The sequence below is a fragment of the Enterococcus faecalis genome (assembly GCF_029024925.1).
Lineage (GTDB): Bacteria > Bacillota > Bacilli > Lactobacillales > Enterococcaceae > Enterococcus > Enterococcus faecalis.
Window position 1 is genome coordinate 1,534,388 of the sequence record NZ_CP118962.1, and the last position, 230,686, is coordinate 1,765,073.

At 36.4% G+C, this 230,686-nt stretch carries 225 protein-coding genes, 1 tRNA gene, 1 other RNA gene and 13 pseudogenes (2 of these 240 cut by a window edge); 41 read left to right on the forward strand and 199 right to left on the reverse strand.

Going from position 1 to position 230,686, the window contains the following annotated elements:
• Both PYW42_RS07530 and ccpA read right to left on the reverse strand, forming a co-directional pair.
• A protein-coding gene (locus PYW42_RS07530) for an ABC transporter ATP-binding protein (RefSeq protein WP_002364065.1) crosses the window boundary here: on the reverse strand, positions 1 to 9 show its 5' portion. Its footprint begins 684 nt before the window's first position; only the first 9 of its 693 coding nucleotides appear in the window; the start codon lies at positions 7 to 9; its stop codon lies beyond the left edge, outside the window.
• 189 nt (positions 10 to 198) lie between these two features.
• Complete coding sequence (gene ccpA, locus PYW42_RS07535; protein ID WP_002357319.1) at positions 199 to 1,200, reverse strand: catabolite control protein A; 1,002 nt, start codon at positions 1,198 to 1,200, stop codon at positions 199 to 201.
• A gap of 214 nt (positions 1,201 to 1,414) precedes the next feature.
• Between ccpA and PYW42_RS07540 the strand changes: the two genes are divergently transcribed.
• Positions 1,415 to 2,518 carry an aminopeptidase P family protein gene (locus tag PYW42_RS07540; protein ID WP_002361926.1) on the forward strand — a complete coding sequence of 368 codons (1,104 nt, stop codon included), beginning with the start codon at positions 1,415 to 1,417 and terminating at the stop codon, positions 2,516 to 2,518.
• Positions 2,519 to 2,638: 120 nt separating this feature from the next.
• Here PYW42_RS07540 and PYW42_RS07545 read toward each other — a convergent pair whose 3' ends face one another.
• From PYW42_RS07545 to hprK, 6 genes are all read right to left on the reverse strand, one after another.
• Positions 2,639 to 3,226 carry a YtxH domain-containing protein gene (locus tag PYW42_RS07545; protein WP_002381831.1) on the reverse strand — a complete coding sequence of 196 codons (588 nt, stop codon included), beginning with the start codon at positions 3,224 to 3,226 and terminating at the stop codon, positions 2,639 to 2,641.
• 15 nt (positions 3,227 to 3,241) lie between these two features.
• Entirely contained in the window at positions 3,242 to 3,673 is a 432-nt protein-coding gene (locus tag PYW42_RS07550) for a DUF948 domain-containing protein (RefSeq protein WP_002364066.1), read from the reverse strand.
• Positions 3,674 to 3,850: 177 nt separating this feature from the next.
• Positions 3,851 to 4,747, reverse strand: a complete 897-nt coding sequence (galU, locus tag PYW42_RS07555; RefSeq protein ID WP_002357314.1) for a UTP--glucose-1-phosphate uridylyltransferase GalU — start codon at positions 4,745 to 4,747, stop codon at positions 3,851 to 3,853.
• An 11-nt stretch (positions 4,748 to 4,758) separates the two neighbouring features.
• The gene (locus PYW42_RS07560) at positions 4,759 to 5,781 is read right to left on the reverse strand and encodes an NAD(P)H-dependent glycerol-3-phosphate dehydrogenase (RefSeq protein ID WP_002357312.1); all 1,023 of its coding nucleotides are present in this window, start codon (positions 5,779 to 5,781) and stop codon (positions 4,759 to 4,761) included.
• Positions 5,782 to 5,849: 68 nt separating this feature from the next.
• On the reverse strand, positions 5,850 to 6,683 hold the full coding sequence (gene lgt / locus PYW42_RS07565) for a prolipoprotein diacylglyceryl transferase (RefSeq protein ID WP_002381830.1): 834 nt from the start codon (positions 6,681 to 6,683) through the stop codon (positions 5,850 to 5,852).
• A 17-nt stretch (positions 6,684 to 6,700) separates the two neighbouring features.
• Positions 6,701 to 7,636, reverse strand: a complete 936-nt coding sequence (gene hprK, locus PYW42_RS07570) for an HPr(Ser) kinase/phosphatase (RefSeq protein WP_002357309.1) — start codon at positions 7,634 to 7,636, stop codon at positions 6,701 to 6,703.
• Positions 7,637 to 7,845: 209 nt separating this feature from the next.
• On the opposite strand from hprK, the gene PYW42_RS07575 reads away from it, so the two are divergent.
• On the forward strand, positions 7,846 to 8,808 hold the full coding sequence (locus PYW42_RS07575) for a GIY-YIG nuclease family protein (protein WP_002364069.1): 963 nt from the start codon (positions 7,846 to 7,848) through the stop codon (positions 8,806 to 8,808).
• A gap of 35 nt (positions 8,809 to 8,843) precedes the next feature.
• Here PYW42_RS07575 and PYW42_RS07580 read toward each other — a convergent pair whose 3' ends face one another.
• From PYW42_RS07580 to PYW42_RS07665, 18 genes and pseudogenes are all read right to left on the reverse strand, one after another.
• The gene (locus PYW42_RS07580; RefSeq protein WP_002357307.1) at positions 8,844 to 9,200 is read right to left on the reverse strand and encodes a phage holin family protein; all 357 of its coding nucleotides are present in this window, start codon (positions 9,198 to 9,200) and stop codon (positions 8,844 to 8,846) included.
• The gene (locus PYW42_RS07585) at positions 9,200 to 9,523 is read right to left on the reverse strand and encodes a PspC domain-containing protein (RefSeq protein ID WP_002357306.1); all 324 of its coding nucleotides are present in this window, start codon (positions 9,521 to 9,523) and stop codon (positions 9,200 to 9,202) included. Before PYW42_RS07585 ends, PYW42_RS07580 begins: the two co-directional genes overlap by 1 nt.
• Positions 9,524 to 9,597: 74 nt before the next feature.
• Entirely contained in the window at positions 9,598 to 11,199 is a 1,602-nt protein-coding gene (gene liaX / locus PYW42_RS07590) for a daptomycin-sensing surface protein LiaX (protein ID WP_002364070.1), read from the reverse strand.
• Between the two features lie 209 nt (positions 11,200 to 11,408).
• A complete protein-coding gene (phoU, locus tag PYW42_RS07595) occupies positions 11,409 to 12,086 on the reverse strand; it encodes a phosphate signaling complex protein PhoU (protein WP_002357304.1) in 678 nt (225 codons plus the stop codon).
• A gap of 14 nt (positions 12,087 to 12,100) precedes the next feature.
• The gene (pstB, locus tag PYW42_RS07600) at positions 12,101 to 12,859 is read right to left on the reverse strand and encodes a phosphate ABC transporter ATP-binding protein PstB (RefSeq protein WP_002357303.1); all 759 of its coding nucleotides are present in this window, start codon (positions 12,857 to 12,859) and stop codon (positions 12,101 to 12,103) included.
• 10 nt (positions 12,860 to 12,869) lie between these two features.
• Positions 12,870 to 13,679 (reverse strand): phosphate ABC transporter ATP-binding protein PstB, encoded by an 810-nt coding sequence (pstB, locus tag PYW42_RS07605; RefSeq protein ID WP_002357302.1) that lies wholly within the window; start codon positions 13,677 to 13,679, stop codon positions 12,870 to 12,872.
• A 16-nt stretch (positions 13,680 to 13,695) separates the two neighbouring features.
• A complete protein-coding gene (pstA, locus tag PYW42_RS07610; RefSeq protein ID WP_002357300.1) occupies positions 13,696 to 14,580 on the reverse strand; it encodes a phosphate ABC transporter permease PstA in 885 nt (294 codons plus the stop codon).
• Positions 14,580 to 15,500, reverse strand: a complete 921-nt coding sequence (gene pstC, locus PYW42_RS07615) for a phosphate ABC transporter permease subunit PstC (protein ID WP_002357299.1) — start codon at positions 15,498 to 15,500, stop codon at positions 14,580 to 14,582. The genes pstA and pstC overlap by 1 nt, the downstream gene beginning before the upstream one ends.
• 122 nt (positions 15,501 to 15,622) lie before the next feature.
• The gene (locus tag PYW42_RS07620) at positions 15,623 to 16,477 is read right to left on the reverse strand and encodes a phosphate ABC transporter substrate-binding protein PstS (protein WP_002357298.1); all 855 of its coding nucleotides are present in this window, start codon (positions 16,475 to 16,477) and stop codon (positions 15,623 to 15,625) included.
• A gap of 175 nt (positions 16,478 to 16,652) precedes the next feature.
• A complete protein-coding gene (gene ftsX / locus PYW42_RS07625; RefSeq protein WP_002364071.1) occupies positions 16,653 to 17,537 on the reverse strand; it encodes a permease-like cell division protein FtsX in 885 nt (294 codons plus the stop codon).
• On the reverse strand, positions 17,530 to 18,216 hold the full coding sequence (ftsE, locus tag PYW42_RS07630) for a cell division ATP-binding protein FtsE (RefSeq protein ID WP_010816123.1): 687 nt from the start codon (positions 18,214 to 18,216) through the stop codon (positions 17,530 to 17,532). The genes ftsX and ftsE overlap by 8 nt, the downstream gene beginning before the upstream one ends.
• A 105-nt stretch (positions 18,217 to 18,321) precedes the next feature.
• A protein-coding gene (prfB, locus tag PYW42_RS07635; RefSeq protein ID WP_111997025.1) for a peptide chain release factor 2 occupies positions 18,322 to 19,423 on the reverse strand; the annotation gives its coding sequence in 2 pieces (ribosomal slippage) (positions 18,322 to 19,350 and positions 19,352 to 19,423; 1,101 coding nt in all).
• Between the two features lie 76 nt (positions 19,424 to 19,499).
• Positions 19,500 to 22,037, reverse strand: coding sequence for a preprotein translocase subunit SecA (secA, locus tag PYW42_RS07640; RefSeq protein ID WP_002381826.1), 2,538 nt, complete (start codon positions 22,035 to 22,037; stop codon positions 19,500 to 19,502).
• 255 nt (positions 22,038 to 22,292) lie between these two features.
• A complete protein-coding gene (gene hpf / locus PYW42_RS07645) occupies positions 22,293 to 22,844 on the reverse strand; it encodes a ribosome hibernation-promoting factor, HPF/YfiA family (protein ID WP_002357293.1) in 552 nt (183 codons plus the stop codon).
• Between the two features lie 138 nt (positions 22,845 to 22,982).
• Positions 22,983 to 23,669, reverse strand: coding sequence for a ComF family protein (locus PYW42_RS07650; protein ID WP_002357291.1), 687 nt, complete (start codon positions 23,667 to 23,669; stop codon positions 22,983 to 22,985).
• Positions 23,659 to 24,976: pseudogene (locus PYW42_RS07655) on the reverse strand (DEAD/DEAH box helicase). Before PYW42_RS07655 ends, PYW42_RS07650 begins: the two are co-directional and overlap by 11 nt.
• Before the next feature lie 99 nt (positions 24,977 to 25,075).
• The gene (locus PYW42_RS07660) at positions 25,076 to 25,411 is read right to left on the reverse strand and encodes a PTS sugar transporter subunit IIB (RefSeq protein WP_002364074.1); all 336 of its coding nucleotides are present in this window, start codon (positions 25,409 to 25,411) and stop codon (positions 25,076 to 25,078) included.
• 120 nt (positions 25,412 to 25,531) lie between these two features.
• Entirely contained in the window at positions 25,532 to 25,819 is a 288-nt protein-coding gene (locus PYW42_RS07665; RefSeq protein WP_002357286.1) for a DUF7662 domain-containing protein, read from the reverse strand.
• Positions 25,820 to 25,960: 141 nt separating this feature from the next.
• Here PYW42_RS07665 and PYW42_RS07670 point away from each other — a divergent pair, with 141 nt between their 5' ends.
• The 4 genes from PYW42_RS07670 (at position 25,961) to PYW42_RS07685 (ending at position 28,361) form a co-directional block, all read left to right on the forward strand.
• Entirely contained in the window at positions 25,961 to 26,623 is a 663-nt protein-coding gene (locus tag PYW42_RS07670) for a YigZ family protein (RefSeq protein WP_002357285.1), read from the forward strand.
• Complete coding sequence (locus PYW42_RS07675) at positions 26,613 to 26,846, forward strand: DUF2829 domain-containing protein (RefSeq protein WP_002357284.1); 234 nt, start codon at positions 26,613 to 26,615, stop codon at positions 26,844 to 26,846. The genes PYW42_RS07670 and PYW42_RS07675 overlap by 11 nt, the downstream gene beginning before the upstream one ends.
• 62 nt (positions 26,847 to 26,908) lie before the next feature.
• A complete protein-coding gene (locus PYW42_RS07680) occupies positions 26,909 to 27,694 on the forward strand; it encodes a 3-oxoacyl-ACP reductase (protein WP_002384442.1) in 786 nt (261 codons plus the stop codon).
• A gap of 145 nt (positions 27,695 to 27,839) precedes the next feature.
• The gene (locus tag PYW42_RS07685; protein ID WP_002364076.1) at positions 27,840 to 28,361 is read left to right on the forward strand and encodes a QueT transporter family protein; all 522 of its coding nucleotides are present in this window, start codon (positions 27,840 to 27,842) and stop codon (positions 28,359 to 28,361) included.
• A gap of 39 nt (positions 28,362 to 28,400) precedes the next feature.
• Here the strand turns inward: PYW42_RS07685 and PYW42_RS07690 are convergent, their stop codons facing one another.
• From PYW42_RS07690 to PYW42_RS07755, 14 genes are all read right to left on the reverse strand, one after another.
• Positions 28,401 to 29,135: a TIM44-like domain-containing protein gene (locus tag PYW42_RS07690; protein ID WP_002388142.1), complete on the reverse strand. Its 735-nt coding sequence runs from the start codon at positions 29,133 to 29,135 to the stop codon at positions 28,401 to 28,403.
• Positions 29,136 to 29,155: 20 nt separating this feature from the next.
• On the reverse strand, positions 29,156 to 29,485 hold the full coding sequence (locus tag PYW42_RS07695; RefSeq protein WP_002364078.1) for an SdpI family protein: 330 nt from the start codon (positions 29,483 to 29,485) through the stop codon (positions 29,156 to 29,158).
• Positions 29,486 to 29,612: 127 nt separating this feature from the next.
• The gene (purD, locus tag PYW42_RS07700) at positions 29,613 to 30,860 is read right to left on the reverse strand and encodes a phosphoribosylamine--glycine ligase (protein ID WP_002364079.1); all 1,248 of its coding nucleotides are present in this window, start codon (positions 30,858 to 30,860) and stop codon (positions 29,613 to 29,615) included.
• An 18-nt stretch (positions 30,861 to 30,878) separates the two neighbouring features.
• A complete protein-coding gene (gene purH / locus PYW42_RS07705; protein ID WP_002371047.1) occupies positions 30,879 to 32,465 on the reverse strand; it encodes a bifunctional phosphoribosylaminoimidazolecarboxamide formyltransferase/IMP cyclohydrolase in 1,587 nt (528 codons plus the stop codon).
• Positions 32,417 to 32,989: a phosphoribosylglycinamide formyltransferase gene (purN, locus tag PYW42_RS07710; RefSeq protein WP_002364081.1), complete on the reverse strand. Its 573-nt coding sequence runs from the start codon at positions 32,987 to 32,989 to the stop codon at positions 32,417 to 32,419. Before purN ends, purH begins: the two co-directional genes overlap by 49 nt.
• Entirely contained in the window at positions 32,986 to 34,017 is a 1,032-nt protein-coding gene (gene purM, locus PYW42_RS07715) for a phosphoribosylformylglycinamidine cyclo-ligase (protein WP_002384439.1), read from the reverse strand. The genes purN and purM overlap by 4 nt, the downstream gene beginning before the upstream one ends.
• A 1-nt stretch (position 34,018) precedes the next feature.
• The gene (purF, locus tag PYW42_RS07720; protein ID WP_002384438.1) at positions 34,019 to 35,458 is read right to left on the reverse strand and encodes an amidophosphoribosyltransferase; all 1,440 of its coding nucleotides are present in this window, start codon (positions 35,456 to 35,458) and stop codon (positions 34,019 to 34,021) included.
• Entirely contained in the window at positions 35,434 to 37,653 is a 2,220-nt protein-coding gene (purL, locus tag PYW42_RS07725; protein ID WP_002384437.1) for a phosphoribosylformylglycinamidine synthase subunit PurL, read from the reverse strand. Before purL ends, purF begins: the two co-directional genes overlap by 25 nt.
• Complete coding sequence (gene purQ / locus PYW42_RS07730; RefSeq protein ID WP_002364085.1) at positions 37,650 to 38,324, reverse strand: phosphoribosylformylglycinamidine synthase subunit PurQ; 675 nt, start codon at positions 38,322 to 38,324, stop codon at positions 37,650 to 37,652. The genes purL and purQ overlap by 4 nt, the downstream gene beginning before the upstream one ends.
• On the reverse strand, positions 38,325 to 38,576 hold the full coding sequence (purS, locus tag PYW42_RS07735; RefSeq protein ID WP_002357271.1) for a phosphoribosylformylglycinamidine synthase subunit PurS: 252 nt from the start codon (positions 38,574 to 38,576) through the stop codon (positions 38,325 to 38,327).
• A gap of 13 nt (positions 38,577 to 38,589) precedes the next feature.
• A complete protein-coding gene (gene purC / locus PYW42_RS07740) occupies positions 38,590 to 39,303 on the reverse strand; it encodes a phosphoribosylaminoimidazolesuccinocarboxamide synthase (RefSeq protein ID WP_002411063.1) in 714 nt (237 codons plus the stop codon).
• 151 nt (positions 39,304 to 39,454) lie between these two features.
• Positions 39,455 to 40,579 (reverse strand): 5-(carboxyamino)imidazole ribonucleotide synthase, encoded by a 1,125-nt coding sequence (gene purK, locus PYW42_RS07745; RefSeq protein WP_002384435.1) that lies wholly within the window; start codon positions 40,577 to 40,579, stop codon positions 39,455 to 39,457.
• Positions 40,572 to 41,060, reverse strand: coding sequence for a 5-(carboxyamino)imidazole ribonucleotide mutase (gene purE, locus PYW42_RS07750; protein WP_002384434.1), 489 nt, complete (start codon positions 41,058 to 41,060; stop codon positions 40,572 to 40,574). The genes purK and purE overlap by 8 nt, the downstream gene beginning before the upstream one ends.
• A 173-nt stretch (positions 41,061 to 41,233) precedes the next feature.
• Entirely contained in the window at positions 41,234 to 42,100 is an 867-nt protein-coding gene (locus PYW42_RS07755) for an SPFH domain-containing protein (RefSeq protein ID WP_002357267.1), read from the reverse strand.
• Positions 42,101 to 42,248: 148 nt separating this feature from the next.
• On the opposite strand from PYW42_RS07755, the gene PYW42_RS07760 reads away from it, so the two are divergent.
• Positions 42,249 to 43,124: an NAD(P)H-hydrate dehydratase gene (locus tag PYW42_RS07760; RefSeq protein WP_002364088.1), complete on the forward strand. Its 876-nt coding sequence runs from the start codon at positions 42,249 to 42,251 to the stop codon at positions 43,122 to 43,124.
• 97 nt (positions 43,125 to 43,221) lie between these two features.
• On the opposite strand, the gene PYW42_RS07765 is transcribed toward PYW42_RS07760, so the two are convergent.
• The 4 genes from PYW42_RS07765 to PYW42_RS07780 form a co-directional block, all read right to left on the reverse strand.
• Positions 43,222 to 44,862: a peptide ABC transporter substrate-binding protein gene (locus PYW42_RS07765; protein ID WP_002364090.1), complete on the reverse strand. Its 1,641-nt coding sequence runs from the start codon at positions 44,860 to 44,862 to the stop codon at positions 43,222 to 43,224.
• Between the two features lie 62 nt (positions 44,863 to 44,924).
• Positions 44,925 to 45,245, reverse strand: a complete 321-nt coding sequence (locus tag PYW42_RS07770; RefSeq protein WP_002361960.1) for a cupin domain-containing protein — start codon at positions 45,243 to 45,245, stop codon at positions 44,925 to 44,927.
• 135 nt (positions 45,246 to 45,380) lie between these two features.
• Entirely contained in the window at positions 45,381 to 46,400 is a 1,020-nt protein-coding gene (locus PYW42_RS07775; RefSeq protein ID WP_002361961.1) for a branched-chain amino acid aminotransferase, read from the reverse strand.
• Positions 46,401 to 46,590: 190 nt separating this feature from the next.
• Positions 46,591 to 47,043: a DUF2188 domain-containing protein gene (locus PYW42_RS07780; RefSeq protein ID WP_002361962.1), complete on the reverse strand. Its 453-nt coding sequence runs from the start codon at positions 47,041 to 47,043 to the stop codon at positions 46,591 to 46,593.
• A 178-nt stretch (positions 47,044 to 47,221) separates the two neighbouring features.
• Between PYW42_RS07780 and PYW42_RS07785 the strand changes: the two genes are divergently transcribed.
• Entirely contained in the window at positions 47,222 to 47,833 is a 612-nt protein-coding gene (locus tag PYW42_RS07785) for a hypothetical protein (protein WP_002401076.1), read from the forward strand.
• A gap of 46 nt (positions 47,834 to 47,879) precedes the next feature.
• Here the strand turns inward: PYW42_RS07785 and PYW42_RS07790 are convergent, their stop codons facing one another.
• The 17 genes from PYW42_RS07790 to PYW42_RS07870 all read right to left on the reverse strand — a co-directional run bounded on the left by PYW42_RS07790 (position 47,880) and on the right by PYW42_RS07870 (position 70,160).
• Positions 47,880 to 48,524 carry a DUF998 domain-containing protein gene (locus PYW42_RS07790; RefSeq protein ID WP_002364092.1) on the reverse strand — a complete coding sequence of 215 codons (645 nt, stop codon included), beginning with the start codon at positions 48,522 to 48,524 and terminating at the stop codon, positions 47,880 to 47,882.
• Positions 48,525 to 48,644: 120 nt separating this feature from the next.
• Positions 48,645 to 49,799 (reverse strand): AI-2E family transporter, encoded by a 1,155-nt coding sequence (locus PYW42_RS07795; protein WP_002386882.1) that lies wholly within the window; start codon positions 49,797 to 49,799, stop codon positions 48,645 to 48,647.
• Positions 49,800 to 50,336: 537 nt separating this feature from the next.
• Entirely contained in the window at positions 50,337 to 54,311 is a 3,975-nt protein-coding gene (locus PYW42_RS07800) for an endo-alpha-N-acetylgalactosaminidase family protein (RefSeq protein ID WP_010774126.1), read from the reverse strand.
• A gap of 149 nt (positions 54,312 to 54,460) precedes the next feature.
• Entirely contained in the window at positions 54,461 to 54,868 is a 408-nt protein-coding gene (locus PYW42_RS07805; RefSeq protein ID WP_002357255.1) for a PTS sugar transporter subunit IIA, read from the reverse strand.
• Between the two features lie 19 nt (positions 54,869 to 54,887).
• A complete protein-coding gene (locus tag PYW42_RS07810; RefSeq protein ID WP_002357254.1) occupies positions 54,888 to 55,697 on the reverse strand; it encodes a PTS system mannose/fructose/sorbose family transporter subunit IID in 810 nt (269 codons plus the stop codon).
• Positions 55,684 to 56,583: a PTS mannose/fructose/sorbose/N-acetylgalactosamine transporter subunit IIC gene (locus tag PYW42_RS07815; protein WP_002357253.1), complete on the reverse strand. Its 900-nt coding sequence runs from the start codon at positions 56,581 to 56,583 to the stop codon at positions 55,684 to 55,686. Before PYW42_RS07815 ends, PYW42_RS07810 begins: the two co-directional genes overlap by 14 nt.
• A 13-nt stretch (positions 56,584 to 56,596) precedes the next feature.
• Positions 56,597 to 57,076 carry a PTS system mannose/fructose/N-acetylgalactosamine-transporter subunit IIB gene (locus tag PYW42_RS07820; protein ID WP_002357249.1) on the reverse strand — a complete coding sequence of 160 codons (480 nt, stop codon included), beginning with the start codon at positions 57,074 to 57,076 and terminating at the stop codon, positions 56,597 to 56,599.
• Positions 57,073 to 58,887, reverse strand: a complete 1,815-nt coding sequence (locus PYW42_RS07825) for a glycoside hydrolase family 35 protein (RefSeq protein ID WP_002392133.1) — start codon at positions 58,885 to 58,887, stop codon at positions 57,073 to 57,075. The genes PYW42_RS07820 and PYW42_RS07825 overlap by 4 nt, the downstream gene beginning before the upstream one ends.
• Before the next feature lie 32 nt (positions 58,888 to 58,919).
• Positions 58,920 to 59,861, reverse strand: a complete 942-nt coding sequence (locus tag PYW42_RS07830; protein ID WP_002388146.1) for a hexose kinase — start codon at positions 59,859 to 59,861, stop codon at positions 58,920 to 58,922.
• A gap of 15 nt (positions 59,862 to 59,876) precedes the next feature.
• Positions 59,877 to 60,872 (reverse strand): tagatose-bisphosphate aldolase, encoded by a 996-nt coding sequence (gene lacD / locus PYW42_RS07835; RefSeq protein WP_002360116.1) that lies wholly within the window; start codon positions 60,870 to 60,872, stop codon positions 59,877 to 59,879.
• A gap of 22 nt (positions 60,873 to 60,894) precedes the next feature.
• Complete coding sequence (locus PYW42_RS07840; protein ID WP_002357242.1) at positions 60,895 to 62,067, reverse strand: AgaS family sugar isomerase; 1,173 nt, start codon at positions 62,065 to 62,067, stop codon at positions 60,895 to 60,897.
• A gap of 11 nt (positions 62,068 to 62,078) precedes the next feature.
• Positions 62,079 to 62,810: a GntR family transcriptional regulator gene (locus PYW42_RS07845; protein ID WP_002360115.1), complete on the reverse strand. Its 732-nt coding sequence runs from the start codon at positions 62,808 to 62,810 to the stop codon at positions 62,079 to 62,081.
• A 385-nt stretch (positions 62,811 to 63,195) separates the two neighbouring features.
• Positions 63,196 to 64,098 carry a glycosyltransferase family 8 protein gene (locus tag PYW42_RS07850; RefSeq protein ID WP_002382420.1) on the reverse strand — a complete coding sequence of 301 codons (903 nt, stop codon included), beginning with the start codon at positions 64,096 to 64,098 and terminating at the stop codon, positions 63,196 to 63,198.
• A complete protein-coding gene (locus tag PYW42_RS07855) occupies positions 64,088 to 64,933 on the reverse strand; it encodes a glycosyltransferase family 8 protein (RefSeq protein ID WP_002384424.1) in 846 nt (281 codons plus the stop codon). The genes PYW42_RS07850 and PYW42_RS07855 overlap by 11 nt, the downstream gene beginning before the upstream one ends.
• Positions 64,934 to 65,433: 500 nt before the next feature.
• Entirely contained in the window at positions 65,434 to 67,494 is a 2,061-nt protein-coding gene (locus PYW42_RS07860) for an LTA synthase family protein (RefSeq protein ID WP_002360109.1), read from the reverse strand.
• A 41-nt stretch (positions 67,495 to 67,535) separates the two neighbouring features.
• Positions 67,536 to 68,924 carry an MFS transporter gene (locus PYW42_RS07865; protein WP_002391405.1) on the reverse strand — a complete coding sequence of 463 codons (1,389 nt, stop codon included), beginning with the start codon at positions 68,922 to 68,924 and terminating at the stop codon, positions 67,536 to 67,538.
• 381 nt (positions 68,925 to 69,305) lie between these two features.
• Positions 69,306 to 70,160, reverse strand: coding sequence for a LysR family transcriptional regulator (locus PYW42_RS07870; protein ID WP_002360107.1), 855 nt, complete (start codon positions 70,158 to 70,160; stop codon positions 69,306 to 69,308).
• Between the two features lie 391 nt (positions 70,161 to 70,551).
• Here PYW42_RS07870 and PYW42_RS07875 point away from each other — a divergent pair, with 391 nt between their 5' ends.
• Positions 70,552 to 71,382 carry an MBL fold metallo-hydrolase gene (locus PYW42_RS07875; protein WP_002360106.1) on the forward strand — a complete coding sequence of 277 codons (831 nt, stop codon included), beginning with the start codon at positions 70,552 to 70,554 and terminating at the stop codon, positions 71,380 to 71,382.
• 147 nt (positions 71,383 to 71,529) lie between these two features.
• Here the strand turns inward: PYW42_RS07875 and sprE are convergent, their stop codons facing one another.
• From sprE to yqeK, 4 genes and pseudogenes are all read right to left on the reverse strand, one after another.
• Complete coding sequence (gene sprE / locus PYW42_RS07880; protein ID WP_010816125.1) at positions 71,530 to 72,384, reverse strand: serine proteinase SprE; 855 nt, start codon at positions 72,382 to 72,384, stop codon at positions 71,530 to 71,532.
• 48 nt (positions 72,385 to 72,432) lie between these two features.
• Positions 72,433 to 73,965, reverse strand: coding sequence for a gelatinase GelE (gene gelE, locus PYW42_RS07885; protein ID WP_002360104.1), 1,533 nt, complete (start codon positions 73,963 to 73,965; stop codon positions 72,433 to 72,435).
• 234 nt (positions 73,966 to 74,199) lie between these two features.
• Positions 74,200 to 75,282: pseudogene (gene fsrC, locus PYW42_RS07890) on the reverse strand (sensor histidine kinase FsrC); the annotation flags it as partial.
• Positions 75,200 to 75,721 (reverse strand): bis(5'-nucleosyl)-tetraphosphatase (symmetrical) YqeK, encoded by a 522-nt coding sequence (gene yqeK, locus PYW42_RS07895; protein WP_002384417.1) that lies wholly within the window; start codon positions 75,719 to 75,721, stop codon positions 75,200 to 75,202. The pseudogene fsrC and the gene yqeK, both read right to left, overlap by 83 nt.
• Before the next feature lie 223 nt (positions 75,722 to 75,944).
• Between yqeK and PYW42_RS07900 the strand changes: the two genes are divergently transcribed.
• Positions 75,945 to 76,850: a polysaccharide deacetylase family protein gene (locus tag PYW42_RS07900; RefSeq protein WP_002360101.1), complete on the forward strand. Its 906-nt coding sequence runs from the start codon at positions 75,945 to 75,947 to the stop codon at positions 76,848 to 76,850.
• Between the two features lie 173 nt (positions 76,851 to 77,023).
• Here the strand turns inward: PYW42_RS07900 and PYW42_RS07905 are convergent, their stop codons facing one another.
• The 7 genes from PYW42_RS07905 to PYW42_RS07935 form a co-directional block, all read right to left on the reverse strand.
• On the reverse strand, positions 77,024 to 77,440 hold the full coding sequence (locus tag PYW42_RS07905) for a hypothetical protein (RefSeq protein WP_002360100.1): 417 nt from the start codon (positions 77,438 to 77,440) through the stop codon (positions 77,024 to 77,026).
• Between the two features lie 1,157 nt (positions 77,441 to 78,597).
• Complete coding sequence (locus PYW42_RS07910) at positions 78,598 to 79,776, reverse strand: tyrosine-type recombinase/integrase (RefSeq protein ID WP_002297659.1); 1,179 nt, start codon at positions 79,774 to 79,776, stop codon at positions 78,598 to 78,600.
• Between the two features lie 102 nt (positions 79,777 to 79,878).
• On the reverse strand, positions 79,879 to 80,190 hold the full coding sequence (locus PYW42_RS07915; RefSeq protein ID WP_002297662.1) for a helix-turn-helix transcriptional regulator: 312 nt from the start codon (positions 80,188 to 80,190) through the stop codon (positions 79,879 to 79,881).
• A 348-nt stretch (positions 80,191 to 80,538) separates the two neighbouring features.
• Positions 80,539 to 80,784, reverse strand: coding sequence for a helix-turn-helix domain-containing protein (locus PYW42_RS07920; protein WP_002360096.1), 246 nt, complete (start codon positions 80,782 to 80,784; stop codon positions 80,539 to 80,541).
• Complete coding sequence (locus PYW42_RS07925) at positions 80,778 to 81,179, reverse strand: RNA polymerase sigma factor (RefSeq protein WP_002297668.1); 402 nt, start codon at positions 81,177 to 81,179, stop codon at positions 80,778 to 80,780. Before PYW42_RS07925 ends, PYW42_RS07920 begins: the two co-directional genes overlap by 7 nt.
• Positions 81,180 to 81,746: 567 nt before the next feature.
• The gene (locus tag PYW42_RS07930) at positions 81,747 to 83,582 is read right to left on the reverse strand and encodes a glycoside hydrolase family 35 protein (protein WP_002297670.1); all 1,836 of its coding nucleotides are present in this window, start codon (positions 83,580 to 83,582) and stop codon (positions 81,747 to 81,749) included.
• A gap of 171 nt (positions 83,583 to 83,753) precedes the next feature.
• On the reverse strand, positions 83,754 to 85,016 hold the full coding sequence (locus PYW42_RS07935) for a PTS sugar transporter subunit IIC (protein ID WP_002330923.1): 1,263 nt from the start codon (positions 85,014 to 85,016) through the stop codon (positions 83,754 to 83,756).
• Between the two features lie 137 nt (positions 85,017 to 85,153).
• Here PYW42_RS07935 and PYW42_RS07940 point away from each other — a divergent pair, with 137 nt between their 5' ends.
• Together PYW42_RS07940 and PYW42_RS07945 are read left to right on the forward strand one after the other, a co-directional pair.
• The gene (locus PYW42_RS07940; protein ID WP_002360092.1) at positions 85,154 to 85,378 is read left to right on the forward strand and encodes a cupin domain-containing protein; all 225 of its coding nucleotides are present in this window, start codon (positions 85,154 to 85,156) and stop codon (positions 85,376 to 85,378) included.
• Positions 85,375 to 85,539, forward strand: a complete 165-nt coding sequence (locus tag PYW42_RS07945; protein ID WP_002298159.1) for a cupin domain-containing protein — start codon at positions 85,375 to 85,377, stop codon at positions 85,537 to 85,539. The genes PYW42_RS07940 and PYW42_RS07945 overlap by 4 nt, the downstream gene beginning before the upstream one ends.
• A 93-nt stretch (positions 85,540 to 85,632) precedes the next feature.
• Here PYW42_RS07945 and PYW42_RS07950 read toward each other — a convergent pair whose 3' ends face one another.
• Together PYW42_RS07950 and PYW42_RS07955 are read right to left on the reverse strand one after the other, a co-directional pair.
• Positions 85,633 to 86,925: an IS256 family transposase gene (locus tag PYW42_RS07950; protein ID WP_002298157.1), complete on the reverse strand. Its 1,293-nt coding sequence runs from the start codon at positions 86,923 to 86,925 to the stop codon at positions 85,633 to 85,635.
• A 273-nt stretch (positions 86,926 to 87,198) separates the two neighbouring features.
• Positions 87,199 to 87,459, reverse strand: coding sequence for a hypothetical protein (locus PYW42_RS07955; RefSeq protein WP_002313174.1), 261 nt, complete (start codon positions 87,457 to 87,459; stop codon positions 87,199 to 87,201).
• 604 nt (positions 87,460 to 88,063) lie between these two features.
• Between PYW42_RS07955 and PYW42_RS07960 the strand changes: the two genes are divergently transcribed.
• From PYW42_RS07960 to PYW42_RS14185, 3 genes are all read left to right on the forward strand, one after another.
• Positions 88,064 to 89,226 (forward strand): IS3 family transposase gene (locus tag PYW42_RS07960; protein WP_101495273.1). Its coding sequence is split into 2 segments (ribosomal slippage): positions 88,064 to 88,340 and positions 88,340 to 89,226, totalling 1,164 coding nucleotides; the frame shifts between segments, so codons are not numbered across the junction.
• A gap of 122 nt (positions 89,227 to 89,348) precedes the next feature.
• Complete coding sequence (locus PYW42_RS14180) at positions 89,349 to 89,504, forward strand: IS3 family transposase (protein WP_050375885.1); 156 nt, start codon at positions 89,349 to 89,351, stop codon at positions 89,502 to 89,504.
• A 3-nt stretch (positions 89,505 to 89,507) separates the two neighbouring features.
• Complete coding sequence (locus PYW42_RS14185) at positions 89,508 to 89,621, forward strand: IS3 family transposase (RefSeq protein WP_002383094.1); 114 nt, start codon at positions 89,508 to 89,510, stop codon at positions 89,619 to 89,621.
• 152 nt (positions 89,622 to 89,773) lie between these two features.
• Here PYW42_RS14185 and panD read toward each other — a convergent pair whose 3' ends face one another.
• The 4 genes and pseudogenes from panD to PYW42_RS07985 form a co-directional block, all read right to left on the reverse strand.
• Positions 89,774 to 90,169, reverse strand: coding sequence for an aspartate 1-decarboxylase (gene panD / locus PYW42_RS07970; RefSeq protein ID WP_002297874.1), 396 nt, complete (start codon positions 90,167 to 90,169; stop codon positions 89,774 to 89,776).
• Positions 90,170 to 90,181: 12 nt separating this feature from the next.
• A pseudogene (gene panC / locus PYW42_RS07975) lies at positions 90,182 to 91,028 on the reverse strand (pantoate--beta-alanine ligase).
• A 14-nt stretch (positions 91,029 to 91,042) separates the two neighbouring features.
• Positions 91,043 to 91,870: a 3-methyl-2-oxobutanoate hydroxymethyltransferase gene (gene panB, locus PYW42_RS07980; protein WP_002287874.1), complete on the reverse strand. Its 828-nt coding sequence runs from the start codon at positions 91,868 to 91,870 to the stop codon at positions 91,043 to 91,045.
• An 11-nt stretch (positions 91,871 to 91,881) separates the two neighbouring features.
• Positions 91,882 to 92,325 (reverse strand): annotated as a pseudogene (locus tag PYW42_RS07985) (DUF2520 domain-containing protein); the annotation flags it as partial.
• A 97-nt stretch (positions 92,326 to 92,422) separates the two neighbouring features.
• On the opposite strand from PYW42_RS07985, the gene PYW42_RS07990 reads away from it, so the two are divergent.
• Positions 92,423 to 93,382: an IS30-like element IS6770 family transposase gene (locus tag PYW42_RS07990; RefSeq protein WP_000221326.1), complete on the forward strand. Its 960-nt coding sequence runs from the start codon at positions 92,423 to 92,425 to the stop codon at positions 93,380 to 93,382.
• 5 nt (positions 93,383 to 93,387) lie between these two features.
• Here the strand turns inward: PYW42_RS07990 and PYW42_RS07995 are convergent.
• Positions 93,388 to 93,810 (reverse strand): annotated as a pseudogene (locus PYW42_RS07995) (Gfo/Idh/MocA family oxidoreductase); the annotation flags it as partial.
• A 238-nt stretch (positions 93,811 to 94,048) separates the two neighbouring features.
• Between PYW42_RS07995 and PYW42_RS08000 the strand changes: the two are divergent.
• A pseudogene (locus PYW42_RS08000) lies at positions 94,049 to 95,218 on the forward strand (IS256 family transposase).
• Between the two features lie 324 nt (positions 95,219 to 95,542).
• Here the strand turns inward: PYW42_RS08000 and PYW42_RS08005 are convergent.
• Together PYW42_RS08005 and PYW42_RS08010 are read right to left on the reverse strand one after the other, a co-directional pair.
• Entirely contained in the window at positions 95,543 to 96,862 is a 1,320-nt protein-coding gene (locus PYW42_RS08005) for a sensor histidine kinase (RefSeq protein WP_002297866.1), read from the reverse strand.
• A complete protein-coding gene (locus tag PYW42_RS08010; RefSeq protein ID WP_002285815.1) occupies positions 96,859 to 97,512 on the reverse strand; it encodes a response regulator transcription factor in 654 nt (217 codons plus the stop codon). The genes PYW42_RS08005 and PYW42_RS08010 overlap by 4 nt, the downstream gene beginning before the upstream one ends.
• Positions 97,513 to 97,770: 258 nt before the next feature.
• On the opposite strand from PYW42_RS08010, the pseudogene PYW42_RS08015 reads away from it, so the two are divergent.
• Positions 97,771 to 98,843: pseudogene (locus PYW42_RS08015) on the forward strand (ISL3 family transposase); the annotation flags it as partial.
• Positions 98,844 to 98,973: 130 nt separating this feature from the next.
• On the opposite strand, the gene PYW42_RS08020 reads toward PYW42_RS08015, so the two are convergent.
• The 6 genes from PYW42_RS08020 to PYW42_RS08045 form a co-directional block, all read right to left on the reverse strand.
• Positions 98,974 to 100,350, reverse strand: coding sequence for an ABC transporter permease (locus tag PYW42_RS08020; protein ID WP_002330916.1), 1,377 nt, complete (start codon positions 100,348 to 100,350; stop codon positions 98,974 to 98,976).
• Positions 100,350 to 101,006 (reverse strand): ABC transporter ATP-binding protein, encoded by a 657-nt coding sequence (locus PYW42_RS08025; protein ID WP_002400684.1) that lies wholly within the window; start codon positions 101,004 to 101,006, stop codon positions 100,350 to 100,352. Before PYW42_RS08025 ends, PYW42_RS08020 begins: the two co-directional genes overlap by 1 nt.
• Positions 101,007 to 101,015: 9 nt before the next feature.
• A complete protein-coding gene (locus PYW42_RS08030; RefSeq protein ID WP_010816128.1) occupies positions 101,016 to 102,293 on the reverse strand; it encodes an ABC transporter permease in 1,278 nt (425 codons plus the stop codon).
• An 18-nt stretch (positions 102,294 to 102,311) separates the two neighbouring features.
• Positions 102,312 to 102,410 carry a 4Fe-4S binding protein gene (locus PYW42_RS08035; protein WP_073459246.1) on the reverse strand — a complete coding sequence of 33 codons (99 nt, stop codon included), beginning with the start codon at positions 102,408 to 102,410 and terminating at the stop codon, positions 102,312 to 102,314.
• Positions 102,411 to 102,479: 69 nt separating this feature from the next.
• On the reverse strand, positions 102,480 to 102,965 hold the full coding sequence (locus PYW42_RS08040) for a TlpA disulfide reductase family protein (protein WP_002330914.1): 486 nt from the start codon (positions 102,963 to 102,965) through the stop codon (positions 102,480 to 102,482).
• A 155-nt stretch (positions 102,966 to 103,120) separates the two neighbouring features.
• Complete coding sequence (locus PYW42_RS08045; RefSeq protein WP_002364129.1) at positions 103,121 to 103,531, reverse strand: hypothetical protein; 411 nt, start codon at positions 103,529 to 103,531, stop codon at positions 103,121 to 103,123.
• A gap of 385 nt (positions 103,532 to 103,916) precedes the next feature.
• Between PYW42_RS08045 and PYW42_RS08050 the strand changes: the two are divergent.
• Both PYW42_RS08050 and PYW42_RS08055 read left to right on the forward strand, forming a co-directional pair.
• Positions 103,917 to 104,291: pseudogene (locus tag PYW42_RS08050) on the forward strand (plasmid mobilization protein).
• 70 nt (positions 104,292 to 104,361) lie between these two features.
• Positions 104,362 to 105,552, forward strand: coding sequence for an IS256-like element ISLgar5 family transposase (locus PYW42_RS08055; RefSeq protein WP_002371002.1), 1,191 nt, complete (start codon positions 104,362 to 104,364; stop codon positions 105,550 to 105,552).
• A 104-nt stretch (positions 105,553 to 105,656) separates the two neighbouring features.
• On the opposite strand, the gene PYW42_RS08060 is transcribed toward PYW42_RS08055, so the two are convergent.
• Genes PYW42_RS08060 through PYW42_RS08080 form a run of 5 tightly spaced genes read right to left on the reverse strand, consistent with a single transcriptional unit; the run spans position 105,657 to position 112,539 of the window.
• Complete coding sequence (locus PYW42_RS08060) at positions 105,657 to 106,568, reverse strand: conjugal transfer protein (protein ID WP_002298831.1); 912 nt, start codon at positions 106,566 to 106,568, stop codon at positions 105,657 to 105,659.
• Between the two features lie 18 nt (positions 106,569 to 106,586).
• The gene (locus PYW42_RS08065) at positions 106,587 to 107,591 is read right to left on the reverse strand and encodes a bifunctional lytic transglycosylase/C40 family peptidase (protein ID WP_002298830.1); all 1,005 of its coding nucleotides are present in this window, start codon (positions 107,589 to 107,591) and stop codon (positions 106,587 to 106,589) included.
• Positions 107,588 to 109,711, reverse strand: a complete 2,124-nt coding sequence (locus tag PYW42_RS08070) for a CD3337/EF1877 family mobilome membrane protein (RefSeq protein ID WP_002384404.1) — start codon at positions 109,709 to 109,711, stop codon at positions 107,588 to 107,590. Before PYW42_RS08070 ends, PYW42_RS08065 begins: the two co-directional genes overlap by 4 nt.
• 4 nt (positions 109,712 to 109,715) lie before the next feature.
• On the reverse strand, positions 109,716 to 112,163 hold the full coding sequence (tcpF, locus tag PYW42_RS08075) for a conjugal transfer ATPase TcpF (protein WP_002330910.1): 2,448 nt from the start codon (positions 112,161 to 112,163) through the stop codon (positions 109,716 to 109,718).
• Entirely contained in the window at positions 112,150 to 112,539 is a 390-nt protein-coding gene (locus tag PYW42_RS08080) for a conjugal transfer protein (RefSeq protein WP_002298826.1), read from the reverse strand. Before PYW42_RS08080 ends, tcpF (PYW42_RS08075) begins: the two co-directional genes overlap by 14 nt.
• Before the next feature lie 51 nt (positions 112,540 to 112,590).
• On the opposite strand from PYW42_RS08080, the gene PYW42_RS08085 reads away from it, so the two are divergent.
• Complete coding sequence (locus tag PYW42_RS08085) at positions 112,591 to 113,331, forward strand: hypothetical protein (protein WP_002383098.1); 741 nt, start codon at positions 112,591 to 112,593, stop codon at positions 113,329 to 113,331.
• A 6-nt stretch (positions 113,332 to 113,337) separates the two neighbouring features.
• Here the strand turns inward: PYW42_RS08085 and PYW42_RS08090 are convergent, their stop codons facing one another.
• The 3 genes from PYW42_RS08090 to PYW42_RS08100 all read right to left on the reverse strand — a co-directional run bounded on the left by PYW42_RS08090 (position 113,338) and on the right by PYW42_RS08100 (position 114,976).
• Positions 113,338 to 114,174 (reverse strand): abortive infection family protein, encoded by an 837-nt coding sequence (locus tag PYW42_RS08090; protein ID WP_002360078.1) that lies wholly within the window; start codon positions 114,172 to 114,174, stop codon positions 113,338 to 113,340.
• Positions 114,175 to 114,238: 64 nt separating this feature from the next.
• Complete coding sequence (locus PYW42_RS08095) at positions 114,239 to 114,742, reverse strand: antirestriction protein ArdA (protein WP_002298823.1); 504 nt, start codon at positions 114,740 to 114,742, stop codon at positions 114,239 to 114,241.
• A 12-nt stretch (positions 114,743 to 114,754) separates the two neighbouring features.
• Positions 114,755 to 114,976, reverse strand: a complete 222-nt coding sequence (locus tag PYW42_RS08100; protein ID WP_002298822.1) for a hypothetical protein — start codon at positions 114,974 to 114,976, stop codon at positions 114,755 to 114,757.
• Positions 114,977 to 115,372: 396 nt separating this feature from the next.
• On the opposite strand from PYW42_RS08100, the gene PYW42_RS08105 reads away from it, so the two are divergent.
• Positions 115,373 to 116,623, forward strand: a complete 1,251-nt coding sequence (locus tag PYW42_RS08105) for an IS110 family RNA-guided transposase (protein ID WP_002346915.1) — start codon at positions 115,373 to 115,375, stop codon at positions 116,621 to 116,623.
• A 131-nt stretch (positions 116,624 to 116,754) separates the two neighbouring features.
• Here the strand turns inward: PYW42_RS08105 and PYW42_RS08110 are convergent, their stop codons facing one another.
• From PYW42_RS08110 to PYW42_RS08190, 17 genes and pseudogenes are all read right to left on the reverse strand, one after another.
• On the reverse strand, positions 116,755 to 116,889 hold the full coding sequence (locus tag PYW42_RS08110) for a DUF3789 domain-containing protein (protein WP_002330905.1): 135 nt from the start codon (positions 116,887 to 116,889) through the stop codon (positions 116,755 to 116,757).
• Positions 116,886 to 118,070 carry a MobT family relaxase gene (mobT, locus tag PYW42_RS08115; RefSeq protein ID WP_002360076.1) on the reverse strand — a complete coding sequence of 395 codons (1,185 nt, stop codon included), beginning with the start codon at positions 118,068 to 118,070 and terminating at the stop codon, positions 116,886 to 116,888. Before mobT ends, PYW42_RS08110 begins: the two co-directional genes overlap by 4 nt.
• Before the next feature lie 348 nt (positions 118,071 to 118,418).
• Positions 118,419 to 118,586 (reverse strand): hypothetical protein, encoded by a 168-nt coding sequence (locus tag PYW42_RS08120; protein WP_002298811.1) that lies wholly within the window; start codon positions 118,584 to 118,586, stop codon positions 118,419 to 118,421.
• A pseudogene (locus PYW42_RS08125) lies at positions 118,579 to 119,254 on the reverse strand (zeta toxin family protein). Before PYW42_RS08125 ends, PYW42_RS08120 begins: the two are co-directional and overlap by 8 nt.
• Positions 119,255 to 119,340: 86 nt before the next feature.
• Positions 119,341 to 119,697: pseudogene (locus tag PYW42_RS08130) on the reverse strand (ATP-binding protein); the annotation flags it as partial.
• Between the two features lie 101 nt (positions 119,698 to 119,798).
• On the reverse strand, positions 119,799 to 120,290 hold the full coding sequence (locus PYW42_RS08135; RefSeq protein ID WP_002384398.1) for an HNH endonuclease: 492 nt from the start codon (positions 120,288 to 120,290) through the stop codon (positions 119,799 to 119,801).
• 167 nt (positions 120,291 to 120,457) lie between these two features.
• A complete protein-coding gene (locus PYW42_RS08140) occupies positions 120,458 to 121,609 on the reverse strand; it encodes a reverse transcriptase domain-containing protein (protein ID WP_227660702.1) in 1,152 nt (383 codons plus the stop codon).
• Between the two features lie 689 nt (positions 121,610 to 122,298).
• Positions 122,299 to 123,282: pseudogene (locus PYW42_RS08145) on the reverse strand (FtsK/SpoIIIE domain-containing protein); the annotation flags it as partial.
• A 69-nt stretch (positions 123,283 to 123,351) separates the two neighbouring features.
• Positions 123,352 to 123,696 (reverse strand): hypothetical protein, encoded by a 345-nt coding sequence (locus PYW42_RS08150; RefSeq protein ID WP_002298801.1) that lies wholly within the window; start codon positions 123,694 to 123,696, stop codon positions 123,352 to 123,354.
• Positions 123,697 to 123,705: 9 nt separating this feature from the next.
• Positions 123,706 to 124,080, reverse strand: a complete 375-nt coding sequence (locus PYW42_RS08155; RefSeq protein ID WP_002298800.1) for a YdcP family protein — start codon at positions 124,078 to 124,080, stop codon at positions 123,706 to 123,708.
• Between the two features lie 12 nt (positions 124,081 to 124,092).
• Entirely contained in the window at positions 124,093 to 124,407 is a 315-nt protein-coding gene (locus tag PYW42_RS08160; protein ID WP_002298798.1) for a YdcP family protein, read from the reverse strand.
• Between the two features lie 112 nt (positions 124,408 to 124,519).
• Positions 124,520 to 127,747: pseudogene (gene fss3, locus PYW42_RS08165) on the reverse strand (fibrinogen-binding MSCRAMM adhesin Fss3).
• Positions 127,748 to 127,826: 79 nt separating this feature from the next.
• Positions 127,827 to 128,489, reverse strand: coding sequence for a hypothetical protein (locus tag PYW42_RS08170; protein ID WP_002298795.1), 663 nt, complete (start codon positions 128,487 to 128,489; stop codon positions 127,827 to 127,829).
• A gap of 370 nt (positions 128,490 to 128,859) precedes the next feature.
• Positions 128,860 to 129,207, reverse strand: a complete 348-nt coding sequence (gene rplS, locus PYW42_RS08175; RefSeq protein ID WP_002357176.1) for a 50S ribosomal protein L19 — start codon at positions 129,205 to 129,207, stop codon at positions 128,860 to 128,862.
• A 143-nt stretch (positions 129,208 to 129,350) separates the two neighbouring features.
• Complete coding sequence (trmD, locus tag PYW42_RS08180) at positions 129,351 to 130,091, reverse strand: tRNA (guanosine(37)-N1)-methyltransferase TrmD (RefSeq protein ID WP_002381776.1); 741 nt, start codon at positions 130,089 to 130,091, stop codon at positions 129,351 to 129,353.
• Entirely contained in the window at positions 130,081 to 130,605 is a 525-nt protein-coding gene (gene rimM, locus PYW42_RS08185; protein WP_002360070.1) for a ribosome maturation factor RimM, read from the reverse strand. Before rimM ends, trmD begins: the two co-directional genes overlap by 11 nt.
• Positions 130,606 to 130,712: 107 nt before the next feature.
• The gene (locus PYW42_RS08190) at positions 130,713 to 132,074 is read right to left on the reverse strand and encodes an Nramp family divalent metal transporter (RefSeq protein ID WP_002360069.1); all 1,362 of its coding nucleotides are present in this window, start codon (positions 132,072 to 132,074) and stop codon (positions 130,713 to 130,715) included.
• Positions 132,075 to 132,270: 196 nt separating this feature from the next.
• Between PYW42_RS08190 and PYW42_RS08195 the strand changes: the two genes are divergently transcribed.
• The 3 genes from PYW42_RS08195 (at position 132,271) to PYW42_RS08205 (ending at position 135,378) form a co-directional block, all read left to right on the forward strand.
• Positions 132,271 to 132,645 (forward strand): VOC family protein, encoded by a 375-nt coding sequence (locus PYW42_RS08195; protein WP_002381774.1) that lies wholly within the window; start codon positions 132,271 to 132,273, stop codon positions 132,643 to 132,645.
• Positions 132,646 to 132,866: 221 nt separating this feature from the next.
• Positions 132,867 to 133,475 carry a TVP38/TMEM64 family protein gene (locus PYW42_RS08200; protein WP_002383106.1) on the forward strand — a complete coding sequence of 203 codons (609 nt, stop codon included), beginning with the start codon at positions 132,867 to 132,869 and terminating at the stop codon, positions 133,473 to 133,475.
• Positions 133,476 to 133,575: 100 nt separating this feature from the next.
• Positions 133,576 to 135,378: a glycerophosphoryl diester phosphodiesterase membrane domain-containing protein gene (locus PYW42_RS08205; protein WP_002364138.1), complete on the forward strand. Its 1,803-nt coding sequence runs from the start codon at positions 133,576 to 133,578 to the stop codon at positions 135,376 to 135,378.
• Positions 135,379 to 135,567: 189 nt separating this feature from the next.
• On the opposite strand, the gene PYW42_RS08210 is transcribed toward PYW42_RS08205, so the two are convergent.
• The 5 genes from PYW42_RS08210 to PYW42_RS08230 all read right to left on the reverse strand — a co-directional run bounded on the left by PYW42_RS08210 (position 135,568) and on the right by PYW42_RS08230 (position 140,452).
• On the reverse strand, positions 135,568 to 136,254 hold the full coding sequence (locus PYW42_RS08210) for a Bax inhibitor-1/YccA family protein (protein WP_002364139.1): 687 nt from the start codon (positions 136,252 to 136,254) through the stop codon (positions 135,568 to 135,570).
• The gene (locus PYW42_RS08215; protein ID WP_002357164.1) at positions 136,247 to 136,732 is read right to left on the reverse strand and encodes a MaoC/PaaZ C-terminal domain-containing protein; all 486 of its coding nucleotides are present in this window, start codon (positions 136,730 to 136,732) and stop codon (positions 136,247 to 136,249) included. Before PYW42_RS08215 ends, PYW42_RS08210 begins: the two co-directional genes overlap by 8 nt.
• 197 nt (positions 136,733 to 136,929) lie before the next feature.
• Positions 136,930 to 138,267, reverse strand: coding sequence for a UDP-N-acetylmuramate--L-alanine ligase (murC, locus tag PYW42_RS08220; protein ID WP_002360065.1), 1,338 nt, complete (start codon positions 138,265 to 138,267; stop codon positions 136,930 to 136,932).
• Positions 138,268 to 138,421: 154 nt separating this feature from the next.
• On the reverse strand, positions 138,422 to 139,375 hold the full coding sequence (locus PYW42_RS08225; protein WP_002360064.1) for a hypothetical protein: 954 nt from the start codon (positions 139,373 to 139,375) through the stop codon (positions 138,422 to 138,424).
• Between the two features lie 117 nt (positions 139,376 to 139,492).
• Entirely contained in the window at positions 139,493 to 140,452 is a 960-nt protein-coding gene (locus tag PYW42_RS08230; protein ID WP_002360063.1) for an aromatic acid exporter family protein, read from the reverse strand.
• A 102-nt stretch (positions 140,453 to 140,554) separates the two neighbouring features.
• Between PYW42_RS08230 and PYW42_RS08235 the strand changes: the two genes are divergently transcribed.
• The gene (locus tag PYW42_RS08235; protein ID WP_002364140.1) at positions 140,555 to 141,166 is read left to right on the forward strand and encodes an FUSC family protein; all 612 of its coding nucleotides are present in this window, start codon (positions 140,555 to 140,557) and stop codon (positions 141,164 to 141,166) included.
• Positions 141,167 to 141,206: 40 nt separating this feature from the next.
• On the opposite strand, the gene PYW42_RS08240 is transcribed toward PYW42_RS08235, so the two are convergent.
• Positions 141,207 to 142,088 carry an ROK family protein gene (locus tag PYW42_RS08240; protein ID WP_002360061.1) on the reverse strand — a complete coding sequence of 294 codons (882 nt, stop codon included), beginning with the start codon at positions 142,086 to 142,088 and terminating at the stop codon, positions 141,207 to 141,209.
• Positions 142,089 to 142,090: 2 nt separating this feature from the next.
• On the reverse strand, positions 142,091 to 142,393 hold the full coding sequence (yidD, locus tag PYW42_RS08245) for a membrane protein insertion efficiency factor YidD (protein ID WP_002357157.1): 303 nt from the start codon (positions 142,391 to 142,393) through the stop codon (positions 142,091 to 142,093).
• 177 nt (positions 142,394 to 142,570) lie between these two features.
• Between yidD and PYW42_RS08250 the strand changes: the two genes are divergently transcribed.
• A complete protein-coding gene (locus tag PYW42_RS08250; protein WP_002357156.1) occupies positions 142,571 to 142,723 on the forward strand; it encodes an SPJ_0845 family protein in 153 nt (50 codons plus the stop codon).
• A 16-nt stretch (positions 142,724 to 142,739) separates the two neighbouring features.
• Here PYW42_RS08250 and yihA read toward each other — a convergent pair whose 3' ends face one another.
• Together yihA and clpX are read right to left on the reverse strand one after the other, a co-directional pair.
• The gene (yihA, locus tag PYW42_RS08255; protein WP_002357155.1) at positions 142,740 to 143,321 is read right to left on the reverse strand and encodes a ribosome biogenesis GTP-binding protein YihA/YsxC; all 582 of its coding nucleotides are present in this window, start codon (positions 143,319 to 143,321) and stop codon (positions 142,740 to 142,742) included.
• A gap of 97 nt (positions 143,322 to 143,418) precedes the next feature.
• Positions 143,419 to 144,672, reverse strand: a complete 1,254-nt coding sequence (gene clpX, locus PYW42_RS08260; RefSeq protein WP_002357154.1) for an ATP-dependent Clp protease ATP-binding subunit ClpX — start codon at positions 144,670 to 144,672, stop codon at positions 143,419 to 143,421.
• A gap of 191 nt (positions 144,673 to 144,863) precedes the next feature.
• Between clpX and PYW42_RS08265 the strand changes: the two genes are divergently transcribed.
• Positions 144,864 to 145,892 (forward strand): lactonase family protein, encoded by a 1,029-nt coding sequence (locus PYW42_RS08265; protein ID WP_010816130.1) that lies wholly within the window; start codon positions 144,864 to 144,866, stop codon positions 145,890 to 145,892.
• A gap of 90 nt (positions 145,893 to 145,982) precedes the next feature.
• Here PYW42_RS08265 and PYW42_RS08270 read toward each other — a convergent pair whose 3' ends face one another.
• From PYW42_RS08270 to rihC, 3 genes are read right to left on the reverse strand one after another with little or no spacing between them, the layout of a single operon-like run.
• Positions 145,983 to 146,459, reverse strand: a complete 477-nt coding sequence (locus tag PYW42_RS08270) for a GNAT family N-acetyltransferase (RefSeq protein ID WP_002360059.1) — start codon at positions 146,457 to 146,459, stop codon at positions 145,983 to 145,985.
• 11 nt (positions 146,460 to 146,470) lie between these two features.
• Positions 146,471 to 147,844, reverse strand: a complete 1,374-nt coding sequence (dcuC, locus tag PYW42_RS08275) for a C4-dicarboxylate transporter DcuC (RefSeq protein ID WP_002360057.1) — start codon at positions 147,842 to 147,844, stop codon at positions 146,471 to 146,473.
• Positions 147,845 to 147,860: 16 nt separating this feature from the next.
• A complete protein-coding gene (gene rihC / locus PYW42_RS08280) occupies positions 147,861 to 148,814 on the reverse strand; it encodes a ribonucleoside hydrolase RihC (protein WP_002383111.1) in 954 nt (317 codons plus the stop codon).
• 146 nt (positions 148,815 to 148,960) lie between these two features.
• Here rihC and PYW42_RS08285 point away from each other — a divergent pair, with 146 nt between their 5' ends.
• Positions 148,961 to 150,874, forward strand: coding sequence for a PfkB family carbohydrate kinase (locus PYW42_RS08285; protein ID WP_002392196.1), 1,914 nt, complete (start codon positions 148,961 to 148,963; stop codon positions 150,872 to 150,874).
• A 118-nt stretch (positions 150,875 to 150,992) separates the two neighbouring features.
• Positions 150,993 to 152,501 (forward strand): helix-turn-helix domain-containing protein, encoded by a 1,509-nt coding sequence (locus tag PYW42_RS08290; protein ID WP_002364143.1) that lies wholly within the window; start codon positions 150,993 to 150,995, stop codon positions 152,499 to 152,501.
• A gap of 318 nt (positions 152,502 to 152,819) precedes the next feature.
• On the opposite strand, the gene PYW42_RS08295 is transcribed toward PYW42_RS08290, so the two are convergent.
• The 7 genes from PYW42_RS08295 to PYW42_RS08325 form a co-directional block, all read right to left on the reverse strand.
• The gene (locus tag PYW42_RS08295; RefSeq protein ID WP_002364144.1) at positions 152,820 to 153,662 is read right to left on the reverse strand and encodes a hypothetical protein; all 843 of its coding nucleotides are present in this window, start codon (positions 153,660 to 153,662) and stop codon (positions 152,820 to 152,822) included.
• Entirely contained in the window at positions 153,655 to 154,182 is a 528-nt protein-coding gene (locus PYW42_RS08300; protein ID WP_002384387.1) for a 5-bromo-4-chloroindolyl phosphate hydrolysis family protein, read from the reverse strand. Before PYW42_RS08300 ends, PYW42_RS08295 begins: the two co-directional genes overlap by 8 nt.
• A gap of 284 nt (positions 154,183 to 154,466) precedes the next feature.
• Positions 154,467 to 155,186: an MIP/aquaporin family protein gene (locus tag PYW42_RS08305; protein WP_002357140.1), complete on the reverse strand. Its 720-nt coding sequence runs from the start codon at positions 155,184 to 155,186 to the stop codon at positions 154,467 to 154,469.
• 7 nt (positions 155,187 to 155,193) lie between these two features.
• On the reverse strand, positions 155,194 to 157,023 hold the full coding sequence (glpO, locus tag PYW42_RS08310; RefSeq protein ID WP_002384386.1) for a type 1 glycerol-3-phosphate oxidase: 1,830 nt from the start codon (positions 157,021 to 157,023) through the stop codon (positions 155,194 to 155,196).
• 20 nt (positions 157,024 to 157,043) lie between these two features.
• Positions 157,044 to 158,549, reverse strand: coding sequence for a glycerol kinase GlpK (gene glpK, locus PYW42_RS08315; RefSeq protein WP_002357138.1), 1,506 nt, complete (start codon positions 158,547 to 158,549; stop codon positions 157,044 to 157,046).
• A gap of 276 nt (positions 158,550 to 158,825) precedes the next feature.
• The gene (locus PYW42_RS08320) at positions 158,826 to 160,292 is read right to left on the reverse strand and encodes a helix-turn-helix domain-containing protein (protein WP_002384385.1); all 1,467 of its coding nucleotides are present in this window, start codon (positions 160,290 to 160,292) and stop codon (positions 158,826 to 158,828) included.
• Positions 160,282 to 161,616: an FAD-dependent oxidoreductase gene (locus tag PYW42_RS08325; protein WP_002364148.1), complete on the reverse strand. Its 1,335-nt coding sequence runs from the start codon at positions 161,614 to 161,616 to the stop codon at positions 160,282 to 160,284. The genes PYW42_RS08320 and PYW42_RS08325 overlap by 11 nt, the downstream gene beginning before the upstream one ends.
• 179 nt (positions 161,617 to 161,795) lie before the next feature.
• Between PYW42_RS08325 and PYW42_RS08330 the strand changes: the two genes are divergently transcribed.
• Both PYW42_RS08330 and PYW42_RS08335 read left to right on the forward strand, forming a co-directional pair.
• Positions 161,796 to 162,152, forward strand: a complete 357-nt coding sequence (locus tag PYW42_RS08330; RefSeq protein WP_002357135.1) for a hypothetical protein — start codon at positions 161,796 to 161,798, stop codon at positions 162,150 to 162,152.
• A 33-nt stretch (positions 162,153 to 162,185) separates the two neighbouring features.
• The gene (locus PYW42_RS08335) at positions 162,186 to 162,347 is read left to right on the forward strand and encodes a hypothetical protein (protein WP_002357133.1); all 162 of its coding nucleotides are present in this window, start codon (positions 162,186 to 162,188) and stop codon (positions 162,345 to 162,347) included.
• A gap of 242 nt (positions 162,348 to 162,589) precedes the next feature.
• Here the strand turns inward: PYW42_RS08335 and PYW42_RS08340 are convergent, their stop codons facing one another.
• The 4 genes from PYW42_RS08340 to PYW42_RS08355 all read right to left on the reverse strand — a co-directional run bounded on the left by PYW42_RS08340 (position 162,590) and on the right by PYW42_RS08355 (position 167,379).
• Entirely contained in the window at positions 162,590 to 163,030 is a 441-nt protein-coding gene (locus tag PYW42_RS08340) for a hypothetical protein (protein ID WP_002384384.1), read from the reverse strand.
• Between the two features lie 69 nt (positions 163,031 to 163,099).
• Complete coding sequence (locus PYW42_RS08345) at positions 163,100 to 163,636, reverse strand: GNAT family N-acetyltransferase (protein WP_002364151.1); 537 nt, start codon at positions 163,634 to 163,636, stop codon at positions 163,100 to 163,102.
• A gap of 69 nt (positions 163,637 to 163,705) precedes the next feature.
• Positions 163,706 to 166,411: a cation-translocating P-type ATPase gene (locus PYW42_RS08350; protein ID WP_002377094.1), complete on the reverse strand. Its 2,706-nt coding sequence runs from the start codon at positions 166,409 to 166,411 to the stop codon at positions 163,706 to 163,708.
• 317 nt (positions 166,412 to 166,728) lie between these two features.
• On the reverse strand, positions 166,729 to 167,379 hold the full coding sequence (locus tag PYW42_RS08355) for a YczE/YyaS/YitT family protein (RefSeq protein WP_002364152.1): 651 nt from the start codon (positions 167,377 to 167,379) through the stop codon (positions 166,729 to 166,731).
• Between the two features lie 88 nt (positions 167,380 to 167,467).
• Here PYW42_RS08355 and yeiL point away from each other — a divergent pair, with 88 nt between their 5' ends.
• From yeiL to PYW42_RS08370, 3 genes are all read left to right on the forward strand, one after another.
• On the forward strand, positions 167,468 to 168,133 hold the full coding sequence (gene yeiL, locus PYW42_RS08360; RefSeq protein ID WP_002364153.1) for a transcriptional regulator YeiL: 666 nt from the start codon (positions 167,468 to 167,470) through the stop codon (positions 168,131 to 168,133).
• A 71-nt stretch (positions 168,134 to 168,204) separates the two neighbouring features.
• Positions 168,205 to 168,600 carry a DUF3224 domain-containing protein gene (locus PYW42_RS08365; protein WP_002362038.1) on the forward strand — a complete coding sequence of 132 codons (396 nt, stop codon included), beginning with the start codon at positions 168,205 to 168,207 and terminating at the stop codon, positions 168,598 to 168,600.
• 109 nt (positions 168,601 to 168,709) lie between these two features.
• Positions 168,710 to 169,891 (forward strand): multidrug effflux MFS transporter, encoded by a 1,182-nt coding sequence (locus PYW42_RS08370; protein WP_002400667.1) that lies wholly within the window; start codon positions 168,710 to 168,712, stop codon positions 169,889 to 169,891.
• Positions 169,892 to 169,928: 37 nt separating this feature from the next.
• On the opposite strand, the gene PYW42_RS08375 is transcribed toward PYW42_RS08370, so the two are convergent.
• Positions 169,929 to 171,764 carry an LTA synthase family protein gene (locus PYW42_RS08375; RefSeq protein ID WP_002400668.1) on the reverse strand — a complete coding sequence of 612 codons (1,836 nt, stop codon included), beginning with the start codon at positions 171,762 to 171,764 and terminating at the stop codon, positions 169,929 to 169,931.
• Positions 171,765 to 171,972: 208 nt separating this feature from the next.
• Here PYW42_RS08375 and PYW42_RS08380 point away from each other — a divergent pair, with 208 nt between their 5' ends.
• Both PYW42_RS08380 and PYW42_RS08385 read left to right on the forward strand, forming a co-directional pair.
• Positions 171,973 to 172,122 carry a hypothetical protein gene (locus PYW42_RS08380; protein ID WP_002357118.1) on the forward strand — a complete coding sequence of 50 codons (150 nt, stop codon included), beginning with the start codon at positions 171,973 to 171,975 and terminating at the stop codon, positions 172,120 to 172,122.
• Between the two features lie 150 nt (positions 172,123 to 172,272).
• The gene (locus tag PYW42_RS08385; RefSeq protein ID WP_002400669.1) at positions 172,273 to 172,632 is read left to right on the forward strand and encodes an iron chaperone; all 360 of its coding nucleotides are present in this window, start codon (positions 172,273 to 172,275) and stop codon (positions 172,630 to 172,632) included.
• A gap of 199 nt (positions 172,633 to 172,831) precedes the next feature.
• On the opposite strand, the gene PYW42_RS08390 is transcribed toward PYW42_RS08385, so the two are convergent.
• The 29 genes and pseudogenes from PYW42_RS08390 to PYW42_RS08530 all read right to left on the reverse strand — a co-directional run bounded on the left by PYW42_RS08390 (position 172,832) and on the right by PYW42_RS08530 (position 202,128).
• A complete protein-coding gene (locus tag PYW42_RS08390) occupies positions 172,832 to 173,182 on the reverse strand; it encodes a DUF2200 domain-containing protein (RefSeq protein WP_002360043.1) in 351 nt (116 codons plus the stop codon).
• Between the two features lie 73 nt (positions 173,183 to 173,255).
• Positions 173,256 to 174,260: an SIS domain-containing protein gene (locus PYW42_RS08395; protein WP_002369188.1), complete on the reverse strand. Its 1,005-nt coding sequence runs from the start codon at positions 174,258 to 174,260 to the stop codon at positions 173,256 to 173,258.
• Positions 174,254 to 175,330 carry an SIS domain-containing protein gene (locus tag PYW42_RS08400; protein WP_002400670.1) on the reverse strand — a complete coding sequence of 359 codons (1,077 nt, stop codon included), beginning with the start codon at positions 175,328 to 175,330 and terminating at the stop codon, positions 174,254 to 174,256. Before PYW42_RS08400 ends, PYW42_RS08395 begins: the two co-directional genes overlap by 7 nt.
• 10 nt (positions 175,331 to 175,340) lie before the next feature.
• The gene (locus PYW42_RS08405) at positions 175,341 to 176,174 is read right to left on the reverse strand and encodes a PTS system mannose/fructose/sorbose family transporter subunit IID (RefSeq protein WP_002384383.1); all 834 of its coding nucleotides are present in this window, start codon (positions 176,172 to 176,174) and stop codon (positions 175,341 to 175,343) included.
• Complete coding sequence (locus PYW42_RS08410) at positions 176,155 to 176,946, reverse strand: PTS mannose/fructose/sorbose/N-acetylgalactosamine transporter subunit IIC (RefSeq protein ID WP_002411382.1); 792 nt, start codon at positions 176,944 to 176,946, stop codon at positions 176,155 to 176,157. The genes PYW42_RS08405 and PYW42_RS08410 overlap by 20 nt, the downstream gene beginning before the upstream one ends.
• 15 nt (positions 176,947 to 176,961) lie before the next feature.
• Positions 176,962 to 177,432 (reverse strand): annotated as a pseudogene (locus tag PYW42_RS08415) (PTS sugar transporter subunit IIB).
• 11 nt (positions 177,433 to 177,443) lie between these two features.
• Positions 177,444 to 177,863, reverse strand: coding sequence for a PTS sugar transporter subunit IIA (locus tag PYW42_RS08420; protein WP_002389037.1), 420 nt, complete (start codon positions 177,861 to 177,863; stop codon positions 177,444 to 177,446).
• A 71-nt stretch (positions 177,864 to 177,934) separates the two neighbouring features.
• The gene (locus tag PYW42_RS08425; protein WP_010816131.1) at positions 177,935 to 180,706 is read right to left on the reverse strand and encodes a sigma 54-interacting transcriptional regulator; all 2,772 of its coding nucleotides are present in this window, start codon (positions 180,704 to 180,706) and stop codon (positions 177,935 to 177,937) included.
• 143 nt (positions 180,707 to 180,849) lie between these two features.
• Entirely contained in the window at positions 180,850 to 181,065 is a 216-nt protein-coding gene (locus PYW42_RS08430) for a hypothetical protein (RefSeq protein WP_002357102.1), read from the reverse strand.
• A gap of 211 nt (positions 181,066 to 181,276) precedes the next feature.
• The gene (locus PYW42_RS08435; protein WP_002400674.1) at positions 181,277 to 182,638 is read right to left on the reverse strand and encodes a deoxyguanosinetriphosphate triphosphohydrolase; all 1,362 of its coding nucleotides are present in this window, start codon (positions 182,636 to 182,638) and stop codon (positions 181,277 to 181,279) included.
• 16 nt (positions 182,639 to 182,654) lie between these two features.
• Positions 182,655 to 183,479, reverse strand: a complete 825-nt coding sequence (gene tcpF, locus PYW42_RS08440; protein ID WP_002400675.1) for an NAD(+) hydrolase TcpF — start codon at positions 183,477 to 183,479, stop codon at positions 182,655 to 182,657.
• Positions 183,480 to 183,832: 353 nt separating this feature from the next.
• On the reverse strand, positions 183,833 to 185,131 hold the full coding sequence (gene eno / locus PYW42_RS08445) for a phosphopyruvate hydratase (RefSeq protein WP_002357098.1): 1,299 nt from the start codon (positions 185,129 to 185,131) through the stop codon (positions 183,833 to 183,835).
• A gap of 131 nt (positions 185,132 to 185,262) precedes the next feature.
• Positions 185,263 to 186,018 carry a triose-phosphate isomerase gene (gene tpiA, locus PYW42_RS08450; protein ID WP_002362045.1) on the reverse strand — a complete coding sequence of 252 codons (756 nt, stop codon included), beginning with the start codon at positions 186,016 to 186,018 and terminating at the stop codon, positions 185,263 to 185,265.
• A 48-nt stretch (positions 186,019 to 186,066) separates the two neighbouring features.
• Positions 186,067 to 187,260 carry a phosphoglycerate kinase gene (locus PYW42_RS08455; protein WP_002357094.1) on the reverse strand — a complete coding sequence of 398 codons (1,194 nt, stop codon included), beginning with the start codon at positions 187,258 to 187,260 and terminating at the stop codon, positions 186,067 to 186,069.
• A gap of 126 nt (positions 187,261 to 187,386) precedes the next feature.
• A complete protein-coding gene (gap, locus tag PYW42_RS08460; RefSeq protein WP_002357093.1) occupies positions 187,387 to 188,388 on the reverse strand; it encodes a type I glyceraldehyde-3-phosphate dehydrogenase in 1,002 nt (333 codons plus the stop codon).
• Between the two features lie 39 nt (positions 188,389 to 188,427).
• On the reverse strand, positions 188,428 to 189,465 hold the full coding sequence (locus tag PYW42_RS08465) for a sugar-binding transcriptional regulator (RefSeq protein WP_002357092.1): 1,038 nt from the start codon (positions 189,463 to 189,465) through the stop codon (positions 188,428 to 188,430).
• A gap of 419 nt (positions 189,466 to 189,884) precedes the next feature.
• Entirely contained in the window at positions 189,885 to 190,763 is an 879-nt protein-coding gene (locus PYW42_RS08470; RefSeq protein ID WP_002357090.1) for a YitT family protein, read from the reverse strand.
• Positions 190,764 to 190,905: 142 nt separating this feature from the next.
• Entirely contained in the window at positions 190,906 to 191,475 is a 570-nt protein-coding gene (locus tag PYW42_RS08475; protein ID WP_002365825.1) for a TIGR01440 family protein, read from the reverse strand.
• Positions 191,472 to 191,978, reverse strand: coding sequence for an ECF transporter S component (locus PYW42_RS08480; protein WP_002357086.1), 507 nt, complete (start codon positions 191,976 to 191,978; stop codon positions 191,472 to 191,474). The genes PYW42_RS08475 and PYW42_RS08480 overlap by 4 nt, the downstream gene beginning before the upstream one ends.
• A complete protein-coding gene (locus PYW42_RS08485) occupies positions 191,962 to 192,798 on the reverse strand; it encodes a bifunctional hydroxymethylpyrimidine kinase/phosphomethylpyrimidine kinase (RefSeq protein ID WP_002385835.1) in 837 nt (278 codons plus the stop codon). Before PYW42_RS08485 ends, PYW42_RS08480 begins: the two co-directional genes overlap by 17 nt.
• A 149-nt stretch (positions 192,799 to 192,947) precedes the next feature.
• Positions 192,948 to 194,717 carry an aspartate--tRNA ligase gene (aspS, locus tag PYW42_RS08490; RefSeq protein ID WP_002360034.1) on the reverse strand — a complete coding sequence of 590 codons (1,770 nt, stop codon included), beginning with the start codon at positions 194,715 to 194,717 and terminating at the stop codon, positions 192,948 to 192,950.
• 17 nt (positions 194,718 to 194,734) lie between these two features.
• Positions 194,735 to 196,036: a histidine--tRNA ligase gene (gene hisS / locus PYW42_RS08495; protein WP_002362049.1), complete on the reverse strand. Its 1,302-nt coding sequence runs from the start codon at positions 196,034 to 196,036 to the stop codon at positions 194,735 to 194,737.
• A complete protein-coding gene (locus PYW42_RS08500) occupies positions 196,033 to 196,254 on the reverse strand; it encodes a hypothetical protein (protein WP_002383130.1) in 222 nt (73 codons plus the stop codon). Before PYW42_RS08500 ends, hisS begins: the two co-directional genes overlap by 4 nt.
• A 139-nt stretch (positions 196,255 to 196,393) precedes the next feature.
• The gene (gene dtd, locus PYW42_RS08505) at positions 196,394 to 196,840 is read right to left on the reverse strand and encodes a D-aminoacyl-tRNA deacylase (protein ID WP_002400677.1); all 447 of its coding nucleotides are present in this window, start codon (positions 196,838 to 196,840) and stop codon (positions 196,394 to 196,396) included.
• A 23-nt stretch (positions 196,841 to 196,863) separates the two neighbouring features.
• Positions 196,864 to 199,077: a RelA/SpoT family protein gene (locus PYW42_RS08510; RefSeq protein ID WP_002357079.1), complete on the reverse strand. Its 2,214-nt coding sequence runs from the start codon at positions 199,075 to 199,077 to the stop codon at positions 196,864 to 196,866.
• A 214-nt stretch (positions 199,078 to 199,291) separates the two neighbouring features.
• Positions 199,292 to 200,044 (reverse strand): 16S rRNA (uracil(1498)-N(3))-methyltransferase, encoded by a 753-nt coding sequence (locus PYW42_RS08515; RefSeq protein ID WP_010816132.1) that lies wholly within the window; start codon positions 200,042 to 200,044, stop codon positions 199,292 to 199,294.
• Between the two features lies 1 nt (position 200,045).
• Positions 200,046 to 200,993: a 50S ribosomal protein L11 methyltransferase gene (prmA, locus tag PYW42_RS08520; RefSeq protein ID WP_002357075.1), complete on the reverse strand. Its 948-nt coding sequence runs from the start codon at positions 200,991 to 200,993 to the stop codon at positions 200,046 to 200,048.
• A 15-nt stretch (positions 200,994 to 201,008) separates the two neighbouring features.
• Positions 201,009 to 201,494 carry a DUF3013 family protein gene (locus PYW42_RS08525; protein ID WP_002388170.1) on the reverse strand — a complete coding sequence of 162 codons (486 nt, stop codon included), beginning with the start codon at positions 201,492 to 201,494 and terminating at the stop codon, positions 201,009 to 201,011.
• Entirely contained in the window at positions 201,451 to 202,128 is a 678-nt protein-coding gene (locus PYW42_RS08530) for a DNA-3-methyladenine glycosylase (protein ID WP_002364174.1), read from the reverse strand. Before PYW42_RS08530 ends, PYW42_RS08525 begins: the two co-directional genes overlap by 44 nt.
• Before the next feature lie 128 nt (positions 202,129 to 202,256).
• On the opposite strand from PYW42_RS08530, the gene PYW42_RS08535 reads away from it, so the two are divergent.
• From PYW42_RS08535 to PYW42_RS08550, 4 genes are all read left to right on the forward strand, one after another.
• Positions 202,257 to 203,534 (forward strand): replication-associated recombination protein A, encoded by a 1,278-nt coding sequence (locus PYW42_RS08535; protein WP_002360030.1) that lies wholly within the window; start codon positions 202,257 to 202,259, stop codon positions 203,532 to 203,534.
• Between the two features lie 72 nt (positions 203,535 to 203,606).
• Positions 203,607 to 203,800: non-coding RNA, 6S RNA (gene ssrS / locus PYW42_RS08540), on the forward strand.
• A gap of 7 nt (positions 203,801 to 203,807) precedes the next feature.
• Positions 203,808 to 204,140, forward strand: coding sequence for a hypothetical protein (locus tag PYW42_RS08545; protein ID WP_002357068.1), 333 nt, complete (start codon positions 203,808 to 203,810; stop codon positions 204,138 to 204,140).
• Positions 204,141 to 204,455: 315 nt separating this feature from the next.
• Positions 204,456 to 204,929, forward strand: a complete 474-nt coding sequence (locus PYW42_RS08550) for a universal stress protein (protein WP_002357065.1) — start codon at positions 204,456 to 204,458, stop codon at positions 204,927 to 204,929.
• 111 nt (positions 204,930 to 205,040) lie between these two features.
• Here the strand turns inward: PYW42_RS08550 and PYW42_RS08555 are convergent, their stop codons facing one another.
• From PYW42_RS08555 to PYW42_RS08720, 34 genes are all read right to left on the reverse strand, one after another.
• The gene (locus PYW42_RS08555) at positions 205,041 to 206,228 is read right to left on the reverse strand and encodes an acetate/propionate family kinase (protein ID WP_002357064.1); all 1,188 of its coding nucleotides are present in this window, start codon (positions 206,226 to 206,228) and stop codon (positions 205,041 to 205,043) included.
• 24 nt (positions 206,229 to 206,252) lie between these two features.
• Entirely contained in the window at positions 206,253 to 207,260 is a 1,008-nt protein-coding gene (locus PYW42_RS08560) for a class I SAM-dependent methyltransferase (RefSeq protein ID WP_002357063.1), read from the reverse strand.
• Between the two features lie 128 nt (positions 207,261 to 207,388).
• Positions 207,389 to 207,742 (reverse strand): competence type IV pilus minor pilin ComGG, encoded by a 354-nt coding sequence (gene comGG / locus PYW42_RS08565; RefSeq protein WP_002362054.1) that lies wholly within the window; start codon positions 207,740 to 207,742, stop codon positions 207,389 to 207,391.
• Positions 207,742 to 208,176, reverse strand: a complete 435-nt coding sequence (gene comGF / locus PYW42_RS08570; RefSeq protein ID WP_002357060.1) for a competence type IV pilus minor pilin ComGF — start codon at positions 208,174 to 208,176, stop codon at positions 207,742 to 207,744. Before comGF ends, comGG begins: the two co-directional genes overlap by 1 nt.
• Positions 208,166 to 208,492: a type II secretion system protein gene (locus PYW42_RS08575; RefSeq protein ID WP_010775953.1), complete on the reverse strand. Its 327-nt coding sequence runs from the start codon at positions 208,490 to 208,492 to the stop codon at positions 208,166 to 208,168. The genes comGF and PYW42_RS08575 overlap by 11 nt, the downstream gene beginning before the upstream one ends.
• Before the next feature lie 801 nt (positions 208,493 to 209,293).
• The gene (gene hemH, locus PYW42_RS08580; protein WP_002357056.1) at positions 209,294 to 210,235 is read right to left on the reverse strand and encodes a ferrochelatase; all 942 of its coding nucleotides are present in this window, start codon (positions 210,233 to 210,235) and stop codon (positions 209,294 to 209,296) included.
• 29 nt (positions 210,236 to 210,264) lie between these two features.
• Positions 210,265 to 210,338, reverse strand: a tRNA-Ile gene (locus PYW42_RS08585).
• 612 nt (positions 210,339 to 210,950) lie between these two features.
• Complete coding sequence (locus tag PYW42_RS08590; protein WP_002370964.1) at positions 210,951 to 211,223, reverse strand: hypothetical protein; 273 nt, start codon at positions 211,221 to 211,223, stop codon at positions 210,951 to 210,953.
• 71 nt (positions 211,224 to 211,294) lie between these two features.
• The gene (locus tag PYW42_RS08595) at positions 211,295 to 211,495 is read right to left on the reverse strand and encodes a cold-shock protein (RefSeq protein ID WP_002357053.1); all 201 of its coding nucleotides are present in this window, start codon (positions 211,493 to 211,495) and stop codon (positions 211,295 to 211,297) included.
• 836 nt (positions 211,496 to 212,331) lie between these two features.
• Positions 212,332 to 213,573 carry a LysM peptidoglycan-binding domain-containing protein gene (locus PYW42_RS08600; protein ID WP_002370962.1) on the reverse strand — a complete coding sequence of 414 codons (1,242 nt, stop codon included), beginning with the start codon at positions 213,571 to 213,573 and terminating at the stop codon, positions 212,332 to 212,334.
• Positions 213,574 to 213,807, reverse strand: a complete 234-nt coding sequence (locus PYW42_RS08605; protein ID WP_002384371.1) for a phage holin — start codon at positions 213,805 to 213,807, stop codon at positions 213,574 to 213,576. It abuts the gene before it with no gap.
• A complete protein-coding gene (locus PYW42_RS08610) occupies positions 213,800 to 214,021 on the reverse strand; it encodes a hypothetical protein (protein ID WP_002364191.1) in 222 nt (73 codons plus the stop codon). Before PYW42_RS08610 ends, PYW42_RS08605 begins: the two co-directional genes overlap by 8 nt.
• Positions 214,022 to 214,055: 34 nt before the next feature.
• A complete protein-coding gene (locus PYW42_RS08615) occupies positions 214,056 to 214,211 on the reverse strand; it encodes an XkdX family protein (protein WP_002364192.1) in 156 nt (51 codons plus the stop codon).
• A 1-nt stretch (position 214,212) separates the two neighbouring features.
• Complete coding sequence (locus PYW42_RS08620) at positions 214,213 to 214,533, reverse strand: hypothetical protein (protein ID WP_002389262.1); 321 nt, start codon at positions 214,531 to 214,533, stop codon at positions 214,213 to 214,215.
• Between the two features lie 13 nt (positions 214,534 to 214,546).
• Positions 214,547 to 215,038, reverse strand: coding sequence for a hypothetical protein (locus PYW42_RS08625; protein ID WP_002364194.1), 492 nt, complete (start codon positions 215,036 to 215,038; stop codon positions 214,547 to 214,549).
• Positions 215,038 to 215,325 (reverse strand): collagen-like protein, encoded by a 288-nt coding sequence (locus PYW42_RS08630; protein ID WP_002357046.1) that lies wholly within the window; start codon positions 215,323 to 215,325, stop codon positions 215,038 to 215,040. The genes PYW42_RS08625 and PYW42_RS08630 overlap by 1 nt, the downstream gene beginning before the upstream one ends.
• Positions 215,322 to 215,918: a hypothetical protein gene (locus tag PYW42_RS08635; RefSeq protein WP_002357045.1), complete on the reverse strand. Its 597-nt coding sequence runs from the start codon at positions 215,916 to 215,918 to the stop codon at positions 215,322 to 215,324. The genes PYW42_RS08630 and PYW42_RS08635 overlap by 4 nt, the downstream gene beginning before the upstream one ends.
• On the reverse strand, positions 215,911 to 216,792 hold the full coding sequence (locus PYW42_RS08640; RefSeq protein ID WP_002357044.1) for a phage baseplate upper protein: 882 nt from the start codon (positions 216,790 to 216,792) through the stop codon (positions 215,911 to 215,913). The genes PYW42_RS08635 and PYW42_RS08640 overlap by 8 nt, the downstream gene beginning before the upstream one ends.
• 18 nt (positions 216,793 to 216,810) lie before the next feature.
• Complete coding sequence (locus tag PYW42_RS08645) at positions 216,811 to 219,618, reverse strand: phage tail spike protein (protein WP_002384367.1); 2,808 nt, start codon at positions 219,616 to 219,618, stop codon at positions 216,811 to 216,813.
• Positions 219,600 to 220,334, reverse strand: a complete 735-nt coding sequence (locus PYW42_RS08650; protein ID WP_002357042.1) for a hypothetical protein — start codon at positions 220,332 to 220,334, stop codon at positions 219,600 to 219,602. The genes PYW42_RS08645 and PYW42_RS08650 overlap by 19 nt, the downstream gene beginning before the upstream one ends.
• Entirely contained in the window at positions 220,324 to 223,221 is a 2,898-nt protein-coding gene (locus PYW42_RS08655; RefSeq protein ID WP_002393612.1) for a tape measure protein, read from the reverse strand. Before PYW42_RS08655 ends, PYW42_RS08650 begins: the two co-directional genes overlap by 11 nt.
• Before the next feature lie 247 nt (positions 223,222 to 223,468).
• Positions 223,469 to 223,819, reverse strand: coding sequence for a phage tail assembly chaperone G (gene gpG / locus PYW42_RS08660; protein ID WP_002370959.1), 351 nt, complete (start codon positions 223,817 to 223,819; stop codon positions 223,469 to 223,471).
• A 52-nt stretch (positions 223,820 to 223,871) separates the two neighbouring features.
• Entirely contained in the window at positions 223,872 to 224,720 is an 849-nt protein-coding gene (locus tag PYW42_RS08665) for a major tail protein (RefSeq protein ID WP_002384363.1), read from the reverse strand.
• Positions 224,721 to 225,095, reverse strand: coding sequence for a phage tail terminator family protein (locus PYW42_RS08670; protein ID WP_002357037.1), 375 nt, complete (start codon positions 225,093 to 225,095; stop codon positions 224,721 to 224,723).
• Between the two features lie 2 nt (positions 225,096 to 225,097).
• A complete protein-coding gene (locus PYW42_RS08675; RefSeq protein WP_002357036.1) occupies positions 225,098 to 225,496 on the reverse strand; it encodes an HK97 gp10 family phage protein in 399 nt (132 codons plus the stop codon).
• A complete protein-coding gene (locus PYW42_RS08680) occupies positions 225,489 to 225,857 on the reverse strand; it encodes a hypothetical protein (RefSeq protein ID WP_002357034.1) in 369 nt (122 codons plus the stop codon). Before PYW42_RS08680 ends, PYW42_RS08675 begins: the two co-directional genes overlap by 8 nt.
• On the reverse strand, positions 225,854 to 226,198 hold the full coding sequence (locus PYW42_RS08685) for a hypothetical protein (RefSeq protein ID WP_002357033.1): 345 nt from the start codon (positions 226,196 to 226,198) through the stop codon (positions 225,854 to 225,856). The genes PYW42_RS08680 and PYW42_RS08685 overlap by 4 nt, the downstream gene beginning before the upstream one ends.
• A gap of 13 nt (positions 226,199 to 226,211) precedes the next feature.
• Entirely contained in the window at positions 226,212 to 226,394 is a 183-nt protein-coding gene (locus PYW42_RS08690; RefSeq protein WP_002357032.1) for a hypothetical protein, read from the reverse strand.
• Positions 226,395 to 226,422: 28 nt separating this feature from the next.
• On the reverse strand, positions 226,423 to 227,310 hold the full coding sequence (locus PYW42_RS08695) for a DUF5309 domain-containing protein (protein ID WP_002357030.1): 888 nt from the start codon (positions 227,308 to 227,310) through the stop codon (positions 226,423 to 226,425).
• 13 nt (positions 227,311 to 227,323) lie between these two features.
• Positions 227,324 to 227,947, reverse strand: a complete 624-nt coding sequence (locus PYW42_RS08700) for a capsid assembly scaffolding protein Gp46 family protein (RefSeq protein WP_002389133.1) — start codon at positions 227,945 to 227,947, stop codon at positions 227,324 to 227,326.
• Between the two features lie 217 nt (positions 227,948 to 228,164).
• Positions 228,165 to 228,485, reverse strand: a complete 321-nt coding sequence (locus PYW42_RS08705) for a hypothetical protein (protein ID WP_002389265.1) — start codon at positions 228,483 to 228,485, stop codon at positions 228,165 to 228,167.
• Positions 228,486 to 228,549: 64 nt separating this feature from the next.
• The gene (locus tag PYW42_RS08710) at positions 228,550 to 228,771 is read right to left on the reverse strand and encodes a hypothetical protein (protein ID WP_002357027.1); all 222 of its coding nucleotides are present in this window, start codon (positions 228,769 to 228,771) and stop codon (positions 228,550 to 228,552) included.
• Complete coding sequence (locus PYW42_RS08715) at positions 228,768 to 230,525, reverse strand: head protein (RefSeq protein WP_002384360.1); 1,758 nt, start codon at positions 230,523 to 230,525, stop codon at positions 228,768 to 228,770. The genes PYW42_RS08710 and PYW42_RS08715 overlap by 4 nt, the downstream gene beginning before the upstream one ends.
• Positions 230,500 to 230,686: the 3' end of a phage portal protein gene (locus tag PYW42_RS08720; protein WP_002384358.1), read on the reverse strand. 1,301 nt of this gene lie beyond the right edge of the window; the window shows 187 of its 1,488 coding nt (coding positions 1,302-1,488); the start codon falls outside the window, past its right edge; its stop codon occupies positions 230,500 to 230,502. The genes PYW42_RS08715 and PYW42_RS08720 overlap by 26 nt, the downstream gene beginning before the upstream one ends.

A 230,686-nucleotide genomic window follows, 5' to 3' on the forward strand; every position in this document is an offset into this window, starting at 1 on the left:
TACCTTCATAGAAACACCTCTTTTTTTAATCTAAAGATACCATAAGCAATGCTTTACCGACTGATTTACTAATCAACTTAATCTTATTTTAATTTTCAATCTTACTGTGTATTAATAGCAGAATGCAAAAAAGTACAAGAAGAAATCATTTTCATGATTTCTTCTTGTACTTTTTTGCATTTCTAGTAGAATTTTCTCTTATTTTGTTGAACCTTTTTGATCAATTCCATAAGGTAAAACAACTGTTTTTTCTTCAATTTCTTCTTTGTTCATTAGTTTTGTTAATAAGCGCATTGACACGGCACCGATATCATATAAAGGTTGTGTAATACTTGATAGACGTGGACGAGAGACTTCTGTAAGCAATGAGTTATTGCTTGTAATGATTTCAAATTCTTCTGGAACTTTCACACCAGCATCTAGCATCCCATCTAATAAACCAATCGCTAGCTCATCATCTGTAACAAAGGCAGCAGTTGCCCCACTATTACGGACACGCTCAGCCAAATTAATGCCTGCTTTAAATTTATATTCAGATTCAAAAACTAAGCCTTCATTATAAGACAAGCCATTTTCCGCTAAAGCTTCTTTGTAGCCTTTCATTCGGTTTTGACCATTAATTGGATCGATTAATGCACCACTAACAAAAGCAATTTTTTTGTTCCCATTTTTCGCTAAAGTCGCTGTTGCATCTTTCGTTGCTTCTGTGTAATCAATATTAACGCTACCAACTTGTTCGTCTGGATCAATTGAACCTGCTAAGACAACAGGTGTTTTTGAACGTGAAAATTCACCACGAATATCATCTGTAATGCGATGACCCATAAAGATAATCCCATCTACTTGCTTGGCAAGTAAATTGTTCAATACAGTAACTTCTTTTTGATCGTCTCCATCTGAATTAGCTAAAATGATATTATATTTATACATTGTAGCCACATCGTCAATGCCACGTGCTAATGAAGCAAAAAATGCATTACTAACATCTGGAATAATAACACCCACTGTTGTCGTTTTTTTACTTGCTAAACCACGAGCGACTGCGTTAGGACGGTAATCTAAGCGATCAATCACTTCTAAGACTTTTTTACGCGTTGCTGGTTTTACATTGGGATTACCATTGACAACACGAGAAACAGTAGCCATAGATACATTTGCCTCTCTAGCAACATCATAAATTGTAATTGTTTGTTTTTCCATGTTTCTTCTCCTATAAATATGAATTTGTTCTCATTTTCTGAAAACACTGTTTACATTTCTTTCCTAGCCTAGAATATCAAAATTCTTCTATTTTTGCAACCGTTTTATCGTTTTTTCATGAAAATTTACTTTCCATTTCAAAAGGAACTTTTTGTCATTTCATGTTATGATAGTACTGTGATTCACTTCAGAATAAAAGAAAGAAGGATGTTTTATGAATCAAGAAAAAATTGCCGATTTAAAAAATTGGATGCACCAAGAAAAGATTGACTTCACTTATATTAGTGATCCTGGTCATATCGCTTACTTTTCCGGTTACGAAAGCGAACCTCATGAACGCGTGTTAGCTTTGTTTATCGCTGCGGACGACCAATCATTTTTATTTACACCTGCATTGGAAGTCGAAGATGCCGAAAAGAGTAGTTGGACTTATCCTGTTTATGGTTATTTAGATAGCGAAAATCCTTGGGAAAAAATTGCGGCTTTATTAAATAAACGGACACAAGGCACGCCACGCTTCGCTTTAGAAAAACAAGCTCTTTCTTTAGCTCGTTTCGATCAATTGAAAACCTATTTCCCAGCTAGCGATTTTTCGCATGATGTTACGCCTTTAATTGAAAAACTTCAATTAATTAAAACAGAACCTGAAATTCAACGTTTACTAGAAGCTGGTAGTTGGGCTGATGTCGCTTTTGAGATTGGCTTCAAAGCAATTCAAGCAGGCGTTGCGGAACAAGAAATTGTTGCAGAAATCGAGTATCAATTAAAACGTCAAGGTATTCGCTCGATGAGTTTTGATACGTTAGTCTTAACAGGAAAAAACGGAGCTAGTCCTCACGGGGTACCTGGCGAAACAAAAATTGAGCCCCATGACTTAGTGTTATTTGATTTAGGTGTCGTTCATAATGGCTATTGTAGTGATGCCACACGAACAGTCAGCTACTTGGAACCTTCTGATTTCCAAAAAGAAATTTATGGAATTGTTTTAGAAGCACAATTAGCAGCAACTGAAGCGGTGAAACCTGGTGTTACAGCAGGCGAATTAGATGATATTGCTCGAGGTGTAATCACAAAAGCTGGTTATGGTGAATACTTTAACCATCGCTTAGGCCATGGCATTGGAACCACTGTCCATGAATACCCATCACTGGTTCATGGCAATGATTTAGTTATTGAAGAAGGTATGTGTTTCTCTATTGAGCCCGGTATTTACATTCCTGGAAAAGTAGGCGTTCGTATTGAAGATTGTTTACACGTAACGAAAACAGGCTCCGAACCATTCACTAAGACAACCAAAGAATTGCAAATTATCCAATAGCATAAAAATAAAATGAGGCCATCAGTCAACCGGACTGATGGCCTCATTTCTAAATTTTAAGGTAAGCCGCTGAACAAAAGCAACACGATCCGTTGCTAACTTTCATAAGCTAAACACTTGTTACCCTTTAAATTCTTTTTTTACGTCTTTCGCTGCATCTTTAACATCTTCTTTTGCTTCTGCAGCTTTTTCAGGAACATCTTTGGTGGTTTCTTTTGCTTCATCGACACCAGCAGAAACAGTTTCTTTGGCCGCTGCCGCAGAATCTTTAACGTCAATATAGATATCTTCTGCTGCATCTTCGGCAATTTCACCTAAATCTTCTGCGTGATCTTGAGCATCGTCAGCTGCTTTTTTAAATTGATCAGATAAATCACCTGTTTGTTTTTTAAAGTTATCAAGCATGTCGCCAGAAACACCTTGTGCTTTATCCAATGAATCTTTTGTTTTTTCTTTGACAGAACCTGCCAAATCAGAGGCTTGATCTGATAAAACGCCGGCTTTTTGTTTTGCGATTTCTGTTAATTCTGTTCCTTTTTGAACAGCATAATCTGTGTAATCTTGCGCTTTGTTTTTTAAATCATCTGTTTGATTTGATAAATCATCACGTAATTCTTTACCTGATTTTGGTGCAAGTAATAATGCGGCAACGGCTGCTGCTGTTCCACCAATTACTGCTCCTAAGAAAAATCCGCCTTTTTTAGCCATAAAAATCTCCTCCAATTAGTTATTTGTTTTTTTATTTTTTGAACGCATTGCTCTAAAAGCAGAACCGCCTACTTTACTCACTAAACCAGCTTTCGCTGTGCTTTTCCCTACGGTTCCTACCTTTGTAATCAAATGTTTACTTGAGGTGTTCAATTCAGAGACACTTTCGCTTAAATCAGCAACGGCCGTAAACAACGGATCAATCGTTGCCACTTTTTGATTCACATCTGTCAATAGTTCATTGCTTTTAACAAGCAAGCCTTCCACTTGGCGACTCAATACATTCACATCGCTAGTCACGACTTTGATTGTTGTATTTGTTTCATCAATTGTATCTTCAATTTTTGAAACAACTTGAGAAACTTTATATAACACAAGTACTAAAAAGATGACTAAAACAACAAATGCTACCGCTGCAATTAAGGCAGCAATTTCCCCACCTGACATATCATTACTCCCCTCTGAAATTTTATTTATAATCTTAGGATAACACCAACTTATATTTTTCACAACTCATAAAGCTAAGAATGACAATTTATTTTATAAAATTCTCATGCCCTTTTCTTTAAGAAAATAAGCGTAAAATTTCCTTCTAACGAATTGAAATTTTACGCTTATTTTTATTTATTTTTCTTTTGGTTGCTCTTTTTTCGCTAATTGAGCACCTAAATTAATAATGTATTCTCGTAAATTATCTTTTACTTCTGGATGAGTCAAACCATATTCAATGCTTGTTTTCATAAACCCAAATTTATCGCCAACGTCGTAACGTTCTCCTTTAAACTCACGAGCAAAAACGCGTTGTGTTTTATTTAAAGTGTCAATCGCATCTGTTAACTGAATTTCGTTACCAGCGCCTGGCTTTTGATTTTCAAGTACATCAAAAATTTCAGGGGTTAATAAATAACGGCCGATAATCGCTAAATCACTTGGTGCTTCCTCGGGTTTTGGTTTTTCAACAAAATTCTCGACATTGTATAGTCCTTTTTCGATTTCTTTTTCTGGGTTGATAATACCATATTTTGAAGTATCTTCATGGGGTACTTTCATTACCGCAATTGTCGAAGCATGTGTTTGTTCGTAATCATCCATTAATTGTTTCGTTAATGGCACTTTATCTTCCATTAAATCGTCGCCTAACATCACGACAAAAGGTTCATTGCCAACAAATGCTTTCGCTTGTAAAACAGCGTGTCCTAAGCCTTTCGGATGGGATTGACGAATAAAATGTAAATTAACATCCGTTGTTTCTTCGACTAATTTCAATAAATCGGTTTTATTTTTTTCTTTTAAGTTATTTTCTAGTTCAACATTTGAATCGAAATGATCTTCAATCGGACGTTTGGCTTTGCCTGTCACAATTAAAATATCTTCGATTCCTGAAGCTAGTGCTTCTTCTACGATAAATTGAATCGTTGGTTTATCAACAATCGGTAACATTTCTTTTGCCATCGCTTTGGTAGCCGGCAAGAAACGTGTTCCTAACCCAGCTGCTGGAATAACTGCCTTTTTAACTTTCATCTTTTTTCCTCCTAAAAATCAAGTGTAAATTCGTTTTCGGTTTTGCCATCGCGCAACATGATTTCTTTTGCTGCTTGTTGTACATCTTCGTCATTGTACAAGACATTGTAGATTGTTTCTGTGATTGGCATTTCGACTTCTAGTTGTTGTGCCAATTCATAGGCTGCTTTAGTTGTTGAAACACCTTCCACAATCATGCCCATGTTTTCTAAGACTTCATCTAACTTATGGCCTTTTCCTAATAAATTACCCGCACGCCAATTTCGAGAATGGACACTTGTACAAGTAACAATTAAATCCCCAACACCACTTAAACCAATAAATGTTAATGGGTTTGCTCCCATCGCAACCCCTAAACGACTAATTTCTGCTAAACCACGAGTCATAATTGCCGCTTTGGCATTATCACCAAAGCCTAAGCCATGAATCGCTCCGGCGCCCAAAGCAATAATATTTTTTAAGGCCGCCCCTGTTTCTACACCAATCACATCATCATTCGTATAAATTCTAAAGTAATCATTCATAAACAACTCTTGCACATACACAGCGTCTGCTAAATTTTCGCTTGCTGCTGTAATGGTTGTAATGTCATGAACAGCGACTTCTTCTGCATGGCTTGGACCAGATAAAACCACAATCCCTTGCCGTTTTTCTGCTGGAATCTCTTCCGCTATCACTTCTGAAATCCGCTTATGTGTACCTTGTTCGAGCCCTTTACTTGCATGAATAATAATTGGTTTTGTTTTTAAATGTTGGGCCACTTCTTGTGCTACTGAACGAATGGCTTTAGTTGGTACCACAAACAGTACCGCATCCACATCTACTAAAGCAGTGGCTAAATCAGTGGTTGCCTGAATTGAAGTAGGTAAGATTAATTCTGGTAAATAATGTTTGTTGGTGTGTTTTGTATTTATTTCATCGATTTGCTCTGGTTTATTTCCCCAAATACAGACCTCGTGTCCATTTTCGGCTAATACTTGAGCTAAAGCTGTCCCCCAGGAACCTGGACCTAAAACAGCGACTTTTTGTTTCATCGGTGAAACTCTCCTTTCGCTAAACAACGTTACTTCTTTAGTTTACCATATTCTTCGATCAAGTTGGATTAAGAAGTTGTTATTTTTTTCTTTTGTTTCTCCCGATTGTAAAATTTCAAATTGGGATTTCTTCTACGAACGATCACAATAACAATTGCTGCCACGAACATCACTAAAGACAACAATTGTGAGACACGAATGTTACTAAACGCATACAAACTATCCATCCGTAAGCCTTCGATGAAGAAACGGCCGAAAGAATACCATATTATATAACCTAAAAAGACTTCGCCTTCTTTTAAAAAGTGTGGCTTTTTGCGTAATAACACTAAAACGATAAAGCCTAAAACATTCCAGACAGATTCATATAAAAATGTTGGTTGATGATACGTTCCGTTGATATTCATGTTATCAATGATAAACGTTGGTAAATGGAGATTTTCTAAAAATTGTCTGGTGGTCGCTGGCCCATAGGCTTCATGATTCATAAAGTTGCCCCAGCGACCAATTGCTTGCGCTAAAATCACACTTGGTGCAGCAATATCTAAAAAAGTCCATGTAGAAATGAAACGATGACGCGTAAAGAAAAACAGCGCCAGTCCCCCACCAATAAGACCACCATAAATCGCTAAGCCACCATTTCGAGTAAAGAAAATTTCAATCGGATTGTCTACATAATCTTGCCATTGAAAAGCGACGTAATACAAGCGCGCGCCAACAATTGCTGCAGGTAATCCCCAGAGCATAAAGTCAAAGACATCATCTTCTTTTAAACCAACACGAACGGCTTCACGACTACTTAGCCAAACAGCTAAAGCAATCCCTGAAACAATAATAATTGCATACCAATAGACGGGAATACCGAAAAGGCGAAATGCAATTGAATTTACTTGAGCTAACATCATCACATCTTCTCCTTCTATTCTCCTGAATTTTCTTCAATCAAACGGGTTAAGCGCTCTTCGAACGTTTTTGTTGCATCATAGCCCATTGTTTTCGCGCGGAAGTTCATTGCTGCTACTTCAATGATAATGGCCACATTTCGGCCGGTCTTAACAGGAATACGAATCTGAGGGACATCAACGTTAGCTATTTCAACCATTGCATCATCACTACCAAGACGATCATATTTCTTGTCTTTTTCCCATGCCTCTAAATAAACGACCAATTGAACTTGCATAAAGCCGCGGACCGCACTAGCTCCAAACAGGTTCATGACGTCAATAATTCCGATACCACGAATTTCAATTAAATGCTGCAAAATTTTTGGTGGCTCTCCCACCACGGTTAATTCATCTTGCTGATAAACATCGACACGATCGTCTGCGATTAGCCGATGTCCACGTTTAATAAGCTCTAAAGCTGTTTCACTTTTACCAATACCGCTATCTCCTTGAATCAAAACACCAAGTCCATAAACATCAACTAAAACCCCATGGACACTTGTCCGAACAGCTAAGCGACCATCTAAATAACTGGATAGCTCCCCTAATAAACGGGAAGTTGAAATCGGTGAACGTAATACAGAAACCCCATTTTCTTTTGCTGCTGTAATCAATTCTTCGGGGATTTCTAGTCCTCTGGATACTATAAAGGCTGGAGTATCTTTCGCACATAAACGGCGCATCACTAATAAACGCTCTTCAGGCATCATTCGTTCCGCAAAGGTAATTTCTTTGCTCCCAAATAATTGTAAACGATCATGGGAATAATAATTAAAATACCCAGTTAATTCTAAGCCTGGCCGGGAAATTTCACCAGTTTTAATTGTTCTATTTAAGCTTTCTTCATCTCCGTAGACTACTTCTAAAGAAAGATTTTCTACCAGTTGATAAATCTTTACCACTTCTGTCATATCGAATGTCAGTCCTTTCTGCTACTTGTTATATTTTATCATTTAAAAATACAAGTTTCTAGCTATTCACTAGATAATTCCTAGAATTATCATATTTCAAAAAAATGAAACTATTTTTCTTTGAAATTATCTATGCTATTTTTGTCACTTGACTATTTCAGAAAACTTTGTATACTTGAAGCCGATCCTTTTAAGAAAAGAGGAAACTTATGAAAGAATATTTAAAGGAAAAAGCCCATCAATTACCGTTAACACCGGGTGTTTATTTAATGAAAGACGCAACCGACACAATTATTTATGTGGGTAAAGCCAAAAAATTAAAAAATCGCGTGTCGAGCTATTTTATTAATAGTAATCAACATTCTCGAAAGACGATGCGTTTAGTCAAACAAATTATAGACTTCGATGTTCTCCATACTGACACAGAATTGGATGCGCTCCTTCTAGAATGTCAACTGATTCAACAGTATCGGCCGCGCTACAATCGCCAAATGAATGCTTATGAACAATATTCTTATGTATCAGTAGCCGTTAATGAGCGGCAATTAGAGATTAAACTCTTAAATATTCCCACTAAAGAGAACTGTTTTGGTCCTTATTCGATTCGCCGAAAATTAAACCGTTTAAAAATAATTTTGGATAGTATCTACGATCTCGTCCCAACCAACTATTGGCATCAAACCTTTCAAAAAGAGAGTGCCATTCCGACCGAACTATTTCAACAAGAATTGTTCGACTTTTTCCATAATCAAGGACGAGAACCAATCAAACGAATTGCTCAACAAATGCAAGAAGCTGCTGAAAAACAAGCCTTCGAAAAAGCGGCAAAACTCAAAGAAGATTGGCTCTTTTTGACGCGCTTTGCAAACCAAAATCAACGAATTAGTCAAGCTAACCAACGAGATTGGCAACTGATGTGGTTACCTTGTCAGAAAAAAATCAAATACTATTTAATTTACCAAGGCTTGGTGGTAGCAACACGTGTTGTAACTAAACAAACGTTTCAAAAATATTCACCGCTTGAACTAGCAAAAAAAATCATGCCCAAAAAATCACCGAAAACAATTGAGCATTACTCGAAGCAACAAGTTGATTTTTTAAACATTTTATATGGCTATATCAGCCGCCATCCAGAATGTCACCTAGAAAATTTAACCATCGAAAAAGCCTGAAGAACGCATTTTATGCTACGTTCTTCAGGCTTTTTTTATTCATATTTCGATAAATTGTGATCCGTAACGATCGTATTGACAATTGACATAATTACAGCCATTAGCACCGCTGCCCAAAAACTTGAGAAGCCAAAGTTCATTTCCCCCACAAAAAACGAGGTCATTTGTAAAATCGCTGCATTGACAACAAAGCTAAATAGACCAAACGTTAATAAAGTAAATGGGAGCGACAAGATTGTTAAGACTGGTTTCACCAACATATTTAGGATTGAGAGAACAAAGGCGGCAATAATTGCAGGCATTATGCCTCTCACATGAATCATGCCAGGAAAAACAACTGATAAAGAAATGAATGTCAGTGTATTAACAACCAATCGCTGAAAATATGTCATTAAAAGTCACTCCATTCGTCATCATCAATTTTTTCTGCTTCTTTACGTTGCTTTTTATTGGCAGCATAAGGATTTTCATTGCGAACATTTCTATTATAAGGATTTTGATGGCCGTAGCCGCGATCGCTTCCTGTTCTTCCAGAAGGGATCAAGACTGCTAAGGCAATGTATAAGAGAATGCCTGGAAATCCTGCTGAGAAAAAGCTGAGCAAGACATAAACGACACGAATAATTGTTGGGTCAATTCCTAGCCAATCAGCAATCCCAGCTAAGCTTCCTGTTAAAACCACGTTATTCGGAGATTTTGTTAGTTTTCTTTTCATATGTTTTCACCTCGTCTACTAAATTTTACACTAGAAAGGCTGATTCGTCAGCCCATCTAGCTTAAAATTATTAATTATTTATCCGTATCTTTTAGGAAAATACTTCCCGTTGTTGTAGAAGCATTAATTTGAGCCATTGATTCTTCCAGTACACGTCTAAAATGTAATTGTTGATTGCCGCGATCTTTCTTTTCACGGACAACTTCAATATCTGTTAAACGGCTGTTAATACTACCTAAATTCGTTTTCACTTGCCCTTCAACGCCTAAGTCATTTGGCAAGGCCAACTTGATATTCCCATTTGCAGAGCTTGCTTCAACACGGCGAAGCGTTTTTTCTTTAGCTGTAATGCGGATATCTCCATTAATCAGAGAGACACTTAGACTTTCTGGTGCCGCGGAAATAGACACATCACCATTGACTGTTTCAATAATGTTATCTAAAATCGTTCCTTCTAGGACTTTAATTTCACCATTCACACCTTCAATTTCTAACATAGTTGCATCAATTTTTTTAAACGTAATCGTCCCATTCGTTGATTTTGTGTAAACATCTTTCGCTGTTAACTCTTCTACTAAGACATTTCCGTTTAATAATTTAACAGATACATGATCGTAAGTGCGTTTTGGTAAATAGAACGTTAAATCTGCTTTCACCCGTTTGTTTGGCACTTGGAAAGAAATCGTTTCATCATCCACATCAATGTCACTTCGTTCTAAGAAAGCTTCCATTGGTGAATCTCCTGCCATTTTACCATATAATTTGATTTTTGCTTCGACTTTCACATCTTCTTGATCCCAAGTTTTGAAAACCACGGTACCATTTGCTACCTTGACATCAATTAAACTTGCTTGTGGATTTGGATAGTTAAATTCATGTTCAAACTTAGTTGTTGCCACACCAGGAACTTTCATTTTAATGTCTTTCCATTCCACATTATCATTCATGGTATCACTGAAAGAATTAAATGTTTTTTTCAAGAATTCTCCCACTTGGCCGCCAACTTCGGCAACTTTGCCGCCGACTTGGTTAAAGGTGTCTGTGGCTTGATCTTTCCACTCTTCAGAGAATTGAGAAGAAACTTTTTCTTTTGTATCATTCCATTGACCTTTCCATTGTTCTTTGCGAATGTTTTTTAGTTCTTCTTCCAGTGCTGTTTTTTCAGTACTTTGAGTCGCTAATTTTTCTTCTAATTGTGCAAGTAAAACGTGCAAGTCTTTTCGTTGAACTTGTTCATCTTCTGTTAATGCATCTAACTCTTCTTTTGTATCTAATGTTCCAATTTCTTCTACGACTTCTTTAATTTCTTCTTTGATGCCGGCAATTTCTGCGTTGACTTCGTCCAATTCAGCCGAAGCACGATTGGCTTTTGTTGCTAACTCATCAAGAATTCTTTCTAAGTTTTCACGATCTTTTTCTGCACTGTCCTGTGTATTTTCTTCAAACGGATCAACAGTAGGTCCTTCTGATTCGCCTTTTTCTAATGCATCCATTAAATCTGCGACTTGATCTTCTTTATTTGTTGTTCCAATATTTTGTGTATCGACTTTTTCAGCAGCTTTTTCGATTTGTTTTTCATCTTTTTCAGTTGCCATATTTTCTAATAAAATTAACGCTTCTTCTGACGTTAGAATACCTTTTTTCACTAATTCTAATACGCGTTCTCTTTCTTTCATGGATATTGCCTCCTTAGCAAATTTTTCACTCAATAGTGTTTTCCTTACATGCATTATTATGCCTTGTTTTTGATCATTTGTCATAGGACTTAAGAACGATTTCTTCTCATTAGTAAGGACTAGTTTTATAAAATCAGTTCATTTTACGCTAAAAAAACTAGGAATTGGTCTAAAAAAGGCCGTCTCCTAGTTTTTTTTATTTGTTTTTCTTAAAATTGTTCGTCACGATTACTATTCAATTCGGTAATTTTACCAGTTGCCAAGTAAACAATCCACTCACAAATATTTGTGACATAGTCGCCAATTCTTTCCAAGTATTGTGCCACATGTAGATAATCAGTTCCGCTAATGACCGTTTCTGGATTAGCTTTCATTGCTTCTACGGCATGTTTGTAAATACTATCGAAATATTCATTAGTACGATCATCCATTTGTGCAATCATTCGTGCATCTTTTTGATCCGTTTTAACATAGGCGATTAAAACATTATCCACCATTTTTTTCACATAATCAGACATATCTGAAATTTCTTTTTCAATTTCAGGAATACGTGTTTCTCCTTTTAAGCGAATCGTTGATTTAGCAATTGAAACGGCATGGTCCGCCATTCTTTCTAAATCCGAACTAGCTTTCATAACAGTAATAATCATACGTAAGTCTGTTGTCACTGGTTGTTGTAACGCAATCATTTCAAAACTCTTTTTCTCAAGTTTGACTTCCATATCATTAATTTCAATATCGCGATCAATCACTTCTTGAGCCAATTTTTTATCATGATTAATATATGCCTTCACGGATTTATGGACGGCACTACTAACCATCATACCCATTTCATAAAATTGATTGTGCAGATTCAATAGTTCTTCTTCAAATTGTGTCCGTAACATTCTTTTTCCCCCTTTTAACCAAATTTACCAGAAATGTAATCTTCTGTTTGTTTTTCTTTTGGATTTAAAAATACTTTTTTCGTGTCATTAAATTCAATTAAATCACCTTGTAAAAAGAAGGCCGTTTTATCAGAGATCCGTGATGCTTGTGACATATTATGTGTCACCATAATCATGGTATATTTCTCTTTTAATGTTAACAGCATGTTTTCAATTTTACCACTAGAAACTGGGTCCAAGGCGCTAGTTGGTTCATCTAATAAAATAATATCCGGTTCCACAGCTAAAACACGAGCGATACAAACCCGCTGTTGTTGTCCACCAGAAAGTGAAAGTGCACTTTTGTGAAGTTTATCTTTGACATCCTCCCAAACGGCAGCAGCTTTCAAACTGGTTTCAACTGCTTCATCTAAGACTTGCTTGTCTTTGACTCCTTTTAGGCGCAAGCCATAAATCACATTTTCATAAACTGAAAACGGAAATGGATTAGGTTGTTGGAAAACCATGCCAATTTCTTTACGTAATTCAACGTTATCTGTTTTCGGTCCATAAATATCTTTTCCTTTATAGACGACACTTCCAGTAATAGTTACGTCTGGGATTAAATCATTCATACGATTCAAGCAACGTAAATACGTTGACTTCCCGCAACCAGAAGGACCAATCATGGCAGTTAATTCTCCTTGATTAAAAGTTAAATCAATACCTTTCAATGCTTCTTTTTTCCCGTAATATAAATGTAAATCTTTTGATGAAATAATTTCTTTGCCCATCTTGCTCCTCCTAACCAAAATGTCCTGAAACGTAGTCTTCCGTTGCTTGAATTTTTGGTCGTGTAAAGATTTTTCTTGTATGGTCGTATTCAATGACTTTACCCATATAGAAGAAAGCTGTATAGTCACTAATCCGCGCCGCTTGTTGCATGTTATGTGTCACAATGATGATCGTGTAATCATCTTTTAAATTCACTAACGTTTCTTCAACCGTTCCTGTTGAAATCGGATCTAACGCGCTTGCCGGTTCATCTAACAATAAAATATCTGGTTTCATCGCAATTGCCCGAGCGATACACAAACGTTGTTGTTGCCCACCAGACAGAGCTAAGGCGCTTTTATTTAAGTTATCTTTCACTTGATCCCAAAGTGCGGCTTGCTTCAAACTTGTTTCAACGATTTCATCTAATTTTTTCTTATCCTTTTCACCATGCTGTTTCAATGCGAATGTGATATTTTCATAGATAGATTTACTAAATGGATTGGGCCGCTGAAAAACCATGCCAATGCGTTTTCTCATTTCGTAGACGTCAACTTCTTTCGTATTGACATCGACATCTTTATACATGATTTTTCCAGTAACACGTGAATTGGCAATGCCATCGTTCATACGATTTAGCGAACGTAAATACGTGGATTTACCGCAACCAGAAGGTCCAATTAAGGCGGTTATTTTGTTCTTTTCAAATTGCAAATCAACACCTTTGATAGCCTCATTGTCCCCGTAAAAGACATGTAAGTCTTCCGTGTGTAACGCAATCGGGTCTTTTTGGCTATCTAGTTGAAGTAAATGGGTATCATTTAAATTGTATTCTTTCATGCTAATTCCCCTAACATTAAGCTGATGTCATTCTCTTATAAAGACGGTTGCCGATAAAACGAGCGCCGAAATTGAAAAGTAAAACTACTAAAATTAACACAGCGGAGGCACCTGCTGAGACCGCAGCGCCATCTGGCATCGTTCCTTCGGTATTAATTTTCCAAATATGCACAGCCAACGTTTCCGCTTGACGGAAAATGCTAATTGGACTTGAAACGCTCAATGGATTCCAATTACTGAAATCTAAGGCAGGTGCGCTTTGTCCTGCTGTATAAATTAACGCAGCGGCTTCACCGAAAATCCGACCAGAACTCAAAATAACACCTGTCAAAATTCCTGGTAATGCTTCTGGCAAAATAACTTTTTTAACTGTTTCCCAACGTGAAAGACCTAAGGCTAACCCCGCTTCACGCTGTGTATAATGAATGGCTTTCAAAGATTCCTCAACATTTCTAGTCAATAATGGTAAGTTAAAAAATGTTAATGCTAACGCACCTGATAAGATTGAAAAGCCATATCCGATTTGTACAACGAAAATCAAGAAGCCGAACAGCCCGACAACAACGGAAGGCAATGAACTTAAAATTTCAATCGAGGTACGAATTAAATCAGTTAACCAATTCTTTTTCGCATATTCCGATAAGTAAATTCCAGCACCCAATGAAATTGGAATACTAATAATCATTGTAATCAATAGTAAATATAGTGAGTTAAAAAGCTGAATACCAATCCCACCACCAACTTGATAGGCTCTGGATGGTTGTGTTAAAAATTCCCACGAAATATGTGGAATTCCTCTAGCTAAAATGTAAATCAGTAAGGCCGCCAAAATTAAAACAATGACGCCAGATACGGCATATAAGATACCTGTTGCGATTTTATCTGCTTTTTTTGCATTCATTATTTTAAGGCTCCTCTCTTACCGATAATTCGGATAACAATGTTGAATAGTAAAGACATCAACAATAGAATCAAGGCTAAAGACCAAAGAACGTTGTTTTCAACTGTTCCCATAATTGTATTCCCAATCCCCATTGTCAAAATACTTGTTAGTGTCGAAGCTGGTGTTGTCAAACTAGTTGGCATCACAGCTGCATTTCCGATTACCATTTGGATTGCTAAGGCTTCACCAAACGCACGAGCCATACCAAAGACAACCGCAGTTAAAATACCAGGCACAGCTGCCCGCAAGACAACTTTATAAATCGTTTGCCAACGCGTAGCACCAAGCGCCAACGACGCTTCACGATAATGTCGAGGTACAGCTTTTAATGCATCTACGGTCATCGTAGTAACCGTTGGTAAAATCATGACAAATAGCACAAACGTACCAGCTAAAATACCGAAGCCAGTTCCGCCAAAGATTGAACGGACAAAAGGAACAATGACAGATAAACCAATAAATCCATAAACAACAGAGGGAATCCCTACAAGTAATTCAATAACTGGTTGTAAAAATTTTGCTCCTTTTTTAGGTGAAATTTCTGTCATAAAAACAGCCGCTCCAATCGCAAATGGTGTCGCAACAATCGCTGACAAAAACGTTACAATAAAGGAACCCGCAATCATCGGTAAAGCCCCAACCATGGGTTTACCGTCTGCGCCGATATCACTTGGGTTCCAGTTTGTTCCAAATAAGAAATCAAACACATTAATCTTATCTTTAAAGAATGTAGCAAGTCCTTTACTTGCAACAAAATAGAAAATTGAAACAACCACTGCTACAATTAAGGCAATACATAGGAAACTAATAAATTTCCCTCGTTGCTCCATCTTGGCTCTTTTCGATTTTGTTAATAATTTTTTCTGTACATCTTCCAAGAATATTTCCTCCTCAAACAATCCAACTTTTACAGATAAAAATAGTGTACCTTTTTTACATCAATTTGTTTTTAATAACATGTAAATTTTATGTTAAGTTTGTAAATTTTGTGTTAAGAGAATTATTTAATGACATTTCCTTGCCAATCCCGTTCAATTTCCATTTTCGAAACAGGAATATACCCTAATTGACCAATCACACGTTCTTGGATATCATCTGACAACATAAAGTCTAAAAACTCTTTGGTTAAATCACTTGGATTTTTACGAGTGTACATGTGTTCATAAGACCAAATAATCCATTTATTGTTCATTACATTTTCATCTGTTGGCTGAACACCATCAATACTTAACGTAGCTACTTCATCAGTAACATATGAAAATGCGGTATAACTAATCGCTCCTGGTGTATCAGAAACAATGGAACGAACCATGCCGCTGGAATCTTGTTCTTGCGCACGAATGGCTGTTTTATCTCCCAAGACCCATTTTTCAAAAGTAGCGCGCGTACCACTACCGGCCGCTCTGTTCAAAATAACAATTTTTTGGTCTTTTCCGCCAAGTTCTTTCCAGTTTGTTACTTCACCTAAAAAGATTTTCTTTAAATTTTCCATTGAGATATCTTTGACACCGACATTTTTGTTAACGATTGGTGTAATCCCAACGACAGCAACTTTATGATCAATTAAGTCTTCCGCTTTGATGCCCTTTTTCTCTTCTGCAAATAAATCAGAATTACCAATGTCTACCGCGCCAGATTGGACTTGACTCAAACCTGTTCCGCTTCCGCCACCTTGGACATTAATAAATCTTCCCGGATTTTGGCTTTGATATTCCTCACTCGCTGTCTCTACTAATGGTTGTAAAGCTGATGAGCCTACCGCTGTGATGGATTCACCACGATCAATCCATTTTGCACATCCTGTCAAAGTAAGTATACTTGCCAAACCAATAAATAATAGCAATCTTTTTTTCATCGATTCATTATTCCTCCAATTAATTTCAATCTATTCTATTTTACCATTATATGTAGGACTTGAAAATTATAAGTTATCAATTTGTTGGTACAACTGAGAAAACTCTTAAATTAAATAACAAGTATTTTAAAACTAAACGAAAAAAAGCTCTCCAAAATGGAGAGCTTTTTTTCGTTTAAATTTTCAAGAAACGACGCATTGAAATAACTGAACCTAGTGATCCAATAATCATTCCTGTTGCAATCATTAATAGATTGACTTTCCAGATAAAATCTTCTGGACGAATTAATGAATAATTCGAACGCAATAACTGCGGGTTGAACATGTTATAAACTTGATGGTAGCCTAACGTCATAATAATGACTGGCACGATTGCGCCAATCAACCCAATCCAAGCACCTTCTAAGAAGAACGGCCAACGAATGAAACTGTTTTTGGCTCCTACAAGACGCATAATTTGGATTTCTTTTTGACGAGATAAAATCGTAATCCGAATAGTGTTGGAAATTAAGAACACTGCAACGAATAAAAGTAATGCAGCAGCTGCTAAGCCCCAAGTTCGAACGGTTTGAGCGATTTTAAAGATTTTGTCTGAGTTTACACCACCGTAATCGGCTTTAAAAACACTTGGGAATTTAGCTGCTTGTTTCGCAATATCTTTCGTGTCTTCTGGTGTTTTTGCACGGACATAATACACGTCGTATAATGGGTTACTGTCGCCTTCGAAAAGATTCCAGGCATCCCCCATTTGTTCTTGGATTTTTTTCAATTGTTGATCTTTGTTTGAATAAGAAATATCTTCAACATTGTCTAATCCTTTAAGTTGTTTTTCTAATGTTTTCATTTCATTTTGTTTTGTACCAATATCGACAAAGACAGACACTGTCACGTTTTTTTCGATATCATCAGCAAGTTTCGTTGCATTAAAAATAACGCCCATAAAAATACCAACTAAAACTAATGTAATTGTAACCGCACTTGCTGAGGCAACAGTCATCCAACCGTTCCGTTTTAAACTTTTGATACTTTCAAATAAATGAGAAAAGAATGTTCTAATCATCGTAGCCGTATTCTCCTTCCACTTGGTCACGGGTAATGCGACCATTTTCAATGGCAATAACACGGTGACGAATCGTATTTACAATTGTACTATTATGCGTTGCCATCACGACTGTTGTTCCTTGTGCGTTAATCCGGTCCAACAATTTCATGATTTCCCATGAATTCTCTGGATCTAAGTTCCCAGTTGGTTCATCGGCAATTAAAACTTTCGGTGTATTTACGATTGCTCGTGCAATGGATACCCGTTGCTGTTCCCCACCAGAAAGTTCGCTTGGAAAAACACGTACCTTATGTTTTAGACCGACTAAATCTAAAACTTCCATCACGCGTTTTTTGATTTCGCGAGGACGTCGTCCGATAACTTGCATCGCATAGGCCACGTTCTCATACACAGTTTTCTTTGGTAATAGTTTATAGTCTTGGAAAACGATGCCGATTTCACGACGTAAATAAGGAACTTCTTTATTTTTTATTTTCATTAAATCATGACCTGCAACTGTCAAATTACCTTTTGTTGCTTTTTCTTCACGATACATTAATCTAATAAAGGTTGATTTCCCTGCACCTGAGGGACCAACCACATAGACGAACTCGCCTTGGTCAATCTCTACTGAAATATTTCGAATCGCTGTTGTACCATTCGAATATTTCTTCATTACATCTTTCATTTCAATCATGGCGTTCTCTCCATCTCTTTTTTCTTCAATCCTACTCATTATAACATGTCAATATTGCAAACTTCTTGCATTAAGTTACATTTTTATTTCAATTTAATGAAGAGCTTAACTTAAGCGCTGTTTTAAGTAGGCATCAATGAAACCATCAAGGTCTCCATCCATCACAGCTTGTACATTGCCGGTTTCGTAATTTGTCCGATGGTCTTTGACCATTGAATACGGATGGAACACGTAAGAACGGATTTGTGAGCCCCAGCCAATTTCCATTTGTTCACCACGTAAACTTGCTGCTTCTTGGGCTTTCTTTTCCATTTCCAATTGATATAATTTGGCTTTTAACATACTCATTGCTTGCTCACGGTTTTTTAATTGAGAACGTTGTGCTTGGCTTGCGACAACGGTACCTGTTGGAATATGTGTGATTCGAACAGCCGATTCTGTTTTATTAATATGCTGACCACCAGCACCACTTGCTCGATAGGTATCAATTTTTAAGTCATCTGGATTGATCGCAATTTCTATTGTGTCGTCTAATTCAGGCATTACATCAACTGAACAAAACGAAGTATGACGGCGTTTAGCGGAATCAAAGGGCGAAATCCGCACAAGACGATGGACACCTTTTTCAGATTTTAGGTAACCATAAGCATTGTAACCTTTGATTAATAAGGTGACACTTTTAATCCCTGCTTCATCTCCAGCTTGGTAATCCAACGTTTCAACTTGGAAACCGTGACTTTCTGCCCAACGTGTATACATTCGTAAAAGCATACTTCCCCAATCTTGTGATTCAGTACCACCGGCACCAGGGTGTAATTCAATTAGGGCGTTATTATGATCATATGGCTCATTTAGTAGTAAGGATAGCTCATACGTTGTTAAACGTTCTTGCAAGAGATGAATTCTTTCTTCCAATTCTTCTTGAATCTCTGCATCATATTCTTCTTGTTGTAATTCAAACATCACCGTTAATTCGTCAAGTTCCTCAGAGAGCTGATGAAATTGTTGATATTTTTCTTTCAAACTATTGGTTTCGTTAATTAGCTTTTGAGCCGTTTCTGTGTTGTCCCAAAAACCAGGTTCTCCCATCCGATTTTCCGCCTCGGCAATGTCTTCTTCTAACTGGTCTAAGTCAAAGAGACCTCCTGAAGCTAGTAATTTTTTGTGTCATTTCGTCTAATAATGTACGAATTTCTGGGTTTTCCAAAATGATTCCTTCTTTCTCTTTATTGTAAAAAGAGCAAAGGCGGGACAAATTGCCCCACCCTGCGTTTTTTCTTTAATTAAGCGTTTCTTCCATGACAATTTTTGAATTTTTTGCCACTTCCGCATGGGCATAAATCATTACGGCCCACTTTTTTATCTACACGCACAGGTTGACGCTTCGCACTTGTGTTGCTTTGTGCAGCTGCATCTTGTTCTGTTTCTGGATGTTCCGCTTGTCCTTGAGCTACTTGCTCACGTTGGACATTTTGGCGAATTTCCGATTTCATGAATAAACGTGTTACTTCATATTCGATTGAACCCACCATATTGTTATACATAGAATAACCTTCTGTTTGATATTCTACTAATGGGTTGTTTTGACCGTACGCACGTAAGCCGACAGATTGGCGTAATTGATCCATTGCATCAATGTGATCTGTCCATTTAGTATCGACAACACGCAAGATGACTACTTTTTCAAATTCTAGCAATTGTTCTTGGCCATTCAATTGTTGAGATTTTTCTTCAAATACTTCTTGCGCACGTGCCACTAAGTAGTCTTTGATTTCTTCAGCTGATTTATTTTCTAAATCTTTTTTAGAAATCGTATCTTCATGGACAAGTGTTGAGGCTGCAAAATCGACAATCCCATCTAAATTCCATTCTTCTTTTTCTAATTGTGTATGGCTATCCACCACTCGGCCAATCGTCCGTTTTACCATGCCCATCAATACATCAGACAAGTCATTTTCTTCCATAATTACTTCTTGTCGTTGCGCATAAATAACTTCACGTTGCTCGCGCATCACGTCATCGTATTGTAAGACATTTTTACGTGTGTCATAGTTATTTCCTTCCACACGTTTTTGAGCAGACTCTACTTGGCGAGTAAACATTTTACTTTGAATAACTGCATCTTCTTCTTGCACATTCATTCGTTCTAAGAATGTTTTAATTCGTTCTGAACCAAAGCGTTTCATTAAGTCATCTTCTAAAGATAAATAAAATTGTGAAACCCCTGGATCCCCTTGACGTCCTGCACGTCCACGCAACTGATTATCAATACGACGTGACTCATGACGTTCTGTCCCGATAACCGCTAGACCACCTAGTTCAAGTACACCTAAACCAAGTTTAATATCCGTTCCACGACCAGCCATATTTGTTGCAATTGTAACTGCGCCTTTTTGACCGGCATTCATAATGATTTCGGCTTCTTTAAAGTGATTTTTCGCATTTAATACTTCATGAGGAATTTTAGCTGCGTTTAATTTATCAGAAAGTAATTCTGACGTTTCTACCGCAACAGTCCCCACCAACACTGGTTGTCCTTTGTGGTAACGTTCTTTAATATCTTCCACCACTGCATTAAATTTACTTTCTAAGGTTGGATAAAGTAAATCTGGACGATCGTCACGGATAATTGGACGATTGGTTGGAATTTGAATGACTTGAATATTGTAAATTTCACGGAATTCTTCTTCTTCTGTTTTAGCAGTACCAGTCATCCCGGCTAGTTTTTTGTACATCCGGAAGTAGTTTTGGAACGTAATCGTCGCCATTGTTTTTGTTTCATCTTCAATTTCGACGCCTTCTTTTGCTTCAATCGCTTGATGCAAGCCATCAGAATAACGACGACCATCCATGATACGACCAGTAAATTGGTCAACAATTAAGACTTTATTGTCTTGAACCACGTAATCAATGTCTAATAACATGATATAGTTTGCCCGTAACGCTTGATCTAAATGGTGCGTTAATGCTGTATTTTCAATATCGTACAGGTTATCCAATCCGAAAGTTTGTTCAGCTTTTTCAATCCCTGCTTCTGTTAAACCAATTGTTTTAGACTGAATATCAATTTTGTAATCTTCGTCTTCTTTTAAGCGTTTGACAAAATTATCGGCACGCGTATAGAGTGCTGTCGATTTTTCAGCTTGTCCAGAAATAATTAATGGGGTTCTTGCTTCATCAATTAAGATTGAATCCACTTCATCGACAATTGCATAGTTTAATGGACGTTGAACCATTTGGCTGCGATAAACAACCATGTTATCACGCAAATAGTCAAATCCTAATTCGTTATTTGTACTATAAGTGATATCACAGTTATACGCTTCACGTTTTTCATCAGAAGATTTAGAGTTAATGTTTAAACCAACGCTTAAGCCTAAGAAATTATATAATTCTCCCATTTCGTTAGAGTCACGGGTTGCTAAGTATTCATTAACTGTAACAACGTGTACTCCTTCGCCAGATAGTGCATTCAAGTATACAGGCATTGTGGCAGTCAAGGTTTTCCCTTCACCTGTTCTCATTTCAGGAATGTTCCCGTCATGAAGCACAATCCCACCCATTAATTGGACACGGTATGGGAATAAACCTAGTACTCGTTTAGCAGCTTCACGGACAACCGCAAACGCTTCTGGTAATAGTTCGTCTAAGGTTTCCCCTTTTTGATAACGGGCTTTAAATTCATCTGTTTTTTCACGTAATTGTTCATCGCTTAGTTGTTCCATTGCACTTGCATGTGCATCAATTTTATCGGCGATTTTTTCTAATCGTCTTAATTCTTTTTTATCGTTTTCAATCATTTTTTTCAAAAAATTTGCCATTGGTATCTGTGTTCCTTTCAATTACCTCTTTTTATTTTTGTATCCTTTTTGTACAAGAAGCACAATCTATCCGTTTTATTTTATCATTACTTGACGAGAAAGAAAACCATTTCTCTCTATTTTACAGACATTTTCCTTTAAAAGAGGAACTTTTAAAGTTATTTTATGTATTTCTTTATTTTTTCTTTACTCCGTGCTTTAAAGATGTTTAAAGAGCTGAAATGCACGAAGGCATTTCAGCTCTTATTTTAAGCTTTAGTCTGTTTCAATCAAGCCATATTTGCCATCTTTACGACGGTAAACAATGCTTGTTCCATTTGTTTCAGCATCTTCAAAAATGAAGAAGTTGTGTCCTAACATGTTCATTTGTAAAACAGCTTCTTCACTGTCCATCGGTTTTAATGATAGACGTTTTGTACGAACGATGTCTAATTCTGAAGGTGTTTCTTCTGTTTCTTCACCAACTAAGAAGACAGCGGCTTTTGTATTGTTACGTCCTGTTTCACGAGATTTTCTGTTGATTTTTGTTTTAAATTTACGAATTTGTCGTTCTAATTTATCGACAACCAAATCAATACTTGCGTATAAATCAGGTGACGTTTCTTCAGCTCGTAAAACTAGATAAGGAAGAGGAATAGTAACCTCGACTTTGGCTGTTTTTTCAGTGTACACTTTCAAATTCACGTGAACCGTTGCTTCAGGTGAATCGCTGAAATATCTTTCTAATTTACCGACTTTTTTCTCAACATAGTCTCGAATCGCTTCGGTTACCTCGATATTTTCTCCACGTACATTATATCTAAACATAACAATTACCCCTTTCATCTACCAGTAAAGAAAAGATTAAAGGACCACTCTTTAATTCCCTTCTTCTTAATTTCATTATATCGAATAATCTGGGTTTTGCCAACAAAATAGTCATCAAATTTATGAATTCTTTTCTTTTTACCGCGCGAGAGTAAACGTATTCAAACTTTTAGGATAACAGTCATTGATAACAGCAGCTGCGTGGAAAAGAGTTCGTCCAGTGGTATAGATGTCATCCACCAAAATAACAGAACAATTTTTTAATTTTTTTTGGTTTTCTTTTTGGATGGCAAATGGTTGTTGCAACCGCATCCTTTCCTTTCTAGTTTTCTTAGATTGCGGAACATTTTCCTCTTTTCTAATTAAAAAAGGGCTGTACGGAACATCAGCCGCTTCTAGTAAGCCAATTACTTGGTTGAAGCCTCGTTCTTGCATTCGTTTTTCGGATAAGGGCACCGGAATAATATAGTCCGCAGATTGTTGCCGAAAGTAAGAGTTGATTTCCTCATTAAAACACGTTCTTAAGCGATAGTCTCCTTGAAATTTATAGCGTTCCATCCACTCTTGCATTCCTTCATCATAATGGAACAACGCTGCATTATGAAAAGAATACTCGGGATAAAGCAGCTGCCACCTTTGACAATCAAAACAATAGCGCTCTTGGCTGACGCGACTACAGCCAAAACAAGTGCCTGTCATTGGCAGTTTCTGGAACTTTGCTTGGCAGTGCTGGCAAAGTGAAGGCCTCGCCCATTTTTTAAAACGTAAGAGCATTTTTAATGTTATCTCCAAACGAATGGGGCTTGCGCAATTTTTACAATCCATCTAACATCCCTCGTTTGCTAGCCAAGCGATTCATTTGCTTTATTTGCCGAATTGCCTCTTTCATGTCTCTTGTTTCCCCATCATGTAAAAATAAAACTTCGCCGTAATTGAATTCTTGTCTTCGATCGACTCGGCCCGCAATTTGGACAAGTGTTGAAGAAGTGAAGACTCGATGATTGGCACCATAAACAATAACTGAGACTGCATCAAAAGTCACACCACGTTCTAAAATGGTTGTAGTGATCAAAATATCCGTTTTCTGCTGACGCATTGCTTGAACTTTTTCTAGGCGAAGCTCATCACTACCATAAACGGCGACAACTTCTTTGTCGGAAAATCGCTGAGCTATTAATGCATGCAATTGGTGAATTAATGAAATGCTTGGGCAAAATAGTAAAACTGAATTACGCACCAATAAACGTTTCAAATGATGTGCAATGATTTTAATATTTTTGCTAGAAAGACGTTGCCACGACTGAACCCAAAATCGGCGTGGCACAGGTAATGGCCTACGATGATATCTTGCTGGCAAAATACTGGCTGCTAACTTCTTTTGCTGTAAAAGCTTCCGCAATTCTTTCGTAGGCGTTGCTGTTAAGTACACCAAACTACTTCTTTTTTTTTCGTGCGTTACGCACTCCATAATAAAGATGTTCGTTATTAACAAAAGGAAAAGAGTCGACTTCATCAACGATAAGTAAATCAAACGCTTGATGGAATTTCAATAATTGATGGGTGGTGCAAATCACTAGTTTCGTATAACGATACGCTTCTTGACTGTTTCCATGAAGTAAAGCAATTGCTTCGTGAGGAAAAACCGCTTGGATTCTGGGAAAAAGTTCTAAGCAAACATCGACACGCGGCGAAGCCAGCGCAATTCGTCCCCCTTCTTGTAAGGTTTGGTGCAAAACAGCAAATAACATTTCTGTTTTGCCTGCACCTGTAACTGCCCACACTAAGCGATTCTCTCTTGCTTTTGCTGTCTCACAAAGTTCAACCGAGATCGCTTGCTGTCCCTTTGTTAATTGTCCAGACCACTCAAAAAAGACAGTTCTTGGGCTATTGGGCCTTTCTGGTAAATGACAAAATTTTTGACAAGAAGTCACACGGCCTAATTGAATGCACGCATGACAGTAGTATACATTTGTCGCCAGTCTGTTTTCTTTTTTGGATACGACTTCCCCGCACCGCTGACATTGAATTGTTAGGGGGGAACGCTCTAACATTGTTGGTAAATAAACCAGTTTTGTCTGTATTGAACGTTCTGTTTCTTCAATAATTATTTTACGTCCATGCAAGTCTTCCATGTTAACCACCTCAATTATAAAATACGCATTTCTCTAGCTTTTTTACGAAAAAAAAAGACAAGTTGCTTTTTCGAAGATTCTCGAAAAAACAACTTGTTTTTACTCTTTTTTATCTGCTTGTGCTAACAAATCCAAGGCTTGTTCCAACACTTTTTCCCCGTTCATTAAGCCGTAATCAGACATGCTAATGACATCTGTTGGGATACCTTTTGGTGATAGACGCTTTTCAAAATCACTCTTCATATAACGAACTTGTGGACCTAACAATAACACATCGACTGGATTATTTTCTAAATTTGTGTCTGCTTCCGATGCAGAAGCCGCAAATATATGGGCATCTAAGCCTTGATTAAATGCTGCTTTTTGCATTTTTGTAACAAGTAAACTAGTACTCATTCCTGCGGAGCAAACTAACATAATTGTTTTTTTTGACATTTTAACAGCCCCTTTTACCATTGCCTTTTTCAATTTTCAACATTATCTATTAAAAATATTATAGTGTAAAGTTAATTTTTGTCAATCATTCTTGTTTTTTAAAGCGGATACAATCCTAGTTTAAACGTACCATGCTGATTTCAGTAATTTATTAAATACCACATATTCTTTTTCCAAATTCACTTGAACTACTTGGTAACTCGCATTCAACCAACCATAAGCGCCCTTTTCTGGATGCTTATAATCGTTCGCCCACCAATCGACATCTGTCTTAGCAGTTTTTGGTAAACCAGAATGAGGGAATAACAATTCATCAAACTGAGTAAAGGTCAAAGTAACTTGGGAACCGCCATTCGTTTTCAAATAATGAGTAATTGTATCATATTTTTTCTGTCGTGTATGTACCATTTTCCAGCGCCTCCCTTTTCTCTATCATACCTTATTATAACGTTTTTTTCCAAAAATCTCACAAAAAAGATGAGAGAAAAAGTTGCTATTCAGTTGATTCTTTTTTATACTGACTTTATTACGAGAGAAAAGGATGCCCATATGTTAGAAAGCTATATTACAGTCAAACAAGATGGTTTCAGCGAGATTGAAATCAAGAAATCGCGGTTTATCTGTTCTGTAAAGCGCGTAACATCAGAAGAAGAAGCAAAAGCCTTTATCGCCGCAATAAAAAAAGAACATTGGAAAGCCAATCATAATTGTAGTGCTTTTGTGATCGGCGAAAAAAATGACATTCAGCGGAGTAGCGATGACGGCGAACCTAGTGGCACTGCTGGTGTTCCAATGCTGGAAGTCTTAAAGAAAAAAGAGTTAATCAACGTAGTGGCTGTTGTCACTCGTTATTTTGGCGGAATAAAATTAGGCACTGGTGGTTTAATCCGAGCATATAGTCATGCTCTTTCCCACACTTTAGATGAAATTGGTTTAGTCATTGGCAAATTGCAACAAGAGCTATTGATTACGATCGCCTATCCTTTATTAGGAAAAGCCCAAGCCTTTTTGGAACATAGTCCCTACACGCTTAAAGAAACTATTTACACAGAGTCTATTCAGTTAATTTGTTTAGTAGATGAACAAGCAACAGAAACATTTATAGCTGAAATGACGGATCTACTTAACGGCCAGTTGACAATTGAAAAAGGCGCAACAAGCTATCACGAACTACCATTTAACGAAAAAGGAGCACAAGCAAATGACATTTGAAGAAGTATTGCCACAGATTAAAGCAGGAAAAAAAGCCGTACGTAAAGGCTGGAGCGGTTTTGAACTTTTTATTGAATTACGTGATGAAATTGGCACCTCCGAAGGTGAATTTTTACAAGTTACCCCGTATTTTTTAATCAAAACTTCTGATGAAGGCTACAGCATGTTTTCACCAACACCTTGTGATGTCTTAGCAGAAGATTGGGTGATTGTTGAAGCATAACTACACACATAAGGTCTGGCAGATTACGGCGATTGCTCGTTCTTCCAGACCTTAATTTTTAAATGTTTAAAGGAGTTTTTCTTATGCCAAAAGAATTTGAAACAAAACGGGTGCTTGTAACCGGTGCAGCTTCAGGGATTGGCCAAGCACAAGCAATTGCCTTTGCTGAGCAAGGTGCTGAAGTTATTGGCATCGACCTAGACGAAACGGGGTTAAAGCAGACAGCCGCACTGGTTAACCCAGATTCTACTAAGCCATTTACTTATTTTGTCGGTGATGTGTCTTCTCCCTCATTTGTGCAAGCCACGATGAAACAAATTGTGAAAGACAACGGCCAAATTGATATTTTATTAAATACGGCAGGTATTTTAGATGATTATCGTCCTTCTCTAGAAACTTCGGAAGCTTTATGGGATCAAATTTTAGCAACCAATTTAAAAAGTGTCTTTTTAGTGACCAATGCTCTATTACCTTATTTCCTCCAACAAAAAAAAGGAGTAATCGTTAATATGGCATCTATCGCTGGCTTAGTAGCTGGGGGCGGCGGCGCAGCGTACACTGCCTCCAAACACGCAATCATCGGGTATACAAAACAACTTTCCTACGATTATGCCAAATTAGGCATTCGAGCAAATGCGATTGCGCCAGGTGCCATCCAAACACCCATGAACGCAGCTGATTTTGCAGGAGAAGGTGAAATGGCTACTTGGGTAGCAAGTGAAACACCTGCGGGCCGTTGGGCACAGCCACAAGAGGTAGCAAAACTTTCATTATTTCTAGCTAGTGATGACGCTGATTATATCCATGGCACAGTTATGACCATTGATGGTGGTTGGACCATGAAATAAAAAGACTTTACAGAGTGTCTGTTCTTCAGTAACATGTAACACAGTGAGGCAACTCACACCATAACACTTCAGTTGGCTTTACTGCCCTTCCTTTGGTTATGGTTATCACTAAAACACGTCGTTGTTTTATAAAGGAGAATCTTAAATGAATCATTCATCAAATCCACAAACCAGTACGTGGTCAGCTACGGCTTTGGCTAAAATGGCGCTGGTTACCGCTTTGTATGTCGTTGTCACTGTACTTCTCGCTCCGCTTAGTTTTGGTCCGATACAGCTTCGTCTTGCCGAATTATTTAATTATTTAGGCGTTTTTAACAAGCGATATATCTGGTCCATTACGTTAGGGGTTGCGATTGCCAACGCCGCTTCGCCTCTTGGTATCATCGATATAGTCATCGGTAGCGCTGGAACGTGCGCAGTCTTATGGATTGCCTATTTTGCGACAAAAAATCAGCAAAATTTATTGATTAAACTAATGCTAACGGCCATTCTTTTTGCTTTGTCCATGTTCACTGTCGCCGGACCTTTAACGTTCTTTTATCAGTTACCTTTTTGGTACACATGGTTGACCGTTGGACTTGGTGAACTTCTTTCAATGACCGTCGGCGGTATCCTGATTTACGTATTAAATAAAAAAATACAGCTTGTAAAACGCATCGAAGAATAAAAAAGCGCTTGGGGTTTAAACCCCAAGCGCTTTTTAGCACTATCCTTTAGGTTGAATGAAGTCTGCTTGCCATTTTCCAAGAGATGGATTGTAATCAAAATACCAAAGTTGTGAAAAATATTGTTTTTGATGCTTGTATCCCGATAAAACAAGACCGCTTTGAATATCTTCCTCGTAGTCAATACAAGAAAAATGAAGCATCAGTGAAAAACTGGTTTCACTAATATGATGATAATTCGAAGCTGGCGCTACTTTCACTTTTTTTACATGATTTCTGATGCCCGCTTGTTGATTTGCTTGTAATACTGCAAGATGTTTTTGATAAAGTTTTTCTGTATAGTTATCTTTGACTACAGACAAGTTTTCTTGATCCCACGCTTGTTGTATTTCTAAAAACGTTTGTTGTATTTCTTTTAAGAGTGCCTTTTTTTCTTTTGATGTTCCAGGTAATACTGCCCACATTTCTTGAAAAGCGCCTTCATCGACTGGTTGATTTCTACGGCGTCTTTGCCAAATCATCACGCCCCCAAAAAGAACAAAAAACACTGTTGAAATTAAGCCTTCCAGTGGCGTTGTGTTGCTGGTCCCGGTCTCGTTATGATGAACATAACTTCTTGATCCATCACCGCCTGGCGAAAAACCATTCGAGGGATTACCCCCGCTAGGACTTTCTACACGTCCGCCGCCATAGCCACCAGCTACAGCCGCCGCTTGATTAGGCCATAAACAAAAGGCCATGGCACAACCCACAAAAACTAAAATTAACTTTCTCATTTTCTCACCTTTCGACCCCTTCAAACCAACAAATGAATAAATAGACGCAGGATACTAAACAAAGCGCCAAGATTAACAATGATTAAGAACACCTTCAGCCACCTACCATATGGTTGTACTGATTGATAACTTCGTTGATAAATACTCAAGCCAAACAGGACCACTGGCCACATAAATATACTAGATCTTGGGCCAAACGAATTACCCTTGCCCCAAAAATTCACATGAATGGGCACATGAGCTGGTAAATCAGGATAAACCAGCGCACTTAATAACAGTAAACTGACTGCCAAGACACTTGTAACAATAAACAACCGTTGACTAACTTTTTCAATCTGCTTGTTTCTCATTATCTTAGTTTTCTCCTCTATTTAATGATAGATATACTTTCAGTTTATGCCTCCCTATCTGAATTTGCAATAAAAAAAAGACAAGGAAACATTCGATTAAATGTCCTTGCCTCTGTTTTTAAAAATCCTAAATCAAGCCTTTCACACCTATATCTTTTCGATAGTACATTCCAGGAAATGAGTAATTATCCAATGTTTGATAAACTTTTTTGCGGGCTTCTTCAAGAGTCGAAGCAGTTGCTTCTGCTAAAAAGATTCGTCCGCCAGCCGAAACCAGAGCCTGTTCTGAACGAGTTACCCCTGCATAATGGATGGTTTCACCAGACATTTCGGGCAATGGTAGATTTGTCTTGTATTGATTAGGATAGCCTTCTGCTGCTACAACAACACCAACACTCGCTAACTCATTCCATGCAATCGTTGGTTGCTCTTTCGCCAGCAATGAAGAAATTATTTCTGAAAGGGGACTCTCTAAACGTGCCAACACAACTTGTGTTTCTGGATCCCCAAATCGAGCATTAAATTCAATAACCTTGGGGCCAGTTTCTGTTTGGATTAAACCAGCATATAAAATCCCTTGAAACGGACGTTTTTCAGCCACCATTCCTTTAGCAGTCGGTTTCAGGACTTGGCTAATGGCTTGCTGAACCGCTTCTTCTGGGATCTGAGGCACTGGTGTGTAAGCACCCATCCCCCCTGTATTCGGACCAGCATCCCCATCGAAAATCCGCTTATGATCTTGAGCAATCACCATCGGATATACCTTCTCATTAGAAACAAAGGCCATTAAGGAAAATTCTTCTCCTTGCAAAAATTCTTCGATTACGACCGTTTGACCGCTTGCTCCAAATTGTTGGTCCTCCATCATCGCAACTAGCGCCCGTTTTGCGGCTGCTTTTGTTTCGGCAACTACTACTCCTTTTCCAGCTGCCAAACCATCTGCCTTAATAACAATTGGTACTCCTTGCTTTTCAATATATTCTAAGGCAGGTGCCAAACGTCGAAAGACCCGATATTCCGCCGTTGGAATCTGGTATTTTTGCATAAAATCTTTCGCAAAACTTTTTGAACCTTCAATTATTGCAGCTGCTTTTGTCGGGCCAAAAATCAGTAATCCCGCTGCTTGAAAGGCATCTACAATCCCTTCAATTAATGGCGTTTCTGGTCCGACAAATGTCCAATCAATCTGATTATCCTTCGCAAATTGAATTAGTTCCGTTTGTTGCTCTTCACTGATAGGTACAGTCCGAATATTATCACCACTCATACCAGGATTACCTGGTGCACAATAAACAGTCTTGACTTTGTCTTCTTGCTGTAATTTTTTGGCGATTGCATGTTCACGACCACCACGCCCAATCACTAATATATTCATCGGTTTCTCCTTTAAAAATTAATGTTTGAAATGACGAGTCCCAGTAAAAATCATCGCAATGCCATAATGATTCGCTAGATCGATTGATGCTTGGTCTTTAATGCTCCCGCCTGGCTGAATAATTGCTTGAATACCATGTTGTGCAGCGTATTCCACACTATCTGCCATGGGGAAAAAGGCATCACTTGCTAAGACGGCCCCTTGTAATTTTCCAGCTGCTTGGGCTTGATCAACTGCAATTTTTACTGACCCAATTCGATTCATTTGACCAGCGCCAATTCCCACTGTTTGACTTTCATTGGCTAAAACAATAGCGTTTGATTTTACATGCTTGACTGCTTTCCAAGCAAAGTTCAATGCGTCTCTTTCGGCTGGTGTGGGTTGGCGCTCTGTAACAACTTGCCATGCTTGGTCATTTTCAACAACTGTATCTTGTTCTTGAATTAATAACCCGCCCATAACAGAAACTAATTCCACCGCTTTTTTTTCTTGAGCATGAAAATCTAACGTTAACAAACGAAGATTCTTTTTCTGAGATAACAATGCCAGAGCTTCTTCCTCAAAACTAGGCGCAATAATTATCTCTAAAAAGATTTGATGCATTTCAGCCGCAGTCGCTTGGTCCACTGGACGATTCAAAACAACAATGCCACCAAAAATTGAAACTGGATCTGCTTCAAATGCCTGACGATAGGCTGCCAAAATCGTTTTTCCTGTTCCAATTCCACATGGGTTCATATGTTTAACAGCGACGACCGTAGGTTCTGTAAACTCGCTAGCAATCCGGAGTGCTGCATCAGCATCTCGAATATTGTTATATGACAGTTCTTTGCCATGAAGTTGTCGAGCGGAAGCAATGGATAATGATACAGGTACAACGGATTGATAAAAGGTGGCCTGTTGATGGCTATTTTCACCATAGCGCAATGTTTGCTTACGTTCATAAGTAAGCGTCTGTTTCTCTGGTTCAGTTTCACCCACTTGCGTCGTTAAATAGTCAGCGATAAGCGCGTCATAAGCAGCGGTATGACGAAAGACTTTTGCTGCTAATCTTTTTCTGGTGGCTAACTGGCTAGTTCCAGTGCTGCTAATTTCACTTAATACCTGTTCATAATCACTAGGATCAACCACTGCTGTTACGTCTTGATAATTTTTTGCCGCTGAACGTAACATGCTAGGACCGCCAATATCAATCATTTCAATTGCTTCTGCTTCAGAGATTGCTGGTTTTAAAATTGTTTCTTTAAATGGATAAAGATTCACTACTACAAGGTCAATAAATTGAATGCCTTGTTCAGTCAGTGCTTTTTGATGCGTTTGGTTTCCCCTTTTTGCCAAAAGTCCGCCATGGATATTCGGATGTAACGTTTTGACACGGCCATCTAACATTTCGGGAAAGCCAGTGATGTCGTCAATAGCAAGTGTCGGTACCCCGGCTTCTTCTAAGACAGTCCTTGTTCCCCCAGTGGAGATAATTTCAAAGCCATTTGCAACTAAGCCTGCTGCAAATGTTGTCACTCCTGTTTTGTCTGAAACGCTAATCAATGCTCTTTTGGTCATTTCATTGTCTCCTTTACAATTTGTGAAATTATTTTTGGGTACCATTCGTGCTCAAGAGCATGAATTTTCTCTGTTAATGTGTCCAAAGTATCTTCAGTATCAATCTTGGTGGTTGTTTGGAAAATAATCGGTCCTGTATCAACCCCAGAGTCAACATAATGGATAGTGATTCCTGTTATTTTCACTCCATAATGAAATGCCTCTTCAATTCCGTGAAGACCTGGAAAACTAGGTAACAGAGAAGGATGAATATTGACGATTCTCTTTGGATAAGCCTCCAGTAAAGTCTTGCCGATAATTCTCAAATAACCAGCTAACACGATTAAATCGATCTGATGCTCTTTTAAATGTTTCAATACTTGTTCCTCATATTGCTCACGAGATGAAAAATCAGATGGCGAAAAGCAAACAACGGGAATCTTGCGTTTTTGGGCACGGGTCAATACGTAGGCTTCAGGCTGATCACAAAAGACTAAGCTCAACTGCCCTGCGATTTTTTTCTGGGAAAAAGCTGCAGCAATCGCCTCAAAATTGCTACCATTGCCAGATGCAAAAACAGCTATCTTCATAAGGCTTCCTTAAAAATAACGGCTTTCGTTTTCCTAGGTACCAAACGACCAATTTCAAAAGCTTCTGGCAAAAGCTCCTGAACTTTTTCAACATGCTCTGGACTCACCGCTAAAATCATCCCTAAGCCCATATTGAAAATTTCATACATTTCTTCAGGTGGAATTTCACCGTATTTTTGAATCAATTTAAAAATTGGTAGCACTGGCCAACTATTTAATTGAATCTCTGCAGCTAATGCGGAAGAAAACATTCTTGGTAGATTTTCTAAAAACCCGCCGCCAGTAATATGCGCAGCCCCATGCACGAGTCCTGCTTTTAACAATGGCAATAATTCCTTCACATAAATTTTTGTTGGTGTTAATAATTCTTCCCCTAACGTTTTGGGTGCCAATTCTGGAAGCTTGTCCGTTGTTTTAAACGAATGTTTCTTAAAAAAAATATTTCTTACTAAAGAGTAACCATTAGAATGAAGACCACTTGAAGGAAGACCAATCAAGAAATCGCCTTCTTTTACGTTACTTGGAGTCAAGAGTTGACTTTTCTCAGCAATACCCACGGCAAAACCAGCCACGTCATAAGCATCTGCTTCATACATATCAGGCATTTCAGCTGTTTCGCCCCCAATTAAGGCTGCATTCGCCTCACAACAGCCTGCCGCAACACCCGCAACAATTGCTTCAACTTTAGCTGGATTAACGGTCCCTAACGCTAAATAATCTAAAAAATATAACGGTTCGGCGCCTTGTGCGACGACATCATTGACACACATTGCTACACAATCAATTCCGATTGTCTCGTGTCTCTGTTCTTCAATTGCCAAGAGTAACTTTGTGCCTACGCCATCCGTTCCTGATACCAAAACTGGTTCTTTAAGCTTGTAACTACTTAAATCAAAACAACCACCAAAACCACCAAGCATGCCCAACGTTCCCGTCCGTTGTGTCTTTTGGCTATGCTTTTGAATTCGTTCCACTACTTCGTATCCTGCCTCAACATTTACGCCAGCTTTTGAATAGGCATTTTCCATGTCAATTCCTCCTAGTTTCTTTTTTCAAGGATGCTTGATATTGTTCTTCATAATCATACAAAGGCGTTGGATAGTCTCCATTAAAGTAAGCCATACACAGCCCAGAATAAGGAGCATCATAATTTAATTGAATCCCATCAATCAGCCCTGCTTCACTCAAAAAAGCCAGCGAATCTGCGCCAATCTGCTCTTTGATCTCTTCAATTGAATAGTTTGCCGCAATTAGTTCGTCCCTCGTCTGTATATCAATGCCATAAAAACACGGATATTTTAATGGCGGTGAAGCAATTCTGACATGAACTTCTTGCGCTTCTGCTTCTTTTAATAAATGGATAATGCGCCGAATAGTGGTTCCGCGAACAATCGAATCATCTACTAAAACGACTTTTTTTCCTTTGACCACGCCACGAACTGCCGATAGTTTCATACGGACACCTTGTTCTCTTAATTCTTGTGTCGGCTGGATGAATGTTCGAGCGACATATTGATTTTTTACTAAACCTAGTTCGTAAGGTATCTGTGCTTCTTCTGCATAGCCGCTAGCTGCAGACAATGACGAGTTCGGTACACCAATTACCATATCAGCTGCGACTGGACTTTCGATTGCCAAGTTCTTCCCCATTCTTTTACGAGCTGTATGCACATTAACTCCAGCAATATTTGAATCTGGTCGTGCAAAATAAATATATTCCATTGCACAAATTGCCGGTTGGACTTCCGTAGTGAAAACCTCTATTTTCAAGCCTTCATCAGAAATGATGACTACTTCACCAGGCGCCACATCTTGAATAAAGCGAGCCCCAACTGTTTCTAATGCACACGTTTCGGATGCCACAACGTACGCCCCATTGTTCATTTGTCCGATGGAGAGAGGGCGAAAGCCGTTGGGATCCAGTGCAGCAATCATCATCGTTTCTGTTAATAAAAGATAAGCAAAGCCACCCTTAACCAAATTCAAGCTCTCTTTTAGTTTATCGAGAAACGAGACAGCAGTGCTTTTTCGAATCAAGTGCATTAAAATTTCAGTGTCTGAATTGGAATGAAAAATAGCTCCTTCTCTTTCTAGTTGTTTTCGTAAACGCTTGGCATTTGTCAAATTGCCATTGTGTGCTAACCCAATTTGACTATCATAAAATTTAAATAAAAATGGCTGAATATTATCCACGCTACCCGTACCAGCGGTTGCATAGCGCACATGACCAATAGCCGCCGTTCCTTCTAACGCATTCAGTTGTTCTTGCTTTTGGAATACTTCTGCTAATAAACCTAAATCACGGTGGCCATCTAATTTCCCAGAATTGTTCGCCACAATTCCCGCGCCTTCTTGGCCTCGATGCTGTAAGCTGTGTAAGCCAAAATAGGTCACTTGTGCCGCATCAGGATGACCCCAAATACCAAAAATACCACACTCTTCATTTAAGCTTTTTGCTTCATAAGACATGGAATCGCATCCTCCCATAAGGCTTTGGCTTCTTTTGTTGAACAATTGATCACATCATCTAACGCATGAATGACCAAACCAGTTTCAGTCACTTTCCCAATATGTTGAGCTTTTCTTCCGATAAGAGTTTCAAATGCTTCTTGATGCTGGGGACTAACTGAAAGAATAAAACGGGATTGCGTCTCCGCAAATAGATATTCTTTTGTTAATGGCAGTGTCACTTGTAGTCCCAGTTCGTTAGCAAAAGCCGACTCGGCTAAAGCAACGGCAACGCCGCCTTCAGCGCAATCATGCGCGCTAGCAACTAGGCCTGCTTGAATTGCTTTTAAAACTAATTCTTGGTTTGCTTTTTCCTCTTTTAAATCAAATGAGCGTAATAGCCCTTCAATTCGACCCAGTTGCATTTTTTGAATTTCTGAGCCGTTAAAATCTGGGTGGGTTTCACCGATGAGATAAATTAAGTCATCAACTTGTTTAAACGCTTGTGTGGTAATTTGTGAAACATCTTCAATCACTCCCACCATGCCGATCATTGGCGTTGGATAAATAGCTTGACCATCTGTTTCATTGTAAAGAGAGACGTTCCCTGAAATCACGGGTGTTCCTAGCTGACGGCAGGCTGCGGCGATTCCATCCGCCGACGTCCATAATTCCCAAAAACTTTCTGGTTTATCAGGGGAACCATAATTCAAACAATCAGTGATAGCCAAAGGTTGTGCTCCACTTGCTACAATATTACGGGCTGCTTCTGCAACCGCAATTTGCCCACCAATTTCAGGATTTAAATACAAATAACGGCTATTACAATCTGTTGTCATCGCTAAGGCTTTATTGGTGCCCCGCACTCTTAAAACAGCTGCATCACTTCCTGGTTGCACCACTGTATTCGTTTGTACTTGACTATCATAGGTTTCGTAAACTGATTTTTTCGATGCAATCGTTGGCTGTTGCAATAGGCGTTTTAATAATTCCGTACTATTCGTAATTTCTGGAATGAAGGGCGCTAATTTTTTAAAAGCACGCATCCGTTCTGGTTCTTGATAGGCTTTCTGGTAAACAGGTGCTTCTTCTGCCAAAGCATCTACTGGTACATCTGCGACTATTTTGCCACCGTGAAAGACACGATACTGTCCATCATCTGTTACGGAGCCAATCGCTACCGCTTCTAAGTTATACGTTTGAAACAATTCACAAGCTTGCTGTTCTGCTCCTTTTTCCACACAGATTAACATCCGTTCTTGGGACTCAGACAAGAGCATTTCATAGGGGCTCATCTGCGTCTCTCTCTGTGGAACTTTATCTAGCTCTAGAATCAAGCCTGAACCTGCTTTTGATGCCATTTCAGCACTTGAAGAAACCAAGCCAGCCGCCCCCATATCTTGGATGCCGATTAAAATATCCTGATGATTTTTGATTAAATCAAGACAAGCTTCCAATAATAATTTTTCCATAAACGGATCACCTACTTGTACCGCAGATCGTTGCTGTTCTTCACCTTCACTAAATTCTTCTGAAGCAAAGGTCGCACCGTGAATTCCATCTCGTCCTGTTTTTGCACCTACATAAAGAATGCTATTTCCGACGCCTTTTGCTTGGCCTTTTTGAATCTCATCATGACGAATCAATCCCACACACATAGCATTAACAAGTGGGTTTCCTTGATAACATGGCTCAAAAGCAATTTCGCCGCCAACGGTTGGAATACCAATACAATTTCCATAACCGCTAATCCCCGCCACAACTTCTTGAAACAAATAACGTGTTCGTGCATCCGTCAGTTCGCCAAATCTTAACGAATCCAGTAAAGCAATCGGCCGCGCCCCCATACTGAAAATATCGCGAATAATTCCACCAACGCCTGTAGCTGCTCCTTCGTAAGGTTCTACTGCAGAAGGATGATTATGGCTCTCTGCTTTAAAAACAACAGCTAATCCGTCACCAATATCGACAATCCCAGCTCCTTCACCAGGGCCTTGAAGCACTTGTGGCCCTTCCGTCGGAAACTTTTTTAAAACGGGCTTGGAATTTTTGTAAGAGCAATGTTCACTCCACATCACGGAGAATAAGCCAGTTTCTGTATAATTAGGTTCTCTTTGCAAAATGGTCTCAATCTGATGATATTCTTCATCTGTTAGTCCCCATTCTGCATACAACCGTGTCTCCTTGATTTCTTTTGGTGTTGGTTCATTCATCATTGGCTTAATTCCTTTCCAAAGTTTTTAATGATTGAAGCAAAAAAGCTGCGTCCATCTGTTGAACCTAACAATTCTTCCATCGCTCGTTCCGGATGAGGCATCATTCCTAGAACATTGCCCTGTTCATTACAAATACCAGCAATATTCGCAAGACTACCGTTCACCTTTTCTTGATACGTAAAAACAATTTGGTTCTTTTCTTTCAGCTCTTTCAACGTTTTTTCATCACAATAGTAATTCCCTTCGCCATGCGCTACTGGTAAATGTATCGAAACATTTTCAGGATACTCGCTTGTAAACTTTGTGTGCGTATTCACTTTCAATGGGACACTTTTACAAATAAAACGAAGCGAATCATTTCTTAGCAACGTGCCAGGAAGTAAGCCAATTTCTGTTAAAATTTGAAAGCCATTACAAGTACCAAAAACCATTTTGCCTTCTGCAGCAAAGCGAATCACCTCATTGATAATTGGCGAAAACCGAGCAATTGCACCACAACGTAAGTAATCGCCATAAGAAAAACCACCAGGCAATAACACGCCATCAAATTTTGCTAAAGAAGTGGCATCGTGTCGGACAAATTCTGCATCGACGCCCATCACCTCTTTGACAGCCCACAATAAGTCTGCATCACAATTGGATCCTGGAAAAACAATCACTGCCAATTTCATTTAAATTTCCTCCAAAGATAAAATTTCAAAACGATAGGATTCCATATTTACATTGGCTAATAGTTGATCACAAATTTGTTCAATTTTCTCTTCAATTGCTTCTGTCTGCTGGACGTGCATTTCAAAATACTTACCGACACGGATTTCGGCTACTTCTGTAAAACCAAGCCGATGGACTGCTTCCTTAACCGCTTCACCTTGGGGATCCAAAATTGATTCTTTATACGTAACATAGACTTTTACAAAATACATACGCGCTTCCTCCTCAATTAGCTGTTAGTAAACGTTGTAAAACTTCTTCATATACAGGAACTATTTCTCCTAATTCACGGCGATAAACATCTTTATCCAGATGTTCGTTTGTGTTTAAATCCCATAGACGACAGGTGTCTGGAGAAATTTCATCTGCCAGTAACAATTGATTGGCCTTCGTCCGACCAATCTCGATTTTAAAATCGATCAAACAAATATTGAGGCGTTGAAAGAGTTGACTAAGCGCCTGATTAATTTGTAAAGCCAATGCTTTAATCTCCACAATTTCATCAGGAGTGGCTACTTTTAGAAATTGAATATGGTCTTCGTTAATAAAAGGATCATCCAGACGATCTTCTTTGTAATAAAATTCAATAATGGGCGTCACTAATTTAGTGCCCTCTTCAATCGCTAAACGCTTTGAAAAACTTCCTGCCGCATAATTACGTACGACAACTTCCAAAGGAATCATTTCTACGGCCTGAATTAATTGTTCGTGTTCAGATACTTTTTTGATAAAATGATTGGGAATCTTCTGTTGCTGTAAATGTTCAAAAATTAGACTAGTGATTTGATTATTTAAAGCGCCTTTCCCAAGAACTTTGTCTTTTTTTTGACCATTTAAAGCTGTTGCTTGATCAAGATATTCCACAAAAAGAACCGCTGCATTTTCTGTTTGATACAACTTCTTCGCTTTTCCTGTATACACAAGTGCTTTCTTTTCCATTCTTTCCCTCTTCTCGTTAGCTTCATGAACCCTATTCTTTCTAACTCAGCTGATTTACATCAGTTAAAAACTTACATTAGTTACAAAAAAACAATAATCGTTCGTGTTTGTCGAATGTAAAAATAAAAAACTTGCTTGGAGCAAGCATTTATTAAGTTACGTTCCAAATACCAACAGTCTCAATTTCCTTTAACGTTTCTGATAAGCAAGGTGTTGTAATGGTGACGTGGCCCATTTTTCTGCCAACTTTTGATCCGGCTTTTCCATAGTAATGGACTTGCCAAGTGGGTTTTGACGTGCATAACTGGTAGCTTTTTTCTAAGTGTTCACCTAAGAGATTCACCATAACCACTGGTTGAAGTAACTGGGGTAACCCAATGCCCCAATTGCTAATCCCTCGAATATGCGCATCAAATTGACTAAATGAGCAAGCTTCAATAGAGTAATGACCTGAGTTATGAGGCCGTGGCGCTAATTCATTGACGTACAACTCTTCTGAATCCGTTAAAAACAGTTCGATAGCTAAAACCCCAGATAAATTTAATTCCTCAGCAATGTGTTGCGCCAATTCCGCTGCTTTTTGTTGCACATTCTCAGAAATTCGAGCGGGCACAATTGATTCATGCAAGATATTCTTTCGATGAATGTTTTCAGATACAGGAAAGCTTTGGTAACCATGCTTATTCCCTGCAACGATGATTGAAAGTTCTTTAGTGAAAGGCACCCACTTTTCTAATTCACAAGTGGCGTTAGCTAATAATTCAGTCGCTTGGGAGAAATCCTCTTCGCATTTTAAGACGACTTGTCCTTTTCCATCGTATCCACCTTGAATAGTTTTTAAGACACATGGAAAACCAATCTTTTCTGTTGCTTGTGGCAGCTCTTTCTGACTTTTCACTTCCGCAAAAGAAGCAATCTTACAGCCAATCGATTGAAGAAACATTTTTTCAAGCAATCGATTTTGAGTAATTTTTAACAATCCTGTTCCTTGTGGCAGCTTTTCTAGTGGAATGGCCTTTTCTAGGGAGGCCACTTCAATATTTTCAAATTCATAGGTGATCACATCGCATAACTCTGCTAGTTCAGTTAAAGCAGATATCTGATCAAAGGCTGCCACAATTTGACGGTCAGCTACTTGACCAGCTGGACTATTGAGCGTTGGGTCCAACACAATCATTTGGAAACCCATTTTTTTACCACTCATGACTAGCATTCGCCCTAACTGTCCCCCACCTATAATGCCAATAGTTGCTCCGACTTTTAAAGGTTTATTCAAGTTGTTCCCCACTTTCCATAACCGCTTTTTCCAATGATTGTCGTCTTGCTTGGATTCTTTCTGCTAACTGTAAATCATCAATACTTAGTATTTCTGCAGCTAATAACCCAGCATTGGTAGCACCTGCTGAGCCAATCGCAGTTGTTGCTACAGGAACTCCCCCTGGCATCTGCACAATAGACAACAGTGAATCAATACCGTTTAATGTTCGTGTTTTAACTGGAACACCAATGACAGGTAAGGTTGTCTTTGCAGCTACCATCCCTGGTAAATGGGCCGCTCCACCAGCGCCAGCGATAATAACCTTCAATCCTTTTGTTCGTGATTCCTCTGCAAAACGAAACATCAAATCAGGGGTCCTATGTGCTGATATCACTCGTTTTTCATAAGGAATTCCCAACTCTTCCAACACAAGACAAGTAGCTTTCATCGTTGCCCAGTCTGAGGTACTTCCCATAATCACAGCGACTAATGGTTTCATGAATGTAATAACTCCTTCCGCCTTTTTTCACTGTTATTCTAACAATGAGAAAAAGAGATGTCAAAGAAAAACCGAAATATTATAGATTAAAATTATATAATGTTCGTGTTTATCAAAAAAAGAGTCATCTTTCCGATGACTCTTTTTTTGCTATTTTTAGCGTTGCTTCCTCTTTAAGAAGAAACGTCGCCTGTATTAATAACTGGTTGTGTGCCCTTATCAGTAATGATTGAGACTAGTAAATTATTAATAAGTTGTACTTTTCGTTCATCGGTAAAATTAATTTCTTGCCCTTCTTCAATCTGTTCTAAGGCCATTTGTGTCATGCTTACCGCACCTTCAACAATTGTTTGTCGAGCCGCTAAGATTGCTTTTGCTTGCTGTCTTTGCAACATGGAGCTAGCAATTTCAGTTGCATAAGCTAAATGATTCAACCGTGTTTCGATAACCTCTACACCAGCCACTGCTAAGCGTTCTTGCAATTCTTTGGTTAACTCCTCGGAAATTTGTTCGGTATTTCCTCGCAGAGTTACATCATTATCTGAAAAAGTGTCATAAGGATATTGTGTTGCTACATGCCGGATTGCCGTTTCACTTTGAATTTCCACAAAGTCTTGATAATAATCGACATTAAATAACGCCTTAGCTGTATCGACTACCCGAAAAACGATGACCGCAGAGATTTCGATTGGATTCCCGTCAGAGTCATTGACTTTTAATAGAGAACTATTGAAATTTCGTACTTTCAAAGAAATGTTCATTTTTTGCGTAAATGGAATGGTAATAAACAACCCATTTTCTTTAATCGTACCTAAGTAACGACCAAAAAATAAAATCGCTTTCGCCTGGTTGGGACTAACAATAGTTAAGGAACTTAAAAATAAAATAGCCCCAACTAACAAAATAATACCTAAAACAACAAGAACTCCATTGGTATGACTTGCTCCATAAATAAATAAACCAATTCCCGCAATTAAAATAACTAATAAGCTCGCAATTCCTACGTAGCCACTCATATAAAATGTTTTTTTCTCTTCCATCTGTTTCACTCTCCTAACTCATTTATCTGGTCCTTATTATACACCTCATTGCCTTCAATAGAGTAACTTTTAACATTAATAAACTGATTTTTTCGGGGCTCTTGTAGTATACTGAGAACAAAGAAATCCCAAGAAAAGGAGTGATAGAATGCGCTATTTAAGCAAGGACATTTTAGAGGAAGTCATCACTCAACGCCCCTCCGACTCTTATAAAAGCAATTTTGGGCGTGTCGTATTAATCGGAGGAAACCGTCAATACGGCGGAGCCATCATCATGAGTACCGAAGCGTGTATCAATAGTGGCGCTGGTCTCACCACTGTGATTACTGATGTTAAAAATCACGGGCCTTTACATGCAAGATGCCCAGAAGCGATGGTCGTGGGCTTTGAAGAAACAGTCCTTCTGACGGACGTCGTAGAGCAAGCGGAGGTTATTTTAATTGGTCCAGGTTTAGGCTTAGATGCTACTGCACAACAAATATTAAAGATGGTACTCGCCCAACATCAAAAACAACAATGGTTAATTATCGATGGCTCAGCAATTACCCTGTTTAGCCAAGGCAATTTTTCCCTTACCTATCCTGAAAAAGTTGTTTTCACACCTCATCAAATGGAATGGCAACGTTTGAGTCACTTACCTATCGAGCAACAAACACTGGTAAATAACCAGCGCCAACAAGCAAAATTAGGCAGTACGATTGTTTTAAAAAGTCATCGCACAACAATTTTCCACGCAGGAGAACCTTTTCAAAATACAGGTGGCAACCCTGGGATGGCTACTGGCGGAACTGGGGATACCTTGGCTGGCATCATTGCTGGTTTTTTAGCTCAGTTTAAGCCGACAATTGAAACCATTGCTGGCGCCGTCTACTTACACAGTCTCATTGGAGATGATTTGGCCAAAACCGACTATGTTGTTTTACCAACGAAGATTAGTCAAGCCTTGCCGACATATATGAAAAAATATGCCCAGCCACACACTGCACCTGATTCTGAACTATTAGAACAGAAGCGTTCGAGATAAAACCCGAAAAGGCTAAATGGTGACAAATTTTGGGTTAAAAAGCAGGATTTAAGCCTGGGCCGAAAATCAAAAGCGATTTTCAGCCCAGGCTCTCTTTTTATTTTTCCTTATAAACATTTTTTAACGTTAACGGAGCGCCAAAGGTATGAAAATTCAAGCCTTTGACTTTATCATTTTGCAGGACTGTTTGTTCATTTTGGCTAAGTGGAATCATGCCAGCAGTCGTTTCAATCACTTCTTTTTCAGCCGCAATCAGTGTCGCCCATCTTTTTTCTGGCTCTAAGGCATAGGTTGTGGCTGCTTCATCTAATAATTTGTCATAGACAGGGTTCTGATAATTGCGATCATTGCCCTTGTATAAAGTCATTAGGGTAGAAATAGGGTCTTGATAGTCTGGTGTCCAGTAAATTAAGAATAAATCATAGTCACTTTCTCGCCCAAAGTTCAATGCAGCTTCGGTCGGCAATGCGGTTAGCTCTATTGTCAAACCAGGAAACAGTTCTTGTAGCGAGCCTTGCAAACTTTCACCAATTTTTTTGTAAGAACCATCATCTGTTACCATCAATTCAACGTTAACCTTTTCTCCTAATTCTGCTTGTGCTTTTTTCCAATAACTTTGCGCTTTTTCTTTGTTATAAACCATTAAATTACCTGCTTCTTGACGAAAATCGAGGCCCGTTGTGGGATTCGCCACAAAGCCTTCCGTAATCGCACCATGTAGCGCTTTAGAACCATCTGCAATAATATTATTGACTAGATTTTCTTTATCTATGCCTAAAGCCAACGCTTTACGCAGGTTTTCGTTTGCAAGCGGCGTTGTTTGCCCTTTCCGTTTTTGATTTAAGCGCAAATAGTTCATTGTCGCTGTTGGGTACGAATGATACAACGTATTATTTTTATTCTGTTGCGCCAATTCACCACTTAGTGTAGCCACATCTAATTGTCCATCTTCAAAAAGATTCAATGCGGTAGATGTTTCTTTGATAACCGTATAATTGATAATGTCTGAGCGCACGTTCTGGTGATCCCAATAGCGATTATTTTTTGCTAGTTGCCAGTCCATCTTTGTTTGCTGCCAATCTTTTACCACAAACGGACCATTATAGACGACTTTATCACTAGCAGTTCCATAGTCCGCACCAAATTGTTCGACTACTTTTTGATTTTGCGGGAAAAATGTAGGAAAAGCTAATAAGGACGTAAAGTACGGTTTTGGCTCTTTGAGCGTCACTTTTAATGTATAATCATCCACAGCTGTGACACCAAGTTCATTGGGTGCTAATTTCCCAGCTGAGATTTCTGCACCATTTTGAATTGTTTCAACGATGAGGAAGCTATAAACAAAGCCGTTTTTAGGATCAATCATTTTTTTCCAAGCATATTCAAAATCATGTGCTGTGACAGGATCATCGTTACTCCAAACCGCTTCTTTTCTCAAAGAAATCGTGTAGGTTTTTCCATCTTCTGAAATCATCGGCAATGCTTTTGCTACGGCTGGTACCAATTGGTCTTGTTCATCTAAACTATATAACCCTTCAAACGCTGCTGTTTGGACAATAGCATCTGGAAAATCCAATAATACAGAGGTGTTGAGCGTTGTTAATTCCGAGGGTGACATCAGTTGAACGGCTTCTTTGGTATTTTTCTGTTTCTTTTTATTTTCATTTTTATTGGTACACCCAGCTAAAAATCCTACCAATAAAATACAAACCATTATGATTTTTAAATACTTTTTCATCTTCTTTCTCCTATAACTCTTCATTTTTTTATGCTCTTACTTACAGAAAGACAGCTCCCCTTTTATTTTGTCCTTTCCACAAGCATCCAGACAACGACCGCTTGCTCCAACCCATCATTATAATTAATGTGCCCCTCACCAGCTTCAATTAATTGGGCTTGTCCAGCTTTTCCAACTAAGTCTTGACCATCTTCTAAAATCGTATGTGCTTCGCCAGAAATCACATAAGAATATTCATCCTGTTCATGGCGAGCATATCCAGCTAAAGGCCGTTTTTCACCAGGTTGTAATGTAATAATGCCCATTTGAACTTGTGCATTTGGTTGGTTTTCTTTATCAAAAAAAATCGTCATTTCTTCTGATTCTGCTGATTTAATAAGCAATAGCTTTCCCTCCTTTTTTAAATCTTGTATCTTCCATTATTCCTTTAAATAGAATCAAAGTCAATATTTTTATAGAAAATTCTGAATATTATACACAAAAAAAAAGAGAGCATGAATTCTCTCTTTTTTGTCTCTTTAAGCTTTTACAATCCAGCCTTCTGGCGCTTCTTTGTCACCAAACTGTATGCCAACCAGTTCATCATATAGTTGCTTAGTCACTGGTCCAACTTCCGTTTCACTATAAAATACATGGAAATCTGTGCCGTTTTGAATCCCACCAATAGGAGAAATAATCGCCGCTGTGCCACAAGCACCCGCTTCGGAGAAGTCCGCTAATCGATCAATGTAAACGTCTCCTTCAAGCGCCGTCATCCCTAAACGTTCTTTTGCTAGCGTCAATAATGAATATTTAGTAATACTTGGTAAAATAGACGCTGATTTCGGCGTAATAAAAGTACCCTCTTTGGTTATGCCAAAGAAATTAGCTGCACCAACTTCTTCAATTTTCGTATGCGTATACGGATCTAAATAAATGCAATCACTAAATTCTTTCTCATGTGCTTCTGCACCTGGTAAAAGACTAGCTGCATAATTGCCCCCCACTTTAGCGGCCCCAGTTCCTCGACCCGCTGCTCGATCATATTCAGAAACGATAAAGTTGGTGGGTGCTAAACCATTTTTAAAATACGAACCAACCGGCACGCAAAAAATAGAAAAAATGTATTCTTTGGCAGGTGCTACGCCAATATTATCGCCGACACCAATCATATAAGGGCGAAGATACAACGTACCGCCCGTTCCATATGGCGGTAAATAAGCAAGGTTGGCTTTCACCACTTCTTGGCATGCAGAAACAAAGGTTTCTACTGGTACTTGTGGCATCAGTAGACGCGCACAACTTTTTTGTAGCCGTTTGGCATTTTCATCTGGACGAAACAAATTGACAGAACCATCTGCACATTGATACGCTTTTAATCCTTCAAAACATTGTTGGCCATAATGTAGAGCAGGCGAACCTTCACTAATCGTTAACTGATTGTTATCTGTTAGCGTGCCTTCTTCCCACTTGCCATCTCGCCAATAACTAATATAACGAAAGGGCGTTTTAATGTAAGAAAATCCTAAATTATTCCAATCAAGATTGGCTTTTTCCATTGTCGTAGCACCTCAATTATTTTGATTTTTTATCTTAATTAGTGTAATTGTACCCACCAAAAACTAGAAAAGCAAGCCTTATTCTCATTCTTAACTTTTGTTATTTTTTCTTACTTGTCCATTTCTCCCTCACCAAAAAACCTTGATAGCCGTTTCTTGAATTGCAACGGAATATCAAGGTTTCGAAAAATTATTCAGTATACTCTTTGGTTTCTTGTAACGTACCATCTTGCTTATAGATTTTCAGCTTTGTTTGCTTATTCCGAGCAATTTCTTGAGCTCGTTCAATCGCCTCTTGTTTGTGGGTAAATGTATTACTTGCTTTTTCAGCGCTGTCTGAAATCACCAACCATTGGTCGTCTTTATATTTAACGTTGACAGCCGCCGTTAATAATTTCCCCGCATGTTTATCCTGTTTATGCGAATCTTGTTTCGTAGGATTTGCTTCTTGTTCGAAGGCCTTTTTGTCTGCTGCACTTGCCTCTTGATACCATTTCTCCGCTTGACTAATCGCAATTGGAATGGCGCGATCATCAGGGTAGCCATCCGCAAGCAACGCATTGCCAATATCTATCGCTTTTTTCCGAATCAAAGGTGCTAAATTTTTCATTGATGTAGGATAATCATTCATATTCCAAGGCATCAAAATCTCCTCCTAAAATTCTGTCTATTAATAGCTTACTACAGAAAAGGAACATTTGAAAAAGAAATGATTACTTTGAATATTTCCTGAACCTTCTTGAGAGAATAAGCCTAATTTCCCATTAGCCAAACTTCTCAATCTTTGAGTGTATGATTACTCATTTCCCTTTGAATCAGTTATGATAAAGGAAGAAATAAATAAATTTTTTGGAGGGATTTTCATGAAAATGTCTAAAGTACTCACCACTATTTTGACGGCAACTGCTGCTCTTGTGCTGCTTAGTGCTTGTTCATCTGATAAAAAAACAGATAGTAGTTCTAGTAGCAAAGAAACAGCTAATTCAAGTACAGAAGTAGTCTCTGGTGCTTCAATTAGTGCCAAGCCTGAAGAGCTCGAAATGGCGTTAAGTGATAAAGGAAATTGGATTGTCGCAGCTACTGACAATGTCACTTTTGATAACGAGGTAACAGTTGCTGGTACTTTCCATGATAAGGGGAAAGATTCCAACGATGTCTATCGTAAATTAGCGCTTTATTCTCAAGATGATAATAAAAAAGTAACTGCTGAATATGAAATCACGGTTCCTAAGCTAATCGTTTCTTCTGAAAATTTCAACATCGTTCACGGGACTGTCAAAGGTGATATTGAGGTGAAAGCAAATGGCTTTACTTTAAATGGTACCAAAGTTAATGGCAATATTACTTTTGATAAACAAGAATACAAAGATTCTGCTGACTTAGAAAAAGATGGTGCCACTGTTACTGGTGAAGTCACCGTAGCCAATAATTAAGTTATTACCAGACAATTTTAACTAGTAAAAAACCAATGACAAATGTTCAATCAAATTTGTCATTGGTTTTAGTTTGTAAACACAGTGCCAGCATTGGTAGATAATTACAAAATGAACTCACTCTTTGCCATAAGCCTAAATAATTAAATGGTTTTACCTGTTGCAACTGTGGAATCCTTGCTAAGCCATATAAGCCGGCTGCAAGCATACATAAAATAAACAAAAAGCCAAAAAGGTTTTTATTTTTTTGCGAACCGTATTTACTGTAGATAATGGTTAAGACGCCTGATAACAACAAAAAGCCTGTATAACCGACTGCTGATCCTCCGTTATGAAGCGCGGCAGCAACTGTGCCAGCGGTTGAAGTGTCTACGCTGAAGAGCCCACTGAAAATACAATCAAATAAACCATAAGCGCCAATCATTGCCACTACTAACCAAGCACCTTTTTTCGTTTTTCTGGAAAAAATAGCATATATCCTAGGTAAACTTGCTAACATCAACATTCCCGCAATGATAGTTAACCGATTAAAGTTTTCCCTAACTGGACTATTCACATCACCTAATAAGCTAATTACTTCTGTCAATTGATTGTAACCTTGATCTTTGAATCCGACATAATAAGGTGTAAAAAAATCAAGTAAGACCCCTAAAACTAAAAAATAGCCGCCATATTTTTTTAAAAGCTGCATTTATTCACCTCAATTTTGATTTTCTATTTACTTCAAGTATAGCATATCAAAAATTCCAAATAATGAAACTTTCTTTCCCACTAAAAAACTTTTCGTCAACGCGAGACGAAAAGTTTTACTTTAGGATTCAATAGAATCTACAATCTTATCATTTTCTTTTGATTCATTTAGCCACTCCGAGACAATAATTTTAATGATTGCAGCAACAGGAACTGCTAAAAACATCCCTAAGACGCCGAAGTACGCTCCCCCAATCGTGATTGAAACAATAATTAAAATCGGATTGACATTTAGGGCATCTCCCATAATTCGAGGACCAATAATATTGCCGTCAATTTGTTGTAAAATTAATAAAACTAGTAACACCGTAATTGCTTGAGTAACACCACCTGTGAAAAGCGTAATCACACCAGCAACAATTGACGCAAAAATCGAACCAAAATAAGGAATCATATTACAAATACCTAATAAAATACCCAAAGTCACAGCAAATTTCACATTCAAAATACTTAACAAAATCGTTGATGAAACGCCAATTATACAAGCATCAAGAAATTGGCAGCTAATAAATTTATAGAAAATTTTATTCGTTGTATTTAACCAGGTTTGTGTTTGCTTGTACACTTTTTCAGACAGCAATTTGTGGGCAGCCTTTTCAACAAATGTCAAAATAGATTGCTTAAATACCAGCGCATATATTGAGATAATCAACGTCAAAAATGCATTTAAAAAGAATGAGGAAACATTTTTAGTCAACGTTCCTAATGAAAATAACGCTTGTGTCCATTGATTTAAAAAACGTTCCGGCGACAAATCTTTAAGGACACTATTTAAATATTTTTCAATCGCGGCTGTTTTTAAAATCCCTTTATCTTCTAAACTCATCACAAACTGAACCATGTGATCATAAAAAGTAGGTAAAGAGTTTGCTAAATCTACTAAATTACTAATGAGTAGCGGAACGATATAGTTTAATGTCAAGACAAAAATAAACAAAATAATCAGGTATAAAAGGAGTACACTCAAGCCGTGTTTCGCTTTTTTAACGACTGGTAAAGGTACTCTTTCTAGTAATCCCTCGATTTTTTTCTGACTTCCACTCAATAAATAAGCAATCACGAACCCAGTAATGAATGGGGATAAGATGCCTAACAAACCCGAAACGCTATGGACAAAGTGCTGATAATTCGTGATTAATAAATAGCCAACAATCAGCGCCATTACAAATAAAAAGCGGACAACCCAGTAATTCCAATCAACATTGTATTTCTTCAATCACTTCACCTCTAAATAAATTATGCCTATCATTGTAATTGTAAACGATTTGTGGCAAAAGGCAAGTTTGTCCATTCGTTCTTGATGAAATACACAAAGAAGCCTGACACTTTAAAAAATGTGTCTGTTTATTCTGCAGTATAAAAATGAGGCACTAGACCTTGCTTCTTTTCATAAAAGAAGTAGAGCGTGGGACAAAAATCACTTTGGATTTTTGCTTCACGCTCAAAAACTGATAAACGGCGGGAACAGAAGCAACACTACGCGTTGCTCCGATCTCAACAACTTCTAAGGTGTTTTCTCGACATGCGTCTCGTCACAGTACAGCCTTCAAAAGAGCTACAGCTCTAAGAGTTGCGATGTTTCACTGTGAAGCATGAACAGATGAAATCATCGTACCTACTTGGTGAAGGTCCTTCGGAAATAAGCCGAAATTGTTGAGAATCACGAAGAACGTAGTGATTCGATGATGAACAATACCTACTTGGTTCTCGGAGTTAAGCACTTCTGTCCCGACCTCTTCTAGATAGACTAAATTTATTTTTTCGATTCCACTGTGACCATAAAGTTATCCATAATGAAATCTTTATCGGCACCTGTTGTAAAAATACCAAACGTAGTGTTTCCTGAAGCATCCCCAATTATTTCTGCTTCATAATGCTTGGTTTGACCATCTGCTGCTGTCGAAGTCAACTCACCGACTGGCTTAAAGTCATTGTTATTTTTCAACTCCCCATTAATGGTCCCAGCAGTAAAGACATTTTCACCATCAGTTTGATAATCAAATTGGACCGTATATTTCTTGTTCGGTTCAAATTTAATATTTTGCGGAATTGTTTGAAGCATCAAACCTGCTCCTTGTTTATGGGCTTTCAAGGACCAGTTGCCTTCTAATACATCTGAAACAAGGTTTCCATTCCAACCATATTGTGTGTAAGGTTCATTTCTTTCTGATAAATGAATCCGTGGATCTTCTACACCACCAGCTGAGCCTTTAACAAACGGATATAACCCAACTGCTTGTGTGTCTTCAAAATCTTGCTTAATAACTGTTTGTTTGTCTGGGTTCATGATATCCGTTTGACGCTCAACAATTCGTAAATCATCAAATTTTGTAACGGAATTGCCTTTATCAACCGCTAACGTCACCGAGCCTTTTTTGGCATTATCTGGGATTTCAAAATCAATTCGTATATTTTGCATATACTGCGGATTTTTCCTGCTTGTATGGTTAATATCTGCCTGAATATAGTTTTGGGCAACCGAATTATTCACTGTCCGCGTATATTTTTTACCACCAATTTTAACAGTTACTGTGGCTTTGCGATCATGTGTTTCTGTGTTTAGATACAAACTATATTTTCCTGGTTTAGGAAGATTGATGTCTTGTTTGATTTCGGTTCTTTCTTTTTCTGAACTAAAGACATAATCACCGTTAGCATCTTTTTTAACCTCTCCATCACCTCGGAAAACTTTCCAGTTATTTTTCAAGGTATTGGCTTCATTAAATCCAGGATCTTTAAATGGTGTTCCTGTTCCAAATGTCATCGGTTCAATACTGTCAGGTTCAGCAATGACATACGGTGTATTAGCCTCGGCTTGGATGGTCACTTGGTTATTTGTAGTGGCAATTGCGCCTTTGTCAATACGCCCTTGATCTGTTAATTCATATAAATGTAAATTCGTTTTTCCTTGCATTTTCTTATCCAATGACCAAGTGCTGGTACCGCCTTTTGGATTCCAGTGATATAGTTTGTCTTGACCATTGACATTCCAAGGCAGTAGATACGCATCACCTTTTAGAACTTCTGTCTCATTTAACGTAATGCTTCTTGGCGAATTAGCATCTGCTTGAGTAACGGTCACTTTTTCAGCACCGTTCGCTAATTTAATCGTACCATAGATTTGACCATCTGCTGCTGTTGTAGTTTCCCAGTTTGTAATTTGGTAATGCTGTAAGAACTTAGTTGGGACATTAATGGCAAAAGTTTTTTGGCGATAGGTATTAAAATTGGTTTTACCCACCCAACCTTCATAGGCTTCAAATTCAGCTCCACCTAACAAAGGGTTGTCGGAAATAATCCAAGTGTCTTTTTGATGATTCCGAATAAAACGAACGATTGTACTGTTAAAGCCTTTCGTTGTTGTACCGCCGTAATCTTTTTCTGCAGACCAATGGTTCCAAACCGAGTCATACTCTAAAGCATTCGGAAATTCATTGGTTGTAAACCAACCGAGTGAATTAATTTCTTTACTTAGTTGACGACTTGCCCAACCTGATTCGCCTTGATTGCCCCAAACATCAACATAAATATAATCTAGATTCGGTGCTTTTTGTTTTAATTCTTTAAAGCGCTCATAGCGACGACCACTCAATGCATCGGGTCTTTGTTTAATAAAATAAGACGGATCTAACCAATCCCAGCCACGCTTCGTTGGATCAACTAATTCCTCATTAAATCCTTTTGCTTCTGGGTAAGACTCGGTGTCATTAATATGCACACCGAAAACGGCATTTAATTTATGTCCTTCATCAATTAATTGATTCAACGCTTGTTCCCCACCAGGTCGCTGACCAATAGCACCGTAATCTGGATGCGCAGAATCATGTCCTTCATTTTGATACCCTTTTAGTAAATTCATTTGTCCTAATCCATCTGTTAAATTGTAAATACGTTTTGATTCGTCTAACGTCACTAAGAATGGGTTTGTCGCCTGACTAGCAAAGTTAAAAGGAATCCGTTGGTTGACTAATTCAGGGACTTTTTCCGCGCCCATTGGGTTATTCATAATTGAACGGAACCCAATTGCCGCATCTTGCCAATCCACCCGATTGTCGTCGTTGCTATCTTTTGAGAATTTAACTTTCACTTCTGGCGTTTCTCCAGTTGTGTAATCTTCCGGTGCATCAAATGGTCGATAGGTCCATGCCCCACTTGACAAGGTTGTTACAAAACCAGTCGCCGTTTCTTTTGTTTGTTTATGGATTCGATTGTTGTCACTACCATCGACAGAGCCGTCTCCATAGGCGTTCGTCCAAAAACTTGCAGCATAATTCGCCGTATTTAAGAAACCATACATATATTTTTTCGTTTCTTCTTGGCTTGTTGTAGTTAAATCTTGGATAGTATCACCATTTTTATTTCCGTTATTTGCATTTGTCCCAGTATTCATCACAACGCCAGCAAAAGTCGCCCCTTCATCTGTACTATTGACAGAAATCAAGCCTTGATTTGGAATTGAAATTGTGTGTATTTTGGTTCCTTCTTCACGAATATCTGAGAGTTTCATAGCTAATTCTTGGCCTTCGGAAACAGTCAATGTTGTTGTGAAATGCAAACCAATTTCTGGGACAGCTACGTTATAAACGGCTTGATTTGCTTCACTCTTTTGTTTTTCAGCAGTTGCTTTATATGCTTTGCCATCAATCATTACTTGGTCAATTTTCTCGTGTTGGCCATTAAAAATCACTTGATTACTCTGAGGGTCTTCGTAGCGAATAATTCGTGGAAATTGTGGATCAACCACGGCTGTTAAATCTGCGGAAGAGATTTTGTCGCCTTTTTCAGCTTCATTGTCTTTAGCAACAACAATGCTGGCTTTTGCTTTGATGTTTGTATTTTCCAAAGTACCGTCGACTTCAAAAGTTCCTGGTTCTTTGTATGCATCAGGATCGATTTCATTCCAACTTACTGCTTCATTGGCTTCTTTACCAGTATTATAGGTCACTTTTACTTGTTTCGGTAATTTTGGTGCAACACCAATTTTTGTAAAAACTTTGACTGGCGCAATTTGGGTCACTTCTGGCACAATTTCCGGAATGCTATCTACGGGGCCATTTTTAAAATAGTCATAATTGACAATTTTTTTGTCGTACCACAAACGGACACCCACATGTCCGGCTTCTGTTGGAATTTTGTCTCCGTTGGCCAAAACAGGTTCTCCTTCGTAAATCAACGTGGTGTTAAGCCAGATAGTAATTTTTTCACCAACATAACGTACTTTCAACAAATAATTCGTATCTTCATTTAACGTTGGCCCAGAAATTGAATCATTCCACGAATTAGGGCTTTCAACTAACCATTTGCCATTCGCGTTATAGCCTACAAAAACCCAGCTATCTTTGGTATTACCACGAATAATCACACCCGTTCGACCGCTTCCAGCAGTGTATTTAAACTTTGTTTCTACTTCACCATCAGCTAATTTAGGGGAATCTAAATTTAAAGATACGGCATTATTACCTGCTGCTGCATCTCGTGAAATCGCCAATGACTCTCCTGCTAATTCTCGATTTGTTTTACCAATCACATCTTGCCACTCACCAATTTTCCCTCCTGGAAAATCAGATTGCCACAATTTTTCTTCTGTTGCGGTAGGTTCCACCATTGATGAGCTTGTTTCAGTGCTGCTGTTTGTTGTTTCTTCTGCAGACGTACTTAATGGTACTAAAATCGTTGCGCTTGCCAATAGTGTCAATGTACTAAATCGTTTTATTTTTCCATGTTTCATCTGATAAATCAGCCCCCTAACATTTTTGAACACGCTTTCATTATTAACAATTAAAGGGGCGTTCCAAAAATAAATTCTTTTATTTTTGGAACGTCCATTTCTAAATCATTCTCTTAAAAACTTTAATTACTTACGACAACAAGTCAGAATTATTCATCCTCATCATCTACTGCAACATTTAGCAGCAATTCGTTGACTTTCACAATACTTTCTGCTGATTCCTTAACATAGTCACCTTCGATCGCTAATAAACTTGCATTTACATAGCTGATAACCATCGGTAAATTCATCCCAGTATATAAGTCAAACGAAGCACCTTGCATAATTTTTTTCGATAAAATATTACAAGGTGTCCCCCCTAATAGATCAGCAAAGACAACAAAATCTTCTAGCGATTCCGTAATCGCTTCAAATTTTTCTAAAAAGTCAGCTTCACCTTCTTCTGGTAATAAAGTAACAGTGGAAATTGTTTCTTGCGGTCCTATAATCATCTCCGCACTTTTTTTCAATTCCTCGCAAAAACGGCCATGACTTACTAAAACTAAATGTTCACTCATCGATTTTCTCCTGTCTTACTTATTTTGAAATAACACCTAACGCAGACAATGCGACACAGACAATTAATACGATAAAAATGGCTTTAGTAGACGTCATATTCTTTTTACCTAGCATCCAATAAACGCCACCGACAATTCCTGCAGGAAGTAGACGTGGTAAAATCATATCCAAGTTATTTTGCATGTTAAGTGTTACATCCCCAATACTTGGTGCCCATGATAGTTTCACATTAACCATCGTTGCCACTAAAGCGCCAACCATGAAGACCCCTAGTAAAGTTGCAGCGTCTGTTAAGGCAGTTAAGCGGTGTTGCATAGTTGTTACCAAAGAAATTCCTTCGCGATACGCAAATTCCAATTGTTTCCAACGGAAGACCATCACGGCAATTTGAGCAACAATCCAGATAAAGATACCAGTTGGGTTGCCATTAATCGCCATGTTGGCAGCTAGCGCCCCAAAAATAGTTGGAATTAAAGCTGCGAAAATTGAATCCCCAATTGCTGCAAACGGTCCCATTAAACCAGTTTTCAAACCTGAAACTGTTTGTTTTCCAGCAATGCCTTCTTTTTCTTCAATGGCCAAATCGATCCCTGTAATAATCGTATTAAAGAAGTTTGAAGTATTGAAAAATTGCGTGTGTGTTTTCATCACTTCTTTTAATTCAGGCGTATCATCCCCATAAATTTTACGCAATTGTGGCAAAATCGTATACAAGTAACCTGATCCTTGCATTCTTTCGTAGTTCCAACCTAATTGGAAAGTAAACAAGCTTCTGCGATTAATTTGTTTAAAATCTTCTTTCGTCAATTTATAATTAGATTTCGTCATCTTCAATCTCTCCTTCGTCTGAATCATTCGCTGCATGTTCTTTTTTGGCTGCTGGCCCACTCGGAATCATTTGGCCATTTTTGTAGCTAATTGCGGCTAAAGCGAAACCAATTAAAGCAACTGCTAACATTGGTAGTGCGTTAAATACACCACTGAAGTCTTTCACAACGCTCGCAACAGATGTTCCTAAAAGTTGCATGTTTGTAAAGATTGTTCCTAGTAAAGCAGTTACAGTGAAACCAAGAATTAAATAAGGGAAATGTTTTTTCACTGGTAAGTAACGTAGTAAAATTGCAAAACCGACCGCTGGTAAGACCGCCCCAGCAACAGACAAGCCATCACCTAACCATTTCAAATCGCCATTTAGGACAGATACAACTTTTTGTACTAAACCACCACCAAAAGCAAGTGCTAAGAAGACTGGAATCATTCGAGAAAGAGACCATGGTAAAGCACCCATTAAGAAGTTACGTTCAATTCCTTTGTAGTTCATATCTTCGACCATTTTATCAATCCGATGTGCAAAGTAGGTATTCGCAAAGCGAGCCAAAATGTCTAATTGAATCATTAAACTAGCAACTGGTACTGCAATAGCAGCGATTGCTTGTTCAGGATTCATTCCTAAAGACACAGAAAATGCTGTGGCAAGAATCGTGCCTGAGTTAGCATCAATTTTGGAGGCACCCCCGAAAGTCCCAACTCCTAATACAGTTAATTGCATACTTCCACCAATAATAAGTCCTGCTTTAATATCCCCCATCACTAATCCTGCAAAAAGACCTGCAAACACTGGCGCACTTAATGAAGAATAAATTTGTAATTCATCTAAAATTTGGTATCCTGCGTATAATGTTAATAATAAGATCTGCCACCATAAGATATTCATTTTTTGTTCCCTCCTATTTTGTTATCAAACTCATAAAGTCTTCCGCTTTGTCACTTGGCACCATTTGAGCAATCAGATGGACACCTTTAGCATTTAACTCTTTAAAAACATCAATATCTTGATCGACCACATTGATTGACTTAGTAATCGACCGTGTTTCGTTTGTTTGAGACATGTTCCCAACATTGATTTCTTTAATCGGCACCCCAAGTTCTACTAGTTTTAATAAACGATCTGGTTTCCGTACCACAATTAGTAAACGTTGTGAGTCGTATTTTCCTGCTAAAATATTTTGAGCAGCTTTTTCAACTGGTAACACGCTTAGTTTCACGCCAGCTGGTGTTGCTAATTTTAAGCCACTTTTTTCAATGGCATTCCCTGCAACCTCATCATCAACGACCATAATTCTGGAAATATTCAATTTTGTCGCCCATAAATTTGCCACTTGTCCATGAATCAAACGTCCATCAATTCTTACGCCAATAATACTCATTGTAATCCCTCTTTCATTTCTTTATATAGTGGTTCTTTTACTAACTGAATTTCTGGTCGGTACGTTCCTTCCGTTTCAAAAATGACGATCTCATTTTGCCCTTCTTTTAATAATCCTTTGGGAATATATAAGGAAAGCGTCGGACCAACATTCCAGAAACGACCAAGATTGGTTTGGTTAACAAAAACAATTCCTTTGCCGAATTTAGAAACATCAATAAATGTATCTTTCACTTCTGCTAACTCCATATGATACTGGTAAAAGCTTGGTTGATCAGGTTGCCATTCTCTTGAATAGTCTACCTGTTCACAGCTTGTCATAGGTAAACAATATTGTTGCCATTGCGTCATAAAATGTAAATCTGCCATGACACCCGTTCGAATCCCTTTTTTCTGAGTATCTGCGAATAGTTTATGCCCGTAATTGACACGACCCATATTTTCTATTAAAACATCGATTTGATTATTCTCTTGCGGAAGTGTAACGTAAATATCTTCGCCAATTTCCGTTTGATATTGCGTTGCTTGATGTACCTGATTGACAAATAATTGCAGACGATCACGACCGTCAATCACTCTTAGCTTTTCTTCTGCAGCATCTTTTTCAATGCTTGTTCGGTAAAGAAGATAGCCTGTATTTTGTCCTAATTGTTCCATGGTTTGCGGATAAACGCTGACCACTGGCTGACTAATCGTTTCTAAGGTCGCAAACAAACTCACTTTGTTGGTTAAAGGAATTGCTGTTTGCGCAAAAGAATCTTTTACTAATGGTTCAGCTTGTGGTAACGCAGGGTACTCTTCGTGAAGCATTTTTTGTAACGCGAAATACTTTTCGGTTGGGTTCCCTTGTTCATCAAGTGGCGCATCATAATCATAGGAAGTGATTTGTGGTAAATCAATGGTTCCTCGTGCGGAGCAGCCATTCATAAACCCAAAATTGGTGCCGCCATGAAACATATATAAGTTGATACTGCCTAATGCTAATGCTTCTCTAACTGATTCAGCCAATTCTTGCGGATCTCGTTTAATAATTGGCTCTTTCCAACGATTAAACCAGCCATCCCAAAATTCCATACACATTAACGGCCATTTTTTACCATGTTCTTCAAAAAAGGCTTGCATCATACCGAAATTTTCTTTGGCTTTTGAGCCAAAATTCCCAGTTACTAAAATATCATCTTCAATCATGCTGCCTGCCCGCAATGTTGCGCGCCATGGCCCGTCAGAAGTAAAAAATGGTGCTGTCACGCCACGTGCAATCATCAAATCGCGAATCGCCCGTAAATACGCTTTTTCTTCGCCAAATGAACCATATTCGTTTTCGATTTGAATCATTAAAATATTGCCACCGTTAGCAAGTTGATGCGGAACAATTTTTTCCATTAAAACATCATAATATTCCGCAACATGCTTCAGATAGGTTGGATTATTCGAACGCATCCGTCCTGGTTCATTTAATAGCCAGGCTGGAAAACCGCCAAACTCCCATTCTGCACAAATATAAGGAGACGGCCGCACAATCGCATATAGTCCAAGTTCTTGTGCTAATTTTAAAAAGCGCTCCAAATCTAATATTCCCTCAAAATGAAATGTTCCTTTTTGCGGTTCATGTAAATTCCATGGTACATAGGTCTCAACTGTATTGAAGCCTAAAGCTTTCAAGTTATAAAGTGAGTGATGCCAATCTGAGGGATCTACACGAAAATAATGAATAGCGCCTGATAAAATTTTAAATGGTTGACCATTTAAAAGAAACTCCTCTTTAATTTCAAATCTGTCCACATTGCCACCCTTTCTAGTAAACGCTTTCAATTACTGGATAATTGCTAAATAAAGAAAGCTCTTTATTTAGCAATTTCAACTACTTGGATGTTCATAAGATGTTTCTTCACGTTCTCTACGTCTACATGCCCAGTCGTTCTTTCTTGGGCATTAGCCATTCCAGCCGCCATGCCCCATTTTAGCAGTTCGGCCGCTGGGGCATCCTTGGCTAGTCCATATGCAAGACCAGCAATGGTTGCATCTCCTGAACCAACAGGATTTTTAGCTTGAATCGTTGGAATTTTTACACGATAGAACTGATCGTGATGTTTGGCAATTGCACCATCTTTTCCTAAAGATACGACAATCCATTCAATTCCAGCAAACATTGGTTTTGTTAAAGCTGTTTGTACAGCTGCTAATGGATTTTCTGAAAAATCTTGCTCTAGCAATCCTTCTAGTTCCTCTAAATTAGGTTTAATTAAATACGGTTTCCATGGTCCTTGAAGAACTTGCCTTAAACTATCCCCAGAAGTATCTAGTAGCACTTTAACCTCTTGTGCGTGAGCTTTTTGAACTAATTCTTGATAAAAATTTGATGGTAATCCTTTCGCTAAACTGCCAGAAATTGTGACAATTTCTGCTTGCTTAATTAATTGATCGAAATTTTCAAGGAAGTTACTGATTTCTTCTGGGGAAACAGTTGGTCCAGCTTCTAAAATTTCAGTTTGATTCCCCTCGTGCAAAATCGCAATCGAATCACGCGTTTCTTCTTTGATTGACGTAAATGCTTGAGGGATGTTTGCTTTCTTTAACTCGTTTGCAATAAACGCCCCATGAAAACCACCAAGAACGCCGGTAGCGATAACATCTCCACCTAAATCATGAATAACGCGAGTGACATTTAGTCCTTTGCCACCAGGGGTTTTGGTCACCTGACTGGTCCGATTAACGGTATCAAGCTTTAGATGATCTAATAGGTAGGAGATGTCAATTGACGGATTCATTGTTACTGTTACTATCACAGCTATGCCTCCCAATTACCCTTCGTTTACTTGAACTTTCGCATGCCAAGAGCTGGCGGTTGCTGCGATGACTTCATTTAAACTTTCAATGTTTTCTCGGCCTTCTGTTTTTAACCAATCACAAGCCGCAGTTTCTCCTGCTTCAACGAAAGGTTTCACGCCATTTTTCCACGTAGCTCGGCCACATAAAACACCATTAAATGTTGAACCAGCTTCTTTAGCGAAACGTAGTGTTTCTTGGAATAGCTCTGTTGAGACACCGGCACTTAAAAAGATGAATGGTAAATCAGTGGCTTGACTTTGTTCTAAGAAATAATTCGCCGCTTCCTCTTTTGTATACGCTGTTTCAGCCGGCGCAAAACCTTCTACAAAATTCATATTAACTGGAACTTCCACTTTCAATACATCTACTTTATATTGGGGTTTAGAAAATTCTTTCATCATTTCATTCACTTTATGCGGTTTAACTTTTGCATATTCTAAAGAAGTCGCATCTGCTATTTGTGCATCATAAGAAACTAATTCTAAGTAAAATGGTAGGTCTTCTTCTGCACATTCACTTCCTAAGCGTTCAATGAATACATGTTTTTGATGATTGATTTCTGAATCCTCATCCACATCATAGTATAGTAAAAATTTAATCGCATCTGCGCCTTCTTCTTTCAAGCGTAAAACAGACCAATCTGCTAGTAAATCAGGCAATCGTCCCGGAGTTGTTGCATCATAGCCCGTTTTTTCATAAGCGAGTAACAATCCAGCCTCGGTATCGCGTGCTTTTGCAGCAGGCAATCCATATTCTGGATCCAATAAAATGGCGGACGCATAAGGTGTCAATTCTTTCGAGACTAATTCTTTAAACGTTTCAATTTGTGCATCAGTTGGCTCTACATCTAGCGCTTTGATCATTTTTTTCAAGGCACCTCGTTGATCAATGGCTAATGCGCTAATGATTCCTTCTTGGGTTGACAAACGATCCATTGCCGCTTTTTTTCCAGCTGTTAACGTAAGCATAGTTCCTCCTCCAAATGTTGTATTATTTATAGTCATAAATCGTTACGCCTTTAACCACACGATTCACTGTACCTGTCGGTGAAGGGGTATCCGGTTTATTTCCAACTTTAATAGATGTTAAAAGTGCGACTGTTTGGGCTACCATGATATCTGCTAATGCTAAATAGCCATCAGGTAATAGAGCAGTTTCTGCGGAATATTCAATAGTTGAACCTGAGAAATTACGTTTGCCAGGTTGAGCAATCGCAAAAACACCCGCCGCAATTTCGTCACCGTGAACTTCTTCTAAGATATCCAAGTCATAATCTCTTGTGTATGGTGTATTATTAACAAAACCAAACATTATTGTTTTTTCATTAATAAATGATTTTGGTCCATGACGGAAGCCCATAGAAGAGTCAAAAATTGTGGCAACTTTGCCGGCTGTTAGTTCTAAGATTTTTAATTGCGCTTCTCTTGTCAAACCAGCTAAACTTCCAGAACCAACATAAACAATTCGTTCAAAATCAAGGTTAACAATTTCATTTAATTCTTCTTCACGGGATAGCACTTCTTCACCTAATTTAATTAGAGCGGTTACATAATCTTGTTTTTGCTCAAAGGCTGTTTGATCAAAGAGTAGTAATGTACCCAAGGTCATGCAAGAAAAGCTACCAGTCATCGCAAAACCACCATCATTGGAACGTGTTGGCATTAAGAATAAAAAGCTGTTTTCTTCTTTTTGGCTTATTTGTGCCAGTTGTCCTTCTTCAGCACAAGTAATCGCTAAATGATGAATTGTTTCAACCACTTGATTAGCTACTTCAACTGCCGCTAAACTTTCAGGACTATTTCCACTTCTTGCAAACGAAACTAACAATGTTGGTTCGTCTTTAATCAGATAATCTTCTGGTTTGGCCACAATATCCGTTGTCCCAATACTTTCGAATGAAAAGGCTTGTGTGTCACCGTGTGCTCGGAGATAAGGTACAACCGTATCACCGACATATTGCGAAGTCCCTGCTCCTGTAAAAATTACTCTTGTGCGTTTTCCTTGCGCTTTGGCTTGGACTTCTTTTAAAAAGTTTTCCAAAGCTGTTTGATTTTCATGATAAAGTGTCACGGTTTCTTGCCAAAGCTCAGGTTGCTGACGAATTTCACGTGTCGTGATTTCCGCTCCTAGTTGTTCTAGTTCTTCTTTTTCTGCTGTAAACATACTTAACTCTCCTAACTATTCCGAATATGGCGTATCTGATAATGAAATTGATCTGCTCGCGCCACACTCAACGTAAATTCAATAATTTCATTTTTCATGTTATATGTCTGGCGTGCTAAATGAAGGACTGGCGCTCCTTCTGGAATCATCAATAATTTGGCATCTTCTTTTGAAGCAATGCTAGCGTATAATTCTTCATCAGCTAAACGAACGGTTTGCTTAAAATCTTCCGAAAATAGATCATATAATGGTTTGCTACGTAGTAATTGATCCGTGAGTGATAAGAAAAATTTCACAGGCAAGTATGTGTCTTCAACCATTAATGGCTCGTTATCAGCAATCCGCAACCGACTTAATTTAAAAACTGCCTCTCCTAACGAAAGATTCAAATGCTGACAAATAAATTTATCCGCTTCCAATTTTTCGAAGGATAATATACGGGTATGTGGTTTTCGACCCAGCCCTTTCATTTGTTCTGTAAAACTATATGCGCCAGCTAAATCAGCGGCCTCTTTTTTTATATCTGAAACAAATGTTCCTTTGCCATGACGACGATAGATGGAACCTCTATTTTCTAGTTCTTGTAGCGCTAACCGGACCGTCGTCCGACTCACTCCATATTGTGCAGTCAATTCACGTTCAGAGGGCAACTTGTCATGAGGAATCATGCATGTTTCGATTCGTTCCTGCAGCAAATCAACAAGTTGATGATACAAAGCTTTGTTTTTAAAGGCATTTTCCATAACTTTCTCCTTTACCCTAACTGGTTATAACCACAAACCAATAGTACGGTGGTTTTTTTTATTTTGTCAATAAAAAGTATTAATAAATATCTTCATACCGCTATAACCTTGAAATGATAACGTTTATATTTTTTTATTTTTCTTTATTGTAATATTTTTTTCCTAAAGAAATCATTTTTTTATAAAAAACCACCCTTAAATATGATACCAGTTGATGGCTTTATTTTAAATAGACAAAAAAGAGTATGAGACAAAAATCACTTTAGATTTTTGTCTCATACTCAAAATCTGAAAAACAGTTCGATCCCGACTTCTTCGTTTCTATTGTTTGGTTTTGGCAACAACTAACAAGTAACTGATTTTACGAAATCCATGAAAATATTCATTATTGAGCATATTCAATCCTTCTGCTAATTTTCGTATAAGATAAATATTGATTGAATGTGTTGACACAACGAAAGGCCGTCCTATTCGCATATTGATCATAATAACGCTTGGTATACCACTGAAATTCTTTCGTCCAAGGTTTGACATGACCAGTAAAGTGGATAATGGATGGTGCTCTTCTCGTTTCTTCATATTGTTTTTCTCCATAAATAGTTGGATGTTTTTTCGCTTTTGACAGAATATAACCTTGGGCGTTCCACTTAGGATGCAACAGGGTCCAACGGTCGTGTAAAACCGCATTCAATGCATCTTGATCATGGAAACGTAATTTATCTGGATTTTCTTCAATAAATCTTAAGACTTTAGTGGTTACATCTAAATTCAACCATTTTTTAACATCGATTAGCAACAAGCCTGAGTTAAAATAACACATAGATTCTGCAGGAATCGCCATTTTTTCCAAACGTTGATGGAACCCTGCATCTTCCACAGCGGCGATGATATTTTCACCTAAATCAACTGTCCATAATTTTGCGACATCGTCTAAGGCAATCATGTCACAATCCATATACAACAGCCGTTCGATCTGGCTTCCTCTAAACAGCTCTGGAATAGCAATCCTGTAGTAAGCTGTTTTGGGAATTCGTTCACTGGTTACAACATTTTTGAAAAAATGGGGGTTGATTTTTAAAAATGTTAACTCTGCATTGATTTGGGTATGTTTAATCGTAAAATACAGTAGTTGCTTGCTTTCAAAATTGATATTGTCATCAATCACATAAAAATGAACAGCTGCCGCTGAAGGACTATTTTCTAAAATTGAAACAAACATAGCAGCAAGATGTGGCACAAAGTTGGTATTGCAACAGGAGACAATCGCTAATTCTTTTCTATTTTCCATTTCTTGCACCTACTTTCTTTAACTTGTTTAGATAAAGAGCTGAATAAGGATGATTTTCTAACGTATTCCAAGGTTTATCGTGTCCAGTAAAATGAATAATCGCTGGCTCTTGATTTCCCGCTGTATATAATTTTTGATAGGCTTCATTAGGCGCTTCATGACGATTAAAAACTAAAGACGTCTGCATATTCCATCTTGGTTCTAGAGCTAGCCAATCTTCATAAAGAACAGCGTTTAAAGCATCTTGATCATGATAAACTATGCGGTCCCCATTTTCTTCTAGATACTGAATTGTTTTTTGCGTGATTGCTTTCTCGTTCCATCGGTCAATATCAATAATCATAACTCCTGAATTAAAATAATAATCGGAGGAATGGATGCCCAAACGTTTCAAGGCATATGCTTGACCAGGATCAATAACCGCGCCAATCGTTTGGTTCACTAATGGCGTATCATACAACTGGACAATATCATCTAAAACCAGCGTATCTGCATCTAAATAAAGAACCTTTTTATAGCTATATTTTTGTAAAAGTGACGGTAAAGAAATGCGTAAGTATGCGGTCGTTGTAATATGATCACTCACTAAAAAATTTTGATAGACTTCTTTGTCTGCTGTTAGAAATTCAACAGTCGCATTTTGTGAGTTACTACTAACCGTTTCTTGGAGTGCTTTTTTGCTAGATAGCGACAGCCCATCATCAATCACATAAAAATGAACAGATCTCTCCGAATGACAATTTTCTAAAACAGTTGTCATCATTACATTCAAATAAGGAGCATAATTTTCGTCTGAAGCTGTCACAATTGGCACAATCTTCTGATTTTTTCTCATCAAAACCACTCTCCTCTTTTATTTTTATAGCTAAGTTCCTATTCAGAATAGGCCCTGAAAAAATTATCTGCAAATCATATGCTCATTATTTTATAATATAATTATAATAAAAATATATTTTATGGCTATAAAATAATTTTGTTTTCCGTTAACAACTATTAAAAAAACAACATTTCTCTTACTTTATCCTCAAAAATACTATTTATTTAATACTTGTTTTACTAATTTTTTTATCTAAAAATTCGCCTGTTGTATTTTCTGTTGATGGTAATTTTAAAATGTACAGCGAAACTTAATATAAATTCTAAACTGACTTCTTACTCAATAAAAGAGCGAAAAAGCCTGGGACAAAAATCACTTTGGATTTTTGTTCCAGGCTCAAAACCTGATAAATGGTGGAAACAGAACCAATTGCTTCGAAAATAAACGACTCTGTTCTGACCTCTTTCACTTCATATATGATTCTCTTTCCCTTCCAAAAGTTATCCTTCTTAAATGATCTATGGCGTAGTCGGATAATTTTGGACTGTCGTTTGATTGCCATTTTGACTAAACAAGCTGGTTGATTGTGCATTTTTTTGTTTTTCTACTTCTAAGACTTTGTTTTTTTCAAAAGCCACATCATAGTTGTAGTCCTTTGGTTGCACTTCTTGGAATCCTTGTGGTTTATAAAAACGTAAAAGGTTTTCCTGATTTAATTTGTCAGATAAACTTAACGATTTTTTCACCCAATCGTTATCTTTCGTGACTTCTGCTTTTAAATCTGCTGGAACTTGGTCTAATTTTTTCCCTTGATTATTGTAGATTTCCCCACCTAGATAAGAAAATCGAGGCGTTACAAAATCGCCATTTCTAAAAGGAACCACTTGTTTATATTGAGGAGATAAAAGGTCCGTGCCAAAATGGATATAATTTTTATCATCGACACCTAAAAGATGGTACAGTGTCGGTAAAACGTCAATTTCCCCACCATATTCGTGCATGATTTTCCCTTGCGTATAGCCTGGCATGTAAAACATCAAAGGTACTCTTTGCAATTGCGCATTGTCATAGTTTGTCCACGTTTTTGGATCGCGGTTGAAAGCTTTACATAAGTCCTTGTTGTTCGCATCTGAAATACCGAAGTGGTCACCATAAATAACAAAAATAGAATGATTGTATAAACTTGTTGTTTGCAAGTAATGGAAAAATTGTTCTAGCGATTGATCCAAATAGTGCGCTGTTCGAACATAATCATCCACAATCGAATTGCCTGTGTTCAATTTAGGAAACGGGAAGTTTTGGTCATCCGTATAATAAGGGGTATGATTGGTCACAGTTAAAAACTTCGCATAGAATGGCTGCTGTAAATGTTCAAGCTCACTAGCTGATTCACGCAACAATTGTTTATCTAAAATACCGTAACCTAGCATTTTGTCATCTTTTGAAAAATATGACCGATCAAAAAAGTATTGATATCCTAAGTTTTTATACACATGGTCTCGATTCCAAAAACTCCCCACATTTCCATGGAAAACAGCGGTTGTATAGCCTTTTTGTCCTAAAACTGCGGGAGCCGCTTCGAAAGTATTGTCTGATCCTAATTGTGTAAAAAGAGAGCCTTGCGGTAACCCGAATGTTCCTGTTTCCAACATGTTCTCCGCATCACTCGTTTTTCCTTGCCCTACTTCATGAAAGAAATTATCAAAACTGATTGTCGCTTTGTTTTGATAAAGCTGATTTAAAAACGGTGTAACCTCTTGGCCTTGGACTTTCATATTAATCAAAAATTGTTGAAAACTTTCTAAATGAATCACAAATACATTTTTTCCTTTGGCAATCCCGGCATACTGTGGATTAAGCGGTAAATTGTTTTGCTTGGTAAATTTCATGATTTCAGGTAATTCGTTTGAACTAGCTTCTGCTCTTACCTCATTTGACATGGCTGTTTTGACACCATCGATGGCTGTGAATGCATCCAAGCCAAGATATTTTACAATATAATTACGGTCAAAAATTCTTTGAAGCAATTGAGGACGATCGGTTTCGCTTAAAAATAAGTTAACCGAAAAGAGCAAGACACTTAAACAACTAATTGAGATCGCCAATCTTCTGTTGATAGGTTTGGTCACAAAGACTTGATGATTCCGTCGCTGTTTAAAAGAGTAAAATACCAAAACGAGCAGCACTAAAGTATCTAGCCAATAAAAGACATCGTGGACCCTCATTAAGGCAAGTAAATCACCAGAAATTCCTTCTGAAACTTTTGAAAAGCCAAAAACAGATTGGATGGTAATAAAGTCAGTGAATTCACGATAAAAAATAATATTCAAATATAAAATTAATGTATTTAAAACATTTAAAAGAGTTAAGCTAAGCATAAATGTTTTATGCTTTTTAAAATACAAACTAAAGCCAAATAATAACAGCGTAGTAGCAACTGGATTGAACCATAAAATTTCTCGTTGGAGACTGCCCTTAACGCCCAATGAGAAATCTAGGTAATACGCCAGAATCGTTTTTGCCCAAAAGAGTAAAACAAAAAATAAAAAGAGTCCTAATCGGTTATTTATTTTTTTCATCTAAGTTTGTCTTCCTTTCCCTTCAAAAAAATCTTGATTTGTTAAAAATAAAACCTAACTCTGCGCAATGACTTTTTCGCTAGCGGAGAATTGGATAAATAACTTAAAAAGATAATCGCAATGGCGCAACATCCAAATAAAAGCCATACGTTTGTAAAAGGTGTTCGAGTAAGCGAACTAGTAATAGGCTTTGTAATTAAAAGACTTGGTAGCGCCACCCCTAAAGAATTGCCAATTTGCTTACATGTCACCGCAATGGCTGCTGCCGTTCCTGACTGAGAAAGTGGCATTCCTTCAATCGCTGTAATGGTAATCGGTGAATTTAACATCCCAAACCCAATGCCTAAAAAGATATAAATAATAAATAAAATAATCATAGGCGTTGTTTTAGTTACAAATAATTGTAAAAAGCTAACAGCCAACATTGAAATACCACAAAGCATAATAGGACGTTTCGTCCCTATTCTCCCTACCATTTCGCCGGCTCTCGGTGCAACAAGAAAACTAACAAAAGCCAAAGGAATGGTTGATAAGCCAGCTTCCAACGGGCTGAAGCCTCTCATCTCTTGCAAATATAGCGTGTTTAAAAATAAATAGCCGTTATATATGATAAAGCCAAAAATAGCTAAAAAAGAAGCCGATGTAAATGGAATAGATAAAAAGAAACGCGGGTTGATTAACGGATTGTCAATGTTATATTCATAAATAAAGAAAATGACAATGGCTAAACAGCCGATTATCCCAGTACTTAAAATATCTGGCGCGAAAAGCCCTTTTCTAGGTAGTCCGATAATGGAATAGATAGAACTAAATAGAAAAAGAATCATCAATGCTTGACCAACAAAATCATTTTTCGCCGTCTTCTCTACTTTTGACTCAGGTACAAATTTTTGTGTAAGGATGATTGCCGCTGCAATGATCGGTACATTTACAAAAAAGACATACCGCCAGCTAAAATAAGAAACAATTAGTCCGCCAATAATCGGGCCCATTCCTAAGGAAATCCCTGTAACAGAGCCCCACAAGCCAATTGCTTTCGCACGTTCTAACTTTTCGGTAAATACCTGTGTAATAATAGACATTGCTACCGGATTTAACATAGAACCACCAATCCCTTGCAACATGCGAAACGCGATCAATTGCCCTGGGGTTTGCGAAATCCCACATAGGAAAGACGCTAAACCAAAACAGGCTAAGCCCAATTGAAGGACTCGTTTACGGCCAATTCGGTCTGCTGTAGACCCAGATAACAATAATAAGGATGCTACCATTAAAGTGTAGCCATCTGTTACCCACTGTAATGTAGACAGATTCGTGTGAAAATCACTTTGAATGGATGGTAACGCCACATTGACAACCGTAACATCCATGGTCACTACAAACAAACTCATGCAACAAGTATACAAAATAACTTTTTTTCTATCGATCATAAAAACAGTCCTTTCTAGCAACTACATAAAACAGGAAAAGCAACAATGACACTTAAACTTCTAACGACACAGTTATCGCAAGTACTCACGTATCAACAGTTCTTTATATTCCTTGCCATTTAGTTATTTTATATTTAAAAAAGCAAATCTTTAGATAGCCAAACTATACACCAGAACCCCTTTAAATTGAACCGTAATAGATACGATTTATCGATTCTTAAGTTATTAAATAATTGAACATTCTGTTCAGAAATATCGAACAGCCCCATAATTGAGCATCTCTTTTAAACAATGAACAACAAAAATAGCCTTATCCGCAGCAAAAGTAAATCTAAGCGAATAAAGCTATTTTTGGTAACTATTCCAAAGTAATTTTAATGGCTAAGTCTCTAGCAACTTTTGTAAAGTTGCCTTGATTTGACCAGGTTGGACAAAAACCGAACTGGAAACATTTCGGTATAAATAAAATTTTTGTTTTCGTTCAATCGGTAAAAAGAAGAGTTTAGAATCAATTTCTTGCAGTTGTTCTTTCCGAAGAGAGATTACCGCATAAACTCCTTTACTTTTTTCAATGAGACGAGTAAGCATCAACGTATCATAGCAACAAACAATCGGACTTGTTAATTGCAACATTTCTAGCACACTCTTGGTAGCTTCTAAATGATCTAAGTGATGCGGCAAAAATAGAAATGGATAGTTGGTCAAACAGGTGAAGCCTTCTTCCTCAATTTCTTGTTTAATTTCTCTTGAAACACAAAGATACATTTTTAGTTCAATTAATTGTTCTTTCTTTAAAACTGGACTATTCACATCTGCAGAAGTAATCACAAAATCCAACTCATGATTCTCCAATTTATTCAATAACTCAAACGATGAACCATGGTAACATTCCCAAAAACGATTCAGTTGATCCTCGTTTTCTGTCACTTTATACATCAAGGACGTATTTCCAAAACCTAAACGCATCACTGGATTCTCAATCATTTCGTGCAGATTAAGTTTCATTTTCTTGGCCTCGTTTAAAATGATATATACAGATTGGACGATTTTATCACCATAGGAATTTAACGTCAAAGAATTACCGTTACGGTCAAAAAGTAAATGGCCCAATTCACTTTCCAAATCTTTTAATGACGCACTTAAGGTTGATTTACTAACATGGAGTTCAGAGGCTGCTTTGGAAATACTATTATATTTTGCAATGGTATAAAAATATTCTAATTTTTCAATAGTCATCTTTTGTCATCCCTTTTATTCAAATTCATTTGCCCACGTAACCTGTTCAAAACACGCCTCACTCTTTATCAATAGCGTAGTTATTTTTGCTCTAATAAGCTATGTCCATCTTGTTATTTTTCTATAACTAATAGCAGATGGATATGAAAGTGCCTTTGGTAAAACTTTTTTTCGGAAATAGCATGAACATTCGCAACAAATTCAGCTTATTAAAAAAGGCGTCTAGCTTTTTCTATTTTACGCAAATTTACTTAAGAAATTCCATTTCAATTCTTCTCTAAAAAAGGTAAGATGGACACAACAAATGTTTCAGTTTCCATGCCCATTTACTTTAAGGTTCAGCGTTATCTACTAAGTATGAAGAATGTCAAAGAAAGGTTAGGTACTCCCAATGAAAATCAACTATTTAGGTACGGGTGCAGCAGAACGGATTCCGGGAATTTTTTGTAATTGTAAATTATGTAAGTACGCTCGAGAGAAAAAAGGACGAGAAATTCGTACACAAACTCAATTAATTATTGATGATGTCCTGCTGATTGATTTTCCAGGGGATTCTTATTTACACCTGTTGCAGTACGACTTGTGTTTTGCAGACTTTGACTCTTTACTAATCTCTCATTGGCATTCCGATCATTTTTACGGCGAGGATTTGGCTTATCGAATGTCTGGTTATGCATTAGATATTCCCAATCGTTTAACTGTTTACGGAAATGAAGCAGTTAAGACGTTTTATCAGCGCGCCTTTGATTTAGAAGGTCGTCAAGACGATACCCGATTACAGTATCAGGTTATTCAGCCCTACAAGTGTTTTACTATTGCGAACTATACGATTTATCCCCTTCCTGCACAACATGGAAATTTCAGTGAAGATTGTTTTATTTTCGTTATAGACGATGGTAAAGATGCTTTTTTATCCACCCATGATACAGGTTACTTTACGTCAGAAATGTTTGAATATCTTGAAAAGAGCCACTTACTTCTTAGTATTGTTTCTTTAGATTGTACTAGTCAAACAAACGAAACTGGCAATAGTCATATGAATTGGGAAGAAAATTTAAAATTAATTGCAGAATTAAAAGAAAGAAAACTCGTCACAGATAAAACGATTTACGTTGCCAACCATTTTTCTCACAATGGCGGCTTGTCTTATGCGGAGATGGCGGCTTTATCTCAAAAGCATGAAATCATTACGAGTTATGATGGTTTAGAAATACTAACTTAATCGGATTATTTGCCTTCTTTTCAGCACTATTATATGCTTTTAACCGATAATTACAAGGTACTTATATCGTAACTTACACTATCTTAAAAAACAAAAATACTCGAAATTTCCCGTGATCCTGGAAATTTCGAGTATTTTTATGGTTCTTTACGCTGCTGGCACAGCGGATAAACGTTTATTTTCTTCTTCATTCACTCGATTGACAATAAAGTTATAATTCACTTCATTTAGTCTTTGACCATGGTTTCCTGTTTGCTTAATGCCGCCATTGGAATGAACACCAACTACTTCAAACTGAGCATTATAGATTGGGGAACCAGATTGACCACCTGTTGTATCGATATCATAAAATAGTAATGGATTTTCTAAGTCTGTAAAGTTAGATGTAAACAAATCATTTTCATGCGACCATTGCGTGTGGTTTTTCTCACCTGGATAGCCTGATATTGTGACATGGGTATCTGAAGATTCAAACTTTTTCAAAACAAATGGCGTTAAAATTTCTCCCAACTCTGGGCCATCTGGACGATCGTTTTGTTTGCCGACAGTCACTACCGCAATATCCGCATTCGGGGAAAAAGCTACATCAATCACTTTGAATTTGCCAAATGGTGTCGCACTGCCATCACGACCTGGATAAAACCAAGCATCATCTTTGGCATTCGGATTTAATACTTTGGCATTCTTAAAACTTTCAGCCACATGATTATTGGTGACAATTGTATTAGTTCCAACAACAAAGCCTGTTCCTAAAGAAATATAGCCTGGTTTACTGGCAGGGGAAATGATTCTTCCGATTGACGCAAAAGGCGCTTCGGTTGTATCTGCCACTTCTTGTTTTCTGTCCTCAGGGTCCAGTAACGATCTTTTTTGTCGTGAATGACTTTCGGCAGGAACGATATACTCTTCTGCATTTGCAGACAGGCTAAAACCGGCTATCAAAGTTACTAAAATCAGAAACAAAAAACCAGCACTAATTTTTCGTATGGAGAACTTTTTCATAAGATCATGCCACTCCTTATCCATTTTTATTTAATTGGGGAATTTTTTTCATTCATTGACCAGAACAGATTCACTTGGTTGGTTTACCTGAATGTCTTCTTTAGCTCCGATTCCAGCAGAGTTAAAGGCTGCTGACACCACTGAAGCTGCTTCATCGCCATATTGAACTTTTGCAGCAGCAAGCATCGCATCACGAGCATCACTGAATTGTGCTTTAGGTGTTAAGTAATTTACTAACGAGCTGTAGAAAATAGTCTGTGCTTTTTCAATGCCTAAGTTCTGGATAATGGTGTAACCAATCCGATTAATAATTCCACTATTATAATGAACACCGCCTTGATCATAATAAGGCGTTCCTTTATACCGTGCTCGATCGTCGTATTGAGCCATGGTTTCTGGTTGTCCGTGTTTACTTGGCGTTTGTAAATTTCGAATACCTGTTTTTCGGTCAACACTCTGAGTATCCGCACCAATTTCTGGATTAGATGCACCCGAAATAATATAACCCATCAAATCAGAATAAGATTCATTCAAGGCACCTGATTGTCCTAAATATTCTAAACCGGCAGTATGTTCCGTCACACCATGTGTCATTTCATGACCAACTACATCTAAAGAGGAAGCATACGTTTTTCCTGTTGGTGTACTTGTTTCACCATAACGCATTGCTTTTCCATCCCAAAAAGCATTGTCATAAGCATCTGGATGTTGTTCATCAACAACTGACAAGATGGGCATCCCTCGATCATCAATACTGTGTCGTTGGAAATGATCTTCATAATATGTTTTCACAAATTTTCCATGCGTATAGGCGTCAACAGCATTCTGATTTAATGTCGCTAGTGATGGCGCTTGAATAATAGAATAATTATTTTTGCCATCAACTACTGCATGGTAAACCCCTGTGTTATCCGTTCCGTGTAAAGCAATTCCCGTATTGCTTTTTTCAACTGGTACATTAAACGTTACTTGAAAAGAGTTTTTTAACGTTACTTCACTACCGACATGTTCCGTTAAATCTTGTTTTTCCATAATTGTTCCATCTGTAGCGTTCACTTTATAAACCAATGATACGGGGTCACCAGTTGGTGAAGAAGTTACTCTGACTTTATAAAATAATTGCCCTTCATTATTTACACGTTTGTCAATAGCTAAAAAGACAAGATCTTTATTTTCCAGATTATCAGAAGCAATAATTTTTTTAACTCCTTCTTCACCGATTGCATCAACCGATTGAATTTTCACTACTTGATCAACTGGATTTCCTGTAACACTTGTTACTGCACCATTTTTATCTAAATGAATAATCACATTATCTGAATCAACAGTAACGCCTTCCGTTTGCTTTTCTAACTTAAGATGCTTCATCCCCCACGCATCTTCTTTTCGATCTACAACCGTATATTGTTCAGCAGCTGCCTCAGAAATTGCCTCCTTTTCCAACTTCGATAAAACTGTTGAAACTTCACTTTCTGAATAAACTTGTTCTTCTGCTGCTACAAAAAGTGAAGAAAATAGACATGAACTTCCAACAAAGATGCCTGTACCTAAAATGTATAAAATTTTATTTCCCTTCATCAAACAATTAACTCCTTCCCCAGTTTCCTTTTATTTCTTTTCCCAACAAAAGTATTGCTTTATCCTCCCTAATTTTTCCCGTTAAACGACCGCCCCTTTCCCTGCGTAAATATTTGTTGCTATTTTCATTATAGACAACTACCTAACCGGCACTATCTAAATTCCTTAATCAGCCGACATTTTTCCCTGTATTGCCCCTCATAACTCAATACCATAGCAAAAAAGTTGTTAACAAATTCATTCGTTAACAACTTTTTTACTGTTATGATTTTTTTCAATAATTAAATGTTGAGTAACCGATCCTTCATTGAAGGACGTTTGCAAGTCAAATTGATCTGAAAAATCAACAATTTCTTTTACATATAACAATCCCCAACCGTGCTCTTCTGGGTTACTTTTAGAACTAAATTTGGTTTTCTTCATAACCCTAAAATCAAATTCGGCTTGGACACTATTTGTTATCACAAACTCTTGTGTTTCATTTTTATTGAAAATTGAGATAGCGAACATTTTCAATTCTGATTTTGCACTGTTTTCAATCGCGTTATCTAATAGAATAGCCAACAAACGAATCACAACCACTAAGTCGATTGATGTATCGAGAATAAATACTTCTGGCACATCAACAATCACTTTTAGTTTTGCTTGCTTTGCGGTATTAATTTTCATACTTATGAGTGCCTTAAGTTCCATATTTTTCAAACGATTTAACTTCATAAGTTCAAATTCTTCATTATCAATAATTTTTTTGGTTGGTGCAATCGTTTCTTCATAAATTCTTTTGATTTCCAGAATATCTTCGTATGAAATAGCAATTTGTAAACTATACAATAAATTTTTATAATCATGACGAAACATCGCTAGCTCTTCGTTAATGGATTCTATTTTTTCAGTATAAATCGTTAAATTATTCAATAATTGAGTGTTGATACGTTGTTCTTCCAAATAAGCTTCAATGACTAAGCCAATCAGAATTAAAAATAAACCTACACTTATTAATAACTCCAATTTAGAACTATTTACCGTGACAAATCCTCGCATAAAGTCAGGTGAAATCTCTGGCGAAATCAAAAACACAAAAAGTAACAACAGAATCAACAATAAAAGTAAACAACCAAAAAAAATTCGGCTATTTTCTAACACACGATTTAATCTTAAAAAAACACTATTGGGAATTTTTAAAGCAATCCAGATATTTATAAGCAACAGAATAACATTTGAGGCAATCCATAATAATTTATTTTGATAAATCTGTTGAAAAAAAACACTTAAAATCGTTTGCTCCGTGTAATTGATAAACGAAACCATAAGCAATGTAAAATAAGTATGGTGGCTTCCCTTCTTGATCCCACTTTATTTTATCAGCGACAAACAAAACTAAATCTATGTCCGAATAGTTTTTCTTCAGTGTTGTATGGCATTCAATAGCTGATAAAATTTCATTGTCTTCAATACCAAAATCCATTTTCGCAATAGACTTAGAAATTTTTTGATGAATTATCATTGGAAAGGCCATTTCTGCTTCGTTTAATTCAATCCCATATTTTTGTGCGACACTAATTCTCTGATTATTTGGATAAATCGCAGAGATATCGTGTAAATATCCTGCAATACTTACTTTTTCTGGACTAGTTAAATATTTTTCACCAAGTTGATAGGCATACTCTCCAACTTCCATACAATGATAATACGTCTTCTCACAGTTTTTACTCACTAAATATTGTTTAATTTCATTTTTCAACACCTGTTGATGATCCATTTCCACAGCCCTTTCTCATTCCGATTACTCTTCTAGATAAATAAAGTATACTCCTTTCATCCTCTAGCAACCTTTTATTTTTTATTAAATAAACAGCTAACTAAATTGAAAAAATTGAAACTTTTTGGTCCTCAAATTCGTCTATAACTAATAGGACGTTCAATTTTGTATAACGTGGAGGTGTATTTTTTAACTTTTTCATTAACCAAAGAGGAGTGAAAGTATGCGACATAAGAAAAGAAAATTCAAAATAAACGGGTATGTATTATTTAGTGCGTTAATCCTCATTGTTCTTGTTTTCATTCAAACGTTCCTATTAACTCAACCCAAGATAACAAGTAAAAATGATGATACTACGCAGACATCGACTAAAAATTCAACTGCAAAAAAAGATTCCCCGACCAAGTTAGAAAAGGAATCAACACACATGACTATTTCATCAAAAAAATATGCTTACTCAGCAGACAAAATCAGAAAATATATAACTGGAGAAGAACCTTACAAAGGTGAAAAATTAGTATTCTTAACCTTTGATGATGGCGTTAATAATCAAATAACCCCACAAATCCTAGATGCATTAAAAAAGTATAACGTCCACGCAACTTTTTTTCTTGTAGGAAATACCCTAACTTCCGAAAATCAAAAGATAGTGAAACGCGAAGTTGCAGAAGGACATTCAATAGGCTTTCATAGTTCAACTCATGATTATGCAACGTTATATCCAAACGGGATTGTCAACACTGAAGAAATACAAGCGGAAATAGCAACCATGGAGAACTCTCTTAAAAAAATATTGGGCGAAACATTTCAAACAACTCTCTGGCGATACCCAGGAGGTCATATGTCATGGGGAGGTACAGAAAAATCTGATGAATTATTCAAACAACTTGGCATCCATTGGATTGACTGGAATGCGATGGTTGGAGATGCGGAGCCGTTAGACAGACAGCCTACTACAGTCGCAGAAATGCTCGCTTTCCATCAACATTCACTTGAGGTCTATCCAGATTATAATATTAGAGTAGTCTTAATGCATGATTCAGTAGATAAGGAATTAACAAAACAAGCATTGCCACAATTAATAGAGTTTTATCAAGCAAATGGTTATCAATTTGGCGTGTTATATTAAAGCAACTCGGAGCACTAAAGGAAGCATTTCTGGTCTTAGCCAATGTTGATTTTTTGTTTAATTACACAAAAACGTCTCTATACTTTCTGATGTTGGTAAAAAAACTAACATCAGAAAGTATAGAGACGAAAAAAATAAAAATTTTTAGCCTTCTTTTTTATGACTTAACTATCCTATTTACCACCAAAATCACCATACACATTACCTTCTGCATCAGATATACGTTTACCTTCATCAACTTTTTTAAACTCTATTTTTTTCGTTTTTTTGTCCAATTGACCTATAATTTCATAGCTCTCTTTATTTTCTTGTATTTTAATATTTTTATATACCTTTTTTTCTGTTCTACTTGTTTTTTTTGTGTCTTCATTATTGGGATTAACTAAATATTCTTTTTCAAGCGTCATGGTTTTATCCTTGTTGAAAAAAATTGAACCTTTCGTTAGGTCTTCTTCTTTTTCAATAATCGTGGTGAGTATTAAAGGAAACGAACTGGCATTCAAAAGATTGCCGTTTTCTTTTTTGTTATTACTACAACCTACCAAAAACATGAAAAAAATAATACAACTAAAATACCCGATTTTTTTCATGATTACTCCCTCCTATTACATAAAGTTAGAATAGCTATTGTTCATTAATATCGACAATTCTTTGCGCCGGGCTTGAACCATTGGTAACGTAGCCTCCATAAGTACAGATATATCCTCTTATGTTTGGATCTTCTCCGTAGTCTTGCCAACGTTGAAGTTTTAGATTTCCTCTAAATTGACCATCATCATACCAATAGTAATTAGGTATACTTGCACCTTTTCTTATTGTAATGGTTTGGTAAATAAACTTAGTCGTTGTATTACTTAAAGAATAATTTGTATCAGAAATGAATTATCTCTTGGATCATAAGGTGACACTTTTTCAAACTCAGGAAGTTTTCTCTGTATTTGTACTTCAGGAGTATTCGCAAAGTAATCTACTATCTTGACAGTTATTAAAAGAATCACTACCCTCAAAACTATAGCAAACATAAAAATTATTCCATTCTAATTCTTCCATAATTATCATGTCCTTTTACAATTAATATACTTATTTTATCGTATATATTTTAAAAGGAAAAGAACACTATTTAAATAGCAAACGATTCTTAATTAAGTTTACTACTATTTTCTTGTATTCTTATAGCACCAACAGTTCTGCTATTTATTGGTTACTTGCTAAAATACTTATCTGTGTTCTTTGTATTTATTTCTTTTTGATTGAATATAAAAAACAAAAATCCTGTAACCATGGCCCTGAATAATTGACTTGCCAATACTATAACCCCATTCTGCTTATTCTCTAATTTCAACTGATATTGACAAACTAACGTAGTTTTTGTTTCTTGATCCAAGCACTTAACTGAAATTTCGGTTTTCAGTACTCCCTCTTTTTATCTTTCTAAATTTCCTCACACCTTCAATTTTCAAAAGATTTCTGAATCATTATCCAAAAACCTAATTTTCACACTTATGTGACTTCAAAAAAAGTCAATGTTGATTTTCTACTTAATTACACACAAAAACACCCTCTTGCTGAGCAAGAGGGTGTTCGTTTGTCGAATAGTAAAGATTAACGACGGATTTCTTTGATACTTGTGAAAAGTCTTTACAGTATTGATATAAAAGAATTTTTATTGCCTCTGACTACACTTTGACTAACCTATTAAAAAAATGTTTTTCAAGAATCCTGTAATACCAGTACTTTCACCATCTTTTTAACCTTCTAAAGAATTAAAAGCAGTCAGAGGCTTTAACTTTTCAGTTGATGTTAAATGGCGATATATTTTTGAGGTTGTACTGTCTGTATGACCTAAACGATCCTTTAAAACATCCCAACTGCAATACTCTGCCACTAAACTAGCCATAGTATGACGAGCCAAATGGGTGTGAAAATCTTTGTTAATTCCACATCGCTCTACACAACGTTTAACATGATCGTTTACATATTCACGACGATAAGGAACTCCACGCTTTCCAGGATCGAGATAAACAAATAAATAAGTTTCATCTACAACAAAATTACTATTTCTTTTTGTTTTATTTAATACATCAATTAATTCTTGTAATTTCTCCATTACTAATGGTGTGACGGGTACTCTTCTTGCAGAACTAACAGTTTTTGTAGTTTCTATTCGAAAATCTTTACTTTTTCCTTTTACTGCTGTCTGTTTATAAAACAAAATTTCATTTCGTTCAAAATCTATATCTTGAGGCTGTAAAGCAAGCGCTTCACTCACACGACACCCAGTATAAAACAAAACATGAAAAAGAACAGACATGGGTAACTCTTCATAAACTATCCCATAGTTTAAAAAAGCTCGTAATTCATCCACTGTTAAAAACTTATCTTCTAAACTGTTGACAGACTCTTTTAAATCTTTAAGAGATAACTGATATTTAGGCATTTTAACAAACTTCATTGGATTCTCATTTATCAAATTCTTTTTCTTACAATAATTAAAAACCATATTTAGAACCTGAACAAGAGATTGTAAACTATTTTTAGCATAACCAACATTAACGCCATCAATTCCCTTTTCTTTTAAAATGAAAAGGAATTTTTGTAGTTCTTCTGATGATAAACTACTTAATTTTTTACCACCAATCCATCGATTAAGTATTTTCACCTGTTCTTCTCGTTTATCATACGTTGCCACCTTTTGTTCGTTTAGTGATCGATAATATTCAAACCACTTTTGACTAACAACACTAAATTTATCATTACTAGCAAGCCTTTTTTGCTTATTTCTGTGTTGTTTTTCCATTTCAAGATAAGCAAGCTGAGCTTCACGTTTAGAATTAAAACCTCGTCTCGTAGTTCGAAAAGCCTGAAAGTACCAAGTAATTTTTCCCGTTGCAGTAATATGTTTTTTAAAACGACTCATATTTTCCATTTATTCTTACCTCCAATTACGAAGGAACCCAACAATCGGAAGTGCTTGAAAATCTTTCTATCTATGAAATAATTATACAACATGCAGACGAAAAGATAAATTCTACAATAATCGTAATAAACGAAACTGATCGCAAAAATATTCTTCATTTCCTTTTTTTACCCATTCTAAAATGTCATCTCTAAGGTAATGTCCTCTAATGCCAAACCAGCAGCTTGGAAAATCACCTAATTTTATAAGACGGTTTAAAGTACTATCACTTATTTGAAATTGTTCTTTTAAATCTTTATTCGTTAAAACTAATGGTAGTTGATTTATCCTCTTCATTTTATTATTAGAATCCTCTATCTTTTCTGGATGAAACAAATATTTTTCTAACTCTGATGAATTACTTTTATTGTTATTCTTCGACATGATTGTCTCTTCCTTTCTATTAACAATAATTAATCTATCAGCCACTTTTGTCAAAAGTACATAGGAATTTCACCTCTCCCCAAGTTTACGGCGAGCCTTACGGAAGTATCATTATCCCAACTTCAAATCATCGCTTTTTATTGACTATAAAAACTATTTCAGAATTTTAATCGCTCCTTCTTTACAATAAGAGATCATGGCGCAACTAAAATATGCTCCTTGAAGTGTTAACGTACTGATAGAATTTATTTAATTTTCAATGATCAATAGGTTTTCTAACTAAAAAACATATCTCTCAAATATTAGAAGATTCTTTTAGATAGCAAAAGTGGAAAGGGGACTTTTTAATTAGTTAACTTTAAATTTCAATATAGCCTCTATCAATTTAATTTCTAGCTGTCTTAGCATATATTCATCTACATAGGTAATAAATTGCCCCACCTCATTAAATCCATTTTTTAAACATAACTTAGTTATATAACCGTGGTAATGTTTAAGTATCATTTTGATTGAAATTGGGTCTTCTTTCAAAGCAGATAAGATAATAGATATAGGAACTAATGGGTAATGTTGGTTCCTTTGTTTGTCTACCATAAGCCATATTCCATTTTCAATTGTTCAACCGCTTTCGTTCGTTGATACCAGATACCACTTGTACTCATGTTGAAAATTTTACCGATCTCAGTATCATTAAAACCTGCAAAATAATAAAGTAAAACAATCTTTTTCCTTGTATCCGATAACTGATCAATTGCTGCTGATAACTTCTGATCTGAAATTAATATCTCCATTCCAAATAAGAAATAAACATCTTGCTCATCTAAATGAGTTTGTGAATACTTACCTTCATTTAAATCATTTAATGGTTCCTCATTTTCTTTTATTTTATCGTTTCGTTTTCGAATGGACTTAGCTTCATTGCGTAATACTTTTTTACAGTAGGCATCAAATTGGTGTTGTGTAGATATCTCATTGTTGTTTTGTTGCACGATCAATATGCTCCTTTATCCCCTTTCCACTAATACAACGATCAGAGAATACCTATTTTTCGAAAAACTAGAAGAAAATAAAGAAGATAATTGAAAATATCAATATAACAAAAAAGTCAGCATTCAATCCTAATTGTCTGATTGAATGCTGATTTTCTATGCTATACATGTAGCTTGAGTATTCCTTTTTAATTACTCACCAATAATCAATTAGGAATATTACTAAATTTGGAGTTATTTGTACTTGCTCAATTGATATTCTCAAATAACCTAGACTCTCATTTTTTATAGTTTCTTCGAAAAAAGCAATGTATCTGTGATGAATCTATAATTATACCTTTTATCAACGATCAAATGCTTAAATTATCTCTATCATTTAGGATGTTTATCGCGAATATAAGTCAATCTCAAAAGAAAGTGTAAATTATTCACTGCTTGAACCATAAATGAAAAGTAAAAATCATTCGAGACTTGTTGAGATAAATATTTGTGATGCGTTAGAATAAGTATTGAGATTTGGAAAAATCGCGACACATACAATGATTGGTTTGCTGCAATAAATTTAAACTAGCTGTCTATATGGTTATGGATATTTGAACCTATTTCAGAAAAATCATTAGTCAAAAGTTTCTTGACTATCGGTTGTCCACAAAAGATGAGCTCATTAATTTCTATCCCTTCCGTTTCAAAAATCACGATCTCATTTGTGCCTTTCTTCAAAAACTCTTTCGGACAATACAAGGAATGAATCGGTCCTCTTTGCCAGTAACGACCTAAATTGATACCGTTGACGATGACCACCCCTTTGCCATAGCTGCGGCAATCGATAAATGTATCCGCGAGGTCAGTCAATGTGAATTCAGCTTGATAAAAAGAAGGCTGGGCCGGATTTTTACCGGCAGTATAATCGATTTTTTTGAGTTGATCTGCTGACAATGTCAATGCATATTGCCGATAGCCTTGATGAAAATGGATGTCTTGCATGATTCCCCCACGAATGCCTTTCACTTGTGTCGGCCCATTCAATTTAAAGCCATAGTTCACTCGGCCTAAGTTCTCTACTAAAACATCTAGTTCAATCCATTCTTTCTCTGGCGTACCCTTGATCATCACTTCTTCCCCAAGGTTTTCTTGATATTGAATTGTCTGCAGGCTACCGTCTGCAAAAAGATGCAATCGGTCACTGGCCTCCACAACTTTGAGCTTATTTTCGTGATGATAATTTTTTAAGTTTACTGAATAAAGCATATACCCATAACCAGATTCTGCTTCTTCCATCGTTATTGGATACATCGTTTCTTGGGCCGTCATCATCTGGTCTTTTACCGCCAACAGTGAGACGCTGTTTTGCACAGGGAATGTTCCTAAAGAACCAAATGTTTTCCTGCGGGGCTCGGCTTGCCACACTTCAGGACATACTTCTTTAATGGCTCTTTGTACATGGAAGTATTTCTCAGTCGGCTCGCCAGCTTCCGTCAATAGCGCATCGTAGTCATAGCTAGTCACTTGTGGCAAATCCAACACACCACGAGCAGAACAACCATTATAAAAACCAAAATTGGTTCCGCCATGGAACATATAGAGATTCAATGAACCTAAGGCTAGCATATCCTTGACTTCATTAGCTAAATCTTGGCCATCACGCTTGATAATCGGTTCTCCCCAACGATTGAACCAACCGTCCCAGTATTCCATGCACATAATCGGCCACTTTTTGTCGTGTTTTGCCATAAATGCTTTCATCACTGTAGCGTTCTCTTTGGAATGACTGCCGAAATTTCCTGTCACGAAAACATCCTCTTCAATCAGTGTGCCCACATCCAGCACTTCTTCCCAAGCACCATCTGACGTAAATAACGGAACATCGATGCCAAATTCTTCCATCACCTGTTTTGTTTGCCGCAAATACTCTTTTTCCATGCCATAAGAACCATATTCATTTTCGACTTGCATCATGATGACTGGTCCGCCATGTGTCACTTGCAAAGGAACTAATTTTGGTAAAAGCACACTGAAATAAGTACGGACTTTTGCAATAAATCGTGGATCAGTTGAACGCAATCGCACGTGCTCTTTCAGCAACCAAGCAGGTAGCCCGCCGAATTCCCATTCCGCACAAATATAGACAGATGGCCGCAAAATCACCATCAAGCCAAGTTCTTGCGCCAATGACACAAAAGCAACGATGTCTTTCATGCCCTCAAAGTCATAGACGCCTTCCACTGGCTCATGCAGATTCCAAGGAATATAAGTCTCTATGGTATTCGCACCCAGTGCTTTCAAATTGTATAAACTATCTTCCCATTGTGCCGGTGTCATGCGAAAATAATGGATTGCGCCACTAATCAATTTAGTTGGTTTTCCATCTACCAAAAATTCTTCTTTTATCTCAAACGTTTGCATGTCTTCTCCTTCCTTAATATATCAAAAATGAGGCTTATCATACTTCTAATACACACTAACTACGACTTACTTAAAAATTATCCAATTTTCTTATTTGCCATTCTAACAAATGGCAAATAAATTAACGTGGTTAAAAATAAATTAATAATTGATAAAATAATTGATCTCCAATCAAATCCTGTCGAAAAGAATCCATATAAGACCGGTGGTATTACCCAAGTTACATTTTGTGTTACTGGAGAAACCCAACTTAAAATCTGTTACTAAATAAGCCACACTAGACATTACAGCAGGACATAACAAAAATGGAATAAATAAAATAGGATTTAATACAGTAGGTAATCCATACATTACTGGTTCACCAATATTAAACAAAACAGGCATAATTCCAAGTTTTGCAACTTCTTTATAATGACTATTTTTTGATACCCAAAAAATCGCAATTAATAAACCTAAAGTTGCATACCAGACAAACGATCCGTATGATACACTTGTCCAAACATAAGGAATAGTTTCATTGTTTTGATAAGCTTCTAAATTAACTAAAAGCGCTACTCCAAATACACCTTCCATAATAGGTGCCATAACATTTCCACCATGAATACCGAAAAACCAGAAAAATTGAACTAAGAAAGCAACTAATATAACAACAAAAAAACTTTGGGAAAGTCCTAACATAGGGCGTTGTAATATTTCGTAAATTACATCTGTTAAAATTTTTCCTGTAATTCTATTTAACAAAAATGTCAAAATAGCAATTATATAAAGAGAAACTAAAGCCGGAATAATTGATAAAAATGGTTTAGCGATAGCTGGAGGAACTGTATCAGGTAATTTAATTGTCCAATTTTTATTCATGAGTTTACAAAAAATAATTGAAGATAAAAAACCTATGATTATTGCGGTAAAATAACCATTTGAATTAATTTGTGTACCAGGCAACAATCCTGATATAGTCACATTTAAACTGTTACCTGTAACTGTTATTCCCTCAACATCAGTAAATAGTGTTGTTAAGTCAATATTATTATTATTCGATAAATTATAAGTTGAAGTCATAGAATTACTTATAGAAATAATAAATGAAGACAGGGCGACTAGTCCTGAAGACAAAGTATCTGTTTTATATATTTTAGCAATATTTACTCCTAAACAATAAATAAACAGTAAGGAAACAATAGAAATGCTTCCTTTTGATATCAAATTATTTATATCTACTAACCATTGAAAATAATCAGTAATCTTCTCATAGCCAAATTGCATAGGAAAATCTACTAAAAAAGCATTTAATAATATTGCAACCGAACCTGTCATTATTACAGGCATCGTACCCATAAATGAATCTCTTAACGCTACTAAAAATCGTTGATTCCCAATCTTAGTAGCTATAGGTAAAACTTTATTCTGGATTGTATTCATTATTTTCTCACTCATTATGATTGACTCCTTCAAAAAATAGTTAGAAAGCGCTATCTAATTATAGTATAGATTTTTTTGACCATTTGAACATGATAATCTATACTTAAAACATGGTATTTTCTTCATAGTTAGTTCTATAAAGGAGGATAATAATGGAGGATTTTTGGTATCATAATAAGTCAGTTTCTGCTCCAATTTCCCTTTCCCAATGCGGATATGAATCTTATCATCCCAATTCTTCTATTCGTAATTATATAGTTCAACAAAAATGGATATTTCATTATGTTTTATCTGGTAAGGGATTCTTAGAAGTAGAAGCTCAACATTTTGAACTTATAGAACACGATATTTTCTTTTTTTTCAAGGTCAAAAAGTGAAGTATTATACAGATAAAAAGGAACCTTGGACACTGATTTGGTTAGGTATACAAGGTGATAAGACTTCTGAATTTTTGAAAGAAACAACTTTACTAAATACTCATACAGTTAGCTTGACTAAGAATATAAATAAAAAACACACTATTGAAAATAGTATGTGAAAATAGAGAACTAATTGGGGTTTGTCAACTAAACTGTGGAAGTTAAATAGTTAAGAGTTTTTAACCACCATAATTCTCTCGGCTATTTTGAAATCAGATAAATTTTGATCGGACACATAGTTGAATAAACCTACCGTTGTTACGGAAGGTAAATCGCATACTTTTCATTCTAGAGGAGAAGGTCTCGTTGATCATTAACTGCTTAAGCACCATAGCCCAGTTTTGAATTCGACCACCTGACCACTTCGCGTGTAATTCTTTCGTGCGTAAATAAAGTAGTTTTAGGAGTGCATTCTCATTAGAGAACGCTCCTTTTTTTGTGACTTTTCTGAAGCTGGAGTGGACACTTTCAACCGCATTGGTAGTGTACATAATTTTTCGAATGGCACTACCATAATCAAATAGTTGTTCAACATGTGCAAAGTTCCGTTTCCAGACATCTACAGCACCAGAATAATGAGACCACCGATTTTGAAAACTGCCAAAAGCAGCATGTGCAGCGTTTAGAGAAGAAGCACCGTAGAACTTTTTCATATCTCGGCAGACTTCCTTATAGTCCTTACTTGGAATATAGCGCAATGCATTTCGAACAAGATGAACAATACAGCGCTGAACAATTACCGATGGAAAGATCGCTTTTGCGCCTTCTTCGAGGCCAGAAACACCGTCCATCGAAATGAAAAAGACATCTTCGACACCACGTGCTTTCAGTTCATCAAATACTTGCATCCAGCGATTTTTAGATTCTGTTTGATTTAACCATAATCCTAAAATCTCCTTATTTCCTTTGAGATCATAGCCAAGAATGGTGTATACAGCATATTCTTTGGCTTCATAATTTTCTCGTAAAGTAACATACATACAATCAACGAATAGAAAGGCATAACACTTTGCTAGGGGGCGGGCTTGCCATTCTTCCAATTCAGGAAGGACAGCGTCAGTGATATCTGAAATCATTTCATGGGAAATATCAAAGCCATAGATAGCTTCGACGGTTGCGGCAATATCTCGTTGACTCATTCCTCGTGCATACATGGAAAGAACCTTCCCTTCGATGTCGGAGACATCTCGTTTTCTCTTAGGAATTAACTCTGGTTCAAAGGAAGCTTCCCGGTCTCTAGGAACATCAATAGCTACTTCACCAAAACTGGTTTTAAGCGTTTTAGTTCCATAGCCATTTCGACGGTTATCGTGTTCCTTAGGCTCTTTAGAATGGGCATCATAACCTAAATGATTATTCAATTCTCCTTGAAGCATTTTTTCAAAAAGGGGCCCAAACACATCTTTCAAAGCATCTTGCATGTCATCGACAGATTCAGGTTGATAGGCATTCAGAATGGATTCAGCTAACTTTTCGGCATCAGGATTTCTTTTCTTTCTAGCCATCGTGTAATCACCTCTTGATCTTATTGTAGAAAAAGAAAAACCGCGAAGCAACCACCTGCCTAGGATTAATGGTTACTTACACGGTTTACATTACACTCTCATCATTAAAAAAGTATCTTTCGATATTACTAAAAAATGAAATTATCTATTTGAAATTTAAATCTGATAATATATTGAGTGTTCCAATGAGGGCTTTGATCCTATTATCCATATCTTTTTCAGTTTTAATATTGATACACATTATAAGAAAAAGAAACTTTTGGTTAATTTATTTCATCCCAGTGCAAAATATAAAAAAGTAAAATAGACCATAGGCAATAGATTAACAATTAATATAATACAAGCAAATATTCTATTCATTGTATTTCTGCTTTCAAAAAGTTCTAATATTGAAAGTATAATTCCACAAATGCCTATAATAAGTATGGGAATAAGATTAGAAAATAACACCCCGAGCCAATCTGTGAAAATTACTATATTTACTAATATCCCTATTAACATACCTATCATATTTATTAAATCAATTTTTTTCATTAGATATTTCTCCTTTATTAAATCTGAAGTACTTATATTAAAATAATTCTAAACTATTTACCTCAAAAAGTGCAATAAATTATTTCTGAACAATAAAATGATAGTCAAAACAAAAAAATATTGTTAATCGTTCAGAGCCATCCACCATTTTTACAATTAATGTATTCATATAAACTATTTACGATACTATAATAAAAGCATTATAGTTATTTATAAATAATTAAAGCAACTAATAATTCATTCAAATCGCCTTTGTTCGCTAGAGTCTTTAGAATTTCTGTAGTAAAATCGTTCATATGGAAGTCCTCTTTTCTGTGAATGTGTTGTGGTAACTCTATTCTACAGAAGGGACTTCCTTTTTTCTATTTACACAAAATATTTTACACTCTCAATTGAAGAATTTCATCTATTGGAATGGCAACACTTTTTTTGACAAAAATTATAAGGTGTTGTGAATGCTGCGGTGTTATGGCTCCGATTGCCCTTGACAATGAGCATCCTCGGATCTGATTTTCTCCGGCAGAAGCACTGGATAGGCTACAATTAACTAGACAGAAAAATTAAGGTGTGTAGACTAGAAGAAAACATACCAGGAGGAATTTTTATGTCTAAGAGAACACGAAGAACTTTTTCACAAGAATTCAAGCAACAAATCGTCAATCTTTACTTAGCTGGAAAGCCACGTGTAGAAATCATTCGAGAATATGAACTAACGGCTTCAGCATTTGACAAATGGGTAAAGCAATCTAAAACGAGTGGTTCATTCAAAGAAAAAGATAATCTTACGCCTGAACAAAAAGAATTGTTAGAACTACGTAAAAGAAACCAGCAATTAGAAATGGAAAATGATATTTTAGAGCAAGCAGCGCTGATATTCGGACGAAGAGACAAGTAATCGATGCGAATAAGCATCTTTACCCTATATCAGCGATGTGCAGAATATTAGGTCTATCACGTCAGTCCTATTATTATCAATCAAAACCAAAGAAAGACGAATCAGAACTTGAAGAAGTAGTCGCTGAAGAATTTATCCTCAGCCGAAAGGCCTACGGCTCAAGAAAAATAAAAAAAGCCTTATCAAAACGAGGCATTCAGATCAGCCGACGAAAAATTAGTAGAATCATGAAAAATAGAGGATTAAAATCGAGCTATACTGTTGCTTATTTTAAAGTACATCATTCTACTTGCAATGAAGCCAAAACGACAAACGTATTGAATCGTAAATTCTTAAGAGACAACCCATTAGAAGCGATCGTAACAGACTTGACTTATGTACGAGTCGGGAAAAAATGGAATTATGTCTGTTTCATTTTGGATCTGTTCAATCGAGAAATTCTCGGCTATTCTTGTGGAGAACATAAAGATGCCGTTCTAGTAAAAAAAGCATTTAGCCGTATCAGACAACCTCTGACAGAGGTTGAGATTTTTCATACTGATCGTGGAAAAGAGTTTGATAACCAAGCTATTGATGAATTATTAACGACTTTTGACATCAATCGATCATTGAGTCATAAAGGCTGTCCTTTTGATAATGCCGTAGCTGAATCAACTTATAAGTCGTTGAAAGTAGAATTTGTCTATCAATACACATTTGAAACCTTACAACAATTGGATTTGGAGTTATTTGACTATGTCAATTGGTGGAACCACCTTCGGTTGCACGGTACACTTGGCTACGAGACACCGGTTGGTTACCGTAACCAGAGATTGGCGCAGCGAATCCTTGATAATGAGCTCGGATGTGCTAACGCTAGCGAGGCAGTCTAACTTTAACTGTTAGCTCCTGCCGAAGATCGTCACATCCGAGGAGGCTCATTGTCTAGGACAATCGGAATAGTATACGGAAAGAAGTTCTGCACCTTATAAAATTTGTCAAAAAAACTGTTGCCATTCCATTAACGAGTTCTGTTCTTTTTCATACAGATCAAGGGTCTCAATATACCTCTTTTGAATTTAGAAAATTTATAGAGGATCATCCGATTGTCCACTCACTTTCAAAACCAGGTTATCCGTGGGATAACGCCGTTACCGAAGCTTTTTTTTAATATATGAAAAAAGAAGAATTAAATCGCCGTTCATTCCATTCAATTGAAGAAGTACGGTTGGCTTGTTTTGCCTACATTGAAGGCTTCTATAACACCAAACGTCCTCATGGAACATGAGATATGCTTACACCAAATGAAATGGAGGCTCTTTACTTTGAAAATCTTTAAGTATCTTCTCTTTTTGTGTCTACTTTATTGACATCTATCCAATTAGTAATCAATAAATATTTCAATAATAGTCTAGCTATATATAAATAACATTACAAAACCTAAAGAATTATATCTGATAACCTTCCATGTTTTTCATATGATGTTACTCTTTCAACTTTATTATTATCATCGACAAAAACAACCTTAGGTCTATGATCCTTAACCTCATTTTCATTTAATTCACAATATGCCATTAAAATTATTTTATCTCCAGTTGATACACATCTAGCTGCAGCTCCATTCAAGCAAATCATCCCTGTTCCTCTCTCTCCAGCTATTGTATAAGTTTCAAATCTATTTCCATTATTAACATCAACTATTTGTACTTTTTCATATTCATATATTCCTGCTGCTTCTAATAAATCCATATCAACAGTAATACTTCCTACATAATCTAACTCAGCTTGTTCAACTTTAGCTCTATGTATTTTTCCTTTTAACATTGTAACTTTCATTATTATAGCCCCCTATTGTAATTCAAATGTAAAATTATCTATTAATCTTGTTTTTCCTATAAATACTGCTATTGCAACTAAAACTGATTTTTCAATATAATTTACTCTTTGTAATGATAAAGAATCAACAACTTCTACATAATCAATCTTTGCCAAATTATAAGTATTTATATTTTTACTTATTATCTCAATTATTTTTAAGCTATCTCTCTCCATTATTTAAGGCTTCCTTAGCTAAAGTTAAAGATTTATTTAAAATAGTAGCTGAAGATCTTTCCTCTAAACTTAAGTATGTGTTTCTAGAACTTTTAGCTAGTCCATCCTCTTCCCTTATAATTGGACACCCTACAACGTCTATATCAATATTAAGGTCCCTAACCATTCTTTTAATTACAGCTAACTGTTGTGCATCCTTTTCTCCAAAATAAGCTCTATCTGCTGGTATTATGTTAAATAATTTACTTACAACAGTGCAAACCCCTCTAAAATGTATTGGCCTACTAGCTCCACATAAACCTTCTGTTAATCCAGTTATATTAACAAAAGTACTTGCATTGTCACAATACATCTCTTCAACTTCAGGATTAAATATTGCTGTTGCTCTACCTCTTGTGCATACTTCTATATCTCTTTCTAAGTCTCTTGGATAACTACCTAAATCTTCATTTTTCCCAAACTGAGTTGGATTTACAAAGATACTTACAACAACTTTATCATTTTCTTTTGATGCTTTTCTAATTAAACTTTCATGACCTTCATGTAAATATCCCATAGTAGGAACTAATCCTACCTTTAAGCCTTGTTTTTTCCACTCTTTTACTTGACTTCTAACATCATTTACTGTTTTAAATATAACCATATTTCTTGACCCTTTTAATATAATTTTTCTAAAACATCATCACTTATTTTAAACCCATGTTCTGGACCTGGAAAAACTCCATCTTTTACTTCCTCTATATATTTTGTAAATGCTTTATTCATCTCTTCTGATAAATTAGCATATTTCTTCACAAATTTAGGGGTAAAATCACTATACATCCCCAACATATCTTGATATACAAGAATTTGTCCATCACACCCTGCACCTGCTCCAATACCAATTGTAGGTATTGATATCTCTTTAGAAATTAACTCTGCAAGCTTAGTTGGAACACATTCTAACACTACAGCGAATGCTCCTGCTTTTTCTACAGCTTTAGCAGCTCTTATTAATTCTTTAGCAGCTTCCTTGTCCTTTCCTTGTACCTTAAATCCTCCAAATGCATTAACAGATTGAGGTGTTAAACCTATATGCGCCATAACAGGTATAGAAGCCTTTACTATAGCCTCTATTTTATCGCATACTTCTATCCCTCCTTCTAATTTAACAACCTGAGCTCGTCCTTCTTTTATTAATCTTCCTGCATTAACTACTGAATCATATACTGAAGTTTGATAAGACATAAATGGCATATCTGCAACAACTAAAGTGTTCTTAGCTCCTCTTGTAACTGCTCTAGTATGATGAATCATGTCTTCCATTGTTACTGAAAGTGTATCTTCATGTCCTAGACATACCATACCAAGAGAATCTCCTACTAATATTCCATTTATCCCAGCTTCATCAATTATTTTTGCTGTTGAATAGTCATAAGCTGTAAGCATTGTTAATTTTTCATTTCTTAATTTAGATTCTTTAAATGTAACTGCTGTATTTTTCATCTATCTCTCTCCTAACTCTCTCCTAAATACTTTTCTAATTCACTATAATCTCTATTAATATTTTTTAACATAGCTATCTCTAATACATTTTTTGATAATAGCATATATAAAGCTCTGTCTTCATCTGATAAAACTTCACAGTGACCTTTAATTGTTGAAATATCACAACGTTCAACTGGTCCTGTCAAACTTTCTATAATTCCTTTTTCTTTTATATTTCTAATATTAAATTCAATTAATGGATATAAAGCTTCAATTGCCATTTTTTCAGTAAATCCACATTGAATTAGATATGTAACGCTTGTATTAATAAGTCCTAGCACAAGGTTACTAGATACTACTGATGCGGCATGATAAAGAGATTTATTCTCCTTAGATACAATTACAGTACTATTACCTAACTTTTTGAAGAAATCACATAAAAACTTTGCATATTTTTCATCGCCTTCAATTGTTCGCGAATTGTAAAATTAAGTTAGAAAAATAAAAAGGCATTTATGGTACACTCAAATTGTATTTCCGACGAAAGAAAACAAAGGAGTGTAACCATAAATGACCTACAAACATCTTACCATAGACGAACTGACAATGATAGAATCATATTATCTTCAACATAATAAACCGGTTGAAATCGCTAACCGAATGGGTCGTGCTATACAAACTATTTATAATGTAGTCAATAAGTTCAAGCAAGGCAAGACTGCTCTTGATTATTGGCACCAGTATAAAGAAAATAAGAAAAAATGTGGTAGAAAAGTCATTCAATTACCTGCTCATGAAGTAGATTACATTAAAGAGAAAGTCACTCTTGGTTGGACGCCTGACGTCATTATCGGGCGAAAAGAAAGGCCTGTTTCATGCGGTATGAGAACACTTTATCGTTTATTTTCTAAAGGGATATTTGATATTGACACACTACCGATGAAAGGTAAAAGAAAACCCAATGGTCATCAGGAAAAACGGGGAAAACAACAATATCAGCGCTCAATCCATGATCGACCTGATAATTATCCTGATTTCAATTCTGAGTTTGGTCACCTTGAAGGTGATACGATCGTTGGCATTCATCATAAAAGTGCCGTCATTACTTTAGTTGAAAGATTATCTAAAGTCATTATCACGATTAAACCCAACGGCCGTAAGGCATTAGATATTGAAACCGCCCTTAATCAATGGTTTTCTCGCTTCCCTAAAAACTTCTTTAAATCTATTACGTTTGACTGTGGAAAAGAATTTTCTAACTGGAAAGCCATTAGTAACCAACACGATATTGATATATATTTTGCGGACCCTGGAACACCTTCTCAACGCCCATTAAACGAGAATTCTAACGGGATTCTGCGTCGTAATGGACTGCCGAAATCAATGGATTTTAGAGAAGTGAATCAGACATTTATTTCCAGTGTCAGCAATCAACGTAATCATATTCCAAGAAAATCATTGAATTACAGAACACCAATTGAGATATTTTTGAGCTATGTACAAGAAGCATTTTATTCTAACTTAATTTGACAAATCATAGTTATAAAAGATTTTTTTAATTTTTTGTATGAATTATATTTATCTGATATTGAAAACATAGGATGGACAGAATAGCCATAAGCACCATAGTCCTGTATATTTGAAAAGATATCTGAAGATATTGCACCACTGCAATGGCAGATTAATTTGTTTTTGATTTGATAATTTTTAATTTTTTGCCATACCTCCTGAATTTGACCATCAGGAGTCGTAATGAAAATAGTATCATTTTCATCTACTAATTCTCTTAAGTTTAAATATTGTTTACTAGATGTAAAATTCGAAGCTGCTAATGACGAGTCTTCGCTTTTACTATAAAATCCTGTTACTTGTATTTTATGTTCCTGGAAATACTTCCCGAATGAACAACCTACCTTGCCGGCTCCAATAAAACCAACGTTCATAATTATCACCTCCATAAAGAAGTGAGACTACAAGTCCCATTCTTACGATATGAGCTTAAAAATAAAAATTAAATCAAACATACAGTATGGTTTTTTCAAATATCATCCATAGTTAATTTTATCATAATATCCCATATTTTAAAATAAAAGATAGCGTAAAATATTTTGTGTAAATAGAAATTTAGGGTAGAAAAAAAAGTCCATTCTGTAAAATTAAAGTTACCACACAGAAATTTTATAGGAGGACTTTCTCATGACTAAATTTACTATAGAAATTATGCAAACACTACTCAATAAAGGGGATTTAGATGAATTATTTCAGGATCATTTAGAGCGAGCGATTAATTCACTTCTACAAGCAGAGCTAACTGCTTTTTTAGATTACGAAAAATATGATTGAAATGGATTCAATTCAGGAAATTCCCGTAACGGGAATTATTCACGTACATTTAAAACAGAATATGGCGAGTTGAATTTAACTATTCCTAGAGATCGGAATGGCGAACTTTCTCAACAAACACTACCAGCATATAAGCGAACCAATGATTCATTAGAAACGACCATTATCCAATTATTTCAAAAAGGCATTACTATGGCTGAAATCTCCAAATTAATTGAAAAAATGTATGGTCACCACTATACGCCACAAACAATCTCCAACATGAGTAAATTGGTGGCTGAAGATGTTTTAGCTTTTAAAGAAAGAACGTTAGAAGCCAATTATTCCGTTATATTTATGGATGCGACGCATATCCCTGTGAAGCGACAGACTGTTTCGAAGGAAGCAGTGTATATTACGATTGGTATTCGTTTGGATGGAACCAAAGAAGTTCTTGGGTTTACTATTGCCCCAACTGAGTCTGCTTATATTTGGAAAGAAGTTCTTCAAGATCTTAGAAAACGTGGGTTAGAAGAAGTTTTATTAGTAGTGACAGACGGATTAAGCGGTATTGAAGAAAGTATCCATAGTGTGTATCCGAATGCCCAATTTCAACAATGTTGTGTGCATGTATCTAGAAATATCGCTCATAAAGTTCGTGTTCGAGATCGAAAAGAAATTTGTGAGGATTTCAAATTGGTTTACCAAGCGAATTCAAAAGAAGAGGCATTGGATCACATCGACTTTATGATTAGGAAATGGAAAAAGCAGTATCCAAGAGTCGTCAATTTACTCTTGAATCCTGCCCTATTAACCTTTTATAATTTCCCTCACGCCATCAGACGAACAATTTATTCGACGAACCTGATTGAAGGCTTTAATAAGCAGCTAAAACGATATACTCGAAGAAAAGAACAATTCCCTAATGAAGAATCTCTAGAGAGATTCTTCATTTCTCAATTTAATCAATATAACCAAAAATTTTTAGGTAGAATTCACAAGGGATTTAAAGAAATTCAGGATACATTAGAGTCGATGATTTAACTGTAATTAACAGAATGGATTTTCCATTTACACATAATTCTTGACGCTACCATAATCTAAATAACCATCATATTCATCTACTACTTATATAATTGAGTTTTATTAAACTTTTTAAGTTTCTATTCTATCAAATATTTAAACAATCTCTGCATCCGAAAAGACTACCTCGTATAGTTTTACTAACAATATTTTTATTAGCGTGTTCAAATCCTGATTTCTTGTATCAATTATTTTCTGTTCACTTTCAATAAGAAAAAAGTCTTTACTTCCATGGCTAATAATAAGTCTCTATTTTTCAATAACTATTGCAAAATTATATCTTAATTAAGAAAATATTTTTATTTTAAAGATAAAAAATTCTTCATCCTGCAATACTTTATATTCTATATTGTAATTATTCAGAATATTACTTACAATATATAAACCTAATCCATTACTATTTTCCTTATTTAAATCAAATTTAACATCAAATATTTTATCCATATTCGAAATTTTATTGTTACCGTATGAATTCTCTATATATAACCAATCATTAACTATCCCAATATTAATTACCCCATTTACATCAGTATATTTTACCGCATTACTAATCAAATTAGATAGAATAATCTTTAAAGCTGTTTTTCCTATATAAACATTCTCGTCTAATATATAATTATTGACAGTTATTTTCTTTTGATTTGCTAATATTTCATACTTTTTTAATATGTCTTCTAATGTATCATTTATTTTCAAATATTCTTCATCATTATTCAAATTTTCTATAGAATGAACTGATAATATTTGAGAAATATTTTTTGTTAAACTATCAACGATTTCAATACATTCATTAATATAAATATCTCTTTCTTTATATTTTCCAATATTGTATTTCATGTTTTCCAGTATTATTTTAAGACTAGCAAGAGGGGTTTTAAGTTCATGGGATGCACCTTTAAAAAAGTCATATTTTAACTTTTCTAATTTTAAAATTTCTTTATTTTTAAATTCCAAATCGTCAATTGTTCTTAATAAAGTAGAATACAAATCATTAATTTGTTGTTTTAATTCTCCAACTTCATCATTAGAGCTAACTTTTAAACTCATTTTTTTATCAAGTTTCATCATTTTATCAGTAACAATTTTTATTTCTTGTATATTATTTTTTATTGATTTTGCATAAATTAAAGAAATAATAGCAGAAAATAAAATTGATATTAATAAAGAATATGGTAAAAATTTAAGGCTTAAATCTTTCGCATCTTTTTGCATATCAGCTGTAGAAACAAATTGTAGATTTGTTTTTTTACCATCATTAAGCTTTATTTCTCTTTCTTCAATTATCAAAGAATTACTATCACTTTCTAAATTAACATTTATATTATCTTTGATTTGTATTTCATTCTTATTATTTTTTTCTTTTATGAATACTTTTATTTCACTACTCTTGGAATAAAACTCCAAAGTTTGTTCTATATATTTTATTTCTTTTCCATTCATATTACTAGAAATTTCATTTGCCATATTATGAATCTTTTCTTTTCTCGTCTCCAAATATGTTTTAGGAAAGATAAAAAAAACTAATGAATGAACTAATATAATTATTATTCCAAGAACAGAAAATATTTGTATGAACATTTTTGGAAATATCTTTAATTTTTTCATTTTCTCTCCAATTTATATCCTACATTTCTTATAGTAGTTATACAGTCTAATTGTAATTTTTTTCTAAGTTCTTTTATATATACATCTATTACTCGATCATAAGGAGTTTCTTCGCTATCTTTCCATACATAATCAATAATTTGCATTCTTGTTAACACTTGTCCATTATTATCCAATAAACATTTTAATACTTCTAGTTCTTTTGCATTTACATCTATTTCTTCACCATTTATTTTAGCTGTATAGCTATTAAAATTAACCGATAGATCCTTATATTCAAACTTCTCTAAATGTCCATAATTCTTCTTAATTAAAGAATCTATTCTAGCTTTTAAGACCGGCAATGAAAATGGCTTTTCTACATATCCGTCTACTAAATTAGTAAATGCATCAATTTTATATTCTTCATCACTAAATGCAGTCAAGATTAGAATTGGTAAATTGCTTTTCTTTCTAATTTCTTTCAACACTTCTAAACCATTTATAAAAGGTATCTGAATGTCTAAGATAACCAAATTTATATCGCTATTAAATTTTGACAAGGCTTCTCTTCCATCTTTAGCTTGAATAACAGTATATCCAAATTCTGAAAGATATTCACTTATTCCCTCTCTTATCATATTATCATCTTCAACAGTTAATATTTTCATATATACCTCCACTTAAGCCTATACACTAGATATTATACAGCATATTATGGCTCTATAATATCTAGTGTTGGTGACGCCTTCTGTTGCCAATACTTTTTCTTCGTTTCAACTCAAAAAGAGACTCACTTTTGGTAAAATTTAGTCGACCAAAACATCACCCTACCAAAGGAGTCGCTCTATGGATAATCATACTAGAAAATTACTCGGATTAACAGATAAACATTTATTTTTTGATGAAGATTGGCTGATTGAAAAAGAATATATGAGTATCGCACTTATCTGGAGTTGAAGAAACAACGATTTAAATGTAAGTCTTGCCAAAGAACATTCGTAGCGGATACCTCTGTCGCTGAAAAATACTGTTTCATTAGTCAAAAAGTTCGTTGGTCTGTTATTGCTCGCTTAAAAGAGAATACTTCCATGACGGAAATCGCCCGTCAGAAAAATATCTCCACTTCTTCGGTCTATCGTGTCATGAAGAGATTTTACCGCCCATTGAATCCTTTCAAACAGACTTTGCCAAAGGTCTTATGTTTTGATGAATTCAAATCGGTTCGACATGTGACCAGTGCAATGAGTTTTATCATGATGGACGGACAAAGCCATGCATTATTGGATATTGTCGAAAATCGACGCTTGCCTTATTTAGAACACTATTTTCTCGGTTTTCATTAGCGACTCGTGAAGCCGTTCAATGGATTGTTATTGATATGTATGCGCCTTATGTTTCATTGGTGAAAAAGCTTTTCCCGAATGCTCAGTTGATCATCGACCGTTTCCACATCGTCCAACATATTGGCAGAACCTTCTTGAATCATCGAGTGAAAGAAACCACGGCACGGCTTAAAGGAACTTCCCACTCTCAACGAGGGTTAGGGAAAAAATTGAAACGCTATTGGAAACTCCTACAAAAAGAAGAAGCAAAGTTAAACTACGAAAAAAGGGTTTGGCGTGCCAGTTTTAAAGATTATTTGACTGAAAGTGAGATTGTCGATCGACTGTTATCTGCTTGTCCCAACCTGCGCCAAGGCTATCAGTTATACCAAGACATTCTTTATGCGGTAAAGAAAAGAGATCAGTCATTATTTGAGGACTGTTTAAACAGAGAAGTCAGCGGTCTTCCTGAAACCTATACAACCACTTTACGAACGTTTAAAAAGTTTCTGCCACAGATCCAAAATGCGCTTCACTACAGCTATTCAAATGGACCATTGGAATGTTTAAACAACCACATCAAAGTATTAAAACGCAATGCGTACGGCTTTCGCAGCTTTTACAATTTCAAACTACGGATCATGATTCGTCATGGCAAAACATTTTTAACCAAATAAACAGAACAGGAAGAGGGTTTCTTCTTTCTGTTCTGTCCAAATTATTCTAAGATTTCTCTTTACCAACATCATTTGACAAAGAGCCTTTATACTACACTCTCATTTTTGGTGCTAAAAAGCACCGAAAATTTTAATTATTGTCAATTAATAATTCTTTTGGATTCCTTCTTAATATATTGAATGAAGAAATAATCAATGATACAAGAAGTACTAAACTCATAAATATAACTACATAAATCATGAATTTAGGTAATACATTGATATCTAAACTTGATAATGTCTTGTTAAATCCTTCAGCTTCTGCCCCACCACCTAATTGGCTAGATGCAGATTGTTTAGCTATTTGTTTAGCTATATCACCAGTAACCTTATTCAATATATTATTCCCAAGCTTGTCAGCTGTATATTGAGCTAAGAAATAGGAACCAACGAATGCGGGGATTGATATAAATACCATCTCAATTAGGAATTGACCAAAAATTTCTAATTTTGATATACCTAATGATAGTAATACTGCTATTTCTTTCTTTCTAGCATTCATCCATAAGAATAATAATAATGAAACTACAACTCCTGCAAATATTAATGAGCCAAAAAATAATTTATTTGAAATTGAGTAAATACCTGATATAGATTGTTGTAATGCAGGGTAATTTGATGAACTTTTAATCAAATTATATTCTCTCCAATTTATATCTAATTTCCCAAGATCTTTTATTACACTATCAAGATTCTTATCACCTTTTACAAAGAATGTTGCATCTTGGTATACAGCTGTATCTTCGGTATTACCATAAACTTTAGCAGCTGTATGAACATCAGTGATTAATGTATTTTCGTATAGTTCTTGTGCTGCACTTACTCCACCGCTATTATGCCCATCGAATAGACCTTTAATTTCTACTTCTACTGTTTCATCTGCACCTTTCTCATTATCAGCATCAAATAAATTAGATTTTATTTTTATCTTATCTCCAACTTTAAGGTTATTTTTTTCAGCTAAATCTTTATGCATTAAGATTTTATTTTTATCTTCATTTTCTAAATGCTTTCCTTCTACTAATTTATATGCTTCTGATACAAATTTTGTTTCTTTTGTTGAGTCGTTAACCCCAGTTAACATAACTGTTCTTTTAAAATTCTTTGCTCTTTCAGGTGATTGATTCGCAAGAGTCTCTTGAGTTTCAATAATATCATAATCAACTAAATCTGCAACACTGTTTATTCTTTTTACATAGGAGTCTATACTATCTGTTTGAGATATCTTTTTAATATCTTCACCTTTTACATTTCCCCCACCTCTAGGTGTTCCTGGATTTACTTGTCTATTTATCTCCATAGAAAAACTATTTGTTATATTAGCAAATGTTTCTTTTGAAGCTCTGTCCGTAGCATCTTTAATAGATAAACTAATGAGACTTAAAGTTGACATAGATAAAATAACTAATATGATAATTAATGATTTTAAACTTTTTCTAGTTACATAAGCAAATGCATTTTTTATCATTATTCAACCTCCAAATTCATTTTATTTACTTTTTTCAACTTTTTACCACTTAGTTCTAAAATGATATCCGCAGAATCTGCTACTTCCTTACTATGTGTTACAACTATTACACATTTATTTCTATCTTTAGCTAATGTCTTTAATATATTAATTATTTCTCCAGCAGTAACACTGTCTAGATTACCAGTAGGCTCATCAGCTAGTATTATTGGAGCATCTGATACCAATGCTCTAGCAATAGCTACTCTTTGTTGCTGTCCACCAGATAATTTCATAACATTTCTTTTTATTTGTTTTTTATCTAAACCTAGTTCAAACAAGATACTTTCATCTGCTGATTTATTTACTAATCTAATATTTTCAACTGGTGATAAATAATCTATTAAATTATAGTTTTGAAATACTAAAGATATATTATTTTTTCTATGATTACTATATCCTTTATTTTGTATATCTTCATTCTTAAACAATATTTTTCCTGTTTGAGGTTTATCAAGTCCAGCAAGTAAGGAAAGAAGTGTAGATTTTCCTGTTCCTGACTTTCCTACTATCGCATAAAACTTCCCAAGTTCAAATTTTTGATTTACTCCTGACAAAACTTTTTCTTTAGAATTTGCATAACTATATGCTACATTCTTTATTTCTAATATATCCATTATTTTCTCCTAACTTATTTTTGATAAGATTTCTTTAGGCTTCTTGATTAACATTAATGAAGAAGCAAATACAACTGATAAAACAATAATACTTATTAATATTAAATAACTTTGTCCAAGCGTTGTTATATTTGACATAAAACTACTATTATTTATTAAACTTCCACCGGAAATCATTGAATCCTCTGAGTTAATGAATCCATCTACAATTACTTTTAGTAATACATTTCCTAAAAATAAGGAAGATATTATGCTTGGTATCGATATGAATATTAACTCGAATATAAATCGCATTATAATTTGTATCTTAGATGTTCCAATAGATAAAAATATACCTATTTCATAAATTCTTTCCCTTAACCATAGAATCAAGATTAATGAAAGAACAACCATCCCAACTAACATAATAGAATAAGTCATTACTTTTATTATATATTTTATTCCACTCACTGACTCTAAAGACTCTTCAAACGCATTAGAATCTTTTTCAACAAAATACTTTGACTCATCAATTTTAAGCTCTTTCAATTTGTTTAAGGCTAAGTCTGTAGATTCTGCACTACCAGAATACATTAAAATTTTATTTGCAATTTCATTATTTTCTGAATTGTTTAATATCTCTTGGCTTGTTGAATAATCTACAAACACCATATTTTCACTAAAATCAGAAGATAATCCTGTATATGTTTCCTGTTTTTTACCAGAAAAGATCCCTATAATTTTAAATTTATGACTTTTTATTTTTCCACTTTTTTCAATATCTAGTAATTCAAGATCAACTTCATCACCTAATTTTAGATTGTTTTGTTTAGCAAATTCTTCATGAACAATAATTGAATTCTTATCATTTTCTTCTATATTTTTACCTTCTTTAATTGTAAATACTCCACTACTAAATAAAATATTTCTTTTAGTATTATTTGTAGCTTCGAGTGAAACAACATTCTTAAATTCGTCAGATAAATCTTCTCTATTTATTCTTTGTTCTCCGCTAACTACTTTAGCATCTTTTAGTTTTGCTAATCCATCATATTGAATTATTTTTTCTTCAATTTCTTTTAATTTTTCAATATCTTTAAATTGATTAACATTAAAATATTTACCATCTTTTTTTGTTATTGATATTGAAGAATTAGAACTTTCATATAAAGCCTTTTCTATTTCATTGCTTGATTTCATTATTGTTAAACAAGAATACAAGCAAGAAAGAACTATAGTTAATATGATAAAAATTATTAAAGTTCTATTTTTCTTTCTTGTAATATATGCTATAGCATTTTTTATCACTTTCCTAACTACTCCTCTCTATTTTCTTACTCCATAACTAATTGCATCCACTGGACAAGCATTTTTACATCGTCCACATCTGATACACTCCAGATGATTGCAATTCTCAATTGAAATAAATGCTTAAAACGATCTCTTATTTTATATTTATCTTTTTTTGTACTACCATTTATAATATTTTTAATTCTATCCAATTCCAATACACTCCATACAAATTCTTATCGCCTTATCCAAGACAACTTTAGTTTCTCCATTACTATCAACAAAGAAAGTCTCTGGCATAGCCTGTATACCATTCAATCTACCATTAAAGTTTGTCTTATCTGGCATTAAGAAAGGATATGAAGCCTTTGTCTTTTCATGTATTAACTTTGACTTTTCAATTGCTTCCTTGTTTTCACCGTTATCATCAACAGGATCTGTAACAACTCCAACGATATTTACACCCTTGCTTTTCATTTCATTCTGAACCTCAACCAAATCAGGAATTTCCTTTACACAAGCTGTACACCAAGTTGCAAATACATTTACCATAGTAAGATCATACTTCTCAAAATCTTTACTTGTAAAATCCTTGCCATTTATGTCCTTTGTTGATAGTTTACGTAAATCTTTAACCGATTCTTTGTTAAATGCTTCTGTATTTTCTAAATCAGTTTTTTCTGATAGCACAAAACCATTTTTAGGACGTTCTTTTTTATCTATAATTTGAATCTCAGTTCTTTTTAATTCATCCAGAAGATTACTTTCAGCTCCGCTATTTGTGCTTAAATAGCAATCGTATTTTCCATCACTTGAAACTCCTATTTTAGTATGAGTATCACATTTTATAATTTTAGATTTTTTTCTTCTGATGTATTTTTTTCAAATATACCAATAGTCCCAATTCTTTCAAGCTCATTTTGCCAATTTTTATATCCATCGCCCATCTTTTCTATAACTGCATTCTTTTGTTCTTCTGTCATTTTTTCAAATGTCAAAATAGCATACTTTAGTTCTTTATCTATAGGACTTTGATCATCTAACATCGCTATCTTTTTATCAGCTATATAATTTCTAAATTTGTCTGAGAGTTTAAATTTAAGCCCTAAATATTCATAAACATATTCTTTCTTTGCCTCCAATGTATAATCTGATGGCTTAAAAGTTTCATTTTTGCCATTTGCATTAATTGACATGCCTTCCTCTTCAGAACTTATGGATTGTCCTTCTTTTATTTTTACTTTTTTGACACCCAACTGCGCTTAAGCTCAAACATAATGCAAGTAATAGGCATGCTCCTCTTGGTACTATTTTTTCATAAATTATTCCTCCTTTATTTTTTACACAATAGCATTTTATAGCTACTTTCAATAACATTCTACACACCTTTTATGAAACGTTGATGAAATATAATTTTTTATTTTTCCAAACTATGGTATAACAATATAAGTATTATGCTTAAAGTTGTTCTTACACGATTAGTATATGATCGATTAATATATGAGCAAGCACAGTAAGTGTACGGACACTTACGAAAAAAATGATGAGGCAGCCCTTTGGGATCTGCTTCTTTTTTTATCAATTTTTAACTTGTTAGGGTGTACCCTAAGACCCCGAAATACATTCAAAGGAGGATTACCTATAGCAAATAGAATACGAAATGAAAGGCTTGAAATTAAATTAACAGAAGAAGAAAAGGCTCTTTTTGAGGAGAAAAGAAAACTTGCGAAATGTAAAAATATGAGCCATTTCATCCGCAAGTGTGTTTTAGAAAAAGAAATATATTAAGTGGATTTAGAGCCGTTTAGAGATTTACAGGGTTTCCTTTCCAATGCTACCAGCAACATAAATCAGATTGCAAAGCGTGTGAATTCCACCGGCATAATCTATAAGGACGATATAAATGATATGAAAAAGCAGATTGAGTATTTCTCAAAAGAGTTGTGGCAAATACATTCTCTGCTTCTTAACAGAACTTCCGGAGTGTTAAATGAGAGTGTAAAATATTTTGTGTAAATAGAAAAAAGAAAGTCCCTTCTGTAGAATAGAGTTACCACAACACATTCACAGAAGAGAGGACTTCCCTATGAACGATTTTACTACAGAAATTCTAAAGACTCTAGCGAACAAAGGCGATTTGAATGAATTATTCCGTGTCCATTTGGAGAAAGCAGTCAATACGCTTCTCAAAACGGAGTTAACGGCTTTCCTCGATTACGAAAAGTATGATCGCATTGGTTTTAACACGGGTAATTCTCGTAACGGCTCCTATGACCGTACGGTCAAGACCGAGTATGGGGAACTTCATCTCCAGATTCCGCGCGACCGCAATGGCGAGTTCAAGCAACAGACTGTTCCTGCTTATAGACGGACGAATGACACGTTAGAGGAGACCGTCATTCACCTCTTCCGAAAAGGTATTACCATGTCGGAAATCGCAGACTTGATTGAGAAAATGTATGGGCATCACTACACGCCCCAAACCATGTCCAATATAACAAAATCATTTACAGAAGAGGTAACGGCGTTTAAAGGGCGGGAGCTTCATGACCGTTATGCCGCTATTTATATGGACGCAACGTATATTCCGTTAAAGCGGAAAACCGTCGCCAAGGAAGCCATTCATATCGCAGTTGGCATTCGCCCGGACGGATCAAAGGAAGTATTGAGCTATGCGATTGCACCGACTGAATCCATCACGATTTGGGAGGAAATTTTATTGGACCTTCAAGAGCGCGGTTTGAAAAATGGCCTCCTGTTCATCACGGATGGCTTAAAGGGGATGGTAGGAGCGATTAGTCGGTTCTATCCCAAAGCTCGTTTTCAACATTGTTGTGTACACGTTTCCCGTAATATCAGTCACAAAGTGCGTGTCGATGATCGTAAGGAAGTCTGTGATGATTTTAAAATGGTGTATCAAACCTCATCTAAAAAGGTGGCGTTGGAAGCACGTGGTGCTTTTGCGGAAAAATGGAAAACCAGCTATCCAAAAGTGGTTGAATCGATTCTTTCGAACGATCACTTGCTCACTTTCTATGATTTCCCCTTGGCCATACGCAAGAGTATTTATTCTACGAACTTGATTGAATCCTTTAATAAGCAAATCAAGAAATACAGCCACCGCAAGGAACAGTTCCAAAACGAAGAGTCGATGGAACGTTTCTTAGTCTCGTCTTTTGATACTTACAACCAAAAATTCCTAGGTCGCAGTCATAAAGGCTTTCAACAGGCCGAAGGCGAACTTGAACAAATGCTAAGCCAACTGATTGAGAATTAGAAACAATCTGCAGTAGGGAAGAATCATTTACACAAAATTATTGACGCTCCCACAAGTTTACAATGATTCATTCTTTCCTTGTTTTTTATATTCTCCTTAAAAAATTATTCTCCATTAATAATTTTCCAATTTTCTTCTTTGTTTAACAATAGATTGTATTGAAAACTATTTGTCACCTTTTCAATTTCATTTAGGTATTTTACTACGATTTTTACTTGTACCGAACCGTCCTTTTCAAGATAAATAGGATTGGTTATTTCTACAAATCTAAGATCGCTACTAACTTGGCTCATAGATTCATTTTCACTATAATACTCTAGCTCTTTTTCAGAAGCAGTTGGATAAAGTTTGAAAAATGTCTCTAGAAACTCAGTAATTTCTTGCGTTGTTTTTGCATCAATGTCAGAATCACTTTCTACTTGTTTTACTTCATATTTTGCCTTACCTGGCTTACTAATCATAGTTGGTAAACTCGTCACTATATGATTTTCTTTTTCATCTTCAAATATCTTCACTCGATACGCAGAAGAAATTTGTTCTGACTTTTTCCCTTCTGTAATCTTTTGGTCTACTAAAAATGAAACGACAAAATCTTTCGAACGTTTTTCAACATCTAGAATTTTTACTGAGTTTACTTCTGAACTAGTGGGAATATCTACTCGAACCATATCTTGACTCAAAGCAAGGCCTTCTTCTGTAAGGTACTGTCCAAGATTACTCATTCTCTTTTCAATTACTTCCTTGTTATTCTTCCATGAAAAGTATTCTTTCACAAAATTCTTTGTAAAACTTTCAACTCCAGAAGTATTTATTACTTTTTCTTTTACAACCATTTTTACGTGAGTTGTATGCTGATCAATGGCGGTGAAATTTTTGTAGATACCAAAAGCAAGACTACATGACAGTAAAAGCCAAAGGGCAAGCACCATTTTTCGATGCTTGCCCACTGAAATTGTCCGCTCTTTTTTCTTTTTTGACATCTTTTCCTTTTGAATCCGTTCAATTTTTATCTTCATTATTTTTCCTCTTTTCTCTTAATTGTATCGGCCGGCTCCAATCAGATGCTGCTGCCAATAGCTTTCTGTAAGATTCGTCCAACCCACTGGATTTCCTGCGTGAAACATGCGATTCTCTCCTGCATAAATACCTACATGAGTCACATAAGTACCGGCATCATAGGTTGAGTGAAAGAAAATTAAATCACCAGGTTTGGCATCTTTTAAGTCAATATGAGTCATGACATCATACTGATCTTGAGCCACCCGGGGAAGTTTCAGACCAACTTTGGCATAACACCACTGGGTCAATCCACTACAATCAAAACCCGTTGCGGGACTCGAACCGCCAAATACGTAGGCAGTACCTTCATACTTAAAAGCCTCGTCAAAAATCCCTTGGACTGTTTTATCATCAAACTGTGTCGTGGTCAGGTATTGCTTCACTAATAGGCAATAAAACATATTGCCATAGTTATAGCGCCACCCGCCATTTTCTTTAATCGCTATTGGGTTGGGGTAGTCTACTTTTTGACCACCCGATTTTTCCTTTGAAAATGATTCGGCTAAAGTAAAACTATGCTTCTTCCCGTTTTTTGCGACATAATTCAAATAGCCGCCACCATAGTTATAGGCTTGAATAATACTATCTTGATCACACCCTAGTTCTTTGGAGCTCTTAACCAAGGAAGCAAAATAAATACATCCCTGCTTGATAGATGCTTCGGTACTTAATGAATTTGGTGGTAAACCCGCAGACTCAGAACTTTGCATGACGTCCTCCATTGTGCCACCAGATTCAACTTGGATGATTGCCAAAAGAATTGGTACATAGTCTAATATGTCCGATTCTTTAGCATATTTTTCAACCATTGAGCGATGTTTCAAGACTTCTTCTGAGACACTATTGCCACCAGGAGAAATACCAGAAGTACCACTCCCCTCACTATCTTCCCCAAACAATAAGCTCACACACATCAAGATGCCCATAAAAGAGAGCATCAACATGGTTAACGAAATGACACTCAATTCTTTTAAATTCATTTTTTATCACCCGACTTTGGTTTTGGACGAGCCTTCATTATTCTTTGTACTTTTTGATTGGCTCTCTTCGGAAGAGTAGATCGTTGCTTAACTTGCTGGAAAGAATTTTTCTTACTTAATAGTTGGTTATTCTCTCTCGCAACCAAATTCTGTTTAACAAGTCTTCTCCTTACCTCAGAATTCGGTTTTACCATCACAATCCGTTTTGGAAGTTCATTTTTCAGTATCCTATCCTTCTGAGGTTTTGGATCCTCTTTTATCGAAACATTACTTCTTCTTTTTCCATGACGGTCTGTTACTTCGCCCAAGTTTTTTCGCTTTTCATCCATTTTCTCATCTCTGCGTTGTCGTTGTTTGTCTCGCAGCTTCTCTCGATCTGCTTTTTCTTGAACAAGCCCTCGCTTAAATTCTTTCGGTGCTTTTTTCGTCTTTTCCAGACCTTTATGGAGGATGTATTTCAAGTTGGTCGGCGTATTCCGTACCTGATCCTTTACTTGTTTTGCCTTATCTTTCACCAAAGCCTGGGTATCCAGAACTTTGCCTATTTTTCTCCCAGTCAAATTCATTCGGGATTGTTTCTTATTATTTGAAATTGGATTCTCCTTAGCCGAGTCTGAGGATACCTCGCGATCGTTAGGTAATCGTGAATTCTTTCGTAGAGAAGAATCGGATGGCTTAAATTTGGGTTTTGATTGTTCCTTTGCCAACTTATTCCCAACTGCTGCAGCACCGCCAAAAGCCAGAGTTCGGCCCACATTTCGATTGAGTTGCCGCAATTTACGGTTCATCAACATTTGCGGTCTTCGCATGACCCGTCTGCCCATTGACTGACTGTCATTACTCTGAAGGTTGAACATACTCATAATGTCACCCAATTTGAAATAGATACCGGCAAAGGTCACAATTTGTAGAAAAGCTACCATAAAGAAGGGATAGGTAGCCGAAATATTGAAAAACATCGTAGAAATACTGAATGCAGTCGTAATCACCAAGGTGACACCCGCTCGCATCATAATCGTATTGAATAAACGAATAATCGCCATCTTGCCCAAACTCTCATAAGTCGGCAACATGGACAATAAGAAACTAATTGGCAGAAACATCGCAAAGATAATGAAGAGAATTTGCGAGAACAACATAATCCCTGTTAGAAGAAAAACAAAGAAGGAAATGCCAATATTGAACAATACCAAAAAGACCACGATCCCTAAACGGTTCATGGTCTTGGTAATACTGAGATTCGCATTGTCATTGTCTTCAATCTCTGCCTTGACCGCTTCTTCCCGATCTTTGCCTTTGTTTTCATCTGGACTCACAGATAGAATCTTGTTGACCCGGTCTTCACCAATTTCTTCTATGTTGGAATCATCAAATTGCAGTAGTAACCAAGGTTGTTGGACTTGAATCGAAAACAAACTATCCCGAATCAAATCCACACTATCTTTTCCTTGGCTTTCTGAATTGGGTACAACGATCTCGGTTCCAAGGGTAAGGGCCGCTTCACTAACATCTGAGCTAAAGTCATTGATTTTTGTGATATAGGTAGGCGCATAAGCAATGAACGAACCCGATAGTAGAAAAATCATCACAAAATTAATCACGGCTCGAACTGCTTTCGTGGTTTCTCGTTTTAATAATCCGGTATACGCCACATACACCCCCAGAGCTAAAATCATCAATAATAGAAACCCAAAATAAAATCCGGAGGTCTGGAGTCCATTTTCAGTAATATCAGCCAATGTTTGGATATTCTTTCCAATACTTTCAGCCGTATCCGAAATGAAATCTAATTTATAGGCTTCTTGAACCACATAACCCGTGGCGTTCGACAAATACAAACTCACCGTCCAAATGAAATTAGTAATGGCATAAAGACCATACATCACGCTTTTCCCTAAGCCATCACCCCAATTCCAAGGCAACCAATCCCAAGAGCTATCCACAAAGAAATCTAGTTGATAGTTGTTCAGTGAATATTTGGAATATAGATTTCCTGATTCAACTGTATCATCAACTAGCCCTGTCGCCTCGGCTACCGTACCAACTAAACTCAATAGAACTATCAGAGTGAGTATGCTAATAAAAACGATTCCCACAATCCGAAAAAGTTTCTTTTTCATCCCCTCACTCCATTCTCTCTTGAACAGGTGGACGGGTATCAAAGGCATGGAAGAGTTCTTCAAAGACTGGATGTACCTGAACCACGCCTACCCGACCATACAAATCCTGCATCAAGCATTGGCCGTTTTCCAAATCTCGTAGGCGTTTTTGATTACTTTCATCTTCTTGATCCAACCCAAAAAATTCCAAAGTCTTCTTGATTTCATGAATATCGGTACTACGAAAAGCAAATTTCAATCCGATATTATTCTTCAAGCGTTCATCCAGTAAATCGTCACTATTTTGCGTGACAAAGTAAACACCGGCATTCATGGCCCGACCAGCACGAACGAGCTTATTTGAAAGGGTCTTTCCTTGAGCCACTTGAAGAAAACTCCAAGCCTCATCCAGGTCCACAATCTTGAAGATTTCTCGATTACTATGGATAAAATCCAAGGCAAACGTGGAAATGACGATTAGCATAGAGACACTTAGCAACTCCATCGTGGTATATTCTTCAAAAGTGGTTTCTGCATCTGGTAAAACCAAATCCGCTACTTGAATGATATTCAACTGCTTATCTAAACTAATTGATTGGGTAATCGAACCATCTGAGAAAAGCAAATGGGCAAAATCATAATCGGTAAAGGACTCGATATGATCGGCGATATTTTCCGCGACTGGAGAGTTCTCCTTTCGAAGCTCATTAATGACTTGCAGCAATCCTCGTTGATCACTTTGGGTAACCGTCCGAATGGCTTTGCGCAATACTGGAAACTTCTCCCCATCCCGACTGGAAATTCCTGTTAAAAAAGTCAGGATATCAATTGCTAAACTTTCTGAATCTTTCTTTTTCTTCATAATCACATAAGGATCAAGTAAGCCTTGATTTTCTGGTTTACTAGTCAAGTTGAGAATATTGATTTCATCCGCAATTTCTGGCAAGTTTTCTTTCCAACCACCTCGTTCTCCTTTTGGATCGACAATCACAGCTTGGCCACCAAAAAGAACAGCATAGTAGACCAAGAGATTGTTACTAAAGGATTTTCCGCCACCGAGTGAACCAAGGAACGCAGCAGCCAAAGCATTGGTAACTGAACCCTTGACCCCTTGTGAAGCTAATGCCGGTTTCAGGTAAACATTCCGCCCCGTATCTACATTGTAGCCAAAGTAGATGCCTTCTAATTCCCCTAGCTTTTGAGTAGCCCCAAAACCAAGTCCCGCTAAAAAGTCAGAAGTAACATATTGGATATAATCGTTCATATAGCGTTTGCTTGAGGGCAAGAATTCTTCATGTAGCCCCATCATATCGCCAAAGGGTCGGACTAGTTTTACATTAGTATCATCATAAAAATCGAACACTTCATCACAACGGCGTTTTAATTCATCCACGGATTCCGCACTCACTCGAACTACATAACTTAATTTGTACATCGACTCCTTGGATTGATCCAAGGTAGTTTCCAACTCATTTACTGAATCCAAAGCATCTAAGACATTGGAATTTGTCTCATTATCGGATTGGTAGGCATGGTTGTCTAAATCTTTCAGTTCTTTTTTCTTATTGCGAACAGTGGCAAGAGCTTTTTTATTGGTCACAATCTCCACATTCATTGAAGTATCAATGGGAAAAGTGAATTGTTGTTGCTGGTAATAAAAAAGTTCTGAAGAAGGAAACTCCATCTCCCCTACAATCGTATTGATTGTCAAATAGGCTACATACGATTCATGATTTTCATGTTCCATGCGTAAGTACCGAGGATTTTCTTCAATCAAGCAACGACTAGGATGTAATAAATCATAACGTTTCACCAGCGTTTCTGATTTTAGCTTTTTCTTTGGTAGCTGAAATTCATATTCTTCAAACGGTGTGCCTTTTTCGCCATAAATATGTTCAATTAAATACGTCAGATCACTCGGTGTGACCCGTCTGACTTTGAATCTTCTAGCCAATTTACTTTCCATTAGTTTTTCAAGCTTGGTATATCGGCGAATTTCTTCATTGGATAAGGAAACAAAATCACCCATCAAATGATGGTTCACCCCATAGACAAATTCTTGAAGCCCAGAAAGGAAAGATTTCTTGAGACTCTTTAAATTGACCTCTTCATCTGTTGCAATTAGTTTAAAGCCAATAAAAAAGCGATAATCAATCTGACTATCGCCAATCATAGATACTAATGCATCTGTTTGAAGGTCAATTCGTTGTTTCGCGACTTCTTTGAGTCTGCCTGTAATTTCCTTTTTTGATCGTTCTTGCGTGGCACGAATACTACTTTCTGTGGCAATTTGTAAGGCATGGATCTTGCCTTCACGATTCTGAGCAATCAATTGACGAAAGTTATCGTGCACTTGATACTTCTGTTCAGGCGATAAGAAGGAATAGTTATAAGGCACAAGTTCATAGTAGGCAAAACATTCTCCCTCTTGATTAAAGACAAGATTATTTTCAACATACTTAATCGGGTACATAGTTCACACTCCTTACTAGAGTGATGGGTTCATCCCATCGTTTCTTCTGTTCTTTGACCTTCTTTCCTGCAAAAGTGACCTTAAACCGTAAGTGATAACTGAGAAAGGATCGTAAAAATCCCAGTGGTTTCTTACCATCAAAGGTTTTTTGCGACATGAACCAAGTGACCACCACCGGTATGCCTAAGTATTTTAAAAAGGCCCCCTCTATCATAGATAGCGGAGGCACATGGGCAAAAACGATGACAAACAGCAAGGACAAAACAAACCAAGCCATCTGATTAAAGGTCACAGGAAAAGGTAGCTGAAAGTCATTGATTGCATAAATGACCTTTTCAACTGCCCAGATACTGGTGTAGCTTTTTATTTTTTTCATATTCAATCGGCTCACTTTCTAATATAATATAAACATCATGCTTAATTTTTTATGGAGGTATATATGCAAAACTTAATAACAATGGCAAGTGGAACACTTAACGAAGTTTACTCGGGAACTGAGATTGCAACTTTATTTGCTGAATATGGAGCAGAATTTAACTCTTCTGTTCCCTTTATTTCGACTCCCTTTCCGAACTTTACTTCTAAGGCTACCGCGATTCAAAATAATTTACAATCTTTCACAGAAGAACAGCAATTTAAAATTATAAAAGAGCTTTGTGAAAGTGTGCTTGCTCAAAATCCAGCAAATAAAGACGTTGCTAAGATTTTAAAACTGTTACTAAAAAATTATGGTTCAGTTTATTCTAATGATAAAATAGATAGAAATATCATCAATGAAACTAACACTTGGTTGACTGCTTCCTCAAGAGCAAAAGAAGAATTTGAAAAAGCCATACAGTCTTACGACAACAGCATCTATAACCGTTATACTTTAGACAGTATCAGGCTGGCCTTTGAGTTTTTTATGCAGGATATTTTAAAAAACTCAAAGTCTTTAGAAAACCAGCCTATCGAAGGAGAACTCCTGCCCTTATTGAGAAAAAAGGGCATTCCAAAAGAAATAATCAATTTGGTCCGTTTAATTATTAAAGGACTTATAAGCTATCAAAATGAAAATGTTAAACATAGTCAAACATTCACTGACCTAGAAGTAGAATTTGTTATAGAACAAACTAGTATTCTTATGAAGCTATTCGCAAAAATTGAAAAGATAGAAAATGAGAGCTGATAAAAATCAACTCTCTTTTGCATCACTGAACCTTTTTCTCTTTTCATACTTTCGAAATAGATACTCACATAAAATCATTGCTGAGTTCGCAGTAAGGATAGCTTCTTCTTCATTAATTACAATCCTCCTGGAGCCCTGAGCATGGGCATCACCTTGACTATTCCTCATCTCAAGAATTTTGTCTGACAAAGTGTTTAGAGCACCAACTAAAGCTTTTATTCTTTTATCCATATCTTTGTCAATTTTTATATTTAGTCTTTCAAAGGCTTGATTTCTTAAGTCTTTAGACCTTACAGTATTATTATCAATGCTTTTTCCTTTTGTGTTCTCAATGATATATTTCAAGACTTCATCAATCATAGTGTTTGATTTTGTTAAAACAGAATCGAAATCTTTATTTTGAATATCCTTACTTATACGAGTAGGAAGTTGTTGAATATACTCTAAATTCACTTCTTTCGAAAACTTAGTACCATTAAGCAATCTTGCACTATCTTTCTTATGATATGCCTCTTCAATCAATAGAGTCACAAGTGGATTCATTTTAGGTGACTTATATGAACTTGGATTTTCAAATTGGCGAATAGAAGCAATTTGCTTCATAGTTTCATTTAATGAGTATATTAATTTGAACTTTAGGTGATCACTAATATCCTCTGAGACAAGAAATTCTTTGAAGGAATTTCCTTTAGAGCCACCAAATCTTTCTTGAATTCCAAATCCAACTATTTTCTTAGTATATAGGTCCCATTCAAGATTATTGAATTCCAATATATATCCAGGAGATCCGTCTGAAAAATAATTTGCAAGCTGTTTTGCCTCATCAATATTCACCACTTCCACTCCTTTGAAATACTACTCGATATTTTCTATTGTAGTATCTTTAAGGGCAGTATTCAATATACTCTCACTCACATAGCTCAAAGACCCCACGACTCGTAACCAAATAATTCCCTTCAATTTCTAAATCTCGACCATAAGCCTCATAGTCAATATAATTTTGTAAATGAGTAGGAACTTCACCTAAAGCGCCTGTTTCCTCAATCAAGTAATACGCTAAATCACTCATGTCATTACAATCTGGATAATAAACAATATTATCCAGATGCTCCACCATTTCTTCAAATGAATTGAAGAAAGCGTGTTGAATCTCTGAAGCAACCTCACCAATCGGCGTTCCTTCAAGCTCTTCCGCTAAACCACACAACCGATTAATCTCTTCAATTGGTGTATACTCATCAATCTCAAAAGGAAGTTCATAATCATGAATCGCATATTCCTCATATTCATTATTTAATCCAATTCGTTCTTTTATCTCATCAAAATCAACAGGTGGTGTAAACCAAGCACCAACTAATTCGCCTTCGTTATATCGACCTAAGTTCGCAATATAAACACGCATCTGTTCCATCGTGACTCCTCCTTACGCACCGACGATTCGATTGAATAAATTGAGTAAGACATCTTTTACACCAGAAGCATTAAAGACCAGACCTACCGCAATCAAGGCAATCACCAGGAAGCCAATCAATTTAGAAAACTCCCGCTTAAATCCTAAAAACAAACCAATGACCACAATTGCCAGTAAGACTAAGGATTGGGCATTGGTTAGAAACCATTGATACAAATTTTGTCCGAAATTCATCTTGTCACTTTCCTCGTAATATATATTTTGAAGAAACTTTCATTCCTTCAATCGCCCTTAGGGGCTATTCCTAATATGTTTAAATAAAATAACGATTACTACTTGGATACTGTAGGATATTCCTGAATAATAAGTCTTGGAAAGGACTTACGGGAAGACGCTATCACCTTCTGCAGTTTTACTGCGACAGAAAGTCTGTGACCCGAACCGTTGGTATAACCTCCAACACACTAGCTGAGTCCATTGACCTCTACCAATCCTAGTAGAGATTGGGTGGCTTAGAGGTTTAATGAATGAAACTCTATTATGCGAGGCTGTCGTTAGACAACGTGATTCTGGGATATCCCACAGTACCCAAGCAATTTCCGAATAATCAATGAAAGGAGGTCCTTCCACATGAAACTATTTGTCGGTTTAGACGTTAGTTCTGAAAAATTAGATGCTTGCTTTATGACAGACGATTCAACTTGCTCTGTTTTAAAAGAAGCATCTTATGGAAATAGTCAACTTGGCGCAAGCCAGATCAAAGAATACATTCTCGAATTTTCTCAAAAATTTGAGATAGAGAGCTTAGTGATTGGAATGGAGGCCACATCTTTATATAGCTTTCATCCAGCTATGTTTTTTAAAGAAGATCTTGAGTTAAATCAATTGAACCTTATGGTTTCAGTTGAACAACCAAATAAAATTAAAAAGTATCGTGATATTTTTGAAGAAAACAAAAACGATCAAATTGATGCTTTTTATATCGCTGACTATTTTCGCATCCAAAGGCAAGTCAACTCCATCATTAAAGAGGAAGAATACCTTGCCCTCCAACACTTAACTAGAACGCGTTATCAGCTAATTAAACAGCTGGTTCGTACAAAGCAACACTTTATCGAAAACATTTATTATAAATGCAACACGCTTTCTAAAGAACTAAAAGCAGAAGGTGGATCCGTTTTAAGTGCCACATTAGTAACTCTAATGACGGAAGATTACACAATGGACCAACTTGCCGAACTGTCATTAGAAGAGTTTGCGAACCTAATTCAAAAACTAGGGAAGTATCGTTTTAAAAATCCCGAAGGAATTGCAAAGGCAATTTCTAAAGCCATACGTAGTTCCTACCGGTTAGGAAAAGTCCATCAGGACTCTGTAGATATTGTTTTGGGTGTTCTAGCCAAAGAAATTCGTAGTCTTGAAAAGTTAATTAAAGACTTAGACAAAGCCATTGACGATTTAGTCGTTGTGCTACCTGAATATCAATGTTTAACCAGTATTCCAGGAATCGGTCCTGTTTATGCTGCGGGTATACTCGCTGAAATTGGCCCTATCAATCGCTTTTCAGATGAAAGCAAATTGGCTAAATATGCCGGTTTATATTGGCGACAGAACCAATCAGGTAACTCTGAGTATGAAAATACTCCTATGGCCAAACGAGGCAATCGTTATCTCCGTTATTATCTAGTTGAAGCCACCAACTCCGTAAGGAGATACGAGCCTGAGTACCATGCGTATTATAAGAAAAAATACGCTGAAACACCCAAGCATAAACACAAACGAGCCATCGTACTAACCGCAAGAAAATTTACGCGTCTGGTGGATACGCTACTACGTAACCATCAACTCTATATGCCACCAAGGAGCGTGATAGATAAATAACAGTATGTTATTGACGCTAATCCTTGGAAGTACCCGAAAAAATTTTTAATTTTGGTCGGGTTTAGTTCAGTGCGCTTCAAAAATTAACTACCTTTAAAAATCTTTTGAAAAATTATCTTGACTTATTACCACTAGACTTTCTTTTCCATTGCTTGGTTCGCCGCTACACTTGCATGCATCAAGCACATCACGGTAACACTAAGCATGCTGCCACCAAATGCCAATAACATATCTTTTACACTTCCTACCACAATTCCTCTTTTCATATAATCAAGTTTTCGATTGCCATACTTTGTTGTTCCAAAATCTTTTTATGCCGGTCTGATAAGCGCGCATTCTGTACCATATCCTGGATATAGGTTGTCTGATTCAACCGATCCAACTCCTTGGCCATCTTCCACGTAGGGGCGACTTGTCTACCTAGCCAATTTAAGGTTCGTTCAATGGTATACGGTTTCGGCTCAGAAGTCAGTTGTATCTCTTTCCGATTCCGTCCAATAAAACGCCCCCATTGTTCATTTAATGGCCAGTTAGTTCGCCTTTTGCCTTCTACTTTATCCGCAAATCGCAAGTAACGATTGATAATGGAAAACGTGGTACTTTCAATGCTACGACCCTTTAACAAATCTTGAATTGCATGATAGGCACGGTCATTTTTTAGTCGAATCTCAAAGCGATTTTTCGTTTCAGTTTTGTCTAATGGAATCCCTAGCTTGATATATTGTTCATAATCTTTTTCGTACAAACAAAAATAAACTTCACTTTTGAGACTGCCAATGTATAAGGTATTCCCCATACCATCCTTTTCATCAGCTTTCAACAGCTCCCCCGAACGGTAACTTTTAAAGGTACGAAACAAGGAAATACATTCTTCCTTCTGACATTTTTTCGTTAAATCAGGAATATCCAATAGCCCTACTAGATCATTGATTGCCAAATCTAAGCGTTTCATTACGCCACCGGCTTTTAGACAATCTTCGAAAAAGTCGTACCAGCTACGCTTTTGGGCGAGTAAAAAAGTTTCAAACTGCCGACAACCACGACCCTTTAATTCCAAAAGAACTCCTTTATCTTCTTCATGAGACAACATCACCACAATATCGCCCATGACATATTGTTCTTGATAGGAGTAAAAGGCGTAATCTTCGTGGAGCATATAATCAAATTTCAGGTGGAGAATCTCTTGAATGATTTTCCGTGCATCCGTTGTGGGGAAACGAATCCTTACATAGTCAAACAGTAACGATAAAGGTAAATCGGGATTAAAACTTTCCAGTTGGTTAAAAATTTTTCTCATGGTTTTTGTAGAGGCAGTTACGCCACCGTTTTCTATCTGATTTAAATAGGGTCGACTAAGCCCACAAGCGGTAGCTAATTTATTTTGCGAAATACCATATTCATTGCGACGATCTTTTAATAACCGATAATCTAAATTCCGTTGTACCAAGTTCTCACCTCCAAATTCAAGGTGTTAACTTTTTCAAATGAGTTAACACCTATGCAAATTACTTAATATCCTTGCTACACCAGCAATTCTTAATCGTTGCTTGCTTATTTCTTGTGTTTTTGTACCCCCCTGTTAGATGCGGGGGGTGAGACATCATGGCCGGCTAGCGCCGTCCATGAACAGGCACAGGACCACGGACGATTTCTGCTTCGCAAATCCTCCGCGGTCAGTGCCTATCAGTTGAGTTGCTGATTGTGATTTCCTTTCCTTCCATATCTACTTTCATTGCATAGAAAAAAACCAAGAACATTTTTGCTCTTGGCTTCTACAACTATTCTCATTTCATATTTATTTTTCTTTATCCAAACCAATCAATTCACGTTGTTTTCGGTTGGATTCATCTGCTACAAATTTAAAGACTGTCTTCAGCTCTTTCGCAGAAGCATTCTTTTGTAATGTGGAAAAGTTACGGTTATACTTTTCCATAATTTCCTCAACTTTTTCTTTCTCAGTCATGTAGCTCTTCCTCCAATATTTCTTTTGTATAACTGATTGGCAATGTCAACTCAACATTATCAATATCCATCAGAAAATCAGAAATCGTATTTTGAAAGTCCTTCACTAAGATATTGATTGTCACTTGATCTTGAAATTTGCTCTTTCACACGCATCAAATTTTTTCGTGATTGGAAAAAAGCATTGATAAAACGCTCTTTAGAAACAAAACGCCCTTCAACCACTTCTCATTTTTTGGTAAAATCCCAAGCAATAAATGGATCTTGATAAACATAATAGACAAGCACATTGTAATTCTTTTTCAGTGCCCGTTCAATATTTTGTTTTACCTTAGAGGTCGCAAAAGTAGCATCAAGAATAAAACTATAGCCTTTTTTAAGAACTAAATCGAGAGCTGCATCTACCAAGAGTGATGATCCTCGTTGAAATTCATCTGAATTATTCCCAACATAACCTGGAAATAATACACGAAACTTATCAGCATCAATCACACAAAGATTACTATTTAATACCGTTAAAGTTTGGGCAGCCTCAGTCTTGCCAGCCCCAGGACTTCCAGCCATAAAAATGGCAGTTTTTTCCTCTTCTTTTTCTTTTCCATCAATAACAGAAGAAATAATTTCCTTCTTGTTCTCCTTGGCATATTGTAAAGAATCATCCTCTGTCATTTTTATTGCACCTCCCTGACACCTTCAAAGCTAGTTTATCATACTTTTAACCCGATGAACTAGTAGATTAAATTTTTCTGTATCTGTCATTTTTCTTTTGATTGTGCTACTTGTTTGATGGATTCTAAGAAATCATACCCTTTTGGCACAAGTGGCGTATAAAACTCACTAATCACACTCCCTCCAGTATCCACATAGCCTCGACCTTTGATGCGTTTCATAAAGAAATTTTTATCAACTTCTCCAAACATCATGGAATACCCGAGTTCACTCATACGACCCAAAGCCACTCGGAAGTTAAATTGATCGCGAATCCCGTCTCCTAAATATTTTGCATCCGGTCTTTGACAAGCCAGAATTAGAAAGAAACCAGACTGACGACCCAACATCACGATTTGTTTGAGCTTATTTAAAATCACCGCACTTTCTTTCGTCGTTAACATTTATAACGATAGGTAAGAATTTGATATAATCTCCATCTTTTCCCCCACTCCACACCGTACGTGAGCCTTTCACCTCATACGGCGTTCCATCTATTTATTTTCTATTGAATGTTTTGCAGATTACACATTTTTCGATAAAGGTTGATTTTTGCTATTTGCTCTGGCAGCAGTTTCAGTTCATTGACGTAGTGATCGATTATCATTTTATTTGTGGTATGGATCAAAAGATGGATATCCTTATGAATAATTCTCAAGTTATCAAATTTGTCGTCTCCACCAAGACTTTTTGGTAAATAGTGATGACAGTGAACGGCTTTTGCTGGCAAAAACTGTTTTGTAATCTCACACTTGCCTGATTTCATTGAGTAACGAGATATTCTATTATCTAAATACTCAACCATTCTATTCAGTATTTTCGATTCCATCAATTTTCTTAATTCTTGGTATACAAGAGACTGTAAGCTTTTGTGCTCCAACCTTTGACGACCAAACGGGGTAAACGGTGTATCTTCCGTATTAAATCCGTAAATTGTTTTTGTAGATACGTCGCAAAGAGGGTACAAATAGACTCCGGCTACTTTATACGTTTTCATCGTTGTCGAGTAAAACTTTTTGTAAGTAGGGGAAGCTTTGTTGGGATAACATCTTGTACTACAATTTGATAATCGGTTATACGTAGTGAATGAAAGAACGTAGTTCATCCTATTCAAATCTAAGTTAATATGAGTGGCATACCTGAAATAATTATGAACACCAAGCACTAGAGCATTAAATAGGAGAGCATTTTGTGCTGTAGGGCTCTTTTGAATATCTTTAATTCTTTGTTTAATCTCTTTTTTAATTTGATTTTTCTTTTTGTCAGAAATATGCGAATTACAAACCCATTTTTCCCCTTTTGTTTCACGCAAATGGTGAATCCTAAAAATTCCGATTTGCGTTTACGCAAGTTGACGATTTTAGACTTCTCATTGGAGATATCTAATTTAAGCCTGTCTTTTAGGTAGAGCTTGACAGCGTGGAACCATTTTAATGCGGACGGATAATCATTAGTCATGATTTTAAAATCATCTGCGTACCTGACAATATAGCCTTGCTTTAGATTTGTATCTCTTAAAGCACGAAATTTATTGTAACCTTTCGTATAGGGATACTTTGTTTCAAAGGTATGCCACTGCTTTGAGACCCAATGGTCTAAGTCGTTTAGAACAACATTAGATAATAGTGGAGAAATGATACCTCCTTGGATCGTTCCTTTGCTCGAAATACCTTCTCCCTGAATGGGTGATTTCAGAGATTTTGAAAGAATAGCTAAGACTCGTTTGTCACAAATTCCTATATTCCATAATTGTTTTATCAGTAAACGGTGATTTACATTATCAAAGAAACCCTTGATATCAATGTCTACTGCATAGTGCATCTTACTGATGTTTATGAGATACATAATGCGACCTAGAGCATGTTTTGCACTTCTCAATGGTCTGAACCCGTAACTATGTTCATAAAACTTTGCTTCACATATTGGCTCCAGTACCTGCTTGAACATCTGTTGGATAATTCGATCAATCATGCATGGAATTCCTAATGGGCGTTTCTCGCCGTTGGGTTTAGGTATCATTACTCGCTTTATGGATTTTGGTTTGTAATTTTCTAACTGACTGAGAATAAGATGTATAAACTCTGCTTGGTTCATTTCCTTATAGTTATCAATTGTGAAGGAGTCCGTTCCTGGTGTCGAAGACCCCTTGTTTGCCTTGATAGTGCGGCATGCTAAAAGAATATTATTTTCAGAAATGATTAACTCGTATAATTGATAAAACTTTTTCCCGTTTTTACTTTGAGTAAATAGCTGATCGAATGTTTCTTGTAGATCGTAATATTCCCAGTAACGTATTTTTGTGTTCAAGCGTGGCACCTCCATAACGGATTTCCCCACGTTCTTACCAGATCCTTGAACTTCATCTGTTTCAACATTCATTGTTATTAAATAGACTTAGGGCTATCCCTCCACGTTTGTTAGACGCTTCATCGGTACTGTGCCCTTACTTTCACAGAAACAAAGCAATTTCGTTATTACTTATATGCACCTATCTAGAAGTAGTCATTTATTTGATAGTTTTCTGCTTACATCGTTCCAATGTTTTTAGCTATCATGTATAACCTTAGGTATCTACTATGAGCCTGTGAAATTATAGCTTCTTCGTTAGCTATCCCGATTTTCATATCATGGAACCTTACTCGTCGGTATTTCACCATACGTCCGTATGTTCCTATCTTTCGACAAGATCAGCCTTTTAGACCCGTACATTCGCAGATTCGTCAGTCATTTTCAGACATTCTTACCATAGTTATCTTTTTCAGCCGCCCGCCCTATAGTCAGCCTTATGCTCAAACACTTAGGCAGATTTCAGACGACTTCACCTAGCTTCATACCAAAACCAATCTACTTCATTGATTAGAGCATGTAGGAGTATTAGCGGAGATGTTTCAGCTCAACTTGAAGGCTTTCATTCCATCTCTCAAAACATTAGTTGTCACTATTGATAATCTCAATAGGCTTCCATTTCACATCTATTCGATGCTTGTAGGAAAACGATTCGCACCCATATAAGCCACGTATTCATCAAAGATTAAAAAGTTTGGTGGAAGTCCAAGATAGGCATAATTTTCTCCTGGTTTGTAGTTGGGCATTTCTTTCATTGCCTTACTACGAGCTATCATGCGTTCATAAAAATCTTCCACACAAGCAGAAATTTCTTCCTTTTGAGAATATACGTGAGGCATCACCGTACCTAAATCAGCTAAATCTGCATTTTTGGGATCGAGGATAAACAATTCTGCATCTGACTTCAATAGTGCTTCGATAATGGTGAGGAGGAAATAGGTCTTCCCCCCACCTGTGCCACCAGCGATTAACATATGGGGTAAAGAATCATAAGCCCATACTTGATTTTTCATCAATCGCAGAGTCCCATTTTCTGCCACTACTTCGTCTATCCCAATTCGATTGGCGATCATATCATACAGTAAAGTATACTCCACATAGGAGTCTTTGAGTTCCTTTTCTACTAACTCACAATACAATCCACTTTCTAGCTTCTTTTCCAACTTCAATAGCTGCTCCTGATATTTCCCTAGTGAAATTTGAACGCGAATAGAAAGTAAACCCTCCTTCATTCGATAATAGATTTTGGGGAAGTAACTGATAGTCTCTCTGGTTCGACTACTATTTAAATCTTTGAAAAAGCCCTCACTTTGAGTTTGTTTCACTTCATACCAATGGTTTTCTAGAATCATCCGAGCTAGTTTTTGCCGATGCCACAAGCTTCGCCAATGATCAGGAAAAAAGTGAATATAAAGCAACAGCATAGCTCCTGAAAAACCGAGACTTCCAAGTAAGCAGATTAACTCCTTCATGGACCAAACAGTTTCAATAGTAGAAAGTGATACCCTAGAAATATCAAATTGTCTAAACTCTTGAAAATAAAAGACACCCATCCAACTGATTAACAAAGCAATTAGCCAGCCAAGAATAAAGTGATAAACCAAATGCTGATCTCTTGCACGTATGCGATGTTCTTTGTACATTTTGATGGTTTCCACCTCCGATCAAAAAACGCCCGATAGGATTTCATTGGGCATTTTCATATAGTTATGCTAGCCATTTATTACTACGGGGAATTGTTTCTTTTCAACCAATTGATTTAAAAAGCCTTCAATGGCATCTGGCATCTCCACACCGATTTCTTCCAAGACGGATTCTGCCTGCCGACATAAGTTTTCATTTACTTCGACAACCATAAAGAAGGACTCTTCTTCTTCTAACCAGTCTTGTACATCAAAGTCGTCTTCACTGTCGCTATTTTCTCCAAGTAAACCTTGATGCATAATCAGAAACATTTTTTCATCATAGGTTAATGCTTTAACGAGTTGTTCCTCAGTTAACTCACCTTTTCCATATTGATCGAGACAATCTAAAATATGTTCAACATTAATTTCCATAATCTTCACCTATTTCTTTCCTTCAATTTGGTTCGTAGAATTTCCTTGATTTGGTTGTCGTTTCAAGACTAAATCGTCTGCCTTAATAAACCAATTGACAGTAGTTCCTTCTCGAAAAACATAATTGGCGACTGTATCCACGATTGGATTGACCAACTCTACCTCTGCATCATAAGCAAACTCGCGTAAGGGCACATTAGCCGGGATACTAACTTGAATCATTCGCCCTTGTGCAGAGGATTTCAAATTATATGTTCGTTCTTTTACCTCATTACTAACCGTTCCATCCTCATTTTGCTTCCGTACTTCTCGGCGTAATGCGGAAAAACGCAACTTTCCAAATGTTAATACTGAATCTACGACAATACCTTCTGTTAATCTCATCTTCTTTTCCTCCTATTCTTTCACTAAATCATCAACATACAACACGTAATCAGTAAACCCACGATTTTCAATCTCATAGCCTTTGGCAACCAAATGGGGATTCACGGCTTTTAGCGGTTGGTCTTGATCAAAATCCTTTTCACCGGCTTCCGCAGCTACTACCACCTCAATATCATCGGCCCGTTGTTTGCTGGAGTATAGATGGTAACTGCGACCAATCACCGTAGTATTCCGTCCATATCCTTCTGTTAAAATTTCTCCTTCACCGGCATAACTTAACTTTCCAAACGTTTCGGCCATATCTGGCACAACAAATTTCAATTCCATCTTCTTTTCCTCTTTTCATTGTTAGTTTTGGATACAAAAATAGCGCGACCACTTTGTTAGGAGGCGGTCGCGCACGTTGGTTCTTAGGATTTACTTGTATCATCTCATCACCTTAGTTACGGCGATTCCAGAAATAATAGCCCGCCGTCGCAAAAATCAAAGTAAAACCAATGAACAGTAAAACATTGGAATTTTTCTCCCCAGTTTGAGGGAATGTCTTCACTGTGGGACTAGATTCTTGATAGCCACTTGGAACAGTTGGTGTTTCCGGTTGTTTCGGCGTACGTGGTGTGGTTGGAACTTTTTTGGGCGTTAAGGTTTGATTTTTTTCTTTTAGATCCTCATTGTGTTTCCCATTGATATTCTCATCTTTATCATAATTGATTTCTGCAAAAGTAAACTTAGTACTTTCTGGAAACTTTCCGGTATCTACTTTTTCCGCAAGCATAGTTTTGGTAAATTCTTTATCATTTACTTCATAATCAATCTTGCCTGATTTCCAAATTTCTTTGTTTGTACCATCCGGTAGTAGTGCATACAGAATTGTTTCGAAAGCCTCTTTTGAGCCATCCAGCACATCATGGGTAATCGATACATCATCAAACATATCCACCACATCACCATGAGTAAAGGTCTGAGAACCATCTTCTAGGTGGGCTTTTGTTTGGATGGAAACATGACGTTCCACCGTACAATTAACAGTTTGGGCTTGATTATTCAAGCTAGCATCCTTCGCTACTGGCTCATCGCCTGCTTCAAAAGCTTCCTTGTTTTCATACACATAGTTAAACAAGACGATAGTTTTATCCAAAACTTGTTCGGTCGTTAATTTATGCCGAATTTTCCAAGTACCTGTTTTCTCTTTGTTCGCCAAAGTGGTCGTTGTTTCGGCAATTACCACTGGTTTGGCTTTTTCATCTTTTTCTTGAGCATCTTTTGTGGCTTCTACATCAATGGCTTGCGCTACCACATACCAGTCTTCTTTAATTTCATGTAAGTTATAACTCAATTTATCAACGAGTTCAGTAGAATCAAGAGTACTCAATTCTTTGTTTCCGTCCTTCCAAGTTGCAAGAGAAGTCAAACTATCTTCTTCCTCAGGCAAATCATAGAGCATCAAACGGTTCAAACTAACAGAAAATGCTTTGTTCGTCAGCTTTTCGTAAGGAACGGTCACCGTTTTAATTGGTTGCTTTTGGCCTTGTTCGGTAATGGTAAAGACATACTCACTCTTCACAAAGTCTTCTTTGTTTTCCTTAAAAGTAGAACGGATTTCTAATGGCGTAATTTTTTGAAATCCTTCTGGCGCTTCTACTTCTTCAAGTAAATAATCCCCATAAGGAAGATTTTCAAACTTGCCGTAGCCATCAAAGCCTAATTGCTCATTATAAGCTGTGATTGCTTCATCTTCAGCACCTGTGATCTCATTGGTCCCTTCTAATGGCGACACTTTAAAGGTTAAGTCATTAAACCCAGTTTCGGCAGTGCCAGCGGCTGATCCGGCAAATTTGAAGAAATCAAACCCAAAACGAATAATCTGTTCTTTTGCCGTAACATCTCGGGTAATCACGGCATTTTTTTCGTTATCATCTACCTTTTTGATAGAAACAGGATACTTCGTTTCATCCAAGGTATATCCTTCAGGTGCTTTGGTTTCTTGCCAGTAGTACTCGTTGATGGCTAAGTGTTTAAAGGCAGCTTGATTCTTTTCATCTAAAGCCAGAGTCACTGTTTCATCAGAAGCTTTCGTTCCCTTTACCAATTCTGGTTTAAAAGCTTCACTCCATTTAACCGCTTTTCCATCCTTAGCAGTAAACAAGGTATATTCAGTCCCCTCAAAGACTGCCCTGCCTTGTGTTTTATCTCCAGTATCCTTGTCTTCTTTTATCAGAGTTGTTTCCCCAGTAATTTCTTGGTTTTGCCCTTTGATATTGCTGGTCACAAGGGCCACGGTTTGATTGGCATACTTCAATTCGACTTTTACTGCTTTAAAGGTATTCACGAAGCCATTAGATGCTTTGGTTTCGGTCACGTAGTAAGTTCCCAATTCCAATGCATTAGCAATCTCTTTTGGTGTTTCTGCATGACCTTTTTCATCCGTGGTCATTTCTTGAACAATTTCACCAGTAGGACTGTCCTTGCGAATAGCAAACGTGTTTCCAGCTAAAGAGTAATTGTCGTTCCAAAGATCACTTCCTGTTTCAATCCCGGTTTTATCCAGAATGATTTGACCTTTTTCCCGCGTATTTTTTGAAGTCATAAAAATGGTTTCGCCTACTTTAATCGTAGCAGTCATGGGTATGGTATCAATCGTATAAGGCGCCGGCACCGATTTTTCGGTAATGGTTACCTTTGTACCATGAGGAATCCCATCCAATGTAGCAATGCCTTCTTTGTCAGTAGTCACGTCTTTTGCAGGTAAAGTTTTTCCAAAGTCTAAATGGAAAACCGTTCCTGGTACAATAGCACCTGATTCTTTATCAACTTTTTTGATTTTTAAAGAACCCTCGGTTTCTACATCAATTTTGACCGTGTAAGTGTTCGGTTTATCAATCGCCCCAGCCATCAGGGTTTGTTGGCCAACCTTTTTATAGGCGACAGGTGTTCCGGTGCCAGCAGATTTCTTAAGCGTCAGCACACCACTTTCTTTTGAACTGGCATTTGGGGTGATTATCAACTGATTGCCATTCACACGATAATCAATGTTTGCGGTATTTTCCACCACTTCATCAAACTCTGACAAATTCAGATTATTCGTATCCGTCATAGTAGTCGATTGCCCTAATACTATTTTAGCCGTACTATTATGGAAGCTTGGTTTCTTCTGATAATCGGCAATGGCTTGATTGATTTTTGCCTCAATGGCTGCGATATTTACGGCACTACCATTCAATCGTTTGATTGAGTGAAGGGTATACCCATTAACTTCTTGCCAGATCATCTTCTGTGCCACAATATGAGTATCTACATCTGTACCGGCTTTTTTCCATAGAACGGAAACTAGTTTCGCTTTCTCTGGCATATCAGGCAATGGATTTTTCTCATAACCCGGCGTGAACTCATTGTCAATTGGGACTCCTGGCTCAATACAGAAAACATCTTGTTTCACGCCGTTGTACACAGCATAATGTGGAACAGTGACTTCTGACATTGGACGACCGTCACTGAAAGTTCCTTCAACAACATATTGATGCGCTAAATCTAATTCAACCGTCACTGTTTGTGGATGAGCAATTTCATCAGCAAAGACAATCATAGGATCAATCGCCCCTACAATTGTTTAACCTAATAAAGCTAAAGCCGCAAACAATCGCCATTTTTTAAATATCGGCTTTATCATAAAATAAAATCCCCTTTCGTTTTTAGGTAATAAAAAAGACGTTCAACTTTTTAGTTTGAACGTCTAGTCTAGAGTTTTACTATTTAGTTTTCTTCTTTTTAGATAAGTTATTTCTCTGCTTATTGATTTTGATTTTTCGATAGTCAAACCCTATTTCTGTCATCAACTCTTCCCAATTTTTATTTGTTCTTTTCATTATTGTATCAACTGATGGTAACTTTGGTGATTGAACTAGTTTTCGAAATTTCGTCATTGATAAATCATCCTGTAATTTTAATCGGACTATTTCATTTCTTAGTTCAATCATTAGTTCAAAATCAGTAAAAGAAGACTTCTCTGTATTCTTTCTAAATAGATACCTTATATCTCCAAATCTCTTTTTTAATGTACTCAATGAAGGAACGTCTTTTCCTACTGATCTTTTTTCATACATACGCTGAGAAGTTATTTTCTCAACCGTGATAAAAGACTCTACTATTTTCAATAAATCTTTTTCTGATATTTTTGCCCATTTCCCATATTCTCCATTATCACACCCAAGACTAACTAATAAGTTTTTCCATGAACCATATTTTTGATTGATAAACCACATACTTGGTGCAGAATTGGGATTTTCTAATAATTTCCTATGATATTGACGGCTAGATTTTATTTCGTGTTTTTCGATAAATTGATTGATTAACAAAATCAGTTTTAGATCACTTAGATTCTTCCATACGATTCGTCCATCATCTTGTTTCACGATAAAAACTCCTAAAAATTATTTAGATAGAATCCTATCACATCAACTTTTTAGTAGAAAAGTACATGTTTTGGCTTTTTCGAAAAAAGTCGACCCTTTTAGTAACTCGGGTTCAGAAGTTGCTAAATTCGGTAAATGTTTTGGTATTTTTCGTATTAAATTTGTCGTCAAATTGACTACGAAATTTTGCCCTATTTTGACGACACTGATAGTCAAAATCGGACAATCTAGGGCAATTTAATGGAATATGAATGAAAAATGATCCAAAATAGCCAATTGAGGCTTAAAACTGTGATAGTGAAAAAAGAAAAAGCCCTTGATATACAAGGACTTTTCACAGATTTCAGATTTCCAAGGAAGTTTTCCGTGTTTATCTTCTGATTTCTTTGATACGAGCTGCTTTTCCGTGTAATGCGCGTAAGTAGTAAAGTTTTGCACGACGTACTTTACCGTAGCGAACCACTTCAATTTGAGCAACACGTGGTGTGTGTAATGGGAATGTACGTTCCACACCAACACCATTTGAAACTTTACGTACTGTGTAAGTTTCGCTGATTCCAGCACCACGGCGTTTAATTACAACACCTTCGAATAACTGGATACGTTCACGAGTACCTTCGACTACTTTCGCATGAACGCGAACAGTGTCACCAGGGCGGAACGCAGGAATATCCGTACGTAATTGTTCTTGTGTTAATTCTTGAATTAATGGATTCATTTTATCCTTCTCCTTATTCCCAAATATTCTTATGGTCACTTCTGCCACAGCGGAATATTGTAATAGTTAGAGCGCATTGCACTCACCAAATTAGTTTACCACAGACAAAATAAGCTGTAAAGAGAATTTTCTTGAAAGTTCCCTTATTTTTGCTCTTCTTGTTTAATTTCCTCTAATAACTTCAACATTTCAGGCGTCATTTCTACTGATTCCAACATGTCAGGTCGACGCAAAAAGGTCCGTCGTAATGATTCTTTTAGTTGCCATTCTGCAATTAATTTATGGTTACCATTCGTTAGCACGGCAGGGACTTCCATATCGTTGAAAATAGCAGGTCTGGTATATTGTGGATGCTCTAATAGGCCAGTGGAATGTGAATCCGTTTGTGCAGAAAGATTGTTACCTAAGACATCAGGTAATAAACGGACTGTCGCATCAATCATGACCATTGCGCCTAATTCGCCCCCTGTTAAAACGTAATCCCCCAATGAAACTTCATCTGTGACCATCGTGCGAATTCGCTCATCATAGCCTTCATAATGTCCACAAATAAAAACTAAATGTTCTTCTTGTGAAAATTCCTCGGCCATTTTCTGATTAAACGGTTTTCCTGCTGGATCTAATAAGATGACCCGTTTTGGTTGCTGGTTTGTCTCTTCTTCAATTGCCTTTAGGTTATCATAGATCGGTTGTACTTTTAAAAGCATCCCCGCGCCACCGCCATACGGATAATCATCGACCGTTTGGTGTTTGTTATCTGAAAAATCGCGAAAATTAGAGACATTCAATTCTAATAACTGCTTTTCCCGAGCTTTCCCAATAATTGATTCCCCCATTGGTCCTTCAAACATTCTAGGAAAAAGAGTTAATACATCAATTCTCATCGTCAATCAATCCTTCTGGAATGTCCACATCAATCCGTTGATTTTCGACATCGACTTTTGTAACAACGCCTTCAATATACGGTAAAAGCAAATCTTTTTTCTTTGGTCGTTGGACGACCCACACATCATTCGCACCAGGAGATAAAATTTCTTTAATTTTTCCCAGTTCACTACCAGTTTCATCATAAACAGTGGCACCAATGATTTGGTGATAATAAAATTCGTCCTCTGCCAACTCAGCGAGATTGTCTTTTGCAACTTTTAAAATACCGTCACGATATTTTTCAACATCGTTAATATTTGGATGTCCTTCAAAGCTTAAAATGTCAAAATTCTTATGCTTGCGGTGGGACTTCACGACCAATTCAATTGGTGCTTTTTTCTCTTGAAATAGCAGTAAGGTTGCTCCTTTTTGATAACGTTCTTCTGGAAAATCCGTTTTCGAAATGACCCGAACTTCTCCTTTGATTCCTTGTGTGTTCACAATTTTTCCTACATTTAAATAATCTGTCACGTGAAAGCCTCTCTTCCTTGTATTTCATCTTTCCTATTCTACCATTTCTTACGCGCAAATTCTATGAAAAAACAAAGGCCAACTTTTCCAGTCAGCCTTTGTTTTTATTAATTCGTTAAACCAGTTAATGTGCCATAAATTAAAAATAAATTCAATAACGTCAAGGCAATTGCAATAATCCAAGCTAAAAATTTCACCCACGCTGGATTCGCAAATTGGCCCATTAATTTTTTATCACTTGTATACATCGTTAAAGGAATAATCGACACTGGCAAAGCAATACTTAGGAAAACTTGAGTATAAAGTAACAAGTCTTCAACAGCCGTTTCGCTACCGCCATAAATAATGACACAGATAATGACTGGCACAATTGCTAACAAACGAGTTAACACTCGTCGTGCCCACAACGGCATTTTTAAATGGATAAAGCCTTCCATTACAATTTGTCCTGACAGCGTACCTGTAATCGTTGAATTTTGACCCGAAGCCAGTAAAGCAATTGCAAAAAGAATACTTAACACTGGGCTAGCAATATTACCAACAATATCTGGATTTTTCAGAGCATCAAATAAATCAACGAATTTACCTAATTCACTGTTGGTTCCATAAAATAATGCTCCTCCTAAAATTAACAACAAACAATTTACGACAAAAGCGACAGTTAATTGAATATTTGAATCCCAAGTAGTGAAACGAATTGCTTTGGCTTTCTCAGCATCATCGTTACGATCAAATTTCCGAGCTTGCGCAATGGAAGAATGCAAATATAAGTTATGAGGCATGACTGTCGCTCCAACGATTCCCAAGGCTAAAAATAACATGGATTTATCTGTCGCTATTTTTGTGTCTGGAATAAAACCTCGTAATACTTCACCAACATTTGGATCTGCTAATGCCACTTCATAAGCAAAAACAAAAAAGATAACTGCAATTAAACAAGAAACAATTGCTTCGATTTTGCGAAAGCCTAACTTTGTCAGTAGCAAAAGTAATAAAACATCAAACGTTGTTATCAACACACCAATTAATAATGGAAAACCAAATAATAATTGCAAAGCAACGGCACCACCAATTACCTCAGCGATATCTGTTGCCATTATGGCTAACTCCGTCACCACCCACAAGGCAACGCCCGTTCGTTTACTTGTATGCTCTCTAGTCGCTTGAGCTAAATCCATTCCTGTCACGATTCCTAAGCGTGCAGCCATACTTTGTAGTAACATGGCAACTAAACTAGAAAGTAAAATCACACTAAGTAACGTGTACTTATATTCCGCTCCGCCAGCAATTGACGTAATCCAATTTCCTGGATCCATATAACCAACAGCCACTAAAGCGCCAGGTCCGCTATAGGCTAACAAAGTTCGCCAAAAGCTTGCGTTTTTAGGTACCTCGACGGTATTATTTATCTCTTCTAAACTAGGTCCATTTGCATAATTAAGCATTTTTTCCGTTTTCTTTTCTTTCATCCAACATCCCTCAATCTATCTTGTTCACACATTTCATTTTTAGGTACACCTAAAACTAGTTAACATAATTATAGTCTTCTTATTCTTCGTTGTAAACTGTTACATTCTAATTTTTTAAGCACTTTCGCTATAAATCGTTTTGTTTTTACCAAAAAATCCCTTACACTTATTTTATCATAGATCGGAGGTTATGAGGATGAAGTTAGATATGGTCGGTATTATCGTCAACGATATGACACAAGCACTCTCTTTTTACCAAACGCTAGGTTTTAACGTGCTGGGAGAAGCTTCGCCCGATTACACAGAATTACAAAACAATGGCGTCAGAATTTCTTTAAATTCACTACAAATGATTACTGGTGTCTATGGGTTTGCGCCTAGCCAACAAGGCGATAAAATTGAACTTGCTTTTCTTTGTGAAACGGCCGCAGAAGTTGATAACACCGTAAAAAAAATGAGCCAAGCTGGTTACATTGTTTTTAAAGAACCTTGGAATGCACCTTGGGGCCAACGATACGCAATTATTAAAGACGTGGATGCAAATTTAATTTCACTCTTTGCCCCTCTATAATATTACTAAAAGATGCGCCACTTTCGTTTCTTTTACTCTCTTTCGAAAGATCAGTGCAGAATGGGTCTTAAGTAGGATGTCTTTTCTGTCTCTTTTTTTGTATAATAAACTTATCAAATGATGTGTATCTTACAACTTTGTTCGTTTGCAGAAAGAACAAACGATGTTTTTTATTGATAAAAAGTTATATACTAAAAGTACGATGAGTATAACTAAAGGAGATGAGAAATGTGAGTGTTACCCTATCTAGAAAAATTGTTAATATTATTTCCATTTTGGGCATTGTTGCAACCATAATTGCAACCATCTATTTTATCCGATTAGGTGTCTTCAAGGACATCAATGCACTAAGAGGACTAGTAGGGCAATCTGTCATTCTCGGTCCGATTATTTTCATGTTAATTCAGATTATTCAAGTGGTTATTCCGATTATTCCTGGTGGTGTTAGCTGTGCTGCAGGGGTCTTGATTTTCGGGCCAACAATGGGCTTCGTCTATAATTACGTTGGTATTGCACTTGGCTCTATTATCATTTTCTTATTAGGTCGTAATTATGGGAAACCATTCATTATGAGCCTTGTCAGTGATAAAACATATAACAAGTATATCGGTTGGTTAGACAATGAAAAACGTTTTGAACGATTGTTTGCTTTAGCAATTTTCTTCCCGATTGCACCGGATGATGCGCTTTGTTTAATGGCCGGTTTAACAAAAATGTCTGTGAAAAAATTTACTCTGATTATTTTATTAGCAAAACCTGCTTCTATCTATTTATATAGTCTTGCGTTAATTTATGGCGGTACATTTTTAACTAGCTTACTGGGAATGTAAAATAAATAAAAAAGCGAACGGACTAAATCAAAACTCTGCCTGTGTCAGTTTGATTTAGTCCTTTTATTATGGAATTTTGGTAGAAACTGGGGGACTTTTGATGTTTAGTTATTTTAAAAATAGTATTGTGAATACGCTAGATTTTCTTAAAGGAACAACGGCGTATTTTCGCGACGTGCTCTTGATGCACGGATTTATGTTATTCGTTCTATTGCCTTTATTGACAAGTTTGTCCAAATTGGTACTCAAAGAAGGTGGGATTGATTATATTTCCTACGATAACTTAGGGGCAATTGCTACGCAACATCCCTATGTCCTTTTGACTTTTCTACTAATTGGGCTGTTAATTTTACTGGCGCTCTTTTTTGAATTTACCTTTTTATTGCTTAGTGTTTATTTTATTAAGAAAAAGCAACCAATTACTCTAACGCAATTATTGCACGGCACCTTGCTTCAGATCAAAAAAGTTCGAGGAATTACCTTTCTGTTTTTCCTGGCATATTTCTTTTTGATTTTACCATTAAGTGGGTTAACCTTCCGCTCTTATTTATTAACAAGAGTTAAGATTCCAGCCTTTATCTTAGATTTTATTTTTGCAAATCGCGTCATTATTATTATTGGTTTCGTATTGTTAGAACTGATTATCTTATATTTAGCGATTCGACTTGCTTTTGCCCTTCCAGAGTTGATTTTACGTGATGTTGGTTTTCGTGAGTCTTTAAAACGTAGTTGGCAAATTACAAAGCGACGCTTTTTCCAGATTTTAGGGCAATTTATTATCATTGGAGGAACTGTTTTAGGGATTTTTACGGCTGGCTATTTCTTGATATTTTTAGGTCAAACCGCAGTCGAAACGTTTAAACCTGAGTGGTCTTTACCTAGCGCTGTCATCGCTATGACACTCCTTCAGGTTATGATGCTCTTAAACTTGGTGTTGTCTAGTGTTGCTATTTTTTACATTATTGTTGATGATATGGAGGATGAAGGGATTTTGCCTGACACGCCAGAATGGTTCACCCCGAAATCAGAGGTTCGGGTAGAATGGACCACCTTCAGAGTCGTTCTTTTTTGTTTGATTGCAATCATCTTCGGAATTGGTGTAGGCACCTATAATACGAATTACCTAAGTCATACACCTGACCGAAAACCGGTTACCATCTCCCATCGTGGTGTCAATGGTAACAATGGCGTTCAAAACACCTTGGACTCTTTAATCGAGACCAATAAGGCAAAACCTGATTATGTTGAAATGGATATTCAAGAAACCAAAGACCATCAATTTATTGTCATGCACGATTTTAATTTACGGGCGTTAACGGGTGTTAATAAACGACCAAATCAATTAACACTTAAAGAATTAACGAACATGAATGTCACAGAAAATGGTCAAACTGCTAAAATGGTTTCTTTTGATGATTATTTAGCCAAAGCCAATCAATTAAAACAACGTTTATTAATTGAAATCAAAACCACGCCTCAGGATAGCCCTGATTTAGTACAGCGCTTTGTCAAACAATACCGTGAAAATATTTTAGAAAACGGCCATATCCTTCATACCTTAACCTATGATACGGCGATGGCCTTAAAGAAAGAAGAACCACGCTTTTATGTAGGCTACGTTATTCCTTTCAACATTGTGGGACCGCCTAAAATGCCAGTTGACTTTTTTACTATGGAATACAGTACAATGAATCGTAACTTTGTAAATGCCGCTCATCATGATGGGAAAAAGGTTTATGCTTGGACAGCAAATGATGAAGATGTTATGACGCGAATGATTTTTTATGGCGTCGATGGTATCATTACCGATCAGCTCAGTCTACTGAATGAAACAATGAAAACCGATTTAGAAAACCCAACATACTCCGATAAACTGTTGAATTTCGCTATTGGAATGGGTTAAAAAAAAGAGCGTGGGACAAAAATCACTTTGGATTTTTGCTCCACGCTCAAAAACTGATAAACGGCGGGAACAGAAGCAACTCCTTCGGAAATAAGCCGGAATTATCCAAAAATTAAAGAACAATTTTCGGAAATTCCTTCTTATTTCTCGGAGTTAAACGCTTCTGTCCCGACCTCTTTTACGTTCATGTTAGTTGTTTTTACCAAAAATTCTTAAGAAAGCTAAGAATAAGTTGATGAAGTCAAGGTATAATTGTAATGCGAAGAAAACGGCCATCCCAGTACCTGCTTGATCACCTGTTTGCGCATAGACTTGGCGTATACGTTGGTTATCATAAGCAGTAATCCCTGAGAAAATTAGGACCATTAAAATGGAAATAAAGAATTCTACAGCACTACTGTGTAAAAGGAACATATTTAGCAACATCGCAATGATAATTCCGATTAAGGCACTATAAGCGGCATGACCAACTGCTGATAGGTCTTTCTTCGTAAAGACACCTACTAATGACATCGCGCCAAAGGTAGCTGCTGCACTTAAAAATGCGCCGGCCACTGTTCCACCAGTATACATTAATAACGTCACGGATAAAGTGACACCATTTAATAATGCATACGCAACAAATCCTGCAATCGCAATGGTTGGATTCTTCTGTGCTTTTGCGCCTAGATATAAAACTAAGCCAATTTCAACAAGCCAAATCATCCAAAAAGCTAAGCTTGATTGGAATAAAGTAGCTAGAACAGGTAAAAAGACAGTTGTCATTGCATAAGCCATGATTGCGCTAATACCAATTCCTAACGCTAAAAATCCGTAAATTTTGGCATAAAATTTATTCAAACCTGTGCCAGTTTGGATATACTCTTGATTATTCATAAGTTAAAGTCCCTTCTTTCTCTGTTAGTTCATCAATCGTCACTTGGGGTGGTTGAACCATCACCACTGCATCTAACACGCGATTTTCTTGCTCATTAACAGCCTCAACTGAAATGGTAATCACATCTTTCATTTTGTCGACTTTGATTACTTCTAATTGGAAAGTCAATGTTTCGTAATGAAAAACGGGTTCCACAAAGTTCACAGAGAAATTCACAACATGTGAACCTGGTCCTGGTAAATGTTTTGAAATCGCACTAGTGATAATTCCCATCAGCATAATTGATGGTACGATTGGTTTTTCATATTCTGTTTTTTGGGCATAATCATGTTGGATATATAAAGGATTCGCATCATTGGTCAAGCCCAAGTAAAGTAATAAGTCCTTGTCTTCAATTGACTCTGTCAAGGACAACGAATCTCCCTCTTCGATATCTTCGATGGTTTTGCCTAATTTTCTCGGTTTTCCGATATTCAAATTAGTACACCTCCATTATTGATAAGATAATTGTACCAAAATGTACTTAAAAGGCAAGCTAAAAAGTAGTCTTTAAAGGATGTTTAAACAAAACCAACTTATCTGCCATGCTAGATTTTAAAAACAAACAACGGAACAGGAGCAGCTTCTTATTTTTTGAAGCCAGATACCCCTGTCCCGATTTTGTTTATGTTCTCTTATAAAACGTTTCTAGTTGTGTTACTTAGTAATGTTTCGTAGGCTTGTTCAAATTTCTGAACGTCGCCAGCACCCATAAAGACCACCACTGCATTTTCAAAATCTAGTAAAGGCGACACATTATCTTCGGTAATTACTTGTCCACCTTTTTGAATTTTTTCACCTAAATCTTCAATGCGTACCTCGCCTTGTGTTTCACGCGCAGAGCCAAAAATATTACATAAGAATACTTCATCTGCCAAATCCAGTGCTTCAGCAAATTCATCCATTAAGGCAATTGTTCGTGTAAATGTATGTGGCTGGAAGACAGCAATAATTTCTTTGTCAGGATATTTTTGGCGGGCGCCATCAATCGTTGCTTTAATTTCAGCTGGATGGTGCGCATAATCATCAACAATAATCATGTCACTGACTTTTTTCTCGCTAAAACGACGTTTCACACCTTTAAAACTTAGCATTTCTTCTGCGACTTTTTGCATATCAAGTTTTTCAAAATAAGCCACAGCAATCACACCTAGCGCATTCATGATATTGTGATGGCCAAATGCTGGTAAGACAAAATGACCTACAAAATCAGCCTTGTGATAAACATCAAAAGATGAGCCTTCCGTTGTTCGTTGAATATTTCGGGCTTGGATATCATCCTCTTCGCTGACGCCATAATAATAAACTGGCACTTCTGATTCTAACTGGCGAAGATACTTATCATCACCATAAGCAAAAATTCCTTTTTTGACTTGATGAGCCATTGTTTGGAACGCTGAAAAAACGTCCTCAATGCTCTTGTAGTAATCTGGATGATCAAAATCGATATTCGTCATAATCGCATAATCTGGTGAATAAGCCAAGAAATGACGGCGATATTCACACGCTTCAAATGCAAAGAAATCAGCATCTGGTTCGCCGTGGCCAGTGCCATCCCCTATTAAATAACTAGTTGGATTGATACCACTTAATACATGTGCTAGCAAACCAGTCGTACTTGTTTTCCCATGTGACCCTGTTACAGCAATGCTTGTGTACGGTTCGATAAAACGAGCAATGAAATCGTGGTAACGAATTACTTCTGCGCCTAATTCGATGGCGCGGGCGATTTCCTCATGGGTATCTGGAAAAGCATTTCCAGCAATAACAATCATGTCTTTATCAATATTATCTGCATTAAACGGTAAAATAGGGACACCTGATTTTTCAAGATCCCGTTGTGTAAAGAAATACTCTTCTACATCTGATCCTTGAACGTTGTAGCCTTTTTGGTGTAAGACCAACGCTAATGAGCTCATGCCAGAACCTTTAATTCCGACAAAATGGTATAATTTGTTCTCTTGATTTCCCATTATAATCCTCTTCTCTGTCACTATATAAAACATACCTTTTTTAAAAAATTTTCAATCATACGAGATTCATTATCGTATAAAACAAAAAAATAATCAACTATTAAAACAGAATAAAAAACTTACATGTTTCAAATCCACATGCAAGTTTCATCTCTTAACTAAAATATTTACTGTTTTCTAATACAGAACTTGAATCTTCTAGCATCCCACTTAATGGTTTATCCAAGATGCCCTTTTTCTTCTCTTCTGTCACAGGTGCTTCCGGCTCCACTTGAGCATTCGCTTTAGCTAATTTTTTCCCATAAGCAGTTTGACTTTTAGCATTTTTCTTTGCGGCATTCAAACGGGAACGCGAACGTAAATCCAACGCATCTTCGCCAAAACGTTCTAAGTCTGGTTTGATTTGTTGATATTGTCGTCTAGTTAAAGGAATCTCAGGTTCTGAGGTTGGAATATTAAACTTCCGCACCGTTGGATCTTCTTCCGTATCTTTCACTTGAAAAGCCGTTGGTTCATCATCAAGAATGACATATGAACGCCGATCTTTTTTCATTGCTTTTAGCAACTCTTCTTCAGTAAAACTAGGTTCCTGTTCCTCAGGAATCACAGAAGCCGGGATATATTTAGGAACAAAATAAGAAGGTGTCGTTTTCTGCACTAATGGTGATGCGGCAGGTCTACTTGGTTTCGCTACGACTTCTTTTTTTTTATACGTTTGTGTCCAGCCATTTCCTTTTGGCGTCCCAAAAAGGCTATTATTTTTTTTCGTTGCTTGTTTATTTTTCGTTGCTTTACTAGCATGTTTTGTGTAGTCTGGCAAATTAGAACGATGACGTGCTAATTGCTCTTGTTGTGCTGCCGTTAATTGTTGTGTTTGTTTATTTGTAGTTGATTGATTCGTTGTTGGTTGTTGGACGGATGGTGTGCTTTGTCTAGTATCTTCGGCAGATGTTGCAGTTCTTCTGCTACCAGACATTGCTTTACCAATCAGATCATCTTGAAATAAGTTACGTTCATTATCTGTTGGTAATTTTACGCCCTGTTCATCATCATACGCTGGAAAACGGAAATGTTTTCTCTTCACTTGAGCATTATCCATTGCGGTCATTCCTTTTATTTTTCTTTCTCATTAGTTTAACACATTCTCAATGAATACTAAAGAACTTGCCTGAATTTTTAAGAGAACAAAAAAAGAAACCTCCGTTTAAAAAGGTTTCTTTTTTGTTTATTTATCTAGTTGTAATTTGGCAAAGTCCGCTTTGACTTGAATGAATGACTGAAACAATTGTAAAAACTGAAAGAGTCGCGCCCGATTTTCAAATTCACTTCTTGTTTGCGGTAATGGTTTTGTGCGATAGGTTTCATAAACGGTCTTAATTCGATTCATAATTTCTTGTCCATCATTATTCTCTGCAAATGTTTCTGCCGTATATTCCAACAATTGTTGAATATAGCGAACTTGTTGCGCATCAACAGTAATATCTTCTAATAATTCCAACATGTTTTTTAGAATATTACTTTGCATTTTTCTCATCGCAAAGTACTCTAAATAGTACGTATTGGTAGACAGCAATTGATTCTCGGCATGATTTTTGGCCCACGTCTCGCCTGTGCGAATAAAGGTTTTTAAATCTGCACAATGCATGACCAAATTTCGCTCTCCTGCAGCGTTGTTTAAATGTAGCGCCATTTCCCTTAAAATTTTACGAAACATTGTTTCAATGACTTCTTGGTCTTCTCTTAAACGTTTTTCTGTATCAGGCATATAGGAATTAGCTAATAACGCTAGTCCCACACCAATACTCATTAATAAAAACTCATTTCCAATAATCGCCCAAGAAAGATTTTTTTCGACTAAATAATGAGTTACCAAAACGGAACTCACAACAATCCCATCAGATAATTGAAAATACACAGCTGCTGGAATAAATAATAACAAAAAAATACCAAAAGCAATCGCTGTAAAACCCAAAAAAGTAAAACAAATATACGCTAAAATAGTTGCTAAAGCTAAGGATAACAAACGATAAATTCCTGTCATGACAGATGTTTTTTTCGTGCTAGTAACACTTAAGACCGAAATAATCCCTGCCGAAGGGGCATAAAGTAATCCCAGTTTTTCCGCAATAATCATTGCTAATGCAGCGCTAATGGCTGTCTTGACTGTTCGTAAACCAATTTTCATGCATACTCCCCTTAAAAAATAATAATTCTTCACTTTTCTCTAGTAATTTTACCTCTATTTCGGTTATCATTAAAGAGAAAAGTTATTTAGGAGCGAATATTTATGATAGTGGGTCGATTTCGTTTAGGCATGCGAACGTTAAAAACAGCAATTGCTGTCATGCTGTGTATTCTTTTATTTCAATTTTCCCATCGTGGCTCACCTATGATTGCCTGTTTAGCAGCTGTTTTTTCGCTAAGACAAGATTTAAATACCAGTTTGTCTTTTGGAAAATCGCGCATTATTGGAAACACATTGGGTGGCTTTTTAGCTTTGCTTTATGTATTAGCACAAGATTATTTTCCTAATCAACACTTAGTAGAATTACTGCTACTACCACTTTTAGTCATTATCGTCATCGTTGTTTCTGATGGGATTAATAACAATGCTGGGATCATTTCTGCAACTGCGACACTTTTAATGATTTCTTTAAGTATTCCGCAAAGCGATTCCTTTCAATATGCAATGGAACGTGTGTTGGATACATTCATTGGGACCTTTATAGCGATTGGTTTAAACGTCTTTTTACAACCTAAGCCAGCAGAAGAAGCCCATGAAATTTCTGAAGATTTAGCTGAATTAGAAAAGAAAGAAAAAGAACTAGAAACTTTACGCCAACAAGTTCAAGCGCGGATTGCTGCAGAAGAAAACACTGATGACAAGGCAAATAAATAAAGAAACAGCCGATTGAAGAGAATAACAATCGGCTGTTTCTTTATAGTTCCCAATTCGTTTTTGCTTGAAAGTTGGCGGCTGCGCCAATCAAGTTGGCATCATTTTGATAATGGCAGGTCACGATTTCTGGAACAAAATCTTTTAATTCAAAGGTCTGTAAATGCGTTAGCATCCGGCGATTAATCTCTGCTAATAAGCCTTCTTTAGCAGAAACACCGCCTCCGAGTACAATCATTTCAGGATCATAAGAAAACTGTAAGCCGAATAATCCTTGTGTTAAATAATCATAAAAATTATTGACTTCTTCGCGAGCAATCTCATCCCCTCGTTGTGCCAGTTCAAAAACTTCTTCTCCTGTCACCGCCTGTTTTTCGACTCCAATTCGTTCACAATAGCGCTGAGCCATTTTGACAGCTGTGCCAATTTCACTGAATGTTTGGCCATTACTTAAAAAGTTCAGTCCAAACTCGCCTCCATATAAATGAGCGCCTTTGTACAATTCACCATTGCGAAAAATTGCTCCGCCAATTCCTGTCCCAATAACGACAAAAAGCACTTCTTTTTTCCCTTTCGCCGCGCCTTCATATATCTCAGCTAAACCAGCACAATTCGCATCATTTTCGATAGTCACTGGTAAGCCAAACAACGCTTCTAATTCTTCATAAATGTTAAAATGATGAATATATGGAATGGCGGAAATCCCTAAAATCTGTTGACTTTTTTCGTCAACTACTCCAGGTGAACTAAAAGCAACACCACTAATCGACTCATTTCTTTTGTCTGCATAAACCGAATATAAATGCGCTTTCATTTCTTCCCAAGAGCCAGGTGTTGGAAAGCTCCCTTGATTTGTTAATTCTTTGCCTGTCCAAACGCCGTATTTCACGGAAGAACCGCCAAGATCAAATGCTAAAATTGCCATATTTATCCATCCTTTTCTACTTCTGTTTTCTTATTTCTTCGATACGTATACGGTCCATGATAGGTCTCATCAGGATTTTTCGTCAAGCGAAATTTCAACGGAACATAGTCAATGCCGCCTTTAACAAAAGGATGACATCGTAAAATCCGTGCTACCCCCATCGTTGTTCCTTTGACACTTCCATGTGTATGAATTGCATCAATCATATATTGTGAACACGTTGGGTAATAGCGACAACGTGCAGGCAATCCTGGAGAAATAAATCGTTGATAAAAACGAACACCGCCGATTAACGGATTTTTCATAAAGTGCCTTCTTTCTAACTAATTCTTACTAAAGAATAGCTTGTTTTTTCATGTTTGGCAAGTCTTAGTTACGAGAAATTACACCAGGTGCACCTATGACGAATTCTTACATTTCTGTTGCTATCCAAATGAAAAAAAACGTGCTACACTATAAAAAAAGGAATGGAGGCTTAGTAAATGGGATTAAAATTTGAACGTTCCAATGACTTAGATAAACTCTTCGATTCTTTCGCCGTTGATCCATTAAAGAAAGAAGTACCTCTTGAAGAACTGGCAAAACAACGACAAGAAGTAAAAAAAGAAGAAGCAAAAAAACAAGCAAAAGAGTAATTTTGCTTGTTTTTTTCTATAGAAATTTTTCAATTGCTGTCCAAGCTGCTTCTTTTCCTTCTTTTGTTTCAGAAGAGAAAATAATAAAGTCATCTTGTTTATCAAAATTCAAGGCTTTTTTGATGACACTCTCGTGTTTGTTCCATTTGCCCCGCGGAATTTTGTCTGCCTTAGTTGCCACAATAATAACTGGCAAATCATAGTATTTCAAAAATTCATACATTTGGATATCATCTTGGGTCGGCGGATGACGTAAATCAATTAAAGAAACGACTGCACGTAATTGCTCACGTTGCGTGATATACGTTTCAATCATTTTTCCCCACTTCGCACGTTCTGTTTTAGAAACTTTGGCATAACCATAGCCAGGAACATCCACAAAGTGTAAGGCATCCTCAATTAAATAAAAGTTTAGCGTTTGCGTTTTACCAGGTTTACCTGAAGTTCTTGCTAAATTTTTACGATTAATCAAGGTATTAATAAAAGATGATTTCCCAACGTTCGAGCGTCCAGCTAAAGCAATCTCCGGTAACTGAGATTCAGGATATTGTTTAGGGGATACCGCACTAATCACGATTTCTGCATTATGTACGTTCATTGTTTTCCTCCGTTCTTCTGTTCAGTCTTTCATTCAAAAGCTTAACAAAAACAGCTCTTTCGGAGATCCGCCGAAAGAGCTGTTTTCAGCTTCAATCTTATACAGCTTCTTTATCTTTTTTGTTATAAATAATTGTTGGTTTACCGGTACCTTCAGCGGCCATTTTAGTAATGATAACTTTTTCAATGCTTTCATCTGAAGGAACATCAAACATTACGTCCATCATAATTTCTTCAATGATTGAACGAAGTCCCCGTGCGCCAGTATTACGTTCAATGGCTTTGGCTGCGATGGCTTTTAATGCTTCTGGTTCAAATTCTAATTTAGTGTCATCAAGAGACAATAATTTTTGATATTGTTTCACCAAGGCATTCTTCGGTTCTGTTAAAATTCGAACTAAATCATCATTCGTTAATTTATCAAGCGCAGCCATTACAGGTAAGCGTCCAATAAATTCTGGAATTAAACCAAATTTCAATAAATCTTCTGGAATAATATGTTGCATGATGCTTTCTTCTTCATTTAAAGCAGAATTAGTTTTACCAAAACCAATAGTTTTTTCGCCTAAGCGGTTTTTAACAATGGTTTCAATTCCATCAAATGCTCCACCAACGATGAAGAGAACATTCGTTGTGTCAATTTGGATAAATTCTTGATGTGGATGTTTGCGGCCCCCTTGTGGTGGTACACTTGCAACTGTTCCTTCAAGAATTTTTAGTAAGGCTTGTTGAACACCCTCACCTGAAACATCTCGAGTAATCGAAACATTTTCACTCTTACGGGCAATTTTATCAATCTCATCAATATAGATAATGCCCTTTTCCGCACGTTCAACATTATAGTCAGCAGATTGTAGTAATTTTAAAAGGATGTTTTCAACATCTTCCCCTACATAACCTGCTTCTGTTAAACTGGTCGCATCAGCGATTGCAAAAGGTACATTTAATGTTTTTGCTAACGTTTGAGCCAAGAAAGTTTTACCTGAACCTGTTGGTCCAATTAAACAAATATTACTTTTTTGCAATTCAACGTCATCTTGAGTTGCAGCTGTTTCTGATTGATTCACACGTTTATAGTGATTGTAAACAGCAACAGAAAGTGTGCGTTTTGCACGTTCTTGTCCAATAACATATTCATTTAAAACATTTAAAATTTCTTGGGGTTTTGGCACATCCGTTAATTCTCGGACTGCTTCATCATAAAATTCTTCATCAATAATCTCTTTACATAGATCAATACATTCATTACAAATATAGACACCCGGACCAGCAACAATTTTTTTTACTTCTTCTTGTGTTTTCCCACAAAATGAACAACGAACGGTCCCGTTATTATCCGTATTGTCGTACATGTTCGTCACCCCTCTAAAAATCAAAAAATGACTGTCATCACAGTCTCTCATCATAATAGCACAAACCACTTTAAAATGCGAACATCTCAGATAGAAAGTTTTATTGTTCTTAGACTTCTTATGGTATACTACATTATATAAAAGCACTTTCATAAAAAGTGATTGTGTTGAAACAAATTGGAGGAATTGTGATGTTAGAACAAATTTTACTAGGTACCTATACTCGAAGAGCCAGCCAAGGCATTTATAAAATTGCATTAGATACGACACAAGGTCGTTTAACAGAAGCGACACTTTTGTTAGAAGAAACGAGTCCTACCTATCTTGCTCTGAGTCAAAAGGGCGAACTTTTTAGCGTCACTAATGTTGACGGTGAAGGTGGCACTGCCGCTTATCAACCAGAAATGGACCATTTTAACTTATTGAATAAAGTAACTGAGGAAGGTGCGCCGCCATGTTATGTAGCTGTTGACGAAAACCGACAACTTGTCTATGCAGCAAATTATCACCAAGGTATCGTTCACGTGTATCGTATCTTAGAAGATGGTTCTTTGGAAGATGCTGACAAAGTGATTCATACAGAGCCAACTGGTCCTCATGAAAACCAAAACAATGCCCATGTTCATTACACAGATTTGACACCTGATCAACGCTTAGTCGTCTGTGATCTAGGAACCGATCGTGTGTATACGTATAATGTTAGCTTAGATGGAAAGCTTTCTGAGATTGCTCAATTCGTGACTGAGCCAGGGACTGGTCCACGTCATTTAGTGTTCCACCCAACAAAATCATTGGCTTATTTATTTGGTGAATTAGATAGCACTGTTTCAGTTCTTTCATATGATGAAACAGATGGTTCTTTCACTGAATTACAAAAAGTTTCTACTTTACCTGCTGATTATGATGCGTTTAATGGTGGTGCTGCGATTCGTATTTCTTCTGATGGCCGTTTCCTTTATGCTTCAAACCGTGGCCATAACTCAATTGCTGTCTATGCTGTTTCAGAAAATGGCGAAGCGATTGAACGAATTCAATTAATTTCAACAGAAGGCGATATTCCGAGAGATTTTGATTTAGATCCTTCTGAAGATTTCATCGTTGTCGCTAATCAAGACTCTGATAACTTAACACTTTATCGTCGGAACCAAGAAACAGGCTTATTAGAAATGATTCAAAAAGATGTTGCTGTTCCCGAATGTGTTTGTGTTTTATTTGTATAATTAAGTTGACTATTTCCTTGGAAAATAACAGGAGTCAGATGCTAATTAATGTTTGCATCTGACTCCTGTTTTCTTATTTTAAACGATGGATTAGTTCTCCAATTCTTTAACGTATAAATAAAAAGAGCCAAAGTCTAAGCGATTCATTTGTAAAGATTCATGAATTTTTGTGAACCCTTTACTTTCGAAAAATCGAATCATTCTATGGTTTGTATGATTAGTTTGAGCATACATTTTACGTCTTCCTTCCCAGACTGCTCGTTTCTCCAATTCATGGAACAACAAACTGCCATAACCCTTGGCAATATAATTAGGCGAAGTTGCAAAGCGCTTTAACCAAACAAAGTCTTGTTCCTGCTCCATACATAACGTTGCCATTGAAAAAATCATTTCTTCGTGCACTAGCAAATATAATCGTTTTTTTGTAATGTCTTCTTGGATATCTCCTTGAGAAGGATAGTCCTTTGTCCACTGTGTAATGCCCACAACATCCATATATGCCTTTACTTCTGTTAAAAATTGAAGAATCATCGGTAACTCTTTCTCATCAGCCACTCTAATTTTCATTGTTTATTCTCTTAATAAGGTAACAATAGAATCGATAAGACAATCACACTAATAATGCCAATGATGGTCGGTACACTCGTCCGTTTTAAAATTCTGATGGGACTAACTCCTACTGTTGATGCGACAATCATGACAACTGCTGCTACAGGAGAAATCGTTCTAGTTAAATTCGCAATCATCTGCATTGGCAAGGAAATTAAAATACCATCAATCCCAGCTTTTTCAGCAATCCCAGGAATTAGTTCGATAACCGCATAAAACATTGCCAGTCCACCACCGCTTAAAATTCCAAAAAGGGTCGTTGCACCGCTGAAAATTAAGGTCGTGACAATTCCTGCTGAACTTGATGCTTCGACAGATGCCATAATACTATCAATAATTCCTAACGTTTGAATCGCAGACGTGAACAATGAACCGCCTACGACAAGCATCACAACTTGACTAAACCCTTGCCCCATTCCTTTAAACATCTCGACAGCCGTATCTTGAACCTTTTTAAAAGATTTCAAGCGAAGCGTCTCAACCAATACAGCAATGAAGAAAGAAATAAATGTAAGAACAAAAATATCCATCGTTATTCCTTTAATAAACATTCCTGCGATTCCCACTCCAACAATTAATAATAGCGGTAATATTGGCAATATTGCATAAAATTTAGGAACATCAAATTCTTTTTGTTTGCTTAAGCCCTCTTCATTTAATGAAACATAGGCAGCCTCACCTTCTTTTTTATCGCAGTATTTTTGCCAGAAGTACTGTGCAACCGCAATGATTAATAACGATGGCAGCGAAATTTTGGCATTCCATACAACATAATTTAACACATCATAACCAAGGGTATTTGCGGCGATTACGTTATCCGCGCCTAAAGGTGTTGGCATGATAGTTGCCGTCATTGCAATCACACCTGCAGCAGTTAATGATGAAATCCCCATGCTGGCTAGCATCGGATATAATATAGACATTAAAATAATCGCTAAACTTGATGCACTAGGAACTACTAGTGACATTAAATTTCCAATTAAAAAGACCACAGGGACAAATAACGATTTACGTTTAATCTTCATTAATGGTTTCACCAAAAAGTTGACAGCCATCTGATTGGCCCCGATTGCATTCATATAGCCTGAATAACCAAAAAGAATCATAATTACAATTCCTGCTGAACTCACTTGTGCAATAATTGTATCTTTAAACTTCAAGAAAATATCAAATAATCCAAAACCGGTTCCTTCTCCTGCAGGATAAATGGGATGTCCTAACATCCATGCACATGCAAGTAGAACAAGCGCACCAATAATTAAGCTGAGTGCGGGATGATAATTTTTTACAATCAAATAGGCTACAACAACTAAAACGACCAATACCAATAAACTTTCAATCATACTTATCCTCCTTCAGTTAATTAACCGCTTTCATTTTTTCGACAACCCATTTTTGAAAAGCTTCAACATTTACATCTATACAGGCAACAGCATTCGTGTTTTTATGATACTTCATTTTTAAATCCGCAACAGTAGCTCCCGCAGCTGGACCTTCCAAAGCAACTTCAATGAACGTTTCAGTTGTCTCAAATAATTCTGGTGAAGTTAAATAGGCAATCGCACAGACATCATGCATTTTCAAACCTGTAGTTAGACTGCCGCCTCTATAATGACGGAAAAGACCATAAAACATTTCCCCAACTCTACCAAGCGCTCTGATGGCTGTTACTTCATGATTCGTTAACACAGCTTGACTTGTAACATCTAATCCTACCATTGTTAGCGGGACACCTGATTGGAAAACAATTTGTGCAGCATGTGGATCGACATACGTATTAAATTCGGCACTTGTATTTGTATTTCCCCTTGCTAATGAGCCACCCATCATGACGATTTCTGCAATATTCTCTTTGACTTCTGGATAGAGGGTCAGTAACAAAGCAATATTCGTTAATGCAGCAATTGGAACAATGGTCAAAGGAACATCACTAGACAGAATTTCTTTTCGCATAGCTTCCACTGCATGAATATCTAAACACGTAGAGATAGGTTGCGGAAACTCAAAGCCATCCATGCCAGTCTCCCCATGAATCTCAGCAGAATCTTCCAATTGAATAAGTAACGGACAATTACACCCCTTGGCTACAGGAACCTTTTTCCCAAAAAAATCGACAAGTTTCAAGGCATTATTTGTTGTTTTTTCTACATCTACATTCCCTGCAACCGTCGTTATTAAGCGAACTTCTAGGTTAGGATGATTCAGTGCAATCGCTAAAGCTACAGCATCATCAATTCCTGGGTCCGTATCAATAATGATCGGTCTTTTCTTTGTATCCATTTTTCTTCCTCCATTCACATTTAGGAAAAACATTTCCGGAAACGTTTTCTTAACTTGAGATTAACAGCGCTTTCATTAAAAATCAAGCAGAATTTCTAAATAATAAATAATTAGGCTTTTTCTTGACTTTCTGCTTTTAGAATGCTTACTATAAAAAAGAGTTCAGTGAAAGGACGAAAATGATGAATATTAAAGATATTGCAAAATTAGCTGGCGTTTCCGCTTCAACTGTATCCAAAATTATAAATAATAAAGATCAAACTATTAGTAAAGAAACCCGTGAGCGTGTCTTAAAAATCGTTCGAGATTACAACTACACACCTTACTCAGCAAATCTCGTCACAAATAGTACTACAAAAACCTTCGTGTTATTATTAAATAGCCATGAAACTTTTGAGGCTTGGGTTACGAGCTTTATTGATAAAGCTCAAGAAAATGGCTATAACTGCTTGATTTTAAATAGTCACGGTAGTTTAGAACAAGAACTGAAAAATATTACCTCGCCAACTTTAAAACAAGCCAGTGGCATTATTTGGGACCCAATCAATGAAAACAGTAAACAATACGCGAAATTTATAGAAGAATTAACGATTCCTTACTATTTCGTCAATCACTCAACTAACGAATTACCTTCTCTAGCGGGGCTTTATGAAGAAGCTAGTTATGTTTTAACCCAAGAATTATTACAGAATAACCATAAAAAAATTAGTTATTTCGTCACTAACCCAAAATATAAAGAAGCAATTATTGCAGGCTATAAAAAAGCCTTATTTGATGTCAATTTACCCTTTAGTAAAGAAAATATTTTAACTACTATCCCTGCTGATTTCAGTAATCAGCTTATCACAGATGGGATTACGGGTATCCTTACTGATGACTATACCCAGGCTGTTTTTTTGGAACAGCTTTTAAAGCAGAGCGGTTTGCGAACCCCCGATAATTACTCTTTACTCGCAATTAAGCGAAAAATTGATCGTTCATTTTTACCTGATCATATTTCTTCCGTCTTATTAGATACAGAGACGTTTGGCAGCCAGTTAGCCTTATCATTGCTTAACAAACGCAAAGAAAAAACAGCCTTGATTAATGAGGCTGAAAAATTGGTGCTAGATCACAAAAATACATTAGGCATGTCTAGTGTTAATCCACATAGCAAAATGATTGTAGTGGGTAGTTTAAACGTTGATAATTATCTGTATTCAACAAATTTACCACATAACGGCAAAACAAATTTTCTGTCTAGCTATGCTAAATTCCCCGGCGGAAAAGGATTAAATCAAGCTGTTGGCTTAACCAAACTGGGGCATCAGGCCACCTTAATTGGTTGTTTAGGCTCAGACACAGATGCGAATTACTTATATAAAGAATTAGAAAAATACCACGTTACGACAGATGGTATCACACGTATTCAAGATACTGAGACTGGTCAAGCTTATATTTATGTTGAGACAAGCGGCGACTCCATGATTTCAATCTTACCTGGTGCAAACACAGCGCTTACACCTAAAAAAATCGCACAGCAAAAACACCTATTTATGGATGCCAGTTTTTGTCTCATTCAAACAGAAATTCCTTTGTCTGCTGTAAAAAAGGCTTGTGAAATCGCCCAACATTCAGGGGTACCGATTATTTTAAAACCAGCTGCTATTCATCATATTCCAGTGAATATACTAGAAAAGGTTGATTTTTTCATTCCCAATGAAGATGAATTATTGGAACTTCAACCAGATACTGGTACATTAGAAGAGAAAGCGGCGTACTTCTTAGAAATGGGCGTAAAAAATGTCATTGTTACTTTAGGAAAAAAAGGCGTGTTATTAAAAACACACCAAGTGTGCCACTATTTTCCTGCAACAGAAAATATAGCTGTGGATAGCACTGGTGCCAGTGACAGCTTTATCAGCGCGCTCGCCTCCTATCTTTCGAAAGGTTATCCGACTGAAGCAGCCATTCAAATAGCAATTCAGGCTGCAGGATTTTCAGTTTCTAAAGAAGGGGTGATTGATTCTTTAGTTGATCACGTCACTTTGGAAAATTATTTGATAAAAAAAGAACCCGCTCTTTTTGCTCATCGTAACACCTGTGTCGACTGACACAGGTGTTTTCCTGCTGAATATCTTGTTATTTTCTCATAAACCAATGAGAATTGTTCTTTTTTATTACAATTTATTAGGCGAACTATTATAATAAAAGAGAAGTTATTACTAAGGAGTGAGTCTCATCAAAACACAAGATGCCATAAAAACATTTTTACTTTCAAAGAAAACACAAAAAAAATTGGCTGTCTTTTTATACTTAGCAAAACAAACGAACCTTGATTTATCTAGTGTTGCCCGAAAATTCGATCTTTCTACTAAAAATTTATCAATTTATCTTCGTGAAATTCAAGAAGACTTAGCAACCCTTCCTGAAAATACCTTAGAGATTCAGATCCATCACGGAAAAATTTCATTACATACGACTTCCAATGATTTTCTTTCCCACTATTTTTTATTATTTAATTATTACTGTGTCCATTCTACTGACTTCATTCTTTTTCAAGCAATTATCAAAAAAGAAAACAATTCTGTCTGGAAAGTGAGTCAAGAAACTAATTTTAGCTCATCTTACATTTACAAACGGTTAAATAACATTAATAAACTATTTGGTTTGTATGGAATTTCCGTCCATTTTTCCCCCTCCGCGAGTAAAGTGATTACAGGTTCTGAATTTCAAGTCCTATATGCTTTTCTTGATGTCTACTGGACCATCTTTTTAAATACCTTAGCCTTACCACGTTATACCTCTACTTATTTTGAAGATATACTGACGCAACATATTAAACCAGAAATTCTTGAACGCTTGGAACACGCTTCTCTACTAAAATTAAATTTACTTTTACACATCGCAAAATATCGCTTTCCATATACTTGTGAAGATGATCTCCAAAAAGAATTTGAAGAACATCCTTATTTAAGGCTTTTCTCAGACTCAAAACAAACTATTTTTTGTTCCCAATCAAATTTTTCAGAAGATCAACAGCGGGTTGTAGATATCATTGCACCCATTGCCATTGATAATTTTGATTCAGCAAAACGAGCCAAAGATTTACTGGTTGCTCTAAATGAAATTTCTTGCCCAGAATATTTCTACGTTGATTCTTTATTAACCAATTTTTGCGAAGTTTTTCAAATTCCAAAAATGCGTGAATTTGATCGTCATTACTTCTTACTTATTTTATTTAAAAATATTATCTATAACCAATTATTTATTTCGCAGCAACCAAATACCGCAATTCTAGATTTTTTAGTCAATAAAAATAGTACTTATCAAAAAGATTTACAGAAAAAAATTTATGCTTTTTATCGAAACTTTTCAGCGCATTCCCCTTATCAGTTAAGATTTAAGGATCAGGAGAACCCAATTTGGACATGTGAATTGTTGTTACGAATTTATAAGCACTATAGTCCCCGCAAAAAAATTAAAATTGGTGTTGCATATTCTCGCGATTTTTACATTGCTAGCTTTATTATGATGAAAATCAAGCAAGCATTTAGTGAGGATATTATTTTTGAACGAACCGATTTTTCTAGTTGTGATATTGTGATTACTGACTATCCCTTATTTGATTTACCAAAAGAAATAGACCGAATTTACATTTTAGAAGAAGAATTAACCCGAGAAGATTGGGAACTAATTTTCAGTAAAATAAGTATCGCCATTTTTGATTTGCAATATTAAAACAAACACCACAAGCGCTAACTTGTCTCACCAACCATAATGAAAACAAGCGACCTACAAACCACTTCTGCCAGTTTTAGTCTGACAGAAAATAGTTTGTAGGTCACTTGTATATTGCTGTTCTTTTCTACGTTACCTTCAAGACAATCTAGTAAGTGGGTACACGTCGTACTTCAGTCCTTAAAGTGCTACGGTTCCACCGCTAATCAGTTTTTAAGCCTGAGACAAAAATCCAAAGTGTTTTTTGTCTCAGGCTCTTACATTTTTTCAACAAAGATGTTACTAGGCACTACTTGAAGCTGAAAACTATTTTCTCTATCAAGATTCCTCATCAGTAGACTCAAATTTAAAACTTTTTTCTATAAAAGCAACTTCTTTTGCGTATGTTTTTACAAAAGAAGAATAGTCTTTGGGATCTTTGACCTTTTCCAATTGGTCAACAGAGACTTCTAATTCAAATCCCGTCCCATCTTTAAAGAGATAATATTTTGAGATGTCTGTATATCCTTGATTCCGTTTTAAAATATAGCCAGTTTGTACATCAGCAATTTTATCAATTGGGTATGCTTTGATAAACTCTTTACTTGTATCTAAATAATCAGAAAGACTGTTGACAAGATTGCCAGAAAGGTACATACCTGCCGATGTATAATAGTCTCTTTTTTCATAAAAACTGATATTGCCTAGATATTTTGTATCTGGATACTCCTCTGTAGAAGGTAAAATTAAAAAGTTCTTTCCGCCACTGGTTTCAATATCGGCATCGCCGATAATTTCTATTTGGTAGCCTTGATTAAATAAAAGTTTATTTTGTTCTATTGTGACTTTTAGTGGTTTTTCTAAATCAACAGGTCCAGTTGTGGTAAGTCCAGCTTCTTTTAAAGGATAAACATCTTCTGATGAAGCGGAGTAATCCCAATAATCATCTTTCTCCGCAAGATCAATATATACTATAAAGCCAATTGCTACAGCAATGCCTATCCAAATAATTTTTTTGTTCTTTTTTTGTTTTTTCTTTTTTTTCGTCTGTGGTTTTACCACTTTTTTATTGGGGTTAGGAAGTTGCTTTGCTGTGTCTGTTCTTGTGACAGGAAAAAACGACCATTTTGGCTTTTGAAAAAGCGCATCATATGTATCATAAAAATTCTTTTGTTTAGCCATTTTTTCTCTCCACTAATTTTTTTGATAAGGAAATTTCCTCAGATGCTTCGGAGACTAATTTTTCGTAATCATCTGTGATACTTTCCGACAACACTCGTATGGTACTTAAGATACCATTGGTTGCAAGTGTTATTTCTTCTGTTGACAATTTATCTTCTTTAATGCTTAAAAACCGTTCTGATGCTCGTAAAATCTCTGGTACCTTATGATATAAAAAATCACTAAAATGAGTAATTGCTTCAGGATACTTCACTAAGTGTTTAAAGATGCCTTTAGCGGAAGCAACACCCAGTTCTACTTGTTCAATTTTTTTTAAATTTCGTGACTTATTCGTTAGTTCGTTTAAATAAATAATTTGTTTTTTTAATTCGTCCATAATTCTTTGGTACATCTCTAGGTCACTGTCCGTTAGATGGTGCGTCGTTTGATATTTTTTCAGATTTTTTTTATAACGGAAATACGTACGACCATTTCTATAAATAACCCAACCGATGTACCCAGCGCCCACTAACAAAACCATTATCCCATTCAAATCATGTACTCCTTTTTAAATTAGTATATATTACTGAACACATTGTCCAGCTTAAAATTGACAAATAAGTATGAAATGTTACTCCCCCAATTACTTGTGCACTTTTATTGTATCATATAGGAAAATTGTTCTGTTCCGCATTTGGACAAATTGTCTAAATGTCTAAGGAAATCTTTTTTGGTTTAAATATGTAGCAAAAAACACTTGCAAGAATTGATTACTTCTCACAAGCGTTTTTTATTGTCTAAAACAACTATTTACATTTCATTTTATTAAATAGTGAATAAATAAATTACTGCAGCTAATGAAGCACCTAAGATAGGTCCCACAATTGGCACCCAAGAATAAGCCCAATCGGAATCACCTTTTGTTTTCACAGGAATAATTTGGTGCGCTAAACGAGGTCCTAAATCACGTGCAGGGTTAATTGCATAACCTGTAGGTCCGCCTAATGATAGACCTAGTCCTAAGACCAAAATCCCAACAAGCATTGGATTAATGCCAGCCGCTAAGTCATTTTGAGAAAAGGCTAGTAAGCCAAAAACCAAAACAAATGTGCCGATAATTTCTGTTAAAACATTGGCTGGATAGTTACGGACAGCTGGACCAGTGGCGAAGGTTCCTAAAATAGCACCTTTGTCTTCTGTAATGTTCCAATGGGGTAAATAAGCTAACCAGACAACTAAACCACCAATAAAACCGCCTAGGACTTGAGCTACGATATAAGGTAAAACCATGCCCCATTCAAAGTTTCCAGTAATTGCCATCGCAACTGTTACAGCAGGATTTAAATGCGCTGGACTCATATACCCAGACATGTAAACAGCTAATGTAACAGCAGCGCCCCAACCTAAAGCAATAACGACCCAACCAGAAGCAAAGGCTTTGCTTTTCTTCAAGTTAACTGCGGCACAGACGCCATCCCCTAGTAAAACTAAAATCATCGTTCCGAAAAATTCACCGAATAATTGTGTCATCATCGAAGTTCCCATTTTTTCTTCACCCTACTTTCAAATTTTTTAAATCTGATTCTTCAATTACTTTTTCTAATGTTTCAATGTGTCGTGCTCTTTCTTCCGCTGTCCATTGATAATGCTGTGCCATTTCTTCAATGACTCCCGCTTTCACTTGGTCCAAACGATCACGCATAAATAATAAGTGGTTGGTCCGTCGCAATAAAAAGTCGACGGGTGTTAAAGCCATTTCTTCTTCCATCGCATAGTTTAAAGAGACAGTTTCTGTTAAGGTTAAACCAGGAATTACTTTGGCATCATCAATCATTTCAAAAACAGTTGGTACGTTGGAGCCATATAAATGAGCTAAGTATAATGCATCCTTTTCACTTAACCCTTTAGACACGCCATGTTTTGCCAACGCTTCTAATTCTTCGTCTACCGTTGCAGGGTTCAATTTCCCGCCTGAAACTGGATAGTTTTTAGAATCAATTAAGGTGAATTCTTTCTGGTATTCTTCTGCTAAGATGGTTTGAATCATTTTCATCGCACCTTCTGCCATTTTACGATAATCTGTTAATTTCCCACCAGCCAAAGTGAGCAAGCCATCCGCTGATCTTTCCAATGAGCTGCCTCGAGAGACAGCTGAAGGATTGACTTTATTTTCCACCAAACTGTCTTCCAGATGGTTTAGGACTTCTTCAATTTCTCGTTTATCTGTTTGATTTTTTTGGTATCTGTCAACGACATCAATGACTTCATCAATACTTTTATCTGAAAGTTTGCCATTGTTTCCCCCGTTATAATCTGAGCCACCGTTAGCAGAAATTAAAGGTCGTAAGCCAGCCCAGCTGGCTTCAATATCATCAATTGTCAATTGTACCTCTGGATAACGATTATTGACTACTTCCAATAGGTAATCCACATCACTTTGTTCTACTGTTGGATGTTGAAAGTCTCCATGGTAATCTGTATCCGTCGTCCCAAAATATGTTTTTTCTTCTCTTGGAACAACGAAGACCATGCGGCCATCTTGTTTACCTGTATCAAAATACGTTGGTTGAGGAACATTTAAACGGCTTTTGTCGACAACTAAATGAACCCCTTTGGTTGGACGCATTTGTGGTGTAAATGAATCGTTTTTGTCTAAGCCTCTTAATTTATCTGACCAAGGACCAGTAGTATTAATTAAAACATCTGCGTGAATCTCAAACTGTTCATCAGTTAGTAGGTCCTTTGCTTGAATGCCAGTAATTTTACCTTCATCATTGTATAAAAAGCCCACCGCTTGAACCCGACTCACAGCATGTGCCCCGTCAGCTACTGCTTGTTTAATATTTTCAATAACTAAACGAGCATCATTATTTCGGTAATCTAAATAAACACCGCCACCTTGTAGACCTTCACTTTTTAGTTGTGGCTCACGTGCCAAAACCTCGTCTTTTGTCAACAGATAGTTGGCGTACTTGGTACCTGTTACATCAGCTAACTGATCATATAAATCCATTGCTATTTTGACAGAAAATAGATTAAATGTTGCATTTGGCTCATCATAAATCGGCAGTAACATGGGATCCGCTTTAGGGATGTGTGGCGCAATGGATTGAACGACGGCTCGTTCTTTCACTGTATCTGCTACCACCTCCACGTCAAACGTTTTCAAATAGCGGATACCACCATGAACTAATTTGGTTGATCGTGAAGAGGTGCCCTCTGCGAAATCCTGCATTTCAATTAACCCTGTCTTCATTTTAGCGGCACTGGCTTGCAGAGCAACGCCTGCGCCAGTAATGCCACCACCAATAATTAAGACATCTAAGTGTTGTGTTTTTAAAGCGTCGATTGATTGTCGGCGTGTTTCTATTGAGAAAGTCATAGAAAATTCCCCTTTTCCATTTACTTATTTTTACGTTTGAATTGTTGGGTAGCTGCTACTGCTTGTTGCCAACCTTCATATAAATCTTCTCGTTCTTCTTCCGCCATAATTGGTTCAAATTGTTGTCCTTCTTCTTGGAATGCTTTGATTTCTTCTAAGTCTTTCCAGAAGCCAACCGCTAAGCCCGCCAAGAAAGCTGCGCCTAAGGCCGTTGTTTCTAAGTTATGGGCTCTTTGAACAGCAGTGTTTAAAATATCTGCTTGGAATTGCATCAAGAAATCATTGTTTGCTGCTCCACCGTCTACTTTTAAGACGGGAATATCTATGCCTGTATCTTCTTTCATCGTGTCAATAATGTCACGAACTTGATACGCAACTGCTTGAAGTGTCGCTTTGACAAAATCTTCTCTCGTGGTACCACGTGTCAATCCAAAGACAGCCCCACGCGCTTGTGAATCCCAATATGGTGCGCCCAAACCAGTGAATGCCGGAACCACATAAACTTCATTGTGTCCTGTTGACGCTTTGGCTACTGCTTCAGATTCAGCAGCCGTTTGCAACATTTTTAAGCCATCTCGTAACCATTGAATCGCTGAACCAGCCACGAAGATACTTCCTTCCAAGGCATAATATACTTTGCCGTTAATGCCATAGCCAATAGTGGTAAGCAGATTATTTTTAGAAAGTTGAGGTTCTTCGCCAGTGTTCATGACAATAAATGAGCCTGTTCCATAGGTATTTTTAACCATCCCAGGTTCAAAGGCCATTTGACCAAATAAAGCGGCTTGTTGGTCACCAGCCATCCCAGCGATAGGAACTTCACTTCCGTAAAAATGGTAATTTTTTGTTAGTCCATACACTTCAGAGTTCGAAACGACTTTCGGTAACATCACTCGTGGGATATTTAAAAGATCCAAAATTTCTTGATCCCAATCTAAATCATGGATATTAAACAACATCGTCCGACTTGCATTTGAATAATCAGTGACATGAGTATCTCCCGTTAATTTCCAAACGAGCCAAGTGTCAATTGTCCCAAACATCAATTCTCCATTTTCTGCACGTTCTTGCGCACCTTCTACGTGATCTAAGATCCAACGAACCTTCGTTGCTGAGAAATAAGCATCAATGATTAACCCAGTTTTTTCATGAATCATTTCGCTGTAGCCATCTTCTTTTAGTTGATCAGCAATAGGTGTCGTTTGGCGTGATTGCCAAACAATTGCGTTATAAATTGGTAACCCAGTTGCTTTGTCCCAAACAACGGTTGTTTCCCGTTGGTTTGTAATCCCAATTCCGGCAATATCTGTAGGTTTCACTCCTGACTCAATTAAAGAACCTGCAATAACGGATTGAACAGAATTCCAAATTTCATTGGCATTATGTTCCACCCAGCCTGCATTAGGAAAATATTGAGTAAATTCCTTTTGTGAACTACCAATTTTGTTTCCTTTTTTATCAAAAATAATTGCACGAGAACTAGTCGTTCCTTGATCAATCGCCATAATGTATTTTTCTTCTGCCATGATAATTCCTCCTAAACGTTTTTGAAATCGTTTTCTTTATATCCCTATCTTACAAACAAAAGAATAACTAAACATGTCAAAAACTTTTTTTATTTTAAAAAAATTGAAAGGATTTCTACTAAAACCAACAAAGACAACGCTTTCAATAATACTTTTATTATCTCTAATTTTTCAATAAAAAGAAACATTTTTGTTTAAAAAAGCCTAATTTTCGACTTTTAGTTGTAAAAAGGCTGGTGCGAGGATCAGACAATTTCCGTCACACCAACCTTTTGTTTATTTCTCCCGCAAGGTGCGTATTTTCTTTTTTAATTGTTGCACATCATAGGTCGAACTTAATTCTGACAAAACATAGACTTCCGGTGTTCCTTGATAGCTCGTTTGCTGATAATTGGTCACAATTAAATCATATGTTTGTTCAGGCTGATACCTCTCCACCAGCGTGCCATTCATATTTTTAAGACTAAGCATTAATACTTGTGTTAACGCCGCTTGATAAAGAGCATCCATTGCTAAATGAATTCCAATTTTTATTTCACCAATCATTTTAAATTCAATTAATGTCAACACGCTTAAATATTTGACCAGAGAAAGTTCATGCAAACTATCTCCTGGTTGATACGTTTCATCAAAACAAGCTAAAGCTTTTTCTAATAACGTTGTTGAAAAAGAAGCTAATTCCCGACTAGATAATTGCTGTTCTTTTTCCCAGATATGGGCCCGATCAAAAACTTCCAATTCTCCTTTAAAAAAATACAGTTTTCCATGAATTTGTGAAAAATAGTAAGCCATGGTTTTCTCAAGAGTAGGTTCAAATTTATGGGGCCGATAATACAAGACCACATTTTCCAAGATAAACGTATCAGCTAAAGAAACAGCGGAACGACGTCCCCGAATTAAGGAATATTCATCAAAAGCTGATTCTGGTAAGACCGACATTGTGATTAGAAAAACAAAATGAATCATGCTTTCTCCTTCGTCTAATTCTAATGAATAGCGACTAGAAAAACGGAAAAACAATTGTCGAACTTGCTTAAATAACGGATCTTCTTTAAAATCAATCATTTTCTTTCTCAATTGTTGATATTTTTTTGAAGTGACCGCTAGGCGCTTTTTCGTAATACTCAACCAAAGGCTAACTTTTAACGCATTATGTTCATTAAAAGTAAAACCTAAGCCAGTCTCAATCCCTTCAATTATCCGTTTATTTAACGGCGACATCGTTTTTTTCTGGTGTATTTCATAGGGAGTAATATACCAATACAACTGAAAGTAAAAGTAACGAATCTGCAATTCTTCTCCCTGTAGTTGTCCATTTTTTATTTGCAATTCAAAGGCGGCTAACAATTGATTGAGTTCTTTAATCTTTCGAAATAAAGAAGACTCACTAATCATAAATTTAGTCGTTAATTGAACAATAGAAAACTCTTTATTACGATATAAATAATCTAAAAGTTGAAATTTAAGAGACTCTTTTACAAATGCTTCAATTAAATGATTCAACGAAAAAAAATCCGATAAGGTGATTGATAGCTGTTGGCCATCATAAGTAAGCTGACAATCCTGTCCAAAAGGTTTCAAAAAATAATGTAAATCCTCTAAGTCTTTTTCAAAGGAGGCTTTTGTGACCGCTAAAAATGCTGTTAAATCAGAGACTGAGCAGGTGCCGCCTGCTAAGATGGTTTGTTGCACCGTTAATAATTGTCGCATCGCTTTCTTTTCCAATAACGTCTCAACTTTCATCGTTCTCTCTCCAATAAGCCGAAGCACCCATCAAATTTGTAATATCATAAATATTGGTTAAGGAAGGTTGATAAAAATAATCTTTTTGTAATAGGTCTGTCAGTGTCTGACCTGTTTGGATACTTAATGCTAACGTATTTATTTTTTCTAAACAATTATTTTTTGAACAAAGCTGTGCCCCAAGGACCCGTTGTGTCACTTTATCATAGATTAATTTGCCTAAAATTTCTGTCCCGTGTTGTAGAGGCGGCGCTGGCTGTCTAACAATTACGGAAGCAAGTGTTTGCGGAAAAAATAAACCTTCCGTTTCGGTTAGACCTGTACTAGCAAGGTAATAGTCCCCCACTTTTGTTCCCATTGTTCGCAAAGAGCCAATGAATCGGTGTGTTTTTTCTTCTAAATTGTTGGCGACTACTAAGCCAGTTCGTACCGCATTGTTCACTAACGGAGCATAAAAAGTTTCCGCGACTGGTTCATTCATAACTGAAATGCAATCTCCGATGGCAAAAACATTCGGCACTGAAGTTTGTAAATAAGAATCCACCGCGATTGTCTGATCCAGATTCCGTTGAATTTTTTTATCCAAATAGGCTAATTGAGGATGTAAGTTTAAAGCAAAAATCCCACTGTCACAAGAAATTTTCTGTTCGCTTGTTTCAAGAACAATACCATTTGCTGTTTCTTCAATTCCTAGGACCGTTTCTTCAAAATGGAAAATTACTGCTTGTTTTTCCAAAGATTTTTGAACTTCTGCGACCATTTCTTTATCAAAATATTTAGGCAATAGATTTTCCAAGCTTTCAAAGACATGAACCGTTTTCTTCATTTTCACAAGAAAATCAATAGCTTCCATTCCAATGGGTCCTGCACCAATGACGGCTACTGTCTGGCTTTTTTCCAGTAATGGAACAGCCGCTAAAGCACCTGATAAAAATTTATATTTGAGTAATTTTTCTGTTTGACTACCACGAATTTGCGTGGAAAATTGGCTCGCGCCTGTCGCTAAAATCAATTTATCATAAGAATACCACTGTTGCTCTTCCTTTCGTGCCCAAGCAATCAATTGGTTCTCAACATCCATTGCCACGACTTCTCTATTTAAAAGCAGCTGAATCTTTTGACGACGTAATTCTTCTTCCGTTATGTAACGTGCTTCGTGTAATTCATTGATGGTATGATTAAAATACGCACTTAAGCCACCAGATAAATACCCCACTGTTGCTTGTTTGTCAATTAAAGAAATTTCTGCTTGGGGATATTTTTTCCTTGAAGCAATTGCTGCGGAAATACCTGCGAATGATGCACCAATAATCACAATTTTCATTTGTTTCCTCCTCTGTCAGGACCTACTATACTTCTCTCAGTTTATCATGATTAAAAAGAATGCTAAAGCAACAACTATAGTTTTCCCTTAAAATAATTATTTTTGCTGAGCGCATTGCTTTTCAAGCACTTTCATTTTCATTTATAATAAATGTTACTACTGTTTGAGGAGGAGTTTTCATGTCTGCAACAAAAGAGCAATTGGAACTATTTTTATTTTATTTATCTGAAACCCATACAAAAAGTTTATCTTTACATGACTTAGTTACAAGTCGACCACGCCCAGAAGAAGCGCGTATTTTATTAAATATTAACGAGGTTTTCACTTACTATCATAGCGCTCGTGTTCTCTACACAAGTGTTCCTGCTCTTGAAAACAACAAGTCTGAGCCTTTTTTCCAAGCCTTCGAAAATTTTTATTTTGAATTAAAACAACATTTTTTCAATGAAGAAGATGAAACCAATCAATTGAATGAACGTCTAGAGGAAATGAAAATTGCCTTTGAACAATTGACGGATGACTACAATGTTCTATAATAGAAGAGAACAATTCGTTGAGAAGGGGTCCTTATGAAGCAAGAAGAAGTGATTGAACGTTTAAAAGAAGAACTAAATTTGCCATTTTTTAATGGTACGCTAGAAGAAAAGAACTATTCTGAAGCAGATTATCAACAAATCAAGAAAGAGTTAATTCAATACTTTGATGATTATGTGCGAAATGTTGAAAATTAACAAGCTAAAACAACCTTTGATTTTAATAAAATCAAAGGTTGTTTTATTATTAAATAAAAAAAATAACAAAAAAAACCACCGGCAGTTTTGCCGATGGAAAAGGAGTATTTACTCAATAAGAGTAAAATGAAAAATAAAAAGGTTGTTGTTGGTATGAATTAATAATACAATACACTTTCTCTTTTGTCCATAAAAAAGACATGAAAAAAATATTAAATTCGTTAGTTATTTTTATTAGTTTTTTATTTTTTCAAAAGAATGTTGCTCATCCGCGTAATGGCAAAGGTTAATTCATCCGTTGCTTGGTCTTGCTTTTCTTCTGAAGCGTTAAATAATTCTGCATCAATGCCTGTTTCTGGATCTGTTGCTAAAATCATTTCATTGCATCCTGCTACATATTCTGTATAAGCATGTTGAAATTTTTTGTGAATGCCAAGTACTTGTGGCGTCGGTTTTAATGTTCCGACTTTTTTGAGCATTAATTCATATTTTTCAGTACCTTCTTTAAATTTTGCTTGAATTTCTGCAATTCGTTCGGCTGTTAAATCATTCACTTTATTCTTATCGATCGCTTGACGAACTTCTTCGTAATATGGATTCATGACTTCGCCAATGTCTTCTGTTGTTTTAACGATATCATTAATTGTTTGAACGTAAAATCCTAAATTTGGTCTCATAACCATCCCTCTTTTCCCTTTTCTCTTTCACTCCATTTTACACTTTTTCTATTCCATCTGACAAGTGGCACTTTTTCAGTCTTCATTCTTTTGATTTTTAACAGAGAAAACATAGTGAGGCATCGTTTTGCCACGGTATGTTTTAATGTATCGATCCCTAACAAGCATCTGGTTTCGAATAGCGACATTCATAGAGGCTAAGTTCGTATCACGAATCGTTGAAATAACTTCTGGAAAATTTAATACATCGAATGCGTACTGTTTTGCCGCTGCGGCAGCTTCAATCGCATACCCTTTGTGCCATTCTTTCACACATAAATGATAACCAATTTCTGGATAGCTCTTACCTTTTACTAATTGATTGGTGAGACCACACTCGCCGATGACTTCGCCTGTTCGTTTCTTCTCTAACGCCCATAAGCCGTAGCCGTATTCTTGATAGGACTGTAAGTTCCACTTTAGCCAGTTTGCAACCTCTTCATCAGAAAAAGCGTGTTCATAGGCATACATCACATTTTCATCTTGCAAAAATTTTTTCAATTCCACTTCATCTTCCGACTGCCATTCTCTGACAATAAGTCGTTGTGTTTCGAAAATAATTTTCCGTTTCAAGCCCTTTCACTCCTTACATAAAGAAAAATTGACTGGTTTAAGTACCAGCCAATTTTCTTTTCTTATTTATTAAGCACCTTTACCTGCTTTACGTTGGAAGAACTTCACAATTTCCACAATTGGGATGATAGCAAAAGAAGTACCTGCTACAATTGCCCATTGATATGCATCTAAATGTGTGACGCTGAATAAATCATTAAATCCTGGAATAACAATCGTTGCAGCTAATAGCAAGAACGAAACAAGAATCCCATAGTTAAATGATTTGTTGCGGAATAAGCCAACTTTGAAAATTGATTGATAAATCGACTTCACATTAAAGGCATGGAACAATTGAATTAATCCCAAAGTAGCGAAGGCCATGGTTAAAGCATCGCCGTGTTGTAAATCATACAACGCTTGCGCCGATAAGTTTGTGTTAGCTGCGGTATGTGCTGGGAACATAATTGACATTTTGTACACAATCAAAGTCAATGCCCCTTGCGTAATCCCTTGATAAACAACACTGCTTAAAACGCCGCCAGAGAAGAAGTTCGATTTTTTACCACGAGGTTCATGGCTCATCACATCACGTTCTGCTGGTTCCACACCTAACGCAATCGCTGGGAAAGTATCCGTTACTAAGTTAATCCACAATAAGTGAACAGGTAACAAGGTATCCCAATTGAGCATTGTTGCAATAAACAAGGTTAATACTTCCCCTAAGTTAGCTGAAAGTAAATATTGAATCGTTTTTTGGATATTTGAGAAGACTTTACGTCCTTCTTCTACCGCTACAATAATTGTTGAAAAGTTATCATCGGCAAGTACCATATCTGAAGCACCTTTTGATACTTCTGTTCCGGTAATTCCCATACCAATCCCGATGTCAGCAGCTTTTAAGGCTGGGGCATCATTTACGCCATCACCAGTCATCGCAACCACTTTTCCTTCTTGTTGCCACGCTTTAACAATCCGAACCTTGTGTTCTGGTGAAACACGAGCATAGACAGAGTAGTGTCCCACGACTTGTGCGAATTTTTCATCTGACAATTCATTTAATTCAGCGCCTGTGATGACTGCATCGTCGTCGCCTTCTTTGATGATGCCTAAACGTGCCGCAATTGCTTCTGCTGTATCACGGTGGTCACCCGTAATCATAATTGGACGAATACCTGCTTCTTTCGCGACTTTTACAGCATCTGCAGCTTCTTTTCTTTCTGGGTCAATCATACCGACTAAACCAGCAAATGTTAAATCTTTTTCCACAAGTTCAGAACTCATTTCGGCTGGAATCGTCTCAACATATTTATAAGCCATTCCTAAAACACGTAAGGCTTGTTTCGCTAATGAGGTGTTTGTTTTCAAAATTTCTTGACGTTTTGTTTCATCTAATGGACTTGTTTCTCCATTTGATAAGATTTCCGTACAACGTTTCAATAATTCATCTGGTGCACCTTTGACAGAAACTAGGAAGCCACCTGTTTTTAATTCATGAACAGTAGTCATTAATTTACGATCAGAGTCAAAAGGAATCTCTGCCACACGAGGTTCAGCTGCTACTTTTTCGGTTACGTTAAACGCATGATCTAAACCAAATTGTACTAAGGCAGTTTCTGTTGGGTCACCAATTAATGAACCATCTTGAGCGATTTTTGTATCATTCGTAAAGTTCATGATTTTTAAAGCCATATTATCAGCAGGGATTTCTGTGGAAGCAGATAAAACTTGACCATCTGTATACAACGCTTCAACGGTCATTTGATTTAAGGTTAACGTACCTGTTTTATCTGAACAGATAATGTCTGTACTTCCTAATGTTTCAACGGCTGGTAACTTACGGACAATCGCATTTTTCTTGGCCATTTTTTGAGTCCCTAAAGCCAAAATAATTGTGACAATCGCTGGTAATCCTTCTGGAATTGCCGCTACAGCTAACGAAATTGACGTTAATAACATGTCAATCCATGAACGACCATTCATCATTCCTACCACAAACATCACCGCTGCAATGACTAAAATGGCAATTGTTAACATTTTACCCAATTGGTTTAAGTTTTGTTTTAAAGGCGTTTCCGTTTCTTGTTCGCTTGCTAGCATGCCAGCAATTTTACCGACTTCTGTATTCATTCCTGTGCCAACCACAACGCCAAGACCACGTCCATACGTCACATTACTATTGGAATAAGCCATATTGATTCGGTCACCGATACCAATATCGGTTCCCTCTAAGATGGTTACTTCTTTTTCAACTGGAACAGATTCACCGGTTAACGCTGCTTCTTCAATTTTTAAGCTATTCGCTTCCAATAAACGTAAATCAGCTGGAACGACATCCCCTGCTTCTAATAAAACAATATCGCCTGGTACTAATTCATCACTTTTAACAGTAATGACGTGTCCATCACGGCGAACATTAGCATTTGGTGAAGACATTTCTTTTAATGCTTCAATGGCTTGTTCCGCTTTAGCTTCTTGGATGACCCCAAAGATGGCGTTCAAGATAACAACCACTAAGATGATAATCGAGTCTACCACATCATGGGAAAAGACGGCTGAAATGACCGCTGCCGCTAATAAAACAATAATCATAAAATCTTTGAATTGCTCAAAGAATTTCACGGCAAGTGATTTTTTCTTCCCTTCATCTAGCACATTTTCCCCGTACGTTTCTAAACGCTTTTGAGCCTCCTGTGCACTTAATCCATCAGTTGTTGTGTTCATTTTCTCCAAAACAACTGTGTCGTCTTGTGCGTAAAACGCTTCAGACAATTGTGTTTTCTTTTCTTCTGACATGTTCTTCCTCCTCTATTTTTTGCAGCATCCTCCAAGTACTATTTTACATTTCATCAAAAATAAATGAAAAAAAATAGACTTGTGTATGCTACTTCGTCGAACATACATAAGTCTCACCGTTTAAGACAACACCAGAAATTGCTTTCGGAGTTGGTGATGTTGTCACAGCATAAATACTGTCAGTTACTCCCTCATGAAAAAACTATTTAACATTGATTGGAGAACCAATGTTATGAATAATTACTTAATTAGTATACCGTTTTCCACTCTTTTTTTCAAATAAAAGTTCTGCTCATTTGAAAAAAACTGAAATCCTTTCATTCGGATTCCAGTTTCTTGATTTGTATTCGTAAAATACGCTGTTGTCCCCGCTTTCTCGACCAACTAATAACCCAAGAAAGTAAGAAAAGACTAATCACGGTTCCTTCACGAACAAAAATCGGCAAATGATAACTAATGGACAATCCTAGTGCTAAACTGACACAAAAAATATCAACTAAATAACGATAAAACTGAAAACTATAGCGCGTTCTTTCAGAAATAAGTGTACAAAATTTTTCAATGGGAAATTGCAAAACACCTAGCGCAACTACCTGTCCTGTCCCGATTCCTGCTATGATTGTCCCTAAAATAAATAGAACAATTTTAACCAAATAATTTTGAAAAACAAGCGAACCAAATAATTGATATAAGAAAAAATTAATGACAAAACCAAAGCCAATTAACGCCACCAAAATAATCAAATAGTCCTGAATTTTACGCTGCTGATCTAACAACCAACACGTGCCTAAAAAAGCTAAATTGATAGCTGTGGTAACAGTTCCGACTTTTAAATGAGTAAGTGTTGCAAAGGTCACATTAAACGCATTAAAACTGCTAACCCCGATGCCTGCTTGAATTGTCAAACTGATGCCCAATGCACTAATTAAATAAAAAAGAAACGATAGTACAATTTTTTTCTTCCACATTATAAAAACTCCTCTACTCTTGATACGTCTATTATGTGCTACAATAGAAGAAACAAATAGGAGATATCTCCTATTATAAGGAGAAAAAATGCTTAAAACAGCCTACCAACAATCACCGAAACAAGAATTAGCTAAAAATACGCCTTTTTTTAATGAAACTGATTTAAAACACAGTTTTATTATCGATTTTGAAAATCAAGAATTCATTCATCACCAAGCAGAGCCATTAAATTATCTTTTTTATTTAATCAAAGGAAAAGCGAAAATTTTAAAAACAGAACGCAATGGCCGCCAATCCATTGTTCAGTTTTTAACGACAGGTGATTTAATTGGCGATTTAACATTAGTTCAAGCGGAAACGATACCCAAGGACGTTATCGCCTTAGGTGAAACCTGTTGTTTGGCTATTCCTTTAGCTTACGCAGAAACTGTTTTAAAAAACAAGGTGCTTTTTATGCAGCAACTCAGCCATTATCTAGGGAAAAAAATGCTCCAACGGGTGGACCACTTTACAACGAATCAGACCTATGAACTAAGTTATCGGCTAGCGGAATTGCTATTGGTTGCCGCTAATCACGAAGATGTTTATAAAGAAAAACATACTGAGATTGCCGAATACTTAGGGGTTAGTTATCGCCATCTTATTTATACCTTCAAACAATTTCGAGAGCGCGGCTTTATTCAAAAACAAGGAACTGCTTATCACATCAACCGCTTAGCGTTACATTCTTTTGTGCAAAAAATGAAGAGTTAAAGTGGTGGATTGTTGACAAATAGTGCGCTTCCCGCTACCCTATTCTTATTAATAAGAAAGAAGGGACAGCAATGGAGCAAGCATCATTTACTGTATCTAGTTGGCAAGAACAACCGATTGACAATCTTAATGAAAATTTCCCAGTGAATCAAGCGAGCGCTACTTATCAATTGTCAGGCGCCTTATCTGGGACAGCTTCTGTGGAATACTTAATGACTTATCAAGGCTCTTCAATGGCTGATGGGCTTGAAGCTGTGGCTCAAGTGGTCGGTTTCCTACATTTCGAAGGAACTTATTTAGGAAAAAAAGGCACCTTTACGGCTTGCGAAAAAGGGACGTTTACACAGGGTCTTTTAGACTGCCCAGGTGAACTATTTCAAGCATCAGGTGAGCTTGCCGGTTTATCCGGTCGCTACACTTATGAATTTAGTCAAGAAGAAGCGCTTCTTCATTTAGACTTTGTATAATAAAAAATTTCAAGGAAAGTTGGTGACATTATTTTACTTATTTTAAATTTGGCGGTTGTAAAAGACAATGGGTGTTTTTGATTAGATTAAACTTTTAAGGAGAAAAATCATGAAAAACACCCGAAACACCGTCCCATCATTACTAATTATTATTTTGCTTGTGGGATTTCCACAAATCAGCGAGTCGATTTTCACACCCATTTTGCCAGCGCTTAGTTCTGCTTTTAACATTCACGATAGCGTAGCACAATTAACCATGAGTATTTATTTTGTTGCCTTTGCCGTTGGCGTTTTATTCTGGGGAATTTTATCCGATACGATTGGACGTCGCCCAGCTATGTTATTAGGAATTTTATGCTATTTAATTGGAAATATTGGCCTTTTTTTGAGTCCGACATTTCCTTGGCTGTTATTCTTCCGTTTAATTCAAGCATTTGGTGCAAGCGTTGGTTCTGTCATTACCCAATCAATGATGCGGGAAAGCTTTAACGATCTTCAAAGAGGGAAAATTTTTGCTCAAACAAGCGCTGCCCTATCGCTATCTCCTGCCATCGGACCCTTAGTCGGCGGACTTGTTCAAACCTATTTTGGCTATCAGCATGTCTTTAGCACCTTAATTGTCATGGCTGTTCTATTACTTTTCTATAGTTTTTATCGTTTACCAGAAACCTTTCACTTAGGAAATACCTTAACGAAAGCGCCTTTTTGGTCCGTGGCGAAACGCCTTTCCTTCGACTCGAAAGTTTGGTGCTACGGCTTATTGATTGGGGGCATTAATGGTTTATTGTTTAGCTACTATGCAGAAGCTCCGTTTATTTTCATCAATCACTTTGGCTTTAGCAGTGTCCAATATGGCTTTCTTGGTTTAATTTTAGCTGCGTCTAGTATTCTTGCTGCGGTTCTTATCAATTGGTTGCTAGGATATTGGTCAGCGGAAAAAATTGCATTTGCTGGTTTGCTGCTAAGTATCTTTGCGGCTTGCTGTTTATTAATAATGACACAATTTGAAACAATCATTGGTCTTATTTTGTTTATTTTTCTCTTTTTCTTAGGGATTAATATTACTTTGCCCAATGCCTTAAGTATGGCCTTAAAAGGCTATGAATCTGTAATTGGTACTGCCAGTGGAATTTTTAGTTTTGTCTATTACTTGTTTGTTAGTTTCTTTACCTATTTGATTAGTTACTTTCACAATGGTACCATTTGGGTCTTACCGCTTTACTTTTTAAGTTTTGCTTGTCTGTTAGCTTTCAGCTATTATGTCATTGTTTATCGTAAAACTTTAAAATAAAAAATCAAGAAACACACGAATATTTCGTGTGTTTTTTTTAGCTAAAAAATTGATTTTCTAAACTATATTGCTTCCCTGAAACAATGTCATATTGAATCAGTCGGTATTCCTCATATAGTTGTTCTTGCTTTTTATTCATTTCTACTGTTTTTTTCCATTCCCCACCGAGATAGTAATTCCCCTTTTCAAAAGCAGGCAATTGTTCTTGTACCTCATTTAGCATAGCGTAAAATCCCGATTGCGGTAAGCCGCTTTGTTGGAAAAGTGAGGGAGCAAAATAAAATGGACTAATAGTTGCTTGATGCTGATTTTTTTCTGTTAACTGGTTCGCCGTATCATACATTAGAAATTCTGTCTGGTGAAGGGCTGCCCCTTCATTCAACGCTTGAATGTTTTCATCATAAATACTTGGTAAGTGATCTCCCCAAAAAACGACTAATGTGCGTTTGGGCATTTTTTCGATTTCTTGTAGGAAATTTTTCAAAGCTTCGCTACTGTAGGCAATATCTTGCAAGTAATTATTGAGCGCGACTTGATTGCCGTTTCCTTGAGAAAAATAATTGGACGTTGTGTATTTATTTTCATAGGGCATATGTGTTTGCATAGTAACTAAATGAATGAATTGCGGTTGCTCTTTTTCTTTAAGCAGTGTCGTCACTTCCTGATACGCTGCTTGATCTGAAATGTAAGGATTATTTTCTAGTTTATCCGTATAGTTCATTGTTTTTTCATTGATAAATTGATCAAAACCTAAAATTTTATACACATCTTTTCGTTTATACATAGATGTATTGTACGGATGAATAGCCGTTGTTTGGTACTTTTGTTCCTTAAGTAATGAAACAATGGAAGGCAATTCCGTCATCTTAGGAATCATCATTGTATAAGGTGTAGTCATTTGGGCATTCATTAATTCCATCGAAAAACTTGTTAGGGCTTCAAATTCAATATTCGCAGTTCCGCCCCCGTAGTTTTGTGAAAGCATCTGGCCACTGTAAGTTTTATCAGCGATTTGCTGATAATCAGCTAAAGGGTTACCAATAATGGACAAACCTTTCAGATGATCTGGATTTGAAAAACTTTCACTCATGACAAACACAATATTTGGTTGCTCATTGCTCGGCACTGTTTTCGCCTCGGCCAACTTTTGATATTTCTGAGTAATTTCTGAAATAGCTTCTTTTGAATAACCCTTTGGTTGGTCCATAGCCTCTACTTTTAAATTATATAGAAAACCACCAATAAATCCTGTATTGTAGTAATTCATTTTTTGGCTGTAAGGAATCCATAACGCGGTTTTATTATAGGCTTTACGTAACAAATTTTGCGGATTGTTAAAATCACCAATATATGAAAATAGACCAATCGAAAGAACAAGACTTAACACACGAATCGTTTGTTTTTTCTTCGATAAAAAGAAACTTTTATAAAAAGCTTTTCCTAAGAAAAAAAGTGCTACACAACCTAACGCTACCACAAAAACAAACGGCCATAAACCAACCATTTCTTTTAATAAACTAACTTCTGTGATCATTTTTAAGTCGTCTGGGTAAATAGGTTCGACACGATAAAACATCTTTTGATAGTCCGCAAATCCTAAAACACCTATTATGACACTATATAAAAGAGCGCCAACTCCTAATGAGCCTGCCAAACTACATAAAAAAAGTAAAAAAACGCTTAGCACAAAACAACCTAAGAAAAACTTTTCCGTATGCCACGAAAAAGCAAACTTGAAGGCTAAATCAACAGACAAGTTATTCTGACACCATTGCAAATATAAATTACTAAAAATAATTAATAAGATGAACCCGATTCCATACAAAAGGTAGCGGTAAGGCCATCGTCTAAATTTCTCAACTCTCTTTTTCACATCGATCTCCTATTCAAAAACTAGTAATGTATTTATTTTATGCTTCTTGAAAAAGAATGTAAAGAAGTAGCTAGCAAAGAAGTCTAAGGAATGGTAAAGAAAAAATGTTATTTGTTGCAAAAATAATTTTCCAGTGGTATAGTAACAATGGAATTTCGTTATCAGTTATCGTCGCCTTTTTAGAGTACTTTATGAAAGGAGAATAACTATGACTTACAAAGTAAAAAACATTCAATACCGTATTCAATTAGACACAGACAAAAATATTTTCATTGTTTTCGATGCAAAAAATGAAAGTAAAACAGCAACTGGTCACACAATTGAAGAAGCAATTGCACACTTAAAACAATTAAACTAAGGAGTGACAAACATTTCCATGCAAGACCCTTTAGGTAGTTATTTAAGCTAAAAGCCGTTTAGTAAAGAAAAAATACTAGACGGTTTTTTTGTATCCTCTTCGCCTTTTATTTTTTACATAGTATACTGAAACAAACGGAGGTGTTTTTAGATGACCATCATTGCAAACTATATACGCCAGCAATCCCAACATCAAACACAGTTAACAGAAATCTACCAAGCAATTTTAGCGGTTGTTCCTCAGGAGACTACTGAAAAAATTGCTTATGGAATGCCGACCTTTTACTTAAATGGCAATTTAGTGCATTTTGCGGCGGCCAAGCAACATTTAGGTTTCTATCCTACGCCATCAGCCATCCAACGTTTCAGCAAAGAATTACGCCCTTTTAAAACCTCGAAAGGTGCCATTCAATTTCCCTACACGCAAGAGTTACCTCTTTCGTTAATACAGGAAATAGTTAAATTCCGTGTACAAGAAAACATGAAGAGCGTGGGACAAAAATCACTTTGAATTTTTGTCCCACGCTCAAAAACTGATAAACGGCGGGAACAGAAGCAACTCCTTCGGAAATAAGCCGAAATTCTCCAAAAATTAAAGAACAATTTTCGGAAATTCCTTCTTATTGCTGAGAAACACTATTTGCAAAGCAAATAGATGTTAAATAGTACCTACTTGGTTCTCGGAGTTAAACACTTCTGTCCCGACCTCTTCATGTTCTTAAAATTTTTTCCATCGCTTTTCCCTTGGCCAATTCGTCGATTAATTTATCTAGGTAACGGATTTTTTGCATTAAAGGATCTTCAATTTCTTCCACGCGATAGCCACAAATTACGCCTTTGATCAATTGGGCGTTTTCATTAAAATTGGGTGCTTCTTCAAAAAATGTTTCCATCGTTACTTTTTGAGCCAATTGTTGTTGCAACCCTTTTTCATCATAACCAGTTAACCAGTAAATAATTTCGTCAACCTCCGCTTGCGTTCGATTTTTACGTTCTGCTTTTTGGATGTATAGCGGGTAAACACTGGCAAAGGTCATTGTATAGATTTTCGGTTTTGTCATTGGTTTTCCTACTTTCTGAAGTATTCTCTCTTCAGTCTACCACAGGCTTGCTGGAAAAAGAGGCTATTTTGTCTTAGTAATCAAATTGACGATAATAACGACGAATCTCTAATGGGTGACAATTTAATTTTTCTACATGCGCATCAATGCGTTGCGTTACCGCATGCATTAGGAGAAATGAAACAACTCGGCCACGATATTTTTCACTAATTCCTGGAAGTTCATACGCTTTCGAATCAATAATTGTATAATTGGCACAGATTTTCGGCAATAATTTTGCTACTCGTTCTGCCAACGGTCGCTGCTCGTCTTCTCCAATAAACAACGTTACTGGCGTAGTTTCATCTACAATTTCTAGCGTTCCATGTAAGAACTCTGCTGCATGAATTGATTTTGAACGAAGCCAACTTTGCTCTTCCCAATAGCACATTGCATAAGAATAGACCGCTCCCCATTGGTTTCCTGCGCCAATAAAATAGTGAATGCTATCATGACGATGTTTTTCCGCAAAAGCTAAGCCAAACGCATCGGCACTTTTTTCGGCTTCAGCTAAACCTGTAGGCAAATATTCTTCCAATTCTTGGTAATAATTTTCGTAATCTGTAAATTCGTTGTTTTTTTGCATTAAACGATCAGCTACCATAAAGAACTTGATTTGCTCAGTTCCTGGAGCTGGATAAGTCACCACATAATCACATAAATCTGCTAAAAGACTGTCTTTTGCATCGATAAAACCAAATAACGTTGCGCCGACCTTTTTGATTTCTTGAACGGCTTGCACCACTTCTTGTGTTGTCCCAGTAACGGAAGACAAGATGACGAATGATTTTTCTGTTAAACGTTTATTGCCTGTTGTGTAATACTCAGCAGCATGTTGAACATAGATTGGTAAATTACTTTTTCCATTCGCATAAGTAACTGCTTGCATGGCTGAAGCATAAGTACCGCCGATTCCTAAATAATAGACCGCATCAAATCCTTTCGTCCAAACTTGATCAACAACTTTTTCAACATCTGAACGCAAGGCTAAGGCACCTCGTATGTCTTTGATTTGTTGTTCTTCATTAAATTTTAACATGGCTGATTTCCCTCTTTCTTTGCTATTTTACTTTTTAGGACACAATCAAAATCATCAAAAATCCGTTGAGATAAATCAATTCCTTTACTTGTAGCTACTTGATACGCCAAATATTGAAATGGAATAACTAACAATAAAGGACTAATTTTTTCTTCGACATCACTTGCTAAACCTAACGTATTTGATGCTCGCGTTGAACGCGTTGTAATTGTGTAACATTGGCCAACATAACTGGCTAGATAATTTTTCAAGGCTTGGCTACGTGCTTGAATAGGACTTTGATTCTCAATAAAAAACAAAAGATGTGTAGTATCCGCTTCAAGATAAGGCCCATGCATATAGGCTTCGACTTCAAATCCTTGGGAAGGTAAGCGAACTGTTTCTGTAAACTTCGTATCAAACTCTTTCGCCGTACCAATATTGGGCCCATAACCAATTGCGATAAATCGTGTCCCCTCTGTTAATTCTTTTTTCGTTTTTTGCCAAAATTGTTCGGTTTTATAAATCACCGAATCGATTTCCTGAATTGCTTTGGCAAGTTTTGCTAATTCTTCTTCAACCTCTACTTTTGTTAATTGATGCTTTTGATAGCCCAGTTTCAAACCAAATAGAAATAAATTTAAAAGTGTTGCCGTATAGCCTTTTGTGACAAAACCAACTGTTTCAAGCCCCATTTTTAAATCCAGGACTTCATCCACAACCTCCGTAATCGGGCTGGTGACATCACTTGTCAAGGCCACTGTTTTTACAGACGTTTGGTTTTTAATTTTTGCAATGGCATCAATTGTTGAAGCACTTTTACCACTTTGCGAAACCGCTACGACCAGATCAAACCGATCATCCACTTTGCCATAATGAGCAAAATTGAACGGCTCTTGGATTTCCACATAAATAGGCGCCACTTCTTCAAGGTAAACTTTAGCCGCCTGACAAGCATTATGTGACGAGCCAGTTGCTAAAATTAGACAGTGCGTGACCTTTGAAACGTCTGTATCAGTTAATTGAAATTGGTTAAGAATCTGAGTTAGGGCTGCTTGCTCCTCATTTATATAATCCAGCATCGTTTTCATATTTTGCCTCCTAAAATAGACCAATTAATGAGCCAAGAATTCCGACAATTGCCATGCCACCTAAAATCGCTAAAGGTTTTACTTCTTTTTTCAATAAATAAAAAACAAAACCAAAGGATGCAAGCGGTAATAATTTAGGCATGATATCGTCAAAGATACTTTGAACCGTGACTGCATTTTTGCCACTTCCGCTGATTGTAATCGGGATAGTTAAATCAATCATGGAGGCGGTCATAGCACCTACCACCATCAAGCCAATTATTGAAGCGCCTAATGTGAGACTTTCCATCATGCCATTTGCTTGAATTTTTTTGAGAAAACCAGTTCCTAATTTATAGCCCCAACGATTCAGTAAATAACGAACAATCACATGGGGGACGTTAAAAATGAGTAAAAATAGAATTGGCCCTAACACATTCCCTTGTAAAGCTAACGAAGTTCCAACACCTGTTGCAATCAAGCGTAAGGTTCCCCAGAAAAAGGAATCACCTAAACCAGCTAAAGGTCCCATTAACGAGGTTTTAATACTATCGATTGTTCCAACTTCAAAATTTTCGTCCAGAACATTTTCTTCTTCCATTGCAGCATTAATTCCTAAAATAAACGTCACGATATGCGGCGTGGTATTAAAGAAAGCAAGATGCCGTTTTAAAGCTGCCGCCATCTCTTCTTTTTGAGGATATAATTTCTTTAAAATAGGGATCATGGCATAGACATAAGCCATATTCATCTGACGTTCATAATTCCATGAAAATTCCATTTGGAATGAACGCCAAAAGACTTGATTAAGTTCTTTTTTTGTAATTAAGTTTTCTGTCTTAGTTTTAGAAGTCTTCGTCATCATCAATTACCTCCCCACTTGTTGTTTGTATTGTTTCATTCTTTCCTTTGGCATAATTCATGATATTCACAACAATTACTGCTGTAATGGCACCCAAAATTGCTACTCCTGTTACAGGTAACTTAAAGTAAGCCATTAAGACAAAGCCTAAAAAGAAATATGGCGCCACTTGTTTGTTAATCAGTAAGCGTGCAAGCATCGCAAATCCTAGCGCTGGAATAATCCCAGTTGCAACAGACAACCCATGTTGAATAAATTCAGGGATCAGATCAAGTAAGCCTTTAATGGTGTTGCTGCCCACGGTAAATGAAATAGTTACAATGAGCGCTAGCATGAACGATAAGCCAAAGCCTGCAAGTAAATGCATGCGCTCCACCCCTTTATATGCTCCTTCTTCAGCATACTGATCAGCTTTTTGACTCATGATTGGGATGAGCAAACCCAAATAAATATTTTTAAGAATCAACGTTAACGTTGCGATTGGCAAGCCTAAGACTAAGGCTGTTTCTGTTCCTGCGCCAGCAGTAATAGCAAACGCTGTACCAAGAATCCCACCAGTCACTACATCAGGTGGGATTGATGCGCCCACTGAAAAAGAACCGATGAAAGCTAACTCTAAGGTCGCGCCCATGATTACGCCCGTTTTGACATCACCTAATACAATTCCGACAAATAAACCGGTTACAATTGGTCTTGAAAGCAACGAGGTTCCTAAAGCATATTCCGACTGCGCAATAAAAGCGATGCAACCTAAAAGAATCGCTTGTCCTATCATTTGTATTTCTCCTTTCTACAAGACATTTAATGCTGCTACTTTTTTGTCATTTGGGACTTGTCGAATTTCAACTTCACAACCATTTGCGACCAATTCTTTAACCATTTTTTCTTCATCCGGTGTGATATTAATTGCTTTAGAAATGTTTCGAGTATTTTCCCTTACTTTCATCCCTCCTAAGTTAATTTCTTTTATTTCTGGATAAGCAGTAGCCAATCGATAAGCATCTTCTACACTCTCAACTACAATAAAAAGTTTGTATTTTTCTGTAACACCACTTTTTAGTGCGGCAATCGCATCTTCAATCGTTTTAATGACCAGTTTTACTCCTGCTGGCTTAGCTAGCTTAATGGTTGTTTTTCAAATATCATTTTTAGGTACGTCATCATTTGCGATTAAAATACAATCGGCGCCTAAGCCTTGGGTCCATGAAAAAGCCACTTGACCATGTAACAAGCGATGATCGACTCTTAACAATTTAATCATTTCATTTCCTCCTAAAATTCTTCTTCTAAAATTTCTTTACTAGATAACTCATTACAATAACAAAGACTTTCTTGTCCGTTTTCAACGGCACGTTTTACTAAATCAACTAATGAATCAACAGTATTTATTTGGGTATATATTTCAATTAATGTTGCTAAATTTAATCCTGAAATTAAATGCATTGCTTGTTTCCCCACATAATTAAAGAATTCGTTATTCACGCTTCCGCCAAATAGGTCTGTAATCACAATTAATTCATTTTGTTGATTGTTCTTTAAAATGTCTTTGACCGTCTTGGCTAAATCATAAGGTTGTTCCATATAAGCGCAAAGACATTCCACATTCTTTGTTTCACCACAAATTAAAGCTAATGATGTCTGAATCCCTGCAGCGAAATTACCATGTGTTGCCAGAATAATTTTACGTTCCATTTTCTTCACCTCACTTACTTCTTTATATAGCAAAAAGAGTGCCAAAAAAGTGGCACTCCCTCCTTTTTATTTTAAAAATCGCTTTCTGCGTTGTTAAACTCCGTTTTTCCAAACAACACATCATAGACATAAAAAAGCTCCGATTCAGGTATATTGACACTATAAACTTTTTCAATGACACTAAACGCCTCTTTTAACTCTTGCAAGACCGTTCTTTGACACTGCTTTAGTTGTTCGGCGCCATTATAATTTTCAATAGGTTCATTCCGGATTAATCGTTCAATTAAACAACTGACATGGACATATACCGCTAATTTACGATCATTTTGAATTGTTTGTTGCCACCGCTCTTCTAATTGAATTAAAAAGACTTCTACTTGTCGAATAATTTTTTCTGTATCTAAAATCGTCACTGATTGAATGACCCGATCTAATGAAAAGTTCCGAATCAACTCATGATTTACATAAGACAGCATATCTTTAGTTAATTCTCTCTTTGTCCATTCTAAAAGGGTCGTAATTCCTTTTCCTGCAATCAACTCTTCTAAAGAGATGTACGGGAGGTCATTTGAAGACGGGTTGTTTGTACCGATGATGCCGACAATCTCATATTCTGGAAAACTTTCTTTGATCGACTCTGCATTACGTAATTGATTATATTCACAAGGAATAATCTTTAATTGTGCTTCCGCAGGTAAACTTTTTTCAAGTAAATCTCTAATTTTAACGGCTGTGCCAATTCCGGTACTACACGTTGTTAAAATGACACGTTCCGTTTTATTTTCAGGTAATATGATTTCCCATTCATTTGGATGAACCGTTAACGCTTTTTGGGGCAATTCTTCAAAAGAAACTTCGTCTTTAATGGCTTCTCCTATAGATAGAGCCAAGCTTGTTGTCACATTATTCATTAATAAAAAAGGACCTTCTTCTTCTGCCGGAAAATACTGATAAATTTCTTTCAATGAACCCATATCAAAAAGAATTACTAAACCATTCCTCGTTTCTTGACGTTCCATATAGTGAATTAAGTGTTCGGAAATTTTTTTGGGAGTAACATCTAACGGCATGTCAAACGATTGAAAAATTGGCACATTTAACAGCCGATTTGCAACATTCGCAATACTACTTGCTGTGGCATATCCGTGGGCAACAATCACCGCTTTCGGATAGTGACTTTCCTTTACTGAACCCGAATAGTGAAGATAAATGGTGACAATAATTCGATCCATCTGGGATAGTTCAATATCTAATGAACGTTTCACTAAAGTTAACAGTTGTTCAGCGTAGCCATAACTAGTTGCTAATTTAGTTTGAACTTCTGTTAAAAGTTCGTCAATGACTGTTGTAGGTTCTTTTTCTGGAAACCAATCAATACATCTTCGTTGAAACAGATAGGTGCTTAATGCATAGACTAAACTGCCATTAAACCGAATTTGATAAGACGATTCAATCGTTTCCAATAATTGACGGATATTTTGCGTAATAAACAATAGCATTTCGTGATTTTTCTCTCGCTTCTTTTCAAATAATAAATCATCGAATAAGCGTTCAATTTCTTTCGAGATGTCGTTATTGGCAGTGGAAAGATGATGATGGTGAGAGACATAAAGACGAAGGATTCGTTCATAACTCTGGATAATTCTTCTTTGCGCAAGCTCTGTTTCCTCTAACAAACTAATCAGATTTGTTTGCTCATCTAAACGAATAGGCAATTCATTTTCATTAGGAGCTAGTTTGATTGATTGATCCAGAAATTCTTTCGGTAGATCGTGTAAAGTGATTGGAATAACACGTTTATCAAGATTGGCGGCAAAGCTGCGTGCAGTAATAATTTTTATATTATTTCTTAATTCACCTACATTGCCTACATAATGGTGGTTTTCTAAAAGTTGGATAACTTGTGGCGTGATAGTAACTGCTTTTTGAATAGCTTGCTGTTCCTCATAAAATGCTCGCATAATTAATTGTTTTCTTTCCGCTTGAGTGCGTTCAGCAAGACTTGGGATTTTAATTTGAATAGGAATTCGTCTTAAAAATGTCGTTAAAAAGGTGCTAGAAATTTCTTCAGTTGTGGCAAAGCACAACCGACACGTAACAGGAATGGGCCGATTGGTTTCACCCATCCGATAAATAATACCCTGATCTAAAAATGTAAACAATTTTTCCTGCCCTTCAGGACTCAAACGATGAACTTCATCTAAAAATAAAACGCCCCCTTCTGCACTTTGAAAGGCTCCAATTTTATCGGAATCTGCTCCCGTAAAAGCGCCTTTAAGATGCCCAAATAATTGACTAGTTAAAAGCTCTGGATTGTTGGCATATTGCGCACAATTAACTGTCACAAAAGGTGCTGAATCGTCAAGTAGTTCTTTTGAAAGACAAAACTGATAATATAAGGATGCTAAAAAACTTTTACCCGTACCACTTTCACCTGTAATTAAGACAGGCAATCCACCGCCAGGATAAAGCGCTGCTATTTTTAATTGTTCGATGGTCTGGGCTAAACTACCTCGATAACCAATGACCGACTGAAAAAAATCACTTTTGCGATCAAAAACAGGCTGTTCATCGATCATTTCTTGGAAACTTTGATAAACAGTTCTTTTTAAAAGATAGTTTTGTTGTTGAAACGCTTCTTTATGAAAAAAGTAAACTGGTCGTGTATTGATCTTAACTAGAATCCCTTCTTCGTTTAACTGATTTAAATAGTGACTAGCTGTATTTCGTTTGATAGAAAATGTCGTTGCAATATTGCTTGCTGTGAAAATTTCACTGACTAAAGATGGTTCAAAAAAAGCTGTTTGATTGCGTAAATAATCAACAATTTGCATTTTTAACATAAAATCACCTCTCATTTATCATAACGTACCTAAAAAAAACGTCAATATTCAAAATTTCTTTTGTTATTTTTCTTTATATAAGGAGCCCATTTTTTATGTTATTTAATCACAGGAACCTGATTCTATCATTGCAGAATAGGCTTTCATTCAGTATACTGTAAATAGAGGAACAAGAAACGAATTGGATAATTAGGCACTGAAAGAACGCACCACCGTTCTGAATGTTTCGAAACACACAACAGGTTATCGAAATGACCATTGGAGAAAAATTCCTTTTTCTCCGAGGTTAGCGATTGTGACATGTTGCAATCGTTTTTTGTCCTTAAAATGTTGAGAAAAAGAAAAAAGGCACTTTGCATGTCAGCACCACCTGACAAACAAAGCCCTTCATAGACAGCACAACCTATCTATTCCAGTTGCCTTTTTTGCTAGTTACACTAGCTAATTTTAGTGTACCCGATTTTCAGTGAAATTACTAGCATCTTTAAAATTTTTACTGAAACGATCAGCCTGTGCAATGAACTAGTTTTCTTCAGCGGCGGCAACCGCTGAGAAGCTTTTTCTCAAATTTTAAGTGAATAATGTATCATAAACTTTTTTGGCATATCCATCCGTCATATTACATACAAAGTCCACCGCCATTTTCAAACGATAATAGTCTTTTTCTGCTTCTGTAGCGTTCTTTGCTTCTCTTCTATACAACGCTTTCGCGCTTTCCGAAATATTATTAAAGATTCGCTCCTCATACTTATTCATGGAAACTTTTTCATATTTCAGTACGACTGGAACAAATTCATCTAGTAAACGATTGATGATATTGAAGCCCAATACCTCTTGATCCAAAATTGTTTTTGTTTGAAAAACATAGACTCTAGAAAAGTTTTTTAATGCCTGAAAGCATTTCACTTCATCACAATCTTCAATGATAATTTCATTATGATAGATACCTCTCATAATTAAGTCATAATGATTAGCAAAATTTTTCGCTACGCTTTGACAAACAGCTCTTTGTGTCTTTCTCAAAAATTCTTGTAAGGTAGCTTCTTCTGTTTTATCTTTTTCTAACATTAAAAATTTTTTTGTTCCTGTTTGCCCATCAACAAACTGCTTTAAATCTTGATAGCTGTATAAACCATAATTATAGGCATCTTCGATATCTGAAAAAGTATAGGCGATATCATCTGAGGCTTCTAGCAAAAAGACTAATGGGTGTCGCTTATTTTGTGTTCCTGTCGCAAATTTAATGGCGTTAAACACTTGTTTTTCCGAGTAAAAATAGCCAACTTTTTTAGACAAAAGCTGTTGCTTATTTAATTGATCTGAAGATGCCGTATATTTGATAACTGTATCTAATGTCGTGGCAGTTAGTTTCATTCCTGCTTTAGAAGTCCCATTATCATGATGCAGTTTTGTTAAAAGTCGGATGGTTTGAGCGTTTCCTTCAAAGTTAAGAAAATCATTTTGTTGTTGCTCCGAAAAATCAGACCAACAAGCATACAAAGGACCATTTTTTTCAAACCAAATACGAATGGCTTCTTCCCCAAAATGTCCAAAAGGGGGATTGCCAATATCATGGATTAATGCAGCTGTTTCTAACAACCGATAGCATTCTGATAATTCCATAACCTCAATGTTTCGTTCGTTCAACTGTGAAATAACTAATCTAAGTATATCCCTGCTATGCATTGCCACTTCTAAGCTATGCGTTAAACGCGTTCTTACAAAATCATTACGTTCTAAAGGAAAAACTTGTGTTTTGTCTTGTAAACGTCTAAATGCATCACTTTTAATTACTCTACGATAGTCACTATCTAAAGATTTACGAAGTTCTGTGGCTAAATCAACTTGCTTATTTAACCAGTCATTTTGATATTGTTTACCATTATCAGAAATACGATATGTACCAACCAACTGACGCCAATTCATTTTCATTTATTACCTCCTCCAATTACTCTACCTTCTCTAAATAAGAGACGTAAATATTTTTACATTTACCAATATCACTGAATTCCCGATTGTTATACGCCTTATCCTTTTTCAATTTAAACCGCACTTTTTCGCCTTCTTGAAAAGTTCCCCACGTAAGAAAAAAGAATAGCCAATGGCTTTCATCCTCTGATAGCGTGTCTAAACCTAAACTTTTAGGCTCAATTAAGCTAGGTAATTTAAAACAGTCATACACCCCTTTTGCTGTGCCATACACAGGACGATGAGTGCTAAGAGTCGTTTCAAAATATCCCTTTTCATCAGGTTTTAAATAACTTGCTTGTCGAATCAGTTGTGTCAGTTTATTTTGGAATGGCTGAATATTTTTCTCAACGTTTAGTTCAAAATCTGGCTCAGCTTGTACATCTGTGTCATGAGATAACTTTTTTAATAAGCAGTTGATTTCATTAGTACTTGTCTTATCATTAAACGCAATCGCCAAACGCTCACTGCTAATAACACCTTTCATATCTTTCATAGAAAAATTATTTAACGCAATTGGATAGTGTTTATCTGATAGCATCCAAGAAGCACCCATTTCGTTTAAACATGGAATACTCTGATAATAATGATCAGATAAAAAATACAGCATGACAGGTTGATTGGTTAGCTCCCTTTTAATCGTGTCAAAAATTAATTCTCCTGGCTGTACACCTGTTTCAATAGCGGAACTATAAAAAATATCCTGTGTTCGAAACCCAAACTTTTTCAACAATTGGATAAACGCATCCACATATTCTTGATCCTTTGAACTATGACTAATAAAAATCTTTTTCCCGTTGCTCACTACTCAACATCCTCCAAGTTAAATTTGTATTTTCATTTTTTTGTGAAATTCTATACTATTTCTTTAAGCGTACAGCGTTATCTGAAACCAGTCAATACTAAAATTATAAAATAACAATTATTTTGTTTTATTAAATTTTTATATAATGTTGTTTTGTTAATGTTTTGTTATTTTTAAACAAGTGATTATAGAGCGATGTACGGTTGAAGTTATTTCTAATCTATTTTTTTCAATATTTTTATAAATATAAAAAAACACGCCTTTCTTTGCAGAAAGGCGTGTTTTTACGTCCGAGTATAAGGAGAATTGGTTCATTAACCAATTGTCCCTTTAAGCGTTATTCATTAAATGAATTATTTGTTTTTTAAGTTGTAGAAAGATTTTAAGCCTTTGTATTCAGCTACATCGCCTAATTGATCTTCAATACGTAATAATTGGTTGTATTTAGCAATACGGTCAGTACGGCTTAATGAACCAGTTTTGATTTGGCCAGCGTTTGTTGCAACAGCGATATCAGAGATTGTTGAATCTTCTGTTTCACCAGAACGGTGAGATACAACTGCAGTGTAGCCAGCTTCTTTAGCCATTTCGATTGCTTCAAATGTTTCAGTTAAAGTACCGATTTGGTTAACTTTGATTAGGATTGAGTTAGCGATACCTTTTTCGATACCTTCAGCTAATTTAGTTGTGTTTGTTACGAATAAATCGTCACCAACTAATTGAACTTTGTCGCCTAATACTTCAGTTAATTTTTTGAATCCGTCCCAGTCGTTTTCGTCTAAGCCGTCTTCGATTGAAATGATTGGGTATTTAGAAACTAATTCTTCGTAGAACGCGATCATTTCTTCAGTTGTTTTTTCGCCTTCTCCTGAGTCAGCTAAAACGTAAACGCCTTTTTCTTTGTCGTAGAATTCTGAAGAAGCAGCATCCATAGCAAGAACAACGTCTTTACCAGGAACATAGCCAGCTTTTTCGATAGCTTCGATGATTACTTCGAAACCTTCTTCGTTTGAACCTAAGTTAGGAGCGAAACCACCTTCGTCACCTACTGAAGTAGCTAAGCCGCGACCTTTTAAGATTGAAGCTAATGCGTGGAATACTTCTGCACCCATACGTAAAGCTTCTTTGAATGTAGGCGCACCTACAGGCATGATCATGAATTCTTGGAAGTCAATACTGTTGTCAGCATGTGATCCACCGTTGATGATGTTCATCATTGGAGTTGGTAATACTTTTGTATTGAATCCGCCTAAGTAATGATATAAAGGCACTTCTAGGTAATCAGCAGCAGCACGAGCTACGGCGATAGACACACCAAGAATAGCGTTAGCACCTAATTTACCTTTGTTAGGAGTTCCATCTAAATCGATCATTGCTTTATCGATAGCCATTTGATCGCGTACATCGTAACCGATGATTGCTTCAGCAATGATGTTGTTTACGTTATCTACAGCTTTAGTAACACCTTTACCTAAGTAACGAGCTTTGTCGCCATCACGTAATTCAACTGCTTCGTATTCACCAGTTGAAGCTCCTGAAGGAACCATTCCACGGCCGAAAGCTCCGCTTTCAGTGTAAACTTCTACTTCGATTGTTGGGTTACCGCGTGAGTCTAAGACTTCGCGTGCGTAAATATCAGTAATAATTGACATGTTTTGTCTCTCCTTTGAGTTTGTATTTATACTAAGGGGATTCCCTCATGTATGATTGTAGTTAATTCTCGCAAACTATGCAAACATTTTTTTGCAAAAGTCATTGAGAAAACGTTACCGTTAGTGATTTCTTATTTTACAGCATCTAATAAAGCTAGGAATGAGTCTGCTTCTAAGCTTGCGCCGCCGACTAAAGCACCGTCAACGTTTTCTTTTGCCATATATTCAGCGATGTTTTCTGGTTTAACAGAACCACCGTATTGAATACGAACAGCTTCAGAAACTTCTTTGCCGTATAATTTTTCAACTGTTGAACGAACAACACCACAGATTTCATCTGCAATATTAGCATCTGCAGATTTACCAGTTCCGATTGCCCAGATTGGTTCGTAAGCGATAACCATTGAAGCAACTTGTTCGTTTGATAAACCAACTAAGCCGTTAGTGATTTGACCTTCGATCCATTCCGCTGTTTTACCAGCTTCATACGTTTCTAAAGTTTCACCACAACAGAAGATTGGTGTCATACCATTTGCAAAGATTGCTTTGGCTTTTTTATTGATATCTTCATCTGTTTCGTGGAAATATTCGCGACGTTCAGAGTGTCCGATAATCACATAGTTTACACCTAAATCTGCAATTGCAGCTGGTGAGTTTTCACCAGTGAAGGCACCAGCGTTTTCCCAGTAGCAGTTTTGTGCAGCTAATTTCACTTCAGAATCTTTTAGGTTCCAAGCTAAAGGAGCTAAGAATAATGCTGGAGATCCAATCACAGCGTCAACAACGTCGTTTGATGGAACAGCATTTTTTACTGCTTCTGCAAAGCTTTGTGCTTCGCTTAAAGTTTTGTTCATTTTCCAGTTACCAGCGATAATTGGTTTGCGCATGAAAAGCACATCCTTTTCTTTTTTTAAAAATATTGTCTTTTAAACTGATTATTTATCGTTAATAGAAGCTAAACCTGGTAAAGTTTTGCCTTCTAATAATTCTAAACTTGCTCCGCCACCTGTTGAGATGTGAGAGAATTTGTTTTCGTAGCCTAATTGAATTGCTGCAGCAGCAGAGTCCCCACCACCGATGATTGTTGTTGCGTCTTCTAAATTAGCAATCGCTTCACAAACACCAATTGTTCCTTTGGCAAAGTTACTCATTTCAAATACGCCCATTGGTCCATTCCAAACAACTGTTTTCGCACCTTGTAATTCGTTAGCGAATAATTCAATTGTTTTTTCACCAATATCCAAGCCTTCTTCATCATCTGGGATTTCAGTTGAAGGAACCGTGTGGAAAGGAGCGTCATTGCTGAACTCTTTAGAGACAACTGTATCAACCGGTAAAACTAATTTGTCGCCAGCTTTTTCCATTAAGCTTTTCGCTAAGTCCACTTTATCTTCTTCAAGTAAAGATAAACCAACACTATAGCCTTGTGCTTTCATGAATGTGTAAGCCATACCGCCACCGATTAAAATTTTGTCGGCTTTTTCAATTAGGTTTTCAATGACAGCGATTTTGTCAGAAACTTTTGCGCCACCCAAGATTGCTACGAATGGACGTTTTGGATTTTCAACAGCTTCGCCGATGAATTTAATTTCTTTTTCCATTAAGAAACCAGCAACTGTTGGGATACCAGTTGAAGCAATTCCAACGTTTGAGGCATGTGCACGGTGTGCAGTACCAAAAGCATCATTGACAAATACATCGCCTAAAGAAGCCCAGTATTTACCCAATTCAGCGTCATTGCCGCTTTCTTTTTTGCCGTCAACATCTTCAAAACGAGTGTTTTCAAATACTAAAACGTCGCCATCTTTCATATTGTTAACAGCGTCTTCTAATTCTTTACCACGTGTTTCTGGAACAAAAGTAACTGGTTGACCTAGTAATTCGCTTAAACGTTCAGCCACTGGTTTTAATGATTTGCCAGCTTTGTCTTCTTCTGTTTTTACACGACCTAAATGAGAGAAAAGAATTGCTTTTCCGCCATTTTCAATCACGTATTTGATTGTTGGTAAAGCCGCTACGATACGATTATCGTTTGTGATCACGCCATCTTTTAACGGAACGTTAAAGTCAACACGGACAAGGACTTTTTTGTCTTTTAAATCTACATCTTTAATTGTCTTTTTAGCCATGAGTAGACCTCCTGTATTGTCAATTTTAGGATTTTTCTTTTTTAAAAAAAGAAAGCGGAGAAGCGCGTTGCTTCCCCGCTTATTATTTCACAATTGTTCAAATTTCACTAATGATAAGAATGAATCTTATAAGTTAGCGAAGTATTCTAAAGTACGAACTAATTGAGCAGTGTATGACATTTCGTTGTCATACCAAGCAACAGTTTTAACTAATTGTTTGTCGCCAACTGTCATCACTTTTGTTTGAGTTGCATCGAATAATGAACCGTAAGTCATACCTACGATATCAGAAGAAACGATTTCGTCTGTGTTATAACCATAAGATTCGTTAGCAGCTTTTTCCATTACTGCATTTACTTCATCAACAGTAACTTCTTTGTCTAATACAGTAACTAATTCAGTTAATGAACCAGTTGCTACAGGAACACGTTGAGCAGCGCCATCTAATTTACCGTTCAATTCTGGGATTACTAAGCCGATTGCTTTAGCAGCACCAGTTGAGTTAGGTACGATGTTTGCAGCAGCAGCGCGCGCACGACGGAAGTCGCCTTTAGGATGTGGTCCGTCTAATGTCATTTGGTCACCTGTGTAAGCGTGGATAGTTGTCATTAAACCTTCAACAACACCAAAGTTGTCATGTAAAGCTTTAGCCATTGGAGCTAAGCAGTTTGTAGTACAAGAAGCGCCTGAAATTACAGTTTCTTCTCCAGTTAATGTTTCATGGTTTGTGTTGTAAACGATTGTTGGTACATCGTTACCACCAGGAGCTGAAATAACTACACGTTTTGCACCAGCAGTTAAATGTTTTTCAGCAGCTTCTTTAGAAGTAAAGAAACCAGTACATTCTAAAACGATGTCTACGCCTAATTCGCCCCATGGTAATTCTTCAGGGTTACGGTTAGCTAAAACTTTGATTTCTTTGCCATTAACGTTGAATGAACCTTCGTGAACTTCAACTGTACCGTTGAAACGGCCTTGAGTTGTGTCATATTTTAACAAGTGTGCTAACATTTTAGCATCTGTTAAGTCGTTGATTGCAACTACTTCGATTCCTTCTACATCTTGGATACGACGGAAAGCTAAGCGTCCGATACGTCCAAATCCATTAATACCTACTTTAACTGTCATTAAAGATTTCCTCCTTATGAAAATCAAAAATTTTTTATTTTAAAGGGTTACCCCTTTTAAAATCTCGTTTGCAGCAGCTTCATCTGTGATGAGCCACGTTTGTTTTGGTGCATTTTTCATATATGCGCGAATGGCTTTGGCTTTCGTTTTGCCGCCCGCAATTGCGACGACATAGGGAATTTCTTGTAAGTTTTTTAATTGAAGGCCAATTCGTGGAATTTTATAGACCACTTTTCCTTCTTCATCAAAGAAATAACCAAACGATTCTGCCACGGCATTTTTTTGTTTGAGCATAACCATTTCGTCATCAGACATTTTTCGGCGTGCCGCCATGTGCAACGCTCGACCAATACTGTGCACCACACAGTTGGCATGACTAATTAACGTAAGAACTTCTTGAATCGAGGGTTCTTGTAATAAACTATTATACGTTTCACGACTCAATTGCTCTGGGACATATAACGCCCGGTAGTTACCACCCGTTTTGTTGGCCATTACAGCACTAATTGAATTGGCTTGGACAGAAACTGCTTCACCAATCCCTCCTCTGGCTGGAACAAACAAATTATGACGTTTTTCAGTTTCTAGTGATCCCATATTTTCGGCCACCATGGCCATTGTTGTCCCACCCATAACCGCAATTGTATTCTCACCATTTGGTAAGAGTAAATTCAGCGTATTGGTTAAGACATCTCCAAAGTCCGAAAGAACTTTCTTTTGGATATCACTATCTCCTGCAACAACGATACAACGTTGAATGCCAAAGTACTGTGTCATTTCTTTTTCGATTTGGTGCATGCCAAGCAATTGATTCATGACTAATTCTAAGCCTTGGTAGACTTCCAAACCGCGTTCTGTTAATGTCATTCCGCTTTTTGAAGGTTCAATCAGGTTGAGCTGCTTCAAAACATCTGTTTCTGTACGCAAGACTCGCTCTGTAATTCCCATCGTTTCTGATAAACTTCTACGTCCAATAGGTTGCATCCAATAAATATTGCGAAGAATTTGGAATCTTTCTTGTAATACATCGAGCATATCTGGAGCAACTGCTTCAATCATTTTAAATTCTTTTAACATGATGCGCTCCTTTTGTGGGTCGAAATATGTCCAAGTAAGACTGAAAACGACCTATGAACTTTAAAAAAATAGAATTGATGTTCGTTTTTCCTACTATTTATTCATAACAGTATTAAAAGTACTTATCAATTACACACTTAGTGTACCAGTTTTTTTAGGTCTTTTCAATAAAAATGATTCTTTTTTCATCGTTTTCTTTCAAATCCAAACAAAGCATTCGTTTGCGAGAAACAATAGCGACTTATTTCCGAATAATTAGATTTAATTAAACCAAAAGCAAAGGAATTCACGAACGTCTTTCAATTAACTTCTTGTTTAAATGGGAATTTCAGGTCCTCACACAAAGCATTTTTTACTTATTTTTCAAAAAAAGCAACGAAAGAATAGACACAGCCATTCTCTCGTTGCTTCATACCCTTTTATTTGTAATCTTCTTCGTAAAAACGTCCTAAAATTTTAACATTATCTGAGATGCTGACAAAGGCATTCGGATCACTTTCTTTCATGGCTGCTTCTAAACTTGGCAACTCAAAGCGTGTCACAATAGTTAGCAAAACAGTTTGGCGGTCGTGGCGATATGCCCCTTCCGCTTCATGAATAATTGTAATACCGCGGCGCATTTTCTTTTGAATCTCATCCACGACCCGATCTGGGTTTTTGGTGACAATCATAACTTGCATTTTCTTTTGCTTAGTATAAACGGCATCTGTGACCTTCCCACTTACAAAAATTGATAACGCACTGTAGAACATGTACTGCCAGCCAAATAAATAACCTGCAACGAAGACAATTAGTGCGTTAAAATAAATTGAAATCGAGCCAACGGAACGCCCCGTTTTTTTCCGAATGGTAATGCTTAGAATATCTAAGCCCCCAGAAGAAACCCCGTTTTTTAAAACAAAACCAATTCCTGATCCAGAAATCGCCCCACCAAAAATAGCACAGATAATTGGATCTTGAGTCATCACCGTTTGCGGAACAATATGCATAAATAATGAAGTTAAAGTCACGGTAATGAAAGTAAAAATTGTAAACTTCTTACCTATTTTTTTCCACGCAATAAAGAATAACGGCACATTTAAAAGATACAATGTAATGGAGACAGGCACATTAAAACCGACAATTTTTGTTGAGAGGGTTGTTAAAATTTGTGCCAAGCCTGTTAAGCCACTGGAATAAATATTTCCTGGTTGATAGAAAAAGTTCATGGCAATTGATGCAAGAATAGCATAGACAATCGACACAGAAAATTTTGTTGTATAGTCATGAACTGGCAGTCCGTCATAAATTTTTTTCATAAATAATAGCCTCGTTTCAGGTTTTCAATAAATTACATTTCTTTTCATATTATACGTGGTTTACCGAGAGAAAAAAAGAGATTCCTATAATAATTACGGAAGATTCATCAAATGTTTATAGAAATGAAAAAAGAACGAAATCTTAACGATTTCGTTCTTGGGTTGTTTCATAATGGGCTCTTGGTCCACCAATATATTTAGGACGAGAATATAATGCTGTAACATGGGCCGCACCTAACGTTCGAATGCTCAAGCGAAGAGGAACTTGCACATGTTTTACATGCATACCGATAGATGTATCGCCAATGTCAATCCCTGCTTGAGCAACAATATGCTCCACTTCCACAGGTTCATCAAATTTTTCAAAGGCAGCCACTGAACAAGAACCGCCAGCATGTAATTGTGGTACTACCGAGACAATTTCAAAGCCTTTTTCTTCAGCCACACGACGTTCCATCGCTAAAGCACGATTAATATGTTCGCATCCTTGGACAGCCAAAGAGATGCCTTTTTTATCTAATTGTTCAATTAAGGTTGAGACAATCCATTGTCCTACTTCGGCACTGGAATTTTTACCAATGACGCCACCTACTACCTCGCTAGTGGTACAACCTAAAACAAATAGGTCCCCTTTTTGTAAATTTCCTGCTGTAATGACTTCTTCTGTAATTGTCACTAACTGTTCTTTTAACATTTTTTCATCGATAGTCATTTGTTCATCCTTCTTTCTTCTAAACGACCATTTTTTGGTAACACACGTTTTAATGTTTGACTAAGAGGCAATGCTACAATCACCCCAAATAAGGATTGAATGATATTCCCTGGTAATGAGGCAATCCCCGCACCCACGCCATAAAGCCAGCTAGTCGCTAAAGCATACCCGCTAATCATGAGGAGACTGGCTAAAAGTAATCCTAGCGTTTGCATCTTTTTATTTTTATTAAAGAAGTGCCCTGCTAACCAACCTTGTCCGCCATGAATCAATAACGAAAAAACGAACCATTGTGGATAGCCTGACAATAAATCAATTAAACCACCGCTTAAAGCTCCGACTGTCAAGCCACCAATCGGACCAAAAAGTAAACTAGCAATGTAAATCCCTGCATCCGCCAATGTAACAAAGCCATTTGTTGCTGGGACGGGGATAATAAAGACCATTGACACAGCCACTGTTAAAGCGGTAATTACTGCATATAGACTAATTTTTCTTGTCATTATCCGCCACACCTCCTGCTAGTAATCCTTCATGCCACACACTTCCAAAAGCTGCATTTAGCTGGACCCCAGAAACAATGGCTTCATGAACGTATGTTTTTGCTAAATCAACTGCTTCAATTAACGGATATCCTTTAACTAAATTCGCACCAATTGCAGAGGCAAAGGAACAACCAGCGCCATCAATGGTGTGGGCCATTACTTTTTCTTTGACCAATTGAATATGTTGTTGTCCATCATAAAAAAAGTCACGTGCTTCTTGGCCAAGCCAACGATTACCACCTTTAATCACCACCGTTGCCGCTCCTAAAGAGTTTAACTCTTCCGCCGCTTGTTGAACTTCTTCGACGGTTGTTAATTTTCTGCCAATGAGTAATTCTGCTTCTTTTAAATTAGGCGTTATAATCGTTGCGAATGGAAAAAGTTTTTCAATCAATAACTGCATGTATCTTTTTTCATAAACTGAAGTCGTTTCTTTAAAAGCCAAGACAGGATCCAACACCACCGGCAGACCTGCGTGCTTTTTCAAAAAGGTTGCAATTTGTAGCATACTTTCTTCACTGTGAATCAAGCCAATCTTGATGCCGTCTAAACTCCCGGCAGGTATGGAAGCGAGTTGCTCTTTCACCAAAGAAGTCTCCAGGTCATGAATCTGAAAATGATTCTTGGGGGCTGTAGCAAGGCAAGTTAAAGTTGATAAGCCAAAGACTTGATGATTTTCAAACGTTTTTAAATCTGTTTGAATCCCGCCACCTGAAAAAGGATCGGAACCGCCAATTGTTAAAATTATTTTTGTCATTTGTTTCGCTCCTTTATACACTCAGTTATCATACAAAGTTTTCTAAAAAGAAAAAACAGCCAATTGGCAGATTTTTAGCTCAGCCACTTTTTATTTTGTTATCCTTTTCCTTCCCAAAGAAAGAGTGACCTCATCCGTCAATGAAGTCACTCTTTCTTTAGATTTAACATTTATTCGTCAATGGCTGTTACATCAATGTTTAATTCAAACAATTGTAATGGAGAAACTAAACTTGGTGCGTTGTTCATTGGGTCAATTGCTTTCCCGTTTTTAGGGAAGGCAATCACTTCACGAATATTTTCTTCCCCAGCCAATAGCATTGCTAAGCGGTCTAGCCCTAAAGCAATCCCTCCATGTGGCGGGAAGCCGTAATCTAATGCGTCTAGCAAGAAACCAAATTGGTCTTGTGCTTCTTCTTTTGTAAAACCTAACGTTTCAAACATTTTTTCTTGTAATTCTCGTGTATGGATCCGTAATGAGCCACCGCCTAATTCGTAGCCGTTTAAGACAACATCGTAAGCTTCAGCATACACAGAGGCTGGGTCTGTTGCTAAGCGGGCCACATCCTCTGCTTTTGGTTGTGTAAATGGATGATGAGCAGAAACATAGCGGCCAGCTTCTTCATCATATTCAAACAACGGCCAATCCACAATCCATAAGAAATTGAATTTCGATTCATCAATTAAACCTAATTCTTTACCTAAACGTGTACGTACCGCACCTAAAGCAGCGGCTACGATTTCAGGTTTATCGGCACCAAACATTAAAATATCACCGACTTCTGCATTGGTAGCAGCAATTAATTCATCACTAACTTCTGTTAAGAATTTAGCAATTGGTCCTTTTAAGCCATCTTCTTCAACTTTTAACCAAGCTAAGCCTTTTGCACCAAATTGACTCACATACTTACCTAAGTTATCCATATCTTTACGAGAATACTTATCTGCGGCGCCTTTTGCATTCAAAGCCTTCACATGTCCACCATTTTCCAACGCTGCTTGGAAAACTTTGAAGTCTACGTCTTTCACTACATCTGCAACATCAATTAATTCCATAGCAAAACGAGTGTCGGGTTTATCGCTACCATAGCGTGCCATCGCTTCGTCATAGCTCATTCGTGGAAACGGAACAGAAATCTCAATTCCTTTTGTCTCTTTCATCACTTCAGCCAACATATTTTCTGTATATGTTTGAATTTCTTCTGGTGTTAAAAAGGTCGTTTCGATATCGATTTGTGTAAATTCTGGTTGACGGTCGCCTCGTAAATCTTCATCACGGAAACAACGAACGATTTGGTAATAGCGATCGAAGCCTGCCCCCATTAATAATTGTTTAAAGAGTTGTGGTGATTGTGGCAAAGCATAAAAATGACCGGCATGGACACGAGAAGGAACCAAATAATCGCGAGCGCCTTCTGGTGTTGATTTGCCTAAATAAGGAGTTTCAATGTCTAAAAAGTCATGATTATCTAAATAGTGACGGATTGTTTTCGTTACTTGGTGACGTAATTTAATGTTGTTTGTCATTGATGGACGACGTAAATCTAAATAACGATATTTCATGCGCAATTCGTCATTAACGTTATTATCATCTTCAATGGTAAATGGCGTTGTTTTCGCAGTATTTAAAATCGTAATGTCAGTCGCCATCACTTCAAACTCGCCAGTTTTCATTTTGGGATTAATCGCTTCTTTATCACGATAAACGACTTGACCTTTAACTTCGATGACGTATTCACTACGACATTTATCAGCAATTTCCCATGCTTCTTTTGACTTTTCTGGGTTAAAGACCACTTGGACGATTCCTTCACGGTCACGTAAATCAATAAAGATAACGCCTCCTAAGTCACGACGTTTTTGAACCCATCCTTTTAATACAACTTCTTTTTCAATAAATTCGGCAGATACATTGCCGCAATAGGTTGTGCGTTTTGCCATTTCTCAATCTCTCCTTTTTATTCTTCAATCATTTTTGTCATCATTTCGTCATACACTTCATCAAATGAATCATGAATAGCACTTAACGGGAAGGCTTTTTCTTCGCGTGTTGCCATTGATTTTACGTTGACAATGCCTTCATTCAATTCATTTTCACCGATTGTTAAAACTAATTTTGCTTGTAATTTATCGGCCGTTTTAAATTGCGCTTTTGGTTTGCGATTCATGTAATCACGATCAGCTGAGAAACCAAAGTTACGAATGCTTTGAACAAGTTGCAAAGCTGCGACGTTGGTTTCTGAACCAATCCCAACCACATATGCGTCTAATTCAGATAACGCTGGAATCACAACTTCTTCAGCTTCCATTGTTAACAACACTCGCTCAATGCCCATACCAAAACCAAAACCTGGTGTGTCTGGGCCGCCTAATTCTTCAACTAAACCATTGTATCGGCCTCCTGCACAAATAGTTGATTGCGCACCCATTTTAGGCGCTTCACTCATAATTTCAAAAATTGTGTGTGTGTAATAATCCAGACCGCGAACCATATTACTATCAATTTCATAAGGAATTTCTAGTAAATCTAACATATCAGTTACTGCTTCAAAATGTGCTTTAGATGGTTCATTTAAATAATCTAAAATGGAGGGCGCTTCTGCGACGATCACCTTGTCTTTTTTATCTTTGCTGTCTAACACCCGCAATGGATTTTCGTGTAAGCGACGTTGTGAATCCTCGCTTAATTCTGCCATATGGGGCTCTAAATAATCGATTAATGCTTGACGGTACGTAGCACGTGTTTCTTTATCCCCTAAGGAATTAATAACTAATTTGATTTGTTGGATGCCTAATTGTTTGAAGAAGTCCAAAGCCATAGCCATAATTTCAACATCCAATGCTGGGTTTTCACTACCAAATGCTTCCACACCAATTTGATGGAATTGACGCAAACGACCAGCTTGTGGGCGTTCATAGCGGAACATCGGCCCCATGTAATAGGTTTTATATGGTTTCGTATATTCCGGACCATATAATTTATTTTCAACGAAGGCCCGAACAATTGGCGCTGTCCCCTCAGGACGTAGCGTCACGTGACGGTCTCCTTTATCATAAAAATCATACATTTCTTTTGAAACAATATCTGTAGTATCGCCAACACTGCGAGATATCACTTCATAATGTTCAAAAATCGGGGTTCTGATTTCTTGGTATTGATAATCTTTAAAAATCAAACGAGCTGTTTCTTCCACAAATTGCCATTTTTCAGAAGTTCCTGGCAAAATATCGTTTGTTCCTTTTGGTTTTTGATAACTCATTGTCTTTCTCTCCTTCTATCATTCCACAAAAATGTGTGCGCCATTTTCTTTTTTCTAAAAATGAAAAAAGCCCTTGTATGTTGAACATACAAGGGCGTAAAAGTCTCTTTTACACGGTACCACCTAGTTTTGAAAGATTTGACTCTTTCCTCAACGATTAACGCTCGTAACGGGACGGCTTTTCTTCCGTCCATCTCCAGAATGTCTTTCACTTTCACTGTTGAAGTTGCTCTCAGCCACGGCAACTCTCTCTTCGCAGACAGATGAAACTTACTCGTTCCTTCGTAGATTTTTAATATTATCTATAAACTACTAAAGTTCTCTTAGAAAGTCAAGGGTTTCCGACAGGAAAATCAATTATTTTTCTCGTGTATCAATCACAATGGTCACTGGACCATCATTGGTCAACGACACTTGCATATCCGCGCCAAATTCTCCTGTGGCTACCTCTATTCCTTCTGCTTCTAATTGTTGATTAAATAATTCATACAAAGGAATCGCCACATCTGGACGAGCCGCTTCAATAAAACTGGGACGATTGCCTTTTTTAGTTTTTGCATAGAGGGTAAATTGAGAGATACTCAAAATTGATCCTTCAATCTCTTGAATACTGCGATTCATTTTTCCTTCGTCATCTTCAAAAACACGTAATTTACTGATTTTGCCAACAACATAAGCCACATCTTCTGGCGTGTCTTCTTGATGGATGCCCACCAGCACCATGAAGCCTTGTTTGATTTGTCCCACTATCTGCTCTTCTATCGCAACTTGTGCTTGACTGACTCTTTGAATAACTACTTTCATCTTTTTTGCCTCACTTTTAACACTTACCCATTGGTTCGACGAACACTATAAACATCTGGTACACTTTTAATTTTGTCAACGATGGTTTTTAAATGAGAAAGGTTTTGAATTTTCACAGTGACATGAATCTGGGCCATCTTATCTTTGGATGGACGAGCTTCAACGCCGACTAAATTTTTTGTCATCGAACTAATGACTTGTAAAACATCACTCAGTAAGCCACTACGATCATAGCCGTAAATCTCCAAATCGGCAGCGTATTCTTTGCGACTGTGCTCGGTATCTTCCCACTCAACTTCAATTAGACGTTGTGCTAATTCTTCTTGATGTTGTACGTTAGGACAGTCCGCACGATGAATTGAAACGCCCCGTCCTTTGGTAATGTAACCAACGATTTCATCACCAGGCACTGGATTACAACAGCGGCTTAAACGAATCAATAGGTTGTCCACCCCTTGAATCACGATGCCGCCTTCATGACGAACTTTCATTTTTTCTGATTCTTTTTTAGCTGGCTGATTTAACAACTCTTCTGCTTCTTGGCGTTGACGTTCCAACTCTTGTTCGCGGCGTTCTTTTTCTGTTAAACGATTGCACACTACTTGCGCACTTACTTCGCCATAACCTACTGCCGCAAATAAATCATCTTCCGTTTGAAATTTAAATTTATCTAGCACTTCCGCCATTTTATTCTTCGTTAAAAATTCTTTCGGTGTAAAGCCGATTTCTGTCATGTATTTAATGACAGCATCATGCCCTTTAATAATGTTATCTTCACGGTCTTGTTCTTTAAAGAAACGTTTGATTTTATTTTTGGCTTTACTTGTTTTAACCATTTTCAGCCAGTCGCGACTAGGTCCGAAAGAATTCGGTGATGTTAGGACTTCAATAATATCCCCATTTTTTAGGACATAGTCTAACTGTACCATTTTGCCGTTGACCTTCGCACCGGTTGTTTTATTCCCAATTTCAGTATGGATACTGTAAGCAAAATCTAGTGGTCCGGAGCCTTTTGGCAGTTCGGTTACATCTCCACTTGGCGTAAAGACATAGACTTTGTCGCTAAAAATGTCTTCTTTCACACCTTGCATAAATTCAGAAGCATCATAGCTTTCATCTTGTAATTCAATAATTTCATGGAACCAATCGACTTGCTTCGTCAGTTCATCTGTTTCAATTTTTTCCGCTTTGCCTTCTTTATAGGCCCAGTGAGCCGCCACCCCAAATTCGGCGATTTGGTGCATCTCATGCGTCCGAATTTGGACCTCTACTGGATTCCCTTTTGGTCCAATAACTGTCGTATGGATAGATTGATACATATTCGCTTTTGGCATAGCAATATAATCTTTAAAGCGACCTGGCATTGGTGTCCAACGCGTATGAATCGCCCCTAACACGGCATAGCAATCTTTAATGGAATCGACAATAACACGAATCGCTAATAAGTCATAGATTTCATTAAATTGTTTCTTTTGGTCCTTCATTTTACGATAGATTGAATAAATATGTTTTGGTCGACCATATATTTCTGCGTAAATTTCTAAATCTTCCGTAGCTAAACGAATATCTTCGACTGCTTCTGCCACATAAGCTTCACGTTCATCGCGTTTGCTTTGCATCAAATTAACAATTCGATAGTATTGGTTGGGGTTAATATAACGTAAGGCAGTATCTTCTAATTCCCATTTAATTCGACTAATCCCTAAGCGATGTGCTAAAGGCGCATAAATTTCTAAAGTTTCTTGCGCAATCCGTCGTTGCTTATCTTCACGTAAATGTTTTAATGTGCGCATATTGTGCAAACGATCGGCTAGTTTCACCATAATGACCCGTAAATCTTGCGCCATTGCCAATAACATTTTCCGATGGTTTTCGGCTAATTGTTCTTCATGAGATTTATATTTAATTTTTCCTAGTTTCGTTACGCCATCGACTAACATTGCGATGTCTTCGCCAAATTCTTCTTTTAAATCGTCCAGTGTTACGTCCGTATCTTCGACAACATCATGTAAAAATCCTGTTGCTACAGTATGGGGATCCATATGTAATTCAGCCAGAATGCCTGCCACTTGAATCGGATGGATGATGTAAGGTTCACCTGATTGTCGGACTTGACCTTCGTGTGCTTTTTCAGCATAAGTTAATGCTTTTTGAACCAACTCAACATGTTCTGGTCCCATATAGGTACTTACAATTTTGATGACCGCTGGGCCTGTCAGTATTTCTTCTTTTGGCATGGTATTCACTCCTCTATGAAGGTGACCTTTGGATAAAGAACACTTCGTTCACGTTTTATCTATTTTAATAAAAAAGAAAAGTACCACTTGAAACAGTAGCACTTTCAACAACTCTATTATACTAAATTTCCCTTAAATTTCAATCACTGTCGCTTTTTTACTCTCTGTTTATTCAAAGAGAATGCCTACAAGAATTTTACAGGCGGGCTTTCGTTTAATTTAAAAGTTCCATTTGGTAGCTAACCGCACTTAAAAGATACAACGGTGCTGTTTCTGCTCGTAAAATTCTCGGACCCAACCCGCAAAGTTTCGCCCCAGCCTGCAGAAATTGTTCAATTTCTTGCGGTGCAAAGCCACCTTCAGGTCCAAAGAGCACACACAAACATGCGCCTGGCTGGCAAGTGGATAATACTTGTGCTAATTGACTTTTTTCTCCTTGTTTTGCTGATTCTTCATACGCAACCAAGACTGTGTCATATGAGTCAAATTGCGCAATGATTTCTTGTGTTTTTTCCACCAAAGAAACACTTGGTGTCTGCTGCCGATGCGATTGCTCCGCCGCTTCTGTGGCAATTTTTTGTAATCTTTTTTCTTTGGCTGCTCTTTTTTTGTGGTCCCATTTGACAACGGAAGTTTTCGCAGGAAAGCCGATAAACTGATTGCCACCTAGCTCCGTGCCTTTTTGAACAATCCATTCTAACTTGTCCCCTTTTGGTAACCCACACGCAATCGTCACTTCAATTGGCAATTCTTTGTCCATTTCTTCTTTACTAATTTCTTTAAAGTAAACAGATGTTGAATCAATTTCCACAATCTCAGCTAAAATGGCAGTTTTATTTTGAAATACTAAATAACAACGATCATTCGGCGTCATTCGCATAACTCGCACAATATGATGATAGTTTTCATCTGCGACTTTATACAAATCTTTTTCTTGATAATCTTCTTTCATGAAATACCGTTGCATTTTACTCTTCCTCTGGTTTCTTCAAGATAATCGCATACCAATCGCCTTGATTAAAGAGTTGGTCCACCACAAACCCGACTTTCGTTAGTGCTTCTAAAACCATTGCTTTTTTATCTTCAATAATTCCAGAAATAATGAAGGTACCGTCTTGTTTTAGCAAACGCCAAGCATCTTCAATCATTAACACAATAATATCTGCCAAAATATTTGCGACGATTACATCAGCAGAATGGTCAATCCCTTTTAGTAAATCATTGGCTGACACATGAACATCGGCCGCAATGGGATTTAAATCCATATTTTCTTTTGCCGCTGCAACTGCTACTTCATCTAAATCATATGCGTAGACGTCTTTAGCCCCTAAATAGCGACTTGCAATACTCAAAACACCAGAACCCGTTCCTACATCTAGAACTGTTTCGCCACCACGTAAAACAGTTTCTAAAGCTTGCAAGGTTAAACGAGTCGTTGGATGCGTGCCTGTACCGAAAGCCATGCCCGGATCCAATGTGATAATTTTTTCTGCTTCATCTTGTGCGTGATAGGCTTCCCAACTTGGCACAATCGTTAAGAATCGTGTGACACGGACAGGATGATAATATTTTTTCCAAGCAGTTGCCCAGTCGCTTTCTGCTACTTCACTAATTGTCATTTCGTTTTTACCAATGGATAAGCCGTACTCTGGCAAGCGTAAAATATTTTCTTTCATAAATGGTAAAATTTCTGGTAAGAAGGTTGTTTCAGGAAAATAAGCCATCACAATCGCCCCTTCTTTAATGTGGGTGAATTGCTCTTTATCTAAAATTTCCCCATACAGATCACTTTCAAAATTTTCAATGTCCAACGCATCTTCAATGGCCACGCCACTTGCACCAGCTTCCATCATAATGTTTGAAATTGCTTCAACTGCTTCGCTAGCCGTTTCTACTTTTACTTCTGTCCACTTCATGTTCTCACCTCTAAATTAATAACTTGGATACGCAATCCATTGTTCTTTTTCTGTTTCTGCCACTTTTTTAATCATCGCTTCAAAATCTGCTGGCTCCCAATGCAATTCAAAAACTTCCGCTGTTTCATCTGATAAAAAGTCTAACAAATCACTTTGCCCTTCATCTAAAACCACTTTTAAATAGTGAATGAATCCGTCTAAAACTGCTTTGCGTAGCCCTTTTTTTCCTTCATAAGGAATTGTGACTAAATACTCTTCGTCATCAACGACTGACTTTTGCGGATTGTAAAATAACAAACCATCTTCAAATTCAATGAATTCTTCTTCTGAAAGCGTACCATCAACATCATCAATCGCCACTTGCTCATTGTTTTCTGCATATAAACGAACAATGACTTCGATGGTATGGTTTTTACGATCCCAATCAAGGCCTACTTCGTAATCTCCTAAGTGTTTTTCAAGTTGTTCCTCTAAGTATGTGAGCATTGTTGCTTTTTTCATTTTCTTCATCCTTCCAGCCAAAATCTATTTGGTCTACTGCTGTTCTTTTTTGTTTAGAAATATATGGATTGCCAGCCACGACGTATCTTAAAGGCAATTCTGTCCAACGACCTTTATTGGGAATTCCAATTCGTGGTAGTGCCTCAATTTTTTTCGGAAATTTTCGTTTTTCTGGCACAAGCCGTAACGAACTAGAAAAAATCGACTGCCCATATAATTGCTTATCAATTCCTAAGGCTGCAACTAATTTACCTGGTCCATTGGTCAATTCCACGCCTTGACGTCCTTGGCGATTTTCAATCATTTTGTCTACACCTTCAACAGGTTCAATCGCGCGGATCATCACCCCTTGTGGTTTGCCTTGTTCTTGTGTCACCATATTTAAAATTAAATGCGTGTGCATAGTATATAAATAAATCGTGCCTGGTTTGTCATACATGGCTTGTAAGCGTGGCGTTTTTCTCAAGCCAAAGCTATGGGCCGCCTCATCATCAGGACCTAAATAAGCTTCTGCATCCACAATGTACCCACCTAAAACGCCTGTTGCTGTTTCGTGCTCTAAATACATCCCTAACAAGTATTGCGCCACTTCTTCAGTTGTTTTTGTGTTAAAGATATTTATCGTTTCTTTCATTTCTTTCACCACTCCCTATCATACACGAAACCTTCCGCTATATCCATCTAAAACCCAAAAAACCACCAAAAAGCGAATGTACGTTCTTTATGTTATAATAAGATGATTATGAAAAAGGAGGTCCTTTTATGCAACAACCTTTAGCCTATCGAATGCGACCTCGTCACTTAGACGAAGTAGTTGGTCAACAACATTTAGTCGGCCCTGGTAAAATTATTCGTCGGATGGTCGAAGCCAAAATGCTTTCATCGATGATTCTTTATGGGCCGCCTGGCACTGGAAAAACCAGTATTGCCAGCGCAATCGCTGGTTCAACAAATTATGCCTTTCGCATGTTGAACGCGGCCACAGACACCAAAAAAGATTTACAAATCGTTGCTGAAGAAGCCAAAATGAGTGGCACAGTGATTTTACTGCTTGATGAAATTCACCGATTAGATAAAACAAAACAAGATTTTTTGCTCCCTCATTTAGAAAACGGACGAATTATTATGATTGGAGCCACTACCGAAAATCCATATATTACAATTAACCCTGCGATTCGTAGTCGCACGCAAATTTTTGAAGTAAAGCCCTTAACGGAAACAGACATTCAGCAAGCGATTCAAGAAGCCTTAACCGATAGCACACGTGGCTTAGGCGATTATCCCGTCCACTTAGAAGAAAAAGCATTACAACATTTGACACGCGCAACGAACGGTGACTTACGTAGTGCGCTAAATGGACTAGAATTAGCTGTTAAATCAACACCCAAAAATGAACAAGGCGAAATTAAGATCACCTTACCGATTATTGAAGAGTGCGTGCAACGAAAAGCCTTAACCCATGATAAAGATGGCGATGCCCATTATGACGTGATTTCCGCTTTCCAAAAGTCGATCCGAGGAAGCGATGTAGATGCTGCACTTCATTATTTGGGTCGCTTAGTTGAAGCAGGTGATTTACCGATTATTTGTCGTCGTTTAATGGTCATTGCTTATGAGGATATCGGTCTTGGGAATCCTGCGGCCGCCGCTCGGACAGTCACCGCTGTTCAAGCCGCCGAAAAGCTAGGGTTTCCAGAAGCTAGGATTCCTCTAGCTAGTGTCGTCATTGATTTATGTTTATCGCCAAAATCAAATTCTGCAGTCACAGCGATTGATGCTGCTTTGGCAGATATTCGACAAGGCTCTGTGGGAGACGTTCCTGATCATTTGCGTGATGCCCACTATGCTGGAGCCAAAGAATTAAACCGTGGCATTGGTTATCAATACCCACATAATTTTGAAAACGGTTGGGTCAATCAGCAATACTTACCTGACAAATTAAAAGAGGCACGTTATTACGAACCGATTGATATTGGTAAATATGAACAAGCCTTACATCAGCAACTCAAGCGTATCCAAGAATGGAAACAGAAAAAATAACAAAATAATACGCTTTCAAAAAAAGAAACAATCTCGTTGCCGATTTTGAGAGAGTATGCTATTATAAAGATGGTAAATCTGTGATGTACGCGTTGTCCTTTCACTGTGTTGACCGAACATTTTTATTGATATCTAGGGATCCTGCTTGTATCAAAGTTGGTAACATGCCTTTTCTTTTGGTAGTTCAATACTGCGATCGAGGAACCCACCTGCTTATCTTGCGGGTTCAATACTCTAGGACGATTACCGGCATCGACGGATTTTACCATTTTTATGAAGATTTCTAAACAATTTGCTCTGGCAAGTTGTTTTTTTTTGGAGGACAAGATGATTCGTATACTCGTACTATTACTCGCCGTTGTCACAGGCGTAGCCAGTTATTATTTGATGAAGAAAAGTGCAGCTTTTTTACCACTCTTAAAAAAAGAAACTGCAACAGAAAGTCAACAGTTTATCGAACGTTTTGGGCGTTATTACTTGATTATCGCCATTCTAGGTGTTCTAGCGGCTATTTTTAATCGCCCGTTATTGTCAATTGGTTTTATCTTTTTTGTTTTATTACTTTCAACGTTATTTAGTTTAACTTTTGCAAAAAAAATGTCATAAAAGACGATGAATTTAAAGAGGTCGGGACAGAAGTGTTTAACTCCGAGAAATAAGAAGGAATTTCCGAAAATTGTTCTTTAATTTTTGGAGAATTTCGGCTTATTTCCGAAGGAGTTGCTTCTGTTTCCGCCGTTTATCAATTTTTAAGCCTGGGACAAAAATCCAAAGTGATTTTTGTCCCAGGTTCTTTTTTTACAAAAAAATGCCAATATTCAGAAAAAAAAGAAGCGGTTTCAGTTTCTTTTTTTCTTTGTTTGTTTTACAATTATTATAGAAACAATTAATGATTTTTTTACGCTGAAAGGAGCGGTTATTATGTTACAACAATATCAAAAAATTATGATAGCAATCGATGGTTCTGACGAAGCAGACTTAGCCTTTAAAAAAGCGGTCAACGTCGCTAAACGAAACGATGCTGAATTACTATTAGCACATGTTGTTGATACGCGCTCTTTCCAATCAGTGTCCTCTTTTGATGGTGCGCTAGCAGAAGAAGCAATGTCAATGGCAAAAGAAACCTTAGACACCTACCAACAACAAGCGGTGGATATGGGACAAACAAAAGTCTCTAGCGTTCTAGCCTATGGTTCTCCTAAGAACATTATTGCCAAAGAATTACCAAAAGAATACAACATTGATTTAATTATGTTAGGAGCAACTGGATTAAATGCCGTTGAGCGTTTATTTATTGGCTCTGTCTCTGAATCAGTTATCCGTAACGCTAGTTGCGATGTTCTCGTTGTACGGACGGATTTAGACAACAAATTACCAAAAAATGAAGAAAAATAAAAAATAAAAAGAAACTGAGCCAACTATCAAAAGTGATAGTTGGCTCAGTTTCTTTTTATTTACCTATTAAGCACACCTTGTGAGAGCATCTCACAAGGTGTGTTCGTTTAATTATTTTAGACGTTCTACGTCACGGGCAATCATTAACTCTTCATCAGTTGGTACTAATAGAAGCTTGATTTTTGAATCATCAGTTGAGATAACTGCTTCTTCACCGTGTACATTATTTTTGTCATCATCGATTTCACAACCAAACCAAGTCATGCCATCAATAATATCTTTACGAACGCCAACTGCATTTTCACCGATTCCAGCAGTAAAGACAATCGCATCAACGCCATTCATAACAGTGACATAGCTACCAATGTATTTACGAATACGATCGATAAAAATGTTGTATGCTGTTTGAACTTCAGGTTTATCTAAGTTTGATTGTATATCGCGCATGTCGCTTGATAAACCATTTGTTAAACCTAATAAACCAGATTTTTTGTTTAAAATATCAACCATGTCTTGTACATCAGTCAAGCCAAGTTTTGTCATTAAATAAGGTAATAGTGACGCATCAACATCCCCTGAACGAGTCCCCATTGTAACGCCAGCAAGAGGAGTGAAGCCCATTGATGTATCGACTGATTTACCACCATCAACTGCAGTGATTGAAGCACCATTTCCTAAGTGACAAGTGATAATTTTCAAGTCTTCAATTGGACGACCTAACATTTCTGCAGCACGTTGAGAGACATAACGATGACTTGTTCCATGTGCCCCATATTTACGTGCAGCAAATTTTTCATAGTATTCACGCGGTACACTATACAAATAGTTGTGTTCTGGCATTGTTGTGTGGAACGACGTATCAAAGACTGCCACGCTAATGATTTCTGGTAAGATATGTTTAAATGCTTTAATCCCCATCGCATTCGCTGGGTTGTGTAAAGGTGCTAATTCAGATAAAGCTTCAATTTTTTCTAATACTTCGTCTGTAATAACAACAGAATCTTTAAATTCTTCTCCACCAGCAACTACACGGTGACCAACACCAGTAATTTCATCATAAGAACCTAAAATGTTTAAGTCGATTAATTGGTCTAGTAACATTTTTACTGCCACTTCATGGTTATCAATATCAACAATTACTTCATATTTTTGTCCTTCACCATATTTAATTGTGAAGATAGAATCTTTTAAGCCAATACGTTCAACGATTCCTTTAGCGATCACTTCTTCATTTGGCATTTGGTATAATTGCCATTTTAAACTTGAACTACCTGCATTAATTGCAATTGTTTTAGACATAATTTTCTCCTCTTCGTTACTATTTTATTTTAAATTTGAAGCTTTCCAAGCTTCAAATTGTTTAAAGAACTCCGTTACTTTATTGATATCTTTCAAAGAGGCAAGTTTTGCTAACAAAACTTCCTTCACTTGCTCAGCATCTGCACCCTTGTTTTGAACAAGCAAGATACTTTTACGTGATTGTTCTGACTTAAACAATTCATCAGGTAACTGTATCATTCCTTGTAAATAGACGTTTTTTGTCAACCAATTTTTAAAGAATTCACTTTGCTCAGTCTCTAAAATATTGGTTGGGATTAAGAATAAGCCGAACCCTGCTGGTTTCACGTATTTCATGGCTTGTTCCATTAATAAATGATGCGCATAACTATGGCCTTCCTCCGCAGCAGCAGCAAATCCCTTTGCTCGCTCATCATTTGGATAATAGCCAATCGGCAAGTCACTTAATGCTAAATCAACTGGATCCAATAACAAATCTTGCAATCCGTCTTGATGGAACAACTGAATATTAGCTTGTGACCAAGCATTGTTCACAGAAGATACCGCCAAAAGTGTTTCATCGATATCCACACCATAACCAGAAACTTTGTAACCAGCTGTTTCAAGGTTTAGCAGAACCGTTAACAGTAAATTTCCCATTCCTGAAGCAGGATCTAAAATTTTTAATGGCTCTGATTTATTTGTTAATTGTTCTACTAAATAAACAAACAAAAAGCCAATACCGTCTGGCGTCAATTGATGATTTGCTTGAAGCTGCTCTTTTCTCGTTCCTTTTAACAAAAGTAATTGGGACAAGCGTCGCACATCTTCAGGAGCTAAATCAATTTTTTTAATCGTATGATACAGCGTTTCTAATTGTTTCACTGTCTCTGGATTAGGTACTCCGTCAAGTACTCGTACTTGAAAATCATCTAAAATATTTTCACCATTTTCAATATACGCATCTAAAAAAGAAGTATCCAATGACTGTTGCAATAACTGGATTGCTTGTTCCATTGGCTCGAAAGCCTCTTCAATTTTTTCTGGGAACAAATTAGCACCTCTATTCTATTCAAAATGTAACAACTTCCATACCTGTTTTATTTTAACGAAAAAAGAAAGAATAATCAATGCCTTTACTGTCTTTCTTCTAAAATCTAATAATTTGTAGAAAAACAACGCTATTCCAGCATTGTTTCCGCTTTTTTTTGATGAGAAACTCTCTCTTGATATTGGTATTTTCGACCAGATTTGTTTAATAAAACAGTTATTCTTAATTGTTCATTTTTATATGTATAATCGAGGGTTACTTGCTCGTACATGAGCTTTTCTTCTGTTTTTAACTTTCGTCTATTTTGTTTAACATCTGCAAGAAATAAATGAAGGATACTTTTCCCTGCATAGTATTCCTGGGTAGCTTGCGTAAATTTTTGTGTTAACTGACGTTCTTCTAGTAACTGAAGGGCGAGAAAACTCATCAAATAAACAAAGGCCATGGCCGTGAACAATAAGTTTCCTGAATATTTTTGCCTCATTAAAATTCTCCCTTTATCGGAAAAAAACTATCAAATGTTTTTCCAGAAGTAAAAGTAACTTCCAAAGTAAACGATTGTCCTTCATTTTTAAACTGTCCATTTTTGATACCAATTAACAGCGGTTGATAGCCTTTACCATTGACTCGCTTAATAATTTTATCTTCTTTGATTTGAATTGAAATAGTCTTGTTTGTTTCTGAGTCGAGGAAAGAAATCTCTTGAGCAGAGCCTGTTTGGAAAACGAGCTTTTGACATTCTTTTTCTAATTGAATTAAAAAAATATGCCAGGATTTCGAATCATTGTTTTTCAAATATTGATTTCCGATAAAACTTTGTTGAATCATCAACTGAAACAATTGACACATACAACTTAAAACGACTAGTGCCACTAAACACTCTAACATTGTAAAACCCGCATATTTTTTATTGACCAATCAAAATCGCTCCTCTTGAATCTGTGACTTTTAGTATCCTTCTTCCCTCGTTCTCCATCAAAGAAAATCGGTAAGTTTCTCCTTGATATATCCGCTCTTTGAAACGTAAATCACCCGTCTGCTCTAAAAATAAAATTGCTTCGTATCCTAGACGAGTGCGCGTTAATTCTTGCTCCCGTTGATAATTTTGCTGAATTAATTGTGTAATAGTCAGGGAGAATATCCCTGCTACCACACATACAATACTAAAACTAACGAGACTCTCTAATAAAATAAAACCGCTATAAATAGTTAATTTTCTTCGTATATTTGCCACTCCCCATCTGGAAATTCCGTAACAATTTAAGGAACAAAAACATCATACAATACGCATTAAATAGCTGTTTTGTCATTTTTGATAATCTAAGATATGTAAATAATACCGCAAATCTGTGGTAAATTTTGTGGTAAAAATACACGTATGAGTATTTGACATTTTATTGAGTTTAGAATACGGCTAACTGAAATAGTTTGCCTACAAGGCGACTACGAAAAAAAGACCTTATTCTTAAAAGAATGGAGGTCTTTTTTGTATTATAATAATAAGCACACCAACTGACTTTTAGGCTTTTGTTTCAATTTTGTAAGTCAATCGTTAGATATATCAATGGATAAGTAGAATATTTCATTCTATTCTCTTTTTGAGGTGAATATAATGAAAAAAATAATTAAACATTTTATGAAACCTGTTGAAATTTTTGAAACATTAGATGATGACATTGGGATGTTTTTAATCATTTCTATTTGCACAGCTCTGATCTTTACTTTCTTTAGTAAATAAAAAATGTGTTAAATAAATTCTCAGATACTTTCCGCAGTATATCAAATTAGGAAGTCAAAAATATCTCAAAAGAATTGACTTTTCATACAACGTATTTTTATGGATCATACAGGACTCGAACTGCAGTGCAAAAAAAATCAAGCTTTTTTAAGCGGCTTATTTCCTATGCTGAACTGGAGATAAGCCGTTTAATTTTTGCTTAATTCTACTATATGCTATACCAGTAAATATATTCGTGCAAAACCTGAATAAATTGTTTAATAAATTCAAACTAAAATAAAAAACTGAAACAAATTACTACAAAGAAATAATGTCCTTTACTAATTTTGCAAATTCAATATCCCCATTAAATGGATGAACATATTTGTAGAATTCCCCACCATTTTCTAAAAAATAGTTTCTGTTTTCGTGTTCCAATTCTTCTATTGTTTCTAGACAGTCTACAACAAACCCTGGTGCAACAATTAATATATTTTTAATACCTTTTGATGGTAATTTTTTCAAGGTATCATCAGTTGCTGGTTTTAACCATTCAGATGGCCCAAATTTCGATTGATAGGTTTGATAATAAGGAATATCTCCTAATTTATCCATTATTAATTTTGTTGTTTTAGTACATTCCTCCGGGTAGTTATCCCCATCTTTTACATAAGACATAGGAATTCCGTGGTATGAAAAAACGATAGCATCTATTGGACTTTCATTCAAAGCTTCATTTATTTTTTTTGAAAAGTAACCTATATACTGTGGATTATTGTAAAATGATCGAATAAATTTAATATCCACTATCCTATCACTTTTTATAAAATAATTCATAACGGAATCAAACACTGATCCTACCGTTGTCCCAGAGTATTGCGGATACATTGGTATGACATTGAGTTCTTCAATCTCTTTTGATAATAATGTATCTAGAGCAGTTTCTATACTCGGTTCACTGTATGACATTCCAATTGTAACTTCCACTTCTGGACATATATTTTTCAAATTTTCCATTTGTTTCTCAGTATATTCCAAAAGAGGAAATCCATTTTCAGTACAAATTTTTTGATAGAGTTTTGCTGATTTTTTTGGACGTATATTCAAAATAATACCGTTCAAAATCGGTTTCCAAATTATAGGATGTATTTTTATTACTCTTCTATCTGATAAAAAAGTTTTTAAATACTTCCTTACTTCCGTCTTGGAAGAATCTTTTGGTGTTCCTAAATTCACTAAGAGAATTCCTGTTCTTTTCAAAATAATTCACTACCTGTCTAATTCTATTATCGACCATGATGAATTCGAACCATCGACCGAATGGTCATGAGCCTTTTGCTCTAACCAGCTGAGCTAATGGTCCAAGTAATAACTAGCTTATTGGGGATAAAATAGTTCTTACTGGTTATAGCTTAATATATAATAATTTTACTTTACTGATTTTCAATTTTCAACAAAAAAACGACCGTCTTATTGAGAAAAGGCGGTCTGCGTAAAAAATAAGAGTTTAAATATGTATCAATATTTTACAATATCTATTTTTTTAGTTCAATATTTTTATGTAAAAAGATGCCGCCTCATTGGGGAAAGGCGGCAAGAGGTAGTAATAAAATGAAAAATAAAATTGTTTGGTAAAGATATTTTACCGCTTTCTTTTTTAAATTTCAAGTTTTCATTTTACAAAACAATTGTATTTTATTTATAATTCAAATATACAATTATAAATAAACACCTACTAAACATACACAACTTGGGGAAGTACTGTGCGTCTTCAGTAGGTGTTTTCTATATACACATGATAATTTCGTTTTAACTACTATGATAAATTCGAACAATCAACCGAATGATTACGAACCATTTGCTCTAACTAGCTAACAATTTTTAAATAAAAATAACAGATCCTTTAACACGTAAAGAATCTGTTTAGAAAAAAGAGCATGCCATAAATCCTTGTCTTAAGTTTAACACAAAGACCCTAATCTAAACTAAGGTCTTTTAATTGATACATCGATAATAGTTTCTCATAACTAATTACTGTTTTTTCTTTTTTGTTTTTTGGCTTAGAACTGTCTATAATGTTAATTACTGCTGAATTAATTAATAAAACAGCTATTATACCACTTCTAATTTCTTTTCTGTAAATAAATGATACTTTCTGTCCTTCTTCAAACTGTTTACTTTTATCTGATGGTATAACTTCTTTCCATTTTCCAAATCCCATATGATGATCTCCTTTCGTTTTCAACATTCAGAGCCTATCAATTTAATCTTATAAAAAAAACGTTCCAATTAAATTGGAACGTTTTACCAAAACCTTTATTATGCTTTAAAAATATTAACAGCTTGCATACCGCGCTGTCCTTCTTCAATATCAAAAGTTACTGCTTGTCCTTCTTCTAATGACTTAAAACCATCCGCTTGAATTGCTGAAAAATGAGCAAATACGTCATTGCCATCTTCACCTGTAATAAATCCAAAACCTTTGTCTGAGTTAAACCACTTTACTGTACCGTTGTTCATATATGTTTCCTCCTTGTGCATACCCTGTATGCGATTTGTTGCAAAAAATGTTTGATAAGCAAAAGGAGAATTATAGTCTTATGTATAGCGCTCTCGTTACATGTCAAAATTGATTACTTATTTATAATACCATACTATTTCCTATAAAGCAAATGAGTGTATTAAAACATGATGGACCAATACTATAAAAAGGTTATAATCCATCTACTCTAGACATGAAATATAAATATACGATACAAAAACCCCCTTGCACAATTATGATACAAGGGGCCTGTAGTCTTTTACTACAAGTAATTGCTTTATTATTCTAGCAAATTAGTTTTGTTAATTCAACCAATAAAATTATTCACAACTTATTAACAAAATTGTGTTTGGCTTTAAATTAGAACTGGGATATTAAGGAATATCGCTAAAGTAGCTGTACTACAATTTTCCACTTATTTAAAAGGAAACTGTTCTCAAGTAATAGTAGCTTAGAAATAGGCTAATTCTATTTTTTATTAGGATAAATTCCGTACACATTATCCTTTTCATAAATTCAAGCTTAACCTTGTTATAAAAAAAGAAAATCGGTTATGATTAACAAGTAAAATCTAAAAAAACACCTACCGCACAGACAACTGCTTGGGGAAGTACGTGCATCTGTGGTAGGTGTTTTCTTATGTAATACAATAGCTTTAAACTAAGCTACGTATGAGTAAAATTAAAATGCTCCTACCTAAGGACTTGGCATAAGATAGGAGCACCTCTTTTCTAAATCGAAAAGAGTCATAATATGAAAAGGTAACTCTATTGTAAATGAGGTACCTCTAAATTTCAACCGATTTTGCAAAAAATCAATAGCTCAATGTTTGACCAGAATAAATCAAGTTAGGATTTGCTAATCCGTTTAATGCAGCTAAGGTTTGATAAGTCGTACCAAGCTTAGCTGCAATACTTGATAAATTATCACCGTATTGAACTGTGTAAATGTTGCTTACTACTGATCCATTTACTTTCAAAATTTGGCCAGGGTAAATAAGATTTGGATTTGTCAATCCATTTAATGCAGCCAATCTTTGATAGTTTGTTCCGTATTGATAAGCAATGCTTGATAATGTTTCGCCGTATTGTACCACATGAGTCGCTTCTGGTTGTTTATCAGGAACAGTTGCCGCATCTGGCAATAATTCAATATTGCCTTTGCTGATCCATGACAAGATACCTTCAAGCAATACTCTGCTTTCAGTTACTTCTTGTACTTTATAGCTGTTTCCTTTTACCCATTGCGGAATAGCTTCGCCAGTTGCCCAAGCATCAACACTAAATTTCACTTTAACAGTGTCGCCCACTTTAACATCGGAACTTGGCGTATTTTCTACTTCTTTACCTTCCTCAATAGCTGGTGTGTTTGTTGCTGGTTGGTTATTCTTTGTATAACCATTATCAGTAATACCTGTTAAATCAACGTTACCATCTAGCCCTCCTGCAACGTAGGTTGACGTGAACTGAAAAATACCGATATTTTCAAATGAAGGAAAATAATTGTAATTTGGATAAGGTGTCACTTCATAATCTGGATATTCTGCCATCCATAATTGATACTTCTTTGCAATTCGTGATAAATCATAAGATGAAGTAAGATACCCTTTGTATCCGTAAAGCATCGGTGTATATCCAGCCTCTTTGATATAGTCTAACGCCCATAGCGTTACATCCGTCGATTGAACGCCGTCTTCCGCATCTAAGGCGACAATTGATCCCTTTGGTGTTTGAACTTTAGGTAAAAAGTAATCTAATACTTGCTTTGCATTTTCGTAGGTAAGGACGTTTTGCCACCATACATACGTATGCGCTCGTTTACCTTGAGCAATCGTACTAGCTACTTGACTAGAATAAGTAACTTGATCATAAATCCCATAGTTGTTTTGCCCACCAATTTGTGAAATTGAGAATTTATCATGTGCATAACCAAATGTTGCTTGATACCCATTCCAAATAGACAAATCAACGCCTTGGTCTCCTTTTGCAGCAAATGTGCTAATTGGTGATACAAAAAATAAGACTACCAGTAACGTTGCCAATAGTTTCTTTTTCATTTATTTATCTCCTTTCCTATCTGATAATCCAGGTGTTGTGGGATCTGTCACAATACCTAGAATAGTTAGCACAACAAATAATGCATTAACAACATCTAACAGTTGCTTATTAATCATTTCAATTTGAAATTTATATCCAAAAGGAACTGCTACTACTTGAATTAATAATAGAACTGCTGGAATAATCGAAAGCCAAAATTGTTTGTTCTTTATTCTTGATTTCCAATTAATCATTTTTATTTCCTCCAATCCCTCTAAAGAGGGTTTTATTTTGCTCTTCCAATCGGCTAATGCGTATTTCATGGTTATTTAAACGTTCAACAGCTTCCTTTAGTTCTTTCATGCTATCTTCTAATTGAGAAAAGACATGATAAAATTTCATTAATGCGAAAATAATTCCCCCTAAGAATGTAATCACTGCTAACCATTGTTCTACTGTTAAGTTCATCCTGCACCTACTTTCTACTTACAAGAAAAACCGCTTAGCTTTCGCTAAACGGTTCTCCACAAATTTTTGTATATTCTTCTTTTGTTAAGCAATTCATATTCACGTAATCTACTAAATCTTGTTTTGTATAACAATTCCAATCATACAACTGTTTAATATTATCGAAACCTGGAAAAGCATTCGTTTTCATCTTATTCCGCTCCTTTCGTAAGTTCAGCGACTTGTTTCATCAATTCGCCAGTCATTCTTTGTGTTTGTTGAATAACTTGATTCTGCTGAGAAACTTGCTTCATTAATTCCGCATTTTGCTTTTGTAAAAGTTCCAATTCCGTAGGTGGCGTTGGCTCTGGTTCTGGCACATTATCAGGATCGTATATTAAGCTTGTTCCGTCCCAGCGATAATTAAAAAAATCTGTTGGCTCTTTTTCTACTTCAAGTTCAATTTTATTCGGTTGTTCCATTGTGGAATATCCGTCTAAATAACCTTGAATATCATCAATCCAAATTTTCATGTTCTCTTTCCTCCTAGTATTCATAAATCGCACTTAACGCAAACATTTTACTGCCTGAACCAGCCGTATCACTAGAAGAGGCATTTAAGTCGTTTCCAGTAATTTTAGTATCCTTAATATATAAATATTTCCGTACTAAATTAGTATAGTATCCATGTAAAAGGAAAATAACTCCCCCAGAACCTGGATTCTGCGCATGCTGTTTAGGCACTAAGAAAAAGTGATAACACGCACCGTTCAAAGCTCCTTCTTTGGTATATTCTTGCCATTGTAAAATCCAACCATTCTCACACTGTGAAAGAGACTTAGAAGGTACTTGCCCATTTCCTGCAGCTCCGCCATACCATGCACCTGTCCACAACGGTTCTTTTTTGGTAATTTTTTGATATGCTTTGTCCGCATCTATTTTTTTTATATAAGATTCAAGCCCATCAATTGCGGCAGTATGTGTTTTAAGATAGACTGGTTTTCCTTTTTCTTTTAATTGAACAATATCTGTTGTCATTACACTTCCCCTACCTTTTCAAACGTAATTGCTGGCAATCCATCTAGCTTTGTTTTATCTTCTTTAGACATCAAGCCATTTTTTATTGAGGTTGCAACGTCTGTCGTTGTTGCATTTTGCCCTGCTGGACCTTGCGGACCAACGTCTCCTTTATCTCCTTTTGGACCTTGTGGACCTGGGTCTCCCTTTTCACCTTTCAATACTTCTGGTTTCCCTTCCACAGCATTCCAATGTGTTTGAGGAAATACCTGTGTTCCTCCTTGTTTTACTTTAACAATATCTGTCATTCAACTTCCCCTACTCTCTCAAACGTAATATCAGGTATTCTGTCAATGGCTTCTTGAACTTTTTGGTCAACATATTGTTGATTCACTCCGCCGCCATCGCCACCACCAGTTGCTGAAATAACACCATCTTCTGAAATAGAAATATTCGCTCCAGCAGTATAACCTTTCAACTCTTCCAGTTTCGATTTTAGTTCAGTGGTGAAATTTTGATCTGTTTGCTTTACCGCAGACAACGTTCCGTCTTCTGTAATTTCTAACAGTTGGCCAACCTTTATTCCGCCCAGTTCATCTGCGGTAGCGATTGGAAGAATGTACACGCCTCCCTCGCCATTTGACAACCGTTGAAACATTTCAGCAGTGATAATACCGTCTGTTTCTTCTGTCGCATAAGGAAGTTCTGTCAGTGCATTTTCTAAGCCTAGATCTGCTTTAGTGATAATTACTGCCCCAGTATATCCATTAACAGATAATACTTTTGATTGACCCGCAATAATTTTTTCTAATCCTCGAACAGCGGATGCATGTGTAATAGGATAAAACTGACGTTCCACGCCATTTTCATCGGTTTCCATCATTCGTTTTGCTTTAACCACTTATTTCACCCACTTTTTCAAACACATAAGCGTTCTGTTTTGTATCATCAACTGTTGCGATAACCAATGCCCCATCGATCGCAGGATAATCAACTGTTCCAACAATTTCTGTTTCATGATTCAGTGAAAAAGCATCATCTTGTAAAATAATCAAGTCACTTATTTCGCCATATTCTAACGTATATAAGCGTTTCTCTAATTTCTGATACAAATATTCCATATCTGCCAATAAACGTTCAGAAATTGAATTATGGCGCACTCCTTGAATGTCTACACGTGCATCCATTAGCTCGGCTAACATCGTACCGCCAGGATCAATCGTTTTTAAAATATCTTTGATTGATTCGAACCATGAAGTGAAATCTGTTTTTTGCGCATCTCGCCACGCTTCGAACTCTTCTTTTCTAGCATTCATCCAATCAGTAAAATCACCCTTATTTTCGTTGATAAAAGCGTTCATGTCCGCGATTAAATCTTCAATGGACTGCCAATAAGAACCCATTTCACCTTCTGTTTTCGAAGCAGCATTCACTACAAAGTAAGAAAAGTTTTGCGTTGCACCAATCAGGTTATCACCTTTATGAATACTGAAATATGCTTCTTGTCTGTGTAACGACTGCATAGAATATTCATCAAAGGTATACTGAATAATCCCTTTTTTGGCATTCACAATTTTTGCTGAACGTTGAATCGGATATTTATTATCAATAACCGATTCAAAAAAAACTTCGCAACCTGTTAAATCAAGTGGCCAAGCATTTTCAACTAGTATGGCTTCTAAGACTTCTGTGTTTCGATTTCCTTGTCGTACATTCTGAATCCCAATGTAATTGTAAGGTTCAGTTGTACTTAGCGTTGCTTGCCATTTAACCATTGAAAAATCCTCCTTTCGTTATTTTGGTGGAATAACAATCGATTGAATAGAATTAGCAAAATATAATCGGTCATATTTTGCGACAATTTGCCCTTGCTCGGCGTTCTGTTCTATGGTTTGGATACGTCCGTTATTTAAGCCGTAAATCACGCCCGTGTGACCATATGTTGGGTCTACTGTCCAACCTGTTCCCCATTGGCCACCTCGTCTAATATTGACGATTGCTCCTACCACTAAATCTTGATACGTTGGATTTTGGATTACTCGCCAACCTACCGCATTCCAATCATATGCTTCACCAATATCTGCAGCAGATGATGTATCACCAATTACATGTGAAAAGCCATAAATTGTTCCTGCACCTAAACCACAGCCGCCCATAAAACCAGAATATTCGGCTGGAACGGCATAACATTGCCCATTACCAAGCCATTTGCCCATTAAGGTCTCCAAATGTTCTATGCCAGCTTTTCCTGTTGCAGTAGAAGCTTTCAAATCTTTGAATTTGTCATACCATACTTGTGCATAGGTTTGTCTTTCTGGATGTGCTGCAGCTGGACGTTCAAAGTTTAATTCAAACGCATAAGCAGCTGTTTTAGGCGAGCTGACAACTTTAAATTCATCAACTGTTAATGGACTTACTTGTCCTAACCATTGCCCATTGAACATACACCAATTAATTAATTGAGCTTGGGCTAATGACGTCCTATAGTCTTGTTTGATACCTGCAGCTGCGATTAAGCGTTGTACATATTCTCGGCCATTCCAAGTTGGTGCACCTACCAATGGATATGCTGAACCGTCCCATTGAACCCATCCGTAAGCTGGACCGCCTATTTGTTCGGTATCTGGGTTCATACTTGGACCAACTTCTCCTTGTACATTTCCAAGGATACCTGCAGCAGCTGCTTTGCTGTATCCGTTAGCTAATAGGTAACTCCATAAGTCCCAAGCAAATTTATCTGCATCGCTTGTAACTTCTGATGGATAACCACCTGTTCCAGCTCCAGAACCGCCACCACCATTTTGACCAGGTATAACTTCTTTGCCGCCCACAATCAATCGATCAACTGTCAGAATTGCTTTACTTCCATTTGGACCAAAAAAGTTAAAATTATTTCCAACAAAAAACTGTGTAGGACCAGTAATTAAATGTCCTGTGCCTGATTGGTTAGACAAACCAATAATTTTTTGGGGATTATCTGCGACTAATAGTAATGAATTCCCATCAGAAACTACAGGATTTCCATTTTTATCTGCTAACCCTGGAAAAGGATTTCCCTTTGTTCCCATCGTGCCAACGTGACTATTACCATTCCAAAACTCCATCCCTTTTTTAGTTAATTCCATGATTTTTTTCTTATTATTCCAAGCTTGTAAAGTACCGTTTACCATACGTAAAATATCTCCACAGCTATTAAATGATGTTTCAAAAATATTAGATTTTATTTTGCCAGCTCCTATAAAGTCCGCATTCAATACTCCATTAATTCCCCACGCATTTTTAAATGGACCTTTCCAGCCAGTTCTTGAGAATCCAATTCCTTTGTTATTAATTGCAATCACATCTTTTGCAGTATCCGTGGATTCCGTATCTAAGTAATAATGGGTATTAGGTCGATTTTTAGGATATTGAAGTATACTTCCACCTTCAACACCGTTAATCAAATTAGTAATATAATCTACAAAATCACTCATATACTCTTTTTTTGTCAATGTTTTTATAGCTTCTTGAAAGTCTTGGCTTTGCTGTTTATAAAAAGCAACTTGGATATCTCCCGCAGTGATTTTTATTGTTTTTTCTGCTAAAGCATCATAGACAATTCCTGTAACTTTCGTTTGAATGTCAATATCATAAAGCTTGTGGTATACAGTGAATGTATCGAATAAATTATAGTTACGCATCTTAGCAAATTCTTTTGCTTCTTCTGAATCTGTAAGTTTCTCAATTTCTAATTCAATAGAAACTTTAGGCTTATCACTTCCTGGATATAATGTAGTGAAGTATTTACTTGCCACTTTATTTAAGCTAGCTATATCTTTTACTCCTTGATCTTCAGTAAACTGAATGTATTGAGCGTAAACATCAGGATACTTACTGATATATTCGCTTTTAACTGCATTTCCATAAATCCGTTGAGAAGTTCCGTCTGCTCCACTTTGAAGCTCTGCAAATGGCAAAACTTTAGTAACAATTGATTGCCAATCAAATTTAATGGTTAATCCTTTTAAATCTTTACCATAACGAACAGTTCCAACGTTATCTCGTCCTCTACGCCTTAGCAAAGATAATTTAAAAGGCTCTCGTTTTATTTCTCCGCCCCAGTATTGAAGTAGAGAACCTTGTTCCCCTGCAATACAATTCAATACATTTCTAGCTTCAAATGTAGTGCTAGAAGCTGTATTTATATCAGAATATAGTTTGATATCACAAGGTTCGTCCATGTTCTGTTCGATTAATTTCATTGCTTCTGCACCATTACGATTATCAACTGTTACTAGCCTCACTTGTCTGTTTCCTAGCTTATAAGTACGAGATTGGGCATAAATAACAATGCTATTAGTAAAAGTATCTTTAAACGTTTGTTTGATCTCAAAAATGTGGTATTCTTCTAAGTCATTTGGCTTTGCTTTAATTTGATAGCCATTTTCGAAATAATCACTAAATCTGCTAATCGCTGGATAGTCCATTTCTAGTTCATATTTTCCGTTTGCTTCTTCAGTGATTTCGCAACGTGTCGCATCAACAAGACGTCCTAATCCATTTGTTGAAAAATCTTTTTCTCCAGGTTTAAAAATAACTGGAATCAAACCTTTCGCCTCCAATTCGGCTGAACCTTAAACTCTGTTACTTTACCAGTCCAGCGAAAATTATTCTCTCCACATTTTAAAATCGGATAATCTTTAAAAAGTGTTTTATGATCCAAGATTTCAAATGCTCCACCTGATTTTCTATAAGCTTCTTGTTTTTCTGAATCTATAATGATGTCACCGTTAATTGCTTTTAATGAATATGATTGATTATTGATAAAAAAAGAAATATCCCCAGACCCCAAAATCTGAATAATGGGTTCTGAAGGATATTTTTCTGTATTGATTAACTGATTAGGATTACTTATCCAATATTGGCCAATACGATTTTTCTTAAAAGGTCGGATACTTACAGTAAATTCAAAAGGAATTAAAACCCCGCTTTTTCTTGTTCCTGTAAATTTTGGTGGACTCGTTACAATCGCCTGATAAATATAATGCTCATCAAAATAGACAATAAAATCAGAATAGTTTCCCATATCGAGCCAAAAGGAAATTTCATCTTCTAAAAAAGAAACTTCTTGTAAAGTATTTGCTTTCGCATAGCATGTAATGGTACGTTCTACATTTTTATAATATGCAAAATCAACGGCTATTGAATCATTACCCATTCGCTCCCTAAGCTCTACCACACGTCCTGCAGAAAGTCGTTCAGGTCTTTCTCTCATAAATACATTGAATTCAGAACTATGTTTTCCATTAAGAAAAAACTGTCCTCTTTTAAATTCCACCAAAAGCACCCCCCGTTGCATCACTATCTCTATTTTTAACAATTTGAATATACTTAACAAGGTCTTTAGCCATATCCATTAATTGTTTTTCATTTAATTTTCCCATAGCTTGTATATTGATATTGAAAGTATCACCGCCAATATTAGTCGTAGCATTACCTTTATTTTTAGCTAAGCTTTCTGTTTGAGCTCCTTGTTGGTTGATATATCTGCCAGTAGTAGAAAAATTTGGTAACTCTGTTGGTAAATCAGTCATTTTTTTCACTGATTTGTCAAGCGTTCCTTTTTCTTGGTCAATACCAGCTACAACACCTAATACAATATTTTTACCAATCATATCCCGCATCCATCTTGAAGGTGAATGAATGCCTAAAGCACCTTTGATTTTTTCTTTAATATTACCAGCAACTTCTTTAATTTTTTTATTCACAGCACCAATCATTGAACCAATACCGTTAACTAATCCTTGGATAATATTTTTACCAATTTCAAATAAATCGATATGGCGCATATCATTAAAGGTTTGCTTCACATTTTCAACTGTATCACTAACGCTTCTTTTAAGATTATTCCACGCATTTTTAGCACCTTGTACCAAATTGTTGAAAATATTAACTGTTCCCTGTTTTAAGTTTTCCCAACCGTTAATGATGCCGTCTTTTATACCTGTCACAAGATCAACAATCCACTGTTTAAAATTATTCCAGGTATCTTTTGACCATTGAACAGTTGCGTTAAATGTATCAACTGTGCCTTGTTTTAAGCTATTCCAACCATCAATTACACCATTTTTAATGTTTTCTACTGTTTCAAAGAACCAAGTTTTCAAACTTTCCCATATTCTAATTGCTTCAAATTTAATATTTATCCACGTTTCGATGATAGAATATTTAATTTCAATCCAAACGTTGATTGCTCCATATTTAATGTCAATCCAGAGTAAGGTGAAAAATAACTTCACATCAATCCAAATCTTTTTAATTGTCAACATCAATCCATTGAAAATAGAAGTGACTGAATAGGAAATAGCTGTAACAGTGTTATAAAAGATATTTTTAATCCCGAACCAAATAGTCTGAGCAGCTTCAGCAATATTATCCCAAACGGCAATCATGTTTTCTTTTGCCTCTTCCCATCCACCTGTGATCATTGATGTAATGAAAAGAATTGGAGCTAATAGAACATTTTTTAGAATGGTGACGACATTTTCAGCGATCATTTTGACATTTTCAATGTTCGCTTTCATAGCGTTAACAACCATTTTAAACGCATTTTTGATTCCTGTTACATATGGACCAATATATTTCCAAACAAAATCAAATGCTGTTGTGAAAACATCTGATATTGATTTTCCAACACCCTTAAACCAATCTTTCACATTATCAAAGCCATTTTTAAAACTTTCTCCAACACTTTTAGCACTGTCAGCAGCACTTTGTTTAATATTTTCCCATGTATTTTTTGAGCCTTCTTTTGTTGAATTCCAAAGTCCACTGAAAAATTCCTTGGTACCGTTCCACTTATTTTTAACCCAGTCGGCTGCATTTCCAGGTGCTTCTTTCATCCATGTGCCAGCATTCGAAAAAGCCTCTTTTGTGCCATCCCACATGTTGCTGAAAAATTCCATTGTGGAATTCCAGGCTTTTACAACTACATCAGCAGCGCTTGAGATGACCTCCTGTATATTTTTCCAAATGTTTTTGACAGCATCTCTAAAGCCTTCATTAGTTTTCCATAGATAAATAAACGCTGTGACTAACCCTACTACAGCAGTTAAGATTGCGACAAAAGGATTTGATAGCATTGTCTTATTTAAAATTGCTTGAGCTATCGAAAGTGCTTCTGTACCTTCCCTCCAAGCTTTAAATGCTGCATTCACTTTATTCACAAGCATCAACGTTCCAATGCTGCCAGCTAAACCTGCAAGCAATGGTGCATAAGGTTTTAACGTATCATACAATGTTTTGGCTGTTTTTATCATTGGCGGAATCATCTCGGCAAATTTAGATAAAGCTGCTTCCATTTTTGCCCCTTTGTCAGCAATGATTTCACTTATACTTCCAAAACCCGCACTTTTTAAACCTTCGTCAATTTTAGTTACAACGTTGGCCACACCACGGACGATTGCAGTCTTCATGTTAGCTAAACCTGTTTTAATACCAGCGGTAGAATCTTTAGCAATCTGTTCTAATGATTTAAGACCGCCACCGCCTTCTTTATTTAATTTGATTAAAGCATCTTGGAATTCTTCAACTGAAATTGAGCCATCGGAAAGACCTTCTTTCATCTGACCAGCTGTTAATCCCATTTGTTTCGCCAAAGCATTCAACGCTGGACCCAAACCACTGTTAATCATTGAGTTCCAAGTTTGCGCATCTACTTTACCATTAGAAAATGACTGTGAAAGCTGAATAATAGCATTTTCTACCATTTCAGCAGAACCACCAAAACCGAGGATACCGTTATTTAAAGCTGCGAAAATCTGTTCTGACTTCCCTAAATCATTTGTTGATGAAGCGATTAATTGAACACCTTTAATAGCGCTATCTAACGGCGTAGGCAGCCCTTGGATACTTTTCTTTAAGCTATCCATTGTTTTAGATGTTTCACCAGCTGAAAAGCCCATATTTTCAAACACACGATTTGCGTTATTTAACGTATCTACACGATTAATGGCCCCGTCGATGTTGCTGGTAATCAATCCAATACCTTTAGAGATAATTTTAGTTGCTCCGCTAGCTAAAAAGTTACCAACAAAAGACGTCCATATGCTCCCAAGAGATCGGCCGCCTTTTTGTCCTGTTCTATCAACTTCAACATCAAAGCCTTGTAACTTTTTTACTGCTGAATTTAATCCTTGTGAAAAGCCAGATTCATCCAGTATCATTTTTAAGACTAAGTCTTCATTGTTCAAAAAGTACCCCCTCCCTCTTAGAACATAGTATTTTCATCAAGATATTTGATATTTTCAAATTCGTCTACAGCATCTTTAAATGCATAAATTTTCAAAAGCTCGTTTAAATCTGTGTTTTCGATCTCATTTAAAGTCCACCCATTCTCAAGAAGCGAACTTTTTAGTTCTGCTTCTCGATATTGTGGCGTGTACTTAAAATGAGGATGATATAAAAGTTCCGTTACTTTTTTTTCTGTTCAGAATAAATTGCATCATAACCAGAAGTAACAGAACCTAACAATTGAGCTGTAATTTTCAATAATTCACGAGCATCCATACCGTCAATATATTCTTGTCCAGTAAACTGTTTTTCAAAAATAACGTCAGCAATAAAGTCATAGCATTCTCTTAAAATAGGACGAATTGCTTCCATATCATTTGTTTTTGTTGCTTCTTCTAACCTGATTTGTAAATCCGTACCTGTATCCATGACTGAACCTGGTAAAAATTCTGCCGACATGAATTGTTTTGTAGTATATTTGCTTCCATCTTTAATCATTAATTTAATTTTTTGTTGAAATTTACTTGCCATTTTAATTCCTCCATATAAAATAGGACGACAAGGTCGTCCTAAACTGTTATTTTTAATCTGCTGTTGTTACATTTAATGTACATTTTGCGGTAAAGTTACCATCTTCTGTTGTGACTACGATTTCCGTTGTCCCTTCTCCTACAGCAGTAACCTTCCCTTGAATTGGTGTTACAGTTCCAATAGCCTCACTTTCTGAACGGAACTGATATTTTTTATTTGAGGCGTTATCTGGTGTAATTGTCGGTGTTAAGGTTGCTGTTTGGCCAACTTTTAAATTTAACTCTGTTTGGTCTAAAGTTACACCAGTAACAGCAGTAGTATTTTCTTTACGTGGATCCATTACCTCAGTAAACCAGTTTTTAATCATCTCTAAGTCGACACCTTCATCGTCTTCATCCACGGAATACATATAACCCAACCCTGGAACATCAACGAAAGACCCCGTCCATTCTGGATGAGTATAAGATACTGAACTTCCTTCTAATGTAGATGTTTCATCAGATGTTAAAGCAAATTTTCCTTTATAGAAGATCGTATAGCGATATTTACCGTTCGATTTTCGGCGACGGTAAGCAAATGCTCCATCTGATGCAATATCATCCGCAGACCGCAATACGCCACCCTTTAATTTTTTTCCCCCTGTAATTTCAGCTAAAACTTCATTTTGGTAGCCGTTTGTTTCTAAAGTAACTTCTGCACCACCAAATGCAACATACTGATCTTGAACTACACTATCGCCATAGTCAGGCGTTGTTTCTGTTGTAACATCTGGTTTGATACTGACAGCAGTACCGATTGTAATTGGCGTTCCGTAAACTGGAAAAGCGCCCGTTTCGTCTTTTAGTGGGAACCACGTTGGCTTCTCTACAGAAATGACACTTACATTTTTCATTTTTGCCATCTATTTTTCACTCCATTCAATTAATTGTGGGAACGCAACATTAAAATTGATATGTTGAATTCCGTCTGTTTTAAACGTTTGATAATCTTCTGGAAACAATTCATTTCCGTCCAAATTCAACACATTAAAAAAAGCCCCACAGCTTTCTGTTAGGCTTGTTACTAATTGTTTATCTTTCTTACTATCAACCAGTGCAATATCAACATTGTATGCTTTATTTTGAACGTTTTGACCTACATTATCAGTCAGACTCTCTTCAAGACTTAACACAAAATAAAACGGTTCTGACGATTGCATTACATCATCAAGATAGATAGGCGCATTCGAGAACTGTTTTATTGTGTCAGTAAGCATTTTTAAAATTTTATCGTACATATCTAACCTTTCTTAACAATGATAATCGCCATTTGTTTAAATCGTTTCGGAATATATGTTGCATTAGCTAATTTATTAGATTTTTGCAACATAAATCTGCCTTTAACAAATCCGCCATTTTTTGTTCGGTGGCCATCGTTTACATATCTAAAGTATTTTTCATTATTAATCAATGCTCCCACGATACGACCACTAGACAACTTTCTAGCTTTAATGATTCGATAGCCTCGTCTTAAATCACCCGATTTAATTGGTGTCATAGGTACAATTAACTGATAAATTTTAGCTAACGAATCATTCACCATTGCAGCACCTTCTTTTTCAGCAATGGGTGTCATTTTCTTTAAATTTGCAATAACTTTATCAGCATTTGATTTCATTCTAAGATCGCTTTTACTCATCAATTGAACTTCCTGATAGCACTACTTCTATATGGCTTGGATAATAAAAAGGTTTTTTTGAAAATAACACATGTTTTTGACCTGTACCTTGAGTAATAGTTATTCTATCTCCTTTTTTAACTTTTATATTAGGTTCTAAAAAAAGTTTTTGTTCTTCATAAGAGATATTAAACGCTTCTTTGTTTTCTATTACAGGTAAGTTCCCCATACTTCCTTGAGAGAAAGCACAGGGTAACTTGCCAACATGAATTGGAAAATAAACTTGTTCAGTAATCCCACTTTCCGTATTTTCAATATCGCTCATTCTCTCAATAACACAGGTATCAAAATAAGTAGCTGCTAAAATTTCTGCTTCATTCAATAGAAAAACACCCCGCTATCACAGCCTAAAATACGTTTAATAGCACTGCTATAGTTCTTCATGAGTGATTGTATGTCTTTTGATTCAACTACATAACTAATTGATGTATCACCACGTTTTACACTAGCTACAGACTTATCTATTTCGTTTTTTAAAGCTTTGTAGATAACCTCAATTATAAGTTGTTCAAACTCGTCCCAAGCAATATCAATTTTGCAAGTATTGTAAGAATTGATTTCAAAGATAACAAGGTTTAAAACAGACAAAATCCTATCTTCAGAAGCGTTAGGTAGCATCAATTGAATTTTCTCAACGATTTCTTCTTTTTTTTCATCAACCATAAAGCATCATTACCTAAACTTTAAAAGTATCTGCAGCACGTTCTAATATCTCAATAGCTTCTTTGTCATCTTCTGAAACTACAAATTCATTATTTTCGTTTGCTGTGATAAATTTTTTTGTTTTAGGATGCATAAAGCCCACAAAGTTTTTCTTGTCAAGCACACGATAGGTTACTTCTTTTTTTGCTGTTGCCATTTTTAATTTCCTCCTTCGTTATTATATTTTAGGCTTTCAAGTTCAAGATTGCTCCAGAATTAGAAGCTTTGTATTCAATTGAATACTCACCAACTAATCCAATCCGTCTTGAATCTGTTGTTTTTGCTAATTCTTCCGCACGCCATTCACGTAGTGGACGTAATTTTACATAATTAGTATCAATAGCTGCGATTGTTCCATTAGGTAAATTAGGTTCAATTAACGCAATTCCTGAGCCGTAATTTGAGACAATATTTCCAAGTTGCAATCCAAAAGTAAGTTTATCGCCAAATTGCACAATTTTTGTTGATTTTTCATCCAACTGATCAGTCATTAATTCTTGCATATCAGGTGCTACTAAACATAATTTTTCGCCCATGTATCCTTTTTGGAACATTGTTTTAAATAAGGCATCAATATCTTTTCTTGTTACTGCCCCCGCAGCTGCTGTTTCGACTTTATTCGTTGAGCTAATCAAATTTAAAATTCCGTTCATCTGACGACCTTTAGAACCAGATTCATCAGCCTTTACACCAACAATCAATTTACGATTTAAGTCAATTTTCATTTCTGTAGCACGAAGAGCTACTTGGCTATTCAATTCATTTCCTACACCATCTACATTAATAGCATCTAATGTGCCAGATACAGAAGTTGATTTTCTGAAAATTTCAGTATAGTTGTTAAACCATGTACGATCAGATTCCGCATCTGCGTATTCTCCGCCTTCTAATTGAGCAGATGAATCATCATTATTCATGCCGTATTCTCGCCATTTAATCTCAGTTGACTTGGCAGCTTCAACTTTGCCTGCGCCTAACAAATAGCTTAAAAATGGTGTATTTGGAACTTGTAATGCATTAACTTCCTGTGAAATATCTAAATACTCAAGATTATTTAATGAACTTTTTTTCATTTGTAGTTTCCTCCTAATCGATAAATGCTTGTAATTTTTGTCCTAATGCTGCCTCTGGATTTTCAAACGATTTTGTTTGATTACCAGTTACCATGTTGGTTTGTTGCGATTTATTACCAAAAGCTTTAGTCATTTCTACATTTTTAATAGCTTCTGCATGCTTATCATTTATTGCTTCCAAAAGCTCTGTAAAACCTTCTACAGCCTTCTTAGTAAATTCAGTATCTGAACTAACAAGATTATTTAACATAAATTGAGAAATAGAATCTTTCAAATCTCCATCCCAATCTAAGCCAGCAATTTTTTCTGCAACAAAAGCCTTATTATCACTAGTCACACGTAATGCCTTTTCAGCTTCAAATTCAGCCTGTAATTCTTCTAATTTAATTTGTTCAGGAGTTTTATTTTTCTTAGATTCTTCATACTCCTTAATTGTTGTTTCCTTAATTTTTTCAAGATTATTTTGTTTCCAAGCTTCTAATTGTTTATCTGCAGCTGATTGTGACTGTGATTGTACAAATTTTTGTGCTTCTTCATTTGATTCTACAAATGCCTTAAAATCATCGAAAGTGAAGTCTGTAGCACCTTCTCCTTCAGCAAACATTTGTAAATCCATTGGTAATAGGTTTGGTTTCATTTTTTTCTCCTTTCGCCCCACGATTCGACTAATCGCCCCGCATTGCTTTAGATTTATTTATTGCGCCCCACCATTCAATTAAGCCCAGCATTGCGCTAGTTTAACGTCATTTCGGACAAAATAAAAAGCCTAACTTTCGTCAGACTTTAATTGCTTTTCTTCTCTTAGTAAATGCTCTTCATAATCTGCATCTAAGTAATCATAGGGATCCATCTAATCACTTCCAATTCTTATGGACCAGTTCAGCACCTAACATTTGATAATCAGTGACAGCATCTTTTACATTTTGCAGAGTCCTAGACACAATCGAAATAGTTAATTTACTTTTTCTACCTGGTATAGAATACAAAATATCGACATGGCAATAATTACCACTCCAAACTGATTCAAGCCCATCTTTAACGATATTACCGTTGCCGTCTCTTAAAGTGTGCTTGGTCAAATATCTTTCGTTTTCTTGTTCAAAAACTTTTTTATAGGCTTTTTCTGTACCATTGGTAACTTCTAGATTCAACACTGCTTCAAATAATCCTTTCATAACCTCACCTCCAAATTTAAGCATAAAAATAGCACTCAAAGTTATCCTTTAAGTGCTTAGTATCTTATTTTTTAGAGTTAGCAATTATTGTTTCCTTAAGAACTCTCTTATCCTCGTTAGTTATTCCATTGAAATAAAATTCAGAAACATTATCGAAATGAACATACCCTAAATTGTCTTCTTCTAGTCGATTGAACATATATTCAAAATTTTCTAAAGTTTGTTCAGAATAGTCACCGTTTAGACTACCAAAAGAAAATTCCAAATGTTGCATTAGTATCTTCATTTCTTCACCCCTAACATTGTCCTATTTAAAATGTTATATATAGCACCTTTTTGAATACCATCATACCCACTTATAAGCGCATATATATCTTTCTGAGTATCCATTAAAAAGTTTTTCGATAATAAAAAAGCATAATATTTTGCATCTTCTCCAAAATTATCTGCTATTTTTCTAAAAGCTTCTCTTTCTTTCAAAAAGATAGAATCATCAAGTAAATTTATTTTTTCAAGCAAGTATGCCGTTATCAATTGGCCGTTATTGCCATTATTTGCATATTCTTGTGCTTTAAATTTGGCACTAGTAAAATAACTCCCTCGTCCATTTGCAGAAGACCTAGCTCCTGAAATATCGAAATGGCTTCTTAAAAATCTATCAATTTGATCTTGCGATGTGTCATCACCATACTTAAAATCTACAATACCTCTATAGACTGGTATTAAATCGTCTACATCGGTTACCTTTTGAGGCAAACCGTCAAATCCGTTATTTTTCAATAAATATCTGATAAATTTTGATTTTTCATCGGTATAGGGATTATTTTTATCTGCAAATTTTTTATCTTCAAACAACTTTATCACGTCAATACCTGTTTCATTTTTATAATTACTAATGACATCTTTCGTTCTATTAATTATATCATTAATTCTTTCTGTGTCGCCAATATTTTCTTCTGTTAGTTTAGAAAGACTAAATCTATTGGCTATTGTAGTTGATTTCGGATGATTTAATTTAATGCCCCACTGCTTACTTGCAAATTCATCTAATAAATCACCAAACATCTCTTCATACAATTTATCTATGTCATCACTAATTTCAGGAACCATTGGTATTTCAGTACAACGGCAACGTCCATGATACGGTGGGTGCCAATCATCTTTAATCTCTTTTCCATGACGTCTACCACAAATAGAACAAACACGTTCATCTTCTGCCGACCAGCTTTGTGTTTGCTTAATACCTACATCCTTTAGCGATTTTCTTACACCTTCTACCGCAAAATGTGAATATTCTGTTCTGACAAGATTTTCAATCGATCGATTAAACTTTCCTTGTTCCAATTTAAACATGCCGCTAACAACACCATCGTTTTTCATCGTTCTAAGAGCTTCTAAAACACCTTCGCCACTTGCTAAAGAATTAATAATAGAATTACTTAGACGTTGCTCTAAACTTGAAATATTGCCCCACAAGCGAGATGAAAAAGTTTTGCCGCTCCATGGATAATTCAGAATGTTTTCCAGCTCTTTTTTTGATAAACCAGGTGCTGAACCGCCTAATAATTGCATCAACGTATTAGAATTAGAATTGTAGATTCGTTTTGTAATGTTCTCTAAGTCGTTATTAAATTTACCGTTAACATCACTGGATATTGCTTCACCTGCAAGAGTAGAAAAGATGTCTGCTCGTAACTGTAACAAGCGATTAACTTTCGCATAGTCAAAGGATGGAAAATATTCATCAATAAACTGCTTATAAGCTTCGTCAGACTCCATCAACTTTTCATAGTTCTTCTCAATATACTTACGGTACTTCTCTTGGTCTCGTTTGCTAAAGTCTTCTAGCATTTCACTTTGAGTGATATCGTGTAAATCAGCTTGTGACAACAGCTGTCTTTGAATTTTAACTAAAGCACGTTCGAAAACAGATTCTAGCTCATTAAGAGTTTTCTTTTCCAGTTTCAAACGTGCTTTATCTTCTAATCCACGACGTTTTTCCCAATAACGTTCACTAGCCGTTGTTTTCTTCTTCGTCATTACCTGCACCACCTAGTTCATCATATTCACCGCTAGGATAATCTTGACCTTGTTCTAAATTCATCAAGTCCATTTCATAATCTGGGTCTTTAACAAATGGAATCTGATTAATAATTGTTCGTTTGGATACAAACGGTGAAAGTTTAGGCAATGCATCAGCA

Bases quoted from the DNA above. Each gene is read 5' to 3' on its own strand.
- ccpA (WP_002357319.1), bottom strand. From the start codon at position 1,200: ATGGAAAAACAAACAATTACAATTTATGATGTTGCTAGAGAGGCAAAT.
- PYW42_RS07540 (WP_002361926.1), top strand. From the start codon at position 1,415: ATGAATCAAGAAAAAATTGCCGATTTAAAAAATTGGATGCACCAAGAA.
- PYW42_RS07545 (WP_002381831.1), bottom strand. From the start codon at position 3,226: ATGGCTAAAAAAGGCGGATTTTTCTTAGGAGCAGTAATTGGTGGAACA.
- PYW42_RS07550 (WP_002364066.1), bottom strand. From the start codon at position 3,673: ATGTCAGGTGGGGAAATTGCTGCCTTAATTGCAGCGGTAGCATTTGTT.
- galU (WP_002357314.1), bottom strand. From the start codon at position 4,747: ATGAAAGTTAAAAAGGCAGTTATTCCAGCAGCTGGGTTAGGAACACGT.
- PYW42_RS07560 (WP_002357312.1), bottom strand. From the start codon at position 5,781: ATGAAACAAAAAGTCGCTGTTTTAGGTCCAGGTTCCTGGGGGACAGCT.
- lgt (WP_002381830.1), bottom strand. From the start codon at position 6,683: ATGTTAGCTCAAGTAAATTCAATTGCATTTCGCCTTTTCGGTATTCCC.
- hprK (WP_002357309.1), bottom strand. From the start codon at position 7,636: ATGACAGAAGTGGTAAAGATTTATCAACTGGTAGAAAATCTTTCTTTA.
- PYW42_RS07575 (WP_002364069.1), top strand. From the start codon at position 7,846: ATGAAAGAATATTTAAAGGAAAAAGCCCATCAATTACCGTTAACACCG.
- PYW42_RS07580 (WP_002357307.1), bottom strand. From the start codon at position 9,200: ATGACATATTTTCAGCGATTGGTTGTTAATACACTGACATTCATTTCT.
- PYW42_RS07585 (WP_002357306.1), bottom strand. From the start codon at position 9,523: ATGAAAAGAAAACTAACAAAATCTCCGAATAACGTGGTTTTAACAGGA.
- liaX (WP_002364070.1), bottom strand. From the start codon at position 11,199: ATGAAAGAAAGAGAACGCGTATTAGAATTAGTGAAAAAAGGTATTCTA.
- phoU (WP_002357304.1), bottom strand. From the start codon at position 12,086: ATGTTACGGACACAATTTGAAGAAGAACTATTGAATCTGCACAATCAA.
- pstB (WP_002357303.1), bottom strand. From the start codon at position 12,859: ATGGGCAAAGAAATTATTTCATCAAAAGATTTACATTTATATTACGGG.
- pstB (WP_002357302.1), bottom strand. From the start codon at position 13,679: ATGAAAGAATACAATTTAAATGATACCCATTTACTTCAACTAGATAGC.
- pstA (WP_002357300.1), bottom strand. From the start codon at position 14,580: ATGAATGCAAAAAAAGCAGATAAAATCGCAACAGGTATCTTATATGCC.
- PYW42_RS07620 (WP_002357298.1), bottom strand. From the start codon at position 16,477: ATGAAAAAAAGATTGCTATTATTTATTGGTTTGGCAAGTATACTTACT.
- ftsX (WP_002364071.1), bottom strand. From the start codon at position 17,537: ATGATTAGAACATTCTTTTCTCATTTATTTGAAAGTATCAAAAGTTTA.
- ftsE (WP_010816123.1), bottom strand. From the start codon at position 18,216: ATGATTGAAATGAAAGATGTAATGAAGAAATATTCGAATGGTACAACA.
- secA (WP_002381826.1), bottom strand. From the start codon at position 22,037: ATGGCAAATTTTTTGAAAAAAATGATTGAAAACGATAAAAAAGAATTA.
- hpf (WP_002357293.1), bottom strand. From the start codon at position 22,844: ATGTTTAGATATAATGTACGTGGAGAAAATATCGAGGTAACCGAAGCG.
- PYW42_RS07650 (WP_002357291.1), bottom strand. From the start codon at position 23,669: ATGGATTGTAAAAATTGCGCAAGCCCCATTCGTTTGGAGATAACATTA.
- PYW42_RS07660 (WP_002364074.1), bottom strand. From the start codon at position 25,411: ATGTCAAAAAAAACAATTATGTTAGTTTGCTCCGCAGGAATGAGTACT.
- PYW42_RS07665 (WP_002357286.1), bottom strand. From the start codon at position 25,819: ATGGTACATACACGACAGAAAAAATATGATACAATTACTCATTATTTG.
- PYW42_RS07670 (WP_002357285.1), top strand. From the start codon at position 25,961: ATGTTAGAAAGCTATATTACAGTCAAACAAGATGGTTTCAGCGAGATT.
- PYW42_RS07675 (WP_002357284.1), top strand. From the start codon at position 26,613: ATGACATTTGAAGAAGTATTGCCACAGATTAAAGCAGGAAAAAAAGCC.
- PYW42_RS07680 (WP_002384442.1), top strand. From the start codon at position 26,909: ATGTTTAAAGGAGTTTTTCTTATGCCAAAAGAATTTGAAACAAAACGG.
- PYW42_RS07685 (WP_002364076.1), top strand. From the start codon at position 27,840: ATGAATCATTCATCAAATCCACAAACCAGTACGTGGTCAGCTACGGCT.
- PYW42_RS07690 (WP_002388142.1), bottom strand. From the start codon at position 29,135: ATGAGAAAGTTAATTTTAGTTTTTGTGGGTTGTGCCATGGCCTTTTGT.
- PYW42_RS07695 (WP_002364078.1), bottom strand. From the start codon at position 29,485: ATGAGAAACAAGCAGATTGAAAAAGTTAGTCAACGGTTGTTTATTGTT.
- purD (WP_002364079.1), bottom strand. From the start codon at position 30,860: ATGAATATATTAGTGATTGGGCGTGGTGGTCGTGAACATGCAATCGCC.
- purH (WP_002371047.1), bottom strand. From the start codon at position 32,465: ATGGTACCCAAAAATAATTTCACAAATTGTAAAGGAGACAATGAAATG.
- purN (WP_002364081.1), bottom strand. From the start codon at position 32,989: ATGAAGATAGCTGTTTTTGCATCTGGCAATGGTAGCAATTTTGAGGCG.
- purM (WP_002384439.1), bottom strand. From the start codon at position 34,017: ATGGAAAATGCCTATTCAAAAGCTGGCGTAAATGTTGAGGCAGGATAC.
- purF (WP_002384438.1), bottom strand. From the start codon at position 35,458: ATGTCTTATGAAGCAAAAAGCTTAAATGAAGAGTGTGGTATTTTTGGT.
- purL (WP_002384437.1), bottom strand. From the start codon at position 37,653: ATGATGAATGAACCAACACCAAAAGAAATCAAGGAGACACGGTTGTAT.
- purQ (WP_002364085.1), bottom strand. From the start codon at position 38,324: ATGAAATTGGCAGTGATTGTTTTTCCAGGATCCAATTGTGATGCAGAC.
- purS (WP_002357271.1), bottom strand. From the start codon at position 38,576: ATGTATTTTGTAAAAGTCTATGTTACGTATAAAGAATCAATTTTGGAT.
- purC (WP_002411063.1), bottom strand. From the start codon at position 39,303: ATGGAAAAGAAAGCACTTGTGTATACAGGAAAAGCGAAGAAGTTGTAT.
- purE (WP_002384434.1), bottom strand. From the start codon at position 41,060: ATGAAACCATTAGTCGCTGTGATTATGGGAAGTACCTCAGACTGGGCA.
- PYW42_RS07755 (WP_002357267.1), bottom strand. From the start codon at position 42,100: ATGGAAGAGAAAAAAACATTTTATATGAGTGGCTACGTAGGAATTGCG.
- PYW42_RS07760 (WP_002364088.1), top strand. From the start codon at position 42,249: ATGCGCTATTTAAGCAAGGACATTTTAGAGGAAGTCATCACTCAACGC.
- PYW42_RS07765 (WP_002364090.1), bottom strand. From the start codon at position 44,862: ATGAAAAAGTATTTAAAAATCATAATGGTTTGTATTTTATTGGTAGGA.
- PYW42_RS07775 (WP_002361961.1), bottom strand. From the start codon at position 46,400: ATGGAAAAAGCCAATCTTGATTGGAATAATTTAGGATTTTCTTACATT.
- PYW42_RS07780 (WP_002361962.1), bottom strand. From the start codon at position 47,043: ATGCCTTGGAATATGAATGATTATCCTACATCAATGAAAAATTTAGCA.
- PYW42_RS07785 (WP_002401076.1), top strand. From the start codon at position 47,222: ATGATAAAGGAAGAAATAAATAAATTTTTTGGAGGGATTTTCATGAAA.
- PYW42_RS07790 (WP_002364092.1), bottom strand. From the start codon at position 48,524: ATGCAGCTTTTAAAAAAATATGGCGGCTATTTTTTAGTTTTAGGGGTC.
- PYW42_RS07800 (WP_010774126.1), bottom strand. From the start codon at position 54,311: ATGAAACATGGAAAAATAAAACGATTTAGTACATTGACACTATTGGCA.
- PYW42_RS07805 (WP_002357255.1), bottom strand. From the start codon at position 54,868: ATGAGTGAACATTTAGTTTTAGTAAGTCATGGCCGTTTTTGCGAGGAA.
- PYW42_RS07810 (WP_002357254.1), bottom strand. From the start codon at position 55,697: ATGACGAAATCTAATTATAAATTGACGAAAGAAGATTTTAAACAAATT.
- PYW42_RS07815 (WP_002357253.1), bottom strand. From the start codon at position 56,583: ATGAATATCTTATGGTGGCAGATCTTATTATTAACATTATACGCAGGA.
- PYW42_RS07820 (WP_002357249.1), bottom strand. From the start codon at position 57,076: ATGAGTATTATTGGCGTAAGAATTGATGGACGTTTGATTCATGGACAA.
- lacD (WP_002360116.1), bottom strand. From the start codon at position 60,872: ATGCTTACGTTAACAGCTGGAAAAAAAGCGGCAATGGATCGTTTGTCA.
- PYW42_RS07840 (WP_002357242.1), bottom strand. From the start codon at position 62,067: ATGTTTACAGCAGAAAAAGAAGAACTAGAACAACTAGGAGCGGAAATC.
- PYW42_RS07845 (WP_002360115.1), bottom strand. From the start codon at position 62,810: ATGGAAAATGCCTTTAAAAACAAAGCTTTGTATCATCAACTTGTTGAT.
- PYW42_RS07850 (WP_002382420.1), bottom strand. From the start codon at position 64,098: ATGGAAAATAGAAAAGAATTAGCGATTGTCTCCTGTTGCAATACCAAC.
- PYW42_RS07855 (WP_002384424.1), bottom strand. From the start codon at position 64,933: ATGAGAAAAAATCAGAAGATTGTGCCAATTGTGACAGCTTCAGACGAA.
- PYW42_RS07860 (WP_002360109.1), bottom strand. From the start codon at position 67,494: ATGAAAAAAATAAATAACCGATTAGGACTCTTTTTATTTTTTGTTTTA.
- PYW42_RS07865 (WP_002391405.1), bottom strand. From the start codon at position 68,924: ATGATCGATAGAAAAAAAGTTATTTTGTATACTTGTTGCATGAGTTTG.
- PYW42_RS07870 (WP_002360107.1), bottom strand. From the start codon at position 70,160: ATGACTATTGAAAAATTAGAATATTTTTATACCATTGCAAAATATAAT.
- PYW42_RS07875 (WP_002360106.1), top strand. From the start codon at position 70,552: ATGAAAATCAACTATTTAGGTACGGGTGCAGCAGAACGGATTCCGGGA.
- sprE (WP_010816125.1), bottom strand. From the start codon at position 72,384: ATGAAAAAGTTCTCCATACGAAAAATTAGTGCTGGTTTTTTGTTTCTG.
- yqeK (WP_002384417.1), bottom strand. From the start codon at position 75,721: ATGGATCATCAACAGGTGTTGAAAAATGAAATTAAACAATATTTAGTG.
- PYW42_RS07900 (WP_002360101.1), top strand. From the start codon at position 75,945: ATGCGACATAAGAAAAGAAAATTCAAAATAAACGGGTATGTATTATTT.
- PYW42_RS07905 (WP_002360100.1), bottom strand. From the start codon at position 77,440: ATGAAAAAAATCGGGTATTTTAGTTGTATTATTTTTTTCATGTTTTTG.
- PYW42_RS07910 (WP_002297659.1), bottom strand. From the start codon at position 79,776: ATGGAAAATATGAGTCGTTTTAAAAAACATATTACTGCAACGGGAAAA.
- PYW42_RS07915 (WP_002297662.1), bottom strand. From the start codon at position 80,190: ATGTCGAAGAATAACAATAAAAGTAATTCATCAGAGTTAGAAAAATAT.
- PYW42_RS07920 (WP_002360096.1), bottom strand. From the start codon at position 80,784: ATGGTAGACAAACAAAGGAACCAACATTACCCATTAGTTCCTATATCT.
- PYW42_RS07930 (WP_002297670.1), bottom strand. From the start codon at position 83,582: ATGCAAACGTTTGAGATAAAAGAAGAATTTTTGGTAGATGGAAAACCA.
- PYW42_RS07935 (WP_002330923.1), bottom strand. From the start codon at position 85,016: ATGAGTGAGAAAATAATGAATACAATCCAGAATAAAGTTTTACCTATA.
- PYW42_RS07940 (WP_002360092.1), top strand. From the start codon at position 85,154: ATGGAGGATTTTTGGTATCATAATAAGTCAGTTTCTGCTCCAATTTCC.
- PYW42_RS07950 (WP_002298157.1), bottom strand. From the start codon at position 86,925: ATGGCTAGAAAGAAAAGAAATCCTGATGCCGAAAAGTTAGCTGAATCC.
- PYW42_RS07955 (WP_002313174.1), bottom strand. From the start codon at position 87,459: ATGAAAAAAATTGATTTAATAAATATGATAGGTATGTTAATAGGGATA.
- PYW42_RS14185 (WP_002383094.1), top strand. From the start codon at position 89,508: ATGAAAAAAGAAGAATTAAATCGCCGTTCATTCCATTCAATTGAAGAA.
- panD (WP_002297874.1), bottom strand. From the start codon at position 90,169: ATGAAAGTTACAATGTTAAAAGGAAAAATACATAGAGCTAAAGTTGAA.
- panB (WP_002287874.1), bottom strand. From the start codon at position 91,870: ATGAAAAATACAGCAGTTACATTTAAAGAATCTAAATTAAGAAATGAA.
- PYW42_RS07990 (WP_000221326.1), top strand. From the start codon at position 92,423: ATGACCTACAAACATCTTACCATAGACGAACTGACAATGATAGAATCA.
- PYW42_RS08005 (WP_002297866.1), bottom strand. From the start codon at position 96,862: ATGAAAAAATTAAAGATATTTCCAAAAATGTTCATACAAATATTTTCT.
- PYW42_RS08010 (WP_002285815.1), bottom strand. From the start codon at position 97,512: ATGAAAATATTAACTGTTGAAGATGATAATATGATAAGAGAGGGAATA.
- PYW42_RS08020 (WP_002330916.1), bottom strand. From the start codon at position 100,350: ATGATAAAAAATGCATTTGCTTATGTAACTAGAAAAAGTTTAAAATCA.
- PYW42_RS08025 (WP_002400684.1), bottom strand. From the start codon at position 101,006: ATGGATATATTAGAAATAAAGAATGTAGCATATAGTTATGCAAATTCT.
- PYW42_RS08055 (WP_002371002.1), top strand. From the start codon at position 104,362: ATGAACGATTTTACTACAGAAATTCTAAAGACTCTAGCGAACAAAGGC.
- PYW42_RS08060 (WP_002298831.1), bottom strand. From the start codon at position 106,568: ATGAAGATAAAAATTGAACGGATTCAAAAGGAAAAGATGTCAAAAAAG.
- PYW42_RS08065 (WP_002298830.1), bottom strand. From the start codon at position 107,591: ATGAATTTAAAAGAATTGAGTGTCATTTCGTTAACCATGTTGATGCTC.
- PYW42_RS08070 (WP_002384404.1), bottom strand. From the start codon at position 109,711: ATGAAAAAGAAACTTTTTCGGATTGTGGGAATCGTTTTTATTAGCATA.
- tcpF (WP_002330910.1), bottom strand. From the start codon at position 112,163: ATGTACCCGATTAAGTATGTTGAAAATAATCTTGTCTTTAATCAAGAG.
- PYW42_RS08080 (WP_002298826.1), bottom strand. From the start codon at position 112,539: ATGAAAAAAATAAAAAGCTACACCAGTATCTGGGCAGTTGAAAAGGTC.
- PYW42_RS08085 (WP_002383098.1), top strand. From the start codon at position 112,591: ATGGAGGTATATATGCAAAACTTAATAACAATGGCAAGTGGAACACTT.
- PYW42_RS08095 (WP_002298823.1), bottom strand. From the start codon at position 114,742: ATGGAACAGATGCGTGTTTATATTGCGAACTTAGGTCGATATAACGAA.
- PYW42_RS08100 (WP_002298822.1), bottom strand. From the start codon at position 114,976: ATGAATTTCGGACAAAATTTGTATCAATGGTTTCTAACCAATGCCCAA.
- PYW42_RS08105 (WP_002346915.1), top strand. From the start codon at position 115,373: ATGAAACTATTTGTCGGTTTAGACGTTAGTTCTGAAAAATTAGATGCT.
- PYW42_RS08110 (WP_002330905.1), bottom strand. From the start codon at position 116,889: ATGAAAAGAGGAATTGTGGTAGGAAGTGTAAAAGATATGTTATTGGCA.
- PYW42_RS08120 (WP_002298811.1), bottom strand. From the start codon at position 118,586: ATGACTGAGAAAGAAAAAGTTGAGGAAATTATGGAAAAGTATAACCGT.
- PYW42_RS08135 (WP_002384398.1), bottom strand. From the start codon at position 120,290: ATGAAAACGTATAAAGTAGCCGGAGTCTATTTGTACCCTCTTTGCGAC.
- PYW42_RS08150 (WP_002298801.1), bottom strand. From the start codon at position 123,696: ATGGAAATTAATGTTGAACATATTTTAGATTGTCTCGATCAATATGGA.
- PYW42_RS08155 (WP_002298800.1), bottom strand. From the start codon at position 124,080: ATGAGATTAACAGAAGGTATTGTCGTAGATTCAGTATTAACATTTGGA.
- PYW42_RS08160 (WP_002298798.1), bottom strand. From the start codon at position 124,407: ATGGAATTGAAATTTGTTGTGCCAGATATGGCCGAAACGTTTGGAAAG.
- rplS (WP_002357176.1), bottom strand. From the start codon at position 129,207: ATGAATCCATTAATTCAAGAATTAACACAAGAACAATTACGTACGGAT.
- trmD (WP_002381776.1), bottom strand. From the start codon at position 130,091: ATGAGAATTGATGTATTAACTCTTTTTCCTAGAATGTTTGAAGGACCA.
- PYW42_RS08190 (WP_002360069.1), bottom strand. From the start codon at position 132,074: ATGAAAGAAAAGAAAACGGAAAAAATGCTTAATTATGCAAATGGACCT.
- PYW42_RS08195 (WP_002381774.1), top strand. From the start codon at position 132,271: ATGAAGTTAGATATGGTCGGTATTATCGTCAACGATATGACACAAGCA.
- PYW42_RS08200 (WP_002383106.1), top strand. From the start codon at position 132,867: ATGAGAAATGTGAGTGTTACCCTATCTAGAAAAATTGTTAATATTATT.
- PYW42_RS08205 (WP_002364138.1), top strand. From the start codon at position 133,576: ATGTTTAGTTATTTTAAAAATAGTATTGTGAATACGCTAGATTTTCTT.
- PYW42_RS08210 (WP_002364139.1), bottom strand. From the start codon at position 136,254: ATGAATAATCAAGAGTATATCCAAACTGGCACAGGTTTGAATAAATTT.
- murC (WP_002360065.1), bottom strand. From the start codon at position 138,267: ATGGGAAATCAAGAGAACAAATTATACCATTTTGTCGGAATTAAAGGT.
- PYW42_RS08225 (WP_002360064.1), bottom strand. From the start codon at position 139,375: ATGACCGCAATGGATAATGCTCAAGTGAAGAGAAAACATTTCCGTTTT.
- PYW42_RS08230 (WP_002360063.1), bottom strand. From the start codon at position 140,452: ATGAAAATTGGTTTACGAACAGTCAAGACAGCCATTAGCGCTGCATTA.
- PYW42_RS08235 (WP_002364140.1), top strand. From the start codon at position 140,555: ATGATAGTGGGTCGATTTCGTTTAGGCATGCGAACGTTAAAAACAGCA.
- PYW42_RS08240 (WP_002360061.1), bottom strand. From the start codon at position 142,088: ATGGCAATTTTAGCATTTGATCTTGGCGGTTCTTCCGTGAAATACGGC.
- yidD (WP_002357157.1), bottom strand. From the start codon at position 142,393: ATGAAAAATCCGTTAATCGGCGGTGTTCGTTTTTATCAACGATTTATT.
- PYW42_RS08250 (WP_002357156.1), top strand. From the start codon at position 142,571: ATGGGATTAAAATTTGAACGTTCCAATGACTTAGATAAACTCTTCGAT.
- yihA (WP_002357155.1), bottom strand. From the start codon at position 143,321: ATGAACGTACATAATGCAGAAATCGTGATTAGTGCGGTATCCCCTAAA.
- clpX (WP_002357154.1), bottom strand. From the start codon at position 144,672: ATGTACGACAATACGGATAATAACGGGACCGTTCGTTGTTCATTTTGT.
- PYW42_RS08265 (WP_010816130.1), top strand. From the start codon at position 144,864: ATGTTAGAACAAATTTTACTAGGTACCTATACTCGAAGAGCCAGCCAA.
- PYW42_RS08270 (WP_002360059.1), bottom strand. From the start codon at position 146,459: ATGAAAATTAGAGTGGCTGATGAGAAAGAGTTACCGATGATTCTTCAA.
- dcuC (WP_002360057.1), bottom strand. From the start codon at position 147,844: ATGATTGAAAGTTTATTGGTATTGGTCGTTTTAGTTGTTGTAGCCTAT.
- rihC (WP_002383111.1), bottom strand. From the start codon at position 148,814: ATGTTTTTCCTAAATGTGAATGGAGGAAGAAAAATGGATACAAAGAAA.
- PYW42_RS08285 (WP_002392196.1), top strand. From the start codon at position 148,961: ATGATGAATATTAAAGATATTGCAAAATTAGCTGGCGTTTCCGCTTCA.
- PYW42_RS08295 (WP_002364144.1), bottom strand. From the start codon at position 153,662: ATGGCTAAACAAAAGAATTTTTATGATACATATGATGCGCTTTTTCAA.
- PYW42_RS08300 (WP_002384387.1), bottom strand. From the start codon at position 154,182: ATGGTTTTGTTAGTGGGCGCTGGGTACATCGGTTGGGTTATTTATAGA.
- PYW42_RS08305 (WP_002357140.1), bottom strand. From the start codon at position 155,186: ATGGGAACTTCGATGATGACACAATTATTCGGTGAATTTTTCGGAACG.
- glpO (WP_002384386.1), bottom strand. From the start codon at position 157,023: ATGACTTTCTCAATAGAAACACGCCGACAATCAATCGACGCTTTAAAA.
- glpK (WP_002357138.1), bottom strand. From the start codon at position 158,549: ATGGCAGAAGAAAAATACATTATGGCGATTGATCAAGGAACGACTAGT.
- PYW42_RS08320 (WP_002384385.1), bottom strand. From the start codon at position 160,292: ATGAAAGTTGAGACGTTATTGGAAAAGAAAGCGATGCGACAATTATTA.
- PYW42_RS08325 (WP_002364148.1), bottom strand. From the start codon at position 161,616: ATGAAAATTGTGATTATTGGTGCATCATTCGCAGGTATTTCCGCAGCA.
- PYW42_RS08330 (WP_002357135.1), top strand. From the start codon at position 161,796: ATGTCTGCAACAAAAGAGCAATTGGAACTATTTTTATTTTATTTATCT.
- PYW42_RS08335 (WP_002357133.1), top strand. From the start codon at position 162,186: ATGAAGCAAGAAGAAGTGATTGAACGTTTAAAAGAAGAACTAAATTTG.
- PYW42_RS08340 (WP_002384384.1), bottom strand. From the start codon at position 163,030: ATGGTTATGAGACCAAATTTAGGATTTTACGTTCAAACAATTAATGAT.
- PYW42_RS08350 (WP_002377094.1), bottom strand. From the start codon at position 166,411: ATGTCAGAAGAAAAGAAAACACAATTGTCTGAAGCGTTTTACGCACAA.
- PYW42_RS08355 (WP_002364152.1), bottom strand. From the start codon at position 167,379: ATGTGGAAGAAAAAAATTGTACTATCGTTTCTTTTTTATTTAATTAGT.
- yeiL (WP_002364153.1), top strand. From the start codon at position 167,468: ATGCTTAAAACAGCCTACCAACAATCACCGAAACAAGAATTAGCTAAA.
- PYW42_RS08365 (WP_002362038.1), top strand. From the start codon at position 168,205: ATGGAGCAAGCATCATTTACTGTATCTAGTTGGCAAGAACAACCGATT.
- PYW42_RS08370 (WP_002400667.1), top strand. From the start codon at position 168,710: ATGAAAAACACCCGAAACACCGTCCCATCATTACTAATTATTATTTTG.
- PYW42_RS08380 (WP_002357118.1), top strand. From the start codon at position 171,973: ATGACTTACAAAGTAAAAAACATTCAATACCGTATTCAATTAGACACA.
- PYW42_RS08385 (WP_002400669.1), top strand. From the start codon at position 172,273: ATGACCATCATTGCAAACTATATACGCCAGCAATCCCAACATCAAACA.
- PYW42_RS08390 (WP_002360043.1), bottom strand. From the start codon at position 173,182: ATGACAAAACCGAAAATCTATACAATGACCTTTGCCAGTGTTTACCCG.
- PYW42_RS08395 (WP_002369188.1), bottom strand. From the start codon at position 174,260: ATGTTAAAATTTAATGAAGAACAACAAATCAAAGACATACGAGGTGCC.
- PYW42_RS08400 (WP_002400670.1), bottom strand. From the start codon at position 175,330: ATGAAAACGATGCTGGATTATATAAATGAGGAGCAAGCAGCCCTAACT.
- PYW42_RS08405 (WP_002384383.1), bottom strand. From the start codon at position 176,174: ATGATGACGAAGACTTCTAAAACTAAGACAGAAAACTTAATTACAAAA.
- PYW42_RS08410 (WP_002411382.1), bottom strand. From the start codon at position 176,946: ATGATAGGACAAGCGATTCTTTTAGGTTGCATCGCTTTTATTGCGCAG.
- PYW42_RS08420 (WP_002389037.1), bottom strand. From the start codon at position 177,863: ATGGAACGTAAAATTATTCTGGCAACACATGGTAATTTCGCTGCAGGG.
- PYW42_RS08425 (WP_010816131.1), bottom strand. From the start codon at position 180,706: ATGTTAAAAATGCAAATTGTTGATTATTTACGCAATCAAACAGCTTTT.
- PYW42_RS08430 (WP_002357102.1), bottom strand. From the start codon at position 181,065: ATGCAAAGTGCCTTTTTTCTTTTTCTCAACATTTTAAGGACAAAAAAC.
- PYW42_RS08435 (WP_002400674.1), bottom strand. From the start codon at position 182,638: ATGAAAATGAATTGGCGTCAGTTGGTTGGTACATATCGTATTTCTGAT.
- eno (WP_002357098.1), bottom strand. From the start codon at position 185,131: ATGTCAATTATTACTGATATTTACGCACGCGAAGTCTTAGACTCACGC.
- tpiA (WP_002362045.1), bottom strand. From the start codon at position 186,018: ATGCGCAAACCAATTATCGCTGGTAACTGGAAAATGAACAAAACTTTA.
- PYW42_RS08455 (WP_002357094.1), bottom strand. From the start codon at position 187,260: ATGGCTAAAAAGACAATTAAAGATGTAGATTTAAAAGACAAAAAAGTC.
- gap (WP_002357093.1), bottom strand. From the start codon at position 188,388: ATGACAGTTAAAGTAGGTATTAATGGATTTGGACGTATCGGACGCTTA.
- PYW42_RS08465 (WP_002357092.1), bottom strand. From the start codon at position 189,465: ATGTTAAAAGAATTTAAAATGATTGAAGCAGTTGCTCCAGATATGCTC.
- PYW42_RS08470 (WP_002357090.1), bottom strand. From the start codon at position 190,763: ATGAAAAAAATTTATGACGGACTGCCAGTTCATGACTATACAACAAAA.
- PYW42_RS08475 (WP_002365825.1), bottom strand. From the start codon at position 191,475: ATGACTATCGATGAAAAAATGTTAAAAGAACAGTTAGTGACAATTACA.
- PYW42_RS08480 (WP_002357086.1), bottom strand. From the start codon at position 191,978: ATGACAAGAAAAATTAGTCTATATGCAGTAATTACCGCTTTAACAGTG.
- aspS (WP_002360034.1), bottom strand. From the start codon at position 194,717: ATGGCAAAACGCACAACCTATTGCGGCAATGTATCTGCCGAATTTATT.
- hisS (WP_002362049.1), bottom strand. From the start codon at position 196,036: ATGAGTTATCAAAAACCAAAAGGAACAAACGATATTTTGCCAGGAACT.
- dtd (WP_002400677.1), bottom strand. From the start codon at position 196,840: ATGAAAGTAGTTATTCAAAGAGTCAGTCAAGCACAAGTTGCGATAGAA.
- PYW42_RS08510 (WP_002357079.1), bottom strand. From the start codon at position 199,077: ATGCCAAAAGAAGAAATACTGACAGGCCCAGCGGTCATCAAAATTGTA.
- PYW42_RS08515 (WP_010816132.1), bottom strand. From the start codon at position 200,044: ATGCAACGGTATTTCATGAAAGAAGATTATCAAGAAAAAGATTTGTAT.
- prmA (WP_002357075.1), bottom strand. From the start codon at position 200,993: ATGAAGTGGACAGAAGTAAAAGTAGAAACGGCTAGCGAAGCAGTTGAA.
- PYW42_RS08525 (WP_002388170.1), bottom strand. From the start codon at position 201,494: ATGAAAAAAGCAACAATGCTCACATACTTAGAGGAACAACTTGAAAAA.
- PYW42_RS08530 (WP_002364174.1), bottom strand. From the start codon at position 202,128: ATGAAAGAAACGATAAATATCTTTAACACAAAAACAACTGAAGAAGTG.
- PYW42_RS08535 (WP_002360030.1), top strand. From the start codon at position 202,257: ATGCAACAACCTTTAGCCTATCGAATGCGACCTCGTCACTTAGACGAA.
- PYW42_RS08545 (WP_002357068.1), top strand. From the start codon at position 203,808: ATGAAGATTTCTAAACAATTTGCTCTGGCAAGTTGTTTTTTTTTGGAG.
- PYW42_RS08550 (WP_002357065.1), top strand. From the start codon at position 204,456: ATGTTACAACAATATCAAAAAATTATGATAGCAATCGATGGTTCTGAC.
- PYW42_RS08555 (WP_002357064.1), bottom strand. From the start codon at position 206,228: ATGTCTAAAACAATTGCAATTAATGCAGGTAGTTCAAGTTTAAAATGG.
- comGG (WP_002362054.1), bottom strand. From the start codon at position 207,742: ATGAGGCAAAAATATTCAGGAAACTTATTGTTCACGGCCATGGCCTTT.
- PYW42_RS08590 (WP_002370964.1), bottom strand. From the start codon at position 211,223: ATGTTGAAAACGAAAGGAGATCATCATATGGGATTTGGAAAATGGAAA.
- PYW42_RS08595 (WP_002357053.1), bottom strand. From the start codon at position 211,495: ATGAACAACGGTACAGTAAAGTGGTTTAACTCAGACAAAGGTTTTGGA.
- PYW42_RS08600 (WP_002370962.1), bottom strand. From the start codon at position 213,573: ATGAAAAAGAAACTATTGGCAACGTTACTGGTAGTCTTATTTTTTGTA.
- PYW42_RS08605 (WP_002384371.1), bottom strand. From the start codon at position 213,807: ATGATTAATTGGAAATCAAGAATAAAGAACAAACAATTTTGGCTTTCG.
- PYW42_RS08610 (WP_002364191.1), bottom strand. From the start codon at position 214,021: ATGAACTTAACAGTAGAACAATGGTTAGCAGTGATTACATTCTTAGGG.
- PYW42_RS08615 (WP_002364192.1), bottom strand. From the start codon at position 214,211: ATGAAAACGAATGCTTTTCCAGGTTTCGATAATATTAAACAGTTGTAT.
- PYW42_RS08620 (WP_002389262.1), bottom strand. From the start codon at position 214,533: ATGAAAATTTGGATTGATGATATTCAAGGTTATTTAGACGGATATTCC.
- PYW42_RS08625 (WP_002364194.1), bottom strand. From the start codon at position 215,038: ATGACAACAGATATTGTTCAATTAAAAGAAAAAGGAAAACCAGTCTAT.
- PYW42_RS08630 (WP_002357046.1), bottom strand. From the start codon at position 215,325: ATGACAGATATTGTTAAAGTAAAACAAGGAGGAACACAGGTATTTCCT.
- PYW42_RS08640 (WP_002357044.1), bottom strand. From the start codon at position 216,792: ATGGTTAAATGGCAAGCAACGCTAAGTACAACTGAACCTTACAATTAC.
- PYW42_RS08655 (WP_002393612.1), bottom strand. From the start codon at position 223,221: ATGATACTGGATGAATCTGGCTTTTCACAAGGATTAAATTCAGCAGTA.
- gpG (WP_002370959.1), bottom strand. From the start codon at position 223,819: ATGGCAAGTAAATTTCAACAAAAAATTAAATTAATGATTAAAGATGGA.
- PYW42_RS08665 (WP_002384363.1), bottom strand. From the start codon at position 224,720: ATGGCAAAAATGAAAAATGTAAGTGTCATTTCTGTAGAGAAGCCAACG.
- PYW42_RS08670 (WP_002357037.1), bottom strand. From the start codon at position 225,095: ATGTACGATAAAATTTTAAAAATGCTTACTGACACAATAAAACAGTTC.
- PYW42_RS08675 (WP_002357036.1), bottom strand. From the start codon at position 225,496: ATGAGTAAAAGCGATCTTAGAATGAAATCAAATGCTGATAAAGTTATT.
- PYW42_RS08685 (WP_002357033.1), bottom strand. From the start codon at position 226,198: ATGGTTGATGAAAAAAAAGAAGAAATCGTTGAGAAAATTCAATTGATG.
- PYW42_RS08690 (WP_002357032.1), bottom strand. From the start codon at position 226,394: ATGGCAACAGCAAAAAAAGAAGTAACCTATCGTGTGCTTGACAAGAAA.
- PYW42_RS08695 (WP_002357030.1), bottom strand. From the start codon at position 227,310: ATGAAAAAAAGTTCATTAAATAATCTTGAGTATTTAGATATTTCACAG.
- PYW42_RS08700 (WP_002389133.1), bottom strand. From the start codon at position 227,947: ATGAAACCAAACCTATTACCAATGGATTTACAAATGTTTGCTGAAGGA.
- PYW42_RS08705 (WP_002389265.1), bottom strand. From the start codon at position 228,485: ATGAAAGGATTATTTGAAGCAGTGTTGAATCTAGAAGTTACCAATGGT.
- PYW42_RS08710 (WP_002357027.1), bottom strand. From the start codon at position 228,771: ATGAAGATACTAATGCAACATTTGGAATTTTCTTTTGGTAGTCTAAAC.
- PYW42_RS08715 (WP_002384360.1), bottom strand. From the start codon at position 230,525: ATGACGAAGAAGAAAACAACGGCTAGTGAACGTTATTGGGAAAAACGT.